This is a genomic window from Gottfriedia sp. ABJ_BB2_2 (genome assembly GCF_055484705.1).
Genome location: NZ_JBVFKR010000001.1, coordinates 807,400 through 986,681 on the forward strand (window position 1 = coordinate 807,400; position 179,282 = coordinate 986,681).

At 33.7% G+C, this 179,282-nt stretch carries 180 protein-coding genes, 1 pseudogene, 1 riboswitch and 1 other annotated feature (1 of these 183 running past the window's edge); of the genes and pseudogenes, 14 read left to right on the plus strand and 167 right to left on the minus strand.

Features of this window, described 5'->3' with window-relative positions:
- From tsf to ACX6U0_RS04415, 68 genes are all read right to left on the minus strand, one after another.
- Positions 1 to 68, minus strand: partial view of a translation elongation factor Ts gene (gene tsf, locus ACX6U0_RS04080; protein ID WP_464958714.1) — the start only. It extends 817 nt beyond the left edge of the window; 68 of the gene's 885 nt are visible here — the first part of the coding sequence; it begins with the start codon at positions 66 to 68; its stop codon lies off the left edge, out of view.
- 123 nt (positions 69 to 191) lie between these two features.
- Positions 192 to 890, minus strand: a complete 699-nt coding sequence (gene rpsB, locus ACX6U0_RS04085) for a 30S ribosomal protein S2 (protein ID WP_056470859.1) — start codon at positions 888 to 890, stop codon at positions 192 to 194.
- A gap of 158 nt (positions 891 to 1,048) precedes the next feature.
- The gene (locus ACX6U0_RS04090; RefSeq protein ID WP_464958715.1) at positions 1,049 to 1,633 is read right to left on the minus strand and encodes a hypothetical protein; all 585 of its coding nucleotides are present in this window, start codon (positions 1,631 to 1,633) and stop codon (positions 1,049 to 1,051) included.
- Positions 1,634 to 1,959: 326 nt separating this feature from the next.
- On the minus strand, positions 1,960 to 2,727 hold the full coding sequence (locus ACX6U0_RS04095; protein ID WP_464958716.1) for a FliA/WhiG family RNA polymerase sigma factor: 768 nt from the start codon (positions 2,725 to 2,727) through the stop codon (positions 1,960 to 1,962).
- Positions 2,728 to 2,749: 22 nt separating this feature from the next.
- Complete coding sequence (locus tag ACX6U0_RS04100; RefSeq protein WP_464958717.1) at positions 2,750 to 3,247, minus strand: chemotaxis protein CheD; 498 nt, start codon at positions 3,245 to 3,247, stop codon at positions 2,750 to 2,752.
- Complete coding sequence (locus tag ACX6U0_RS04105; RefSeq protein WP_464958718.1) at positions 3,240 to 3,881, minus strand: chemotaxis protein CheC; 642 nt, start codon at positions 3,879 to 3,881, stop codon at positions 3,240 to 3,242. The genes ACX6U0_RS04100 and ACX6U0_RS04105 overlap by 8 nt, the downstream gene beginning before the upstream one ends.
- Positions 3,881 to 4,345: a chemotaxis protein CheW gene (locus ACX6U0_RS04110; protein WP_464958719.1), complete on the minus strand. Its 465-nt coding sequence runs from the start codon at positions 4,343 to 4,345 to the stop codon at positions 3,881 to 3,883. Before ACX6U0_RS04110 ends, ACX6U0_RS04105 begins: the two co-directional genes overlap by 1 nt.
- Before the next feature lie 18 nt (positions 4,346 to 4,363).
- On the minus strand, positions 4,364 to 6,382 hold the full coding sequence (locus tag ACX6U0_RS04115; RefSeq protein ID WP_464958720.1) for a chemotaxis protein CheW: 2,019 nt from the start codon (positions 6,380 to 6,382) through the stop codon (positions 4,364 to 4,366).
- A 15-nt stretch (positions 6,383 to 6,397) separates the two neighbouring features.
- A complete protein-coding gene (locus ACX6U0_RS04120) occupies positions 6,398 to 7,528 on the minus strand; it encodes a protein-glutamate methylesterase/protein-glutamine glutaminase (protein WP_464958721.1) in 1,131 nt (376 codons plus the stop codon).
- A gap of 8 nt (positions 7,529 to 7,536) precedes the next feature.
- Entirely contained in the window at positions 7,537 to 8,391 is an 855-nt protein-coding gene (locus tag ACX6U0_RS04125; RefSeq protein WP_464958722.1) for a MinD/ParA family protein, read from the minus strand.
- Positions 8,388 to 9,569 (minus strand): flagellar biosynthesis protein FlhF, encoded by a 1,182-nt coding sequence (gene flhF, locus ACX6U0_RS04130; protein ID WP_464958723.1) that lies wholly within the window; start codon positions 9,567 to 9,569, stop codon positions 8,388 to 8,390. Before flhF ends, ACX6U0_RS04125 begins: the two co-directional genes overlap by 4 nt.
- The gene (gene flhA / locus ACX6U0_RS04135; RefSeq protein ID WP_464958724.1) at positions 9,566 to 11,602 is read right to left on the minus strand and encodes a flagellar biosynthesis protein FlhA; all 2,037 of its coding nucleotides are present in this window, start codon (positions 11,600 to 11,602) and stop codon (positions 9,566 to 9,568) included. The genes flhF and flhA overlap by 4 nt, the downstream gene beginning before the upstream one ends.
- Before the next feature lie 12 nt (positions 11,603 to 11,614).
- Positions 11,615 to 12,697: a flagellar biosynthesis protein FlhB gene (gene flhB, locus ACX6U0_RS04140; protein WP_464958725.1), complete on the minus strand. Its 1,083-nt coding sequence runs from the start codon at positions 12,695 to 12,697 to the stop codon at positions 11,615 to 11,617.
- Between the two features lies 1 nt (position 12,698).
- The gene (gene fliR / locus ACX6U0_RS04145; RefSeq protein WP_464958726.1) at positions 12,699 to 13,475 is read right to left on the minus strand and encodes a flagellar biosynthetic protein FliR; all 777 of its coding nucleotides are present in this window, start codon (positions 13,473 to 13,475) and stop codon (positions 12,699 to 12,701) included.
- A gap of 5 nt (positions 13,476 to 13,480) precedes the next feature.
- A complete protein-coding gene (gene fliQ / locus ACX6U0_RS04150) occupies positions 13,481 to 13,750 on the minus strand; it encodes a flagellar biosynthesis protein FliQ (RefSeq protein ID WP_087998531.1) in 270 nt (89 codons plus the stop codon).
- Between the two features lie 15 nt (positions 13,751 to 13,765).
- Positions 13,766 to 14,431, minus strand: a complete 666-nt coding sequence (fliP, locus tag ACX6U0_RS04155) for a flagellar type III secretion system pore protein FliP (protein WP_464958727.1) — start codon at positions 14,429 to 14,431, stop codon at positions 13,766 to 13,768.
- The gene (locus ACX6U0_RS04160) at positions 14,424 to 15,089 is read right to left on the minus strand and encodes a flagellar biosynthetic protein FliO (RefSeq protein ID WP_464958728.1); all 666 of its coding nucleotides are present in this window, start codon (positions 15,087 to 15,089) and stop codon (positions 14,424 to 14,426) included. The genes fliP and ACX6U0_RS04160 overlap by 8 nt, the downstream gene beginning before the upstream one ends.
- Before the next feature lie 40 nt (positions 15,090 to 15,129).
- Entirely contained in the window at positions 15,130 to 15,492 is a 363-nt protein-coding gene (locus ACX6U0_RS04165; RefSeq protein ID WP_087998534.1) for a response regulator, read from the minus strand.
- 27 nt (positions 15,493 to 15,519) lie between these two features.
- Positions 15,520 to 16,749 (minus strand): flagellar motor switch phosphatase FliY, encoded by a 1,230-nt coding sequence (gene fliY / locus ACX6U0_RS04170; protein WP_464958729.1) that lies wholly within the window; start codon positions 16,747 to 16,749, stop codon positions 15,520 to 15,522.
- Positions 16,739 to 17,734 carry a flagellar motor switch protein FliM gene (gene fliM / locus ACX6U0_RS04175; RefSeq protein ID WP_464958730.1) on the minus strand — a complete coding sequence of 332 codons (996 nt, stop codon included), beginning with the start codon at positions 17,732 to 17,734 and terminating at the stop codon, positions 16,739 to 16,741. Before fliM ends, fliY begins: the two co-directional genes overlap by 11 nt.
- 31 nt (positions 17,735 to 17,765) lie before the next feature.
- On the minus strand, positions 17,766 to 18,194 hold the full coding sequence (fliL, locus tag ACX6U0_RS04180; RefSeq protein ID WP_464958731.1) for a flagellar basal body-associated protein FliL: 429 nt from the start codon (positions 18,192 to 18,194) through the stop codon (positions 17,766 to 17,768).
- Positions 18,195 to 18,198: 4 nt separating this feature from the next.
- Positions 18,199 to 18,408 (minus strand): flagellar FlbD family protein, encoded by a 210-nt coding sequence (locus ACX6U0_RS04185; RefSeq protein ID WP_464958732.1) that lies wholly within the window; start codon positions 18,406 to 18,408, stop codon positions 18,199 to 18,201.
- Between the two features lie 45 nt (positions 18,409 to 18,453).
- Complete coding sequence (locus tag ACX6U0_RS04190; RefSeq protein WP_464958733.1) at positions 18,454 to 19,713, minus strand: flagellar hook protein FlgE; 1,260 nt, start codon at positions 19,711 to 19,713, stop codon at positions 18,454 to 18,456.
- 48 nt (positions 19,714 to 19,761) lie between these two features.
- Positions 19,762 to 20,226 (minus strand): flagellar hook assembly protein FlgD, encoded by a 465-nt coding sequence (gene flgD / locus ACX6U0_RS04195; RefSeq protein ID WP_464958734.1) that lies wholly within the window; start codon positions 20,224 to 20,226, stop codon positions 19,762 to 19,764.
- Positions 20,227 to 20,229: 3 nt separating this feature from the next.
- Positions 20,230 to 21,546 carry a flagellar hook-length control protein FliK gene (locus ACX6U0_RS04200; protein WP_464958735.1) on the minus strand — a complete coding sequence of 439 codons (1,317 nt, stop codon included), beginning with the start codon at positions 21,544 to 21,546 and terminating at the stop codon, positions 20,230 to 20,232.
- 30 nt (positions 21,547 to 21,576) lie between these two features.
- Complete coding sequence (locus tag ACX6U0_RS04205; protein WP_464958736.1) at positions 21,577 to 22,185, minus strand: MotE family protein; 609 nt, start codon at positions 22,183 to 22,185, stop codon at positions 21,577 to 21,579.
- A 9-nt stretch (positions 22,186 to 22,194) separates the two neighbouring features.
- Positions 22,195 to 22,638, minus strand: a complete 444-nt coding sequence (gene fliJ / locus ACX6U0_RS04210; RefSeq protein ID WP_464958737.1) for a flagellar export protein FliJ — start codon at positions 22,636 to 22,638, stop codon at positions 22,195 to 22,197.
- Positions 22,638 to 23,957, minus strand: a complete 1,320-nt coding sequence (gene fliI, locus ACX6U0_RS04215; protein ID WP_464958738.1) for a flagellar protein export ATPase FliI — start codon at positions 23,955 to 23,957, stop codon at positions 22,638 to 22,640. Before fliI ends, fliJ begins: the two co-directional genes overlap by 1 nt.
- Positions 23,944 to 24,723 (minus strand): flagellar assembly protein FliH, encoded by a 780-nt coding sequence (gene fliH, locus ACX6U0_RS04220; RefSeq protein WP_464958739.1) that lies wholly within the window; start codon positions 24,721 to 24,723, stop codon positions 23,944 to 23,946. Before fliH ends, fliI begins: the two co-directional genes overlap by 14 nt.
- Positions 24,716 to 25,735: a flagellar motor switch protein FliG gene (gene fliG, locus ACX6U0_RS04225; RefSeq protein WP_464958740.1), complete on the minus strand. Its 1,020-nt coding sequence runs from the start codon at positions 25,733 to 25,735 to the stop codon at positions 24,716 to 24,718. The genes fliH and fliG overlap by 8 nt, the downstream gene beginning before the upstream one ends.
- A 10-nt stretch (positions 25,736 to 25,745) precedes the next feature.
- Entirely contained in the window at positions 25,746 to 27,338 is a 1,593-nt protein-coding gene (fliF, locus tag ACX6U0_RS04230) for a flagellar basal-body MS-ring/collar protein FliF (protein WP_464958741.1), read from the minus strand.
- A 78-nt stretch (positions 27,339 to 27,416) separates the two neighbouring features.
- Entirely contained in the window at positions 27,417 to 27,719 is a 303-nt protein-coding gene (gene fliE / locus ACX6U0_RS04235) for a flagellar hook-basal body complex protein FliE (protein ID WP_464958742.1), read from the minus strand.
- A gap of 15 nt (positions 27,720 to 27,734) precedes the next feature.
- Entirely contained in the window at positions 27,735 to 28,193 is a 459-nt protein-coding gene (flgC, locus tag ACX6U0_RS04240; RefSeq protein WP_464958743.1) for a flagellar basal body rod protein FlgC, read from the minus strand.
- A 3-nt stretch (positions 28,194 to 28,196) separates the two neighbouring features.
- Positions 28,197 to 28,592: a flagellar basal body rod protein FlgB gene (gene flgB, locus ACX6U0_RS04245; protein WP_464958744.1), complete on the minus strand. Its 396-nt coding sequence runs from the start codon at positions 28,590 to 28,592 to the stop codon at positions 28,197 to 28,199.
- Positions 28,593 to 29,064: 472 nt separating this feature from the next.
- Complete coding sequence (codY, locus tag ACX6U0_RS04250) at positions 29,065 to 29,844, minus strand: GTP-sensing pleiotropic transcriptional regulator CodY (RefSeq protein WP_464958745.1); 780 nt, start codon at positions 29,842 to 29,844, stop codon at positions 29,065 to 29,067.
- Positions 29,845 to 29,878: 34 nt separating this feature from the next.
- Complete coding sequence (hslU, locus tag ACX6U0_RS04255; protein WP_464958746.1) at positions 29,879 to 31,273, minus strand: ATP-dependent protease ATPase subunit HslU; 1,395 nt, start codon at positions 31,271 to 31,273, stop codon at positions 29,879 to 29,881.
- An 11-nt stretch (positions 31,274 to 31,284) separates the two neighbouring features.
- Complete coding sequence (gene hslV, locus ACX6U0_RS04260) at positions 31,285 to 31,830, minus strand: ATP-dependent protease subunit HslV (RefSeq protein ID WP_464958747.1); 546 nt, start codon at positions 31,828 to 31,830, stop codon at positions 31,285 to 31,287.
- A gap of 44 nt (positions 31,831 to 31,874) precedes the next feature.
- Positions 31,875 to 32,774 carry a tyrosine recombinase XerC gene (gene xerC / locus ACX6U0_RS04265; protein WP_464958748.1) on the minus strand — a complete coding sequence of 300 codons (900 nt, stop codon included), beginning with the start codon at positions 32,772 to 32,774 and terminating at the stop codon, positions 31,875 to 31,877.
- Positions 32,775 to 32,838: 64 nt separating this feature from the next.
- Complete coding sequence (gene trmFO, locus ACX6U0_RS04270) at positions 32,839 to 34,140, minus strand: FADH(2)-oxidizing methylenetetrahydrofolate--tRNA-(uracil(54)-C(5))-methyltransferase TrmFO (RefSeq protein WP_464958749.1); 1,302 nt, start codon at positions 34,138 to 34,140, stop codon at positions 32,839 to 32,841.
- 112 nt (positions 34,141 to 34,252) lie between these two features.
- Entirely contained in the window at positions 34,253 to 36,328 is a 2,076-nt protein-coding gene (topA, locus tag ACX6U0_RS04275) for a type I DNA topoisomerase (RefSeq protein WP_464958750.1), read from the minus strand.
- A gap of 240 nt (positions 36,329 to 36,568) precedes the next feature.
- Entirely contained in the window at positions 36,569 to 37,453 is an 885-nt protein-coding gene (gene dprA, locus ACX6U0_RS04280; RefSeq protein ID WP_464958751.1) for a DNA-processing protein DprA, read from the minus strand.
- A gap of 59 nt (positions 37,454 to 37,512) precedes the next feature.
- Positions 37,513 to 38,427 carry a succinate--CoA ligase subunit alpha gene (gene sucD / locus ACX6U0_RS04285; protein WP_192601414.1) on the minus strand — a complete coding sequence of 305 codons (915 nt, stop codon included), beginning with the start codon at positions 38,425 to 38,427 and terminating at the stop codon, positions 37,513 to 37,515.
- 28 nt (positions 38,428 to 38,455) lie between these two features.
- Positions 38,456 to 39,616, minus strand: coding sequence for an ADP-forming succinate--CoA ligase subunit beta (gene sucC / locus ACX6U0_RS04290; RefSeq protein WP_087998558.1), 1,161 nt, complete (start codon positions 39,614 to 39,616; stop codon positions 38,456 to 38,458).
- Positions 39,617 to 39,977: 361 nt separating this feature from the next.
- Positions 39,978 to 40,259, minus strand: coding sequence for an EscU/YscU/HrcU family type III secretion system export apparatus switch protein (locus ACX6U0_RS04295; RefSeq protein ID WP_464958752.1), 282 nt, complete (start codon positions 40,257 to 40,259; stop codon positions 39,978 to 39,980).
- Positions 40,256 to 42,148, minus strand: a complete 1,893-nt coding sequence (locus ACX6U0_RS04300) for a hypothetical protein (RefSeq protein ID WP_464958753.1) — start codon at positions 42,146 to 42,148, stop codon at positions 40,256 to 40,258. Before ACX6U0_RS04300 ends, ACX6U0_RS04295 begins: the two co-directional genes overlap by 4 nt.
- Before the next feature lie 14 nt (positions 42,149 to 42,162).
- Positions 42,163 to 42,924, minus strand: coding sequence for a ribonuclease HII (locus ACX6U0_RS04305; RefSeq protein WP_464958754.1), 762 nt, complete (start codon positions 42,922 to 42,924; stop codon positions 42,163 to 42,165).
- Positions 42,925 to 42,995: 71 nt separating this feature from the next.
- Entirely contained in the window at positions 42,996 to 43,895 is a 900-nt protein-coding gene (ylqF, locus tag ACX6U0_RS04310; protein WP_464958755.1) for a ribosome biogenesis GTPase YlqF, read from the minus strand.
- Positions 43,896 to 43,944: 49 nt separating this feature from the next.
- Entirely contained in the window at positions 43,945 to 44,505 is a 561-nt protein-coding gene (lepB, locus tag ACX6U0_RS04315) for a signal peptidase I (protein WP_087998563.1), read from the minus strand.
- A gap of 148 nt (positions 44,506 to 44,653) precedes the next feature.
- A complete protein-coding gene (gene rplS / locus ACX6U0_RS04320; RefSeq protein ID WP_087998564.1) occupies positions 44,654 to 44,998 on the minus strand; it encodes a 50S ribosomal protein L19 in 345 nt (114 codons plus the stop codon).
- Between the two features lie 128 nt (positions 44,999 to 45,126).
- Positions 45,127 to 45,873 carry a tRNA (guanosine(37)-N1)-methyltransferase TrmD gene (gene trmD / locus ACX6U0_RS04325; protein WP_464958877.1) on the minus strand — a complete coding sequence of 249 codons (747 nt, stop codon included), beginning with the start codon at positions 45,871 to 45,873 and terminating at the stop codon, positions 45,127 to 45,129.
- The gene (rimM, locus tag ACX6U0_RS04330; RefSeq protein ID WP_464958756.1) at positions 45,873 to 46,385 is read right to left on the minus strand and encodes a ribosome maturation factor RimM; all 513 of its coding nucleotides are present in this window, start codon (positions 46,383 to 46,385) and stop codon (positions 45,873 to 45,875) included. The genes trmD and rimM overlap by 1 nt, the downstream gene beginning before the upstream one ends.
- 118 nt (positions 46,386 to 46,503) lie before the next feature.
- The gene (locus tag ACX6U0_RS04335) at positions 46,504 to 46,731 is read right to left on the minus strand and encodes a KH domain-containing protein (protein ID WP_087998621.1); all 228 of its coding nucleotides are present in this window, start codon (positions 46,729 to 46,731) and stop codon (positions 46,504 to 46,506) included.
- Between the two features lie 13 nt (positions 46,732 to 46,744).
- The gene (gene rpsP / locus ACX6U0_RS04340) at positions 46,745 to 47,017 is read right to left on the minus strand and encodes a 30S ribosomal protein S16 (protein ID WP_025569022.1); all 273 of its coding nucleotides are present in this window, start codon (positions 47,015 to 47,017) and stop codon (positions 46,745 to 46,747) included.
- Between the two features lie 137 nt (positions 47,018 to 47,154).
- Positions 47,155 to 48,498: a signal recognition particle protein gene (gene ffh, locus ACX6U0_RS04345; protein WP_464958757.1), complete on the minus strand. Its 1,344-nt coding sequence runs from the start codon at positions 48,496 to 48,498 to the stop codon at positions 47,155 to 47,157.
- Positions 48,499 to 48,511: 13 nt separating this feature from the next.
- Positions 48,512 to 48,844, minus strand: coding sequence for a putative DNA-binding protein (locus ACX6U0_RS04350; RefSeq protein ID WP_464958878.1), 333 nt, complete (start codon positions 48,842 to 48,844; stop codon positions 48,512 to 48,514).
- Between the two features lie 181 nt (positions 48,845 to 49,025).
- Positions 49,026 to 50,018: a signal recognition particle-docking protein FtsY gene (gene ftsY / locus ACX6U0_RS04355; RefSeq protein ID WP_464958758.1), complete on the minus strand. Its 993-nt coding sequence runs from the start codon at positions 50,016 to 50,018 to the stop codon at positions 49,026 to 49,028.
- 17 nt (positions 50,019 to 50,035) lie between these two features.
- Positions 50,036 to 53,605 (minus strand): chromosome segregation protein SMC, encoded by a 3,570-nt coding sequence (gene smc, locus ACX6U0_RS04360; RefSeq protein ID WP_464958879.1) that lies wholly within the window; start codon positions 53,603 to 53,605, stop codon positions 50,036 to 50,038.
- Positions 53,606 to 53,724: 119 nt separating this feature from the next.
- Entirely contained in the window at positions 53,725 to 54,465 is a 741-nt protein-coding gene (gene rnc, locus ACX6U0_RS04365; RefSeq protein ID WP_464958759.1) for a ribonuclease III, read from the minus strand.
- A 94-nt stretch (positions 54,466 to 54,559) separates the two neighbouring features.
- Entirely contained in the window at positions 54,560 to 54,793 is a 234-nt protein-coding gene (gene acpP, locus ACX6U0_RS04370; RefSeq protein ID WP_087998569.1) for an acyl carrier protein, read from the minus strand.
- Between the two features lie 67 nt (positions 54,794 to 54,860).
- The gene (gene fabG / locus ACX6U0_RS04375) at positions 54,861 to 55,604 is read right to left on the minus strand and encodes a 3-oxoacyl-[acyl-carrier-protein] reductase (RefSeq protein ID WP_087998570.1); all 744 of its coding nucleotides are present in this window, start codon (positions 55,602 to 55,604) and stop codon (positions 54,861 to 54,863) included.
- On the minus strand, positions 55,598 to 56,548 hold the full coding sequence (gene fabD, locus ACX6U0_RS04380) for an ACP S-malonyltransferase (protein ID WP_464958760.1): 951 nt from the start codon (positions 56,546 to 56,548) through the stop codon (positions 55,598 to 55,600). Before fabD ends, fabG begins: the two co-directional genes overlap by 7 nt.
- 13 nt (positions 56,549 to 56,561) lie before the next feature.
- Positions 56,562 to 57,560 carry a phosphate acyltransferase PlsX gene (gene plsX / locus ACX6U0_RS04385; RefSeq protein WP_464958761.1) on the minus strand — a complete coding sequence of 333 codons (999 nt, stop codon included), beginning with the start codon at positions 57,558 to 57,560 and terminating at the stop codon, positions 56,562 to 56,564.
- Between the two features lie 14 nt (positions 57,561 to 57,574).
- Complete coding sequence (gene fapR, locus ACX6U0_RS04390; RefSeq protein ID WP_464958762.1) at positions 57,575 to 58,141, minus strand: transcription factor FapR; 567 nt, start codon at positions 58,139 to 58,141, stop codon at positions 57,575 to 57,577.
- A gap of 102 nt (positions 58,142 to 58,243) precedes the next feature.
- Positions 58,244 to 60,292, minus strand: coding sequence for an ATP-dependent DNA helicase RecG (gene recG, locus ACX6U0_RS04395; RefSeq protein WP_464958763.1), 2,049 nt, complete (start codon positions 60,290 to 60,292; stop codon positions 58,244 to 58,246).
- Entirely contained in the window at positions 60,292 to 61,173 is an 882-nt protein-coding gene (sdaAA, locus tag ACX6U0_RS04400) for an L-serine ammonia-lyase, iron-sulfur-dependent, subunit alpha (protein ID WP_464958764.1), read from the minus strand. Before sdaAA ends, recG begins: the two co-directional genes overlap by 1 nt.
- Positions 61,174 to 61,191: 18 nt before the next feature.
- A complete protein-coding gene (gene sdaAB / locus ACX6U0_RS04405) occupies positions 61,192 to 61,857 on the minus strand; it encodes an L-serine ammonia-lyase, iron-sulfur-dependent subunit beta (protein WP_464958765.1) in 666 nt (221 codons plus the stop codon).
- Positions 61,858 to 62,199: 342 nt separating this feature from the next.
- Complete coding sequence (locus ACX6U0_RS04410) at positions 62,200 to 63,891, minus strand: DAK2 domain-containing protein (RefSeq protein ID WP_464958766.1); 1,692 nt, start codon at positions 63,889 to 63,891, stop codon at positions 62,200 to 62,202.
- Positions 63,892 to 63,913: 22 nt separating this feature from the next.
- Positions 63,914 to 64,276, minus strand: coding sequence for an Asp23/Gls24 family envelope stress response protein (locus tag ACX6U0_RS04415; RefSeq protein WP_107900319.1), 363 nt, complete (start codon positions 64,274 to 64,276; stop codon positions 63,914 to 63,916).
- Between the two features lie 349 nt (positions 64,277 to 64,625).
- On the opposite strand from ACX6U0_RS04415, the gene rpmB reads away from it, so the two are divergent.
- Positions 64,626 to 64,814: a 50S ribosomal protein L28 gene (gene rpmB, locus ACX6U0_RS04420; RefSeq protein ID WP_025568947.1), complete on the plus strand. Its 189-nt coding sequence runs from the start codon at positions 64,626 to 64,628 to the stop codon at positions 64,812 to 64,814.
- Positions 64,815 to 65,020: 206 nt separating this feature from the next.
- Here the strand turns inward: rpmB and spoVM are convergent, their stop codons facing one another.
- From spoVM to ACX6U0_RS04500, 16 genes are all read right to left on the minus strand, one after another.
- Positions 65,021 to 65,104 (minus strand): stage V sporulation protein SpoVM, encoded by an 84-nt coding sequence (gene spoVM, locus ACX6U0_RS04425; RefSeq protein WP_088000358.1) that lies wholly within the window; start codon positions 65,102 to 65,104, stop codon positions 65,021 to 65,023.
- Between the two features lie 96 nt (positions 65,105 to 65,200).
- Complete coding sequence (locus ACX6U0_RS04430) at positions 65,201 to 65,842, minus strand: thiamine diphosphokinase (protein ID WP_464958767.1); 642 nt, start codon at positions 65,840 to 65,842, stop codon at positions 65,201 to 65,203.
- A 44-nt stretch (positions 65,843 to 65,886) separates the two neighbouring features.
- Positions 65,887 to 66,531, minus strand: a complete 645-nt coding sequence (gene rpe, locus ACX6U0_RS04435; RefSeq protein ID WP_464958768.1) for a ribulose-phosphate 3-epimerase — start codon at positions 66,529 to 66,531, stop codon at positions 65,887 to 65,889.
- Between the two features lie 2 nt (positions 66,532 to 66,533).
- Positions 66,534 to 67,415, minus strand: coding sequence for a ribosome small subunit-dependent GTPase A (rsgA, locus tag ACX6U0_RS04440; RefSeq protein ID WP_464958769.1), 882 nt, complete (start codon positions 67,413 to 67,415; stop codon positions 66,534 to 66,536).
- A gap of 20 nt (positions 67,416 to 67,435) precedes the next feature.
- Positions 67,436 to 69,412 (minus strand): Stk1 family PASTA domain-containing Ser/Thr kinase, encoded by a 1,977-nt coding sequence (pknB, locus tag ACX6U0_RS04445; RefSeq protein WP_464958880.1) that lies wholly within the window; start codon positions 69,410 to 69,412, stop codon positions 67,436 to 67,438.
- 8 nt (positions 69,413 to 69,420) lie between these two features.
- Positions 69,421 to 70,173 (minus strand): Stp1/IreP family PP2C-type Ser/Thr phosphatase, encoded by a 753-nt coding sequence (locus ACX6U0_RS04450; protein WP_464958770.1) that lies wholly within the window; start codon positions 70,171 to 70,173, stop codon positions 69,421 to 69,423.
- 4 nt (positions 70,174 to 70,177) lie between these two features.
- Positions 70,178 to 71,269 carry a dual-specificity RNA methyltransferase RlmN gene (gene rlmN, locus ACX6U0_RS04455; protein WP_464958771.1) on the minus strand — a complete coding sequence of 364 codons (1,092 nt, stop codon included), beginning with the start codon at positions 71,267 to 71,269 and terminating at the stop codon, positions 70,178 to 70,180.
- A 2-nt stretch (positions 71,270 to 71,271) separates the two neighbouring features.
- On the minus strand, positions 71,272 to 72,618 hold the full coding sequence (gene rsmB / locus ACX6U0_RS04460; protein WP_464958772.1) for a 16S rRNA (cytosine(967)-C(5))-methyltransferase RsmB: 1,347 nt from the start codon (positions 72,616 to 72,618) through the stop codon (positions 71,272 to 71,274).
- Position 72,619: 1 nt separating this feature from the next.
- Positions 72,620 to 73,564 carry a methionyl-tRNA formyltransferase gene (fmt, locus tag ACX6U0_RS04465; protein ID WP_464958773.1) on the minus strand — a complete coding sequence of 315 codons (945 nt, stop codon included), beginning with the start codon at positions 73,562 to 73,564 and terminating at the stop codon, positions 72,620 to 72,622.
- Between the two features lie 10 nt (positions 73,565 to 73,574).
- On the minus strand, positions 73,575 to 74,048 hold the full coding sequence (gene def / locus ACX6U0_RS04470; protein ID WP_464958774.1) for a peptide deformylase: 474 nt from the start codon (positions 74,046 to 74,048) through the stop codon (positions 73,575 to 73,577).
- A gap of 376 nt (positions 74,049 to 74,424) precedes the next feature.
- A complete protein-coding gene (gene priA, locus ACX6U0_RS04475; protein WP_464958775.1) occupies positions 74,425 to 76,824 on the minus strand; it encodes a primosomal protein N' in 2,400 nt (799 codons plus the stop codon).
- A complete protein-coding gene (gene coaBC, locus ACX6U0_RS04480; protein WP_464958776.1) occupies positions 76,821 to 78,026 on the minus strand; it encodes a bifunctional phosphopantothenoylcysteine decarboxylase/phosphopantothenate--cysteine ligase CoaBC in 1,206 nt (401 codons plus the stop codon). Before coaBC ends, priA begins: the two co-directional genes overlap by 4 nt.
- A 252-nt stretch (positions 78,027 to 78,278) precedes the next feature.
- Positions 78,279 to 78,491: a DNA-directed RNA polymerase subunit omega gene (rpoZ, locus tag ACX6U0_RS04485; protein ID WP_088000338.1), complete on the minus strand. Its 213-nt coding sequence runs from the start codon at positions 78,489 to 78,491 to the stop codon at positions 78,279 to 78,281.
- Between the two features lie 3 nt (positions 78,492 to 78,494).
- A complete protein-coding gene (gene gmk, locus ACX6U0_RS04490) occupies positions 78,495 to 79,112 on the minus strand; it encodes a guanylate kinase (RefSeq protein ID WP_464958777.1) in 618 nt (205 codons plus the stop codon).
- A gap of 155 nt (positions 79,113 to 79,267) precedes the next feature.
- Positions 79,268 to 80,128, minus strand: a complete 861-nt coding sequence (locus ACX6U0_RS04495; RefSeq protein ID WP_464958778.1) for a YicC/YloC family endoribonuclease — start codon at positions 80,126 to 80,128, stop codon at positions 79,268 to 79,270.
- A gap of 148 nt (positions 80,129 to 80,276) precedes the next feature.
- On the minus strand, positions 80,277 to 82,949 hold the full coding sequence (locus ACX6U0_RS04500) for a cation-translocating P-type ATPase (protein ID WP_464958779.1): 2,673 nt from the start codon (positions 82,947 to 82,949) through the stop codon (positions 80,277 to 80,279).
- A gap of 253 nt (positions 82,950 to 83,202) precedes the next feature.
- Between ACX6U0_RS04500 and ACX6U0_RS04505 the strand changes: the two genes are divergently transcribed.
- A complete protein-coding gene (locus ACX6U0_RS04505; RefSeq protein WP_464958780.1) occupies positions 83,203 to 84,903 on the plus strand; it encodes an Rqc2 family fibronectin-binding protein in 1,701 nt (566 codons plus the stop codon).
- 514 nt (positions 84,904 to 85,417) lie between these two features.
- On the opposite strand, the gene ACX6U0_RS04510 is transcribed toward ACX6U0_RS04505, so the two are convergent.
- Positions 85,418 to 85,612 carry a hypothetical protein gene (locus ACX6U0_RS04510; RefSeq protein WP_464958781.1) on the minus strand — a complete coding sequence of 65 codons (195 nt, stop codon included), beginning with the start codon at positions 85,610 to 85,612 and terminating at the stop codon, positions 85,418 to 85,420.
- Positions 85,613 to 85,860: 248 nt separating this feature from the next.
- Positions 85,861 to 85,961: riboswitch (purine riboswitch) on the plus strand.
- A gap of 189 nt (positions 85,962 to 86,150) precedes the next feature.
- On the opposite strand from ACX6U0_RS04510, the gene ACX6U0_RS04515 reads away from it, so the two are divergent.
- Positions 86,151 to 87,344 carry a nucleoside transporter C-terminal domain-containing protein gene (locus ACX6U0_RS04515; RefSeq protein WP_464958881.1) on the plus strand — a complete coding sequence of 398 codons (1,194 nt, stop codon included), beginning with the start codon at positions 86,151 to 86,153 and terminating at the stop codon, positions 87,342 to 87,344.
- 112 nt (positions 87,345 to 87,456) lie between these two features.
- On the opposite strand, the gene murI is transcribed toward ACX6U0_RS04515, so the two are convergent.
- Complete coding sequence (gene murI, locus ACX6U0_RS04520) at positions 87,457 to 88,230, minus strand: glutamate racemase (RefSeq protein WP_464958782.1); 774 nt, start codon at positions 88,228 to 88,230, stop codon at positions 87,457 to 87,459.
- Between the two features lie 594 nt (positions 88,231 to 88,824).
- Here murI and ACX6U0_RS04525 point away from each other — a divergent pair.
- Positions 88,825 to 89,445 carry an NUDIX hydrolase gene (locus tag ACX6U0_RS04525; protein WP_464958783.1) on the plus strand — a complete coding sequence of 207 codons (621 nt, stop codon included), beginning with the start codon at positions 88,825 to 88,827 and terminating at the stop codon, positions 89,443 to 89,445.
- Positions 89,446 to 89,505: 60 nt separating this feature from the next.
- On the opposite strand, the gene ACX6U0_RS04530 is transcribed toward ACX6U0_RS04525, so the two are convergent.
- The 50 genes from ACX6U0_RS04530 to ACX6U0_RS04775 form a co-directional block, all read right to left on the minus strand.
- Entirely contained in the window at positions 89,506 to 90,012 is a 507-nt protein-coding gene (locus ACX6U0_RS04530; RefSeq protein WP_464958784.1) for a hypothetical protein, read from the minus strand.
- A gap of 25 nt (positions 90,013 to 90,037) precedes the next feature.
- Entirely contained in the window at positions 90,038 to 90,253 is a 216-nt protein-coding gene (locus ACX6U0_RS04535) for a DUF5316 family protein (protein WP_464958785.1), read from the minus strand.
- Positions 90,254 to 90,504: 251 nt separating this feature from the next.
- A complete protein-coding gene (locus ACX6U0_RS04540; protein WP_464958786.1) occupies positions 90,505 to 91,059 on the minus strand; it encodes a DUF4240 domain-containing protein in 555 nt (184 codons plus the stop codon).
- Positions 91,060 to 91,220: 161 nt separating this feature from the next.
- A complete protein-coding gene (locus tag ACX6U0_RS04545) occupies positions 91,221 to 91,658 on the minus strand; it encodes a GNAT family N-acetyltransferase (RefSeq protein ID WP_464958787.1) in 438 nt (145 codons plus the stop codon).
- A gap of 30 nt (positions 91,659 to 91,688) precedes the next feature.
- Entirely contained in the window at positions 91,689 to 93,461 is a 1,773-nt protein-coding gene (locus ACX6U0_RS04550; protein ID WP_464958788.1) for an ABC transporter ATP-binding protein, read from the minus strand.
- On the minus strand, positions 93,458 to 95,197 hold the full coding sequence (locus tag ACX6U0_RS04555; protein WP_464958789.1) for an ABC transporter ATP-binding protein: 1,740 nt from the start codon (positions 95,195 to 95,197) through the stop codon (positions 93,458 to 93,460). Before ACX6U0_RS04555 ends, ACX6U0_RS04550 begins: the two co-directional genes overlap by 4 nt.
- Before the next feature lie 309 nt (positions 95,198 to 95,506).
- The gene (locus ACX6U0_RS04560) at positions 95,507 to 96,046 is read right to left on the minus strand and encodes a DUF1572 family protein (protein WP_464958790.1); all 540 of its coding nucleotides are present in this window, start codon (positions 96,044 to 96,046) and stop codon (positions 95,507 to 95,509) included.
- Between the two features lie 458 nt (positions 96,047 to 96,504).
- Complete coding sequence (pyrE, locus tag ACX6U0_RS04565) at positions 96,505 to 97,143, minus strand: orotate phosphoribosyltransferase (RefSeq protein WP_464958791.1); 639 nt, start codon at positions 97,141 to 97,143, stop codon at positions 96,505 to 96,507.
- The gene (gene pyrF / locus ACX6U0_RS04570; protein ID WP_464958792.1) at positions 97,140 to 97,853 is read right to left on the minus strand and encodes an orotidine-5'-phosphate decarboxylase; all 714 of its coding nucleotides are present in this window, start codon (positions 97,851 to 97,853) and stop codon (positions 97,140 to 97,142) included. Before pyrF ends, pyrE begins: the two co-directional genes overlap by 4 nt.
- Positions 97,825 to 98,766: a dihydroorotate dehydrogenase gene (locus ACX6U0_RS04575; RefSeq protein WP_464958793.1), complete on the minus strand. Its 942-nt coding sequence runs from the start codon at positions 98,764 to 98,766 to the stop codon at positions 97,825 to 97,827. Before ACX6U0_RS04575 ends, pyrF begins: the two co-directional genes overlap by 29 nt.
- Positions 98,763 to 99,533, minus strand: a complete 771-nt coding sequence (locus ACX6U0_RS04580) for a dihydroorotate dehydrogenase electron transfer subunit (RefSeq protein WP_464958794.1) — start codon at positions 99,531 to 99,533, stop codon at positions 98,763 to 98,765. The genes ACX6U0_RS04575 and ACX6U0_RS04580 overlap by 4 nt, the downstream gene beginning before the upstream one ends.
- Positions 99,530 to 102,742: a carbamoyl-phosphate synthase large subunit gene (gene carB, locus ACX6U0_RS04585; protein WP_464958795.1), complete on the minus strand. Its 3,213-nt coding sequence runs from the start codon at positions 102,740 to 102,742 to the stop codon at positions 99,530 to 99,532. The genes ACX6U0_RS04580 and carB overlap by 4 nt, the downstream gene beginning before the upstream one ends.
- Positions 102,727 to 103,827, minus strand: a complete 1,101-nt coding sequence (locus tag ACX6U0_RS04590; RefSeq protein WP_464958796.1) for a carbamoyl phosphate synthase small subunit — start codon at positions 103,825 to 103,827, stop codon at positions 102,727 to 102,729. The genes carB and ACX6U0_RS04590 overlap by 16 nt, the downstream gene beginning before the upstream one ends.
- Positions 103,824 to 105,110, minus strand: a complete 1,287-nt coding sequence (locus ACX6U0_RS04595; RefSeq protein ID WP_464958797.1) for a dihydroorotase — start codon at positions 105,108 to 105,110, stop codon at positions 103,824 to 103,826. Before ACX6U0_RS04595 ends, ACX6U0_RS04590 begins: the two co-directional genes overlap by 4 nt.
- Positions 105,094 to 106,005 (minus strand): aspartate carbamoyltransferase catalytic subunit, encoded by a 912-nt coding sequence (locus ACX6U0_RS04600; protein ID WP_464958798.1) that lies wholly within the window; start codon positions 106,003 to 106,005, stop codon positions 105,094 to 105,096. Before ACX6U0_RS04600 ends, ACX6U0_RS04595 begins: the two co-directional genes overlap by 17 nt.
- Before the next feature lie 75 nt (positions 106,006 to 106,080).
- Positions 106,081 to 107,376 (minus strand): uracil permease, encoded by a 1,296-nt coding sequence (gene uraA / locus ACX6U0_RS04605; protein ID WP_464958882.1) that lies wholly within the window; start codon positions 107,374 to 107,376, stop codon positions 106,081 to 106,083.
- A gap of 131 nt (positions 107,377 to 107,507) precedes the next feature.
- Positions 107,508 to 108,050 carry a bifunctional pyr operon transcriptional regulator/uracil phosphoribosyltransferase PyrR gene (pyrR, locus tag ACX6U0_RS04610; RefSeq protein WP_464958799.1) on the minus strand — a complete coding sequence of 181 codons (543 nt, stop codon included), beginning with the start codon at positions 108,048 to 108,050 and terminating at the stop codon, positions 107,508 to 107,510.
- Positions 108,051 to 108,234: 184 nt separating this feature from the next.
- Complete coding sequence (locus ACX6U0_RS04615) at positions 108,235 to 109,143, minus strand: RluA family pseudouridine synthase (RefSeq protein ID WP_464958800.1); 909 nt, start codon at positions 109,141 to 109,143, stop codon at positions 108,235 to 108,237.
- A complete protein-coding gene (lspA, locus tag ACX6U0_RS04620; RefSeq protein WP_464958801.1) occupies positions 109,140 to 109,598 on the minus strand; it encodes a signal peptidase II in 459 nt (152 codons plus the stop codon). The genes ACX6U0_RS04615 and lspA overlap by 4 nt, the downstream gene beginning before the upstream one ends.
- Before the next feature lie 73 nt (positions 109,599 to 109,671).
- Complete coding sequence (locus ACX6U0_RS04625; RefSeq protein ID WP_464958802.1) at positions 109,672 to 109,992, minus strand: TraR/DksA family transcriptional regulator; 321 nt, start codon at positions 109,990 to 109,992, stop codon at positions 109,672 to 109,674.
- 319 nt (positions 109,993 to 110,311) lie between these two features.
- Entirely contained in the window at positions 110,312 to 110,950 is a 639-nt protein-coding gene (locus tag ACX6U0_RS04630) for a CAP domain-containing protein (RefSeq protein ID WP_464958803.1), read from the minus strand.
- 103 nt (positions 110,951 to 111,053) lie between these two features.
- Complete coding sequence (locus ACX6U0_RS04635; protein WP_464958804.1) at positions 111,054 to 111,422, minus strand: hypothetical protein; 369 nt, start codon at positions 111,420 to 111,422, stop codon at positions 111,054 to 111,056.
- Positions 111,423 to 111,685: 263 nt separating this feature from the next.
- Positions 111,686 to 114,442: an isoleucine--tRNA ligase gene (gene ileS, locus ACX6U0_RS04640; protein ID WP_464958805.1), complete on the minus strand. Its 2,757-nt coding sequence runs from the start codon at positions 114,440 to 114,442 to the stop codon at positions 111,686 to 111,688.
- A gap of 227 nt (positions 114,443 to 114,669) precedes the next feature.
- Positions 114,670 to 114,892 (minus strand) — a binding site (T-box leader).
- 56 nt (positions 114,893 to 114,948) lie between these two features.
- Complete coding sequence (locus ACX6U0_RS04645; RefSeq protein WP_088000280.1) at positions 114,949 to 115,434, minus strand: DivIVA domain-containing protein; 486 nt, start codon at positions 115,432 to 115,434, stop codon at positions 114,949 to 114,951.
- Between the two features lie 84 nt (positions 115,435 to 115,518).
- Complete coding sequence (locus ACX6U0_RS04650; protein ID WP_464958806.1) at positions 115,519 to 116,292, minus strand: YlmH family RNA-binding protein; 774 nt, start codon at positions 116,290 to 116,292, stop codon at positions 115,519 to 115,521.
- A 64-nt stretch (positions 116,293 to 116,356) separates the two neighbouring features.
- A complete protein-coding gene (locus ACX6U0_RS04655; RefSeq protein WP_464958807.1) occupies positions 116,357 to 116,617 on the minus strand; it encodes a YggT family protein in 261 nt (86 codons plus the stop codon).
- A 4-nt stretch (positions 116,618 to 116,621) separates the two neighbouring features.
- Complete coding sequence (locus ACX6U0_RS04660; protein WP_464958808.1) at positions 116,622 to 117,077, minus strand: cell division protein SepF; 456 nt, start codon at positions 117,075 to 117,077, stop codon at positions 116,622 to 116,624.
- A gap of 6 nt (positions 117,078 to 117,083) precedes the next feature.
- Positions 117,084 to 117,758, minus strand: coding sequence for a YggS family pyridoxal phosphate-dependent enzyme (locus tag ACX6U0_RS04665; protein ID WP_464958809.1), 675 nt, complete (start codon positions 117,756 to 117,758; stop codon positions 117,084 to 117,086).
- A gap of 4 nt (positions 117,759 to 117,762) precedes the next feature.
- Positions 117,763 to 118,587 (minus strand): peptidoglycan editing factor PgeF, encoded by an 825-nt coding sequence (gene pgeF / locus ACX6U0_RS04670; RefSeq protein WP_464958810.1) that lies wholly within the window; start codon positions 118,585 to 118,587, stop codon positions 117,763 to 117,765.
- Between the two features lie 122 nt (positions 118,588 to 118,709).
- Positions 118,710 to 118,991, minus strand: a complete 282-nt coding sequence (locus ACX6U0_RS04675; RefSeq protein WP_464958811.1) for a YlmC/YmxH family sporulation protein — start codon at positions 118,989 to 118,991, stop codon at positions 118,710 to 118,712.
- A gap of 529 nt (positions 118,992 to 119,520) precedes the next feature.
- Positions 119,521 to 120,300 (minus strand): RNA polymerase sporulation sigma factor SigG, encoded by a 780-nt coding sequence (gene sigG / locus ACX6U0_RS04680; protein ID WP_056471070.1) that lies wholly within the window; start codon positions 120,298 to 120,300, stop codon positions 119,521 to 119,523.
- Positions 120,301 to 120,461: 161 nt separating this feature from the next.
- Positions 120,462 to 121,181, minus strand: coding sequence for an RNA polymerase sporulation sigma factor SigE (sigE, locus tag ACX6U0_RS04685; protein ID WP_192601359.1), 720 nt, complete (start codon positions 121,179 to 121,181; stop codon positions 120,462 to 120,464).
- 10 nt (positions 121,182 to 121,191) lie between these two features.
- Positions 121,192 to 122,097 (minus strand): sigma-E processing peptidase SpoIIGA, encoded by a 906-nt coding sequence (gene spoIIGA / locus ACX6U0_RS04690; RefSeq protein WP_464958883.1) that lies wholly within the window; start codon positions 122,095 to 122,097, stop codon positions 121,192 to 121,194.
- A gap of 592 nt (positions 122,098 to 122,689) precedes the next feature.
- Positions 122,690 to 123,832, minus strand: coding sequence for a cell division protein FtsZ (ftsZ, locus tag ACX6U0_RS04695; RefSeq protein ID WP_464958812.1), 1,143 nt, complete (start codon positions 123,830 to 123,832; stop codon positions 122,690 to 122,692).
- Between the two features lie 36 nt (positions 123,833 to 123,868).
- Positions 123,869 to 125,149, minus strand: a complete 1,281-nt coding sequence (ftsA, locus tag ACX6U0_RS04700) for a cell division protein FtsA (RefSeq protein ID WP_464958813.1) — start codon at positions 125,147 to 125,149, stop codon at positions 123,869 to 123,871.
- A gap of 226 nt (positions 125,150 to 125,375) precedes the next feature.
- Positions 125,376 to 126,143 carry a cell division protein FtsQ/DivIB gene (locus ACX6U0_RS04705; RefSeq protein ID WP_464958814.1) on the minus strand — a complete coding sequence of 256 codons (768 nt, stop codon included), beginning with the start codon at positions 126,141 to 126,143 and terminating at the stop codon, positions 125,376 to 125,378.
- A 163-nt stretch (positions 126,144 to 126,306) separates the two neighbouring features.
- Positions 126,307 to 127,215, minus strand: coding sequence for a UDP-N-acetylmuramate dehydrogenase (murB, locus tag ACX6U0_RS04710; protein ID WP_464958815.1), 909 nt, complete (start codon positions 127,213 to 127,215; stop codon positions 126,307 to 126,309).
- A gap of 77 nt (positions 127,216 to 127,292) precedes the next feature.
- Positions 127,293 to 128,384, minus strand: coding sequence for an undecaprenyldiphospho-muramoylpentapeptide beta-N-acetylglucosaminyltransferase (gene murG, locus ACX6U0_RS04715; protein WP_464958816.1), 1,092 nt, complete (start codon positions 128,382 to 128,384; stop codon positions 127,293 to 127,295).
- Positions 128,385 to 128,590: 206 nt separating this feature from the next.
- On the minus strand, positions 128,591 to 129,664 hold the full coding sequence (spoVE, locus tag ACX6U0_RS04720; protein ID WP_464958884.1) for a stage V sporulation protein E: 1,074 nt from the start codon (positions 129,662 to 129,664) through the stop codon (positions 128,591 to 128,593).
- A gap of 61 nt (positions 129,665 to 129,725) precedes the next feature.
- Positions 129,726 to 131,078 (minus strand): UDP-N-acetylmuramoyl-L-alanine--D-glutamate ligase, encoded by a 1,353-nt coding sequence (murD, locus tag ACX6U0_RS04725; protein WP_464958817.1) that lies wholly within the window; start codon positions 131,076 to 131,078, stop codon positions 129,726 to 129,728.
- Positions 131,079 to 132,053, minus strand: coding sequence for a phospho-N-acetylmuramoyl-pentapeptide-transferase (gene mraY, locus ACX6U0_RS04730; RefSeq protein WP_464958818.1), 975 nt, complete (start codon positions 132,051 to 132,053; stop codon positions 131,079 to 131,081).
- 108 nt (positions 132,054 to 132,161) lie between these two features.
- Complete coding sequence (locus ACX6U0_RS04735; RefSeq protein ID WP_464958819.1) at positions 132,162 to 133,628, minus strand: UDP-N-acetylmuramoyl-L-alanyl-D-glutamate--2,6-diaminopimelate ligase; 1,467 nt, start codon at positions 133,626 to 133,628, stop codon at positions 132,162 to 132,164.
- Positions 133,629 to 133,653: 25 nt separating this feature from the next.
- Positions 133,654 to 135,600 carry a stage V sporulation protein D gene (locus tag ACX6U0_RS04740; RefSeq protein ID WP_464958820.1) on the minus strand — a complete coding sequence of 649 codons (1,947 nt, stop codon included), beginning with the start codon at positions 135,598 to 135,600 and terminating at the stop codon, positions 133,654 to 133,656.
- A gap of 114 nt (positions 135,601 to 135,714) precedes the next feature.
- Positions 135,715 to 137,907 (minus strand): penicillin-binding protein, encoded by a 2,193-nt coding sequence (locus ACX6U0_RS04745; protein ID WP_464958821.1) that lies wholly within the window; start codon positions 137,905 to 137,907, stop codon positions 135,715 to 135,717.
- A gap of 11 nt (positions 137,908 to 137,918) precedes the next feature.
- Entirely contained in the window at positions 137,919 to 138,290 is a 372-nt protein-coding gene (gene ftsL / locus ACX6U0_RS04750) for a cell division protein FtsL (protein WP_464958822.1), read from the minus strand.
- A 12-nt stretch (positions 138,291 to 138,302) separates the two neighbouring features.
- The gene (rsmH, locus tag ACX6U0_RS04755) at positions 138,303 to 139,235 is read right to left on the minus strand and encodes a 16S rRNA (cytosine(1402)-N(4))-methyltransferase RsmH (protein WP_464958823.1); all 933 of its coding nucleotides are present in this window, start codon (positions 139,233 to 139,235) and stop codon (positions 138,303 to 138,305) included.
- A 94-nt stretch (positions 139,236 to 139,329) separates the two neighbouring features.
- The gene (gene mraZ, locus ACX6U0_RS04760; RefSeq protein ID WP_088000238.1) at positions 139,330 to 139,761 is read right to left on the minus strand and encodes a division/cell wall cluster transcriptional repressor MraZ; all 432 of its coding nucleotides are present in this window, start codon (positions 139,759 to 139,761) and stop codon (positions 139,330 to 139,332) included.
- Positions 139,762 to 139,886: 125 nt separating this feature from the next.
- Positions 139,887 to 141,515, minus strand: coding sequence for a bacillithiol biosynthesis cysteine-adding enzyme BshC (gene bshC, locus ACX6U0_RS04765; protein ID WP_464958824.1), 1,629 nt, complete (start codon positions 141,513 to 141,515; stop codon positions 139,887 to 139,889).
- Between the two features lie 26 nt (positions 141,516 to 141,541).
- Entirely contained in the window at positions 141,542 to 141,934 is a 393-nt protein-coding gene (locus ACX6U0_RS04770) for a DUF3397 family protein (protein ID WP_464958825.1), read from the minus strand.
- Between the two features lie 6 nt (positions 141,935 to 141,940).
- Positions 141,941 to 142,828 (minus strand): 2-dehydropantoate 2-reductase, encoded by an 888-nt coding sequence (locus tag ACX6U0_RS04775; protein WP_464958826.1) that lies wholly within the window; start codon positions 142,826 to 142,828, stop codon positions 141,941 to 141,943.
- Positions 142,829 to 142,983: 155 nt separating this feature from the next.
- Here ACX6U0_RS04775 and ACX6U0_RS04780 point away from each other — a divergent pair, with 155 nt between their 5' ends.
- Positions 142,984 to 143,391, plus strand: a complete 408-nt coding sequence (locus ACX6U0_RS04780) for a GNAT family N-acetyltransferase (RefSeq protein WP_464958827.1) — start codon at positions 142,984 to 142,986, stop codon at positions 143,389 to 143,391.
- Positions 143,392 to 143,815: 424 nt separating this feature from the next.
- Here the strand turns inward: ACX6U0_RS04780 and ACX6U0_RS04785 are convergent.
- The 4 genes and pseudogenes from ACX6U0_RS04785 to ACX6U0_RS04800 form a co-directional block, all read right to left on the minus strand.
- Positions 143,816 to 144,029: pseudogene (locus ACX6U0_RS04785) on the minus strand (RsfA family transcriptional regulator); the annotation flags it as partial.
- 78 nt (positions 144,030 to 144,107) lie between these two features.
- The gene (locus ACX6U0_RS04790; RefSeq protein ID WP_464958828.1) at positions 144,108 to 144,875 is read right to left on the minus strand and encodes an enoyl-CoA hydratase/isomerase family protein; all 768 of its coding nucleotides are present in this window, start codon (positions 144,873 to 144,875) and stop codon (positions 144,108 to 144,110) included.
- 215 nt (positions 144,876 to 145,090) lie between these two features.
- The gene (gene rpmF, locus ACX6U0_RS04795; protein WP_025672195.1) at positions 145,091 to 145,264 is read right to left on the minus strand and encodes a 50S ribosomal protein L32; all 174 of its coding nucleotides are present in this window, start codon (positions 145,262 to 145,264) and stop codon (positions 145,091 to 145,093) included.
- Positions 145,265 to 145,319: 55 nt separating this feature from the next.
- A complete protein-coding gene (locus ACX6U0_RS04800; RefSeq protein ID WP_088000224.1) occupies positions 145,320 to 145,835 on the minus strand; it encodes a YceD family protein in 516 nt (171 codons plus the stop codon).
- Between the two features lie 480 nt (positions 145,836 to 146,315).
- Between ACX6U0_RS04800 and ACX6U0_RS04805 the strand changes: the two genes are divergently transcribed.
- Entirely contained in the window at positions 146,316 to 147,551 is a 1,236-nt protein-coding gene (locus ACX6U0_RS04805) for a nucleotidyltransferase (protein WP_464958829.1), read from the plus strand.
- 83 nt (positions 147,552 to 147,634) lie between these two features.
- Here ACX6U0_RS04805 and ACX6U0_RS04810 read toward each other — a convergent pair whose 3' ends face one another.
- Both ACX6U0_RS04810 and ACX6U0_RS04815 read right to left on the minus strand, forming a co-directional pair.
- Positions 147,635 to 148,660, minus strand: a complete 1,026-nt coding sequence (locus ACX6U0_RS04810) for a SepM family pheromone-processing serine protease (protein ID WP_464958830.1) — start codon at positions 148,658 to 148,660, stop codon at positions 147,635 to 147,637.
- A complete protein-coding gene (locus tag ACX6U0_RS04815) occupies positions 148,635 to 149,441 on the minus strand; it encodes a patatin-like phospholipase family protein (RefSeq protein ID WP_464958831.1) in 807 nt (268 codons plus the stop codon). Before ACX6U0_RS04815 ends, ACX6U0_RS04810 begins: the two co-directional genes overlap by 26 nt.
- A 176-nt stretch (positions 149,442 to 149,617) precedes the next feature.
- Between ACX6U0_RS04815 and ylbJ the strand changes: the two genes are divergently transcribed.
- On the plus strand, positions 149,618 to 150,847 hold the full coding sequence (gene ylbJ / locus ACX6U0_RS04820) for a sporulation integral membrane protein YlbJ (RefSeq protein ID WP_464958832.1): 1,230 nt from the start codon (positions 149,618 to 149,620) through the stop codon (positions 150,845 to 150,847).
- On the opposite strand, the gene coaD is transcribed toward ylbJ, so the two are convergent.
- On the minus strand, positions 150,848 to 151,339 hold the full coding sequence (coaD, locus tag ACX6U0_RS04825; RefSeq protein ID WP_464958833.1) for a pantetheine-phosphate adenylyltransferase: 492 nt from the start codon (positions 151,337 to 151,339) through the stop codon (positions 150,848 to 150,850).
- An 11-nt stretch (positions 151,340 to 151,350) separates the two neighbouring features.
- A complete protein-coding gene (gene rsmD, locus ACX6U0_RS04830; RefSeq protein ID WP_464958834.1) occupies positions 151,351 to 151,914 on the minus strand; it encodes a 16S rRNA (guanine(966)-N(2))-methyltransferase RsmD in 564 nt (187 codons plus the stop codon).
- A 341-nt stretch (positions 151,915 to 152,255) separates the two neighbouring features.
- Between rsmD and ACX6U0_RS04835 the strand changes: the two genes are divergently transcribed.
- Positions 152,256 to 152,645 (plus strand): DUF7147 family protein, encoded by a 390-nt coding sequence (locus tag ACX6U0_RS04835; protein WP_464958835.1) that lies wholly within the window; start codon positions 152,256 to 152,258, stop codon positions 152,643 to 152,645.
- An 84-nt stretch (positions 152,646 to 152,729) separates the two neighbouring features.
- Here the strand turns inward: ACX6U0_RS04835 and ACX6U0_RS04840 are convergent, their stop codons facing one another.
- From ACX6U0_RS04840 to ACX6U0_RS04865, 6 genes are all read right to left on the minus strand, one after another.
- Positions 152,730 to 153,008, minus strand: coding sequence for a YlbG family protein (locus ACX6U0_RS04840; protein ID WP_088000211.1), 279 nt, complete (start codon positions 153,006 to 153,008; stop codon positions 152,730 to 152,732).
- 878 nt (positions 153,009 to 153,886) lie between these two features.
- Positions 153,887 to 154,342, minus strand: coding sequence for a YlbF/YmcA family competence regulator (locus ACX6U0_RS04845; RefSeq protein ID WP_464958836.1), 456 nt, complete (start codon positions 154,340 to 154,342; stop codon positions 153,887 to 153,889).
- A 60-nt stretch (positions 154,343 to 154,402) separates the two neighbouring features.
- Positions 154,403 to 154,975, minus strand: a complete 573-nt coding sequence (locus ACX6U0_RS04850; protein WP_464958837.1) for a histidine phosphatase family protein — start codon at positions 154,973 to 154,975, stop codon at positions 154,403 to 154,405.
- A 64-nt stretch (positions 154,976 to 155,039) separates the two neighbouring features.
- Positions 155,040 to 155,330: a YlbE-like family protein gene (locus ACX6U0_RS04855; RefSeq protein WP_464958838.1), complete on the minus strand. Its 291-nt coding sequence runs from the start codon at positions 155,328 to 155,330 to the stop codon at positions 155,040 to 155,042.
- Between the two features lie 10 nt (positions 155,331 to 155,340).
- Entirely contained in the window at positions 155,341 to 155,751 is a 411-nt protein-coding gene (gene ylbD, locus ACX6U0_RS04860) for a spore coat protein YlbD (protein WP_464958839.1), read from the minus strand.
- A 115-nt stretch (positions 155,752 to 155,866) separates the two neighbouring features.
- On the minus strand, positions 155,867 to 156,913 hold the full coding sequence (locus ACX6U0_RS04865) for a CAP domain-containing protein (RefSeq protein ID WP_464958840.1): 1,047 nt from the start codon (positions 156,911 to 156,913) through the stop codon (positions 155,867 to 155,869).
- 176 nt (positions 156,914 to 157,089) lie between these two features.
- On the opposite strand from ACX6U0_RS04865, the gene ACX6U0_RS04870 reads away from it, so the two are divergent.
- Positions 157,090 to 157,461 (plus strand): YugN family protein, encoded by a 372-nt coding sequence (locus tag ACX6U0_RS04870; protein ID WP_088000204.1) that lies wholly within the window; start codon positions 157,090 to 157,092, stop codon positions 157,459 to 157,461.
- 68 nt (positions 157,462 to 157,529) lie between these two features.
- Here the strand turns inward: ACX6U0_RS04870 and ACX6U0_RS04875 are convergent, their stop codons facing one another.
- The 7 genes from ACX6U0_RS04875 to cyoE all read right to left on the minus strand — a co-directional run bounded on the left by ACX6U0_RS04875 (position 157,530) and on the right by cyoE (position 164,082).
- Positions 157,530 to 157,991, minus strand: coding sequence for a DUF420 domain-containing protein (locus tag ACX6U0_RS04875; protein ID WP_464958841.1), 462 nt, complete (start codon positions 157,989 to 157,991; stop codon positions 157,530 to 157,532).
- An 11-nt stretch (positions 157,992 to 158,002) separates the two neighbouring features.
- Entirely contained in the window at positions 158,003 to 158,902 is a 900-nt protein-coding gene (gene ctaG / locus ACX6U0_RS04880; protein ID WP_464958842.1) for a cytochrome c oxidase assembly factor CtaG, read from the minus strand.
- A gap of 303 nt (positions 158,903 to 159,205) precedes the next feature.
- A complete protein-coding gene (ctaF, locus tag ACX6U0_RS04885; protein WP_464958843.1) occupies positions 159,206 to 159,547 on the minus strand; it encodes a cytochrome c oxidase subunit IVB in 342 nt (113 codons plus the stop codon).
- A gap of 3 nt (positions 159,548 to 159,550) precedes the next feature.
- The gene (gene ctaE / locus ACX6U0_RS04890; RefSeq protein WP_464958844.1) at positions 159,551 to 160,174 is read right to left on the minus strand and encodes a cytochrome c oxidase subunit III; all 624 of its coding nucleotides are present in this window, start codon (positions 160,172 to 160,174) and stop codon (positions 159,551 to 159,553) included.
- Positions 160,174 to 162,030, minus strand: a complete 1,857-nt coding sequence (ctaD, locus tag ACX6U0_RS04895) for a cytochrome c oxidase subunit I (RefSeq protein ID WP_430509407.1) — start codon at positions 162,028 to 162,030, stop codon at positions 160,174 to 160,176. The genes ctaE and ctaD overlap by 1 nt, the downstream gene beginning before the upstream one ends.
- 31 nt (positions 162,031 to 162,061) lie before the next feature.
- Positions 162,062 to 163,105, minus strand: coding sequence for a cytochrome c oxidase subunit II (gene coxB, locus ACX6U0_RS04900; RefSeq protein ID WP_464958845.1), 1,044 nt, complete (start codon positions 163,103 to 163,105; stop codon positions 162,062 to 162,064).
- Positions 163,106 to 163,200: 95 nt separating this feature from the next.
- The gene (gene cyoE / locus ACX6U0_RS04905; RefSeq protein WP_464958885.1) at positions 163,201 to 164,082 is read right to left on the minus strand and encodes a heme o synthase; all 882 of its coding nucleotides are present in this window, start codon (positions 164,080 to 164,082) and stop codon (positions 163,201 to 163,203) included.
- A 439-nt stretch (positions 164,083 to 164,521) separates the two neighbouring features.
- Here cyoE and ACX6U0_RS04910 point away from each other — a divergent pair, with 439 nt between their 5' ends.
- On the plus strand, positions 164,522 to 165,457 hold the full coding sequence (locus ACX6U0_RS04910; protein WP_464958846.1) for a COX15/CtaA family protein: 936 nt from the start codon (positions 164,522 to 164,524) through the stop codon (positions 165,455 to 165,457).
- A gap of 44 nt (positions 165,458 to 165,501) precedes the next feature.
- Here ACX6U0_RS04910 and pyc read toward each other — a convergent pair whose 3' ends face one another.
- From pyc to ACX6U0_RS04925, 3 genes are all read right to left on the minus strand, one after another.
- The gene (gene pyc, locus ACX6U0_RS04915; protein WP_464958847.1) at positions 165,502 to 168,951 is read right to left on the minus strand and encodes a pyruvate carboxylase; all 3,450 of its coding nucleotides are present in this window, start codon (positions 168,949 to 168,951) and stop codon (positions 165,502 to 165,504) included.
- 75 nt (positions 168,952 to 169,026) lie between these two features.
- The gene (locus tag ACX6U0_RS04920) at positions 169,027 to 170,169 is read right to left on the minus strand and encodes an FtsW/RodA/SpoVE family cell cycle protein (protein ID WP_464958848.1); all 1,143 of its coding nucleotides are present in this window, start codon (positions 170,167 to 170,169) and stop codon (positions 169,027 to 169,029) included.
- A 172-nt stretch (positions 170,170 to 170,341) separates the two neighbouring features.
- Entirely contained in the window at positions 170,342 to 170,632 is a 291-nt protein-coding gene (locus tag ACX6U0_RS04925) for an Fpa/YlaN family protein (protein WP_088000194.1), read from the minus strand.
- Positions 170,633 to 170,971: 339 nt separating this feature from the next.
- Here ACX6U0_RS04925 and ACX6U0_RS04930 point away from each other — a divergent pair, with 339 nt between their 5' ends.
- Positions 170,972 to 171,460, plus strand: coding sequence for a peptidyl-prolyl cis-trans isomerase (locus ACX6U0_RS04930; RefSeq protein WP_464958849.1), 489 nt, complete (start codon positions 170,972 to 170,974; stop codon positions 171,458 to 171,460).
- Between the two features lie 74 nt (positions 171,461 to 171,534).
- On the opposite strand, the gene ACX6U0_RS04935 is transcribed toward ACX6U0_RS04930, so the two are convergent.
- On the minus strand, positions 171,535 to 172,863 hold the full coding sequence (locus ACX6U0_RS04935; RefSeq protein WP_464958850.1) for a PhoH family protein: 1,329 nt from the start codon (positions 172,861 to 172,863) through the stop codon (positions 171,535 to 171,537).
- 156 nt (positions 172,864 to 173,019) lie between these two features.
- A complete protein-coding gene (locus ACX6U0_RS04940) occupies positions 173,020 to 173,481 on the minus strand; it encodes a PNPOx family protein (protein WP_464958851.1) in 462 nt (153 codons plus the stop codon).
- A gap of 154 nt (positions 173,482 to 173,635) precedes the next feature.
- On the opposite strand from ACX6U0_RS04940, the gene ACX6U0_RS04945 reads away from it, so the two are divergent.
- Positions 173,636 to 173,836, plus strand: a complete 201-nt coding sequence (locus ACX6U0_RS04945) for a YlaI family protein (RefSeq protein ID WP_088000190.1) — start codon at positions 173,636 to 173,638, stop codon at positions 173,834 to 173,836.
- Positions 173,837 to 173,944: 108 nt separating this feature from the next.
- Here ACX6U0_RS04945 and ACX6U0_RS04950 read toward each other — a convergent pair whose 3' ends face one another.
- The 3 genes from ACX6U0_RS04950 to typA all read right to left on the minus strand — a co-directional run bounded on the left by ACX6U0_RS04950 (position 173,945) and on the right by typA (position 176,502).
- Positions 173,945 to 174,217 (minus strand): hypothetical protein, encoded by a 273-nt coding sequence (locus ACX6U0_RS04950; protein ID WP_464958852.1) that lies wholly within the window; start codon positions 174,215 to 174,217, stop codon positions 173,945 to 173,947.
- A 31-nt stretch (positions 174,218 to 174,248) separates the two neighbouring features.
- Complete coding sequence (locus tag ACX6U0_RS04955) at positions 174,249 to 174,572, minus strand: YlaH-like family protein (RefSeq protein ID WP_377896760.1); 324 nt, start codon at positions 174,570 to 174,572, stop codon at positions 174,249 to 174,251.
- Positions 174,573 to 174,660: 88 nt separating this feature from the next.
- Positions 174,661 to 176,502 carry a translational GTPase TypA gene (typA, locus tag ACX6U0_RS04960; protein WP_464958886.1) on the minus strand — a complete coding sequence of 614 codons (1,842 nt, stop codon included), beginning with the start codon at positions 176,500 to 176,502 and terminating at the stop codon, positions 174,661 to 174,663.
- Between the two features lie 198 nt (positions 176,503 to 176,700).
- On the opposite strand from typA, the gene ACX6U0_RS04965 reads away from it, so the two are divergent.
- Positions 176,701 to 176,886 carry a DUF5325 family protein gene (locus ACX6U0_RS04965; RefSeq protein WP_088000188.1) on the plus strand — a complete coding sequence of 62 codons (186 nt, stop codon included), beginning with the start codon at positions 176,701 to 176,703 and terminating at the stop codon, positions 176,884 to 176,886.
- On the opposite strand, the gene ACX6U0_RS04970 is transcribed toward ACX6U0_RS04965, so the two are convergent.
- Both ACX6U0_RS04970 and ACX6U0_RS04975 read right to left on the minus strand, forming a co-directional pair.
- Positions 176,883 to 177,704, minus strand: a complete 822-nt coding sequence (locus tag ACX6U0_RS04970; protein WP_464958853.1) for an inositol monophosphatase family protein — start codon at positions 177,702 to 177,704, stop codon at positions 176,883 to 176,885. The two genes, ACX6U0_RS04965 and ACX6U0_RS04970, sit on opposite strands and share 4 nt — an antisense overlap.
- Positions 177,705 to 177,912: 208 nt before the next feature.
- Positions 177,913 to 178,101: a hypothetical protein gene (locus ACX6U0_RS04975; protein WP_088000186.1), complete on the minus strand. Its 189-nt coding sequence runs from the start codon at positions 178,099 to 178,101 to the stop codon at positions 177,913 to 177,915.
- Between the two features lie 198 nt (positions 178,102 to 178,299).
- On the opposite strand from ACX6U0_RS04975, the gene ACX6U0_RS04980 reads away from it, so the two are divergent.
- Positions 178,300 to 178,929 (plus strand): YktB family protein, encoded by a 630-nt coding sequence (locus tag ACX6U0_RS04980; protein ID WP_464958854.1) that lies wholly within the window; start codon positions 178,300 to 178,302, stop codon positions 178,927 to 178,929.
- The last annotated feature ends 353 nt before the right edge of the window (positions 178,930 to 179,282 follow it).

Consider the following 179,282-nt stretch of genomic DNA (forward strand, 5'->3'; position numbering starts at 1 on the left):
TTACAATCCATCATACCAGCGCCAGTTTTTTCACGTAATTCTTTTACCATTTGTGCAGTGATTGCCATATTATTCATCTCCTATATGTAAGTTTATTTTATTCAATAGATTTAAAAGGTAAACATTCTTTTAGAATTAAACCTTAAAAAAAGGTGATAAAAGGCTAAACCCTCTTATCACCTTTAACTTCATTAAGCAGTTGTTTCTTCGCCTTGTTTCGCTTCAAGAATCGCATCTGCCATTTTTGATGTAAGAAGTTTTACAGCTCTAATAGCATCGTCGTTTGCTGGGATAACGTGATCGATTTCATCTGGATCACAGTTAGTATCAACAATACCGATGATTGGAATGTTTAACTTACGTGCTTCAGCAACTGCGATACGCTCTTTACGAGGATCAACAACGAATAATGCATCTGGAAGTTGCTTCATGTCTTTGATTCCGCCTAAGAACTTTTCAAGACGTTCTAATTCTTTTTTAAGTTGGATAACTTCTTTTTTAGGTAATACTTCGAAAGTACCATCTTCTTGCATTCTTTCGATATCTTTTAAACGTTTAACACGTTTTTGGATTGTTTGGAAGTTTGTTAAAGTTCCACCTAACCAACGTTGGTTGATGAAGTACATTCCAGAACGGATTGCCTCATCTTTAATAGCTTCTTGAGCTTGTTTTTTTGTACCTACGAAAAGGATGTTTCCGCCTTCAGCAGCGATCCCTTTCATTACGTTGTAACATTCTTCAACCTTTTTAACTGTTTTTTGTAGGTCGATGATGTAGATACCGTTACGCTCTGTGAAGATGTAACGTTTCATTTTTGGGTTCCAACGGCGTGTTTGGTGACCGAAGTGAACACCAGCTTCTAATAATTGTTTCATAGAAATTACTGACATGTTTTTTCCTCCTAATGGTTCTTTTTCCTCCGCTCACGTCATCTTCTCCTATCACTCCCATACTGGGTAGCACCAATAAGAAAATCGGCAAGCGTGTGTAATAACACCATGGACTACTATAGCATAGCCAGATATTTTTATCAAGTAAATTAGAAAAATTATTGTCGAAGTTTCAACATTAAATCTATTTCCGTTTTACCTTTATCTAGCTTTTTCGCAATTTCATTAGTTGTTAGTCCATCATTTCTCATAGAAATGATTTCATCCAATAGGCTGTTTGAAGCCTTTTCTGGTGTTGGTTTTTCAGTAGAGTTAATGCTTTCCTCTACTGTTTTATCACGATTTTGTTCTAGATCTGAAATATTGTTTTGTTCACTCTCATTTAATAGTAGATCTTTATAATCTATTTCTGTTTGCTTTTCTATAAAATCAAATCTCTTAACTAGATTTGATTTTGCAGGAACGATTGTTTCATTTCTAGTAACAGATTCATTTCTAGCAATTGTTGGAGCTTTTTCGACCTGCTTATTATTATTGGAATTATTGCTTAATTTATTCAAGAAATGTTCATTTTCCTCTTTCCATTCTTCAATAAATGAATAGAGTACATCTTCTGTTTCTTGTTTAATATGAAATAAAGATGTTTCAATTTCTTTGTATTTGGATAGTTGCATTGTTAAATAAACATTCCAGACACATAATAGTAAAAATAATATAAAACAAAAGATAATTAGTACAGTCAATCAATTCACTTCCCAGGATGTTAAATTAAAGCTCATTTTATCATAATTGTTTCTTTTAGAATTAAAAGACAGAAGTTGATTACAACTGAAGGTGGCGAGTCCCCTGCACATTATGCAAAAAGGCTAATGTCGCCCGCTCGCCAATCACGGTAGCATAGCTAAAACCACGACGTCCTGTCGTAATGCAGGCATGATCCACACCCTGTGGACCAAAGTCTTAGCTCGCTCTACTAATAAGTGAGCATCCTAGAGTTGTAATCAACTAACCCATTTTTCCATATAAACAATGGTATGAAAATAGCCTAAATAAAAGATAAATGCTTGAACTAGTTTTTACTTAAAAAATCTCTAAGTTTAAAAATTGCTTTTGCATGTATTTGTGAAACTCTAGATGTAGACAATTTTAACACCGTTCCGATTTCAGTAAATGTTAATTCATCATGATAAAATAAACTGATCACTAATTGTTCTTTTTCATTTAATTCAGTAACAATCGTAGCTGCCAGCTGTTTAATTTGCTCAGCTTTTAATAATTCTTCTTCCGGATTTAAGGTACCATTATCTCTTAATGTTTGGATGAAATTAACTTGTCCATCTCCATCATCTTTAATCTGCTCATCAACAGATAACATATTCGAGAAAAACACATCGTTAACAACATTTACAACTTCATTTGAAGAGTACCCAGTATATTCTGCAATTTCTTCAGGCGTTGCTTTACGCTGAAGTGATTGCTCTAATGTTTCAATTGCAACATCGATTTTCTTTGCTTTATCTCTAGTAGTACGAGGTAACCAATCTTCTTTTCGAAGACCATCCATAATATTACCTCTTATTCTGATAGAAGCATATGTTTCAAACTTTAAATCCCTATTAGGGTCAAATTTTTCTAAAGCGTCATATAATCCCATCATTGCAAAGCTTCGTAAGTCATCTCTATTGACATTCGAAGGCAACCCTTGAGATATTCTATTTACTTGAAAATGAACTAATGGCATATAGATCCGAATTAGAGCATCACCAGCATGAATATCGCGATCTTCTATCCACTTTTTCCAATAACTATGTGAATCATTTTTCAGGATTTGCGACACAGTCTTTCACCTCAGCTACTTACTAAATTATGATAACACCTTGATTTACAATTCTTATGTTCAATAGTGAGTTTTCTGGTGAAAATTCAATCGTTCGGCCTTTATTGCCTCCTACATCTGAACCCAGCACTCGAATTTGAAGTTTTTCTAATTGTTGTAATACTGCTTCTACGTTTCTGGGACCTATCCTCATCATTTCATTGGATGAACTGAATTGAAACATTTGTGATCCACCAGCTAATTTAGCTTTTAAATTAGCTCTTCTACCACCATTAAAAACAACGTGATCTACCAATTCTTTGATAGCCGTATCTGCAAATTTGGCCTTATTTAGTTGACCTTCCTTTGCAAGGCTTGAATCCGGTAGCATAACATGCACCATGCCACCAATTTGTCTTTCTTCATCATAAATGACTACGCCTACACACGAACCTAACCCAGATGTTCTAATCACTTGAGCTCCCTTTATAACACCCATTTCTGCAATACCAATTTTAGTAATTTGAACAAGATTACTCATTGGAACCTATACCTAGTGAATTGAAAATAATTTCAAAACTATCAGGATCAGGAAGTAAAAAGAAATGTCCATTTAATTCCTTATTTTCCTTATCTTCATCAGCAAAGAAAATTGTATCAATGACGATTGCTTCGTCACTAACCTGTCCAATTTCAATTAAACCGTATGAAATAATTGCTCCAAACATGTCGATTGCAAGTGCTGGTACTGTAGGATAAATATTTAATCTTGTAAAATCTGAAAAGGATGATAAATATGAACCTATTAATATATTTCCAACCTCTTGTAATACTGATGCTGCTATTGGATTTTGTTCAAGATCTTCTATTTGAAATTCAGGGTCGTGCGTTAATTGTTTAATGATATTTGAAGCTTGTTCTAGGCTCGTTACAAAATACATACTTCCAGGTGCATCACCTTCAATACGGAAGTAAACAGAAGCAACAACATTTTCAGCTCCACCAACAAGCTCCATCATATCGTTAAACGGCATAATCTTTACATTTGGTACACTCATATCAATCTTTGTATTTAATAAATTTGACAAAGCAGTAGCAGCATGCCCTGCTCCGATATTTCCTATTTCTTTTAAAATGTCTAGCTGCAGAGATTTAATTTGTTCTTGAAAGGACATTATTTGACCTCAACAGCGTTCATATCTGCATCTTCGTTTATATTTAAAACATTTTCTAAATCTAAAATGATAAGAAGTCTTTTGTCTAACTTTGCAATTCCTTCTATATAATCATGCTCTTTCTCACCAACCACTTCAGGTGCACTTTCGACACAATCACTTGGAATATCAATTACATCATTAGCAGAATCTACGATAAATCCAACTTCCTTATCTTCAAACGTTACGATAATGATTCTTGTACGTTCATTATATTCTTTTTCATCTAAATTAAATCGAAGACGTAAATCAATAATCGGTGTAACTACTCCGCGTAAGTTAATAACACCTTTTACAAATTCATTCACTTTTGGAACACGTGTGATGAATTGAATTTTTTCAATCGATTTTACATTTTTAACCGGAATACCGTATTCCTCATTATTTAAATCAAACACAATTACTTTTTCTACTTGAGACATCATACGTTTATCTCCTAACAGTTATTTAATTAATGCATTACAATCTAAAATTAATGCTACTTGTCCGTCACCTAATATAGTTGCTCCCGAAATAGCGAAAACATTTGTTAAATAATTTCCTAAAGATTTTAGAACAATTTCTTGTTGACCAATAAATGAATCAACTACTAATCCAGCAAGTTTGTCACCTTTTCTAACAATGACAACTGAAATTCCATCTGTGTTATTTTCTGATTCAATTGGTACATTAAATAAATCATTTAAATACAACAGTGGTACGACTTTCCCACGGAAATCGATTACTTTTTGATTGTGTGCACTCATGATATCTGTCTTTTTAATAAACGCCGTTTCAATGATTGAAGATAATGGGATTGCGTACTTCTCTTTTTGTAGTTCAACTAACATAACTGAAATAATTGAAAGTGTTAATGGTAATTGAACTGAGAAAGTTGTGCCATGTCCTAAAGTAGAATCAACTGATACTGTTCCGCCTAATGATTCGATTTTACTTTTTACTACATCTAATCCTACTCCACGACCAGAAATATCAGATAATACTTCAGCAGTTGAGAAACCAGATGCAAAGATTAATTCGTAAACTTGTTTGTCAGTTAAAGTAGAAGCTTGTTGTTCAGTAACAACTTTATTTTTAATTGCCTTCTCTAGTACTTTGTCGCGGCTTATTCCTGCTCCATCTTCTTTAACTTCGATAAATACATGATTTCCACTATGGAAAGCCTTAAGTTCAACAGTCCCTGTTTCAGGTTTACCTTTTGAAACACGAACCTCTGGTTTTTCAATTCCATGATCAAGTGCATTTCTAATTAAATGTACTAATGGATCCCCAATTTCATCAATTACCGTACGATCAAGTTCAGTTTCAGCACCGATAATGTTTAAATCGATTTTCTTATTTAAATCTTTTGATAATTGTCTAACCATTCGGGGGAATCGGTTAAATACTGTATCAATTGGTACCATTCGCATATTTAAGATAATGCTCTGTAAGTCACTAGAAACACGTGTCATTCTTTCTACTGTTTCTTGTAGCTCACCGTGGCTTAAATCTCTAGAAATTTGCTCGAGTCTCCCACGGTCGATAACTAGTTCTTCAAATAAATTCATTAAGATATCTAAGCGTTCAATATTTACACGAATCGTTTTACTATTACTTTGAGCTGTTGCTTTATTTTTTTGCTCAGCTTCAGGAGCAACTGTTACAGCAACTTCTTTTTCAGCTGAAGCAATTTCTTTCATAACTTCTTTTTGTTCATTTTCTTGTTTTATACGGCTTAGATCAAAGCTAGTAATCTCAACATTATGAATCTCAGAAATTTTCATTATTACATTTTTTACTTCTGATTTATCGATTTTTGTAATAAATGTAACATAAAAAACGGCATCAAACTGCTCAGTTTCTAATTTATCAACTGAGGGATTACTTTTTAGAATTTCACCGTTCTGTTCTAATGATTCGAAAACCATAAATGATCGAGCTGCTTTTAAAATACATGAAGCTGTTAATTCTACTTTAATTTCAAATACGTTAAATCCTTGATCCACTGATTGTTCTATAACTGTATAGTCATATTCATCATATTGAAGAGTCAATTGATCAGTTTCATTTTTTTCTTCAGTTTTATCTTCTATAAATTCTGTGCCTTTTTCGATCGCTGCTAACTTCTGCACGACTTCTTTTACATCTCTTTTTCCGTCTCCACCTGTACTAATCGATTCAACCATTGCTTCTAAATCATCAATTGATTGAAATACCACATCTAGTATGGATGAACTAACAGAGATTTTATTATTTCGAATGGCGTCTAGAACATTTTCCATTTGATGTGTCAAACTAGCTAAATCTTCATATCCCATTGTTGCGGACATACCCTTTAAAGTATGAGCACTTCTAAAAATTTCATTTACGATTGTTAAATTAGTTGGCTCTTTTTCAAGTTCTAACAAATTCTCATTAATATTTTGTAAATGTTCTCTGCTTTCATCTATAAATAAATCTAAATATTGATTCAGTTCCATAGTCTTACTCCCTTATTATTTGGAATGTTTAATTATGGTGTCAGCTACTAGTTGAATAGGTACTACTTCATCTACTACATTTAATAAAACTGCTGCTTTTGGCATTCCAAAAACAACTGATGTTTCCTCTGATTCCGCGATTGTTGCGCCTTTACATTGTTGTTTAATTAACTTCATACCTTTAGCACCATCTGCACCCATACCTGTTAAGATTGCTGAAGTAATTTCATAGTTTAGTAAACTACTAATTGATTCAAACAAAACGTCTACTGATGGACGATGACCATTTTTAGGTGGTTCTTCAGATAGTTCTATCAATAATTCATTATTTTTTTGAATCACTTTCATGTGAAATCCACCAGGGGCAATGTAAGCTGTACTATTTGCTACTTTTTCACCATTTTCAGCTTCTTTAACATGAATTGCTGAGAGCTTGTCTAATCGAACTGCCAAGGAATTTGTAAAACCCGCTGGCATATGCTGAACGATAAATATCGGTGGTTGAAATCCTAAAGGTATCTTTGTTAAAACCTCCTGAAGGGCTCTTGGTCCCCCTGTTGATGTACCAATACAGACAATTCTATTACTGAGCTTGGTATTCACATTTGCAGTTGTTGGTTTGACAATTTGTACCTTATTTTCAATTTTGACTGGTATTTTGTGTTCTTCAACTGCAACTGGAACTTTACTAATTTTACGAATAGGTAGTTTTGGTGATTGTTTTGGGAGCTGTAATTTTTTTAAGTTTACAGTTACAGCCATTTTCACCTTTTTAATAATTTGTTCCGATACCGTTTCTATATCTAGTGAAATGGCTCCTGATGGCTTTGGAACAAAGTCAACAGCCCCGTTATCTAAAGCGATAAATGAACTTGTTGCACCTTCTTGCGTTAAGCTTGATAACATAATGACTGGTACAGGACATTCCTTCATGATGACTTTTAATGCATCCAAGCCATTCATGACAGGCATCTCAATATCAAGTGTTACGACATCAGGCTTTAATCGAATTACTTTTTCGATTGCTTCTTTTCCAGTTTTTGCTGTACCAATTACATGAATGCCTTCATCCGATGATAATATATTTCCAATCATCTTCCTCATGAAAGCCGAATCATCGACGACAAGAACATTAATTTTCTTCAATTAAACCACTACCTTTTTAAAAATAGAGATTTCATACGATGTATAAAGGAATGTGAAGTTGGTTCATTAAAATCCTCGTTTACGTATTTTTTACTAATATTTTCTATATTTTTTGATGGCTGACTAGATGGTGTATGTAAAATAAATGGTTTTTGTGAAATAACCGCTTTTCTTACACTTGGATCATCATAAATCATCCCTAATAGATTTACTTCAACATTCATAAAATGTTTGATTGCATGAACTAATCTAAAATGAACAGATTCTCCTTCTTTATGAGAATTTATTCTATTAATCACAATGGATAATTTAGCTCGTACTTGATTTAGTACAAGGTGTTTAATCATTGCATACGCATCAGTGATCGCAGTTGGTTCAGGAGTCGTTATGACAATGATCTCATGCATTGCAGAGAGTAATTTTATCGTTTGTTCGCTAACTCCTGCTCCCATATCAAAAATAATATAATCAAACTCTTCCATGGCATTTTCTAACTCATTAAATAAATGTGAAAGTTTACTTTCACTTAATGAAAAAATGTTTGATAAACCCGAGCCTCCGGGTATATATTTCAACCCATTTGGCCCTATATTCATAATATCACGAATCGTCAAATTTTTATTAAAAATGTCAATAATTGATAAATTAGTCACGGTTCCTAATAGGACATCAATATTACCCATACCTACATCAAAATCCAGTAATAGTACTTTTTTATTTTTTTGACATAAAGCAATCGCAAAATTTAAGCTAAAATTTGATTTTCCAACGCCGCCTTTTCCACTAACAACACCAATTACTTTACTTTTTGGCTGATTTGCAAATTGTAATTTTTCCCTCAAATTTGTCGCTTGGTCACTCATAGCTGAACTTCCTTTGCTAGGATTGAATAAATTTTATTAGGGCTTCCTTCCATGATATCGTCTGGAACATTCTGACCATTTGTTAAGTAGGCAACCCCAACTTGTTTTTCGACCATAAAGTTTAACATCGAACCGTATGATTCAGTTTCGTCAACTTTAGAAAAAATCACTTTATTTATAGGAATTGAATGGAATTGTTCATAAATCTTTTTCATATCTTTGTACTTTGATGTTAAAGCAAGTACAAGGTACGTTTCCAATTCATTAAAATCGATAATTTTCTTCAATTCAGTGACGTATTTCTCATCTCGGAAATTCCTGCCGGATGTATCGATTAATACTAGATCATAACCTTCAAATTTTTCTTTTGCATTCTTAAAATCTTCTAAGTTATAACAAACTTCAATTGGGACTCCAAGAATTGTTGCGTATGTTTTTAATTGATCAATAGCAGCAATTCTATAAGTGTCAGTTGTAATAAAAGCAACTTTTTTTCGGTATTTTAATACTGCTTCAGCTGCTATTTTAGCAAGTGTCGTTGTTTTACCAACACCAGTAGGTCCTACTACATTCACATATCTAATGTCATCATGTTTATGGCCAAAATCTAAATCCTTCATTTTCGTCATGATTGATGACTTTAACCATTCATTTATTTGCTCTTTTGTAACTTGATTCGATAAAAGTGCCATTCTAGGCTTGATTTCCAAAATTATTTCTTCAGTCAGCTCTTCTAGAATGTCTTGTTCTATTAATTTGGTTTTTAATTCCTCTACCAATGGGTGAAGGGATTCTTCCCCCGATTGTTCATTACTCATTTTTGTAATCATCGACTTCAATTGCTTCATTTCTTTCAGAAGATTGTCATGCTCTAACTCTTCTTTTGGTTGTTCTCTTTTTTGAATAACGATTTCTTCTTTAATTAATGGAACTAATTCATCAATTTGACTTTGAAAGGTAGCTGTTTTCGGTTGTTCTTTTTGAGTTATCGTTTTTGGAGCTGATTGATTTTGATCTAAAGCAGCTATTAACTCAATTTTCTTTTTTGCAAAGAAACCAAAAACTCCACCTTCTTGAATGACTCTTGAATTTAGAATGACAGCATCATTTCCTAGTTCTTCCGTTACCTTTTTCATTGCTTCAGCCATAGTGGGTGCAATAATTTTTTTTACTCTCATCCTACTCTCACAACTCCTACGCTTTGAACTTCAAGATCTGCATCCAATTCATTATATGAAAGGACTGGAAGTGTCGGCATATATCTTTCCACCAACTGTTTTACATACATTCTTATTGCAGGAGAACATAATAAAATTGGTTGTTGCTGTGCAATTGACATCTCTTCAACTTCTTTATTTACGGCTTTGATAAACTCACCTGAAGTATCTGGATCAATTGATAAATATGAGCCATGCTCTGATTGAGTGATAGAATCGGCAATAATTTTTTCAACCTTACCTGATAAAGTAATGACTTTTAATGATTCATTAGATTGACTGAATTGACTTGTAATTTGTCTTGCAAGTGCTTGTCTTACATACTCAGTTAACACTTCAGGATCAGTCGTGTATCTTCCATAGTCAGCTAAAGCTTCAAAAATAACTGGTAGATTTCTAATTGAAACTTTTTCTTTTAAAAGTTTGCCTAATACTTTTTGAATATCACCGATTGATAGTGGATTTGGAGTTACCTCATCTACTAAGATTGAATAGTTTTCTTTTAAATGATCAATTAAATTCTTCGTTTCTTGTCTACCTAGTAATTCATGCGCATAACTCTTAATAATTTCTGTAATATGAGTAGATACAACAGAAGGAGGATCTACAACGGTATAATTGAACATTTCCGCTCTTTCTCTCATTTCTTCAGAAATCCATTTTGCTGGTAAACCAAATGAAGGTTCAAATGTATCTATACCTACAATTGATGGTTCGTCATATCCAGGATTTAATGCTAGAAAATGATCTAGTAATAACTCACCATGTGCAACTTCATTCCCTTTTATTTTTAAGACGTATTCATTTGGTTGAAGTTGAATATTATCTCTAATTCTAACAACTGGTATGACTAATCCTAGTTCGATAGCCAATTGCCTTCTTATCATGACAATTCGATCTAAAAGGTCTCCACCTTGATTCGTATCAGCCAATGGAATTAATCCATAACCAAATTCAAACTCAATTGGATCAACCTGTAATAATTTAACAACACTTTCAGGAGCTTTTAGATCATTTGTGACTACTTCTTCTTGTTGTTCCTCTATAATGGTTTCATCGATAGCAGGCTTTCTAGATAGTTGAAAAGCACCAAACGCTAATAATGCTCCAATTGGAAGTGTTACGATATCATTTAATGGCGTTACTAAACCTAATAACGTAATAGATCCAGCTGAAATATATAATAAAGTGGGATACGCTAATAATTGACTTGTAAGGTCAGTAGATAAATTGTCTTCAGACCCAGATCTCGTAACCATAATACCTGTTGCAGTTGAAATTAGTAGTGCAGGAATCTGACTTACGATTCCATCACCAACTGTTAATGTCGTGAATTGTTTCGCTGATTCTGCGAAGCTTAAATCTAATTGAACAACACCAATGATCATACCAACCGCAATATTAATGATAACAATGATAATGGTCGCAATCGCATCACCTTTTACGAATTTACTTGCTCCATCCATCGCACCATAAAAATCTGCTTCTCTTGATACTTTTGTTCTTCTTTCTCTTGCTTGTGCTTCAGTAATCATACCTGCATTTAAATCAGCATCAATACTCATCTGTTTACCAGGCATCGCATCAAGTGTAAATCTTGCTGCTACTTCAGATACACGTTCAGAACCCTTTGTAATAACGATAAATTGAATAATTATTAAGATTAAGAACACTACGAAACCAACAATTGCATTTCCGCTTGTAACGAAATTCCCGAATGTTTCTACAACATTACCACCATGTCCAGTAGTCAGGATTGCCCTTGTTGTTGATACATTCAAACCTATTCTAAACAAAGTTAAAATTAATAACAGTGATGGAAACACAGAAAATTCAAGTGATTCTTTTACATTCATTGAAAGTAATAAAACAACAAGTGCTATTGACATATTTAGCATGATTAGCAAACTAATTAACCATGTTGGTAAAGGAATAACTAGCATGACAACGATAAATATTACACTGATTAGCACTGTTAAGTTCTTTGCTGACATTAGTTTCTCCCCTTAAATCTTTCTTTTCAACTTATAAACATATGCCAAAATCTCGGCAACTGCTTTAAAAAACTCTTCTGGCACTTCATCCCCAATGTCCGCTTGTGCATATAGCGCTCTAGCAAGGGGACGATTTTCAATCGTTACAATATCATGTGCTTTTGCGATTTCTCTTATTTTTAATGCTAGGAAATCCACTCCTTTTGCAACGACAAATGGAGCATCTCTTTTTTCCTCATCATATTTAAGAGCAACTGCATAATGAGTAGGGTTTGTAATGATTACATCAGCATTTGGAATTTCCTGCATCATTCGACGCATGGCAATTTCCCTTTGCTTTTGTTTAATTTTTGATTTAATTAGTGGATCCCCTTCGGATTTTTTATACTCATCCTTAATATCTTGCTTTGACATTCTAATATTTTTTTCAAAATCAAAGCGTTGATAAAACAAGTCTAGCATTGCTACTAAAAATAAAGAGCCAGATGCGTATAAACCACTTTTTACAACTAAATTATAAATTGTTTCTGCGACTTCCCTAATACCGATAAAGGGTAAATTTAATATTTCCTGTTTACTTTGCCAAATAATGTAAAAGGTAGCTGCACCAACAATTGAAATTTTTAATAATGACTTTACTAATTCAACGATTGCTCTTAATGAATATATTTTTTTAAATCCTTGTATAGGATTCAAGCGATCAAACTTTACAGCAATTGACTCAGTCGAAAATATAAAACCAACTTGCGATATATTAGCTACGATCGCAGCAATAAAAGCAACTCCTAAAAAAGGACCAATTAAAATTAAAATTTGAATGTAAATTTTAGATAGCACTGAACTAGCATTTTGATTAGAAATATCTTTTAATAAATTATGTTCCAGATAGTCCTTCATCACATGCTCAAATTGGTCAAAAAGAAACTGTCGACCAAATAGTAAAAAGAGAAACATGGAAAGTAAAATCACAGCTGTATTAATCTCTACGCTTTTAGCTACCTGCCCTTTTTTCTTCGTTTCTTCCCTCTTTTTGGGGGTTGCTTTCTCAGTTTTTTCCCCAGAAAAAAGTTGTAAATTAAGTTTAATTTGTGCCATTTTAAATTCCTCCAATTAACTGGATGAGGGAATTTGTTGATTGTACAACTAATTCAAATAAATGCTGAACTAATACCATCATTGTTGGTAAACCGATGATTAACAAAATAAATGCAATGATTACTTTTAATGGTAAGCCAACAACAAAAATATTCAGTTGAGGAACAATTCTCGTTAAAATACCTAATGCAATATCTACTAAAAATAATGATGCAACAATTGGTAGCGCCATTTGAAATGCGATAATAAACATTGAGATAAAGATTTTTACAACTTCAAGCATAAATTCCTCATGACCAATGGGTAATCCTGTCGAATTTACAGGAATTATTTTAAAGCTATTTATGATCCCTTGTAGTAAAAGATGGTGTGCGTTAACCGATAATAAAAATAAGATCGTAATTGCATTTAAAAATTGACCTGTAATTGGATTTTGCATACCAGTTTGTGGATCAAATACACTAGCCATTGAAAATCCGACTTGAAAATCGATTAATCCTCCAGCAATTTGAATCGCTGACATCACAATAAATGCAATTAATCCAAGTGCTAAACCAACAACTGCTTCTTTCATTAGTAGTAATAGATAATTATCAACATTTAGTAACGGTTGTTGATCGACAAGAAAAAATGCAATATAGCTTGTAAAGAAGGAAAATCCTACTTTATGAATTGTCGGTATTGATCTGTTCGAAAAAATCGGAACTGTGACAAAAAAACTAGACATTCTTACGAAAATTAATAGAAATGCAGGTATGCTTTGATATAAAGTATCCATTTTTATTAACCTACGAAATTATTCAAATTACTAAAAATTTGAAATGTAAACTCTACTAATTTAGTTAACATCCAAGGTCCAAAGAAAATGAGTGCAACTAATATAGCAACTATTTTTGGAATAAATGCTAATGTTTGCTCTTGAATTTGGGTTGTTGCTTGAAAAATACTGACAATCAAACCTATTACTAAAGCAATGATAAGTAATGGACCACTCACAATAAATAATGTATAGATTGCCTTTTGAGCTATTGTTATAACGAATTCTTGACTCATTTTTTTAGTTCACCTCTAGAAGCTTTCGAGCAGTGATTTAACAATTAAATACCATCCATCTACCATAATAAATAATAATATTTTGAAAGGTAGTGAGATCATAATAGGTGGTAACATCATCATCCCCATTGACATTAATACACTCGCTACAACCATATCTATCACTAAAAAAGGTATAAATATCATAAAACCCATTTGAAAAGCAGATTTTAATTCACTAATTGCATATGCTGGTACTAATGTAGTTAATGGAATGTCTTTAATACTTTTAGGCTTTTCCATACCTGTATAACCCATAAATAACTCTAGGTCCTTTTGTCTCGTATGTTTACTCATGTATTCTTTAACCGGAATAGAAGCACGATCATATGCTTGTTCTAACGTTATTTTATTATCAAATAAAGGTGTTAAGGCTTGTTTATTTACTTCTTGAAATGTTGGAGCCATAATAAAAAATGTTAAGAACATTGCTAATCCTAGTAATACTTGATTTGGTGGTAGACCTTGAGTCCCAATTGATGTTCTAACAAAAGATAGAACAATGATTATCCTTGTAAAACATGTAGTAAGAATAATTATTCCCGGTGCAATAGATAATACCGTTAATAATAATAATAGTTTTACAGATGTTGTAACCGTTTCTGGATTACTAGAATTAAAGTATTGAACTACATCATTCATTCTTGTCGATCCCTTTCTCATCAATTCTAGTAAGGATTGAATTTTTCTTACCTTTTAAAGACTGCATTTGTTGATTAAACAGATTTTTAAATGATTCTTTTGTAGAATTTATTTTTGCTGAATCTACTTTTCGATAATCTTGTTTAATTACGTTTTCAAACCATTTCGTAACCTTTACTTCAGCTTGCGTTTTTTGCTCTCTTAATTCTTCAATCGATTGTATTTCGTCTTGATCACTAATCTCTTTTAGTAAAGTAATATCCTCGCCCACACCAACTACATATAATGAGTTTCCAATTTTTAAAATTTGAACAGATTTATTAGATCCAACTGATGTGCCACCAAGTGAATGAATTACATTATTTTTTGAGAAAGAATTTCCATTTCTTTTAATCCAGAAAAGTACTAAATATAGTAGTCCAATGACAATTCCAAAAGAAATGATCATTTTCACATAGTCAAAAAATGTTAGTTTGGTTGACTTTACTTCTGAGATGTCTTGACTAGTCTTCTTTTTTGTATTGTCATCACATAACTTTGGGTTATCTATACAATCTTGTATAGATGGATTAGATTGCGCCGCTAAACCAACTGTGGGTTTAAACGGCGCAACGATCACCATCAATGACAACAACGTTAAAAAAAGTAGCTTCTTCATTCGTTGTCACCTTCTTTTCAAATTCAATGCTAGATTGATATTAAGCTAATGTTTTAGAAATAGCTTCAATTACACGGTCAGCTTGGAAAGGCTTAACAATAAAGTCTCTAGCTCCAGCTTGAATTGCGTCAATTACCATTGCTTGTTGTCCCATTGCTGAACACATAATTACTTTTGCATTAGGATTAATTTTCTTAATTTCTTTTAATGCTGCAATTCCATCCATTTCTGGCATTGTAATATCCATTGTTACAAGGTCTGGTTGATGCTCTTTATATTTTTCAACGGCTTGAGCACCGTCAGCAGCTTCTGCTACTACGTTAAAACCATTTTTTACTAAGATGTCTTTAATCATCATTCGCATAAATGCTGCGTCATCAACTATAAGAATATTATTTGCCATTACAAATTCCTCCAAAATATATTTAAATTATTTTAAATTATTTAAACGATCGCTTTTACTTACGATATCAGTAACACGAACTCCAAAATTCTCATCAATTACAACTACTTCACCTTTTGCAATTAACTTACTATTAATTAGAATTTCAACAGGTTCCCCTGCAAGCTTGTCTAACTCTAAGATTGAGCCAGTCGTTAATTCTAGAATTTCTTTAACAGAGCGCTTTGTTCTACCTAATTCAACTGTTACATTCAAAGGAATATCGAATAACATATTTAAATTTCTAGCTTCATTTTCAGTAATTGACACTGGTTGTAATTGTGAAAAAGCAGCTGGTTGAACAGATTGGTTACTAATAGGGTGTGATGTTCCAATCATTTGATTTCCAAGAGAATTTGAACTTGCTGGTGCAATATACGTCTCTTGCTGTTGTACCATTCTTTCGTTGTGTACAGGCTCTTGATAGTGTTGAGCTGCTTGCTGTACTTGTGGTTGAACTTGTTGTTGTGGTGCTTTTTGTTGCGTTACCCCTTCTGAAGGAGTTTTCGCTGGTTGATTCAGTGCAAACAATTCATCAACTAACTCCTTACCAAAGTCATAGGGTAAAAGCTGCATAATAGATGAATCTATTAATTCCCCTACTTTTAATCTAAATGAAACTTTAATGAGATACTCATCTTGAGGAACTTTATTTGTTCCTTCACCTACTTTGAAGTCAATTAACCCAATTGTCGGTGGTGAGATATCTACCTTTTTCTTAAAGATTGTACTCATTGAAGTTGCAGCTGAACCCATCATTTGATTCATTGCTTCTTGGACCGCACTTAAATGAATTTCATCTAATTCAGTATCTTCCACATTCGTACCATCTCCGCCAAGCATTAAGTTAGCGATGATTGCAGCATCTCTTGTGTCAATAACAAATAGATTAGCGCCAACAAATCCTATTGTGTAACCTACTTGTACTGCGACGTATGGAGATTGAAACTCTTTTTCTAAATGTTGTCGATGTAAAACAGATAAACTAGGAGTCGTAATTTCTACTTTTTGATTTAATAATGTTGATAGTGCTGTAGCAGAACTACCAAAAGATATATTACCTATTTCCCCTAAAGTATCCATTTCAATTGAAGACAATAAATCCTCCAAAGGGGGTACTTCTTCTTGATTATTTGCTTCAATCGGTTCTTCGCCTAAAGATCCACCATTTAATAGTAGTTCGATTTCTTCTTGAGATAGGATTTTGTCACTCATCACTTCCTCCCCCTTTCAACTCATCTAATATTTGAACTGCAACTTTTTTACCTACGACACCAGGTTGAGCAGTAAATTTATAGTTATTACCAATTTTAATATCTAAGGCTTCTTTCGTATTTTTATCTAACACGATTACATCACCAATATCCAAATTCAATAAGTCATTGATAGAAATTGTTGTTTGGCCTAGTTCTGCCGTAATTTCTAAATTTGTCAAATTGATTCGTTTGTTAATAAACTCTGTTTCCTCTTGATTTTTAGGCTTTGTATTTGGTTGCATCCAATATCTTACGGATAACTTTGGAATCATTGGTTCAAGCACTACATGAGGAATACAAATATTAATCATCCCGGTCGTATCACCAATTACAGTATTAAATGAGATTACAACAACCGTTTCATTTGGTGAAACAGTTTGTAAAAACTGAGGATTTACTTCAAAATCTGTTAATACTGTGTCAATATCTGCAATCGTACTCCAAGCATCACGCAGATTTTCAACAGCTCTTTCAAATAATTGAGTCATGATTTTTGTTTCGATTTCAGTTAAGTTCTCAACTTTATTAATACTATTTCCCTGACCACCTAGTACTCGGTCAAGCATTGCATACGCAATATGAGGATTGATTTCAAAAATAATTCTTCCATCTAAAGGAGGTACTTCAAATACATTTAATATCGTCATTTTAGGAATAGAGCGAATAAATTCCTCGTATGGAATTTGATCAGTTGATGCAACACTTATTTGTACATAAGTCCTTAATTGGGCTGAAAAATAAGTGGTTAACAATCTGGCAAAATTTTCGTGAATTCTTGTTAAACTACGGATATGATCTTTCGAAAATCTAAGTGCACGTTTAAAGTCATACACTTTTACTTTTCGTTCACTTTCTTCCTTTTTAAGTTCTTCGGCATCCATTTCACCTGTTGAAATAGCTGAAAGAAGCGCATCTATTTCATTTTGTGATAAAACTTCTCCTGACAAGCAATTCACCTCCTCTTACATGTAAGATCGACTATTGTAGGATGAATGAGGTGGTGTATACTTTTTCTACTTTTCCATCCTGCATTATACCGTTTAATTTTTCTTTTAACGTATTTTCTAACTTTGAAATACTATCTTTTTCCTTCAATTGGTCACTTTGCATCTGTGCCAATTGTTGAATGATTAAGTTTTTCACTTGAAAATCTCTTTTTTCTAGTTCAGCTTTCGCATCTTCACTTGAAGTTTGAATCTTATATGAGATTTTAATATAATCGCCATTTTTTAAATTCGTTGTGATTTCTGGAACATCAACTGACGATTCGATAATTTCATCAATTGATGGCTCTCCATTAGCGGGTTTTACGTTTACTTTATTAATAATAATGACAGTAACTGTTCCAATAAGCGTAATCGCTAACAGAAGCACGATCATAATATTTACTAACTTATTTTTAAACAATGGACTACGCCTCCATTTTTTTATCAGTTCCTAATAAATTAATTGATTGATAAAATGCAGTTACTAATTTTACTACTTCAATTTCTGGTTCTTTTACAAAGAATTTATGACCATTCGTTAAAGTAATTGTCGTATCAGGAAATGATTGAATTTCCTCGATATAAATTGCATTTAATGTAAATTTATTTCCGTTTAATTTTGTTAAGCTAATCATTTATAGTAGAGGATCAGGCTAAAGCTTAATCCTCTTTCACCTACCTTAACGTTTTAAGTTTACTAGCTCTTCTAAGATTTGATCAGAAGTTGTAATAATTCGAGAATTAGCCTGGAATCCACGTTGTGCAACAATCATATCAGTGAATTCTTCAGATAAATCAACATTTGACATTTCTAATGTACCAGCTTGTACTACACCACGAGAATTACCCGGAGTTGAAACATTTGGTATACCTGAGTTATTACTTTCTTGGAACGTATTACCGCCTGTTTTTAGAAGACCACCTGGATTAGAGAATGTTGCTAAAGCAATTTGTCCAAGAGTTTTTACTTGTCCATTTGAGAAAACACCTGTAATTTCACCTGATTGACCAAATGTGAAACTTGTTAGTGAACCACCTGCTGAACCATCTTTTTCCTTAACAGAAGTACTAGATGCCTCGGCAGTTTGTGATAATTTTTCGAAATTTAATTTATCTGGAGTTAATACGATTGCCGCTGCACCTACAGATGACGGAATAGTCACATTTGCTCCAAATGGATACGTTATTGGAGGTGTTGTATCTACGATTAATGATCCATCAGCATTAAAGTTTAAAGTTCCAGTACCGTAAGTTGTTGGTACTGCTGGTGGTGTTACTACATTTTGAACAGCAACACTCCAAGAGTTAGAAGCAGTTTTTGTATAAACTACATTTAGCGGCACTTCATTTCCTAAAGAGTCTCTAACTGCAAGATCCATTGATACTTTATCGCCAACTGCTGCATTACTTGATAAATTCCCATCAAATTTTATTGTAGTTGTAGGTGATGGAGCTACTGTTGCATTTTTATCAATTGTTAAATTAATTAACTTACTAGTATTAGGTTTGCCAGTTGTAGGGTCCATTGCATAGCCTTGAACTTTCAATCCATCAGAATTCACTAGATTTCCAACACTATCAATATCGAAGTTACCAGCACGTGAATAGTATTGTTGGTTCCCATTCTTAACAACAAAGAATCCGTCTCCGTCTATACCTAAATCTAGTAATCTACCAGTTGTTTGAAGACTTGAATTTGTCATAATCGTATCAATAGTTGCTACAGCAGAACCTAAACCTATTTGCTTAGCATTCGTTCCGCCACGATTATTTTGTGCGCTACTAGCACCTGACATTGTTTGACTCGCAATATCTTTAAATGTTACTCGTCCTTTTTTAAATCCATACGTATTAACGTTTGCGATGTTATTACCAATAACGTCTAATTTTGTTTGGAAATTTCTCATTCCACCAATTCCTGAATACATCGAACGAAGCATTAACTTTTCCTCCTTAAATAAGTAAATTGCTAGTTATAAATAGTTCATTTATTTCGTAGGTTGACTTTCACTATCAGTATTTTCACTTATTTTTGAAATATATTCTGTATATGTTGTTTTTCCATTAGTTAAATTGACTAAGTATCCATCTTTCGTTCTTTCTACAGATTTAACGATACCTTCTTCCATTTTTGTTGAATTTCCATCCTCAGAAACGACTATATAAGAAACTTTTTTTCCTATTAATTCACTGAACTGAAGTAAGTTAGTTGACATACTAGTTAAAAAGTTGTTTAAAGAAGTATTCATATTTGTCATTTGTTCAAGTGAAGAAAATGTTGCAAGTTGCGCAATATAGTCTTTATCTTGCATAGGATTTAATGGATCCTGGTTTTTCATCTGCGCCATTAGTAGCTTAAGAAAATCATCTTTTCCTAGCTCACTACCAGATTTTTTGCTTGTTTTCGAATTCGATGAATTAATTGCATTTAACGCATCTAAAATTGTACTCATGGGCTACAGGCTCACTTTCAAGAACTCATCTAAAAATGAAGAACTACCTTCTTCTTCTTTCTCAGATTGGTTTGATTGTTTTTGTTGTTGATTTTGTTGTTGCTTTTGATCACGCTCACGATTCAAGTATGATGAATTATCAGCTTGCAATGATTGATATAAATCAATCTTTTCTACTTGCAAATTGTTCATTTGAAGTGCTTGCTTTAAACCATCCATATTTGATTGTAGTAATTCTTTCGCTTTTCCTGAAGAAGCAATAATCGTTGCAGTCATTCCATGCTCATTTTTAACGAGTTCAATAGAAATCCTGCCGAGATGTTCTGGGAACAGCTTTATAAATATTTTTTGTTGACCCATTTCATTCGTAAAACTACTTTTTTGAATGATATTCTGGAAGTCTCTTACAAATTGATTGGCCTCAGCTTTATTTGTTGATTTTCCGATGAATAATGCAAACTGTTTAATATTTTCCCCAGAAAATGATTGATTTGAAGATGAGAAATTTTGATTTTCAGTTTCGGAAGTATTTATTTTTGTCATTGAGACAGGCTCTATTTCAGCTTCTTCAATAGTAGCCAATCCTTGATTTTCAGTATTAATTTTTGAATCAGTTAATTGTGAATTCGATATCATTTTTACGATACTATCAGAAACCATCTTAATTTGATCAATACCCAAACCATTATTTTCTAAAAATTGTCCTAACATCGGAATCAATTTATTTAATTCATTTTGAGAAATTACAATGGTTGAATTTTGAAGATCATCGCTTAGTTTAGCTCCAGAATTAATCGTTTCCATTAACTTTGAAAGAATATTAGATAAAATAGTAGAAATACCTTTCAAATCATCTAATTGGTTTACTACTGTTGAGTTATTAATGTCTGTTGAATTTAAAATGGCATTCATGAAACCTTTTGAGTCCGTTAATGAAATCCCATCTGATAAATTAAATGGAGTCTCGCTTGAATCATCACTTTTTGATTGATCTTGTATAGAGATTTCAAGTTGTTTTTGAATCAATGACTGTAATAGTGATAATATATCAACCATACTATTCAAGTTTTCTTTATCAGCTTTACTATCTTCTATTTTTCCAAGTGTATCTTCAATTAGCTTTTCTAGTTTTTTAATATTAGAATTTTCTTCATTATTTTTCACTAGTTTACGACCATTTTCATTCGGTTGAACCGTTTGAAGAGATTGTGAATCCTTCATAACTTTATCAAAAGATTTATTATTCTTCTGAATATATGAAGATTTTGATTTCAATGGTTGCACCATATTGAATAATTGATACTTTTCAATCCCTTTCATACTGTTCACCTCCCTCCACTTTACTGTCTTTTATCTTGAATTAGCTGTCATCATGGAAGTAAACTTCGCAGCTTTTTTAACATCCATGTTTGCTAAAATTTCTGTTACAGCTTCGTTTTTAAGGTTCGAAAGAATATAAAATGCCTCGTCTTCAGATACCGTTGATAATATTTGTGCTGCTTGCTTTTCAGACATTTGCTCATAACTAGTAAATAACTTTTTTGATAATGCTTTCTTCTCTTCTTCTGAATCAATTGTTGCTGTATTTCTTTCTTCTAAATCCTTGATTTGTTGTCTTAACTTTTCAGCTTCAATGCGTAAACTGTTAATATGTTGATCTTTTTCTTTTGTTTGACTTTTCAATTTATTTAATTCTTCTTCAACTTTTTTATTCGTTTCTGTAAGCTTTGTAAGATTATTTTTCAATTGCTCTTGTTCTGATAAAGGAGACTCACTTTTTACGTATGATTCAATAATAGGAATATGTGAAGCAATCTTTCTTGCCTCTTTCGAAACATTTACGCCAGCAACATTCAAGATAATCACAGCAATTGTTACTGTAAAAAGTATTGGAATCAAAAAGACAAAAATAAAATATTGAAAAGCGCTGTATTCTTTTTCGTTCGTCTCAATTTGCATTTTTATCACCTATAAGTTTCGATTTACAAATTGTTGAAGAGATAGGTCATCCATGAGTTTAGACTCTAAATTAAGTAAATTTGCATATTGAAGTTTAAAAGCTTTTTCCTTCATCTTTTCAAATTTCTTCACTTCTACATTTTGATCGAGTAATTCTTCTTGCTTCGTTATCATGACATTTCTAGTTCGCATTACATCAATTTGAGCTTTAGAAATGTCTCTTTCTAATGCGTCTCTAAAAAGTTGTTGTTGTTTAATACCGATGATTGAAAGACCAGTGTTTAATTCTTGTTCTGTATGTTCATCAAGCATTTCTTTTTTCCTTAGAAGCTCAAATAATTTCGTCGCTTCTTTTTCAAAGGATTTAACAGCAACTTCATAGCTTATTTGAACTTGTTCTTTTTCTTTTTGTTTAATTGTTAATATTTTTTCAAATCTAAATGGTATTGCCATTATTGATCACCCTTACTAACAATTGAATTTAACATTTGTATTGTTTCTTCTGCTGAATAATTTTCATGAACCGATTGTTTAAAAAATTCAACAATTTTTGGATAATAAAATATAGCTTCATCGATTTCTACGCTTGTTCCTCGCTTATAGGCACCAATGTTAATTAAATCCTCCGAGTTTAAATAAGTTGCTAATAACGTTCGAACTCTATCAGCTAGCTCTATATTTTCTCTCGGAACGACTGCTGGCATTACCCTACTTACACTTTTCAGAACATTAATTGCCGGAAATTGACCTTTATTTGCTAATTCACGATCTAATACAATATGACCGTCTAATATACCACGGACTGTATCTGATATCGGTTCATTTAAATCATCACCATCAACTAGAACAGTGTAAAATGCACTGATTGTGCCATGTTCACTTGTACCTGTTCTTTCAAGTAATTTAGGCAAAATCGCAAATACTGAAGGTGTATATCCTTTTGTTGTTGGTGGTTCTCCAGTTGCTAAACCGATTTCTCGTTGAGCCATAGCTACTCGTGTAACGCTATCCATCATGAACATGACATTTAAACCACGATCTCGAAAATATTCAGCGATTGCAGTTGCCGTAAAAGCTCCTTTTAGCCTCATTAACGCTGGTTGATCAGAAGTAGCTACTACTACGATTGATTTAGCCAAGCCTTCAGGGCCCAAATCTCTTTCAATAAATTCTCGAACCTCTCTACCACGTTCTCCAATTAATGCGATGACGTTTAGATCTGCAGTTGCGTTTCTAGCAATCATCCCCATTAATGTACTTTTACCAACACCACTACCTGCGAAAATACCGATTCTTTGACCATTTCCAACACTTAGCATACTATCGATTACTTTTACCCCAACTTCAACTTGTTCCGAAATTGGTGGTCTCTTCATCGGGTTTGGAGGATCGTTTTCAGTTGGTACTGGCCTTAAGCCTTTTGGTAAGCTTGAACCATCTAGTGGTTCTCCCAATGCATTAACAACTTGTCCAATTAACGAATTACCAACTTTTACTTGTAGTGACTTTCCTGTAGTTTCAACGATACAACCTGGTGAAATATCATGTACATTTGTATACGGCATCAGCAAGACGTTTTCATCATTAAATCCTACAACTTCTGCAAATACTTTCTTCTTTTGATTTTTATCAAGAAAGATGTAACATAAATCGCCTATTGAAGCTTTCGGTCCTTTTGACTCAATCATCAACCCTATTACTCTAAGTACCTTACCAAACCTTCTATATGAGTCAATTGAAGGAAGTTGTTGAATTACTCTAGTTAGTTGCATCTACTTCCTCCTGACTTAATTCTAAAAGCTTCCTAGAAATTTCACTTAATTGAACATCTACACTCGCATCAATTCTTCCAAACGAAGAATCAATTACACAGCTACCCATTGATAATGTTTCATCAGGATAAATAAATAACTTTGATTCATTTAATAATATTTTTTCTAATTCAACGCGTTGAGCAACTAATAAATCATATTGAGAAGGATGAATAGTTAATCGTATATCTTTCTCTTCTCTGATTTCATGTAAAACTTTCTTAACAATTGGTAATAGATGTTCCTGATTTTGGTTAATCTCATGTAATAAGATATGTTCTGAAACTGCTAATCCAAGTTTTAAAATCGCATCTTCGCTTTCTTCGATTCTGTTTATATAATCTACTTTTGAAGCTTCAACTACTTCTTTGGCCTCATTCAATAAACTTTCATATTCAAAAAAAGCAATTTGTCGGCCTTCCTCTTTACCTAGTGCAATACCTTCATCTTTTGCTAATTGAATTAAGTCGATTTTTTCTTCAAACCAAAGCTGCTTCATTTGATCAATTTCTAATTGAGCTTCTCTTTTTTGCATCTCAATTTCTTGTTTCACTTGTTCCAATTTATTTTGATATGTTTCTAGCTCTTCTCTAACATTTAGAAGCTGCTCGTTATTATTATCGTTTACTAACAAATCCTCAGTTTGCTGAAATACTCGTTGGATTCCGATTGTTTTTGCAGGAGTCGATTCATTTTGCAATTGCTGTCTTTTTATTAAATTAGACAATAATATCCTCTCCTCCGCCTCTAGCAACTACGATAATGCCTGATTCTTCTAATCGACGAATTGTTGATACGATACGAGTCTGAGCTTCCTCAACATCACGTAAACGAACCGGTCCAAGATACTCCATTTCTTCCATGAAGGTTTCTGCCATACGATTTGACATATTTTTAAAGATAACGTTCTTAACTTCTTCACTTGCGACTTTAAGTGCAAGCATAAGGTCTTCATTCTCAACATCTCGAATAACACGTTGGATTGAACGATTATCAAGTGTAACAATATCTTCAAATACAAACATTCTCTTTTTAATTTCTTCTGCCAGTTCAGGATCCTGTATTTCAAGTGCTTCAAGAATCGTTCTTTCTGTACTACGGTCTACACCGTTTAATACATCAACAACAGTCTCTATACCACCTGTTTGTGTATAATCCTGTGTCACACTTGTTGATAGCTTTCTTTCTAAAAGCTGCTCTACTTCATTGATGATCTCTGGTGATGTACTATCCATTAATGCAATCCTCTTCGCGATATCAGCCTGCATATCTTGAGGCAACTCAGAAAGGATTTGACCTGCCTGAATGGAATCAAGATAAGATAAGATTAATGCGATTGTTTGAGGATGCTCGTTTTGAATAAAGTTTAATATTTGTGATGGATCTGCTTTTCTAGCAAAATCAAATGGCTTAACATGTAATGAAGATGTCAATCTATTAATGATTGTTTGAGCTTGATCTCCACCCAATGCTTTTTCCAAAATTGTTTTTGCGTAGCCGATTCCACCTTGCGTAATATATTCTTGCGCTAATGCAATTTGGTGAAATTCTTCTATTATACCTTCTTTATCTTTCGCTTCTACCTTTCGGACACCAGAAATTTCAAGTGTTAACCTTTCAATTTCTTCCTCAGATAAATGCTTGTAAACTTGTGCAGATACATCTGGACCAAGAGAAATAAGAAGAATAGCAGCCTTTTGTTTTCCAGTTAACTCAGTTGATTTATCCTTTTTTGCCATTGTTCTCCTCCTAGTCCTCTGAAATCCAGCTTCTTAATAATTTCGCAAATTCTTCTGGCTTTTCTTTCGCCATTTTTTCTAGTTGCTTTCTTCTTACTGTTCCATCTGTTTCAGTTTCATCATTTATGTCTGGAACATCAATAATAGGTGCGGCTAAATCTTCTACTGTAATCTCTTCTTGACGTCGTTTACGTAGTAATAAGAATACTAGAATGATAATAATCAATAATAAAGCGCCACCAGCGATATACATCCATAATGGAATTGTTGTTTTCGTTGAAGTTAATGCAGCATTATTTCCTTTAAATTGAGATACTGAAACTGCAACCTTTTCTGCTACTTGATCTTGAGTTAACTCAACTCCATCTTTGTTATACCCTTTATCGATTGATGTTTTTACAATTGTTCCTAGCATTTGTTTGATTTCATCAATTGTTTGCTGTGGTAATGAGTTCACATCTTTTGGATTAGGTGGTTCAACAGCTAGCTGAATACTCAAGTCTCTAATTCGATATGGTGCATCAACGATTTCATTTTTAATTCGATTTACATCATAGTTAATTCTTTCTTCTTCTTTTGTATAATCACCATTACTTGAACTATCTGAACCTTGATAGCTTGCAATATCTTCATCACCTGTACCAGCTACTCCACCATCGGTCGGCTTCGAACCAGCATAAGCTTCTTTTATTTTTTCTGAGCTAACGGCAATACCCTGGATATTTTCTTTATCCACAGGTTCTACTAACTCCTGATTACTTTTCTTTTGACTAAAATCGATATCAGCAGTTACTCCGACAGCAACTTTATCAGGTCCCATCATTTTACCAAGCAATTGTTGAACTTGAAGTTGAATATCTTTTTCGACATTATTTTTAATCATTTCTTGAGAAGCAATGTCTGTACCAATTTCCGTATCATCATCTTCAGTTTTTATGTCAAAACTATCAAAAAATTGATTCGTTATGACGATATTAGAAATAGGTAAGTTCGGAACACTTTTTGATACTAAATGATAAAGTGCAGTTTTCTGTTCTTGATTAAACTTATATCCTGGTTCCGTTTCTAATACGATTGACGCGGACGCCTCTCCAGCCTCATCTGTGACCCACACACTCTTTTCTGGAAGATTAATCATTACTTTCGCATTATTAATCCCATCTATTTCTTTCATTAAATTAGCAAGTTCATTTTGCATAGCTTCTAGCTTCACAACATTAAACTCATTATCAGTCATACTAAAATTGCTATTACTACCAAAAAACTCATAATCGATCGTTCCTGAATCCGGAATTCCTTTTGATGCAAGGTCTACCTTTAACTCATCTACTACAGTATCTGGTACAAAAATTGTTTGTCCATTATCCTTAATTTCAGAAGTGATACCTTTTGAATCTAGCGTCTCTTTTATTTGCCCTGTTTCAGAAGGGGAAAGATTACTATATAAAGGAACTAAATTTTCTTTTGTAAAAAAATAAGTACTTGCTGCTAATATAACTACTAATAGGACTGGGAGCCCAATTAAGAATGATTTTTGTTTTAACGTTCGATTCGTCCAAAAATTCCTTATTCGAGCGATCCATCCTTTCACCTTTTCGTTCATTACAATCCCCCAGATGTTATTCAAAATATGAAAAACATTATATATATATTTTTTACTTTGCTTAAATTGATTTTCTCATTACATTTGCATTCTCATCATTTCTTGATATGCATCAATAACTTTATTTCGAATCTCCATCGTAGTTTGTAACATAATACTTGATTTTTCAGATGCGATCATGACATTATGTAAATCAACATTTTCGCCTCTTACTAATTTATTTGTTAAATCACTTGAAGCAAGGCCTGCTTGGTTAACTTCATTAATAGAATCTTTTAAAAAACCTGCAAATTTAGATTGTATTTCACCTGATGTACTAACAGCATTTGTTGGTTTTAGAGGCTGTATATTAAACGATTGAATTTGATTGATTTGTGTCATCTAATGTCCCTACCTTTATTTTCCAATTTCTAAAGCTTTTGTTAAAAGTCCTTTAGATGCATTTAAAACCGTTACATTTGCTTCATATGATCTTGTTGCACTCATTAAATCTACCATTTCCTTTAACGGATCTACGTTTGGCATTTGTACATATCCATTCTCATCTGCATCCGGGTGTTCAGGATTATAAACTAATTTAAAAGGGGACTGATCCTCTGATATTTTAGTTACTTTAACACCGCTCCCAGCACTTGTATTTGATTGTACTGTGTCGTTAAAAATACTTGCAAAGCTACCATTACCATTACTAGAAGAGATTTCAACCATTTTTCTTCTGTATGGTTGCCACACTCCATCTACCATTTTTGATCTGGTAGTTTCTGAATTTGCCATATTGGAGGATACTACATCCATTCGTAATCTTTGCATCGTAAGAGCTGAAGCAGAAATATTAATACTATTAAAAATACTCAAAACCTATTTCCCTCCTCTAATGACACTTTTCAATGAATTGAACTGACCGTTAATTCTATCAACTAAAGCTTGGTTATAAATCTGATTTTCTGCTAACTGCGCCATTTCAGTATCTAAATCAACGTTGTTTCCATTATGTGAATAAGAAGTATCACTTTTTTCAACAATTGAATTAGACGAGGCTTGTCCATATTTAAAATCAAAGTGTTTACTATTCGTTTTATTTGCTTTAAAGTTTTCATTCATTTCATTTTCAAGAACTGACTTAAAAGTTACATCTTTTGCTTTGTAATTTGGCGTATCAGCATTTGCTATATTTTGAGAAATCGCCTTTTGCTTTTGTACTGAATAATCAAGTCCTCTTTCTAATGCAGTGATTGTACTAGAAAATAATTTCATATGTCCTCCTCTGTCTATCAAAAACGTCCTATTCTTACAAAAATCAACATTTTATATCTAATATATTAATATTTCGACAATATGTTCCAATCTACTACGTAATAAATTATAACTATGTAAGACTTGCATTGAAACTGTATATTTTCACATATTACAAATAGGTATATTGGACTAAAATATTAAGCGAATTGAAGTCATATTGTTAATTCGTATGAAATATTTTCTATAAAATATGACAAATTATTTCATATTTGAAACATTACTTTAATAATCCTACTATATATTACCAAGAAACGACCGAATTTGGTATACGTTTCGCAATAATTTAAATATTTTGTCTAAAAATTTTACTGGAAATTTTTCAATTTTATACAATTTTATGGATAAATTAAACAAAACTTTATAAAATTGTCAAAAAGTTTACATAAAAAAACCTTATCCCATTGGATAAGGTTTTCTTTTATATCATTTATTAGTTTGATTTTAATTTTTCTAACTCTACTAAGAATTTATCATTAAGTACTTTAATATAAGTACCTTTCATACCAAGTGAACGTGATTCAATAACACCAGCACTCTCTAATTTACGTAAAGCATTTACGATTACTGATCTAGTAATACCAACACGGTCTGCAATTTTACTTGCTACTAATAGACCTTCATAACCGTTTAACTCTTCGAAAATATGTTCAATTGCTTCTAATTCACTGTATGAAAGTGAAGAAATTGCCATTTGAACTACAGCTTTACTTCTAGCTTCTTCTTCGATTTCTTCAGCTTTTTCACGAAGAATCTCCATACCAACTACTGTTGCACCATATTCTGCTAGAATTAAATCATCATTTTCAAATTCATGGTTAATACGTGCAAGTACTAGAGTACCTAAACGCTCACCACCACCGATAATAGGAACGATTGTTGTTAATCCGCCAGCAAATAATTCTTTATTTTCAACTGGGAATGCAGTGTATTCACTTTCAATATCAAGATTCGAAGATGTTTCATTAATATTAAAAAGACTTTGAGTATATTCTTCTGGGAATTGACGATCGCTAAACATTTTTTGCATACGTTCATTTTCAATCTTTTGGTGTAGTCCGTACCCTAATAATTTCCCTTTACGGCTTAATACAAACACATTTGATTCAATTACTTCTTCTAAAGTATCAGCCATTTCTTTAAAGTTAACTGGCTTACCTGCTGATTGTTGTAATAACTTATTGATTTTTCTTGTTTTGTCTAATAATTGCATCTTTCTAAATGCCTCCTATTTAATTGTACGTTTCCTATAAGATAAATTGACTTATATCTTTATCTTTTGCTATATTTGCGAGTTTTTCATTTACGTATTGCGGAGTAATAAGAATAGTACCCATTTGAATTTCTGACGCTTCAAATGACAAGTCTTCAAGAAGCTTTTCCATTATTGTATGAAGTCTTCTTGCGCCTATATTATCAGTCGATTGATTTACTTCAAACGCTATTTCTGCGATTCTACGTATAGCATCGTCAGAAAATTCGATTTGTATACCTTCTGTAGACAATAAAGCTTTATATTGTTTAATAATTGAAAAATCAGGCTCAACCAATATCCGTACAAAGTCTTCAACTGATAGTTTTCCAAGTTCTACACGAATTGGAAATCGTCCTTGTAATTCTGGTATTAGATCTGAAGGTTTTGAAATATGGAAAGCACCAGCTGCTATAAACAAGATATGATCCGTTTTGACTGGACCATATTTTGTAACGACAGTGCTACCTTCTACAATCGGTAAAATGTCTCTTTGAACGCCTTCTCTTGATACATCTTGCGTACTACTATTTTGTTTACTAGCAATCTTATCAATTTCATCTATAAAAATAATACCTAATTGCTCCGCTTTAAAAATCGCTTCTTGAGTAACTTCATCCATATCTATTAATTTCTGTGCTTCCTCATTCGTAAGAATCTTACGTGCCTCTTTTACAGGAAGCTTTCTTTTATTCGTTTTCTTTGGAAACAAACTACCAAGTGACTCTTGAAAGTTCATTCCCATTTGTTCCATTCCGGTTCCTTGCATAAAATCTAACATTGGTGCTTGTTGTTGTTCTACTTCAATGGATACAAGCTCATCTTCTAGTTTTCCAGATAATAGTTGAAATTCTATATTTCTTCTCTTTGATGTTATTTCTGTATCATTCTCATCTTGCTCTGAATTTGAGTTTTGCGAATCCTGATTAAAAAGCATCTCAAGTGGATTTTTAAATGATGATTGTTTCTTTATACTTGGGACAAGAATTTTAACTAACCTTTGATTTGCGTTTTTTTCAGCTTGTTCTTTCACCTTATTCATACGATCTTCTTTTACAATACGAATGGCAGTTTGGACTAAATCACGAACCATTGACTCGACATCTCTTCCAACATAACCAACTTCTGTAAACTTCGTCGCTTCTACTTTAATGAAAGGCGCTCCAACAAGTTTTGCCATTCTTCTAGCAATTTCTGTTTTACCTACCCCTGTTGGTCCAATCATTAAAATGTTTTTTGGTGAAATTTCTTCACGGAAAGAATCTTCTAGTAGACTTCTACGATAACGATTTCTGAGTGCAATTGCTACTGCCTTTTTCGCTTGATGTTGGCCAACAATGTATTGATCAAGTTTTTCAACAATTTGACGCGGCGTGAAAGAAGTACTCATTACACACTCTCCTATTCTAATTCTTCTAAAATTATATTTCCGTTTGTATAAACACAAATATCACTAGCAGTTTTTAAGCTTGCATAAGCTATTTGTTTAGCTGTAAGATTATCTCCGGCGTTTTCTTTTAATGCTCTACCAGCAGCTAATGCATAATTGCCACCAGAGCCAATCGCAAGAATACCATCATCAGGCTCAATTACTTCTCCAGTTCCTGAAATTAATAATAATGAGTTTTGGTCCATTACGATCAGCAATGCTTCAAGTTTATGTAGTACTCGATCTGTTCGCCATTTTTTAGCTAGTTCAACAGCTGCTCGTTGAATATTTCCATTATATTCGACGAGCTTACCTTCAAATAACTCAAAAAGTGTAAATGCATCAGCAACAGAGCCTGCAAATCCAGCAAGAACCTTTCCATTAAAAAGCTTCCTAACTTTCCTAGCAGTGTGCTTCATTACGACTGCATTTCCAAACGTAACTTGACCGTCACCTGCCATAGCACTCTTACCATTGTGTTGTATCGCGAATATTGTTGTAGCGTGAAAATTGGACATTTGAATCCTCCTTAGAAATACCGATTTCTAAAATTGAGCAAGTATTAAGCTCTAGGATGATGTAGATTGTATACTTTTTGTAATCTTTCCTTCGTTACATGTGTGTAGATTTGTGTAGAGGATAAATTCTCATGTCCTAACAGTTCTTGAACACTACGAATATCAGCTCCACTATCTAACATATGTGTCGCAAAAGTATGTCTTAACATATGTGGGTGAATCTTGTTTGTTAACGAAGTTTCTTTGATCATCTTCTCTAGAATTACTCTTACCCCTCTTGGTGTAAGATTTTTTCCACGATGATTCAAAAAAAGATCATCATTATTTTGCTGATTAGCTACTATCAGTTTATTTCTGCCATCATCTATATATGTATGAAGAGCTTTTTCTGCAAAACTACCAAATGGAACATATCGTTGCTTATTTCCTTTTCCTGTAACTAAAATTGTCCCAATATGAAAATCTATGTCTCTTAATTTCAAACTACAGCATTCGCTTACTCGGATTCCAGTTGCATAAAGCAATTCTAATAGAGCTTGATTTCGTTGACCAAGCTCATGTTCTAGATTGCTAATCGTAAATAGTTTTTCAAGTTCTTCTTTATATAAAAATCTAGGGATCATAGTTTCTTTTTTAGGAAGCGATGCTAAAATAAATGGGTTTTCTTTCGCTTCGTTTTCACGCATTAGAAAACGATAGAAACTTCTTAAACAAGAAATATGCTTAGAAACTGTACGTCTTGATAACTGTTTATCATGTAAGGTCGTTAAATAAAGACGAACATCAAAATATGTAACTGAAGAAAATGAAGAAATGGATTGTTGCTCCATAAAAACTAGAAATTGTTCAATTATTTTTTGATAACTATTTAATGTGTATTGTGAAGAGTTTTTCTCTAATTGTAAATACTGAATGAATAATTGACACAATATTTTAATATTCAAGGTAATTTCTCCTCACAAGCCACTACATACTAACATAGATAGTAGCTATTTGCAATTTATTTTCTCAACATTCTACAAAATTCATAATTGATTCTAATGCTCTATTTGCATATGCTTCATATCGTTCTTGTTTTCTCTTAATTTTTTCTTCAAGTCTTGGGAAAAGTCCGAAATTAGCGTTCATAGGTTGGAAATGTTTTGCGCTTGTTGTCGTAATATAGTTTGCCATACTTCCAATAGCAGTTTCCGCTGGGAATTGTACTAATTCCTTACCTAAAACTAACCTAGCAGCATTTATACCTGCTACTAAGCCTGACGCTGCAGACTCAACATATCCTTCAACCCCAGTCATTTGGCCAGCAAAGAATAAATCGTTTCTTCCCTTAAATCGATAAGTAGCCTCTAATAGCTTTGGAGAATTGATAAATGTATTACGGTGCATTACGCCGTAACGTACGATTTCTGCATTTTCAAGTCCAGGGATCAATTGAATGACTTCTTTTTGTGGTCCCCATTTTAAATGTGTTTGAAAACCTACTATATTATATAAAGTACCTGCACTGTCGTCTTGACGTAATTGAACAACTGCATAAGGGATTTTACCTGTCTTTGGATCTTCTAATCCCACTGGCTTCATTGGACCAAATAATAATGTCTGTTTCCCTCTATTTGCCATAACTTCTACTGGCATACATCCTTCAAAGAAAATCTCTTTTTCAAATTCTTTTAATGGCACTGTTTCTGCAGTCGTTAACGCTTCGTAAAAACGATCAAATTCTTCTTCTGTCATTGGACAATTTAAATAAGCAGCTTCACCTTTATCATATCTTGATTTTAAATAAACCTTATTTAAATCTATCGTTTCTTTTTCAATAATAGGTGCTGCAGCATCATAAAAGTAAAAATAATCTTCGCCAGTTAAATCTTTAAGCTTTTGTGAAAGTTCAGGTGAAGTTAATGGTCCTGTCGCAATGATTGTTGGTCCTTCTGGAATTTCTGTCATCTCTTCATTATGCACAATAACATTTGGATGATTTTTCACGTATTCAGTTACTTTACTTGCAAATTCATGACGATCTACGGCAAGTGCTCCTCCAGCAGGTACAGCACACTCATCAGCAGAACGGATAATCACTGAATCTAGTCTTCTCATTTCTTCTTTTAAGACACCTACAGCATTCGTTAATGTATTTGCTCTAAGTGAGTTACTACAAACTAACTCAGCAAACTTATCAGTATGATGCGCAGGTGTTTGTCGTACCGGTCTCATTTCATAAAGATGAACTTTAATACCTCTTTTTGCAATTTGATAGGCAGCTTCACTTCCTGCTAATCCTGCACCTATTACGTTAATAAATTGTTCCATTGATAACTCCTTCTACGTTGTATCCTATATACGTATATATTTTATTGTTTGTTTCTTAATAGAGCTTACTTTAAAAAGTGAAATGAAAAGGAAAAGTGAGCAAAAAAATTGCTCACACTTGTTGGTCCTCTTTGTAGTCGCATGATACACATTGAACTTGTATACCTTTTTTCATTTTCTTTTCTACTAATAAGTTTTCACATTTTGGACAAGGTCTTGCAATCGGTTTATCCCATGATAAGAACTCACATTCTGGATAATTATTACATCCATAGAAAATACGGTTTTTCTTTGATTTACGTTCAATGATTCTACCATCTTTACAATTAGGACAGTTTACATCTATTTCCTTCACTATTGCTTTTGTGTTTCTACAGTCTGGGAAGTTTGAACATGCCATGAATTTTCCATATCGTCCCATTTTAAATACCATTGGGCTTCCACACAATTCACAATCTTCTCCGGCCGGCTCATCTTTAATTTCGACCTTTTGCATTTCTTTTTCAGCGATCACTAAATGCTTTTCGAAGCCTTTATAAAAATTATCGATAATTTGAATCCAGTTTATATTACCGTCTTCAATTTTATCTAGGTCACCTTCCATTTGTACAGTGAACTCGATATTGATAACTTCCGGGAAGAATTCTAATACAAGATCAAAAACTATTTGCCCAAGCTCTGTTGGTACAAATCGTTTATTGTCTAATGAAACATAACCACGCTTCTGAATTGTTTCTAGCGTAGGTACATATGTTGATGGTCTTCCAATACCCAATTCTTCTAAAGTTTTAACTAATCTAGCCTCAGTGTATCTTGGTGGTGGCTGTGTAAAATGCTGCTCAGGTATAATCTCTTCAAGTTGAACAGTCTCACCTTCTTTTAAAGGAGGTAAAATTCGATCCTTCTCTTCTGTACCGTCATCATTACTTTCAATATACACCTTCATAAATCCTGGAAACTTAACGACAGAACCATTTGCTCTAAATTGAACCTCATTATTTAATAAGTCTACTTTAACAGTGTCTAATATAGCAGATGCCATTTGACTTGCAATGAATCGTTCCCAAATTAATTTATAAAGTCGATATTGATCACGGCTAACATGTGCTTTAATCGTATCTGGTGTACGTAAAGTTGAAGTTGGTCGAATTGCTTCGTGCGCATCTTGTACTTTATCAGATTTTTTTTCACTTTTTTTATTCGTCGCAATGTAGTCTGCACCATATGTATCTTTAATATAAGACTTTGCTTCTTCAGCAGCTACATCTGAGATTCTAGTAGAATCTGTTCTCATATATGTAATTAAACCGACTTGACCGCCACTACCTAATGAAATACCTTCATATAACTGTTGGGCAATCATCATTGTCTTTTTTGCTCTCATATTTAATTTTCGAGCAGCCTCTTGTTGAAGTAATGATGTCGTAAAAGCAGTTGCTGGGTTTCTTTTACGTTCTTTTTTTGTCACACTTTGAACTGTAAAATCATTTCCATCTATTTGTGATAATACGTTATTTACATCATTTTCAGAGTTTAACTCAAGCTTCTTTCCGTTAATCCCATAGAAAAATGTATCAAATGTATTTTTCTTTGAAATTGCTTTACTTTTAATTGACCAATATTCTTCTGGTTGGAAAACAGTGATTTCTTTTTCACGCTCTATGATTAGTCTTAAAGCAACTGATTGAACGCGACCAGCACTTAATCCTTTTTTTACTTTTTTCCATAGTAATGGACTAATATTGTAGCCTACTAAGCGATCAAGAACGCGTCTTGCTTGTTGAGCATCTACTAAATTCATATTGATAGGTCTAGGTTTTTTGAAAGATTCTTTAATAGCTTCTTTTGTAATCTCATTAAAAACAACTCTACAGTCTGAAGCTATATCGATATTTAATGTATTCGCAATATGCCAAGCAATTGCTTCTCCTTCGCGGTCTGGATCGGCTGCAAGATAGATTTTTTTCGCTTTTTTCGCCGCTGATCTTAAATCCTTTAAAACAGGACCTTTACCACGTATTGTAATATACTTTGGGTTGTAATCGTTTTCTATTTCAATCCCCATTTGACTTTTTGGTAAGTCTCTTACATGTCCCATTGATGCGATTACTTTAAATTTCTTACCTAAATATTTTTCAATGGTTTTAGCCTTTGAAGGGGACTCCACTATAACTAAGTTTTCTGCCATTTTTTAAGCCTCCTGAGAGTTATGGTATTCAAAACTCTCTGTATTCCTGTTTCTATCTTTTATCTTTAATATGTATTTAAAGACTTTCATTATAAGAAGAGTTCAATTTGTTTTTTGATTTTCCTTCATACAATTTCAAATTGTATAGTTTTATCTATACATTAGTCAAATTAATTTTAGTTATAAAATAACATAAGTCGCAATAGTATTGTCAATTTTTTATAATCTAAACTTATTATTTTATTTTTTTGTAAATTCTATAAATTCTTCTAATATATCTTTTGATGAAGTAATTAACTTCGCACCTTCCTGTATTAATCGATGGTTACCTTTATATTCTTCCATTATAATCGGACCTGGTACTGCGAATACCTCTCTACCATAATCTAATGCAAAATTTGCTGTAATCATTGTTCCACTTCTTTCATTTGCTTCTAATATGATTAATCCTTTTGATAATCCTGCTATGATTCTATTTCTCCTTGGGAAATATCGTTTTTCGGGTTTTATATAATTAGGATATTCGCTAATCACTAAATGATTTTCTGCAATTTCTTGATATAAAGTCAGATTTTCCTTTGGATACGTAAAATCTAACCCACTTCCGATTACGGCAATAGTCTTTCCTTGATGAAGAATTGTAGAACGATGGGCAATTGCATCACAACCAAGTGCCAAACCACTTACAATAACCCATCGATCACCAATCAGCTCATTTATCATTGAATCGCAATTGATTTTTGCTAAACTGGAAGGTTTTCTTGAGCCAATCATACTAATCAGTTTTTTTGTTTTTAATAGATTATGATTCCCCATACAATATAGAACAAATGGAGGATCATGTATTTCCCTTAAATAGATAGGATATAAATCACTATAAATTGTAATCATTTTAATATTTTTTTTAGAATTTTTTTCAAGAATGTCATAAATTGAAGTTGAATGAAGTTGTTGATATAGATTTTCGGATGTTCTTTTTGACATCCGAAATGTAGAACTTAAATATGAAGGGGAATATTGATAGAGGTTTTTTAATTGTGGATCAAATTGAAGGATTCTTTGCATTGCATGGTAGTCTTCAAATAAAAAAGTATGTAAGTGAATTAATCTATTTTCTTTACTCATTACTTCTCCTTTCATGATATGAAAGTAGCCCCCATATGGAGGCTACTTCATGTTATATCTTATACTAAAGCTTCGTGTGTCTTACATTGTTCATATAAGCCACGCTCTTTTAATACACCGATTAACGTTTCACCCATTACAGCTGGTGTGACTGCTACTTTAATGCCACAGCTTTCCATTGTAGCCATTTTTTCTTTCGCAGTACCTTTACCACCTGCAATGATAGCGCCAGCATGTCCCATACGCTTTCCTTCTGGTGCAGTTTGACCACCGATGAATCCAACTACTGGTTTTGTCATATTAGCTTGAACCCACTCAGCAGCCTCTTCTTCAGCCGTTCCACCGATTTCACCAATCATAATAACAGCGTATGTTTCTGGATCTTCATTAAATGCTTTTAAAACATCGATGAAGTTTGTACCATTTACAGGGTCTCCACCAATACCTACAGCTGTTGATTGACCAATACCAGCTTGAGTTAATTGATGAACCGCTTCATAAGTTAACGTACCAGAACGTGATACGATTCCAACGTGACCTTTTTTATGAATATATCCTGGCATGATACCAATTTTACACTCATCAGGCGTAATAACACCTGGGCAGTTAGGTCCAACTAATCTAGTCTTTTTGCCTTCCATGTACTTTTTAACATTTACCATATCAAGTACTGGAATACCTTCAGTAATACAAATAGCGATATCTAATTCTGCATCTACAGCTTCCATGATTGCATCTGCTGCGAATGCTGGTGGTACGTAGATTACTGATGCAGTCGCACCAGTTGCATCTACTGCATCTTTAACTGTATTAAATACAGGTACGCCTGCGATATCAGTTCCACCTTTACCAGGAGTTACACCGCCAACAATTTTAGTACCATACTCTAACATTTGAGTTGTATGGAATAAGCCTTGTGAACCAGTAATACCTTGTACAATGACTTTAGTATCTTTATTAATAAATACGCTCATTTTTATCCTCCCTTTCTTACCCTTTAGCTTAACCTACAAGTGCAACGATTTTTTCAGCGCCGTCAGCCATTGAATCAGCTGCAACAATGTTTAAGCCAGACTCATTAAGAATCTTCTTACCTAATTCAACATTTGTTCCTTCTAAACGAACAACTAATGGTAAGTGAAGGCCAACTTGTTTAGTAGCTTCTACAACACCTTCTGCAATAACGTCACACTTCATGATGCCACCGAAAATGTTAACGAAAATACCCTTAACATTTTGATCAGAAAGGATGATTTTAAATGCTTCAGTTACTTTCTCAGCAGTTGCACCGCCCCCCACATCAAGGAAGTTAGCCGGATCTCCACCGTAATGTTTAATGATATCCATCGTTGCCATAGCAAGTCCAGCACCATTTACCATACATCCGATATTTCCATATAAAGAAATATAGTTTAAATCGAATTTAGAAGCTTCGATCTCTTTTGGATCTTCTTCTTCAAGGTCGCGATAAGCTAAGATATCTGCATGACGATATAAAGCATTTGAATCAAAGTTTAACTTTGCATCTAATGCCATTACTTCTCCATCACCTGTAACGACTAATGGATTAATTTCAGCGATTGAGCAATCTTTTTCAACAAACGCTTTATATAAGCCCATCATGAACTTAACAGCTTTGTTTACAAGATTACTTGGGATATTGATATTGAACGCAATACGACGAGCTTGGAAGCCTTGTAGACCTACTGCTGGATCAATATACTCTTTAAAGATTTTTTCAGGTGTTTTTTCAGCTACTTCTTCAATTTCAGTTCCACCTTCTTCAGAAGCCATTAATACAACTTGTGAAGTAGCGCGGTCTAAAACTAAACCTACATAATATTCTTTTTTAATATCGCAGCCTTCTTCAATAAGTAAGCGCTTTACTTCCTTACCTTCTGGTCCTGTTTGATGAGTAACTAATACTTTGCCTAGAATTTCACTAGCATATGTATTTACTTCATCTAAATTTTTTGCTACTTTTACGCCACCCGCTTTACCGCGGCCACCAGCGTGAATTTGAGCTTTAACAACACATACAGCTGTACCTAATTCTTTTGCTGCTTCTACTGCTTCTTCAACTGTGAAAGCAACTTTACCATTTGGTACTTTTACGCCATAGCTTCGTAGGATTTCTTTCCCTTGATACTCATGGATATTCATGATCCATCCTCCCCTTTTAGAACAAGACAAATTAAAACACATTCCTATTGTATCTCTTACAGAATATACTGTAAATACTTTAGTAGAAAACAAAATAATATTATGCATTTTTATAAAGAAAACCCTTTCATCTAGATTTCATGAAAGAGTTTTATCATATTACAATATTATTATATGTTCTTTTTTAAAAGCTAGTTGTTTTTGAAAACGATAAAGTTGATTCAAATAGAAATTGCATGACTCTGTTTGACATTGGTTGAGATTAGACAAAAAGGGACAATTTCCACCTGATTCATCTCGAAGCGCCTTCTCTACTTTAATAAGCCAACAATATTGAACATTTCTTTCAAGTCAAAAATTCCTATTTATTTTTTAATTGCTGATCTGCTCGATAGATAAAAGCAAATAGTTCTGCTACAACACTATATAAATCTTCTGGAATTGTTTGATTGATTTCTAATTGGCTTAGTACCTCAACTAATGAGGGATCTTCTTGGATCGGAACACCAAACTCTTTTGCTTTTGAGAGTATTTCGTCTGCAATTACTCCTTTGCCTTTAGCAACTACTTTAGGTGCAGAATCAAGTTCTGTATTGTATTTTAAGGCAATTGCTTCTTTTCTCTTTTCATGATTATTTTTCATATTCGTAAATCGACCCCTGTATACTCACGACTTGAAAGTAAACTATTATTAAATTTTAATTCTTTCATTTTTTGTTCGCGTTCATCATTAAAAGGAATACATTTGATCATCGATAATTGGAAATCATGCTTAGCTAAGCTCTCTTTTATCAATTGTTGTGTAGATGAGATTAAGGCATTTAATGATGGGTTATTATTAAAAATCGTGACATTTACGACTCGATTTTGAATTGATACATCTACCATCGTTTCTTTTAGTGTTTCAAGTTCCAAGAAAAATAAAATGTGACAATGATTTGATTGAATCTCCTTAGAATGTGAAGAGCTTTCTTTTCCAGTCCATTGAATTGATAAGTCGGTTGACCAATTATTTAAAAAGATTGGTATAACAGTTGAATAGTTATACTCTGGTCCATTTTGATGAACCATTGTTAACTGACCAGCTGTAATTTTCGTAATCAATTGTTCTATTGGATGCTTTATTCCTTCTGGTAAATTACTGTTTAAAGCTTTTAAAGCAATTTCTTTTAGCGTAGGAAATTGTTCATTCATCAGTGCTTTATTTAATAAAGACAAATCACGTATTTTACTTTCAGTATTCAGTCCAACTAAATCTTGGTGATGTCTAATTTGCTTTGTAATTTGATCTGCATTTACATCGCTATTTTGTGTTTGATGATTACTTAACAGTTGAAAAAGTTCATTTATAGGGTCAGATGAAAGTGAATTCACTCCGTTTAATAATTGGTTTTGCAAAAATAACTTTGTTATTTGATTAGATTTACCATCTTCATTGATGATAGATAACACTTGTGTTAAAAATGCTATTTTTTCTTCTGTATGAATTGGGTCATTTGAAAGATGATTCGTCATAAAAGTCTCAATTTTATTCTTTATATTATTAATTTCTGTTTTACCAAGTGGCAATAATGAGTTTGATGATTGTTGCTGATCATCTATTAAACTAGTTTCTTCTACCGTAAACAGTTGATTTGCTAGATTTAATGGCACCCTTGTCATTTCAGTTTTTACTGAACTAAACTCTGGTAAATCACTTAATATATTCAAAATTGCCTTACTAACAGATGGTGAATGTTCTGCAAGCTTGAATATATTTTGAAACACTTCTTGTCCGAATATCTTTGATTGACTTATTTCCTTTGAAGAATATTGTTTATTCCATGTATTAACTAAGTTTGCCTCATCATTTGTATCCGTTATTAATTGCATAGCTAGTTGGAATTGTTCCCGTTGAAAGTCAGTTATGATACTATTATTTTTCATTAAACCAATCATAGATTGTAACTGTTTACCTACATTCATTGTGGTTAGTTCTTTTGGCAAACTATCTATTGTCGAAAAGATCTTGGCTAAATCTGTTTCTGAGCTATTTATCAAGCTTTGTAATAATGCTCCATTAATCGGGTAATTCTTCTTCATTAAAAAAGAAAGAGCATCTAATACTAGCTGCTTATTAGGTGATTTTAACAATTGATTCATTGCTTCAAGCACTTCACCCTTTGTAATCGGACGTTCACTTTGTAAAAATAATTTAATAACTGCTTCTGATTCTTTCGTAATCGGAATGTCTAATTCTTTTAAAATTTGAGCAGAATTTTTTTGATCATTTTGTTTCATTTCACTAACTATTTTTAATTCGACTATGCCATCTTTAAAGTCTTTTACCTCAAAATAAAACTTACCTTTTGATAATGCTTCTTCTACAACTGTTGCTGTAATAATTTTCCCATTAATAATAATTCTTGCTGTACCATCATCTTCTAGCTCATTTACTTTCCCGACAACAATTTGTCCTACTTTTAATTCAGTATTAGGTATAAAATATTTTGCATTTGTCGCCAGTACGGTTGAAATACCTGCATTTTGCATAATTTATCAATCCTTTACCTTCCCTTAATAGGTGCAAATGATTTTCGATGCTCATGAATAATCCCAAATTGTTCAATCGCTTCAAGATGTTCTTTCGTTCCATACCCCATATGCTTTTCAAATCCATAATGAGGATGCTCTTTTCCAAGCTCGACCATCAATGAATCTCTAGTTTCTTTCGCTAAAACAGACGCTGCTGCGATACTAATACTTGTTGCATCACCTTTTATAATTGATGTTTGAGTGATTTCCATTGGTAATTTCATCGCATCAATTAATAAATGCTCTGGAATTTTGTGTAATTGTTCAATTGCGCGTTTCATTGCAAGTTTAGTCGCTTCATATATGTTTAGCTCATCAATTTCAACAGAGCTCGCCATACCGATTCCATATGAAATGGCTTCGCTTTTAATCCTCACAACGAAATATTGTCTTTTTTCCTTTGACAATTTTTTTGAATCATCTAATCCAATCAGCTCATTTTCTCTATCTAAAATTACTGCTGCTGCAACAACAGGACCAGCTAATGGACCTCTTCCAACTTCGTCGACTCCAGCAACCAATGTGATGTTTTGTCCATAAAGATTTTTTTCATATTCCATCATTTTATGAAACTTTGCACGTGCCATTTCAATTTTTTCTTGATCACGATACCATTTAGCTATTAACTTTTGAACACCAATACGTTGATCGTTTTTTAACTCAATAAAAACATCACTTTTTTCATCAGTTAAGTCACTTAATAAATTTTTTATTTGCTCGATTGTCTGTGCCATCCCCTGTTACTCCTTTTTAACTATATCGGTTAAATACTCATCAAATTTCATTAAAAAAGAAGAAAGTACGCTTATTCTTGCGCACTTTCTTCTAATATTTTGTCATCTTCGCGATGCATTGCTGGATGTTCAAACGAAAGTCTACCTAATTTCCCCGCTCTTAACTCTCGTAAAAATAAATCTGATGTCTTATCATAATCTATAAACCCACCAGACATTAGTAATCCACGTTTTCTTCCAATATGATCAAAAATCGGAACGACATCTTCTGAAAATAATATGTCATCAGTCATCTCAAATCGTTCTTTTAATACATTCGGATAATACTCTCTCAAATACTTAATTGCATATACCATTACTTCTTGTAAATTGATGATACTGTCTTTAATCGCACCTGTTGTAGCTAATCGTAGTCCAACTAATGGATCTTCGAATTTTGGCCAAAGAATTCCTGGTGTATCCAATAATTCAATTTCCTTACCTACTTTAATCCATTGTTGAGCTTGAGTAACACCTGGACGATCACCTGTTTTTGCGATATTTTTTCGAGCTAACTTATTTATTAAGGTTGATTTCCCTACATTTGGTATTCCAACAATTAAAGCTCGAATTGCTCTAGGCTTTATACCCTTTGCACGCATTTTATCGAATTTTTCTTTTGTTAGTAATTGACACGATGTAATAATTGCTTTTAGTCCTTGTCCAGATTGTGCATCAATCGCGATTGCCATGACACCTTGCTTTTGATAATGTGCTAACCAAGCCTGAGTTGTTCTTGGATCAGCTAAATCAGCTTTATTTAGCAAGAGTAATCTAGGTTTATTTGAAATAATTTCATCAATCATAGGATTTCTTGAAGCCGCTGGTACCCTAGCATCTGCTAATTCTATTACTACGTCGATTACTGATAATTTTTCAGTAACCTGTCTTCTAGCTTTTGCCATATGGCCCGGAAACCATTGAATTGTCATGTTGCCACCTTCTTATACATTAAATAATTACGAACAAGTTTAGATCAAATTATTTTGCCATTTTAATTTCAGAAAACGGCCAAAATACAAAACTAGCACGACCTAGTATTTCATCTTGATCAACTGTTCCGATAATACGACTATCTTTACTTAATCTTCTATTATCACCTAATACAAACACTTCACCTTTTGGTACCGTCTTTTTACCAGTGATTTCTTCTAATTTGAAGTTTTCAGTTAGCGGACCATCTGTTGTTTCCTTTTTGTATTCATTTAAATACGCCTCTTTATATGCTTTACCATTTACATATAAAACATCATTTTTATATTCAACTGTATCACCCGGTAAGCCAATCACACGTTTAATATAATCTTTTTCTTTCGTTGCATGAAATACAACAATATCAAATCTTTCAGGTTCATGTAATTTATAAACGATTTTATTCACAATCATTCTACTTTGATCTTGCAGAGTTGGCATCATTGAAATACCGTCTACAAGAACTGGAGTAAATAGGAATGTTCGAATACCAATTGCAAGTATAAGTGCAATAAAGATTGTTTTGATTAATTCCCAAATTCCGCCACCGTTGTTTTCCTTCAAACTAATCCCTCCAATTATAACAATACCAATTTCTTGATATAAATATTCAATTCATTACTCACTATTATGTATGTACTAATTTACGTTTTATTATATCATATCTACATTAATTAGAAAAAAAGGAGCTTGTTTAATACAAGCTCCTTTCAAAAGACTATCGAAGTTCTTTAATTCTTGCTTTTTTACCAGTAAGTGCACGTAGGTAGTAAAGTTTAGCACGACGTACTTTACCGCGACGAACAACGTCTAATTTAGCAATTTTTGGAGTGTGTAATGGGAACGCACGTTCAACACCAACACCGTAAGAAATTTTACGAACTGTGAAAGTTTCGCTAATTCCGCCACCACGACGTTTAATAACTACACCTTCGAATAATTGGATACGCTCACGAGTACCCTCAACAACTTTAACGTGAACTCGTACAGTATCACCAGGACGGAATGCTGGTAAGTCAGTTCTAAGTTGTTCTTTTGTAATTTCGTTAATTAAATTTTGCATAATTTATGCTCCCCTTTTCAACCGATGCTCTTACAAGATTTATTCACTCACAGCGGAACACCGAGAATAAGGCTTAAGTATTTACTCAAGCCACAAGTTATATTAACATATTACGAGATTGTATGCAACTAATTTTCAGGATTCATTTCGTCTTTAATTTGCTGCATCCATTTCTCTTCTTTTTTGTTTAATGTATAGTCTTCTAACAAATCTGGTCTTCGTTCAAGCGTACGTTTAAATGATTGCTTCGTACGCCATTCCTCAATATGAGCGTGATTTCCAGATAATAACACATCAGGTACCTTTAACCCTCTAAAATCAGCAGGTCTAGTATAATGTGGATGCTCTAATAATCCTGTACTAAATGAATCTTCAATTTTTGATGTTGTATTGCCAAGCACCCCTGGAATTAATCGAACAACACTATCAGCTATGACCATCGCTCCAAGTTCCCCACCAGTTAATACATAATCTCCAATTGAAATCTCATCTGTAACAATATGTTCACGAATTCGTTCATCGTAGCCTTCATAATGACCGCAAATAAAAATTAAATGCTCCTCATTTGCAAGCTCTTCAGCCTTACGTTGAGTGAACCTCTCTCCCTGAGGGCATAGAAGGATCACTCTAGGCTTATTTTCACTTTTTGAGACTAAGTCTTCAACAGCATCAAATATCGGCTGTGGCGCGAGTACCATACCTGCACCACCACCGTATGGGTAATCATCTACATTAGAATGCTTATTCGTTGAATACTCTCTAAAATTAACACAACGAAACTCAACAGCTTCTTTTTCTTGAGCTTTTTTCAAAATGGAAGAATGTAGAACACCTTCAAACATTTCTGGGAATAACGTTAAAAAGTCAAGCTTCATCATAGAAGACCTTCCATTAATTCAATTTTAACCAACTTATTTTCTATATCAACATCTTTTACAATTTGCTCAATATAAGGAATTAAAGCGTCCTTTTGTCCTTTACGTTGAATTACCCACACATCATTCGCTCCTGGTGATAAAATCTCTTTTATTTTACCAATTTCCTCACCATCAACTGTTTCTACCATACAACCAATAATTTCGTGGTAGTAATACTCATTTTTTTCTAAGCTATGTAATTGATCTTCCGTAATTTTTAAAATACCATTTTTAAAAGGTTCTACTTCATTTAAAGAATCGAATCCTTCAAATGTTAATAAATCAAAGTTTTTGTGCACCCTGTGGTTTGTTATTTTTAATGTAATAGGTGACTCTTCATTTTGTTTAAATAAAAATAATGTATTGCCTTTTTTATATCTTTTCTCTGGAAAATCTGTTCTTGAAATAACACGTACTTCTCCACGAACACCATGAGTATTAACAATTTTACCGACATTTAAATATTTCATCTTTATACCTCTATAAATATTATTTACAAGCCTCACACCTTATTGTAGCCATTCGATAAATAGATATGTCTTGTTAATGTTGAAAACGGTCCTTAGCAATAGCCAAGGACCGTCAATATTACTGAATATCTAAGTGAATACGTTTAGCATGTTCATTACTTGCTGCATACACAACAGTACGAATTGCTTTAGCAATTTTACCATGTTTGCCAATCACTCTACCTGCATCTTCAGGGTTTACCTGCAAATGAAAGTATAGATTGTTTTCATCTTCTTTTACTTGAAGTGAAATATCCTCTGGATGATCTACAAGACTTGAAACAATTGCGTTAATGAGTGTATTCATCTTTTTTTCCATATTACTTGCCGTTGCGAGCGTTATGGAATTTCTCTAAGATACCAGCTTTAGAGAATAAGTTACGAACTGTATCAGATGGTTTAGCACCTGTTCCTAACCATTTTAATGCTGCTTCTTCGTTAATTTTGATTTCAGCTGGTTGAGCTACTGGATTGTAAGTTCCAATCTCTTCAATGAAACGTCCGTCACGAGGAGAACGAGCATCTGCTACTACTACACGATAAAAAGGAGATTTTTTAGCTCCCATACGTTTTAAACGAATTTTAACTGCCATTTTTAAAGCACCTCCGAAAATATTTACAACGATTAGTATATTATCAAAAACTCATACTGTTTGTAAAGTAAAATTTCTTAACAGTATTAATTTTTTATGAAACAATGTTAAATGTTGGAATTTCATGCAAAATTTCGTTAGAATAAGCCCGGAAATTTAAAGCCTTTTTTCTTCCCTTTTTGCGCGCCACCCATCATTTTCATCATTTTTTTCATTTCTTCAAACTGTTTTAACAAACGGTTTATTTCTTGTACAGGACGACCAGAACCCTTTGCGATACGTTTTCTACGACTAGAATTAATGATATCAGGTTGAATCTTTTCCTGTTTTGTCATAGATTGGATAATTGCCTCTACATGAGCGATTTGTTTATCGTCAATTTGCAGATCATTCAATCCTTTAATTTTGTTTGCACCTGGCATCATTTTTAGAATGTCTCCAAGTGGTCCCATTTTTTTAACTTGAGAAAGTTGGTCTAAGAAGTCATCTAATGTAAACGATGCATTTCTTAGTTTTTGTTCTAATTCTTTTGCTTTTTCTTGGTCAACGTTTTCTTGCGCTTTCTCGATAAGAGTTAACACATCGCCCATTCCTAGAATACGTGAAGCCATTCGTTCAGGGTGGAAAGGTTCAAATGCATCCAGTTTCTCTCCTAAACCAACGAACTTAATCGGGGTATTCGTCACAGCACGAATCGATAAAGCAGCACCACCACGAGTGTCACCATCAAGCTTCGTAAGAACTGCACCAGTTAATCCAAGTTGGTCATTAAAGCTTTGTGCCACATTGACAGCATCTTGTCCAGTCATTGCATCAACAACTAGGAAGATTTCATCCGGCTTTGAAAGTTCTTTGATTTGTTCAAGCTCTTCCATTAAGCCTTCGTCAATATGTAAACGACCTGCAGTATCAATTAGGACATAATCAAGATGTTCATCTTTCGCATGTTGAATCGCTTGTTTAGCAATCTCAACAGGGCTTACTTGATCTCCTAAAGAGAAGACTGGCATATCTAATTGTTTCCCTAACGTTTGTAGCTGTTTAATTGCCGCAGGGCGGTAAATATCAGCTGCAACTAGTAGTGGCTTACGATTATACTTTTTTCGAAGTAAATTAGCTAACTTACCTGTAGTAGTAGTTTTACCAGCACCTTGTAAACCAACCATCATAATGACAGTAGGAGGACGATTAGAAACAGCAATTTTGCTTTGTTCTCCACCCATTAATGCTGTTAGTTCTTCTTGAACTACTTTTACTACATGTTGACCAGGTGTTAAGCTTTGTAAAACCTCTTGACCCACTGCACGTTCAGAAACACGTTTCACAAAATCTTTTACAACTTTAAAGTTAACGTCAGCTTCTAATAAAGCTAGGCGTACTTCTCTCATCATTTCCTTGACATCAGCTTCTGTTACTTTACCTTTGCCTCGAACTCTTTGTAATGTCTTTTGAAGTCGGTCGGCTAATCCTTCAAATGCCATAAAACCGTCCTCCTTATTCTAATTTCTCTAACGCTTCGATTATTCGAAGAAACTCGTCATCTACAACTTTACCCTTTTCAGAGAAAGTTTTCAATTGATTTAAGAGTTCAGTACGTTGTTGAAACTTTTTTAGAAGTAATAATTTCTCTTCATATTCCTCCAGCATTGCTTCAGTTCGCTTTATGTTATCATAAACCGCTTGTCTACTAATGCTGAATTCTTCTGCAATCTCACCTAATGAATAGTCATCTAAATAATATAGTGACATATAATTTTGTTGTTTTGGAGTTAACAGAGATTGATAAAAATCATAAAGATAATTGATTCTCATCGTCTTATCTAACATTGTATGATCTGCCAAAACTATCACTCCCTTGTTAAGTGAATTGCCTTTACATTTGTAGTTTACCTAATACCATTGCTCCTGTCAAGCATTTTTACTTTATGGTATTAAGAGTTAGTAGAAAAAAGGGATGAGATGTGGACTAAAAAATTAGAAACACAACTCATACCCTTTAACATTTCTCTTAATTCTGTTCTTTGATTAAATCTCCAAATAATCCATAAACAAATTGCTCAGCTTGGAATGGTTGCAAATCGTCCATTTGTTCTCCTAGACCGACAAATTTAACTGGAACTTTCAATTCATTACGAATAGCTAATACAATTCCACCTTTAGCTGTTCCATCTAGTTTTGTTAAAACAATCCCTGAAACATTTGTTGCGTCTCTAAATGTCTTCGCTTGGACAAGACCATTCTGACCTGTAGTAGCGTCAATTACTAAAAGAACCTCGTGTGGTGCACCTGGAACTTCTCTAGAAATGACATTTTTAACTTTTTCTAGCTCTTTCATTAAATTAACTTTATTTTGCAATCTTCCTGCAGTATCACAAAGTAACACATCAACCTTACGAGCCTTTGCAGCTTGAACAGCATCGTACATTACAGCCGCTGGATCAGAACCTGCTGCTTGTTTGATTGTTTCAACACCAACTCGATCTCCCCACACTTCAAGCTGTTCAATCGCACCTGCTCTAAAAGTATCTCCAGCAGCAAGTAATACTTTCTTGCCTTCTTGCTTTAGTTTGTGTGCTATTTTCCCAATCGATGTTGTTTTACCAACTCCGTTAACACCAACAAATAGTACAACTGTTAAACCATCAGGATTTATCTTTAATTCAAATGACTCATCATCTAAGTCATTTCCTTTGTATAATTCAACTAATTTTTCAGAAATAACCTCTTGAACCTCTTTTGGATCTTGAATATTTTTACGTTTGACCTCAAATTTAAGTTCTTCAACTAATTCCATCACAGTGTTTACGCCAACATCTGCCATGATTAGAATTTCCTCTAGCTCTTCAAAGAAATCCTCATCCACTTTTCTATATCTAGCAAATAAATCATTTAAACCTTCTGTTAAATTATTTCTCGACTTTTCTAAACCACTTTTAAATTTTTGGGTTACAGTCTCAGTTTGCTTTGAAATCGTTTCTTTTAATTTTTTAAAAAAGCTCATAGCTTCCTACCTTTCTACTAACCATTTGATAATAGCTCTTCACCTTCATCTAATCGAACGGAGACTAATGTAGATACGCCATATTCCTGCATAGTTACTCCATATAATACGTCGCACTCCTCCATCGTACCTTTTCGATGGGTAATTACGATAAATTGTGTCTGCTCACTAAAGTATTTTAAGAATTTAGCAAATCGAGCGACATTGGCTTCATCTAAAGCTGCCTCTACTTCATCTAACACACAGAATGGTACAGGACGAACTTGTAAAATTGCAAATAATAGTGCGATTGCCGTTAAGGCCCTCTCCCCACCTGATAACAGACCTAGGTTTTGAAGTTTTTTCCCAGGTGGCTGCGCTACGATATCGACACCCGTTAATAATAAATTATCTACGTCAGTCAGAACTAAATCTGCTCTACCACCGCCGAATAATTGAGTAAATACAACTTGAAACTTCTCTCGAATTGCACTAAAGCTCGTTTCAAATCGTTTTGTCATTTCTTCATCCATTTCACTAATAACGTTATGAAGTGTGATTTTTGCTTCATTTAAGTCTGTACGTTGTTCTTGAAGAAAATCATGGCGTTCCGATACACGATCATATTCCTCAATCGCCCCAATATTAACCGTACCAAGATCGTCAATAGATCGTTTTAATAGTTTTACACGTTTTCTTGCATCCTCTACAGGTAATTCTAATGTATATTTCATTTTTGCCGCTTCATATGTTGTCATATACGTTATATTTAACTGCTCTAGACGATTTTCTAGTTCAACATCTAAACGATTACTATTTACTTCTTGTTGTTTTAACAAATCTGCTAATGACTTATATTGACGTTGTTTTTCACGTAAAGATCCAGCATAATCTTCTATCTCTGTTTGATATGCCAAACGCTGCTGGCGACGCTTTGATATGATCTCATTCGTTTTAGCAAATTCATTACGCGTATCTGAAATCATTTTCTCAAGTTCTTCTTTTCCATTTTCATTTGTCATTAATTCACTTGATAAGAAAATAATTTTTTCTTTTGTGTCTTCTAAAAGCTGTTTTTGTTTTTTCGCATTTTCCTCGAATTGACGAATACGCTCGATACTATAATTTAATGTTTGTTCTTCCCCAGCTAACGAAATTTTCACATTTGTTAGTTTAGATTGAAGTTCATCCTTGATTGCTTTTTGATTTTGTTTTCGGTCTGTTAATTCATTAATACTTTGCTCTTTTGAAGAAATATCTTGTTTAATACTGCCAGTTAACGTAATCAATTCATCAAGACGAGTTTTCGCTCTCATTTGATCACTAGCAGAACTTCCCATTTCTAGGTCATAAATCGCAAGTGCATCATTAATATTTTTTTCTTCAAATTCAATGCTTTTTAGTTGCTCCATCGTATGAGAAAGCGCTTGTTTCTCTTGTAAAACTGCAGCATTCATTTTATCTAACTCAACAGTTTTTGTTTGCTTTAGTGCTTTTAACGATTGAACTTCGCGTTCTACTACAAGTGTTTTTTCCTGCATCTCGATTAACTTAGCAGTAATCTCTTCTAATTCGCGCTGCCTACCTAATAAAGAATTATTAGAAGCACGTACAGCCCCACCAGTCATCGCACCACCAGGATTCACGACATCACCTTCTAGCGTGACAAATCGATAACGATGTCCAACATGTTTTGCTAGTTCATTAGCACTTTTCAGATCCTGTGCTATTAAAACCGTACCTAAAAGATTTTGAATGACCTGTTCATATTCATTCGAATAGTTAACAAGGGATGATGCAACTCCAACAAATGATGGATGATTCTTTAATCCATCTATGACGCCAGCTGGAATTGTACGCGCTTTAACAATATTCATTGGTAAAAACGTTGCACGGCCAAGACGTTGTTGTTTTAAAAATTGGATTGCTCTTCTTGCATGCTCATCATTTTGAACGACGATTTGTTGTGTAGCTGCCCCAAGCGCGATTTCAATTGCAATTTCATATTGCTTGTTCGTTGATATGATTTCTGCAATCGCACCTTTTATCCCTTCAAGCTTTGTACCTCGAGCTTTTAATATTTCTTTTACCCCTTGGTTAAAACCTGCAAAGTCTTCTTGTAATTCTTCAAGCGTTTCTTTGCGGGATTTAGTTTGTTGGATGAATTGATATGCTTTATACAATAATTCTTCTTTTTCTTTCAGATCTTTTGAAACTTTTTCAAATTCTCTTGAATTAGATTCCAATTGCTGAGTTATCTCTTGTAAATTTGTTTCAAACAGAGTCTTCTCTTCTAAAAGCCCACTTTTCTTTCGATTCAGGTGTTCTCTTTGTAAAATGTATTTTTCATTTTCAACATCTAATCGACTAGATTTAACTGAATACTGCTCTAGTTGCTTCTCTAACATAGTTCTCTCATTATTAATCGAAGCTTGTTTATTTAAGAGTTCAATATAATCAGATTTAATCATCTCGATTTGTTCTTCAATATCACCTTCGTATGAAGTGATTTCGGACTCTACTTGTTGTATTTCATTTCTATATTTTTTCACATTTTGATGAGAACTTGTTTTCCTTGCTTGTTCTACTTCAATTAATTCCTGAAGCTCATTTAAGCCAGCAGTTATCTCATCAATTTGGTTTCTTAATTGTTCAGACTGAGTTGACGTATTTTTTTTACGTTCCTTCATTAATTCTTTTTGACCTTCAAACTTTTCTAAGTTTTTTGTAACGGTCAAAAGAACCTGTTGTAGCTGATCAATTGATTCATCTAATGAGTTTAACTTCTCTTGTAATTCATGTTGCTTCGATTCTTCTTTTGAAATCTCAGTTGATAATGCTATTTCTAAATCTTGATTATGAGAAATTTCTTTTTTCAATTCTTCCCACTTTTGATGTAATGATTCAATCTCAAAAACTAATAAAGCAGCTTCAACCTTTTCTAACTCTTCTTTATGACCTATGTATTCTTTGGCAATAGAAGCTTGAATTTTTAAAGGCTCTATCTGAGAACTTAATTCGAATAATATATCATCAACACGGTTTAAATTTTCTTGTGTCTCATTTAATTTTGCTTCTGCTTTTTTCTTGCGATTTTTATATTTTAATACACCAGCAGCTTCTTCAAATATTCCTCTTCTTTCTTCCGGCTTACTACTTAATATTTCTTCAACTTTACCTTGAGAAATAATAGAAAAAGCTTCTCTACCTAAACCAGAATCCATGAATAAATCAACAATGTCTTTTAAGCGACATGATTGTTTATTGATATAAAAATCACTATCACCAGAACGATACACACGACGAGTTACACTTACTTCATTGTACTCTAGTGGTAACTGCTGGTCCTCATTATCTAAAGTTAATGTAACCTCTGCGTAATTTAATGGCTTTCGACCATCACTACCTGCAAAAATGATATCCTCCATTTTTGCGCCACGTAATGATTTAACAGATTGTTCTCCAAGAACCCAACGGATTGCATCTGTAATATTACTTTTACCGCTTCCGTTTGGTCCAACTACTGCAGTAACACCTTTAACAAAATCTATATTAACTCGCTGAGCGAACGACTTAAATCCTAATATATCTAATCGTTTGAGGAACAACTCAATTCCTCCTTTTTTTGATTTAATTATATACACAAAAACTCCCCCTTAAAAGGGGGAATTCGTCATTTTCTAAGTAATTTTGACAAGATTCTACTTGTTTTTTTACTTATCATCTACTATTTAGACTCTTTTAGCTTCAATAATGCTTCTTTAGCAGCATGTTGTTCGGCTTCTTTTTTCGATCGTCCACTTCCGATACCTAATGTTTCACCGTTTAAAAGCACTTTTGATACGAACTCACGATTATGCGCAGGACCTTTTTCTTGTAAAATTTTATATTCAATTGAACCTGTGGAGTCTCTTTGCACAAACTCTTGTAATTGACTTTTAAAATCCATCACATGCGAAAAAGCACCATCATTGATTTTAGGAAATACATGAAGAGATAAGAAGTTTGTTACGACTTGTAATCCTTGATCTAAATACAAAGCACCAATAAATGCCTCAAATACATCAGCAAGTAAAGCCGGTCTTGTTCGACCACCCGTCATTTCTTCTCCACGTCCTAGTAAGATATAACGTCCAAAATCTAATTCATTTGCAAACTTAACTAGTGATGGCTCACAGACAATTGCTGCTCGTAATTTCGTTAACTCGCCTTCACTCATCGTCGTATACTTTTGAAATAAATATTGTGAAACCGTTAATTCTAGTACTGCGTCACCTAAATATTCCAATCTCTCATTATCTTCATATGGTTTTTTTCGATGCTCATTCACATAGGATGAATGTGTAAATGCCTGTATTAGCAAACTTTCATTATTAAACGTAATTTGAATTTGCTTCTGAAACCTAATAAAATTTTCTTTTTCAACATCAGATAATTTATATTCTCTAACTTTTCTTGAATGCGGCATATTTACCTCCACCTAAACCAATCGGATATGCTGCTTTGACTACTTACTCGAGAAAATGATGAGAAGTCCCGTACAAAATACGGGACTTTTCTCATTACATGTTGCTCTCTATGTAGTTCACAACATCACCAACTGTGACGATTTTTTCAGCATCTTCATCTGAAATTTCTAATTCAAACTCATCTTCTAATTGCATTACTAATTCAACAACGTCTAATGAGTCTGCATCTAAATCTTCTTTGAAACGACTTGTGATTGCGATCTCAGATTCTTCTACACCTAAACGGTCAACAATAATCTTTGATACACGTTCTAATACGTCTTGCATTATTATTCACCTCCCCCCAATGATTGTCTACTTATGAATTATACATAAAAATGTTGAAAACGCCAAACTAATTCATTACAAGTCCGCCATCAACATTAATTGTTTGGCCTGTAATGTATCTACTAGCATCTGTTGCTAAAAAGACAACAGCATTCGCAATATCTTCTGGTTGGCCAAAAGATTGTAATGGAATGTTTGTTAACATGCTATTTCTGATTTGTTCATTCAGTTCATTTGTCATGTCAGTTTCAATAAATCCTGGTGCAATTGCATTTACTGTAATGTTTCTAGAAGCTAATTCTTTAGCAGCTGTTTTTGTTAAGCCTAAAACGCCTGCTTTAGCAGCAACGTAATTCATTTGTCCAGGATTACCGATTTGACCAACTACTGAACTAATATTAATAATACGTCCATTACGTTGACGCGTCATAAATTTAGCCGCAGCTTTGATGCAATTAAATACACCTTTTAAGTTCGTATCGATAACAGCATCCCAATCTGCATCTTTCATACGTAATAATAATCCATCACGTGTGATCCCTGCATTGTTAACTAAAATATCAATACTTCCAAATTCATCTACTGTATTTTTAACTAAAGCAGCAACTTCATCACTGCTAGAAACATTTGCTTTATATGCGATCGCCTTTACACCAAGAGCAGTAATTTCTTCTACTACTTTTTGTGCAGCTTCTTCATTACCTGAATAGTTTACAACTACGTTTGCACCGTTTTTTGCTAATGATAAAGCAATTGCTTTACCGATTCCTCTAGAACCACCTGTAACTAGTGCTACTTTGCCTTTTAACATGTTTTCATTTCCTCCCATTCTAGTAGAAATTGCTTTAATGTTTCAACATCGTACACATTTACTAGTTTTGCTGAAGGAGAAATTGCTTTCACAAGACCTGTTAATACTTTACCTGGTCCTATTTCAACAAACGTGTCAACGCCAAGTTCCACTAATTCTTGAATTGATTGATTCCATTTTACCGGTGAAAATAATTGTTGTACTAATAATTCTTTAATTTCAGTTGCCTCTGTAATTTGCTTTGCAGTTACATTCGAAATTAATGGGTAAGTACATGATTCAACATTTATTTTTCCAAGCTCATTTTGGAATTCTTCACTAGCAGGCTTCATTAATGATGAATGAAACGGTCCACTTACTTTAAGCGGTAATACACGCTTTGCTCCAGCTTCTTTCAATAATCCAGAAGCAATTTGAACACCTTCTGCATCACCAGTAATAACAACCTGAGTAGGTGAATTATAGTTTGCCACGCCAACGGAATGACCTTTTTTATTGACTTCAGTAAGAACTTCTTCAATTTTATCAGGAGCTAAAAATAAGACAGCCGCCATTGCACCTTGTCCAACTGGCACCGCTTGATCCATTAGCTTACCACGTTTATGAACTAGTTTAACACCATCTTCAAATGAGATTGCTTCTGCTGCTACAAGCGCAGAAAACTCACCTAAACTGTGTCCAGCAACGTAATCTGGTTTAATCCCTGCTTCTTTTATTTTCTCTAAAAGGGCAATTGAAGTCGTTAATATCGCAGGTTGTGCATGATATGTAACAGTTAAATCTTCATCATTACCATTAAAAATAAGGTCAGATAGATTAAAACCAACTTGATTATTTGCAGTTTCATAAATCGCATTACATTCTTGATATGCTTCAACTAAATCCTTACCCATTCCAACTTTTTGTGATCCTTGACCAGGAAAAATAAATGCCACTTTACCCAATGGAGTGACCCCCTTATGCGTTTAATTCGTTATTATTTTCCATGTGATCACTTACTAGCTTTACAACATTATGGTCAACCATCGTTTTCGATTGTTTAATCGCACTATAAATCCCTAATGAATCAGAGCTCCCATGAGCTTTAATTACAGGTGCTTTTAGTCCGAATAGTGCAGCACCACCATATTCAGCATAATCCATTTTCTTTTTAATACCCTTTAAATTAGGCTTTAATACAGCTGCTGCTAGCTTCGTTGTAAAACTTGTAAGCATCGCATCTTTAATTAATGAAAACATTGCAAGCGCAGTTCCTTCAATTGCTTTTAAGGCTACATTACCAGTATAACCATCTGTAACAACAACATCTGCAACAGAATTCATTAAATCTCTTGCTTCAACATTTCCAATAAAATTCAAGTTACTTTCTTTCAGTAATTGGAATGTTTGTTTCGCAAGCTCATTTCCTTTTTTATCTTCAGTCCCAACATTTAACAAGCCAACTGTTGGATTGTTTATACCTCTTACTTTTTCAGCGTAAACAGAGGCCATTACAGCATATTGTAATAAATGTGTTGGTTTTGCATCAACGTTAGCACCAACATCAAGAAATACAAAACCTTTTCCATCTAGAGTAGGCATTGTTGGTGATAATGCAGGTCGTTCGACACCTTCCATACGACCTACAACAAGTAAACCTGCTGTCATTAATGCTCCTGTGTTACCAGCTGAAATACAAGCATCCGCTCTACCTTCTTTGACTTCATTTGCCATAAGTACCATAGAAGCGTTTTTCTTTCTACGGACAGCTCTAACAGGCTCTTCTGTCCCTTCAATCACTTCATCTGTATGAATAATGGTGATGTTCTTACCATTTGTTAAAAATGGTTTAATTTTCGACTCATCACCGATTAAAGTAATATGTAAATCCTCTAATTTTTCAATAGCTAACATTGCACCTTCAACTATCGCTTTTGGTGCATGATCTCCACCCATTGCATCGATTGCTAATTTCATCAATTGTCACTTCCCTATTCTTCAATACTTCGATGGTACATTTCAAATAAGCCATGAAAAACCTGCTCATTTTCAACAAAGCCATTGATTTCAACTAATCTTCGCTTCGGATCTTCAGTTTGCGGTAACACTTTTGCTTTTGCAATGACACGTTCATTTGTTCTTACAGGTTTAATAAAAACAAAATTTGATTTAGCTGTCAAAGCTAAATCATCGTGAATGACTGCTACTGCTAAAGAGTTAGCTTGCGCAAATAAATGATGTCCACGGGCAATGCCATTACGACTGAAAGTATGTTCTTCTCTCACATCAAAAATTGAAATGGCACTTTCATTAAAATGAATATCAATCACTTCACCTATAATTTCATCGACAGGTAATGATTTTACATCTTGTAATTGCTGAGTGGCAACATTTTTGATACGTTCTCTCAACTCAGGAATTGATAATTCAAGACGATCAAGACGAATAGTTTGTATACTAACAGACAATTGAATCGCTAAATCTTCATCTGTAATAAATGGATTTTCTTCTATTATTTTTCTTAACAATTCATGACGATCTTTTTTGTTTCTTCTCATTTTACATACCTCTACACATTATTTATGACCAGGTATTAAATACAGTGTATATTATATACCCACGTATTTCAATAGTTTTTTACAAACTTTTAATACCTAGTACTAATCTAATTTTTCTGAATCAAATATTCCCGTTCGTTCTAAGTACTCTCTTAAGCCCTTATATTCGTTAGCTTTCCAAAAATCATTAGAATTAACTAGCATTGTTGCATCATTTCGAGCAACCTCTAGCGCTCTGTAATCATGAACCATATCTGCCATTTTGAATTCTGGTACTCCGCTTTGCTGTTTCCCGAAAAAGTCACCAGGTCCTCTTAATTCTAAGTCCTTTTCAGATAACTCAAATCCATCATTCGTTTCCGTCATGATTGTTAGTCTTTCTTTACCAACTTCACTTTTAGGGTTGCCAACTAAAATACAATACGATTGTTCTGAACCTCGACCAACTCGTCCGCGTAATTGGTGTAACTGAGATAAACCAAAACGGTCTGCATCGTAAATGACCATAACAGTTGCGTTTGGTACATTCACCCCTACTTCAACTACAGTTGTTGACACTAAAATTTGTACATCATTTGCAGCAAAGGCCTTCATTACTTCATCTTTTTCTGAAGATGATAACTTACCGTGCATTAACCCGACTTTTGCCAAACTTTTATAATGAAATGAAAGTACACTATGTAAATCTAATGCATTTTGAAGATCTAATTTTTCAGATTCCTCAATGAGCGGACAAATCACATAGGCTTGTCTACCCTTTTTAATTTCATTTTCAATAAAACCTAACACACGATCGAACATTTCTTGTTTAACCCAATACGTTTCAATTTTTTTACGGCCAGCAGGGTACTCATCAATAATAGAGACATCCATTTCCCCAAACGCTGTAATAGCGAGTGTTCTAGGAATTGGTGTTGCAGTCATAAATAAAACATCTGGAAAGTATCCTTTTTCTCTTAAGATTCTTCGCTGCCCAACACCGAAACGATGTTGTTCATCCGTAATCACAATTCCCAATTTGTTAAATTGAACCTCATCTTGAATCAAAGCGTGAGTTCCTACTAATATATGTACTTCACCTAATTTTAACCTCTCAAGTATTTCACGTCGCTTTTTACCTTTAACCGAACTTGTTAAAAGTGCTACGTTAATATTTGTTTCCTGCAATAAATTCGATAATGACTCGAAATGCTGCTCAGCTAAAATTTCTGTTGGAACCATTAATGCTCCTTGATAGCCATCTAGAGCACATGCATATAGTGCAATTGTAGCAACTACTGTTTTCCCCGACCCTACGTCACCTTGTAACAATCGGTTCATTCTTGATGGACTTACTAAATCATTGAATATTTCTTGCACAACTCGGTTTTGGGCTGATGTTAGAGGGAATGGTAATGATTGAATTAATGCTTGGATTTTGTCATGGTGTAAAACCTTCGGAATTCCTTTTGATTGATTACGTTGAATTTTTCGAAGAGCTTGCATTTTTAATTGAAATAGAAAAAATTCCTCATAAACAAAGCTTCTTCTCGCTTGTTTTAAACTATTTGCATCAACAGGATGATGTAGTAAACTCATTGTTTCTTTTCGATTCATAAGCTTATATTTACTCATTAGATCATTCGGAACCAAATCATCTATATATTGGCCGAATTTTTTAAACGCTTGTTCAACGAACTTGCGCATCGTTTTTACAGACATTTTCCCTTTGATTGAATAGACTGGTTCTATTTCATTTGCATTTGTTCTTGACCCAAATACAAGATCTGTTAAAGTAATTGTTTGTCTATGTTGATCCCATTTGCCAGAAACGGTTACTTGTTCGTTTAAGTTTAGTTTTGTTTTATAATATGGACGATTAAAACAAATAACTGTAACTAAATAACGATCAACTAATACACGAAAAGTTAATCGAGATTTATTTTTCCCAAAATACTGAAGAAGAGGAGCGCTATGCACAACACCCTCTACTGTCACGCGCTCATCATGCTTCACTTCAGATAAATCCTTATTGCGGTAATCTTCATATCGATATGGTAAATATTCAATTAAATCATTGACTGTAAATATACCCATTTCGTTTAAAAGTGCCGCGGTTTCTTCACCCACACCACTTAGCACTGAGATATTTTGTTCTAGTTCGTAGCTCACTATTTTTTTAGCGATACACCAAATATTTTTGCTTCTAATTCTCGGCCAGTTGGTGTTGCCGCTAATCCTCCTTCAGCTGTTTCTCTAAGTGCAGATGGCATTGTTTGTCCGATTCTGTACATCGCATCAATTACTTCATCACAAGGAATACGACTTGTAATACCAGCTAATGCCATATCTGCTGCCACCATCGCATTTGCTGCTCCCATCGCATTTCTCTTCACGCAAGGAACCTCAACTAAACCAGCAACTGGGTCACATACTAAACCAAGCATATTTTTTAACGTAATAGCAAATGCTTCCGCACTTTGGCTTGGTGTCCCACCAGCAATTTCAACGATTGCTGCAGCAGCCATACCGCTCGCAGAACCAACCTCAGCTTGGCAACCACCAGCAGCACCTGAAATAGATGCGTTATTTGCAACAACAAATCCAAATGCGCCTGAAGTAAGTAGGAACTCAATCATTTGCATACGAGTTGGATTTAATTTCTCCTTAACAGCAAATAATGTACCTGGTACAACCCCAGCAGATCCCGCAGTAGGTGTTGCACAAATTGTTCCCATTGCAGCATTTACTTCATTTGTTGCAACCGCTTTACTCACTGCATCTAAAAGAAAATGACCAGAAAGCATATTCCCCTTTTCAATATATCTTTGAAGAAGTACTGCGTCCCCACCAGTTAAACCAGTTGGTGAATGGACACCTGCTAATCCTCTTTCAACCGCTTTTTCCATTACAACAAGATTTTGTTCCATTTTTGCTAGAATGTCTTCTCGACTTCTACCTGTAAATAACATTTCTTGTTGAATCATGATTTCCGAAATTTTAACATTTTTTGATTCAGCCAGTTCAACTAACTCTGCCACATTTTTAAACATAATGACGCTCCCCCTCTCTTAGTCCACCATTTTTGTTACACGTATAATATGTGGTAAAGATTCTATCTCTTTTAATATTTTCTCATCTAAATCTTGATCCACTTCAATTGCCATTAAAGCGATTTGACCTACTTCTTTTCTAGACACTTCCATATGCCCGATATTGACTGCATATTTCATTAGCACATTTGTAACACCAGCAATAGAACCATATCGGTCATTATGAACAACTAGGATAGCTGGATAATTACCAGAAAGCTTAAGTTCAAAACCATTTAATTCAATAATTTCAATTTTACCGCCGCCAATAGAAATTCCTACAAGCTCAAAAGGCTGATTCTCGTCATCTTGAATTGAAATTTTAACCGTATTTGGATGTTCAGTAATTGCATCTTCTTCTATAAACTCAACACTCATCCCTTTATCTTTAGAAATATTTAATGATTCTGGAATTCGCTCATCAAATGTATCAAAATCAAGTAATCCACCAACAAGCGCAACATCAGTTCCATGTCCGCGATATGTTTTAGCAAAAGAACCATACAAAGAAATAACGACTTTTTGAGGCTCTTTACCATATAAGTTTCTAGCGACACGACCAATTTTCGCAGCCCCTGCAGTGTGTGAACTTGATGGTCCAATCATAATCGGTCCAATAATATCAAAAACACTTTTATACTTCATTACTTTTCCCCCATTACCTTATTGTAAAAAAGCGTGTTTACATTTAGTTTCTCTATAGTAAAAACAAATAGTCTCATCAAAATATGACAGTAAAGACAATAAGTTGTCCAACTTATAGTGTAATACGAAATAATAAAGAGTTCTATGCTATTTTACATTACTCTTTAAATTATTTACACAAAAATGAAGTAGGATTGCCCCAGATGGATGACAAAAGCTCGCTTTCTGCACTTGTTTCTACTGCTTTTCTTGCTCAATACCTGAGTCAATGACGATCCTCTTCTGACTTTAAGAGCACATTGTTTTCAAATAAAAAAAGAAGGGTTGCCCCTTCTTAATCGATTATTCTATCGAGAAAATGTATGAGTATAATGGTTGATTTCCATTATGGACTTCTACTTCAACATGATCAAAATTTTCTTCTGCATATTTTACTAATTCTGATAACTCTTCATCAGTAACATCTTGACCTTGTAAAATCGTTAAAATTTCTGAATCTTCGTCTATCATTATTGTTAATAATTTTTTTGCAGCTTCTAATTGAACTGCATCTGTCGTAATAATTTTGCTTTCAAGAATACCCATGAAATGATCTTTTGTGATTTCAACGCCATCAATTTCAGTATCTCTAACTGCAAACGTTATTTGACCTGTTTTAACTGTAGATAATGCCTCTTTCATACCCTCACCGTTTTCTTCTAATGAAGCCGTTGGGTTAAATGATAATAAAGCAGTCATTCCTTGTGGAACTGTTTTTGACGGTACAACAGTTACTTGGCAATCTGCAACAGAAGCAGCTTGTTGGGCAGCCATCACAATGTTTCCATTATTAGGAAGTACGATTACTTTCTCAGCATGACATTGCTCAATTGCTTTTACAATATCTTCTGTACTTGGATTCATTGTTTGTCCGCCTTCAATAACAACGGTTGCACCGATGCTTTCAAACAATGTTTTAATTCCTGAACCCATTGCTACAGTTACAATACCGTACTCCTGTTTTTGCTCACTCTTTACTTTCTCTTTTGTAGAGTGAGAAACGTTTGCAGCATTGTCATCATGAAGTAAATTTGTATGTTGTTCACGCATGTTTTCTGCTTTCAGTTTTAAGAAGCTACCAAAACGTTGTCCTAAGTTAAAAACTTCACCAGGATACTCTGCATGAATATGAACTTTTACAATCTCATCATCAGCAACAACTAATAATGAGTCACCCCATGCACTTAACTCTTCACGGAATTGATCTATATTAAACGGATGCTTTTGTAATTTTTCTTTTTCGAATTTAACCATAAATTCTGTACAATATCCAAATACAATATCTTCTGTATTTAACATACTTTGAACATTACGGTGTTCAGCTTCAACTAATTCTTCAAGTGAAAGTGCCGCTTCAGCACCCTCTAATGAAATTTCTTCACCTTTTAAAGACGCTAAGAAACCTTCGTAAACAAGAACTAAACCTTGACCACCACTATCTACTACACCTACTTGCTTTAAAACAGGTAATAAATCTGGCGTACGATTTAAGGACGCTTTTGCTTCTACGATTGTTTCCTCAAGGAAAGGAATAAATTCTTCGTGATTATTTGCAATTGTTACCGATTTTTTAGCCGTTTCTCTGGCAACAGTCAGAATCGTCCCTTCAATTGGTTTCATAACAGCTTTATATGCTGTTTCTACACCAGCTTCGAGAGCAGCTGCAAAATCAACTGTTGAAATTGTTTCTTTTGCTTCAATTGATTTAGAAAACCCTCTGAATAATTGAGATAGGATAACACCTGAATTCCCACGAGCACCCATCAGTAAGCCTTTCGCAAAGCTTTGACCTACTTTACCGACATGGCTATTCGGTTTTTCCTTTACTTCTTTAGAGCCAGAAGTAATTGAAAGATTCATATTTGTTCCAGTATCTCCATCTGGTACAGGAAATACGTTTAATGAATCTACAAATTTTACATTCTTCGTTAAATTATTTGCACCTTGAATCACCATATCTGCAAATAATTTTCCGTCAATACGTTTAATGGACACAAATTCTCCTCCTTAATGCGTCTTACAGGTTTGTTACTTTAACACCTTGAACAAAAATGTTTACAGAATCCACTGATAACCCTAATGTTTGATCTAGTGTATATTTCACTTTATTTTGTACGTTATTTGCAACTTCAGAAATTTTTGTACCGTAGCTTACAATTATGTACATATCAATATTTACGTCTTCACCGACTTGGCGCACAATAACACCTTTAGTAAAGTTTTCTTTTTTAAGGATTTCAGTCAGACCATCCTTAATTTGTTTTTTAGAAGCCATACCTACAATACCATAACAATCAATCGCAGCCCCACCTGCAATTGTAGCAATTACATCAGTACCAATTTCGATTGTTCCATATTGAGTTTTCATTTCTAAAGACATTTATAGGTCCCCCTTCTTGGCCACTCCAAGTATAGTTAGTTATACTACTTACTTATTATTGTATACCTTTTTCCAAAATAATTCTATTGACTCATTTCTATTATGGACAATTTTAAAAATATTCATGGATTAAAATGAAATTACAATTATATAAGATTTTTTTAATAAATAAGTCATAGGTCCCTCTATAATATTTAGTATAACATAACATTCTATGTCAAGGTTTTTTTCTTGAACAACTTACCAATAATTGTTGCAATAAGTAAATCGGTATGATAAATTATAGTAGTGTTTCTTAATGAAAATAATCATTGAAATGTTATTCCGTTTTTTGTAAGGAGGGAAATAGATGGCTCGTGTTTGTGTAATTACAGGTAGAAAATCACGTTCTGGTAACAGTCGCTCTCACGCTATGAATGCTTCAAAACGTACTTGGGGTGCTAACCTTCAAAAAGTTCGTATTTTAGTAAACGGTAAACCAAAGCGTGTTTACGTATCAGCGAGAGCATTAAAATCAGGTAAAATTGAGCGCGTTTAATTTATTAACGTACTTAAAAGCATAGCTAACTAGCTATGCTTTTTTACTTTGTCTTCAACGTTGTACTTCATTTATTTTTGTTCTAACTAGTTATATGCGTTTGTTCCTCGAGGTAAGAAACCAACCTTTTTTACTAGTCTTACGCTTGTCGGAGCTGACCAGTCGCCTCCACTTTTCTAAATAAAAAACACCCTTAAAGGGTGCTCTTACACATCTTTTTTAAATGTACTTAGCATGGCACGAACGAGTCCGCCAAGAAATTTTGGTAGTTTAATCGTATAAAATCTCATGCTTTCCCTCCTACAAGCTTTCTAACAGATCTTAAGGAAAAGATTAATCCTATTACATTGTACTTGTGATGAGTGAAAACTATGACATGAAATTGTTTAATCTTTGCTCCTTATTACTAATGCTATGCCACTGCTAAAAGAAATAGACCCAACGGTATCATCTAGTTCGTTGCTCACACATAATGATGAGCCTAATTCCAGGTGATGATTGGTTAGTGGATACTTAAACCCTTCTAACGTTAGATTTTCAATATCAGTCCCTAACGAGAAAAATGAGATGTATTTAAACTGTGTTTGTTGCTTAATTTGATGTGTACCTTCACCAATTACATAAATTTCGTTATGTTCATCAATAATGTGAATTGGAATCGAATGTTTTTTATATTTTACTAATAATGAAATACTACCGTACTCATGATCTAATCTTTTGCCTGTAACACAATGTATGTAAATTTTTTCTGGTTGCTTTGAAATAGCCCATTCTAGTGCTAATTCTAGGTCTGTATAATCTTTTTCAGGTGGAAAAATAAATACATTCGGTACTTTTCTTTTTAATTCTGCTAAATCAGCTTTACTCAAGGAATCAAAGTCCCCAAAAACTGCATCTGGATGAATATCTTCCTCCATTAAATATGCTGCCCCATTATCTACACCTATAATTGTTGTTTCTGAACCACTTTGGCGGATCATTTGGAGCGTGTTTGATTTAGGACCCGCTCCAATTAAATGAATGATCAAATGATTTCACCTCTAAAAAAGAAAATGCAATCAAAATGATTGCATTAACCTCTAATTTTCGCTATCGCTTCTTTACGATTTTCTTTATTATATACAGCTGAACCTGCCACTAAAACTGTAGCTCCTGCTTCTTTACAAAGAATGGCGGTATGTTCATCAACTCCACCATCAATTTCAATTTCAACTGATAAATTTCGTTCTTTAATCATATTTGCTACTTGTTTAATTTTTGGAACGACTGAGTGGATAAACTTTTGACCACCAAAACCTGGATTAACAGTCATTAGAAGAACCATATCAATTTCATCAATGATATGTTCAATTGTTGAAACCGGAGTTGCAGGATTTAATACGACTCCTGCTTTAATTCCATGAGATTTGATATTTTGAATTGTTCGATGTAAATGCACACATGCCTCTACATGAACTGTAATAATATCAGCACCGGCCTTTACAAATTGCTCGATATATTGATCTGGTTTTTCAATCATTAAATGCACATCTAATGGAAGTTTTGTGATTGGTCTAATTGCTTCCACAATTAAAGGGCCAATCGTAATATTCGGAACAAAATGACCATCCATTACATCAACGTGAATATAATCTGCACCTCCACGTTCTACATCTAAAATCTCTTCTCCAAGCTTAGCGAAATTTGCTGAAAGGATTGATGGTGCGATTTTTACCATGATTAATACCTCGGCTTTCTGTCTCTTATTTCTTCTATGAACGAAACATAGTGATTGTAACGTTCTGTTATTATTTCGCCATTTTCAACCGCTTCTTTTACTGCACATTTCGGTTCCTTCAGATGTGTACATCCTCTGAATTTACATTCCTGGCTTTTTTCTCTCATTTCTATAAAACAATAAGACAAGTCTTCTGCCTCAATATCAATAAATTCAAGAGAACTAAATCCTGGGGTATCAGCAACAAGACCTTTGCCAATTTTAATTAATTCTACATGTCGTGTCGTATGTTTTCCACGTCCTAAATGCGTTGAAATAATTCCAGTTTTTAAATCAAGCTCTGGGTTAATCGCATTCAATAATGTCGATTTTCCAACCCCAGATTGACCAGCAAATACAGAAATCTTGTCTGCAAGGTGAGGAAGTACTTTTTCCAAACCTTCTTCAGTTTTTGAAGAAGTTAAACATACTTCGTAACCAATTTGGCGATAATAATCTACATATTCCAAAACAGATTGTAATTGAGATTCATTACATAAATCTATTTTAGTAATTACAATTAGTGGTTTAATTTCATTAAATTCGATCAGAACTAGAAATCGATCCAATAAATTCGGTGAAAAATTTGGCTCTACAGCTGAAAAAACTAGAATCGCTTGATCAACGTTGGCAATTGGAGGTCTAACAAGCTCATTTTTTCTATCTTTTATTTCAAGTAGATATCCTTCTCCACTTTTTTCAATAGAGTAAACGACTTCGTCTCCAACTAAAGGTGTAATTTTCTTATTACGAAAATTCCCTCTACCTCGACACTCAACAATGGTATCGTCAGTTTCTACATAGTAGAATCCACTTAACGCTTTAATGATTTTGCCCTCTGGCATATACTCACTCCTACAGTTCTTTAATTCGATGGATAGGGTACGTTTCTATCTGCAATAACTTGACCATCTTTAACAATTTTATAGGAAGCAGTCTGTCCAGGATCAATTGTCACTACTACAGGTATTGTAGTTGTTTCTGTGATCGTTTTTGAAATTGCAGGCTTTACACCGTTATTATTTTTATCCTTTATAAATACCTCTACTACTTGAGGTGTATTTGGAATTGATGGAGTGTACGGAACTTGTACACTAATTGTTACTTTTTTCGTTTTTTCTTTTGGTTTTCCTGAAGAAATAACAACATTTATTGTTTCGCCTTCTTTTACCTCAGCTGATTGAGAAGGTGATTGAGAAATTACTTGTCCTTTTTCAACAGTTTCAGACTCTTCTTCTTTAAAGTTGAGTTTTAAGCCGTTTTCTTTAGCGTAATTTTCAACATCCTTTTTCGTTAAACCTGTCAGATCTCGCAGAATGACGGTAGATGTTCCTTTACTGATCCAAACATCTAAATCCGTTTCATCTTGGATAATGTCTGCTCCCTCGTTTGGTGACTGGTCGACAATCTCTCCTTCAGTAGCTTCACTCTCGATATAATGTGTTCTGACAGATTTATATTCTTCATCTAATCTTTGTTTTAGTGAATTATATTGAAAACCTTTCAGATTTTCCATTTCACCACTTTTTTTACCTTTAGATTTATAAATCGTAATAGAAGAGTTTTCTTTCACTGTCTCACCAATATTAGGTGAAGTTTTTACAACTTTTCCCTCATCAATTTCATCATCATATAACTCTTTTGGATCATTGATCTTCAATCCCTTTGAAGCTAACAATGTGACAGCACTTTCGTATGTCATATTTTTAACGTCTGGTATTTCAACGTCTTCTGGAAGGAATAACGCAGGAATTAAAGTAATTGCTAATAAGCCACCTATTAAAAGTGCGATAAATGTCCCAATAATAAACTTCGCAAAAGAATTTTTCTTTTTTCGCTTATTTTTTTGATCCGCCGCTTTTTTCGAAGCTGGATCAACCTTTTGTTTTGTTGGTTTACTAATTGGGATTACAACAGTATCAGCTTCTGACTCTGATGAATCAGGTATATCTTTTATGATTGGTAATACCTTTGTTTCATCTTCGTTTACTGGTATGACAAATGGCTTTTCATTTAATCGATCAGAATCTAATGCTGTTTGAAGATCTAACTTCATTTCATCAGCTGTATCATATCGATAAAAAATATCTTTCGCTGTTGCTTTTAATACAATATTTTCAACACTTTGTGGTATTTCTGGGTTAATGGTTGTTGGAGGCGGTACTTCACTTTGCAAATGCTTTAATGCAATTGATACGGCACTCTCTCCCGAAAATGGTAATTCGCCTGTTAATAGCTCAAACATTACGATACCTAATGAATAAATATCAGACTTCTTATTCGCAACTCCACCTCTTGCTTGTTCAGGTGATAGATAGTGAACAGATCCAAGTACAGAATTCGTTTGAGTAATTGTAGCTGCAGTTGATGCAGTTGCTATACCAAAATCAGTTACTTTAACATTGCCATCTTCATTAATTAGTATGTTTTGTGGCTTTATATCTCTATGTACGATTTGAAAATGATGTGCATGTGCGATTGCAGCAGTTAACTGCTCCATAATCCTTAAAACTTTTTTAGGTTTTATCGGTGTATGGCGTTGGATATATTCCTTAAGCGTTTCACCTTCTACATACTCCATTACAATATATTGCAAACCTTCTTCTTCCCCAACATCGTAAGAACTCACAATATTTGGATGTGAAAGTGATGTAACTGAATATGCTTCTCTTTGGAAGCGTCTTACAAAGTCTGGATCATTAGAAAAATCCATCCGTAACATCTTTACTGCAACATCTCGATCCAAAATCATATCATGGGCTAAATAAACGTTTGCCATCCCGCCACTACCAATTAATTTTAAAATCTTATATCGGTCATTCAGGCGTCTTCCGATCATCACGTTCACATTCACCCCTTCTCATTATGTCTTGGCTCATGTTTTATAATGGCAATTGTGATGTTATCTTCTCCCCCAAGATCGTTCGCAAGTGAAATTAATTCATTCCCGATATTTTCGATAGGATAGTCATCTGAAAATTTTTCATTTAGCTGTTGGTATGAAACCTTATCTGATAAACCGTCTGAACATAAAACGATTAAATCGTCTTCTTCCCATGTTAACGTTTTAACATCAACAGTAGCTGTTTCTTCAGTCCCAAGCGCTCGTGTTATGACATTTTTACGAGGATGAATCACAGCATCCTCCTGTGAAATTTGTCCAGATTTAACTAGTTCAGCCACCAATGTATGATCGTCTGTAATCTGTTTAAATCCTTCACTATTTTTTAAATAGCCTCTAGAGTCACCTATATGTGCAATAGTAAAATACAAAGGAGTACAAATAACCGCTTCAAGCGTTGTACCCATTCCTTTGCATTCTTCATTTTGTTCTGCGTGAATAAATAAGTTAATATTTAATTGAGTTACGATGTTGCGTAGCCAAGCTTCAGCTTCTTTTGGTGTCTCAAAATTACTTGTATTTTTCCATTCTGCTTCGAAGAAATTAACCGCCATTTTACTTGCAACTTCACCAGCTAAATGACCACCAATTCCATCAGCAACTACCGCTAATACGATATCCGAATCATTACGAAATAAACCTACGCTATCTTCATTATGTTGGCGAACTTTCCCCGTATCAGTTTGAAAAAAAGTCTGCATTTCTTCACCTCGTCTCCTCTTTACGCTCCTTTGCACGCAACTGTCCACAAGCGGCATCTATATCATGGCCTTGTTCACGACGAATTGTAACATTAATTCCGTTTTGCTTTAATACTTTTTCAAACGCAAAAATTTGTTCCTTTGGTGTTCTAACGTAATTTCGTTCTGGAACGTAGTTTACCGGAATTAAATTGACATGACATTTTACTCCCTTTAACAGCTTAGAAAGCTCTTCAGCATGCTCAACCTGATCGTTTTCACCACCGAATAAACCATATTCAAACGTAACTCGTCTACCTGTTTTTTCGACATAGTAACGAACAGCATCCATTAAATCTGGTAATTTATACGCACGATTAATTGGCATTAATTTTGAACGCAGCTCACTATTAGGAGCATGTAGCGAGATCGCAAAATTAATTTGTAGCCCTTCATCTGCAAAGTTATAGATTTTAGGAATAATACCACTCGTTGATACAGTAATATGACGAGCACCGATATTTAAACCTTTATCACTATTAACGATTCTTAGGAAATCCATCAAACCATTATAGTTATCAAATGGTTCACCTATACCCATAACTACAATTGAACTAACTCGCTCTTCCACTTCATCAATTGCGCGTTGTACACAAAGTACTTGTGCTACAATTTCACCAGCCTCAAGATTTCTCTTTAGACCGCCAAGAGTTGATGCACAGAATGTACAACCTATTCGACAACCTACTTGAGTCGTTACACATACAGAATTGCCATAATTGTGTCTCATTAAAACAGTTTCTATAGAATATCCGTCATGTAACTCAAATAAAAATTTCATAGTACCATCTGAAGAAGTTTGTTTAACTAAAGTTTTAAGTGTTGTAATTGTAAAATTCTCTTCTAATAGTTGTCTTAATTCTTTCGGAACATTTTGCATTTCTTCAAAACTTTCAACTCGTCTAACATATAACCAGTTATAAATCTGTTTCGCACGGAATGCCTGTTGCTTTTGCTCTGTTAACCATGCCTCTAAATCACTCAATTTTAGTGAGTAAATTGAAGGCTTTTGTGTTTTTTCTATTTTGACTGAATTTGTAGTATTTTCTAACTTCAACGTTACACCTTCTTTCTTAATCTTGCAATAAAAAATCCATCCGTTCCAAAATAATGTGGTAGCAATTGAATATATCCATTTTGAACCGTTTTATCTTCTTTCAATTCATTAGGAACATGGTCGATTAATGAACGATCTAATTCAAAATCTTGATGCTCTTCAAGGAAAGAATTCACAACATCTATATTCTCTTCATGGCCAACTGTACATGTACTATATATAAGTGTACCATCTGGTTTTACTAACTTAGATGCCTCGTGTAAGATAGATTTTTGTACTTTTTGTAAATTTGATACATCTGTCGCATTTTTCTTTAATAAAATATCAGGTTTTCGACGAATAACGCCTAGTCCAGAACAAGGAGCATCTACTAACACACGATCGAACAATTTTCCTTCAAATTCTTCTGGTGCTTTTCTAGCATCTAATGCTTTTGTTTCTATATTTTCAAGCCCTAAGCGAGTTGCTTGTTCCTTAATTAGTTTTACTTTGTGCTTGTGTAAATCTAATGAAGTAACAGATCCAGTTCCTTTTAACAGCTCAGCTATATGTGTAGATTTACCACCTGGTGCTGCACATGTATCTAAGACTTGATCTCCTTCTTTAACACCTAGCGCTTGCGCTACTAGCATAGAGCTTTCATCTTGTATCGATAAATACCCTTCTTTAAAAGCTTTTGAATGAGCAACATTACCTTTTTGAATTTCTATCGCAAATGGAGATAAATTTCCTACTTCAACCTTTATACCTTCATCTTCTAGCATTCGAATGACTTCTTCTCTCGTTGCTTTCATGCTATTAACTCTAGCAGTTTGAAATGGCGGTAGGATATTTTCTTCACACATTTTCCTTGTTTCTTCTTCACCAAATTCACTTACCCATTGCTCAATTAACCAATTTGGATGATTCGTTTCAATCGAAAGCTTCTCGATTGGATCCTTTATTTCATTAATCGATCGTACACCATTACGTTGAATATTTCTTAAGACACCATTTACTAGAGAAGCGATTCCTTTGTGTCCTCGTTTTTTCGCGATCTCAACTGCTTCGTTTAAAACAGCATGGGCAGGTACGCGATCTAAGAAATGGAATTGATAAAGTGATAATTTAATTAATATATAAACCCATTCTTCCAACTTCTTCTGGTTTTTGATATAAGGTTCCAAATAAAAATCTAATAATTGATCCCTTTGTATCGTTCCGTAAATAATTTCTGTCAATAACCCTGAGTCAGCAGATGATAAGTCATTCTTTTGAATATAGTTATTAACTAACAAATTACTATACGATTGATTTTTATAAACAGAAAGAAGGGCCTCTAAGGCAATCTCTCGTACATTTTTACTCATTTTACTCTCCTAACTTCATTCCGCGTTCAATAAACGAACCAGCGCCATTAATATATTGCTTAGCTTCCATTCGTTTTTTCCCTGATGGCTGTAAGTCTGTTATTTTAATAGCAGTTTGATTACCTGTTGCAACGACAATTCCGTCGTTTTGTACTTCAATAATCTCACCTGGGATTAAGTTTTGTTGGCTTGTAACTTTTTCACTCCACCAAACTTTTAAAACTTCTCCGTTTAATGTAGTATAAGCTACTGGCCATGGGTGTAAACCTCTTACGTGATTATAAATCTCTTCACCAGATTTTGACCAATCAATTCGCTCTTCTTCTCTTTTAATATTCCAAGCAAAGGTTACTTTACTTTCATCTTGCTTTTCAGGTGTGATGTCACCCTTAAGTAAAGATGGAATTGTTTCTGACAGTAAATTCGCTCCAGCAATACTTAATTTATCATGTAAAGAACCAACATGATCTGTTTCTTCTATTGGCACAATGACTCTTGCTAGCATATCACCTGCATCTAACTTTTCAACCATATACATGATTGTCACACCTGTTTCACTTTTTCCTTCAATGATAGAATAGTGAATGGGTGCTCCACCTCTTAATTCAGGAAGAAGTGATGCATGGACATTAATACAGCCATATTTTGGAGATTCAAGTATTTCTTTTGGAAGAATTTGTCCAAATGCTGCTGTAACAATCAAATCAGGATTTAACGCAAGTACCTTATCCGTTTCTTCCTTTAAACGAATTTTTTCAGGTTGTAAAACCGGAATGTTATGTTTTAGTGCCTCTACTTTAACTGGTGGTGGAGTTAAAACTCTCTTTCGCCCCACAGGACGATCAGGTTGGGTTACCACACCAACAACTTCATATCCATCTTCAATGATTCTTCTTAAAACAGGTACTGAAAAATCTGGTGTACCCATAAAAACTATTTTTGTCATATTTTATAGCCTACCCTTCTAATTCACTCTCTTCATAGTACTTAGATACTTTCGAAGTGAATAAAACTCCATTTAGATGGTCGATTTCATGCAAAATTGCTCGAGCTAAAAATCCTCTAGCCTCTATAATAAAGTACTTTCCACGTTTATTTTGAGCTTTTACTTTTGCATAATTAGGTCTTGTTACATCACCATATAAATTAGGAAAACTCAAACATCCTTCGATATCTGTTTGTTCTCCCTTCGTTTCCATAACAATTGGATTGATCAAATCAATTCTTCCATTTTCATCCTCAACATCAACAACTGCAACTTGCTGTAAAATGCCAACCTGAGGTGCTGCTAACCCTACACCATCAGCAGCTATCATTGTTTCATACATATTGTTTAATAATTTCACTAAATTTTTATCAAATGTTGTCACTTTTGCACAAGGCGTTTCAAGTACTTCATTTGGATGTTCTAAAATTTTTAAAATGGCCAAAATCACAACTCCTTAATTTAATGACGATTTCTAGTCGAAATACTGATTTACGATTTATTCTTAGTGTAAAATTTAATCTATTTATGACTGTTTTTGCTTGTCGGGCTGAACTGTCGCCTCCGCTTTTCTTGTTGTCTAGCTCCGGCTCCTAGCTCCTCGAGGTCATAAGCCAAAACCCATTAAAGGTAAAAAGCACCTTTATTGGGTTTCGTCTTATGCTTGTCGGAGCTGAACAGTCGCCTCTGCTTTTCTTTCTGTCTAGTTCCGGCAAATTGCCCCTCGAGTCATAAGTCAATGCCTAGTTAAGGTTAAAAGGCAACCTTATCTAGTCCTTGTCTTATGCTTGTGGGGCAGAGCTATTTGCCTCCACTTTTCGTTACATAAACATAGTCGGTTGAAAGTCTATTGTTATTTGTAGTTTTCCTTTATCTGTTTCTTCTTGGTAGAATTGTTGGATTCGGTTTAGTACGTCGTATAGTGCTGGTTCTGATTTGTATTTTATGACACATTGATATCTGAATTGATCTTTTATTTTAGCGATTGGAGATGCAACAGGTCCTAGGACGATTGAACGATTTGATAGGTTTTCTCTTAAGTAGCCTGTAATTTGTTCGCTTACTTTTACTACTTTAATTAAGTCGGTATGTGATATCGAGATTAATACTAAGTAATAGAAAGGTGGGTAGTGGAACGATCTCCTAATTTTCATTTCTTCGTCATAAAATGCAATGAAATCCTGCGTTTTTGCTAATTCAATACTATAATGCTCTGGAGAATATGTTTGTATAACAACTTCACCAGGTTTTTCATGACGTCCAGCTCGTCCACTGACTTGCGTTAGTAGACTAAACGTTCGTTCACTTGCTCTGAAATCTGGTAAATGTAATGAACTATCAGCAGCAAGTACACCTACTAGCGTTACATTTGGAAAATCTAAACCCTTTGCGATCATTTGTGTTCCGAGTAAAATATCGGCCTCACCATTTCCAAATTGTTTTAGCATTTTTTCATGTGCACCTTTACGACTAGTAGTATCATTATCCATACGAATGACTCTTGCTTCAGGAAAGCTTTGTGTGATTGCTTCTTCAACTTTTTGTGTACCTGTTCCAAAAAATCGAATATGTTCACTTTGGCAAGAAGGACATTGTTTTGGCATATATGTTTCATAACCACAATAATGGCATTTTAATGAATGGTTATGTTTGTGATATGTTAGTGACACTTCACAATGTGGACACTGAATCGTATAGCCACAATCTCTACACATTACAAATGAAGAGTATCCTCTTCGATTTAAGAATAGAATGATTTGTTCTTTTTTCTCTAAACGATCAATGATTTTTTCATGGAGCAAAGTTGAAAACATTGTGCGATTTCCATTTCGTAATTGTTCTCTCATATCTACTACTTCGACTTCCGGTAATGGCCCTTGGTTTACCCTCATTGACATCGTTTCAAGTTCATAAACACCCTTTTGTGCACGAGCATACGTTTCAAGTGTAGGTGTAGCACTACCTAAAACAACTGGACATTTGTGATATACCCCTCGCCAAACTGCTATATCTCTTGCATGGTATCTAGGATGTTCGTCTTGTTTATATGTTGTTTCATGTTCTTCATCTATTATAATAATGCCTAAATTTTCAAATGGAGCAAAAATTGCAGATCGTGCACCAACAACTACCTTTACTTCTTTTCGCTGGATTTTTCTCCACTCATCATACTTCTCGCCAATTGATAGTCCACTATGCAAAACAGCAACATCATTTCCGAATCTACTCTTAAATCGACCTACTATTTGTGGGGTAAGTGAAATTTCTGGCACTAATACAATTGCTTCCATTCCTTTTAAAAGAACTTCTTGTATTGTTTGCAAGTAAACTTCCGTTTTACCACTACCAGTAACACCATGTAGTAAGTGGATTTTATGTTCCCTTTCCTTAAAGGAAGAAACAATATGTTCATAAGCTACTTTTTGTTCGTCTACTAAAGGCAGCGGCTTCGATTTTTCAATGTCTCTTCCGACATAAGGATCACGGTAAACTTCAATTGTTTCAATCGAGATGATTTCATTCTTTTGTAAAGTCTTGATTGGCGAATCTGTAATTTGGAGAAATTCCTTTAATTCTTTAACACTTGTTTGACCATTCATTCTTAAGTATTCAATAATGTCTTTTTGCTGTGGAGAAGTAATATTTTTCAATTCTTCGTCTAATACTTTTAAAAGTGAAGCAACACGTTCAGTTTTTTTATTTGCTTTGTTTTTTACTTCATATTCTATTTCAAGTAGACCTTCTTTTATTGCACGTTGCACAATAGATATTTTACTAACAAGAGACTCTACCTCTGTCCATTCTCTTCTTTTAACAACTGAAAATAATGCTGCTAATTCTGTTGGTAGGGATTCATAAGCTTCGTCTGAAGTAATTTGAACATGCTTTTTATAAACCGCCTTAATCGCAGTAGGAAGCATAGCTTGGTATGCTGAAATTAAAAAACACAGTGTTTTTTGCGCAATATGGGAACCTAGTAATAAAAGTTCTTCAGTTAAGACAGGCATTACATCTAATACCTCTTCAATTTCCTTCACCTTATCCAAGGTTGTTGTATCTTTTATTGCAAGAACAAAACCTTGTACTTTTCTAGGACCAAACGGTACGATTACTCTCATTCCAGGTTGTATTGCATCTTGCCATCTATTAGGAATTAGATAATCAAAAGGACGATCAGTTTGCCTTACTGAAACATCAACTAAAACTGATGCATATGTCATCTTTCTTCCTCATTTAATAAGCGATATACTTCAAGCAGAATTTCTTTCGCTACTTCTTTTTTTGTCATGAATGGTAATGGCTTTTCTTCACCATTTCGGTTGTAAATCGTGACTATATTCGTATCCGTACCAAAACCTGCCCCAGCTTTTGTAACATCATTTGCAACGATCATATCTGCATTTTTCTTTAATAGTTTTCCTTTTGCATAATCTTCAACTTGTTCAGTTTCAGCTGCAAACCCAACTAAAATTTGATGTGTTTTTTGTTGGCCTAGTGAAAGTAAAATATCCTTTGTTCGTTTTAGCGGAATAGAAAGATCTCCCTCACTTTTTTTCATTTTTTGCTCAAATGTAACAGCAGGTGTGTAATCTGCAACCGCTGCTGTTTTTATCACAACATCCGCATTTTCATATTCTGAAAATATTGCATCATACATTTGTGCAGCTGATTCTGTCTTAATGATCTTACAACCTTCTGGTGGAGTTAGATTTGTCGGACCTGATACTAAAACAACTTCAGCACCTAAAGAAACTGCTACCTCGGCAATACTATAACCCATTTTCCCAGTAGAACGGTTCGATAAGTAACGGACTGGATCAATTGTTTCAACAGTAGGACCAGCAGAAATAACGATTTTTTTTCCTTTCAGCATGCCAATTTCGTTTTGAAAATAATCATTTACAGCTTGTGTAATGTCTTCAGGTTCTGCTAATCTACCTTTCCCAACATATCCACATGCTAAATACCCTTCATTTGGTTCAATCAATTTATATCCTATTTCTTTTAAAGTGCTCATGTTTTTTTGAACAATTGGATGATGATACATATTTACATTCATAGCTGGAGCAATCCAAATCGGTTTTGTTGCAGCGAGACATGTTGCTTGGATCATTTCATCTCCTAAGCCATTTGCAAGCTTTCCAATTGTGTTCGCCGTCGCTGGCGCAACTATGATTAAATCTGGCCAATCTCCTAAATCTATATGGGCAATTTTTGAACTATCTTTTTCATCAAATGTATCAGTATATACATCGTTTCTTGACAATGCTTGAAACGTTAATGGTGTCACAAATTTTGTAGCAGAAGGACTCATCATCACTTTTACGTTATATCCTGCTTGTACGAGTTTACTTGTAAGAGCTGCAGCCTTAAATACTGCAATTCCTCCAGTAACACAAAGGAGTATATTTTTTTGTTCCAATTCACCTTCACCCTTTCAAATCTTAATCTATCTATCATATTTGTCAAAAAATAGGTCTTTTTGATTGTTTATTTCTAAGATACCACAAATGTGTTTGAATTAAATTGAATAAGGCTCACAAAAAATAAGACTGTCCCGATACCACTACTACATCACTATGAATGAAGGAAATAGTGTCTAACACCATGTTGTCCTTTCAGTCATATAGAGATAATAGCAATGTTTGGGACAGCCTCGTCACACGTGTAAGTTTTAGTCTTCTTTTATTTCTTCAAGTTTTCTGTAAGATAAAAGTCCAGCATTGATTTCTTCTAGCGCTTTACCTACGAATTTATCAGATACAGGCTTTTCAACTCGTGCATCTTTGTTCACTTGCATTTCACGAGCACGTTTTGATGCTACTGTTACAAGTGTGTATTTTGAATCTAATTTAGTTAATAAACGGTCAATCGAAGGATATAACATAGTTTATTCTGCCTCCATCATTCTTTTATAATAATTTGCAACTCGTTCACGTTTTAAATGTTCACTAATCATGATTGCTTTAATTCGCTCACAAGCTAATTCAACTTGGTCATTTTCTACTACATAATCATAAGCATCCATCATTTCAATTTCTTCTTTAGCTGCATTCATACGATTTAGGATGATGTCTTCAGTTTCTGTACCCCTTGTTACGATACGATTTTGGAGCTCGCTCATACTTGGCGGTGCTAAAAAGATAAAGATCCCTTCTGGGAATGCTTTCTTTACTTGAAGTGCTCCTTGAACTTCAATTTCCAGGAAAATGTCTTTTCCTTCAGTTAAAGTTTTTTCAACGTATTCAATCGGCGTTCCGTAGAAATTACCTACAAATTCTGCCCATTCAAGAAATTTATTTTCTGAAATACGTTGTTGGAAATCTTCTTTCGTTGTAAAGAAATAATCTACACCATGTACTTCCCCTTCACGAGGTTGTCTTGTTGTCATTGAAATACTATATTGTAAGTCTAAATCTTTGTTTTCAAATATAGCTTTTCGTACCGTACCTTTACCTACACCCGATGGACCTGATAGTACGATTAATAAGCCTCTTTCATGTCTCATTACATGACCCTACCCTTCTAATCTATAAACAGTAAATTATTAAAGGTCAATCCATTATATCATCCCAGAGCTTGAGTCAATTCATCCAATTAACTATTCTTCTAATTCCCATTGTTACCGGACATTAGCCTCTATAAACAAATCTTTTACTTCATTTATTCGATATTTTGGACTTGTTCTCTAATTTTTTCAAGATTATTTTTAATTTCAACAACCTGTTTTGATATTTCTAATGAATTTGCTTTAGAACCAATTGTATTGACTTCTCGATTCATTTCTTGAACGACGAAATCCAATTTTCTTCCAATTGATTCCTTCAGTTCTAATGTCTCGCTAAAAAGTTCTAAATGACTTGCTAATCGAACTAACTCTTCAGAAATATCACAACGATCAGCAAATATCATAACCTCTGTTAATAATCTTTGCTCATCTACGTTTGCTAATTCAACATCTGCTAATTTTGCAAGCAATTTTTCACGATGAGATTTAATAACAAGTGGCGCTTGATCTGTAATCTGTTTTTTACATTCCTCAATGGCAGATAGTCTTTCAAGTAAGTCTTTCTTTAATTGACTACCTTCTTTACATTTAGCTTCAAAAAATTGCTCGCAAGCATTTTTTGTCGTCGTTAATAATAATTCTTCGAAATTATCATTTATCTGTTCGACTTCACTTACAGTCGTAACTTCTGGAAGCTTTAATAAATCAATTGGATTATAAATTGACTCTCCAACTGCTAAATTTTCTATCGCTTCCTTATATTGTTTAATTAAGCCTTCATCTATTTGTAATGTACGTTGTAACAAACCTTCAATTGTAACAAAAACTTCAACTCGACCTCGACTAGTATATTCAGAAACGATTTTTTTAATTGAATCTTCATAAGCTAATAATTGTCTTGGCATTCGTACGATCGACTCTAAGTATCGATGATTTACTGCTTTCATTTCAATATGTATTTTGTACTGTTCATTTGACAAAATGGCTTTTCCATACCCTGTCATACTTATAACCATTGTTCCACTTCCAATACAGAAATTTTCTCTTATATTTTAGTATGTATTAACTTTCAAATATGTAAAAGAGAAAAGGTAATAGAGCATACCTCTACTACCTTAAGAGATTATAACATATTTTAAATTTGTAATCCATTTTGTTCATAAATTATTTTTTCTTTTTAAATAATGCCCCTGCTAGCATAAATGTTGGAAGTGCCGAAAGTCCACCGATTAAGATCCAATCCCTTAATTGAATTGGTAAAGTTTTAAAAATCGGTTGAAGAGGCGGATAGTAAATGACAACAAGCATCAATAATACTGAAACAATGACAGCACCAATTAAATACATATTTCCAAATATGTTACGATGGAAAATCGAACGTTCACTTCGGCAATCAAACACATGGATTAACTGTGCTAATACTAAAGTTGCAAAGGCAACAGTTTGAGCGTACGCCAATTGTTCAGGATGTTGATTATATGAAATGATAAACGCGATTAATGTTACAAATCCAATTAAGAATCCTCTAGAAATAATTTTCCAACCTAAACCTCTTGCAAAAATACCTTCAGATAAAGATCTCGGACTCCTTTTCATAACATCATCTTCAGCTGAATCTACTCCAAGTGCCATTGCTGGTAATCCATCTGTTACTAAGTTTACCCATAAGATTTGAACTGGAACTAATGGTAGTGGAAGAGCTAATAGCATTGCAAACAACATAACTAATATTTCTCCGACATTCGAAGCAAGTAAATATCGAATAAACTTACGAATATTACTATAGATATTACGTCCTTCCTTGATTGCTGACTTGATTGTTGCAAAATTATCATCAAGTAAAATTAAAGCCGAAGCCTCTTTCGCTACATCTGTACCTGTAATCCCCATTGAGATACCAATATCTGCAGCTTTTATTGCAGGTGCATCATTTACACCATCGCCCGTCATGGCTACTACATGACCATTTGCTTGAAGCGCCTTAACAATTTTCAATTTATGTTCTGGCGTCACTCGAGCAAAAACGGCAGTATCTTCTACAAATTCTTGAATTTGTTCAACTGATAGCGAATCTAATTCTTTGCCTTCTACTACTTTTCCTGATTCTCTCAAAATTCCTAACTTTCTTGCTATACTAGCTGCAGTCAATTTATGATCCCCAGTAATCATAATCGTTCGGATACCAGCTTCCTTACACTCTTGAACAGCTTGTGCAACTTCCGCTCGTGGCGGATCAATCATACCTTGTAAACCAATGAAAGTTAAATCACTTTCAAGATCTCTATCATTTAATACTGAATTTGATTGAATTGGTTTAAATGCAATCGCAATTGTTCGTAGAGCATTATTAGCATATGAAGCGATTGTATCTTCAACAGCGTTTTGTCTAAATGTATTTAATTGCTCTTCACGTTCATGCCATAAAATAGAGTTACACTTAGAAAGTAAAACATCTGGTGCACCTTTTGTTATGACAAAATGGTCACCTTCACGATTTTTAACAACTACAGTCATCATTTTACGAGTACTATCAAATGGGATTTCATGAATTCTAGTAAAATGACTATTAACATATTCACGGTCTATTCCTGCTTTATATCCAGCTACAACAATGGCACCTTCTGTAGGATCACCATCTAAAACAATTTCTTTTTTCTTTTGAATTAGTTGAGCATCGCTACAAATTGATCCAAAAACTAGGGTTTGAAATAATTGTTTATTTAAAGTTGGATTAACTGTTCGATCTTTATTAGTAAATTTTCCATCAATGACATAACCATTTCCCGAAACTTCGAAGCCAGTTCCTCCAGACCAAATATTTGTGACAGTCATTTTGTTTTCAGTCATCGTCCCTGTTTTATCAGAACAAATGACAGAAGCACATCCTAATGTTTCAACTGCTTGAAGTTTTCTTACAATGGCTTTCTTTTTAATCATTCTCTGCACACCTAGTGACAGAGCTACAGTTACAATTGCAGGAAGTCCTTCAGGTATCGCTGCTACAGCTAAAGACACACCCGCTAAAAACATATGATATAATTCGTTTCCTTGATAAACACCAATAAATACAACTAATGCAGTTAAAAATAATGCAACAACAATTAAAATTTTCCCAAGCTGCTCTAATCTTCTTTGCAATGGTGTTACTGCTGCATCCGTATTTTGCAGCAAATCGGCAATTTGACCCATAGCTGTTTTCATACCTGTTGATACAACGACACCTTTACCATTTCCGCGAGTTACGAGTGTCCCCATAAAGCCCATGTTATCTTGATCACCAATTCCAATTCCTTCAGTTTGAATTGATTCAAACCGTTTTTGGACAGGCAATGATTCTCCTGTTAGTGCTGATTCCTCTATGTATAAACTTGATGCCTCGATAATACGAATATCTGCACCGATTCGATCACCACTAGAAAATTTGATAATATCTCCGACAACTAAATCTTTTGAAGGTAACTTTTTATATTGGCCGTTTCTTAATACTTGAACTTGAGGCGCTGCTAATTCTTTTAAAGCTTCTAATGATTTTTCAGCTTTTGCTTCTTGAAAATAACCTAAGACCCCGTTAATCAACACGATTGCCATAATAGCAACAGCATCGACTACTTCATTTAGAAAGATTGAGATAATTGTTGCACCTAATAATACGTACACCATAAAATCATTGAACTGATTTAAAAATAAAACGAGTTTTGAAGTTTTCTCCGATTCTCTTAGTTCATTTGCTCCAAAAGTTTCTCGTCTTTTTCTTGCCTCCTCATCAGTTAAACCAGAGGAAACGTTCGTATTTGTTACGTTTAGAACTTCTTCCGCTCTCATCCGATAAAAATTCATGTATTGTCACCCCTAATTTTTCCATTAGGTAAGTTGTCCCCCTTACCTCTCATAAAAGCATATTCAGACTCGTCCAAATAAATGATATAATGATGAAAAATAAATCTAGCTCGTACGAATGGAATGAAGTGACAATCGTAGGGTAAATCATGTAAAATTGACTCCTTAAGAAATTTGCTCGGAAATACCTTTTATATAATTGAGAAAAATAACATGAATTTTAGTAGTGTTTGATAGATTAGGAAGTGATGTTATGTCTTTTGATGGACTTTTTACGGGGGCTATGACAAGTGAGGTAGCCACAAAATTAACAACAGGAAGAATTTCAAAAATCGTACAACCAAGTATGTATGAAGTTCTACTAACCATTCGTGCAAATGGTGCAAACTATAAACTTTTATTAAGTGCACATCCAAGTTATGCACGATTCCATATTACAGATCAAAACTATGATACACCTTCAGAACCGCCAATGTTTACGATGGTATTAAGAAAACATTTAAACGGTGGAATCATCGAAAGTATTTCACAAAATGATCGTGAACGAATTGTGAGGATTAAGGTTAGAAGCAGAAATGAAATTGGGGACGAGCAATTTCGTACACTCATTATCGAATTAATGGGAAGACATAGTAATATTATTTTGCTTGATGATGAAAGACAGATTATTTTAGACAGTATTAAACATGTACCGATGGCCGTTAACAGACATCGAATCATTCAACCTGGCTCTAGTTATATTTTACCACCTAAACAAGAAAAACAAGATCCATTTGCTCAAATGACTGAGGCAGATTTCAATCATATCATATCAACTGAGGACCAACCGACTGCTCAAGTACTTGTACAACAGTTTGCTGGTATATCTCCATTATTTGCTAATGAGGTCGTTTATCGAAATAAAGATAACGTATTTGAATCATTCGTTTCTTTAATAGATGAAATACAGGAACAGAAGTATACTCCTTCTTTATACCGTTTCCAGTCAAAAGAGCAATTTTATTTTATTGAAATGAAACATTTGAATGGAGAAAAGACATCCTTCTCTAGCTTAAGTGAATTATTAGATGTCTTTTACTTTGGAAAAGCAGAACGGGACAGAGTAAAGCAGCAAAGTGGAGATTTAGAAAAACTATTACAAAATGAACTATCCAAAAACAAGAAAAAATTAAAGAAGCTTGAAAGAAGTTTACTAGATACTGAAAAAGCAGATGCAATTCAATTACAAGGTGAATTAATTACAGCTAATATGTTTGCCCTAAAAAAAGGAATGACAGAAGTAGAAGTCGTGAATTATTATGATGAAAACGGTGGAACGATTATGATTCCATTATCTCCATTAAAAACGCCTTCTGAAAATGCGCAATCTTATTTTACAAAATACACGAAATTAAAAAATTCAGTCGCTCATATACATGAGCAAATAAAGCTTACTGTTGAGGAAAATGATTATTTAGAAACAGTCCTACAGCAAATCGAATCCGCTTCACCACGTGATTTAGAAGAAATTCGAGAAGAATTAGCTGAAACAGGTTATGTTAGAAAGAAAAAATCAAAAAAACCCCAAAAGAATAACAAACAAAAAGTAACACTTGATGAATATGTATCAACTACCGGTGAGCTACTATTAGTCGGTAAAAACAATAAACAAAATGATTACTTAACGAATAAGCTTGCTAGTAGAGACGAACTTTGGTTCCACACAAAGGATATTCCGGGTTCTCACGTAGTGATTCGTGCAAAAGAACCTAGTGAAACTGCAATCAAAGAAGCAGCGATTATAGCGGCATACTTTAGTAAAGCTCGCCAATCCAGTTCAGTTCCAGTCGACTACACAGAAATTCGCCATGTAAAGAAACCAAATGGCTCAAAACCAGGATTCGTTATTTACGAACAAAACAACACCTTATATGTTACACCTGATGAAGAGCTAGTATTAAAATTACGTAAATAAGAATAATACCCAATCTTTTGTAACATACAAAAGCAACTACTTTTCAATTAGAGTAGTTGCTATTTTTTTTGATCCACCAATTTTTTTGTATTGCCAAGGAAACATTGTTCTAAAAAAAAGTGTATCTTTGATTTCCGCTTCAGGATGCTCGCTTTCCGTGGGGCGTGCGCTGAGCCTCCTCGTCGCATTCGCGCTTGTGGGGTCTCACCTATCCCGCTACTCCCACAGGAGTCGAGCACCTTTCACTTCAATCATTTTCCACAATTAACCAAGTTTTCCGTAAACGAATTTTTCCACGTTTGCGTATCATTCGTCATCCTTTATCCGTAAATATTACTAAAGAAAGTAAAGTTGAGAATTTCTAAATCATAAATATTCAATTTTTAATAATTTTCGTTAATTCTTATCTCGTGGAAAGTATAAATCTCTTAGTGTACTTTAATGCATAGATAATTTGGGTTACCATTTATCCTATTCTTCCTATGGTCACCTATATTTTGAGGTGGCTTTTCTATTACAATGATTTCTCTTTATTTTCATCTTCCTCTTTTACTAGTAATGAAGCAATGAACAGAATAACACCTAATGCAAAACCGATGAATAAATTCATAAAGAATTCATCTTCTTTAACATATTTTATTAACGAAATTGCCCCAAATAAAAACATAACACTAACCCCAAAGTATCTTAATACGTCTTTAACTTTCATGATTTAACTCAACTCCTTGATCCTTTACTTAATGACAGTCAATCCTTCGTAATAACTCTATTTCATTTTATGATGACCAGTTAAATATAAACTCTGTTAATGTATGAACACTTTAATCAAACCGTTTTTAAATCATTTTGTTAAATGTTAATATTCATATTATTTATACAAATATAATAATTGGAACTTTAATAAATATGTTGTTTCCTTGTAATTATTACTATAGAATGATGTTTATTCTAAATATAAATCTCTTTATTTATTATCCTTGTATAATATCAGTTAAGAAGGTCTGATCGTTTCTACCTGGCAGCCAAAATGCCCGACTACAAGGAAGTATGACTAGAATTGAGCAAAAATAGAAATAATGCTAATATAAGAATCCTTGCTTTTCATTTTTTTAGTTAAGGATTCAATTATATTGTATGTTTAAACTAACTAAGCTCTTATTTTTCGTACTTTCTGTCTTGGGGCTGAAGGTGTGAAAAATAAGAGCTTTTTATTTTGGAAATCATATAAATCATCAGGAGTTGGTGTCGTGTTCTTTTTATTAAATTTACTAGGAGTATTAGTTGTAATCGGTCTTATTTTCTTATGTTCTCCTAATAAGAGAAATGTGAAATGGAAGTCCATCTTCATTTTACTAATTGTAGAATTCCTTATTACTTGGTTCATGTTAGAAACAAAAATCGGAACATGGACAATTAATAAAATTGCATCCTTTTTCACTTGGTTAATTGCATGTGCAAATGATGGAATTTCGTTCGCATTCCCGTCTGTTATGGCTAATGAACATGTCGACTTTTTCTTTAGTGCATTACTGCCAATTATTTTCATTATTACCTTCTTTGACATTTTATCATATTTCGGTATTTTAACCTGGATTATTGATAAAGTTGGCTGGGTTATTTCAAAAATATCTGGATTACCGAAGTTAGAGAGTTTCTTTTCAATTCAAATGATGTTTCTTGGAAATACCGAGGCTTTAGCTGTTATCCGTCAACAATTAATCGTTTTAAAAGAAAATCGTTTATTGACATTTGGCATTATGAGTATGAGTAGTATTAGTGGTTCAATTATCGGTGCCTATTTAACGATGGTACCTGCTACTTATGTATTTGCTGCAATACCTTTAAATTGTTTAAATGCGCTATTAATAGCAAGTATGTTAAATCCAGTTGAAGTTAGTAAAGAAGAGGATGTAGTGTACGTCCCTACGAAAGAAGAGAAAAAAGATTTCTTCTCAACGATCTCAAATAGTATGATAGTTGGAATGAATATGGTCATCGTTATATTAGCGATGGTAATTGGATATGTAGCCCTAACTACACTTCTGAATGGCTTCTTAGGTTTCTTTGTATCTGGATTAACGATACAAAAAATCTTCTCATATATATTTAGTCCTTTCGCATTCTTATTAGGACTAACTGGACAAGACGCTATGTATGTTGCACAATTAATGGGAATCAAGCTTGCCACAAATGAATTTGTCGCAATGATGGATTTAAAAGAAAATATAAATGGACTAGCTCCACATACTGTAGCAGTTGCTACAACTTTCTTAACATCATTTGCTAATTTTAGTACTGTCGGAATGATTTATGGCACATTTAATTCAATATTAGGTGAAGATAAATCATCGAGTATTGGTAAGAATGTTTGGAAGCTACTAGTAAGTGGTATTGGAGTTTCGATGCTTAGTGCCATGATTGTAGGTTTATTTGTTTGGTAATATAAATAAAATAGAAAAAGAAGTAGTGATTATCACTACTTCTTTTTTTATTCTTTCATCACAGAATATATATCAAAAACAGTAAACAACAAAAAAGATAAGCTTAAAAAGCTTATCCTTTAGTTTGAAGAATGTTCAATGCATACTTCATCTTTTCGATATAATCTTGATTATCGTCTGAGCACATGAACTTAATCGTTGATTCACCAGAATCATTTAATTGATTTGAAGGACTTAATAATTGAATTAGTCTTTTAACTGTACCCGCACTTCCATCAACTATATGCACATCTTCCGGTAGAATTTTCTTTAATATCTCTTTATAAAATGGATAATGTGTACATCCAAGTACAACAGTTCCATATAAATTAATATCAAATGATGCAAACTTACTCTTAAAATAGTCAATCATTGGAGCATCTTCAAAATTTAATTCTTCACAATAACGAACTAATTCTGGTAATGGTAATGAGTCGACAATACTTTGATCATCAATTCTTGAAACTAACTCATGATACTTTGTTTGCTTTAAAGTAAGTGGTGTTGCAAGAACTAACACTCTTTTACCTGTTGAACGATTCATCTCAATAGCTGGTTTTACAGCCGGTTCCATGCCGATAATTGGAAAGTCATAGTTTGATCTTAAATCCGAAACTGCAATACTAGTAGCTGTATTACATGCTATTACAAGTGCTTTTACATCTTCTTTTACAATTCTTTCTACTGATTGTTTTACAAATGAACTAACTTCTTCCTTTGATTTCGTACCATAAGGAACATGAAGAGTATCTGCAAAATATAAAAATTCTTCATTTGGTAACTGATTAATGGCTTCGTTTAATACAGTTAACCCACCCATTCCCGAGTCAAAAAATGCAATTTTCATTTTGTTCACCTAATAATTTTTATTTAATGTAGTCATTATCAAGCAGTCTAACATACCATTAAGATTTAGTTTAGACATACTCATTTAAACTATCTAATAATAAATTAACCTAATTAAGCATGAAAGTAAATTTTTCAGAAAAATATTACATTCAATTTAACAGTTGGACATAGGCTTTTTAATACTGCATGTTCTATTTTGAATGGCTGTTCTCGTATACATTGCTGCTATTTAAGATACCGTTAGTTGATTTCACCCCAGGTTGCTCCCTTTCCGTGGGGCGTGAGCTGAGCCTCCTCGGTGCCTTCCGGGGTCTCACCTATCCCGCATCTCCCATAGGAGTCTCACACCTTCCATTATAATCAACGTTTTTCTTTGTCATTTTAAATCCAAAAAGCAACAATCATTTAGAAAACATCCTTTTGAAAAAACATATTTTTCTTTATCTACTTATTTATTCCATCCTATCCGCTGATGGTACTTTCTGAAATAAAATAACATGAATAGACCTAATATCATATTACAATCATTATGAAATATTTATATAATAATAGATATAGTTAACTAATATAAAAAGTTAAGGTGGTAAGTACATTGCAAGTAGAGTCTCTTAAAATTTTTGATGAATTGGGAAACCATATTGGTGAAGCAACACGAGACGAAGTACATAAAAATGGATATTGGCATGAAACATTTCATTGTTGGTTAATGAGTATTGAAAACGACATTCCAATGATCTATTTTCAAAAAAGAAGTCAAACAAAAAAAGATTTTCCAAATTTACTAGACATCACTGCCGCTGGCCATCTATTAGCACACGAGACAGTTTCTGATGGAATTAGAGAAGTTCATGAAGAACTAGGCATTGTAGTCAATATAGAAGAAGTCATACCGCTTGGTATTATAAAGAATTCTATTGAATTGAAAAACTTCCATGATTATGAACTAAGTCATGTTTTTTTACTAAAAAGGAATGAACCGTTTACAAAATTTAATCTACAAAAAGAAGAAGTTTCTGGTATTGTGAAAGCAAATTTTAATGAATATTATGATTTTGCATATGGACTAAGTCAATCCATAGAAGTTGAAGGCTTCGAAGTGAATGAGCTAGATGAAAAAATTACAGTACGCAAAACAGTCAATAAAGAGCACTTTGTCATCCATGAAAACAATTACCTATTTAATGTGCTTGAACTGTTGAAACAGCATGTGTAGCAAGTATCAATAAAAAAGGGGAACTTCAACTGATGAAGTCCCCTTTTTACTTTTGCTTTTTTAGGAATTAAATTGAATGGTGATTAAACTCATCAACAACAAAATTACTGGTGTTACAATTAGTAATTTTCTTAAAATTAAAGGCTTTACATAGTCGCCAAGTAAGAATGACCAACTACTTAATAAAAGCATAAAAAAAGTAGAATTTAATATTACATGACCATAAAATATACTCGTCAACACAAATGCAAAAAGAAGTGAAAAAAGTATTACATGGATTTTATAGCTCCAATTTGTAAAAGTAATGGAAAAAATATAATAAATTAAGTAAGATATGAGCGAAAAAATATAAATGAAAGGGATACTGAATATGATGACAAATAATAAACTATAAACAATACTGTCTATTCCAACTAAATTGCCAATTCCAATTAAACTACGTGATGTAGGATTATCAAGAACATAATAATCAAATACAAATAATAAAATATTAATTCCTAAAAATATAATACTTGAAATGGATGAACTAATTAAGAATTGATAAACTTTTAACTTATTTTGAGCCATCCCATTTATCCCTTCTCTTATTTATCTACTGTATATAATAAATAACCCCTGCGATTAAAAATGAAATAATTCCTATCAATCCTGTCCATAATGAAAATTTTAAATTTGAGCTCCGATCGTCTTTTGTTTGTGTATAAAAGTTAGCTCGTTGTTGTTCGCCACTAGTAAAAACACCTAATGTTATTCCTGATAATAGAAATCCAATGATCCCTATCATAATAAATAGATTCAGTATTTCCATTCTAACCCTCACCCTTTTGGTAAAATTTCCCATATAAATATAATATTCTTCATTGTTTTTATTAGTCCTTTAAAATTAGTGGTAAACTAATCATGACTTATCACTTACTTCTAGTAGAACACTATAGATGGACTAAGAGGTTTATATTCATACTTTCTTTTAGAGATAAAAAAACAGCTCAAATTACGAATTTGAACTGTTTTTACAATTTACTATTAAATTGGCATTTGTTCTTTGATTACCCTTTACTATTAACCTAATGGATTTTCTCCAAATCTTGCCCATAATTTCGGAAACATATTTTCTAAATCATCTGTATCTTCTTCCCAATCAAATTCAAAGTCGACAGCGGGCTTTAGACCTTTTTTGTCGAGTTTTTCTAACATTTCATCGTGAATGTCATCATCCCATTCTGTATCACCAGTCTTTTTGAATGTATAAGCATCTAAGCCGACTGACAGTAACTCTTCATTTTGTGGATAACCCTCTTCATCTAGATTTTCCTCACGTATGTATGTTGCAAGATACTCGTGATTTTCTACAACCTTTAGATATATTTCCTCACCTTGACCAATTAACCAGCCCCTGAAATAATCAAATGCATCATCAGAGCATCCACCCATTAGAATATAAGCTGCACCCCATAAGTGAGATTGGTAACTTTCATTCATGAAACTTTCAAAATAGAATTCAAACTCTAATATTTCATTTGATTCTTTATGAGATAATACCTCTGTTAACCATTCTGCTTGATTCTCGAATTTCTTTGATTCTTCTATTAAACGCCAAAATTCTTTTTTGTCCAAGGTATTCCCTCCAATATAAATTACATAAAAAAATTCACTACTAATATTTTAGCATAAATAAATGTCTTCTTTTCATTATTACAAAACCACAATCATAACAATCTTTTAGAACAAGCCTATTAAAAAAGTAAACCCCAATCATCCGACTAGGGTTTACTTTTTTACTTTATATCTTTACTAAAAGCATATGATAATTTACGAAACTCCATTTTCTCTTCATAAAAACGATGGGCATCAATTCTTTGTAAGCCTGACTGAAGTGATACAAGTTCGCAGCCGTTTTCCTTCCCGAATTCATGTATATAATCTAGTAGCTGTTTGCCGTATCCATTTGAACGACGATTCTGATCTGACACTAAATCATAGACAAAAACATGCTTCCCATTGTAGAAATTCGTCACAATAATGATTCCTGCTACTGCTACAGTTTGACCATGATCTTCTAATCCAATTAGCTTGTAGCCTTCCTTTTCCATTTCCTCATAAAGCCCCAAGAATGATTCTTCGTTCAAATGTGTACGAAGCTGTTTTAAAACTTGAAAACCTTTCAGTAATTCTTCCTTTGATTCATAGTGATGAATAGAAATCTTAGCATTCATCCAAGTACCCCTTTCACATTTACATGATTTTTAAAAACTCATTACATTTTCACCTGTTTCAGCCTCACGTTTAAATAACCTAGAATATACTCCATCTATTTCCAATAACGTATGATGCGTACCCTCTTCAACAACGATACCGTTTTCTAAAACGACAATACGATCCGCTGTTAAAACAGTTGATAGGCGGTGGGAAATAACAATTACCGATTGTTTTGATTTTCTTTTTTGAATTGCTTCGTTTATTTGTAATTCTGTAATAGGGTCTAGAGCTGAGCTTGCTTCATCTAAAATCAAGATTGGTGAATTTTTGACGAGTGCTCTAGCTAAAGATAAACGTTGCTTTTGACCACCCGAAAGTAGTGCTCCTCTTTCTCCGATTGAAGACTGTAAACCATCTGGTAGTGAATCATAATAATCAGATAAGCCACTATCTCTTAAAGCTTGGATTAGCTCTACATCAGTCGCCTTTTCATTTCCAATTTTTATATTGTCTGCTAGGCTACCATTTCTTAACTGTACATCCTGTGAGACATAGGAAATTGAGTCTCTGACCCATTTGGCATTTGATTGTTCGATTGATAATCCATCTATGTCGATCGTACCACTATTTAATGGATATAAACCAAGTAATAAATCTACAATTGTTGACTTACCTGCACCACTAGGTCCTACAATCGCAACTGCCTCTCCAGGCTTTACTTTAAATGTTAAACCATTTAGTACAAGGTCTTCTTTATTTGGATAGCCGAATTTTACATCTTTAAATTCGATTAAACCATTCACAACATCCAGCTTTTTTCCCACTTGAACTTCAAAAGCAGACGTTGGCTCAGCTAATAATTTTTCGGAACGATCAAGTGCTGGACCAGTTCGTCTAACAGATAACCAGTTTCGTAACATTCTTTGAATTTCATTCGCAGCAATGGTAACTAACCCGCCTGCTGTTAGCATTTGTCCACTTGTTATTTGTTCATTTGATATTAATAAAACACTTATGAAATAAACAGAAGCTAAAGCGAAGCCATTGTAGCTTCCGATGACAACAATTGATTGCATTCTTGCTTTTAACTCAATGATTGATTCTTTGACAAATGATTTTCGAATAGCTGCTACACTTTGAATCTCATAATCTGTTGCACCTAGAATTCTAGAAAGCTGGATCCCTGTTACAGACTCACGAAGTCTTTCTAAATAACGTGACGCTTCTTCTCTGGCTCTTGCAGATGCATTCCTTGTTCTAGCCCCTACTTTATTTGATGTCCAGTAAAACAATACTCCTAAAACAACACTTGTTACCATTAAGTATGGGTGAATCCATAATAATACAACACTATAAATGACAACCCCTTGAACGGATGCCATAAAAGTAGAACCTTCCCATGCTAAGAAATTATGAAGTGTATCTGGATCATCTGATACCCTAGCTAATAATTCTCCAGATTTCGATTGATGAAAATAAGAATACGGTAAAATTTGCAAATGCTTAAATAAGCGTAATTTTTGCCAGTTTGTAACTGACTTTGCTACATGGTGGCAAAAATACTCGTCGATTACCATTAAAATTAAATCAAGTATTGCTGCAAAAACAAGTAACCACATTAATCCCCAAAGTAATGCATTTTCATGATTTGGAATGATATGATCTACTAACCATCCCATACCTAAAGTCGGGATTAAAGCTGCACAAATTTGACTTAAAGCAATGACGAATGAATCCGCAAATACCCATTTTTTATGAGGTATTAGAAAGTTAATAACTCTTTTTCCATCACCTATTTTTTTTGTTTTATTTTGGTTCATACAGCACTCTCCTTATCTAGCTCACTGTATTGTGCCATATATAGTTGATAATATTGTCCTTTTAATGAAAGTAATTCTTCATGAGTTCCTTGTTCAGCAATTAAGCCCTTGTCTAATAACAAGATACAATCTGCATCCTTTACTGTAACGAGTCTATGAGCAATCGTAATTGTCGTTCTTCCTGGTATTAACTTCTCAAGGGAATATTGTACCTTCTCTTCTGTTTCTCCATCTAAAGATGATGTTGCTTCATCAAATATCAAAACAGGTGGATGTCTTAAAATTGCTCGTGCTAATGCTACACGTTGTCTTTGACCTCCTGAAAGCTTTAAACCTCGTTCTCCAACAATTGTCTCAAATCCTTCTGGCAATGAATCTATTAAATCATTTAAATCAGCAGCTTCTACTGCTAGTCGTAATTCTCCATCAGTAGCATCTGGTTTGGCATATAATAAATTTTGTTTCAGTGTACTATTCAATAAGAATGTTTCCTGAGAAACAACTCCTACATTTTGGCGTAATGTTTGAAAATCATGTTTTGATAAATCTTTTTGATCAACAAATATTGATCCCGATGTTGGCTCGTATAATCCTAATAATAATTGGATTAATGTACTTTTCCCCCCACCACTTGATCCAACTATTCCAATATGCTGCCCTGACTTTATTGAAAAAGATACACCTTTCAACACTTCTTCAGTGGCATTTGGATATGTAAAACGGATATTATTAACATCGATATCACCTTTTACGTTTTCGAAAATAGGGTATGAGTCAGATTGCTCTGATGGTAAATCAAAATACTCATAAATACGCTCAAGGGCCGGAATTGCTTGTTGAATTGTTAATGCATTTTCAGCTAGAGAACGAACCGGCATAAACATTGTCGGAATAAACGCTAATACTGCTATTAATGTCCCTATCGAAATTTCATCTTGCCAAACTGAATATCCTCCAACCAACATGATGACTCCGGGTGCACCATTATTAAAAACATTACCTAATCGCCAATTAAATTTACCAAAAAGCGCCAATCGGATTGCAAAGCTCTTCCATATTGAAAGCTTTTCCTCTAAGCGTTTATTTTCTTGTTCCTGTGTTTGAAATGTACGCACAAGTCTAACTGATTCAATACTTTCTTGTGTATGATTATATAAATCAGCACTCATATCTCGTGAAATGGCACCCATTTTCCGTACTTTTGTCCCAATCATAAATGAAGGTACTAAATAAATTGCAAAAACAATCAGCATGATCACAGCAGCTGGCCAATATAAAGGAAATACTGCAACAAATGCTGCAATCGCTGCGATCACTTGTTGTATAAATCGCGGAACAACAGTATTATTCAGATTTTGAACAGATTCTACATCATGTGTTAATCGAAATAGCATATCTCCACGAGGTGATGTTGAAAAAAATGACATTGGTGCTTTTTGAAGCTTTTTAAAAGCACGTAATTGCATATCACTAATGACATCGAGACCAATCTTCACTTGAATAAATTCCTGTAGAGATTCAAATATAACCTTACATAAAAATGCCAACATGATTCCAAATATTAAATAGAAAAGAACTTGTGAATTAGCATTTCCTAATAATTCATCCACGACTTTTCCAGTTAAAATTGGTGGAATAACTGCAAAAGCTCCGGCAATTAAAGAACTACCAAAAGCAAGGAGTAAAATTTTCCAATAAGGTTTAAAGTGATTAAGTGTTTCAATTAAAATCTTCATATATTCCCCCCTAACTTGTAACATTTTACATTATTTTCTAATTATTTTCATTATTAAAAAAGAATTGAATTGACTAATAACTGAAAATATAGGTAAATCTTTAATTATTCATTTCTACAATTTCTAATGTTGCTACCGATATCCTTGCCTCTCCTCTTTCTTACTTTACTCCCCACCGATTTTTTTTTCTTCATCAAAAAGATAGAAATTTACTACTCGTTTAGTCGTAATATACATAAAAAAATCTACAACTTTTGTCGTAGATTTGTTAAGAATGTTTATGTTGTTTATAAGGAGTTATAACAGTCATTATGTTTGTTTTACGTTTTTAAGCATCTCGTTTAAAAATTGTTCCGATTGACCTTTAGGAATACTTAAACTCTCAAACTGTTCATTTTTAACTTGTTTTCCAACATAAACAATTTGACCAATATGATAACCATAATGACTGATTTGTCTATGTATTGCTTGAAGTACAAAATGAGCTTCTCCTCTTATTGTGATTGTTTTTAGAATGTCCTCCTCTTTTAAAATTTTTATGGTCGAGAGTACTACATTCCATCCTTTTTCCCAAGCTGCTAGTAATTCTTCTTTTGAAGAATAAGTTCCTTCAAATTCCTCATCTCGATTACGCCAAGTTTTTTCTCCATCTGAAGTCAAGAAATCTGTCCATCTTGAAATCATATTTCCACTTAGATGTTTAACGATAACAGCAATACTATTCGATTCACTAGAGGGCTTCCAAACTAGTTCTTCATATGACAATTGCTTCATCGCAAGATCACCTAGTTTTTTAATGCCCTGAAATTCTTTTAAACTATTTTGTAAGAACAGCTCTTCTACTGACAATCAAATCCCCCCTGAAATAGATATATTAACAATTATATGAATAACAAAAAAATTATATTTTAGCACTGTTCAGACATTCCAAAGTAATTAATTTACAAAAAGCACGCATGTTTTTATTTTATCGAATAGCTCTGTTAATTTTAATTGTTGATTTTAGCAAATGCCTATAGCGTATGAAAAGAGAAACGTAAGTTAGAGATTGATTGGAATGGAAGGTACGAAGACTCCTATGGGAGATGCGGGAAGCTTGAGACCCCGCAGGAGGCCCACAGGATGTGGGTCATGCATGCGTTACGACAGGAGTCGTGGTTTTAGCATGCCTACCTTTCGGAGGAGACTCAAGTCACGCCCCATGGAAAGCGAAGTACCTGGAATGAAAATCAACAGTCTTCTTTAACAGAGCCTATTGAATAAAAAAACACAGCCCATTAAGGCTGTATTTTTAAGTCTACATTATTTTATACGCCAACAGTCATCCAGCTAGCGTCTTGTGGATTTTTTCTCCATGCTGTTAGTTTTGCTACATGGTCTGCTTCAATTGAACCTTGTTCTTTTGCTACTTCTACTAGTGTGTCATAGTCAGTTAGAGAGTAGTATGTTACTTCATTTGCATTGAATTTTTCAACTGCTGCTGGAAGATTATATGTGAAGATAGAAACGACTCCTAGTACTTCGCAGCCTGCTTCACGTAAAGCATCAACGCATGTAATGACGCTACCGCCAGTTGAGATTAAATCTTCAACTACGACTACTTTTTGTCCAGCTTTAATTGGTCCTTCGATTTGGTTTCCTTTTCCGTGACCTTTTGCAGAGCTACGTACATATACCATTGGTAGTTCCATTAAATCACTTGTCCATGCAGCATGTGGAATGCCAGCAGTTGCAGTTCCTGCGATTACATCTACATGCTCGAATTTAGTGTTAATTAATTCAACTAAACCTTTAGCAATGTTTTTACGAATTTCTGGATAGCCAAGCGTTAAGCGATTATCACAATAGATAGGAGATTTGATACCTGATGCCCAAGTAAATGGAGTTTCTGGTTGAAGGCTTACTGCCCCAATGCTTAATAAGTTTGCTGCGATGTTCTTTTTCATACTATTACGCCCTCCCATTGTGCAATTATTTCTTTATATGCTTCTACTGGATTTTCACTTTTTGTAATACTGCGTCCCACTACAATATAGCTACTCCCTAATTGCCTAGCTTTCGCTGGAGTTGTTACACGTACTTGATCATCTACACTATTATCTGCTAAGCGTATGCCTGGTGTTACTGTTATAAAGTTCTCACCTTTAACAGCTGCTTGAACTAATTCTACATCTAGTGGAGAGCAAACTACGCCATCAAGTCCACTTTCTTCTGTTATTGCAGCATATAGTTTAACTGAATCTTTTAAAGATGTAAGTCCTTGTTCTTTGATTACTTGTTCCTCTGAAGTGCTTGTAAGTTGAGTTACAGCTATTAGTAAAGGTCTTTTTTTACCAGCCGGCGTACCTTCTTCTAGCCCTTCTAATGCTGACTTCATCATTTTTGTTCCACCAGCTGCATGCACATTTACCATGTCTACTTCTAAAGATGCGATATTTTTCATAGCATGTTTTACTGTATTTGGAATATCATGAAGCTTCAAATCTAGGAAGATTTGATGTCCTAATTTTTTTAGTTCCTTTATGATTGCTGGACCCTCTTTGTAAAATAATTCCATCCCTACCTTTACATATAGAGATTGTTCAAATTTTTTTACAAAATTCATTACTTCTTCTTTTGAAGAAAAATCAAGCGCGATGACCACTTGTGATGACATGTTGTTTCCAGCTCCTTCCAATACATTCTTCGATCGACTGATATCCATATTTGTTTAATACTTCTGGTAGCTCATCAATGATTGTTGGACAAACAAATGGATCTACAAAGTTTGCCGTTCCTACACCGATTGCACTTGCACCTGCTAGGAAAAACTCTAGCGCATCTTCTGCGTTCATTACGCCACCCATTCCGATGATTGGGATGTTTACTACTTGACTTACATCATGGATCATTCGAATCGCGACTGGTTTAATTGCAGGACCTGATAGTCCACCAGTTTTATTTGCAAGAATCGGTTTTCCCGTTCTTAAATCTAGTCTCATCCCTAGTAATGTATTGATCATTGTTAAACCGTCTGCTCCAGCATTTTCAATTGCTTTTGCGATTTCAACAATGTTTGTTACATTCGGTGATAACTTTACGTAAAGCGGTACTTCACTTACTTCTTTCACTTTTTTTGTTACTTCAGCCGCTGTTGCAGCATCAGTTCCAAATGCAATCCCACCACATTTTACGTTTGGACAAGAAATGTTTAATTCTAATGCTTTTACATTACTTACTTTAGAAATTTCCTTTGCGACCGTTACATAGTCTTCAATCGTTGATCCAGCTATATTTGCAATAATTGGTACATCATAGCTCGATAACCATTTTAATTCTTCGTTTATTACTTTTTCTAAGCCAGGATTTTGAAGTCCAATCGCGTTTAACATCCCTGCTTGCGTTTCCGCTACACGAGGAGTTTCATTTCCGTATCTTGTTTCAACTGTTGTTGCTTTGATCATAATAGCTCCAAGTATACTTAAATCGTAAAGATTGGCAAATTCTCTACCAAATCCGAAGCATCCGGAAGCTGGCATAATAGGATTTTTTAAATCTAAGCCAGGAAGTTTAGTTTGTAATGAAATCATAGTACTACCTCCTCAGCCTGAAATACTGGTCCATCGCTACAAATTTTACGATATGACCCATCTTCTGTATGGCATACACACGCGAAACAAGCACCGATTCCACAGCCCATTCGTTCTTCAAGTGATATATAGCCTTCCTTCATACCTTTATATTGCTGTTGTAAAGCTTTTAACATTACAGTAGGACCACATGCAAAATATTGATCAAATTGTAGCTCTTTTTCACGAATAACATCAGTTACAAATCCTTTCGTACCAAGAGTTCCATCTACTGTTGCCATATATGTTGGTCCTAATTCTGAAAATTCTTCTTCATAAAAAGCTACATCGCCTGAGGCAAAGCCCAGTACATGAACGACATTTACACCACGTGCTTTAAATTGCTTCGAAAGTTCATACATTGGAGGAACACCAATTCCACCACCTACAAGTAGTGCTGTATCCCCTTCTGAAAGCGTTTCAATATCATAACCTTGACCTAGGGGACCTAATACATCAACCTGTTGTCCAACGCTTGCTTCTTTTAAAAGTTTCGTACCTTCACCTTCTGCGCGGAATATCATTGTGAACTCACTTTTCTCTTTGTCGACCGAACATATACTGATTGGTCTTCTTAATAATGGTGTTAGTCCACCAGTCACTTTTATATGGACAAACTGTCCAGGAGAGTGCATCTCCTGAACAAGTTCACCTTTTAATGTCATTTCGACAATTTGATGGGCAATTTCTCTGTTTGAGACAATTGTCATGAGTTCTTTTTTTATCATACTAATACGCCAGCCTTCATTTCTTTGTTTGGTAGTGCAGAAGTTGAGAATGTTAAGCTTTCAATTACTGATAGTATTGCAGTTGCAGTATCTAGTGAAGTTAAGCAAACTACTCCGTTTTCAACTGATTCACGACGAATTCTGAATCCATCACGTGCTGGTTTTTTACCTTTTGTTAGTGTATTGATAACAAACTGCGCATCTCCACGCTTGATCATGTCTAGCATATTGTCCTCATGCTCGTTAATTTTGTTTACTGCTTTTACTGGTACACCGTGGTTTTCTAAATGATTTTTAGTTCCTTCAGTACCGAATACTGTAAATCCAATTTCATGGAAGCGTTTTGCGATATCGACTACCTCTTCTTTATCTTTATCAGCTACTGTAATGATGACTGAACCGTGAGTTGGGATATGCATCCCAGCAGCGATTAGTGCTTTATATAATGCTTTTTGTAGACTTACATCTTTCCCCATTACTTCCCCAGTTGATTTCATTTCAGGGCCTAATGTTATATCTACTGAGCGTAGTTTAGCGAATGAGAACACTGGTGCTTTTACATATACTTCATTACCTTCTGGATGGTAGCCTGTAGCATATCCGAATGAAGCTAGTGTTTGACCTAGTATCACTTTTGTTGCGATATTCGCCATTGGTACATTTGTAATTTTACTTAAGAATGGTACTGTACGACTAGATCTTGGATTAACCTCTAGTACGAATACTTCATCTTTATCTGTTACTACAAACTGGATGTTAAGTAATCCTTTGATATTTAAGCCTTTTGCTAGTTTGATTGTATATTCGATTAATTTTTGCTTCGCAGCGTCTGATACATTTTGTGTAGGGTAAACTGCGATTGAATCTCCTGAGTGAACTCCAGCTCGTTCGATATGCTCCATAATACCTGGGATATATACATCGATTCCGTCAGAGATTGCATCTACTTCAATTTCTTTACCAGTTAAGTAGCGGTCTACTAGTACTGGATGTTCTGGATTAATTTTTACTGCATTTTGCATGTAATGAAGAATTTCTTCACGGTGATATACAATCTCCATAGCGCGTCCACCTAGTACGTATGATGGTCTTACTAGAACTGGATAACCAATTTCATCAGCGATTGCTGCTGCTTCCTCTGCTGTCATTGCTGTTTTACCAAGAGGTTGTGGTACACCTAATTGTTGAAGTGCTTCTTCAAACTTGTCTCTGTCTTCAGCACGATCTAAATCTTCCAGTGAAGTTCCAAGAATTTTCACACCACGCTCTACTAATCTACCTGCTAAGTTAATTGCTGTTTGACCACCAAATTGAACGACAACACCCATCGGTTTTTCTAAATCGATAATGTGCATTACATCTTCTATTGTTAATGGCTCGAAATAAAGTTTGTCTGAGATACTGAAGTCAGTCGAAACTGTTTCTGGATTGTTGTTTATAATGATTGCTTCGTATCCAGCTTCTTTAATTGCTCTTACACAATGTACTGTTGCATAGTCAAACTCAATCCCTTGTCCGATACGTATTGGACCAGAACCAAGTACTACTACACTCTTCTTATCCGTTACAATTGATTCATTTTCGATCTCATATGTTCCGTAGAAATAAGGAGTTGTAGATTCAAACTCAGCTGAACATGTATCAACCATTTTATAGACTGGAATGATTTGATTTTGTTTTCTGAAATCGTATATTTCTTTATTTGTTGCGTTCCAGTGTAATGCAAGGTAATCATCACTGAAGCCCATTTTCTTAGCTTTTAAAAGTACATCAAGTTCAAAATGGTTTTCTTTAATTTGTATTTCCATTTTTATGATGTTTTCGATTTTGTGTAGGAAGAAAAAGTCAATTTTTGTAATATCGTGTATTTCTTCTAACGTCATACCCGTTCTCATTGCTTCAGCAACAATGTATAGTCTTTCATCGTCAGCTTTTGCCATGCGAGTTATCATTTCTTCTTTAGTCAGTTCCTTTACTGCGTTAAGTTCGATATGATTTACGCCTAATTCTAGAGAGCGCACTGCTTTTAATAATGACTCTTCAAGTGTTCTACCGATTGCCATTACTTCTCCCGTTGCTTTCATTTGAGTTCCTAACTGACGGTTTGCTGTTTCAAACTTATCAAATGGCCAGCGTGGAATTTTTGATACGATATAGTCTAATGCTGGCTCGAAGCAAGCATAAGTTTTCTTTGTAACCGGGTTAATCATTTCATCTAGTGTTAAACCTACTGCGATTTTCGCTGCCAATTTAGCAATCGGATAACCTGTAGCTTTCGATGCTAACGCACTTGAACGTGATACACGTGGATTTACTTCAATTACATAGTATTGGAAGCTATCTGGATCTAGTGCAAGTTGTACGTTACATCCACCTTCGATTCCTAATGCACGAATGATTTTTAGTGATACATTTCGTAGCATTTGATATTCACGGTCACTTAATGTTTGAGAAGGAGCTACTACGATTGAATCTCCAGTATGAACTCCAACAGGATCGATGTTTTCCATGTTACATACTACGATCGCATGGTCATTTGCATCACGCATTACTTCATACTCTATTTCTTTAAAACCAGCTATACTTTTCTCTAACAAACATTGTGTTACTGGGCTATTCTTTAATCCACTTGCTACGATTTCTTTTAATTCTTCTTCATCGTGACAAATTCCTCCACCAGTTCCTCCTAGCGTAAAGGCAGGTCTTACGATAACCGGGTAACCAATTTCTTCAACGAAGTCATAAGCTTCTTCTAAATTATGAATGATCGCACTTTCTGGTACTGGCTCGCTTAAGTCATTCATTAATGTTCTGAATAAGTCGCGGTCTTCAGCACGGTTAATCGCTTCTAGCGTCGTTCCTAAGATTTTCACACCACATTCTTTTAACACCCCAGAATTATCTAATGCTACTGCTAGGTTAAGTCCTGTTTGACCTCCTAGTGTCGGTAAAAGTGCATCTGGGCGTTCTTTACGAATGATTCGGCTTACGAAATCTACTGTAAGTGGCTCGATATATACTTTATCTGCTGTTTGTACATCAGTCATAATTGTTGCAGGGTTTGAGTTTACAAGAATTACTTTGTATCCTTCTTCTTTCAATGCCTGACAAGCCTGTGTTCCAGCATAGTCAAATTCTGCTGCTTGACCGATTACGATAGGTCCTGATCCGATTACTAAGATTGTTTTTATGTCTACGCGTTTTGGCATTGTAAGTTCCCCTCTCTCTTCTGTGCTTCCATCATGCTCATAAATTCATCGAATAAATAATTTGCATCTTCTGGTCCAGGTGATGCTTCTGGGTGATATTGTACCGTGAATGCTGGATATTTCTTATGTTTTAGTCCTTCTACTGTTCCATCATTTAGTGCAACATGTGTTACGACTAAATCAGTTCCATCAATTGAATCCATTTCTACTGCATAACCGTGGTTTTGTGAAGTGATTGCTACTTTTCCTGTTTCTAAATGTTTAACTGGATGATTCGCACCACGATGTCCGAATTTAAGTTTTGAAGTATCTCCTCCATTTGCTAGTGCAAATAATTGGTGCCCTAAGCAAATTCCGAATAATGGTACTTTGCCAACTACTTCTTTAATCATTTCGATTGCTACTTGAACATCTTTTGGATCTCCAGGTCCGTTACTTAACATAATTCCGTCTGGAGCAAGTAAGAAAATTTCTTTTGCTGAGATATTGTAAGGCACGACTGTAACGTCACATTTACGATTTGTTAATTCTCTTAAAATGCCATGCTTCATACCAAAGTCTACTAATACTACTCGGTGTCCTCTGCCTGGACTTCTATAAGGCTTTTGAGTTGAAACTCGTTCCACGTGGTTAGTGAATAATGGTGTATTTGTTAATTCTGCAACAACTTCATCAACATTCGCTTCCATACTGCAGAATTTCCCTTTCATCGTTCCAACCTCTCGTAACTTTTTCGTTAACATTCGTGTATCGATACCTGCTAAACCTGGGATTCCTTTGTCTTTACAATATTGATCTAAGCTCATTTTATTTCGGAAATTTGAAGGATGCTCAGCATATTCTTTAACAATTAATCCATGTACTGCTGGAACAATGCTTTCAAAATCCTCTAAGTTAATTCCGTAATTACCTACTAAAGGGTAAGTAAATGTTACGATTTGTCCACAGTAAGATGGGTCAGTTAATACTTCTTGATATCCTGTCATACCTGTTGTAAATACGATTTCTCCTGTTGTTTCAACTTCGCTACCAAATCCTTCTCCTACAAAAACTGTTCCGTCTTCTAATATTAATTGACGCATCATACTGTTACTTCCCCACTTTCATATACTAATTTGCCATTTACCATTGTCATTACTGGCCAACCTTTACATTTCCAGCCATCGAATGGTGTATTTTTACCTTTTGAAAGGAATGTTGCTGAATCAATTTCTTCTTGAAGTTCTAGATCGATTACTGTTAAATCTGCAACTGCTCCAACTTCTATTTTTCCTCTTTTGATGTTAAATACTTCTGCTGGTTTTACTGTCATAAAATCTATTAGCTGTTTTAGTGACATTTTTCCAGTTTGTACAAAGTGTGTGTTTAATAGTGGGAATGCTGTTTCTAAGCCTACAATCCCAAAAGGAGCTAGCTGCATTCCTTGCGCTTTTTCTTCTGCTGTATGAGGTGCATGATCAGTTGCAATCATATCGATTGTTCCATCAAGTAAACCTTCTATTAATGATTCTCTATCTAATGATCCTCTTAATGGAGGATTCATTTTAAAGTTTGTATCAAGACCAGGAATGTCATCTTCACATAAAATTAAGTGATGTGGTGACACTTCCGCTGTTACATTTATGCCAGCTTTTTTAGCATCTCTTACGACTCTTACTGATTCTTTTGTACTGATATGGCAAACGTGATAGTGACATCCAGCTGCTTCTGCTAAAAGAACATCTCGTGCAATTTGTACACTCTCACAAATTGATGGGATTCCATTTAATCCATTTTCTTTTGAGAATTTCCCTTCATGTACACAGCCTTTTTGGATTAATGTATTCTCTTCGCAGTGAGCTACGATTGAAACATTCATTTCAGCAGCTTTTTGCATTGCTTTATACATCATCTCGGCTGATTGAACGCCTACTCCATCATCGGTGAATGCAAATGCACCATTATTTTTTAATGCTTCAAAATCCGTTTGCTCTTCTCCAGCTTGACGAATTGTGATTGAAGCATAAGGAAGTACATTAACTAACGCAGTATCCTCAATTTTTTTATTTAATGATTGTAAGTGTTCGATTGTATCTGGTACTGGTCGAGTATTTGGCATTGCCGCAATCGTCGTAAAACCGCCTCTTGCTGCTGCTTTTGTACCTGTTTCGATTGTCTCCTTATGTTCTCCGCCCGGCTCTCTCAAGTGTACATGAACGTCGATAAAACCTGGTGAAAGTAATTTCCCCTCAAGCTCAATGATTGTTGCTTCTTGATCGATGATTGTTTCAGCAATGACTGAAATTTTCCCATTCACTACTAATACATCACGTTTTAGAAATTCACCGTTTTCTTGTAAGATGACACCGTTTTTAAACAAGTACTTCATTTTTCATCTCTCCCCATACATTTGGTAAGGCTCTTTTTAATACTGCCATTCGTACGTAAACGCCATTTTCCATTTGCTTAAAGATTCTTGAACGCTCGCATTCAACTACTTCACTAGCAATTTCTACATCTCTATTAAATGGAGCCGGATGCATGATAATGCTAGTTGGTTTCATTTTGGCTTCGCGCTCAACCGTTAGACCATGCTTTTGTAAATAATTTTCCATGATATGGTTTGTTTCTGAGTCATGACGTTCATGTTGAACTCTTAACAGCATCATGACATCAACCTCTTCAACTAATTCGTCTAAGTTTCTGTAAGTTCCATACTGATTTTTTTCATCTTTCCATTCATCTGGGCTTGAGAAATATACTTCCGCACCTAATCTTGTTAGAGCTTCTGCATTTGAACGGGCAACTCTTGAATGTCTTAGATCACCTACAATCGCTACTTTTAATCCTTCAAAATGTCCAAATTCTTGTTTAATCGTTAAAAGATCTAGTAGACATTGTGTCGGGTGATTTCCACATCCGTCACCTGCATTTAGGATTGGCATTCCAGCATCTTCAATTTCTTGAAAGTACTCATCTTCTGTATGACGGATCACAACCGCTTCTACACCAATTGCTTTAAGGGTTTTAACTGTGTCATATAAAGTTTCACCTTTTTGAATACTTGAACTTTCAACAGCTAGGTTGATGACTTCAAGTCCTAGTTTCTTTTGGGCAACTTCAAAGCTAAAACGAGTTCTCGTACTATTCTCAAAAAATAAATTTGCAACAAATGTCTGACGCTTTAGACTAGTTTTTTCTCCATTTGCAAACATTAGAGCTTCCATTAGCAAATTTTGAATTTCTTCGATTGTTAAATCAGATATGGTTAATAAATGATTCATTCGTCATCCCCCTAAATGAATTTCATCTTTTTTCAGCAGAGCACCCCATTCAGAGTGCTCTAAACTATTCATGCTTTATGAAGCTTTTTCATTGTTCATTTCCATATTGCGATCTCCACCAATTTTTTCTGGTAGGACCAGATTTAGTAGAACACCGATTAGTGCTGCTAATGCCATTCCTTCAAGAGTGAAGACATTTCCTACATGTATTGTTGCTCCGCCAATTCCTAGAACTAGGATAACCGAAGCGATGACTAAGTTACGTTGTTTACTAAAGTCGATTTTATTTTCAACTAGCACTCTTAACCCGCTTGAAGCGATGATTCCAAATAGTAGAATTGAGATTCCGCCCATTACTGGTGTTGGGATTGAACTAATGATTGCTGAAATCTTTCCTACGAATCCGAATATCATGGCGAAGATTGCAGCACCTACGAACAGATAAACACTGTAAGCTCTTGTTATGGCTAATACACCAATGTTTTCACCATAAGTTGTCGTTGTTGGACCACCGATTAGACCTGCAATCATTGTTGAAACGGCGTCTCCGAAAAGTGAACGGTCTAAGCCAGGATCCTTAATTAAATCTTTATCTACTACATTTCCAAGCACTACTTGATGTCCAATATGTTCAGAAATTGTTACGATTGCGACTGGTACAAAGATTAAAAGTAACTGTAATGTGATTTCTGGTGTGTAGTCTACAAATGGTACTGAGAAATCCGGTACTTCGATCCATTTTGCTTCTGCGACTTTCGTGAAGTCTACGATTCCAAAGAAGATTGAAGTAATGTAACCACCGATTATTCCTACTAAGATTGGTATGACTGATAAAAACCCTCTTGTGAATAATGCTGTTACGATTGTGATTGCTAAAGTGATTAATGCGATTGTGATTGATGTTGAGCTATACTTACCATCTGCTCCGTTCATTGCCATACCTACCGCTACAGATGATAAGCCTAATCCGATTACGATAATGACTGGTCCAACTACGATTGGCGGTAATATTTTGAATAACCATTTTACGCCGACTTTGTTAATGATTAGTGCAATCACCGCATATACAACACCAGTGATAAACACCCCTACAAACGCTGCTCCGGTCCCAAGATTCTTTATAGCAAAGCTCATCGGAGCAATGAATGCGAATGATGATCCTAAGTAAGAAGGGACTCTACCTCTTGTAATGAGTACAAAAACGATTGTTCCAATCCCACTAGATATTAATGCGATTGCTGGAGAAATTCCGATTAAAATTGGTGCTAATACTGTTGCTCCGAACATTGCGAATAAATGCTGTATACTTAGGAAAAACCATTGACTTAAACTTGGTTTTTCATTTATTTCTAATACTGGTTTCTGTTTTATCATTTAGATTCCCCCATTTTTTTATAAAAAAAACTCTTTGTGATTTACACAAAGAGTCCAATACGTTGCTATAAAGGCAGCAACTAACTAGACCCTTTGGCGGCCTCTCTGGACCACATTAAAAGGGACTTTTAATTTTCAAATATACTTACTTTATCATGTTCATCTGTTTCCTTAAGCGCTACGACTACTTTTTCATCACTTGATGTTGGAATATTTTTACCAACATAGTCTGCGCGAATTGGAAGCTCACGATGTCCACGGTCGATTAATACTGCTAATTGAATTTGTGATGGTCTACCAAGGTCCATTACAGCGTCCATTGCGGCACGAACTGTTCTACCAGTGTAAAGCACATCATCAACTAAGATTACTTTTTTGTTTGTTAGATCTACTGGAACATTTGAACCTTTTACTAATGGTTCATTGTTTTCAGTCTTAGTTGTTAAGTCATCGCGATATAGCGTAATATCTAGGTCACCCATAATGACTTCTTTACCTTCGATTTGCTTAATTCTTTCAGCAATTCGTTGAGCTAGGAAAACACCTCTTGTTTTAATCCCAACTAATACGACATCTTGAATGCCTTTATTATTTTCAAGCATTTCATGAGCAATTCTAGTTAACCCTCTTCTAATTGCAAGTTCGTCTAAGATGATTGCCTTTTCGTTCATTCTCCCTTACCTCCTACTTTTAGTTTGTAGAAGCAAAAACCCTCTTGCCCGATGGACAAGAGGGTAGCACAAAAGGATACAGTTATCCCTTTTATATTCCGCTTCCTTCTCAACCTCACGGGGTTGTGTTAAAGGTTCATTCAACTGTCCTCATTATGCCTCACTAGGCAAGAGTTGTCAACAGTTATCTTCTTAAATGTTCGATAACATCTTCCATTACTTTTGGAATAGGAGATGAAAACTCCATATATTCACCTGTTCTTGGATGCTTAAATCCTAATACTGCAGCATGAAGTGCTTGTCCATCAATATCAATTGTTTTCCTTGGTCCATATTTTGGATCTCCAGCTAATGGGAACCCGATATATTTCATATGAACACGAATTTGATGTGTACGACCTGTTTCAAGCTGACATTCAACTAATGTAAACTCTTCAAAACGTTCAAGTACTTTAAAATGCGTCACTGCTTCTTTTGCATTTTCTTCTGTAACCGTCATACTTTGGCGATCAGATTTATCTCTTCCGATTGGGGCATCAATCGTACCCTCTTCATGTTCAATTACACCATGAACAATCGCAATATATTTACGAACTGTTGTTTTTTCACGTAATTGTTTTGCAAGTTTTTCATGCGCTACATCATTTTTGGCAACCATTAGAAGGCCAGATGTATCCTTATCAATTCGATGAACAATTCCTGGTCTTAACACGCCATTAATTCCAGATAAATCTTTACAATGATACATTAATGCATTCACTAAAGTACCAGTTTCATGACCTAATGCAGGGTGAACAACCATCCCACGAGGTTTATTTACTACGATAACATCACTGTCTTCGTAATAAATTTCCAGCGGAATATTCTCTGCAATAACTTCTAAAGGCTTTGGATCAGGTACTGAAACTGATATTTCATCGCCTTGCTTTACTTTGTAATTTCGCTTTACTTTTTCACCATTTACTAATACCAAATCTTCTTTTAACCAGATTTGTACTTGTGAACGAGACCACTCATCATTTTGAGCCGTAATAAAAGTATCGATTCTTTCTAAATGTTGCTCTTCTTCAACTGCAAATGTAAAAACTGTCATTCTTTAACTCCTCTTTTTTCTTCCAATAAAGTAATAATAAATAATAAAACGACTCCAATACAAAGTGCAGAATCGGCAATGTTAAACACAGGAAAATCATATCCAAAAATATAAACATGTATAAAATCAACTACTTCTTTACGGAAGAAACGATCGATAAAGTTTCCAATCGCGCCACCTAATACAAGACCTAAAGAAATAGATAAAAGACGATCATTTTTCGCATGCTTTTGAATAAAGTAAACGACTGCTACAACAAATACAAGTGTAATAATGTAGAAAAATCCCATTTTACCTTGTAGCATGCCCCAAGCCGCTCCTCTGTTACGATGAGATGTTATGTAAAAAATATTTTTAATGATTTCAATACTTTCACCTAAATACATCTTCTTTAATACTGCAAGCTTTGTTAATTGGTCAATTAAAATGACAATTAGTGCAATAATATATGCCATATTTATCCCCTACCTTATTAGATATCTCATAAAAGTTTAGCATAGGGGAGACGTTTATACAATGAAATACAAATCAGTAGTATGTTCTGACATAACTAAAGTCATCAATTGTCCTACCTGTAGGAAGAACTTTTAATTTCTCAATGGGAATTTGTTGTCCAGTTATTTCACAATATCCGTATAATCCATTATCAATTTTTTGTATTGCAAGCTCAATATCATACAAATCATTCTTCATATCATCAACAAGAATTTGATGTTTCGTTGTTTCCTCATATAAAGAAAGATGAGGTTCAACGCCAATTGAATGAATTGGTTCAGAAAATAAACGATGTAGCAATTCATTTTTTATCATTTCGAGTTCTTGTCTTATATGGTAAATTTCATTGCTCATCTTGTTCACTCCCTTTTTGGATTGTAAATATAATTTTCCCAGAACTGACATTCATAATAGGTGAAAGTTTTTCCTTTAAAGGAAACTCATAAAGATATTCCCATTAATAAATCTGTTAGTTTTAGATGCATATCTATTAAATGGCCGCTGTAAACTTTTACATTGTTGCTATAAGAATGCGTTAGTTGATTATTGCTTTACATTCTCAAAGCAACAAACCTTTTAGAAAAAGCTTATTTAATAAATTCAATTGTGGAAATAAAAAAAAGACTGTCTATATAGACAGTCTAAAAATATGAATAATTTAACTACAAAAAGATCAGTCAGTAAATTGCTGAGTCCAATATGTTCCTACTTTACCTACACCTAAATGTTGAAAGTTTTTGCTCATAATGTTTGCTCTATGACCTTCAGAATGCATCCAATCATACATTACTTGTGATGGAGTTGTTTGACCATGAGCAATATTTTCACCTTTATACCCACCGTTGAATGATAAAGTTGAATGATACATACTGTTTGCATTACTCATTGTTTGTGACCATTGTTGAGCTGTTCCATTTAAATAGCTAGTTAATGTTAATGGCTTTAACCCACCTTTACCACGTTCAGTATTTACTAAGTCTAAAATTTGCTGTTGAGTAGAGCTAGAACTTGCTATCTTTGCAGTTTTTGGCGCTATATATTTCACGTATTTTTTTAGAATATATCTTGTTTTACCTTTGTTACTAATTTTCACAAAAGTACGATTGTAACCTGTGTAAGTAATTTTTTGATTTTTAGTCAGGTAACCAACAGTCTTAGAACTAATATAAGGCTTTTCCTTTATTGCTAATTTATTTGCAATTACTGCTCCAGATGTTGCTCCAACACTTGTCGTTTCAATTCCTAAAATCATTGTGATAGCTACTACAATCCCTAAAACTGATTGAGTAACTTTTTTGAAAGTATTATTCATGGTGTACTCCTCAATAGTTGAATTTTTGTAATTGTTTACAAATTAATCATACACCAATACATACACACATACAACAATACATACAATAAGGAAAAAATTACTATTACCGATGTTTCTCTTCTTCTAATTCTCTTTTAAATTCTTCTTTTAGAATTTCTCTTACATCATCTCTCTTTAAGATCTCTTTGAAAAATTCTCTAATACCTCGTTTATGAAATTCAGTAAGCATCTCATCTCTTACTCGTTCAACTTCAACAACCTGATCAATCTCGTTTGGTAGTACCTCTTTCACATTTGGTTCATTTCTTCCTAACAGGAAATATGAACGTTTAATACTTTGTTGTATACTTGAACGACTTTTCATCTCCAAGTCTGCAATTTCTTGGTAGCTATATCCTTTTTCTCTTAGTTCCACTCTCTTTTTCATTAAATCCGTCAACTTATTCCAATTCGGATTTTTTTCGTAATTCATCTTATCAAACCTTTTCACTTTAATAATTTCATACTAATTAAACATAACATACACCAACACAACCATATTTACAATGTTTGAAAAATATGAAATTTTTAATGATTAACAACTTAATTAAGAATTCAATGGTTTAACGTTTTTAATAGTTAGGTTTTTTTCTCTAGGATTAAAATAGTCCTTTATTTCATTCTTTTTTAAATTGAAAAAAAAAGCCGAAAGTTTAACTTTCGACTTTGTCTTCAAATGCTTCAAGCACTTTTACATTACATTTCTTTTACAACACTTGCACAACGTAAGCATAGTGTTGAATGCTCTTCATCTTTTCCTACTTCTTCTGTTACAACCCAACAACGTTCACATGTTTCACCAGTGGCAGGAGTAACTTCAATACTTAATGAATCAAATTTCTGAGCTGTTTGTGGCACTTTTGCATCACGATCAGCTACTTCAACATGAGATACGATTAATAATTGTTTTAAGTCTTCATTAATTGATTGTAATAAATCAGATACTTCTGCGTTAGGATAAATTTTAACTGCAGCAGTTAAAGATTTACCGATTACTTTTTCATTACGAGCAACTTCTAATGCTTTTAATACATCATCACGTAAGTCCATGAATTTTTCCCATTTCGCTACTAACTCAGTAGTGTCACCAAAGTTATTTACCTCAGGCATTTCAGTTAAGAAAATGCTATCAACTGATGTTCCTGCCATATGCGTCCAAACTTCTTCAGCTGTATGAGGTAAAATTGGAGCAACTAAACGTGTAAGAGCTTGTAATGATTCATGTAATACAGTTTGAATTGCTAAACGATCTTTATTTGATTTTGGCTCGATATACAATACATCTTTTGATAAATCAAAATAGAATGAACTTAATTCAGTTGTACAGAAATTTTGAATTGTATGATATACAGTGGCAAATTCATATTTTTCATATGATTCACGTACTGTTTTTACAACATCATTTAATTTAACAAGCATGTATTGATCTAATTCACGAAGTTCATCAAATTTTAATGCATCTGTTTCTGCATTAAATCCATCTAAGTTTCCTAATAAGAAACGGAAAGTGTTTCGGATTTTACGATAAACTTCAGCTACTTGTTTCATTAATGCATCTGAAATACGTACATCAGATTGATAATCAACAGAAGCTACCCATAAACGTAAAATATCTGAACCATATTGATTCATGATTTTTGAAGGAAGAACGATATTACCAATAGACTTACTCATTTTACGTCCTTCACCATCTAATACGAAACCATGACTCACTACTGATTTATATGGCGCTTGACCAGTAACAGCAACACTTGTGCTTAATGATGAGTTGAACCAACCACGGTACTGATCTGAACCTTCTAAATACACATCAGCTGGGAATGATAATTCTTCACGAGTTGTTAACACAGCTTGATGTGAAGATCCGCTATCAAACCATACATCCATTATATCTTTTTCTTTAGTGAATTTACCATTTGGTGAACCAGGATGAGTAAATCCTTCAGGTAATAATTCTTTTGCTTCTTTTTCAAACCAGATGTTAGAACCATTTTCTTTAAATAAATTAGAAACATGTTCAATTGTTTCTTCTGTAATGATTGCTTCTCCATCTTCAGCATAAAATACTGGGATTGGTACACCCCAAACACGTTGACGAGAAATACACCAGTCTCCACGGTCACGTACCATGTTGAATAGTCTTGTTTCACCCCAAGCAGGGAACCAGTTTGTATCTTGTACAGCTTGCATTAATTGATCACGAATTGCTTCAATTGAAGCAAACCATTGAGCTGTAGCACGGAAGATAATTGGTTTTTTTGTTCTCCAGTCATGTGGATATGAATGCGTGATAAATTGTAGTTTAAGTAAAGCACCTTTTTCTTCTAATGCTTTTGTAATTTCTTTATTTGCTTCATCATAGAATAACCCTTCGAAACCAGGTGCTTCTTTTGTTAATACACCTTTTTCATCAACTGGACAAAGTACGTCTAAGCCGTACTGTTGACCTACTCGGAAGTCGTCTTCACCATGACCTGGAGCTGTATGAACACAACCTGTTCCAGCATCAGTTGTTACATGATCACCAAGAATAACAACAGATTGACGATCGTATAATGGATGTTTACAAACGATTCCTTCAAGCTGGCTACCGTTAAATGTATTTTCAACAACAGCATCTTCCCAACCTAATTCAGTTGATACTGACTCTCTTAATTCACTTGCAACTACAAATTTGTCACCATTTACTGCTACAACATCATAGTTAAGTTCTGGATGTAAACAAACTGCTAAGTTAGCTGGAATTGTCCATGGAGTCGTCGTCCAAATGATGAATTTCTCTCCACCATTTAATACATTTTTTCCATTTTCAACTGAGAATGCAACATAGATTGATGCAGATCGTTTATCTTGATATTCAATTTCTGCTTCAGCTAATGCAGATTCACTTGATGGAGACCAATAAACTGGTTTAAGACCTTTATAGATTAAGCCTTTTGTCGCCATTTTACCGAAAACTTTAATTTGTTCTGCTTCATATTCTTTTTCAAGCGTAATGTATGGACGATCCCAATCACCTAAAATTCCTAAACGCTTAAATTGTTCTTTTTGACGTTCAACTTGCTCGTAAGCATACTCTTCACAAAGTTTACGAAATTCGGCTACTGACATTTCTTTACGATTGACTTTTTTGTTCGCTAACGCTTGTTCAATTGGTAAACCATGTGTATCCCATCCTGGAACGTAAGGGGAACGATAGCCATTCATATTGTAAAAACGAACGATAAAATCTTTTAAGACTTTATTTAGTGCATGCCCCATATGTAGGTCACCATTCGCATATGGAGGGCCATCATGTAAGATAAATGATGGTTTTCCTGCATTGTGTTTCATTACAGTTGTATAGATATCTTTCGCATTCCAGTCCTCTTGAATTTGAGGTTCACGCTGCGGTAAATTCCCTCTCATTGGAAATTCTGTTTTTGGCATCAATAACGTATCTTTATATTCCATTTGATACTCCTCCTGTTTATGGTTTTAATCCTTTTTTAAATAGTCGAGTTCCACATTAACGCATTCTATCCATCTTCTAAATCTTTTATTAGTTAGGTTTTTTGTTCGTACAAATTAGTACAGACAACTAAAACCTCGATTCACCAGAATAAATGAATAGAATTGAATCGTTTAAAACAATCCCAATCGGTTATAAATAGAGCACAAAAAAACCTTTCTCATCCCAATAAAGGGACGAGAAAGGTTTTCCCGTGGTACCACCCTAATTGACTATAAATTAACTTTATAATCCACTTAGCATTCGTAACGTGAACGAAACGGCTGTTCTTACTAACGTTCAGAAAAGCTCTCAAGGGTGATTTTCGTTCTATTTTTCTACATCAAGCTTTCACTATCCTTGACTCGCTAACTAGATTTTATAGAAGTACTCTTCCCTATCACCGATTAACTATTAATATTTAATAAATTATATGTAAAACTTTACAAATCGTCAAGGCTTCTTAAAATTAGTTTGCTATTTCTTCTGTTTCTTTATCTAAAATATGATCCCAATCTTCATGACTTAACATCTCTAATTGAGTCTCAATTGCCATACGAAGTCTTGTACGGAAAACTTTTGATTGTTTTTTAAGCTCTTCAAATTCCATTGTTACTTTTCGAGATTTGATTAAAGCTTCGTTGATAATACGATCTGCATTTTTTTCTGCTTCTTTTATAATTAATTTTGCTTCTTTTTGAGCATTTCCTTTTACATCTTCTGCAGCTTCTTGAGCAATTAAAATTGACTTATTTAAAGTTTCTTCAATAGTAGAAAAATGTTTTAATCTTTCTTTCATATCTAACATTTGTTCTTCTAATTGTTTCTTTTCACGAATAACTAGTTCATAGTCCTTGATCACTTGGTCAAGAAATTCGTTCACTTCGTCTTCGTCATATCCTCGAAAACTTTTACCAAATTCTTTATTATGAATATCAAGTGGTGTTAAAGGCAATTAAGCCACCTCCATGTAAGTTCTTAAATATAGGTTATTATTACTTTTCGACAGTTTCTACGAATATCCTTCTACATTTTCTGACTATTTTTTGACACCGTATTGAATCCGCCATTTTTCTTTTTTAGACATTCCATCTATCGAAAGAAGCATTCCTCTTCCAAATCCTTTTACGGATAGTAAGTCTCCTTCTCCACAAATAAATGAAGTTGAATCAATGATTTTTTGATTTACTTTGACATGTTCAGCTTTTATTAATGCCTGTGCTTTCTGGCGTGATATATGATAAAACTCACTAATTAATACATCTAGACGAAGAGATGAAATTGTACCATGTCTAGATTGCCAGTCGTCTTCAATTTCAACTAGTTCATTAAATGGAATTCTCTCTAGTTTAATCGGCGATTTACCGATAGAATTCAAGTTATTCTCAACAAAAACTGCTATTTCCTCGGCAACAATTATTTGTATAACATCATCTTTTAATAAAATATCACCAAATTTTGCTCTTGTCATACCTAATGACATAAGCGTCCCAAGTACTTGTCTATGTGATAAAGAATGAAATTTCACAGCATAGCTTAAATTAAATGCGGTTAGAGAAAAATCATCATCCATTGGTGAATAGTAATTTGGAAAAATGAGTGCACGTTTGCGCTCACTATTTTCCTGACCGCCAAAAAAAGAAACAATATATTCTGATTGATTCCCGATAATTGTACTCATAATCTTTTGTTCTCTTATATCAAGGAAATCAGTTAACTTTGGCGAGTATCGTTCAATTACTTGCTCTTTCCAATTTATCACTTGATCAACAAATACATGCTCTTCTTTTCGATAATGATCGTATATACTCATTGAAGCATTCCTCTGTTTCTACACAAAATAAATAGTAAAAAAGAGAACCGTTTCGATTCTCTTTTTAGAAGTAAGTACTAAGCGCATATATACCTCTCATTGCAAATTGTAACGTAATTAAAGCTACAATTGGCGAGAAATCAAACATTCCGATTGACGGTATAATACGACGGAACGGCTCTAAGTATGGTTCTGCTATTCTTCCGATAAATCGACCGAAAGATGATTGTTGTACTTGTGGAAACCAGGACATAATGATGTGAATCACTAATATCGTTTGATATACTTGTACCGCATGATACAAGATTGATAAAATAAAGTCCATCTATTTACCACCTTTTAATGGATTGTTCTTCCTCAAATAACATATCTGTAATTGTTCCAGAAATATCTACATTATCTGGAGTACAAATGAATGTATTTGTTCCGATTTTTTTTATATCTCCACTAATTGCATAAACAGTACCACTTAGAAAATCAACGAAGCGTTTTGCTTGATCAATTTGCATTTGTTGAAGATTGATCACAACAGCTTTTTTAGATTTCAAGTGATCTGCAACATCTTGTGCTTCTGCATATTCACGTGGCTGTGCCAATACAACTTTTGACGTCAAGGATGCTCCTCCTGGTATACTTACTAATTTTTGCTTTGAATTACTACGTTCTTGATGTACTTCTTCATTAACATGCTTAGAAACAGGTTGTTGTTCCTCATACTCATATTCATCGTCTTCGTACTCATCATCCATTGCAAAAAAGTTTCTTACTTTTCCGATAAAACTCATAGCTATTTACCTTCCCTTTCCAACTAAATCTGTCCCAACGCGAATGAAGGTTGCTCCTTCTTCTATCGCAATTTCAAAATCGTTTGACATCCCCATCGATAATTCATTACATGGAACATTTGCTATTTCTAATTCTTTAATTTTCAACTGTAAATCCTTTAATCCTTTAAAACTATTTCTTATGATTTGCTGATCTTCAGTATACGGTGCCATCGTCATTAATCCAACAACAAGTACCTTATCTAGTTCAGCTAATTCACGAGCAAAATTAAGCACTTCTTCAGGCGATAAACCATGTTTTGATTCCTCACCAGAGACATTTACTTGTATAAAACACTTTAATGGTTCATTCGCTCTTTTTTGGATTTCCTGTGCCAGTGACATTCTATCTAAAGAATGAAGGTAATCTATGCGATGGATTATATCTTTTACTTTTCTTGTTTGTAATGAACCAATAAAATGCCAAACAACGTCAGTATCAATTTGATTTTGCTTATCTTCTAAACCTTCAAATCGATTTTCCCCTAATTGGTTGATCCCAAGCTCCAATACCTCTTTAGCTACATTTGCTGATACTTCTTTTGTAACAGCTATTAACGTAACTTGATCTTCACGATTTGACCTGTTTTTTGCAGAACGTATTTGCTCGCTAATTCTTTCATAGTTTTGTTTGATCGTCATGCTGCTATATCCTCCAACCAATAAAGCTCATCATTCTACCTGTTTTCCCTTCATCTCTTCGATGAGAAAAAAATGTATTCGGGTTACAGCTTGTACAATAAGTTGTAACGTAAATATTTTCTTTTGGGACTCCAGCTTCAATGAGCAATTGTTTGTTTGCTTCTTTTAAATCCAAAGAGTATTTACCATTTGGCATATTTGTCAAAACAGATGGCGGTATATTGTTCGAAAATGCATCATTTACCTTGTTCTTCACAAAATCATCTACCTCATAACAACAATTGCCAATTGATGGACCAATGACTACTTGAATATTTTTTACATTAATAGCTTCTTCCGTTAACCACTTTTGGATTAAATTCCCGCCTATATTTGAAACGGTACCTTTCCATCCAGCATGCGCTAATCCAATGTATTTTTTTGTAGGTTCAAGAAAATATAATGGTACGCAGTCCGCATAACAAGAAGTAAGTAAAACATTTTCTTCATTCGTATAAAAGCCATCTGTGCCTGGGATGCCACTACTATAATCAGTAACACCTTTTCCACATTCGTCCTTTGTAACCTTCACTACATTATTGCCATGTATTTGTTCAGAGCAAACCCATTTCGTAATTGGATAGTTGATTTCTTTAGCAAGTAATTCTCTATTCTCAACTACGTGGTCTTCTGAATCATTTACATGTAAACCTACATTAAAAGAAGAGAAACAACCTTGACTAACTCCACCATTTTTTGTTGTAAAACCTGCAACTAAATGTTTGTATGAGTCTTCCCAAGGTTGTATCTTAAAAGTACTTTCAGTCGATTGAATGAAACAGTCTTTCATATCTAAAGAACCTCACAAAACGTATTTAGTAAATATTACTATCTAAACCACTATTAGGGTTTCCTATATTTTACCATAGATTTCATATTTTTGATTATTTTTGACAAAACACTCTATATTTTTTAAGGTAAATTTACAGGTTTTACTGCATTTCCGTCTAAATCTACTGTCGAACGATATTTTACAAGGATGACATCCTCACCAATTTTCACTATATCGCTCCAATAAATCGTCATTTCTTCTTCCTTACTAAAAAAATTCAGTCCTTTTCCAGGCTTTGTTAAAATAATTGATGTAATTTTCCCGCTTAATTGATCAATATCTAAATCAACAATATTACCTAACTTTTTACCATCAGCAACATTCACTACATCTTTCACTTGAAAGTCAGAAATTCTTGCCACTATCTCTTCACCTTCCTTTTTAACAAATATATGAAGACAATGAGACGAATATTGATTTTATTTAAAATAAAAATGTGTTAAACAATGAATTGTTCCTTACCTCATTGTCTAACACAATTATTATCGGAAATACTACGACTAATTACAGTTTAATGACTATATAATCTAGATTTGGAAGAATTTAGAAGTACCAATGTTTAATTCGTGCTGCTTTATTAGATGAGTAGTCGCCTTCTTTTTTCTTGGTGTCCAGCTTCGGCTCCTAGCTCCTCGAGGTCATAAGTCAAGCCCAGTTAAAGGTTAAAGAGCAACCTTTATCAGTGCTCGCCTTATGCTTGTCGGAGCTGAACAGTCGCCTCCGCTTTTCTTGGTGTCTAGCTCCGGCTCCTAGCCCCTCAAGGTCATAAGTCAAGCCCAGTTAAAGGTTAAAGAGCAACCTTTATCTGGGCTCGCCTTATGCTTGTCGGGGCTAAACAGTCGCCTCCGCTTTTTTTGTGTCTAGTTCCACAAGCTAGCTCCACATTTCGTTTCAACCTTGAATATTCTTGTTCATTTGTTTGATTGCTGATTTTTCTAGTCTTGAAACTTGTGCTTGTGAAATTCCGATTTCTTCAGCAACTTCCATTTGTGTTTTTCCTTGGAAAAATCTTTTGCTTATGATCATTTTTTCTCTATCGTTTAGTCTTTTCATTCCTTCGCGTAGTGCAAGTTCTTCTACCCATTGCTCGTCCTTATTTTTATCATCACTTAGCTGATCCATCACGAAAATTGGATCGCCTCCGTCATTATATATAGGTTCAAATAACGAAACTGGATCTTGAATTGCATCTAATGCGAAGACAATTTCTTCATGTGTAACACCTAATACTTCTGCAATTTGAACTGGTGTTGGCTCTTTCGAATTCTCAGCCAATAGACGCTCTCTTACTTGAAGAGCCTTGTATGCAATGTCTCTTAGTGATCTTGATACTCTGATTGGATTATTATCGCGTAAGTATCTTCTTATTTCTCCTATGATCATCGGTACTGCATACGTTGAAAATTTTACATTTTGACTTAAATCGAAATTATCAATCGATTTCATTAGCCCAATACAACCCACTTGAAATAAGTCATCCACAAATTCTCCACGATTATTAAAACGTTGTATAACACTCAGAACAAGACGTAAATTTCCGTTTACGATTGTTTCTCTTGCACTACGGTCACCGCTTTGCATCGCATGAAATAACTTTCGCATCTCATCATTTTTTAAAACTGGAAGTTTCGAAGTATCTACACCACATATTTCTACTTTGTTTCGTGTCATGATGTTCCCTCCTACTTTGGAGTTGCTGTACTATAGGTAAGTATCTCCTTCGGTGGAAAATTTATGCACGAAAACATATTTACAAAATATTTAACATTTTACATTCAAATAAAAAAAAAGAATAGAAAATGAGTACACTCATCTTCTATTCTTTTTGTCTATTACACCATTTTATTAAACTCTTTACGAAGCCTTTTTATGATTCTTTTTTCTAAGCGAGAGATGTATGATTGGGAAATTCCAAGCATATCTGCAACATCTTTTTGTGTTTTTTCTTCTGTTCCATCAAGACCAAATCTAAGTTCCATAATTTGTTTTTCACGATCATTTAATTGATCTAATGCTTTTGTTAATAAAGATTTATCTACATTTGCTTCTAAATCCTTCGTAATAATATCATCCTCAGTCCCTAGGACATCAGACAGTAATAATTCATTTCCATCCCAATCAATATTAAGTGGTTCATCAAATGACACTTCAGAACGATTTTTATTATTTCTTCGTAAATGCATTAAGATTTCATTTTCAATACATCTAGAAGCATAAGTTGCTAGTTTAATTTTCTTTTCAGGATTGAAGGTATTAACCGCTTTAATGAGACCAATTGTACCAATACTGATTAAATCCTCAATATTAATACCCGTATTTTCAAATTTTCTTGCTATATAGACGACGAGTCGTAAATTTCGTTCAATTAATAAAGAGCGTGCACCAAGATCACCATTTGGCAGCTTCTGTAATAGCTTTTCTTCTTCTTCTCTTGTTAAAGGTGGCGGAAGTGCTTCACTACCTCCTATGTAAAAAACTTCATCGGCTTTCAAGCCAAGTTTCACTAAGAGCTTATAAAATCCTAATTTTAATTTTAAGAAAAAACGATACATTTTCTACCTCCTATGCGATTTCGTTAATCGTTCCCTGCATCATTTTTGGATGAAGGATACATTCATATAAGTTGTCAGAAGACAAAGTGACATGACTTAATCCTAATAAGACAGATTTCGTAGAGTACCATTTTCCATTAATTTTTAAGCGAACGACTGTTGGTTTAATAGCAACTAGTAATTGATTACTTTGACCAATGCTTTTATAAGGTACGAACGATGCTTGGAAAAAACTTAAGACATCTAATGACTCTTTGCCTTGTAATGTACTTTCTGAATCACGTACTAACTTAACTAATTCTCCAGGAAGTCCAAAATCTTTTGTAGAACAATCTAAAATGATAACTGGCTTTCTTGAAAGTGGCTCATGAAGTGAATTTCCACTGTCCATTAATCCTTTTGTATGGATGGTAGTATTTCTCCATACGATTTCCATTTCATACATTTCGTTTAATTTCCATTTTGTAAAGGCAATCTGGTTGATAGACTTCCTTGCAAATAAAATGACGATTGGTATCATCCCTAATACAAAATACCAACTTAATGGATCCCCATAAAACGAAGACTTTGATAAATTATTAGAATCTGATTGAAATAAATAATGTAGTCCTAATAGTGCTCCACCTAGTAAAAAAGTAGAAAAATAGAAAATACTGATACATTGTAAAAATGTAATCATACGTTGTTTTCCAAATGAAAAAAATACAATGAAAAATGATAATAATATTTTCATAAAGGGTGAACTAACAACATATGCATATGGAGTAAACGTTAATAAAACAACGATAGAACCTATAAATGCGCCTAAAAACGAACGAAAAATAGATACATTTCTCTTTAGGATCAAACCTGTCAGTTGGATAATCAAAAAATCCATTAACAAGTTTAATAACCAAACAAGATCACCATATATCACCAATATTGTCGCCATCCTCTGAAATATAGTTCATTTATTTGTAAGTATAGGATGAGCACCGTAAGAAGTCTGTCAAAAAAAGGGTTTCTTAAGTAAGAGTTTTTCGACAAGTTTATATGTGAAAATGACCGATAAGCTCGGACAAGCACTAGCGTTATAATATTTTAAATATGCTATTTCTGAAAGATTATGACTAGTAAATATAGCAGTTGATTTAAAACGGAAGGTACGAGACTCCTTTAGGAATCTGGGAAGATGAGGGATCCTAAATCAATTGAGGTAGGTATGCTAATACCACGACGTACTGTCATAACGTAAAGATTAGCAAATTTATGAAGTCAAAAAAATTGTAGAATTTGGAACATATATGGGGTCTTCTTTTTTAGTTACTGCCCAGCAATTAAAGATAAAAATAAAACAAAATGGTTTGTTGTTGATTCATGGCAAGGAGATTAGTGTGGTGGGTTTGATAGAAATTCTATTTAACAAACTGTATCTAGCAGAGAATTACGAAGCTTAATTAAATAAATGTTTAAAATAAAAAACCAAGAAAAGAGGTATCTCACTTCTTTTCTTGGTTTTGCTTAATTGATTAACGTTTTTTACGATTGCGTAAGAAAGCCGGAATATCTAAATCATCTAGACTTGTAATATTCTTTGTCGTTTCAACAACAGGAGCCTCTTCACGAACAATTTCACGTTTTACAGTCGTTTGAGTAGACTGGCTTGGCGTAGAAATTGATGGTCTTTGCATTTGCTTTTGAGCTGGCGTAGGAGCAACTACACCTTCAAAACCTGTAGCAATAACTGTAACGATGATTTCGTCTTTTAAGTTCTCATTGATAACAGAACCGAAAATCATATTTACTTCAGCATCACATGCAGTTGAAACGATATCTGCAGCTTCTTGTACTTCATATAAGCTTAAGTTAGTTCCACCAGTGATATTCATTAACACACCTTGAGCACCATTAATTGACGTTTCAAGTAATGGACTTGAGATAGCCTTTTTAGCTGCTTCAGCTGCACGGTTTTCTCCACCAGCAACACCGATTCCCATTAATGCAGAACCTTTGTTTGACATAATTGTCTTTACGTCAGCAAAGTCAAGGTTGATTAAACCTGGTACAGCGATCAAATCAGAAATACCTTGAACACCTTGTCGTAATACATTATCAGCTTCACGGAAAGCCTCTAACATTGGTGTGTTACGATCAACTATTTCTAATAAACGATCATTTGGAATAACAATTAGTGTATCAACACTTTCTTTCATTGCAGCAATACCAGTTGCTGCTTGTGTTGAACGTTTTCTACCTTCAAATGTAAATGGACGAGTTACAACCCCAACAGTTAATGCGCCAAGTTCTTTAGCAACTTGAGCAATCACCGGTGCAGCTCCTGTTCCAGTACCGCCACCCATTCCAGCAGTTACGAATACCATGTCAGCTCCTTTAAGAGCTTCTTGTAATTGTTCTCTGCTTTCTTCAGCAGCCTTTTTACCAACCTCTGGATTTGCACCTGCACCTAAACCACGAGTTAATTTACCACCGATTTGCATTCTAACATCTGCTTTAGAAAGATTAAGCGCTTGTGCATCTGTATTCACAGCGATAAAGTCTACACCTTGTACGCCATGTTCTATCATACGGTTTACGGCATTATTTCCACCGCCACCTACACCAATTACTTTTATTTTCGCTAACGCATCTAAGTTTGTATCAAAATCTAACATGACTAATCCCCCTACTATTTCAAATTCATCACAAAATTAATCCCATAAATACTTAAAAATGCTTTTAACTTTACTCATGACACGTTCTTCATCCTGCTGTTTTGGTTTTGTATTTGAATTTGTAACAGCTACAGGTTTTCGTTCATTCGATTCGAAAGCGATATTAGAGCTAAGTTTTTTACCACGCATTTTTGATTTATAAAAAGCATATCTTATTAGTCCTACACCAGTAATGTATTGAGGTTCGCGAACACCAATATAATCAGGCGTTGCAATCCTTACATTATTTTTAAATACTCGTTGAGCTAAATCAATAACACCAGTCATTGATACAGTACCACCAGTTAAAACAAATCCACCAGGTAGATTACTTCCTCTCATTCTTGTTAGTTCATTTTGAACCATTAAGAAGATTTCTTCTAACCTTGCTTCAATTACATCTGATATTTCTTGTTGACTATATTGGTGATGCTGTTCGCTACCCATAATTGGAACACTTAATACTTCTTCAGTTAAAGCTGTATCATAAAATGCATGTCCAAATTTCACTTTTATTTTTTCAGCATCATCAGTTGATGTCTTTAATCCAATCGATAAATCCTTCGTAATGTGTTCGCCACCTACTGGCAATACAGAAGTTGCAACTAACACACCTTCTCTGAATACAGAGATTGTCGTAGACCCGCCTCCAATATCAACTAAAGCGACACCTAAGTTTTTCTCGTCTTGTTTTAAAGCGATTGTACTTGCAGCCATTGGTTGTAAGCAAATATCAGTAACCTCTAAGCCTGCTCTTTCAACGCAACGTAAAATATTATGTACAAGTGTTCTAGAACCAGTGATTAATGTACCTTCCATTTCAAGTCTAACCCCAATCATACCTCTAGGGTCTTTTACTTCTGAAAGGCCATCTACAATGTATTCATGAGGAACGACATCAATAATTTCCCTTTCAGGTGGAATTGAAATAACCTGTGCCTGATCCATTACTCTTAGAACATCTTCATTATCAATTTCCTTATTTTCTTTTGAAACTGCCACTACTCCATTAGTGTTAATTAATTGAACTTGGTTTGCACTAACCCCTACTATTACTTTGTCAATGTGAATGCCAACCATTCTTTCTGCTTGATCAATAGCTTTTTTGATGGAAGTAACTGTTTCATCTATATCAACTATTGAACCACGTTTTAAGCCAGAAGATTTTACATTACCTACGCCGATAATGTTTAGTGTGTCGTTAACTAATTCACCAATTATAACTTTAATCGTCGAAGTTCCAACGTCAAGACTCACATAGATCTCATTGCTGTTCATGATGGCACCTCCTTTTTCTCTCTATCTATTATAATCGAACATCAATTCATTCTTAAATAACATATATGAAAACTAATTCAACATTCACAAGGGATTTCCCTCTTTTTTATTTAGATTTTTCACAATCTTTTTAATTTTTTTCAATAATATCTATTTATCTATTAGTCTACACTAACATAAACAGATAAAAAAGGCTTAAAAGTACTGTTTTCTAATGTTATTACCGTTATTTTATAACATTTGTAACATTGGTTTCATATGGCGCGAAATAAGCACCAACTTCTAAATGAATAACCCCTTTTTTATTTTTAGGAATTGACTTTAAAATGATTGGGTAATTTGACATTTTGTTTGAAAATTTTCTAATTGTCGTCTTCACTTCATAACCCTCATTCATAAAAACAGTGACAAGTAAAGGATCATCTTTACTTGGGGTATATTCTATTTCAGAAATTGAATGAAAAATACTTTTTGGTAATTTTGAAAGTTCAACCGCTAATTCTTGTAGTTCATCACCTTGACTCCATCCATTTAGTTCAGGAATAGTTGTATTTTCTAATGAATTATTATCCTTTAGTAACATACCACTTTCAAGAAGTAAATGTTTTTTCCCATCAAACATTGCTTGTCCGATTGGCTGATATTCTTTTATGACGATTTCTACTTTATTCGGAAATTTTTTATGTACTACTGCTGATTGAATTGTATTTCTACTTTCAAGCTTTTGTATCACCTTTTTTGAATAAATTGTCAAAAAGCTATCGTCTTGGTTTAAATCGGCTAATTTTTGAATTTCTTTATCTGTATAAAGGTTATTTCCTTTAATTTCTAAATTTATTTCTGAACCAATGGATGTTTGGAAATATAATACACATAAAAGCAAAGAAAAAAACAATAAAATTGTCATTAGTAAACGTATATTTGCTTTTTTACGTTTTTTATTACGCAAGATCGGAACACGGTCTTCTAAACTAATTATCTTATTTTCTTGCATGTTTATGCCTCCATTATCAAAGTCCACTAAAGTATTCTTAATTTTATATCGGATGTAATTTAAGAATAATAAAAAATAGAATAGCATATAAAATGCCATTCTATCTTGGTCACCATATGCTACCTTAAATTATAGCATATAATTTCAATTGTTTTTAAGAAACTTACATTTTTTTACCAACTATTTCAACTTCAGTTTCAAGTTCCACATTAAATTTTTCTAATATAGTTTTCTTGATAAAAGCAATTAAATCTAGAACATCCTTTGATGTTGCATTTCCTGCATTAACAATAAAGTTGCCGTGCATTTCAGAAATCTTCGCACCACCAATTTGGTATCCTTTTAAGTTTGCAAGTTCAATTAGATTCCCTGCATATTGTGGGAGAGGGTTACGGAAAATACTTCCAGCACAAGGATAATTCCAAGGCTGCGTTTCTCTTCGATAATCCTTATTTTTCTGCATTAAAGCAGAAGATACTTCTTTTGAACCTTCTTGTAATTGTAATTCAGCTTCTAAAACAAATCCTTGACGCTTTTTTTGTAGTACAGACGTACGATATGAAAATTCTAGTTCTTCATTCGAAAGCCATTCTATTGATCCATCTTGGAAAATAATATGGGCTTTAGACGTAATATTTGAGAAGTCAGATTGGTGTGCACCTGCGTTCATATAAACAGCTCCACCAACACTTCCTGGAATGCCACTAGCAAACTCTAATCCTGACAGTCCTTTTCTACTTAACTGGGTAGCAAGTCGAATGACAGAGTAACCTGCACCAACTAAAACTTTTGTCCCATCAATTTCTATATGATCTAAACAATCACTAATTTTAATGACAATACCTTCAATTCCCTTATCAGACACAAGTAAATTAGAACCTCTTCCAATAACGGTAACATTGATATTATGTTCTTTTGCAAGTTGAATGATATCTTTTATTTCATTAACATTTTTAGGTATGACTAAATAATCAGCTGGTCCACCAATTTTCATTGTAGTATGATTTGCTAAAGGCTCATTCATTAGAAGACTCGAGTCCTTGACGATTTCCTTTAATCTAGTTTCAAACATTCTAAGCTTTTCCCCCTTTAGCTTGTAGCATCCTATGATACATATTTATAGATTTTCTAACTTGTTCGTGCATGGTTCTACTTTCTTATTTCTTCTAAAACTTTTACTAGTTTGTCTGCGGCATCTGGAACACCTATTTCTAAAGCAGCACGTTTCATTTCTTCAAGTTTGATAGGATTTAATAATACTTTTTCAATTTCATTTACGAAATATTCATTATGAAAATCTTTTTCTAAAATGACGATTGCTGCGCCATTTTTTTCAAGAGATCGAGCATTCACTTCTTGGTGATTATTTGTCACATACGGGCTAGGAATCAATATACTTGGCTTACCTAATGCTGTCAATTCAGCAAGAGTTGTTGCCCCCGCTCTTGATACGACTAAATCAACCTCTCTTAATACTTCAGGCATATTGTGTAAAAATGGTTTGATCACAACATTTGATGGGCTTCCAACTTTATTGATTTCTTGAATAACAGCATCATAATGAGCGTCACCAGTTACATAGATCATTTGATAATTCTTTTCTGCAAGTTCACTAACACTTTTTAAAAACGCTTGGTGAATTGGTCTAGCACCTCTTGAACCACCAACAATTAAAACAGTTCTTTTGCCTTTTTCCAAACCTAATTGTTGTAAAACTGTTGGATTGTGTTCACCAACTACTTCAGATGCTCGTGGATTACCAGTAAAAACTACTTTTTCTTTCGTAAAATGATTTGCAACTTCATCAAAACAGATTGCAACTTTTGTAACATAGCGATTTAAAAATTTATTAGTTAAACCTGGCACACTATTTTGTTCGTGAATAACTGTTGGAATACCTAATTTTGCTGCCGCATATACGACAGGACCACATACATATCCTCCAGTGCCAACAACTACGTCAGGATTAAATTCACGAATAATTTTTTTACTATCAGAAACACCTTTTAAGAAACGATAAATTGTTTTAAAATTTTCAAGTGATAGACTTCTTTTAAATCCAGATATGACGATTGATTTAAATGGTATGTTTTGCTTTGTTACAATACCTTTTTCAAGTCCATTTTCAGTACCAACATATAAACATTCTACATTGGAATCTTGTTTTTTCAACTCTTTAATTAGCGCAAGTGCTGGATAAATATGTCCACCAGTACCCCCACCACTAACTAAAATTTTCATAAAGATCCTCCTAAATATCAATACAATATGTAAATTGATAAGTTGTTAAGTAGCTATTATACCACTTTACGTAATTCTTTCTAATTCTTTTTTATAGAAAAATAAAATTGACCGACTCAATTAGAAATTCTAAGTACATTTTTAATTTATGTCCATTCATTTGACATAAATTAAAACTACGTACTTGTTCCATCGAGTCGGCCCTTTTACGAACGTGCGTGTCTACTAATATTTAATAAAACACCTACAGCTAAGAGCATCAATGTTAATGATGAACCGCCATAGCTTAAAAACGGTAATGTTATTCCAGTAACAGGCATTAACCCTATAACAACACCAATATTAATCATTACTTGAATTGCAATCATTGAAACGATACCTACGGCAAGGAATGTCCCAAATAGGTCAGGCGCACTTAATGCAATTCGAATTCCACGCCATAATAAGAACGAAAATAATAAAATGACAAATGAACCTCCGATAAATCCTAACTCCTCGGATAAAATTGCAAAAATAAAATCTGTTTGAGGTTCAGGTAAATACATAAACTTTTGTCTGCTTTGACCTAAACCTAGACCAAACAATCCACCTGGACCAATTGCATATAGTGATTGAATAATTTGAAAACCTGTTCCTAATGGGTCAGACCACGGATCTAAAAAAGAAGTAATCCTTTTTATTCGGTATGGTGCTGAAGCAATTAAAGCTACAAAGCCTGCAATACCAACTAAACCTAATCCCATAAAATGAGATATTTTGGCACCTGCTACAAAAATGATAATAACACAAGTACCAACCATTACCGTTCCAGTTCCTAAATCTGGTTGCAGCATAATTAAACCAAATGCTAAGAATACAAGACCTAATGTTGGCATTAAACCCTTTTTAAATGATGTAATATTTTTTTGATTTTCAGCTAAATATTTTGATAGAAATACCATCATTCCGAGTTTCATAAATTCTGATGGTTGAATTGAGAATGCTCCGATACCAATCCAGCTTCTCGCTCCACCACGAACTAAACCAACCCCCGGAATTAGAACGAGTACCAACATGATAAAACAAACAATTAGAATTTTTTTTGCGTGGGTCCGAAATAACCAATAATCGATGTTAGAAACAATAAACATTCCAATTACTCCAACACCAGCAAATAACAATTGCCGCTTTGCAAAAAAGAACGAATCATGAAACTTATAAGATGCCCATATTGCACTAGCACTATAAACCATAATCATACCGACTGTTAATAATGATAACGTAACGAGAACTAGAATCATGTCAGGACTATTTTTCTTTGTTGGCACTTCTATACACCTCAACTTTTGAATTAAACAAGCCTTACTTTAACTTATGCACTGCTTGTATAAATTTATTACCTCGTTCTTCAAAAGTCTTAAATTGGTCCCAGCTAGCACATGCAGGTGACAATAAAATGATATCTCCAACTTCTGAATGAGCGAATGCCTCATTAACAGCATCCTCAACATTATCAACCGATTTTACTGCTTTCATTCCTGCTTTTTTTGCTGAGTCAATTAATTTATCTCTCGTTTGACCATAAGTAAACATGTTTTTAACATTATTGAAATAAGGAATTAGATCATCAAAATCATTCCCGCGATCTAATCCACCTGCAATTAAGATTACTGGTTTTTGGAAAGATGAAATGGCTTTTTGAGTCGCCAAAATATTTGTTGCTTTCGAATCATTATAAAATTTACGTTGATCGATTTCCGTTATATATTGAAGTCTGTGTTCTACCCCTGTGAATGTTGTTAGAACTTGTTCAATTGCTGCATGATCAACATCTAACAGTTTCGCTATTGCCACTGCAGCAAGAATGTTTTCTAAATTATGTTTTCCTGGTAAAACAATCTTCTCAGTTTCAATGACTTTTTGTTGTTTAAAATAAATCGAGCCTTCTTTAATATAAGCTCCTTCTTCTACGATCTTAGTTGAAGAAAATGGAATGATTGTTGCATTAGTATTTTTCACCATAGCCATTACATTTTCATCATCAAAATTAACAATTGCAAAATCATCTTCGGTTTGATTTTTGAATATGTTCGCCTTGGCTTTAATATACTCATCTTTCGTACCATGATAATCTAAATGCGCTTCAAAGATATTTGTCACCAGTGAAATTTTAGGTTTAAACTCTTCAATACCCATTAATTGAAATGACGATAACTCTGTTACAATGATATTTTCACTAGTCGCTTTTTCAGCTACTTCACATGCAACTGTACCAATATTCCCAGCAACCAATGGTTTTTTATTGCCTTGCTCCAATATATTTAATGCTAATGTAGTCGTCGTTGTTTTCCCATTTGAACCCGTGATGCCAATAAACGGAGCTTCGCTTATTAAATAGGCAAGTTCAATTTCTGTATAGATTGGAATATTTCTATTCTCAGCTTCTATTAATAAAGGGTTTGAATATGGGATTCCAGGATTCTTCACAATACAGTAAAGATCATTTTCTAACAGAGATAATGGATGCTCTCCACATACAACGTTAAAACCTTCATTTTTAAGTTTTTGGGCAATCTCATTTTGTTCAAATGGCGTACGATCATTAACAGTAACAATTGCGCCTAATTTTTTTAAAAGTTGACTTGCAGCATAGCCGCTTTTTGCCATACCTAAAACCAATACATTCTTTTGATGGAAAATCCCCACATTTTTCAATTACATCCACACCTCTATATAGATTCCTAATAAAGCAAAAAGTAACCCTACAAACCAAAATGTAACGACAACTCTCCATTCTGACCATCCAGATAATTCATAGTGGTGATGTAGTGGGCTCATTTTGAATACTCTTTTACCAGTCGCTTTAAACGACGCTACCTGAATCATGACAGAAAGTGTTTCAATAACGAATACTCCACCAATGATGACAAGTAAAATTTCTAAATTCGTAACGATTGCAATTGCTGCTAAAGCTCCACCTAACGCCAGTGAGCCTGTATCTCCCATAAATACCTTTGCAGGATGTGCGTTAAATACTAAAAACCCTAAAACTGCACCGACTACAGCAATTGAAAAAATAGCAACATCAAGTTGTTGTTGATTATACGCAAGTACTGCATATGCACCGAATGCAATTGCAGCAGTACCAGAAACCAATCCATCTAAACCATCAGTTAAGTTAACAGCATTAGAAGTACCAACTAACATGAAGATTATTAGTAATGCATAAATAAAGCCTAAATCAATTTCATATCCAGTACCTGGAATTTCTACTGATGTAGACACGCCAGTAGATTTAATCGCAAAAAATACAATAATAGATACGATTACCTGACAGATAAATTTTTGTTTCGAAGTTAATCCAAGATTTCTTTTCTTCACTACTTTTATGTAATCATCTAAAAATCCAATAATTCCGAAACATACTGTTACAAAAAGTAAAATAAATGTTCGTGTCGATAATACATCGAAGTACATTGAAATAAAAATTGCAGATAAACTTAATGCAATTAATATAATTAGTCCACCCATTGTTGGGGTTCCTGATTTCTTTTTATGAGATTTTGGACCTTCATCACGAATACTCTGTCCAAATTTAAGTTTTCTTAAGTACGGTATAAAAATAGGCGATAAAATGACTGCAATGATAAATGCTGTAATCATAGCAACTAAAATTGACGGTTCAAGCATTATACGCCCTCCTTTCCAAATCACTTTCTTAGTTATCTAATAGTTTAATTCTTTTAAATAGAATTATTTATTAATAAAATATTTTTTGGCAGTACAAAAAAGAGGAGATTATCCTCTTCTTTGCAAAATAGCCTCTTTAGCTTCTTCAACATCATCAAAATGAGTTACATTCGTTCCAACAATTTGATATGTTTCATGACCTTTACCAGCAATAACGATAATATCATGTTTTTTAGCATGCTCAATCGCAAAAGTAATTGCTTTTTTACGATCTTCTATTACCGTTATATTATTATGCTCCAAACCGAGTTTCATGTCTTCTAAAATTAAAATTGGGTCCTCTGTTCTAGGATTATCTGATGTAAAAATAGCTTGGGTAGATAGGTCCGCTGCAATTTTCCCCATTAATGGACGTTTTGTACGATCTCGATCGCCACCACAACCAACAACAGTATACACATCATTTTTTGCAAATTGCTTAACAGTTTTTAATACGTTTTCTAAACTGTCTGGCGTATGTGCGTAATCTACAATAACAGTAAAATCTTGTCCTGCATTTACAGCTTGAAAACGACCAGGAACACCTTCAAGTGTTGCGATTGCTTCCAGAATTGTCTCAACCTTAATATCTAAAGCAATTCCTGCTCCAATAGCTGCCAACACATTATATACATTAAATGTACCAATTAATTTCATTTCGACATTATATTGTTCATTTAAGAAATGTAATACGAATCTAGTTCCTGAATTTGTTAATTCTATTTCATCTGCGAATAAATCATAATCCTTCTTCAAGCCATATGTTAAAATATTCGCTTGTGTATTCGTCATATATTCCTTAGAAGCTTCATCATCACCGTTTAATATAGCGAACTTTCCTTTTTCAGAAGAGAAGCTATTTCCCAATTGTGAAAATAAAAGCCCTTTAGCTTTTTTATATTCTTCCATCGATCCATGGTAATCTAAATGATCTTGAGAAAGATTCGTAAATACTGCAATATCATATTCACAGCCATGAACTCGACCTAAATGTAATGCGTGAGATGATACTTCCATAACTGCTGTATCTACGTTTGCATCAACCATTTTTGCAAACATCGATTGTAGCGTTAAACTATCTGGTGTCGTATTTTTTGTTTCAAATACTTCATCGCCAATTTTCATTCCAATTGTACCAATAACACCAGTTTTTTGTTTATTGTGTTTAACAATCTCTTCAATAATGTAAGATGTTGTTGTTTTTCCATTTGTACCTGTAATACCAACTAAATTTAATTTTTGAGTTGGGTTTTGATAAAACATATTTCCAACAACAGCCATAGAGCGAAGTGTATCTTTCACATATGCAACAGGTACATTCGTCTCAACTGGTTTTTGTGCCAAAATAGCTACAGCACCATTTTCTACTGCCTGTTTCACATATTGATGTCCATCTACTGTATAACCATCAATACAAATAAATAAGTATCCTGGTTTTACATTTCGGGAATCCATTTCAACCCCAGTGATATCTGGATTTTCAGTCGGTATTTTCACTAAAGGTTGCAATCTTGATAGTAAAGTATGAAGTTTCATAGCAAGTCCTTTCATTTGAACTAAATCAATTTTTCTTCTTTGATTTAGTTTCTTCTTTCGTTCCTAAATAAATTCTGATTTTAGAGCCTTCTTTTAGCTTAACACCAGCTTTAGGTGCTTGGTCAATGACAACATTGCCACTACCACTATATTCAATAGTAAAAGTATCTAGCAATTGTTGCAAATCTTTTTTCTCTAAACCAATTAAATTTGGTAATTTATATGTCGGAATATCCCCATAAACAAATTCTCTCTCAATTTGATTTTTTCTTGGAGGAACTCCTAAAACCTGCATACTATCACGAATAATATTCCCTACGATTGGTGCAGCTACTACACCACCGAATTGAACAGTTCCCTTCGGATTATCAACGGCTATATAAACGACGATTTGTGGATCATCTGCTGGAGCAAACCCAATAAATGAAACAATGAAACTATTATCATCATATCGGCCATCTTTTACTTTTTGTGCCGTTCCTGTTTTTCCACCTACACGATACCCTTCAACAAAAGCTCCTTTACCCGTACCTTGAGCTACTACACTTTCAAGGGCAAGTCTTACTTTTTTGGAGGTCTCTGGTGTAATCACTCTTTTTTTGGCGATTGGTGTTTTCCGACTAACAACTTCATTCGTAACAGGATCTACAAACTCTTTTGCAATATACGGTTGATATAATATACCACCGTTAATTGCTGCAGAAACAGCAGCAACTTGCTGAATCGGTGTTACAGATACACCTTGACCAAAAGCAGTTGTTGCAGCTTCTACTGGTCCTACACGATCCATACTAAATAAAATCCCAGTACCTTCTCCTTGTAAATCAATACCAGTTTTTTGGCCAAAACCAAAATTACGAATATATTGGAAAAGTCTATCTTCACCTAAACGATTACCTAATTCAACAAAGCCTGGGTTACATGAATTTTGAACTACTTCTAAAAAAGATTGTGAACCATGTCCGCCTCTTTTCCAGCAACGTAACCTAGCGCCTGCAACCTCTGCAGCTCCGTCGTCATAAAAGTGATCTTTATTTAAATCAACTAATCCTTCATTTAGCGCAGCAGCAAGTGTAATAATCTTAAAAGTAGAACCGGGTTCATAATTTGACCATACCGGTAAATTTCGATTATATATTTCTGGCGATACATTTTTAAAGTTTGATGGATTAAAACCAGGTCTACTACTCATTCCAAGTATTTCGCCAGTTTTTGGATTCATCGCAATCCCAATCATCGCATCAGGATTATATTGAGCTGTTGCATTGTTCATTTCTCTCTCTAAAATTGTTTGAATACGAGAGTCTATTGTTAGCTTTAAATTAAGCCCATTAACAGGAGGAATATAATCATCTGCAATATTAGGCATTCTATGGCCTTTTGCATCTGAATAAAACTGTACACTACCTTTTTCACCACTTAATTGCTTATCATAATATAGCTCTAATCCGTTTAATCCTTGATTATCAATTCCCGCAAAACCAAGTACATGAGAAAGATAGTTCCCAAATGGGTAATATCGTTTTGAATCCTCAGCTATGTAAACACCTTCTAAGTTTAAATCTCTAATTTCTTTTGCTTTTGCATTTGTAATCTTGATACCTTCTGTACGAATATGTTCCATGCTGGATCTTTTTGTTAAAATTTTATACAGCTTTACCTCGGAGATTTTTAGGATAGGGGCAAGTTTTTTTGTCGCGATTTCTGGATCTTTAATTTGTCTAGGTACGACTAATACGGAAGGAGCACTTTTATTTGTTGCAAGTGCAACACCATTACGGTCTAAGATTTCTCCACGTTTTGGTTCAAATGGAATATCACGACTCCATGAGTTTTTTGCACGTTCTGATAAAACATCACCTAACACAAATTGTACATAACCTAATCTTGTCGCAATAATAGAAAATATTAATAAACCACCAATAAAAACAAAAAATAAACGTTTACGTACGGTTACACTTGATACTCGCATTTAAACGAACACTCCTCTACTACAATATGTTCGTTTCAATATATGCTTGTACCAAATACAATAGACCTTGAACTAATTCTAGAATACTAGAATTAGTCCAAGCTCATAAAAAGTCTACTCTTGTATCTCTACTTTAACTTGTTTATCTTTCTCAACCTTTTCCTGAGGTTTATTCAAATCTACACTTAAAAAGTCACGATCTCTTAATTCTGCATTTTTCTTTATACTTTGACCTGTGACATAACCAGATCCTTTTATTGTAAGCTTTAAATTAAATAAATCACTCAATCGATTCACATCAACTTTGGACCATCCAATAACCGAAGGCATCTTATTTTTGCCGTTCGTTTTTAAATAAATTTTTGTTCCTCTTACAACTTGGGTTTTTGAAGTAATTGACTGTCCCTTTACTTCATCACCACTTCCAAGAGAAATCGGTTTTAAACCCAATGACGTTGCTAAAGATTTTGCTTCATTTATCGAAAGTCCTTCTAAATCAGGAATTTCAATGCTATCTTTATCAACTAATACATCAATATCCGCATTTTCTGCAGGTTCTACTTTCATATACTCTAGTGCACCTTTTGTAACACTTCTAAAGATTTCTGATACAGGGTCAGATCCTAATTCGGTTTCTTTTAATTTAGGACGAAGAACTGCAACATAGACAACAAGCTCTGGATCGTTTGCAGGAGCCATACCGATGAAAGAAAATAGATTTTCACCATGTCCCTTAATATATTTACCATGTTCATCAACAACCTGCGCAGTACCAGTTTTACCTGCTACAGTATAACCCTTGATTGCATAATTATGTCCAGTTCCATTAGGTGCCGTTACAACAGTTTCTAATAGTTTTCGTTCATTTTTCGCTGTTTCAACCGTTATCGGATTCCCAGCAACCTCTGAGTCATAATCTTTTACAATTTCATTCGTATCATGATCAACTATTTTATCGATAATATAAGGTTTCATCATTCTTCCATTGTTAGCAATAGCACTTGCAGCCTGTATGATTTGAATGGCAGTTACTGTTGAACCTTGTCCGAAAGCAGTTGTCGTTTTTTCAAGTGGATATTTGTATACTAAACGACCACTCGATTCACCAGGTAGATTAATCCCTGTTTTTTGGGTAAACCCATAATTTTTATAATATTGTAAGAAACGTTCAGGACCTAACTTTTCGTTTAATAGAATTGATATTCCAACGTTTGAAGAACGTTGAATCCCTTCATCAAATGTAATTGATCCCCAACCGTTTCTATTTACATCGTGTACAGTACCTCCACCAGGTACTTTATATCTTCCGGATTGAAAATACTCATTCCCATTGTATACCCCTTCATTCATTGAGGCCCCAAGAGTAAATATTTTCATTGTTGAACCAGCTTCAAAAGCATAAGAAACTGGGTCATTTGTATAATTTGTAATATCATTAATATTTGGGTTAAAGCTCGGACGGTTGCCCATCGCCACAATTTTACCCGTTTTTGGATCAGACACGATCGCCATGATTTTCTCAGGTTCATACTCTTTATCTACTCTAGTCATAGCATCTTCTAGTAAACTCTGAATCTTTGTATCAATCGTTAAATAAATGTCATTACCGTTATGTGGGGGATCCACTTTTTCATTTTCGTAAGGTAAAATATTTCCTTTGCGATCACGTAAAAAGCTTTTTTTACCATCCTTCTCGTTCAATTCATCATTTAATGATTTTTCAAGACCCATTTCACCAACTAAATCACCATTATCATTTGTCGTCGTATAACCAAGTGTATGAGATGCGAACACTCCATTAGGATAATAACGTTTTTGTGAGGGAGTAAAAACAATACCAGGTAGCTGTAATTTCTCAATTTTTTCTTTCTTACTTTGAGAAATATTTCTTCCACCTGGTCCAAGTTCAACTTGATATTTTGGTTTCCCTAACATTGATAATAGTTCCGACTCATCCACATCTAAAATAACTGACAGTTGTTTTGCTGTTTTTTCCTTATCAACGACATGTCTTTTAATTTTAGAATTTTTAGAAGCACTCGGATCTAGTACAGCAGACACAGTATAAGAAGTTACTTCTTCAGCCAGAGGAACACCTTTTGCATCATAAATGGTGCCTCTTTTTGCAGGAATCTTTTGTGATGTATTATAATTTTCATCTGCAAATGCTTTTAGATTTCTTCCTTCTACTGTGTCTGCTAATTGTAAATAACTAATTCTTGCTATGAGTGAGATAAAAAATGCTAAAGTTACAAGAAAAAACCATCGAATTCCTAAATTCGTATACTTATTCTTTTTCTTACTCATAATATGATCTCCTAGTTGCTAGAATCTGTGAACTTCACATTATTACTATCGATCTTTAATCCCAATTCTTTAGCTTTTTGCCAAATTCGGTCATAAGTACTTAGTTCGTCTATTTTCATCTTCAATTCAGAATTATGTTGTTTTTCTTTTGCAACTTCATTTTTCACTTGTTGGATTTTAATATTTGTATCAAAAATTGCCGCTTGTGTTTTTACGATTTTCGTTCCAATAAAGAAGCATGCAAAAATAAATAAAACATAAAGGAACTTTTCAATCGGTGTGACTTTAGATAATTTTTTCGATTTTACTTTTTTCTTGATAGAAGGTCTAAGTTGCGAATCAGTAACTTGTTTTTGTTGTAACTTTCTTGCCAAATTACTCATTGATTTCCCTCCTTATAATTTTTCAGCTACTCTTAACTTTGCAGATCTTGCTCTTTTATTTGCTTCTAATTCTTCATCAGTTGGTAATAGTGGTTTACGAGTAATAAGCTTTAATTTCGGCTTAAATTCATCTGGAATTATCGGTAATCCAGGTGGTAATGGTGGAAGAGAGCTTGCCTCTTTGAATATCGTTTTACAAATTCGATCCTCTAAAGAATGGAATGTTATAACACTTATTCTTCCAGTTGGCTTAATCAGTGTGATTGCATCCTTTAGTGCTTCTTCAAATACACCTAGTTCGTCATTTACAGCAATTCTGATTGCTTGGAAAATTCGTTTTGCTGGATGACCGCCCGTTCTTCTAGCAGGAGCAGGGATTGCATCCTTGATGATTTCGACTAATTCAAACGTTGTTTCGATAGGTTTTTTTGTGCGTAATTCTTCAATTTTTCTAGCAACCTGTTTAGAGAATTTTTCTTCCCCATATCGGAAGAATATTTTTACAAGCTGTTCATATGTCCATTCATTGACAACCTCGTAAGCTGATAATGATTGTTCTTGATTCATTCTCATATCTAGTGGTGCATCCTGATGAAAACTAAAACCGCGTTCTGCAACATCTAACTGTGGTGATGATACACCTAAATCAAATAAAATCCCATCAACTTCATAGATCCCTAAATGGTGAAGTTCTTCTTTTATATGTTTAAAATTACTTTTTACAATTGTTAATTGTTTTTCATACTCTTTTAAACGTTCTTTTGCATGTTTAATTGCAGTCTCATCTTGATCAAATGCAATTAACCTTCCATTAGAAGATAACTGTGACAATAAATATTCACTATGACCGCCACCACCAAGTGTACAGTCTACATAAATACCATCTTTTTTTATATCTAAAGAATCAACAGTTTCTTTTAATAAAACCGTAATATGCTCAAACATGTTGCTCACCTCAATCTTAAATGTAAACGCGCCAAACTTTAATACCCTATAGTGGGGAAGACACTAAAAGAACTAGAACTTTCGATTTTTGGTTTTATAGGTCAAATCCAATTAAATTTTCAGCTAGTTCTCCAAATGATTCCTCAGACTCATTCATATATGTATTCCAAGTTGTTTGATCCCAAATCTCTATTCGATTTGTTACGCCAACTACTACGCATTCTTTTTCTAATTTTGCATATCCACGCAATGTAGGTGCTATATTAATTCTCCCCATCTTATCCATCTCACATTCCATAGCTCCAGAGAAGAAAAAGCGAGTAAATGCCCTTGCGTCTTTTTTTGTTAGTGGTAGTGTACGCAGTTTATCTTCAATTACACTCCATTCAGCCATTGAATAGCCAAATAAGCATTGATCCAACCCTCTTGTTACAATGAAGGTTTCACCAAGCTTGTCTCGAAATTTGGAAGGAATAATAAGACGTCCTTTTACATCGATATTATGTTGATATTCACCGATAAACATCCTTCCCCCCCACTTTCTAACACAAACTTACCACATTCCCCCACTTCTTACCACCTTTTCTATGAAATTCTTTAAAAAAACGAAAAATCCTGCTATATACATAGCAGGATCAAATTATTTTCTAATTAAAGTTCGACGACTTGATGAGCATAATCCCAAGATAACGATAACTCACAAAGCTGATGAACAAAGTCTGGACCATATTTATTTATATAGTAATAAATATTAAGTACTCGTTCTTGTGGTTTACCATTTGGCGAAACGGCATGAATAATTCTATTCCATTTTGCAATTTGTTCATCATGACGTTTAAGGATTGACTCTTCAATTTTTCTTTCTAAAAGTAATATTTGTTCTTCTATTTTCAAATAATTCTTTTTAGAAAAGTCGTTTAAATTAGGCGCTATTTCACTTGTTACTTCTTGAAGAGGTTCATGTAATTGCAATAAAGCTTTTTTACTTTGAAGGAAGACATCTTTATAGTCAACATTAATCTGTGCTTTTACCCACTCGTTTTTCTTCTCCTCAAGCGAACTTTGAAGTGCTCCATCTATCTCTAGAGAAAAATCATTCATTGCAGATACAATATTTCGTTCAAAGATTGTAAACATATGCCTTAAAAATACAGGAGGCATCTCTAAATCAAACACTTCAAAAATATCTTTTAACTCTGCCCAGTATGCTACTTCACCAGGTCCACCGACGAACGCAAGTGTAGGAAATAAATATTCTTGCATAACTGGTCGGGTTACAACATTATTGCTGAGTAATCTAGGTTGTTCACTTGCTATACGAAGGAGTTCATCTTTTGTAAACTGATAGCTTTTGTTCTTTGTTTGAAGTATACCTTCACTTTCCCCCACTTCCAACAGCTGTCTACCTTCATTACTATGGTAAAAAAGATGAATACTCTGTTCAGAAATTTGAAGAGTTTCTTGATATCCTGATTTAACCAATTTACTTTTCGTATCTTTCAGTACACTTCTAACAATATCTTGTTTTGAAACCATTTCTTCGAACATGGATCCTTCTAACTCTCTTATGTTCGGATCATCTGCATCAATCAAAACTAACCCTTCTTTTGCAAACAATTTGAATAATAGTTTTGCAAAGAAATCAACAAATGTAACTGACTCCTCTAGCGTTTTATTCAGTTCAAGTAGAAGGTCTTTCGTATAATTTGTTTCTTCAAATGTCTTGACGATTTTCTGAATCCAATTCTTCATTTCCTTCTGATCGAGCTCGGTTTTTGTAGCTGAGAAAGCATGAGTGTTTTTATGATAGTAGGTTTGTTTTTTAACTTCATTTTCATTTATGGTATGAATATGATTAATCTCATCAATATCGTGATCTTCTCCAGCTATCCAAAAAACTGGCACAACCGAAATGTTAAAATCATTTTCATACTTTTTCGCTAAATGAATGATTGAAATAATTTTATGTATCGTGTATAACGGTCCAGTTAATAATCCAGCCTGTTGACCACCAATTACAACAAATGTATCTTCGTTTCGTAATTTTCTCATGTTTTCTTGAGACGCTATACTCGCATGATGTTTCTGATGGAAAAGTTCTAACGCTTCCACTAAACCTTGACGATTATATGATCGGTTCATTACATTTTTTATTCTGAATTCCATTTCCTCTTTTTTTAAAGGATTTGCACCAAAGAAAGAAGAAATCGACTCTTTTCCATTTAAAAAATCATTCAACAATTTATTTTGACCCGCTAAATGGACTTTACTAATTTGCATTAAGAACTTCCTCTCTCGTTCTCCAATTAAGCTATATATTCAGATATGCTCACAGTTAATCCTGTTAACAAGGTGATACAATGAAGGATAAAAAACAATATAAAAGAAATCCTCCAGAAACCTTTAATAAGCTTAAAAAATCGAATATCTCTTTTTGCTTTCCATTGAAGAATAATACTAATAAATAAAATAACTAATAATAGATTAATTAAAATCCAACCTGTCGCAGTCGGAAAAAACATGTTTAACATAAAATAAAAGGAACTAATATATAGAATTGTAGTGAAATCTAAAGTAAAAAGCAAAAGTTTACGCTTATTATGCTTAAAAAAAAGTTTTAGAAACATATATATAAAGATTGTTGAAACTATTGGAAATTCAATTAAAAATGAAATGAAGAAAATGAAAATTTTTTCCAATAAGAATTACCCCTTTTTCTTCTCAAGTCCTTTTATTACATTGTACACAAGTTCGATCGTTGGCACATTTATTTTTTTTTGAATTGCAAGATTGTTTACATATCCAAGCATGCTATCAATCTCAGTCTCTCTTCCATAGTAAAGGTCTCGATTCATTGATGAGTAGTTCAATGATGTTTTTTCACAGATTTCGTTTACTTTTTGCCATTCAACTTCTACATTTAATTGTAATACTCCGGCAACTTCATTAAATAATAACTTACTAATATGTTTAAAATAATCATTGGACATTAACTCACCATTTCTTATGTTCAAAATAGCAGTTAAGGGATTTATCGTACAATTTATCAGACATTTCTGATGTAATATGTATGACCAATTATTCTCAAATTGTAGAGGAAACCCTTTCGTATGTAATGTTAATATTTTTTCTTGCGCTTCTAGGTTACCTTTTACCTGGCCAATTTTAATTGTACCTAAACCGGTATGCTTAATCTCATTCATAGAATTTTTTAATGCACCGTGTTCAACAATTCCAATAAAACAATTATTAATTGATAACTCTTTTACATATTCAATATGCGACATGCCATTTTGCAAGAATAAGATTGTATCACCTTTAAAATTGTTTATAACTGGCTTTATGTTTTCTAAATGATATTGCTTCACACAAATGATTAAAATGTCGCAAGGATCAATATGTAAAGATAATTTTTTGGCGTTTATACACATTTGAGAAATATTTTCATTTAATGAAAGTAAGATACCTGATTCATTAATACTTGCTGCTTGTTCTTCTGTTCTTGTATATAACATAATTTGATGTTCTTGCTGATGGAAATACGAAGCTACAAGTAGTCCAATCGCACCGCCACCTATAATTCCAATTTTCATTTTTGTCTCCATTCAATCTAAGTATTCTAATGGTATTCATTTTAACCAAAATAAATTTCCAAGTAATCTATCTTTTTTTAAAATGTATAGTACGATATAATATAATTATATTTCAAATATTAAAAATTTACATTCAATTTAAGGGGGAGCAACATTTGAGCATCAAGATTGAACGCTTACAAATAAATTTTAAAACACTTGAACAATTTCAGCAATTTTCTGGTTATGGATTACAAGAACTTTCTATGTTAGAAGATCTTGAATCAAATCTAATCGATAATGAGTTCCAATCACCATTTTATGGGATTTATTTAGGCAAAGCTCTTATTGCTCGTATGAGCTTGTATACGCATAAAAGTGAAAATGAAGAAGTAATTGAAATTAACAAAATGGAAGTACTTCCTTATTATCAAAAAAATGGATACGGAAAAGAATTAGTTGCATTTGCTAAATCATTTAACAAACCAATCAAAACGATTCCAAGAGCAAATTCTAATGAATTTTGGAAAAAGCAAGGATTCACTGAAACAGATTCAGAGTTTGTTATTTGGGAACCGAAATAATCATAAAAAAACTCAACACCTCAATAAAGAGATGTTGAGTTTTTTTATTCCTTTTTAGATTTCACTTTTTTATCAGATGTTCCACTTGAAACATTTACAAATTTTCGTTTTTGGTCAATAAATTCAAATAAATTTTCATACTCACTTTCAAGCTCTTTTACTTTTTCAAGCAATTGTTGTTTTTCAAGTTTTAATTGATCATTTTCTTGCTTCGAAATTAATAATTTCTTTTCGAGGGATTGAATTTCTTTAACTGGAAATGACTCTACTTTTTGCTTTACATTTTCTAAAAAATGAAACACAGTATCAAAAGATACTTCGTGTTCGCTTTGTGCATTTAAAACTACTTCTGTAGACTCTATTTCAGTTTGCGGTTCAGGTACTACATCATTTAATTCACTTTTATTAGTAGCTTGTTTTTTACTATTTACTTTCGCATTTTCAATCTCTTCCTTATAAAACTTTCGGACGAAAGAATTCCAACGATAGCCACATGCAGCTGCTGTTCTCGATAAATTTCCAGCTACAATTTTAAAAGCAGTTAATTGAGTTGACCCTTCATTTATCGATTTTAAAACTACTTCAGCTAAGTAGTTATCCTCCTCTTTTGTCCATGCATCCTGGCGATTTGCAACCATTTGCAATCCCCTCCAATTTCTTATGCAATAAGCAGATTTTACTATAATTCATATGCAAAAAAATAGTAAGGTAGAAGATTACTTTTCCAATTTTTTTGTAAATTGTTCAATATTTTTTATATGTTCATCTGAAAACCATAATGGAAGAGCAGAAATAACTTCTTCTTCCATACGGGTTTTCAATCTTTCTTGAACCCATTTTCGAGTAACTATTTTTTTATTTTGATGGTGAATATGCGTTGGAATACTTCTAGCTAAGCTGATAAAACTTTCATTATGTAACGATATAAAATCCTTACATAACTCATGTATAAACCCGAGTTTTTTCGCTTGATATGCAGTATATATATTTGAGGAAGATAAAAGAGTGATCCATTCTTGATGATTCATTTTCTCTCGCAGAATTGTGCCACCACCCCACGAAGTAGGGATACCCATCTGACCTTGAATAAAGCCTATTTTTGCATTATGGTTTGCAAAGCGAAAATCGAATGCACTTGCCAATTCACACCCGCCACCTAATGCAAAACCATTAATATAACAGATCGTAATCTGAGGTAGCATTGCAATTTGATAGATCACTTCACACATTTTTAAACAATATGCTTCTAACCCTTTACGATCATCTTTAAATGTAAGAATTGTTTTTAAGTCGCCACCAGTACAAAAATACTTTAATCCTTCACCGGTTAATATGACTAACTTACTCTCGGATTTATAATGAATGTCGTATATGATTTCTAATAGTTTATCGACCATTATTTCATCAATGCAATTCCCATTGTTTGGTCTATTCAAAAAGATATAATCTATTTTATCCCGTTGATATGTAATAACTTCAGACAATTACATCCCTCTCTCTATTTACCGATTATTCTCTCTAGTACAATATACGTTTTACATACGGTAAGTAGTATAAAAAGATGAAGGCATGAATTGAATCATTGGATGGAAACAACAAAGTTACAACAGCATAGTAGTAGATGTAATATATGTGGATTTTGAAGTTTATGGAGAAAAGGAAAAAGCACATAGTTTCCTATGTGCTTTAAATGACTAGCTTATTTGCTAAGTACTTGTTTTCCTTTGTAGTGTCCGCATGATTTACATACGCGGTGTGCTAATGTTAATTCACTACAGTTTGGGCATTCAACCATTCCAGGTACCGCTAATTTAAAATGCGTACGACGCTTTCTTTTTACAGTTTTGGACGTTCTTCTTGCAGGTACTGCCATTGATCCCACCTCCTTAAAGTGAGTTTTAGTTATGAAGCCGGTAATCCGGTACTTCTCAATTATCTTTTTTGTCAAAAAATTTTGCTAATCCAGCAAGTCGAGGGTCAATTTTTTGCTCTTTTTCAACGTGTTCCCTAACTTCCCAGTCTGTACCAGATGTTGGAGCTGTCTCTTTGCCTTCAGTATCCTCAGCAAAAACTTGCAAAGGTATTTCAGCTAAGATAATTTCCTCAATCACAGGAGTTAAGTCTAACACATCACCCTCTAGGATGTGAAAATTCTCATCTTCACTTTTCCATTCAGATGTTGTAAAAAACGTTTCTGTTGTGGTAATCGACAAAGGATATTTTACATCAACTAATGTTCTTACACAAGGTAAAATTAAATATCCAGTTATTGTTAAATGAAACGTATATCGGTTCGTTCCAAAATCAACTCGTCCAGTCACTTTAATTGGTGAAACCTCACGAATCTCCTTATTACGTTCCTTCAATTGACTTACATCAATTGTCTCATCTAAATTTAAACCTTTATGTCTTAATTTTTGTAATTGGTGCACTGACCATTTCATAAATAACCACCTCAAGGCAACAATGAAAATTATATATTCCTTATAATCATTTGTCAATATTTTTTCTTTACAGTACGAAATGTGTAGGCGACTGGTCAGTTCCGACAAGCATAAGACGATTTTCAGTGAAGGTTGCTTTTTAACCTTTGCTGTAAATTGGCTTATGACCTCGAGGAGCTAGGAGCCGGAACTAGACACTACGAAAAGCGGAACAAGTTCGTTCAGCTCTGAAGGGAAAATCTCCATTAAATTGAAGAAGTGGCGACTTTTCCACTTGTAGCTAGACACTTCGAAATGCAAAACAATAAGCTTAGCTTCCCCTATATATCATTCTTGACATAGGAAAATATGTAACTTATCTAATATATTATTTTCAACAAGAAATTACAATACAATTCACCTTAAGTTGCGAATTATTTCTTAATCCTGTTATTCTATATGTATAATTTCTCATATTTTGTAAATATTGGAGGTGTTTTCATGAAATCGGTTGGTGTTGTCGTCGAATATAATCCTCTTCATAATGGGCATGTCTACCATTTATCTCAGTCAAAACAGTCTACAAATGCGGATGTAGTTATCGCGGTAATGAGTGGTCAATTTTTACAAAGAGGCGAACCGGCTGTTGTACCAAAGCACATTAGAGCAAAACTTGCTTTACAAGCTGGAGCAGATCTAGTTATTGAGCTCCCTTATAGTTACTCTACTCAGCATGCAACTCTTTTTGCAAAAGGTGCTATTTCAATTTTAGATTCCTTGAATTGTGATACTGTTTGTTTTGGTAGTGAAGAAGGTAAAATTGAATCATTTTATGAATTGATTAATCAAAAGAAACAGCTTACTAGTTCAATCAATACAAGTATCCGCTCGTTACTTGATAAAGGAATGAGTTATCCGTCAGCGTATAGTACTGCATTACAAACAAATTTGGAAACCTCAAAACTAGATGTCTCCCTACCAAACAATATATTAGGCATCCATTATTTGGAATCAATCGAACACTTTTCAAGTAAGATGCAGGGCACAACGATTAAACGGATTGCTGCAAATTATCACGATGAAGAAGCCAGCCACCAAAGTATTGCAAGTGCAACTGCGATTCGTAAAATATTGAAACAAGAGGATGATTCAATTTCAAACTTTGTTCCAAACTATACAAAAACCGCGATTGAATCTTACATAAAAGAGAATGAAATCTTGCATTCTTGGAATGAATATCTTCCGTATTTAAAATATCGATTAATGACAACGAAGCTTGAAGACTTATCTCTGATTTATGAAGCAGTTGAGGGATTAGAAAGAAGAGTAATCGATGCGATACTAAAATGTTCAAGCTTTGAAGATTTGATGACAAGGATCAAAACAAAAAGATATACATGGACTCGTATCCAAAGATTATTAACTCATTTGTTAACAAATACCTCAAAAGAAGAAATGAAATCAATATTGGAAATTGATCGAGTTCCGTATATACGCTTATTAGGAATGTCGCAAAAAGGTAAATCCTATTTAAATATAAATAAAAAACAAATTGAACTACCTATTTACACAACCATAAATCAAGAGAACCAAGTTGCTTTGAATACTGACTTAAGGGCAACACATGCGTATGGTTCAATTCTTTCAATTAAAAATCAACAGAAACTGATTCGCACCGAATACGCACTTTACCCATTTATTTATGATGAACATTCAGGCCAATTTATTAGGGAATAAATCTTAATGATCTAATTTAAAAAACTGTTTATGAATTCAAACCAAATAACGCTTGGTTGATGAATTCAAAAACAGTTTTTTTATTACGTACTAGACTTTAAATTTTTTAAGTATTTTATTGCATCCGCATAAGTGTTCACTGGAACAATTTTCATTTTTACTTTATGCTCTTTGGCTGTTTTTATCGCTTCTTTATAATTTGAATTACTTTTACCGTTTTCATTTGGTGCAAAAAAGATTTCTGCCCCAGCTTTTGAAGCAGCAATAATTTTCTGTGATATACCTCCAATAGGTCCAACTACCCCTTTAGTATCAAGCGTACCGGTACCAGCAATTTCATGTCCTTTTGCTAAGTTCTCTTCACTTAACTGATCATATATTTCTAAAGCAAACATAAGCCCCGCTGAAGGTCCACCGATTTCCTCGGAATCTATTTCAACTTTTGGGCTAGTACTTAGTTTTATATCCTCAACAATTGAGACGCCAATGCCAGATCGATTTGGTTCATCCTTAAAGCGTTTAGAAGTAATGCTTACATTTTTAATTTTTCCATTTCGAGTAATAGTAAGTGGAAAGTTCGTCCCAGGAGCCGATGATGAGATCGTTTTCGTAAAATCATCAACTGAATGGACTTCCTTTTCGCCCACTTTTGTAATGATATCACCTAACTTCAAAACTTTAGAAGCTGGCATATCTTTTAGTACTGAAATAATAACTACTCCAGTTTTATTAATTTGATAATGTTTGCCCGCTTCTTTATAAGCATTTACAATCGCTGCTTGTTTTGACTCTTCCATATATCGTAATTGACGAAATTGATAATCATCATTACTTTCACCTTCACTTAAAATCTCACTTTCTTTGTATAGATGATGAACAGAATTTGTATACGTTCCGATGTAAGAATAAATATTTGCCTTACTCATCGAGACAGTCGTTAACATAAAATCTCCGTCATCTTTTTTTGCCCCTTCAACATTTACATATGGGCCTAATGGTTCCGCTAAACCAGGTTTGGTCACATAATATGGTAGTGGGATAAAAATTAATAGTATCATGACAATTCCTAGTACTAATATAACATTAAGTAATTTGATCCTTTTCTCCACTATTTTTCTCCTTCCACTGTTCGATCTGATGAATGATTTCTGGTATCATTTTTTCTGTTTCTTCTTCTCCGGTTTGTATTATATTTTCTAAGTCAGTAAAATTCCTTGAATTAAAATGATCTAGATTTGGTCGAATCATAACATTTGAAACTGTTTCTCTATTTCTAACAAGTTCATGCTGCATAATTTCAATACTTTGCATAATGACATCATAAATTGTTGATACTTCACCACTTACTTTTATAGGAGATACATCAACACCGATAATAAAATCCGCTCCCATATCTTTTACTACTGATACAGGGATCCGATCAATCACACCGCCATCAACTAACAGTCTTCCGTTCCATGGTTCAGGTACAAATATACCTGGAATAGAAATACTACCTCTTACTGCAGTAGCAATATCTCCTTCTCTAAAGATAATTTTTTCTCCAGTTAACAAGTCAGTTGCGATGACTGCGATGGGTAAATCTAAATCTTCAATGTTCCTACCGTATGATAATGCTCTGATAAGTTCTTTTGCACGATTCCCGGAAATTAATCCCATTTTAGGTACAACATAATCAATATAGTACTTTGATTTAAACACTTTCGCAATTTTATAGAGTCGTTCTATGTTAGAACCTGCTCCATATAAAACTGCTACAAGTGCACCCATGCTACTTCCGGCTATATAATCTATGGGAATATTATGCTTTTTTAACACGGATATTACACCGATATGTGCAAAACCTCTTGCACCACCTGACCCAAGCGCTAAACCAATTTTCGGATTCAATTTATTCCCCTCCATATAAACTAAATTGGTCTAAAATCGAGTTCATTTAACGTATATTGAATAGTACAAGTTTTCTTTTCGATCCATATATTAATAACATATTTTCTATTCATTCAATTTACGACAATATAAGATGAATCAAATTTTTGTTCCAATCCTTTGTTGGAGGTTTATTTGTGAAAAAAAATTATTTTATTACTCTGCTTATATTTATAACGCTTGTCACGCTAACCGCAACCATTATTCTTTATCCTGATGTTGCATTTAAAGGGTCTACTCGAGGTTTAGAAATGTGGTGGGGAATTGTCTTTCCTTCTTTACTACCTTTTTTTATTTTAAGTGAGCTATTAATCTGTTTTGGGATCGTACAATTTATTGGCGTATTTTTAGAACCTGTCATGCGGCCGTTATTTAGAGTTCCGGGAGTTGGAGCTTTTGTCTGGGCGATGGGAATGGCTTCTGGATTTCCATCCGGAGCAAAGTTATCAGCTAAATTATACAAAGATGGAGAGTTAACAAAAATAGAAGCTGAAAGGCTCAATTCATTTACGAACTCTTCTAATCCATTATTTATTTTCGTCGCTATATCAGTTGGATTTTTTCATAATGTAAACATCGGAATTGTTTTGGCAGCTAGTCATTACATATCAAACGCTCTTGTTGGCCTTCTGATGAGGTTTTATGGCAAAAACCAACCCAACTACTCTAGAAGAGAAAGAACCCCTTCAAATCGAATTAAATACGCTTTTACAGTGCTACATGAAAAAAGACTGAAAGAAAAAAGACCAATTGGTAAGATTTTAGGAGATGCGATTGCTTCTTCCATACAAACTTTACTCATGATTGGAGGATTTATTATCGTATTTTCCGTTTTAAACATGTTATTAATTGAAATTGGTTTCATTAAGCAAATCGGAAAAATCATTTCATTCTTCCTTTCAAAGTCAACGATTCATCAAGACTTATCATCACCTTTTGTTTCTGGATTATTTGAAATTACATTAGGTTCAAAATTGGTAAGTGAGGTATCGAATAGTACATTATTACAACAAGTTGCTTTAACAAGCTTTATATTAGGTTTTGGCGGTTTTTCGATTCAAGCACAAGTTGCTAGTATTATTTCGGAAGTGAAAATGAGTATGAAGCCATATTTAATTGGTCGTTTATTACAATCTATTTTAGCACCTATACTTGCTGTACTACTTTGGAAACCACTTTACGTTGATCGCTTAGCAAGCTGGTCAAACCAAAATACAATCACTGTCATTAATAATTTTACTGAACAACATTTTCATTTAGATTCAATTTTTGTGATTGGTCCAATCATAACCTTGTCCGCTCTATACATTTACGTGCTTATCATCATCTATCGAATATATATACAAAAAAAGAAACCTCAGTTTTAATTAAACTTGAGGTTTCTTAAATTTATTTTCTAATGCTATATTGACACACTCAGGAACTAAATCCTTTACATTCCCACCATATTTAGCAACTTCTTTTACAATTGAAGAACTTAAGAAAGAATATTGATTGTTCGTCATGACAAAGAATGTATCAATTTCATCTACTAATTTTTTATTCATAGCGGTAATCTGCATTTCATATTCAAAATCTGAAACTGCTCGTAGTCCTCTTAAAATTGCTGAAGCATTAATGGATTTTGCGTAATCCATTAATAACCCACTAAATGAATCTACTGATACATTTTCGATGGATTGAGTTGCTTCAGAAATTAATGTTGTTCGTTCTTCTAATGTGAATAATGAGTTTTTTGCTGAATTATTTAACACGACAACAATTACTTCATCAAACACCCTAGCCCCACGTTTAATAATATCAAGATGTCCTAATGTAATTGGATCAAAGCTACCAGGACACACTGCAATACGTTTCATGTTGTACCCCCTTAAATTTCTCCCTTATTTTTATGATACACAGATACACCACAAATTCCATATTTTTCTGCTTTTGTTCTGACAAAATGACCGATATTTTCCGGTAATTCTACATCAGTTGCATGTTCAACTAGAATTGTACCATCATTTGATAATAATTCTTTCTCGTCAAATGTTTCGATTAATGAAACGATTTGCTGCTTTTTATAAGGGGGATCTAATATGATTAATTCAAATTGTATTTCTCTTTTGATGATTGCTTTGACTGCTCGCTCTGCATCATTTCGATAAACCTCTGCTGAATCCAAAAGTTTACATGTTTCTAAATTCTCTTTAATCGTCTTTATTGCTTTCATTTCGCGATCTACGATAATCGCTTTGTCCATTCCTCTACTTAAAGCCTCTATTGATAGCCCACCGCTACCTCCAAATAAATCAAGAACAGTACCACCCTCAAAATAAGGGCCAATTATATTAAACATCGCTTCTTTTACTTTATCAGTTGTTGGACGTGTACTTGTACCTGGAACAGCCTTTAAACTTAAACCTTTACATTTCCCTGAAACTACTCTCATTATTTACACCTACTATATTTATCAATTCTCAAAATATCCTAACATAAATTTCTACAAACCAAAACAATTCTTTCCATATTCTTCTTCTAATGTATAAAATCATTCTCTTTGGTTATAACTATTTTTAACAACATCTCAGTTGATGTTGTTGCCAACCGCGGAGAAGACTTACGTTTCCCCATAAGTTCTTCCTCCGGTTTCTCCTCTCCCTTTGCCTTCTTTTAAGTGATTACACTTTAATAAGAGGGGCCCTGCGAATGCGGGGTTTTTTTTTATGCCTGATTCCTGTAAAATAAGTGATGCATATCCAATGTAATACAGATATTTAAGGGGGATTTATCATGATCCAACGCATGATTGAAATAGGAGAAGGTTACTCCGATTTATATGAATTATTTGAAATAGCGAAATCTCAAAAAGAAAGAGTAAAATTTTTACTTAAGTTAACATCTGATAAAGATCAACAGAAATGCTGTACGTTCGCTGTTATTTTAAGCCCTACTACTATTGGAGAATTTCAACCAATATATTATTGCAGAGAAGGCATTACACTAAAAGAACAATCAGTTACGAAAAGAGAAGAACTATTTGAAGAACTAGCAGTTACATTAAATAAAGAAATTATTACATTACATATTAGACATTCAAGTTCCTTCCATGCAATAGAATTATATCAACAATATTTAATTGGCATTTTAAGACTTAATCATTTTATTCCACCTATGAAGTAATATAATTCAAATTCATTAAAAAACGATTGAACGGTGTTTAATTTAGAAGTAACTTCCTAAATTAAGTTGACCATTCAATCGTTTTTAATCTACTTGATAATCATATTCCTTTTCTTTCGCATGATCTGGCTTCGCATTTTCATACTCTGTTTTAATAAAAGGTTTATATGATAATTCGATTCTTTTTACAAAATGAAATTTCTTCAATCTCTCTATTGTTCGTTCAATATCATCCATATTGCAGTATAAGACAACATATTTCAAACGCTTAGAAACAAAGTGAATATTTCCAAATTTACGTAACATTTTTGCTTGCTTTAATGACTGTAAATAAATGATAATACCTTGTCTTTGCACAAACATATAACTTTCTCCTTTAAAAAATCCGTTAGAAATAGAATATCATATCCCAATTTTCTTTTGCAATGAAACTTTCATAATTCATTCCTATGAAAGGGTTGAAAAATAATGTTAGATGATATATGGGATCAATTTCTTTTATGTATTTCTTCAAATGACGAAGTGAGGGTAGTTTCAAATAAACTGATTTGCGGTGTAAGCTTTTTATATATTCAACCACTTAATCCCCAAAAAAGCGATGCATTTCTTAAAAACATTGTCCTAACATGCTCAAAACAGTATACATCACAATTCAAGTTAATTTATCGAATTGAGTTTGTCCGAGTTGAACAGAATATCTTTGTCTTTAGACATCGTTTTTACGTTCCTAATCAAAAAATGTTTTGTTGTGGAAATGAATGTATAAACTGTACCAGATTCCGAAAATAATTGATAGCGGATGTTTACGAATACTTTTTTACTATTAGGCTCTGTTAAAGAAGACTGTTGATTTCCATTCCAGGTACTTCGCTTTCCATGGGGCGTGACTTGAGCCTCCTCGGCAAGCCTGCGGGGTCTCAAGTTTCCCGCATCTCCCATAGGAGTCTTCGTACCTTCCATTCCAATCACTCTCTAACTTACGTTTCTCTTTTCATACTCTAAAAGCATTAGCTAAAATCAACAATTAATATTAACAGAGCTTACTATTAAAGAATGCGTTAGTTAACTCCAAGATACTCCATTACCGTGAAGTGAAGCTCAAGCCTCTTTTGTCCGTATGATGGATGATAATGCGCTACAACTGTACGTCGTTTATATAACCTACCTTACTTGTCCTACTGTGAGCCTTAATAAAAAAAGAAGACTCACTATTCATTAATGAGTCATTCTTACATAGTATATTACTTTGTTTTACATCCGCATTTACCGCCTGTACCGCATCCACCGGTGCTACAGCCTCCACCAGTATTCACAAAGTATGGATTACCAGCTGGTACTTTTACTGATGGTGAAACTGATTGAGCAATTAAGAAGCTTGTCTCATCTAACAGCAACTGAATCGCATCTTCCGCTTTTTTAAAAGCAGCAATTGTTTCATTCAATTGAAGTTCTCTTTTGATTTCACTCATATTTTTACGAATTTCTTTATAATCAGGATGGTACTTTCCGAATCGTTGAACATCCTCATATAAGTCTTTCGTCTTTGTAAAGCGTTGGATGATGTCTTGCGCGGTTTTGTCACTATTTAAGGCTATATATGAAGCTCTATACTGATCTGCAACATCAGATTGTACGATCATAGAAGCAATTTCTTCTGATACTGTCATAAGTTGCAAGGTTTCAATTGTTGCGTACATTTCCTTACACCTCCAAGTATAAACTATACCATAATTAATTCGGAAAATAAAAGTAGATGCTTAGCTATTTATATGATCGGATACATTAAATGCATTAATCTTCCAGTTACCATCTTTATATTCAATATAATTGGCACATGCATTTTTTAAAACAGTTTGAAATGGAACTTTAATAGGATCAATTGCATGTAAAATTGCTTTAATTGTATGTGAATGAGCAACGATCACAATTCTTTTACCTTTATGAATTTCAGCAATATCTTGGAGTGCATGAAATGCTCTTTGGATTAAAAGCTCATTTGTCTCCATTCCAACTACATTGTCATTATATATATGGTCATGAAATTCAGATACAGGTCTTCCGCTAGCCTCTCCAAATTCTCTTTCAACAAATCGATCATCTTCCATTATTTGATCTATACTTGTAAACTCAGCAATGGCCATTGCTGTTTCTTTTGCCCTAGATAATGGACTCGTTATAATTGCATCCCATTTTTCTCCACTTAGAAAACGTGCGCTATCATATGCTTGTTTTTTTCCCGTTTCATTTAAGGGAATATCTTCTCTTCCTTGGATGATATGATTGAGATTCCAATCAGTTTGTCCATGTCTTACTAAACAAATTTCTGTCATAACTTTTGCTCCTTTCGAAACTTGTATTCCTTATTGTAGCAAAAAGCTATGACAGTTTAAAATATTAATCATTTTCATTTTCAGTCGTATCAGCAGAATCAGTTGTACTAATTTGATCTTGCTGTTCCTTTAATACTTGAAACATATCAATCATAAAAGATGCCATTTGAACTTGATTTTGCAATTTATCTACACGCTGAGGAATCGTTTTTCCAAAAAACTCTAAAGAGGCAAGTCTAAAGTCTTCAGTTAATTCAGGATTACGTGAAAGTTTTCTATACCATTTTGGTTGTTGCCTAATAAATTTAATATACTCTTCATCACTCTGTAGAAAATCTAATACATCTTTTCTCATTTCATCCTCCTTAATCCTGTCTGAAGTTAAACGGTTGTGACGTTTTCTTTTCTTCACGCTGACTAGACGATGCAGGAGACTTAAATTGAGAAATTAATTGCTGAATATTATTTAAAGTTGAATTTACATTTGATAAATGATCTTGAATTGAATCTGGATCTAAATTCTTAACAAAGGACATCACTTTCCCTACATATCCTTCTCCGGATTGCTCTTTCTTTGAATCTTTTTTTGATGTTGCTTTACCACTATCTGATCTATAAGCATCCCATTCATCACTATCTTCACCATATAAATACCAGTCTTCAAAAAATTGTTGCCACGTCTTCTTTCCTTTTTTGACTTCATCTCTTAGCTTAGGATGCTCTTTGACAAATTGCCTGAATTGTTCGATAGATGGACGGTTTTGACTATTTCTCACACATCTCACTCCAATTTAAAGCATTTATTACAAAATTATGTATGAAGAATAATTTCGTGCTTGTATGGAAATAAAAAAACCAAGCACATAACGAAACGTTACCGCTTGATTTTGATTATTTAATGAAATTTTGAGTGTAATATTTTTTAAATGCTCCAACTCCAAGTGTGGTGTAATCTTTCTTATACATATTCACACGGTGACCTTTAGAGTTAATCCAACCATAAACAGAAGCAATTCCATCAACATAATTTGCAGAAATATTTTCACCAGCTAATCGATAAGGAACATCAGCATCATTTAATCGATCAGCTAAGCTACCGTACAATGATGAATGATGATCAAAATATTTGTTCTCAACCATATCTTTACTATGACCTAATGCTACTTTTGAAGCTTCATCATTCCATTTTAATGTTGATAAATTCATTCTTTTACGGTATACATTTGTCAGATTAAAAATTTGTTTTTCTTCTTCTCGATCTACTATTGCTTGTTTCGCTTCATTTAAAGGATTTGGACTAATTAATTTACCACTATAGACTAATTCGTATGGTCTTTGCTTTATGAGCGTTTCAGGAGAAAGGAATCTAACACCTAATAAACTTCCAGTAAATCGGTCAAAATAAAGTTGAGCATAACTATCATTCACTGCAACAAGTGGTCGTTCATGTAAATCCGTTGTTGATAATTTAAATGTATATTCATTATTTAGTAATGAGAAAGACAACTTCTCATGTAAATTCACATGATCAATAGATTCTTCATAATGACTACCTATTGAAAAAGGAGATACATCTATTTTATTTCCAGCAGCATAAACTGTCACTACCGTACCATTAAAAACACCAAATTGTATGTAATTTGTTGGATCTTTATCGTAAATGAGCCAATCATAATCATATTGAGAAGGAACCTTTCGCGTTGGCTTACCATAAACTTTCATCACTTCTTGTTCATTTTTACCGATATATTCTATGACTGAAAAGCTAGCTGCACTTTTCGTATCTGTGTGTTCAGTCAAAGGTACTTGAACTTCATCGACTCTTTGAAATTGATTCACGTTCGTTATATTTATAAACCAATCTTTAATAAGTGGACTGAATATAAATACGGTTACGAAACTTATTGTAAAAAAGAAAAGTTTTAAAAGCTTTTCCAATTTTTATCTTCCCTTCTCGGTAGTAATCTAATTTATATATATACATTGTAGCCAAATTATTCAAAAAAATATATAAATTAGTTAAAATACATTTATCAGCTTTTCATTGCTAATTATTGTCATTGATAATATTATATTAGTAGGGATTTTTTCTAAGTAATTTAGGGGGTAATAACATGAAATTTGAAAATACAAATTTAGAAAATCATGTAGTGAATGTAAAATTATTAAATGAAATCATGGAAGAATTAGGTTTTGTCCTTGCAGGTCAATGGGATTACGAACGTGTAACTTACGATTATAAATTTGAACTTCGCAATGAAATTTACTATCTACGTGTACAAGGTTATTCTGTTGAAGGTCACGTTGAATCTAGCAAAGGTAAAATTCAATTACTAACTCCATTATTAGGTAAGTATTACTACCCACATGGTGTAGAGTATGGTGAAGGTGAAAACTTCCCTCAAGCAGTATTAGATAAGAGTGCAGATTTACTGAAAAAAGCAGAAGAGCAAATCGCACTTGTTAGTAAGTTCATTATTCTATAATTATTAAAAAGAGTGAGTAATAGAAGTACAACTTCTATTACTCACTCTTTTATTTTAACTTTTTTAAATTAGAATCCTAAAACCGCTTTAATCACCGAAGTTGTTTCTCCACCTTCATACAATACATAAAGTAGGAAATAAACAAACACACCTGTAATAGCAGTAAAGAACCAAATAATACTAGTAATTGGGCCAATTTTCTTATGTAACTTTAATTTATTTTTAAATCCAGAAATTAAAGATACAAGTCCAAATACTCCACCTGTAGTGGCTAAGAATATATGGAAGAATAAAAAGATATGATAATACAATTTTAAGTGCTCTGGTCCACCAAAGTTTGTGTTTCCAATAAAGATTGTTCTAGAAGCATATACGATAAAAAATGATAAAGCGAATACTCCAGCAAAGAACATTACTTTTTTATGTGCTTCTACATTTCTTTTAGCTATTAGTACCCAGCCAATTGCAACTAAAATTGCACTAATGACAATAAAGCTTGTACTAATTGTTGGTAAAATTGGTAAATTCAAAATTTCCACCCCTACGATTTTTTAAGCAATAATGGATTACTACTGATTGGATCAATTTTATTTCCATTTTGTTCTCTTTTAGCCCATTTAAAGAAGTTATAACCAATAACCCATCCATATACTATTTCCTGGACAATTTTCATAACTACACCGCCAACTTGTTGATCTTCTCGAGCAGTCATGAAGTTCAATACTTCTGGTCCAGAAATATTTAATGATTTTAATATATCAGGTGATACACATAATTCCATAGCCTTACTCCACAATACTGGATCATTGTAAGTAGCATAGAATGGATGACCTGAAAAAATGATTAACGCACAAGCAGGTGTTAATAAAATACCATTTGCGAACATATAACCAATTTTTTGAATATCAGATAAAGTTTGTCTTTCCGCTAAATTATTCATAACTGGGAACCACATGAAAATAGCCATAAAGAATAATACATTCGTAAATAAAAAGTGATAAACATTATCCGTCTTTACGAAATCAAATATTAATGGGTAATGATAAAGTGAAAAAACACCATTAAAAATAATTAATGCGATCAATGGCTTTGTAAAAAAAGTAAAAAAGCCATTTACAAATTTAGGTTTTAATATTTTATTCCATAACCAATTAGGAATACCGATAATCAAAAATATTGGAGCAACTAAGTACAATAAGCCCATTTCTGTCATATGTGCACTAAAGATAATATGACCAATTAAATCAATTGGACTACCTTGAGCGATATAAATAATTGCAATACTAAGTATAAAATAGACTTTTTGTTTTGTTTCCGTTACATTTTGTTTTGATTGATATTTATGAATCAAATAAAAATATCCAGCAATTACCAATAGTAAAAATACGAATAAGTAAGGACTCCAAAGAGCTTTGAATCCGAACATACTTAAATTAATCATCGATGCACACCCTTTATCTCTTGAATTCACTCTTTCTGATCACTACTACTTACATTAATATAATGATGTCGAAAAAGAAAGCATCTTAGTAGTAATTAGATTTTATAATAGAAAAATACACAATTCAAACTATTATACTACTAAATTATATACCACTATGAACAATTTGTTCAAATTTAAGTATGACAGAATTATGTCTAAATATAATTATTATTAGTAAGATCACTTGAAAGCATTCAACTCATAAGCGACACTATTTTGACATAGAAAAAGGAAGTGAATAGTATTCACTTCCTCTTTTCATTACAGCCAGATTAAAGTTAAGAATGTTAAAAGTGTAATGATCGCAACAGTCAATCCAGAATATAAGAAGAATGACGTTGTGCTATGTCCTCTATTCTTCATGTGCATGAAGTAATAAAGTTGGAAAACTAACTGAACTACAGCTAATAACAAGATAAACGGTACTGTGAAATATGCATCCATATGTTCACGGTAAATAACTGCCGCAAATGAAGCTAGTGTTAAAACGATCATGAATAAGAACGAGATAACTTGTTGCTTCATTTCTTCTGCATGTTTACGTCTGTGGTACTTTAATTCAACTTGATTGTGACCTTGATGAGAGTTTGTATTTGTACCCATTCCTTATCCCACCATTCCCATTAAGTATACTACTGTAAAGATGAAAATCCATACAACGTCGATAAAGTGCCAGTATAGACTTGCTACGTAGAACTTAGGCGCATTGTATAAATTTAAACCTCTTCCAGCGTTTCTTAACATTAGTGTACCGATCCAAAGTAACCCAACAAATACGTGAGCACCATGCGTTCCAACTAATGTATAGAATGCAGAACCAAATGCACTACTTTGCATTGTAAACTCATATTCGTGCATATAGTGTCTAAACTCGTAAATTTCTAATAATAAGAAACCTAAACCTAATAAAAGTGTAATTCCTAACCATAGCATCATTTTCTTATGTTCGAAATTTTTCATATGATACATAGCATATACACTTGTTAGTGATGATGTTAAAAGTAACATTGTAGCAATGAACACTAATGTAGGTTCAAACATTTCACTTGCACTTGCTCCACCAGCAGTAGAGTTTCTTAACGCTAAAAACGTACCGAATAATGAAGCGAATAGTACTGTCTCTCCACCTAGAAATAGCCAAAATGCTAAGAACTTATTTTTACCTTCTTCTGTTGCTTTTTCAGGGTTATGCGGGAACGTTTCAGCAGTAAATTTTTGATTCATTTCCATTATGCTTTAACCCCCTCGTCCGCTAAATCTTCTTTATGAATATGATAACCATGATCATCAATCCATGAACGTAAGAACATACATCCGAACGTAATCACTAAGCCAAGGATTAAAACACCTACTGCTGTATGATTTTTTAAACCATCATTATATAATGCCCCAAATGAAGCAATAAATAATCCTAGTGACATAACGAATGGAAGAATAGATGAATTTGGCATATGAATGTCACCTAGTGGTTCAGCAGGTGTCATTTTACCGTTACCGTCCATTTTTTCTACCCATAAAGCATCTAATCCACGAACGTATGGAATTTGAGCAAAGTTATATTCAGGAGCTGGAGAAGAAATTGCCCACTCAAGTGTACGACCTACACCCCAAGCATCGCCTTCTGCTTTTTCTCCTTTAACAGCTGTGTAAATTACATTGATTAATAACACGATTGTTGCAACACCCATGAAGGCTGCACCAACTGAACTGATTAAGTTTCCTGTTTCTAAACCTTGTCCTGGTAAATATGTAAAGTAACGACGAGGCATACCCATTAATCCTAAGAAATGCTGGATAAAGAATGTTAAATGGAAACCAATAAAGAATAAAATGAAAGTTAGAATTCCTAATTTTTCATTTAAGATTTTACCAAACATTTTTGGCCACCAGTAATGTGCACCAGCGAATAAACCGAATACTACCCCACCTACGATTACGTAATGGAAGTGAGCTACTACGAAATAACTATCATGGAACTGATAGTCAGCAGGAGCTGCAGCATTCATAATACCAGTTACTCCACCTAAAACGAATGAAGGAATAAAAGCAACTGACCAAAGCATTGCTGTTGTGAAACGTACTTGACCGCCCCAAATTGTTAATAACCAGTTAAAGATCTTAACACCAGTTGGAACAGCGATTGCCATTGTTGCTACTGCGAAGATCGCATTTGCAACTGCACCAAGTCCATCAGTGAACATATGGTGAGCCCATACCATGAAACCTAAGAAACCGATTAATACTGTTGCGAATACCATTGAAGAATATCCGAATAAGCGTTTCTTAGAGAATGCTGGAATGATATCTGAGAAGATACCAAAGGCCGGTAAAACAAGAATATATACTTCCGGATGTCCGAAGATCCAGAATAAATGTTCAAAGATCATTGAGTTACCACCTAATGAAGCGTCAAAGAACGCTGTACCAAATAGGCGATCGAACATTAATAATGCTAAACCAATTGTTAATGCTGGGAAAGCGAATAAAATTAATGCTGATGTTACAAATACTGTCCAAGTAAATAGTGGCATACGCATATAAGTCATACCAGGAGCTCGCATGTTTATAATTGTTGCTAAGAAGTTAATACCCCCAGCTAATGTACCAATACCTGAAACCTGTAGACCTAGTAAATAGAAGTCTACACCATGAGATTTACTAGCTAAAGCTAATGTTGCGTATGAAGTCCAACCTGCATCAGGCGCTCCACCTAAAAACCAACTTAAGTTTAAGAAAATTCCACCGAAGAAGAATAACCAAAAACCTAAAGCATTTAAGAACGGGAATGCTACGTCACGTGCACCAATTTGTAAAGGCACGATCGCGTTAAAGAATGCAAATATTAACGGCATTGCCGCTAAGAAAATCATTGTTGTACCATGCATTGTTAATACTTGGTTATATGCATCACCTACTAAAAAGGTGTTGTCAGGAATTGCTAATTGTAATCGAATAAATAACGCTTCCATTCCACCAACTAAGAAGAATAGACCACCTGCTATTAAATACAGGATCGCAATTTTCTTATGGTCGACTGTCGTTAAATAGTCCCATATAAGTGGTTTCTTATGCCCTACAGAACTCACAGTATTACCCCCTTTGCTTCATATCCATCCATTATTTTGCAATTTTTAAGCTTAGTAAGTAAGCAGATAAAGCATCAATCTCTTCATCAGATAAGTCACCATATTTACCTGTCATTAGGTTACCTGGCTTCATTGATTCAGGATCTTTTAACCATGCTTTTAAGTTTTTTTCGTTGTTATCTTTAATACCAGCAACCATTTCACGGTCACCGAAATTAGCTAAGTTTGGTGCAAGACGTGCAGCTGGTGGTCTTGTGTCATTTGCATCAGCAGCATGACAACCGATACAGCTTTGTTGGAAGATTTTTTCTCCCTCGCTAGCATCTGCAGTTACAGCTTGACCTTTTTGATCTTTCATCGAAACTAACCATTGATCATACTCTTCTTGACTAACAGCTTTTACTTTAAATTGCATTAAAGAATGTGAAGGACCACAAAATTCTGCACAAAAACCATTATATGTACCTTCTTTATCTGCTGATAACCACATTCTGTTTGTGCCTTCAACGTTTGTATCAATTTTACCTGCTAATGATGGTACCCAGAATGAGTGTTTAATATCTTCACCTTTTAAGTTTAAGATTACTTTTTTACCAACTGGGATAATCATGTCCTGAGACGTGACAATTTTTGATTTTGGATACTCAAATTCCCACCAGAAAAGATGAGCGTTTACATTGACAACAATTGCATCTTTCTTTTTCTCATCTTTTGCGATTTGCTTTTCATCAGAAAGCTTAAAAGTTTGTGATACAGTTGGAACTGCTAAAATGATAAGTAAGATAACAGGAATAATAGTCCAAAGAAGCTCTAAAGTATGACTACCTTCAACTTGTTTTGGAATAACATCTTTTTCTCCTTTACGATGACGGAACTTAACGACAACATAAAGGAAAAGTACTGTTACAACAGCAACAACAAATACCATAATAATAGTACTTAGCTTCATAAGCTCGTACTGCATTTCTGCTACTTCACCTTGAGGTATCAATGTAGATTGATTTGGATTACCAACACATCCACTCAATATCACTGCTATCAAGGAAATTAGCGAGACTAATCGCCAATGTTTCATAAGTATACTTCCCCCTCTTTCAATTTAAAGTGTTTCATTCTTATTTGAAAATAAGATTAAACAAACGATAAAATTTTCCCCCGTAATACCCCTAACTAAAACGAAATTGTAAACACAATCATTGACATGAATAGAAGTGTTAAATAATTTATCGAGTAAATAAACATTAGTTTTGAGAACTTTTGATCGTTCTTTTGTTTATAACAATAAATTCCTAATACTATCCATCCTATATTCAATATTGTTGCAAAAATAATAAATGGTAAACCTAGATCTTGCATGTAAAATGGCAGAGGTAATAAACAAAGTACCCAGATCATCACTTGACGTTTCGTCATTTCAAATCCGTACACCACTGGTAACATAGGGATACCTGCTCTTTTGTATTCTTCAGAGCGACGCATTGCTAATGCTAAAAAATGTGGTGGTTGCCAAATAAACATGATTAAAAACAGCATCCAAGCAATAAAATGCAAATCTGCATCAATCGCTGCCCATCCAATTAATGGGGGTGCTGCACCAGATATACTACCTACTACTGTGTTTAACGTGTAATTACGTTTCGTCCAAAGAGTGTATAGTACGATATATGTAAATGCACCAATAAATGCATATACAACAGCCATTAAAGTAGTAAAAGCCATAAAAGTAAAACCAACGATTAGTAACATAATTCCAATTGAAATTGTAACACTTGGTTTGATATTCCCTGTTACAGTTGGCCTATTTTTGGTTCTTTCCATGTATGGATCAATATCTCGATCAATATAGTTATTGATTACACAAGAACCTGCAATGATTAACGATGAACCTATAATTGTTAAAATTGCTTTTGGTAAAGTATCTAATATATCTAATCCATTTAATTGGATAGCTAACCAAATTCCTGTAAACGTTGTCAGTATATTAGAATTCACGATCCCTATTTTCATTAAAGAAAGTAAATCTTTCTTTAGTGAAGAAGAAGGATGATCCATTTCCCTATCATTAGAAACATTATTTGCTAATTGTTCCAAGTCAATCCTCCTCTTTTCAACAAAACTTCATATTTCATTAAGCGAATATAATTTTGTTTAATTATAATTAAATTTTAACCTATTTCTATTAAACTAAATCAAATGAAATATTTGTGATAAATATATGAACAAATTGTGTACGTTTCAAAAAAATTTTAACGTAAACAGTCTAGCTTTTCAATACTAAATACTATTTAATTATAAAATTAATTATTTCTATATTTTAAAATTGAATACATCCTATGTGTAGAAAAAACAAATATTATGTCTAAAATGAAAGGTTATCTTTGAATTTTATGTCGTAATCTTATATGATATAGAAGTATTATTAGCAGAATAATTTTTTTAATAGATAAATTTTAACAATTATTATTATTTTATAAAAGTGGGTGTATATACTTTGCTACGTGTTTTAAAAGGGGTTTCATTATTGACCTCATTCGTACTTCTTATTGTTTTACTGGGTGGGGCACTCGTAACAAAGACAAATTCTGGACTTGGATGCGGAAAATCTTGGCCATTATGTAAAGGTCAAATCATTCCTGATAATTTAACAATTGAAACAGTAATTGAATTATCACATAGAGCAGCATCTGGTCTTGCAGGAATGTCAGTATTATTATTAGCGGTGCTTGCTTGGATTATTATTCCACATAAAAGAGAAACGAAATTTTTAGCAATCATCTCATGTGTTTTTTTAGTTGCACAAGCATTAATTGGAGCTGCAGCAGTTGTTTGGGGACAAGTTCCTGCAGTTAAAGCAATTCATTTTGGAATCTCATTAATCTGTTTCGCTGCTGTTGTTATGTTAACATTACTAATTTTTGAACGTGATAGAAATTATCAAAAAGATACGTTTTTTGTTGGAAAAACAATGAAAATTCATACGTACGGACTATGGATTTACTCATATTTAGTCGTTTATACAGGTGCACTTGTAAGGCATGAGAATGCAAGTTTGGTTTGTCCAAGCTGGCCAATGTGTAGTAAAGCCAATAACGGATTCCCTACTCAATTTCATGAATGGGTACAGATGGGTCATCGCATAGCGGCATTCATTTTATTCCTTTGGGTCATCATCGCCTTTATTCATGCTTATAAAAACTATCGAAAAGAACGTGGAATATATGTAGGATGGCTCGTATCAGCAATTATTGTTACTTTACAAGTTATTTGTGGCGCATTCATCATTTTAACAAACTTAAACATTTATGTCGCGTTAACACATGCCATTTTAATTTCTTGCTTATTTGCGATTTTGAGCTTCCAATGTCTACTAAGTGCTAGAAGTAAAAAATCAAATTCCCAATTACAACAAAATAAAGTGATTTCATAAAAAAAGGTATTTCCTCAGCTAAACACTGAAGAAATACCTTTTTATTATTTTTGTCCTAATTCAATTAATAAGTCTCCTGTTGAAATACTCTCACCAGATGTAATAAATAAATCTCTTACTACTCCAGTAAATGGAGATTGTACAGTTGTTTCCATCTTCATTGCCTCAGTAATCGCTAATGTTTGTCCTTTTTCAACAACATCACCTTTTTTAACTAAAACATTTAATACTGTTCCTGGCATTGTCGCATTAATATGGTTTGGATTGCTAGAATCGCCTTTTCTTTTTTGAACAACGGTTGACTTAATAGAATAATCTTTCACCACTATTTCACGTGGCTGACCATTTAATTCAAAATAGATCACTCTTGTTGCATCAGGTTGTGCTTGTCCAATCGATACTAATTTCACAATCAATGTTTTTCCACGTTCAATATCAACTTTAATTTCTTCATCTAATTTCATTCCATAGAAGAATGAAGGTGTATCTAACACTGAAAGGTCACCATAACTATCAAAATTGTTTTGATAATCCATAAATACTTTCGGATATAAGCAATAAGATAAAATATCAAAATTGGTAACTTGTCGTTTTAATGTACGGTATAAATATTCTTCCACATCTTTAAAATCGATCGGTTTTAACGTCTCGCCAGCTCTTTCTGTCAAAGGCTGTTTCCCTTTTAAGATGACACGCTGTAGGCTCTTAGGGAACCCTCCATGTGGCTGACCTAACTGTCCTTCAAAGAATTCTACTACTGAATCTGGGAAATCAATTCCGTCACCTTTTTCATAGATATCATCTTCAACAAGATTATTTTGTACCATAAATAATGCCATATCACCTACTACTTTAGATGAAGGTGTTACTTTCACAACATCACCAAATAGTTGGTTTACACGACCATACATATCTTTTACGGCTTCAAAACGATCCCCTAACCCTACTGCTTTTGCTTGTTGTTTTAAATTAGAGTATTGTCCACCTGGCATTTCATGCTGGTACACCTCTGTGTGCGGTGACACCATTCCGCTTTCAAAACTACTATAATATTTACGTACGCCTTCCCAATACGTAGATAATTGTTCTAATCCATTAATATTTAAATTAGTTTCAAAGTCTGAACCTTGAAGTGCATAATATAAACTGTTTACACTTGGTTGTGATGTTAAGCCTGACATACTACCAATTGCAACATCGACTACATCAATACCAGCCTCTATTGCTTTTACATATGTGTATAAACCATTTCCACTCGTATCGTGAGTATGAAGATGGATTGGTAAGTCTACCGTCGCCTTCAGCTCGCTAATTAACGCATAAGCCGCTTGTGGCTTTAAGAGACCTGCCATATCCTTAATCGCTAATATATGCGCACCTGCTGATTCTAAATCCTTAGCAAGCTCTTTGTAATAAGCTAAGTTATATTTCGTTCTAGATGGATCTAAAATATCACCTGTGTAACAAATAGAAGCTTCTGCTAATTTGCCATTATCGCGAACAGCATCAATAGCAACCTCCATACCCTTTATCCAGTTTAAGCTATCGAAAATACGGAACACATCAATTCCTGCTTGTGCTGATGCTTCAATAAACTTTTTCACTAAATTGTCAGGATAATTTTTATAACCAACAGCATTTGAGCCACGTAATAACATTTGGAATAAGATATTTGGTACTTGCTGTCTTAAAGTTAATAATCTTTCCCATGGGTCTTCATTTAAGAATCGGTATGCTACATCAAACGTTGCGCCTCCCCACATTTCCATTGAGAAAAGATTCGGTAACAATTTTGATGTTTGCTCTGCCACAGCTTGTAGGTCTTTCGAACGGATTCTAGTTGCCAAAAGTGATTGATGTGCATCTCTAAAAGTTGTATCAGTAAACAAAACATTTGGCTGATTTTTTAACCACTTTGAAAATTCATCTGGACCAAGTTCATCTAATAATTGCTTTGTCCCTTTATCTGCAATCTGGATATCACTTACATTTGGAATAATGACATCTTCAAATGCTGGTTTTTCTGAAGACGAAATACCTGGGAACCCATTTACAGTTACATTTCCAATATAATTCAATAATTTTGTCCCACGGTCTCTTCGTTTTGCAAATACGAATAATTCAGGTGATGAGTCAACAAATGACGTATTATATTCACCAGATAAGAAATCATTGTGTTGCATAACATTTTCTAAAAATGGAATATTTGTCTTAATTCCACGAATACGGAACTCTTTCAAGTTTCTATTTAATTTTGCTACAGCACCTTCAAATGTCAGTGCATGAGTCGTAACTTTAACCAATAACGAATCATAGTAAGGTGTAATAACAGCTCCTTGGAAGCTATTCCCCGTATCTAAACGTACACCAAAACCACCACCAGAACGGTAAGCCATGATTTTTCCAGTGTCTGGCATAAAATTATTTAATGGATCTTCTGTTGTTACACGCGCTTGAATTGCAAAACCAATTCTAGGAATATCATTTTGTAATGGAATTCCTACTTTTTCATTATGTAAACTATTACCTTGTGCAATTAGAATTTGAGTTTGTACAATATCGATTCCTGTGATCATCTCAGTGATCGTATGCTCAACTTGAACACGTGGATTTACTTCTATAAAATAAAAATCATTTCCAGAAACTAAAAATTCAACTGTCCCTGCATTAACATACTCAACATCTTTCATTAATTGAACTGCCGCTTCACAAATACGCTGTCTTAATTCTTCAGTGATTGATGTACACGGAGCAACTTCAACTAATTTTTGATGTCTACGTTGAATTGAGCAGTCTCTTTCATACAAATGAATGATATTACCTTGGTGGTCACCTAAAATCTGAACTTCGATATGTTTAGGATTTTCAATATATTTTTCTACGTAAACCTCATCATTACCGAATGCAGCTTTTGCTTCTGATTTTGCTCGATCAAAAGCTTCTTTTAAACCAGAGCTATTACGGACAATTCGCATACCTCTTCCACCGCCGCCAAGAGCAGCTTTAATAATGATTGGGAATCCATAAGTTTCTCCAAATTCTACAACATCCTGAAGCGTTTCAACTGGACCATTACTTCCTGGTATAATTGGAAGCTTAGCTTTTAACGCTTCATGCTTTGCTTTAATTTTGTCTCCAAAAATATCTAAGTGTTTTGAATGAGGACCAATGAAAATAATGCCCTCTTCTTCACATCTTTGAGCAAATTTAATGTTTTCAGATAAGAAACCATACCCAGGGTGGACAGCATCTACATTATTTTTCTTTGCAATTTCAATAATCCCTTCAATATCAAGGTAAGCATCAATTGGTTTTTTACCTTTTCCAACGATATATGCTTCATCCGCTTTATAACGGTGATATGACCCTTCATCTTCCTTTGAATAAATACCTACGGTGCGAATACCTAACTCAGTACATGCTCGAAATACACGAATAGCGATTTCGCCACGGTTAGCAACTAAAACTTTTTTAATTTGTTTCGTATAAGTCATAATAATGCCTCCTGTATTCATGAAAGATAAATGATTAAAAATGAAATGTAATCTATGATTGCATTAAGAAACAGATTATAACGTTTCTTTATTCATTTTATTGCGAATGGAAATATTCATTAACATACCTACCATTGATAACATCACCATCATTGACGTACCGCCATAACTTACAAATGGTAAAGGTACACCTGTCAATGGGATTAGCGATGTAACACCACCGATATTTACAAATGTTTGAATAGCAATCAATGCACAAATTCCTGTTGCCAATAATGAATCAAATGAATCATTTGATTGATGTGCAATTAGTAAACCACGCCAAACAATTAAAAATATACAAATGATGACAATGATAACGCCAATCAAACCTGTTTCTTCTCCAATTATGGCTAATATAAAGTCAGTATGTGGTTCTGGTAAGTAACCTAACTTTTGAATACTTTTACCTAATCCCACTCCAGTAAAACCGCCATTGGCAAAAGCAATTAACGAATTGACTATTTGAAAACCAATATCTTGTGCATAATCAAATGGATTTCGAAATGCTAGAAATCGATTAACTTGTACATCTGTTAGTCCAACACCAAAACTTACACAAAAACTTACTAAAGGATATAAAACGATAATTCCTGCAGTAAACAAAAGAATTAGTCTTTTTACAATAAACCCACTACAAAATGAAACAACAGCACAAGTTGCAATAATTAAAATGGCCGTACCTGTATCTGGTTGCATACGTAATAAAATGACGTATAACATAATGATTAACCAAGGAGCAAATAACATCTTCCAATTCCTTGTAATCCCTTTTTGTCTTTTTGAGTACCAACCCGCTAGTAAAATGATCGAACTCAATTTTATTAATTCAGCAGGTTGTATCCCAAACACCCAACTTTTGGCATTATTAACCACTTGTCCAAACGCTAATACAGCTATTAATAACCCTAAACTAATTAGTAGATTTAATAATAAAATAATTCTTTTTTTAAAGATTGTTGAGGGTATTAACGTTAATAAAACAAAAGCACCCATACCAACTTCAAATGCAAGCAGCTGTTTACGAAAAAAATGATCACTTGCCCAATTTTCACTTTGATAGCGAATGGTTGGTAATGCCGAGCTAGCACTATATACCATAATTAATCCAAATAAACATAAAATTAGTAATGGAACAATAATCATATAGTCCATATTTTTTAAATATTTTTTTAACATTGCTAATCATCCCTGCTTCAATTCTTTATACATTATGTATTCAACTATTTTGGGAAATTCCCTTTATAAATATCAATATTGTAACATAGATTCATAGATTAATTCCTTATGCAATTAAAATAAAACAAAAAAGCTCAAACAAAGTATTGTTTGAGCTTTTGGATCATACTAACTATTTATTTTTTTGATTAGTAAAAGCATCATGCAAAGCAGATAATTGACGTTCTAGTTCTGATAGAAGCTCTTTACCTTGCTCAACTTCAATTAATCCAAGTCGAGATGCAAAATCGATTTCTCTCGATAAACCGAACATTTGAGTATCTAAAACCTCTTCATATAGAGGGCATTGTGGCATTGTTAAATGATCAAGTTGTACATTTATAAGTTTTAAAATTTTTTCAGCATCTTTTTTTAATAATTCGAATGCTTTATCTTTGTAATCCGTTACAGCATCAGACCTCAATTTTCTCCCTCCGCTTCCGTACAAGCTATACTTCTTAATATTATAGTTCTTTTAAAGAAAAATCAACTTAAAAACGTCATTATTATAATATGTAAAATGCATTCAAGTTCATGTTGACTATTATTTACAAAAATCACTTCAATTTAATTGTATTAAAGTATTTCCTATTATGAAACATTTTAACTATTATAAAATGTAAGTTCTATTCATTATACTCTATAATTCAATTTTTCATATCAATATTTTTAAGGTAAACAGTTTTCTATATCAATACATTGCTTTACTCTTAGAATTAGTCGTAAACTATATATATAATTTAAACTCCGGGGGAGACAACAAATGAGTGATGTATTTTTAATTACTGGTGAGGTCGAGCACCCACTAACAATTGATCCAAGTGTATGGATCTTTGATGAAAGAAAAATTGAACTTGAGCTTATTTTTAAAGGGAACATTGAAACGGAAAACGCTATTGAAAAATACACGAAGAGTGTTTCAAAACATTGGGATCGAGAAATTATTGAAGGAGCAAAAGTAGATACTAGTATCCCATTTGCTCAAACAAAGAAAGAATGGCTTGAAAAAACGTATGTTATGCCATTTTCATATTTTATCGATAATAGTAAACCCAAATCTCGAGAACAGAACGTTACGATTCAGACAGAAAAATCAACGATTACATTACCGTTTGAAACTGTTTACGAATCATATTTAGCATTTTCTAACAACGGAAAAAGAATTATTGAAGAAGGTCCAGTTCATTTATATTTTAAAGATGGTTCAAATAAAGATACACCGATTACATCAATACAAAAAATAATTTTCTAACAAAAACATCCTACGAATTTGTAGGATGTTTTTTACAATGACTAATTTGAAAGATTTACTGCACCATTACTTATTTACAATAAATCTGCTGCTAATTGAGCAATCGATGATCTCTCTCCTTTAACGAGCTTCACGTGACCACTTATTTTCTGATCTTTAAATTTTTCAACAACATAAGTCAAACCATTGTTATATTCATCTAAATACGGGTGATCAATTTGTTCTGGATCTCCCATTAAGACAATTTTACTCTTATCCCCTACTCGAGTTAATATCGTTTTTACCTCGTGTCTAGTTAAATTTTGGGCCTCATCAATAATGATAAATTGCTCTGGAATACTTCTACCCCTTATATAAGTTAGTGCCTCTACCTCAATAGAACCCATACCAGCTAATATTGCATCAAGTTCCCCAGGTTTTTTCGTATTAAACAAGTATTCAAGATTATCATAAATTGGTTGCATCCAAGGTCTTAGCTTTTCATCCTTCTCACCAGGTAAATAACCTAAGTCCTTCCCGACAGGAACAATTGGTCTTGCAACTAATAATTTTTTATAGTTTTGTAAATCTTCTGTTTGCATAAGACCCGCTGCTAAAGCTAATAAAGTTTTGCCAGTCCCTGCTTTCCCAATTAATGTTACAAGTGGAATATCATCTCGTAACAGTAGTTCTAACGCCATTGATTGTTGTGCGTTCCTTGGACGAATGCCCCAAATATGATCATTAGAAAAAACGAATTTTTTAATTTTTGTACCTGATTGGTCTACAATACCAAGCGCTGAGCTTGAACCTCCTAAAGCATCTTTCAAAACAACAAATTGATTTGGATAAAAAGGATGGTTCGCAACGTCAGATACTGGTAATTCAGTTTTTTCATAAAACTTATTTAGTAGCTCCGTATTTATGTAGTACTCTAGATAGCCAGTATATATATGGTCAACCTCTACCACTCGATCACTTAAGTAATCTTCCGCCAATAAGTTTAATGCATCAGCTTTGACACGCACCAAAGTGTCTTTACTAACTAATATAACTGTTTTGCCATCAACTTTTGCTTCTTCTTCGAGAGATAAATTCTTCGCGACTGCTAAAATTCGATTATCATTTGTTTTTTCAACAAATATTTCTTGTAACTGCTGAAACGAACGATGATTTAGTTCAATTCTAAACGTACCACCATTTTCAAGAGGAATACTTTCATGTAATTTCCCTAGTTCTCGAAAGCTATCGATTAATTTGGAAACATACCTAGCATTGCGACCTACTTCATCCATATATCTCTTCTTTGAATCTACCTCTTCTAATACAACAGCAGGTACAACTACATCATTGTCATCAAATGAAAAGATTGCTAGTGGATCTTGCAATAGTACATTGGTGTCGAGAACGTATATTTTACTCAATCCTTAACCTCCTGACTCAAATAACACAGAATAAAATATTTGAATTAAATTCTAAGTGCAAGTTTTAAAAACAGTTAGGTTACTAGTGAAGTATGGACGAACCGTTTATATATTATATGAATTTCTCTCTACTTTAGAATACGTTTTATCATGCCATCAAACTTCAAGCGTTCTTAAGCCATTTAAAACAGCATCATCTAATTTCTTTGCAGCTCTTTCATCATACGTTTTTGCATATTGTGGTTCTGTAATAATTTTCGAACCATAAAATAAAATATTTTTCACTTCATTAATTTTGACTTCAATACATGCTAATTTCAACGGAATAGTAGGCATTTGCTTTGTTAACACTTTTGCATCACCTAAAATGTTATAGACGGTTTCATTCGAAAATAAGCTAAATGAAACAGTTCTATTTGCCTCAACATTTGAAACAACTAATGAACGTTGATCGATCGCAAATCGAATTGTTTTCTCATCTAAAGCAATAAACCATGAAATTGCATTCATAACAGGAATGCTTTTCTCACTACTAATTGTACTTAATAAGACAATTTTTTCTTTATTACAGTCTTCAAGTAAAACTGGTGACAATTCTTTTTCGATACTGTTTGCCATCACTGTTTCATCTCCTTCAAATAAAGAGTATACTAAGATAATTCAAAGTTTATATAAAAACTTCCTGCTTATTAATTTGATTTATAAAAATATATTCTAAAACCTGTTATAATTATGTTAACTTAAGTTACAGATATAAGGAGAGAAACTTTACATGAGAGTTAAATGTATGATCTGTGATAAATCAGAATCAATTAGTGATGAATCACCAATCGCTAAAAAACTACGCAATCGACCAATCCATACATACACTTGTTCTGAATGCTATGACAGGATTACGATAAAAACAGAGCAAAGAATTGCTACTGGAAAATTCCGTTTTCAAAAACCAATAAAAGATAATGACGAATGGTAATAACAAACGCAAAATAAAAAAGCCTAGAATTCTTTCTAGGCTTTTGGTATTTACAGTGATCGCTAGGAACTGCAACAAGAAAAAATGAGTTTCCAAAGAGCAGTAGTATTAATATTTTTCAGGATTCACTTTTACTTGATCTAAAAAACAATCGATCATTTCAATTGGAAAACGAGTCGTTCGATCCTTTTCACCTTGAGTGAATGAGATTAAGTAGAAATCCTCCATTACTTCAATTTTAATATTGGAAACTTTATGATCCTCTTTTAAAATTGTATCAAACATTTCATACGTCTCTTTTGCTGCTTCATCAGATGGTCTTCCATCATATATCACTTTTATTGTTAACCAGTTATATAAAGCATCCTGAACAGAATTCATCCTAAAATCCCACTTTCTATTAACAAATTAACTATGTAGTTGCATTATTTTTTTTAGATTGATGTAATCGTATTTTATAAATCCCTAAAACAAATACACTTGCAAGCAATGCCTCTACAATTGGAATTCGAAGTGCTAAAAATGTTAAGAATGTACAACCTACACATAGTAATACATAAGTGATTAACATTTTTATGATACTAAGTTTTTTCGCAAAACCTAAGTGATAGACCGCTATACTTAATACAATAATTAATCCATATAAAATCCACATCGACAATTGAAAATCTTCATTCGTTATCTTTATTATATTTCTAATAACAAACTCTAACTTGTCTAATTCATTTGGAGCCAATTTCGTTATCCCCCTAAACGTTAATAAAAAACCGACTAATATGTTAGTCGGTTTTTATTATATCATAATTATTTTAAATAATTTATTCTTACTCTGCGAATTTTTTCTTTTTCGCTACACGCTCACGCTCATTCTTATCAAGAATCTTTTTACGTAAACGAATTGATGTAGGTGTTACTTCACAGTACTCATCATCATTTAAGTATTCTAATGATTCTTCCAGCGTCATGATACGTGGTTTTTTCATTGTAGTTGTTTGATCTTTATTTGCTGAACGAATGTTTGTTGCTTGCTTAACCTTAACAACGTTTACTGATAAGTCATTTTCACGGTTGTGTTCACCAACAATCATTCCATCATATACTTCTGTACCAACTTCAAGGAAGATTACACCACGGTCTTCTAAGCCCATGATACCATAAGTTGAAGCTTTACCAGTTTCCATAGAAACTAATACACCTTGACGACGTCCACCAACTTGACCTTGGATTGCAGGTTGATAACTATCAAATGTATGGTTAATAATACCATAGCCACGAGTTAATGTTAAAAACTCTGTTGTATAACCAATTAAGCCACGAGCTGGTACCATAAATGTTAAACGAACTTGACCGCTACCATTATTAACCATGTCGCGCATTTCACCTTTACGAGCACCCATTGATTCCATAATTGAACCAGTGTACTCCTCAGGAACATCAATTTGAACATGCTCAACAGGCTCACATTTTACGCCATCAATATCACGAATGATAACTTCTGGTTTAGAAACCTGTAACTCATAACCTTCACGACGCATGTTTTCAATTAAGATTGATAAGTGAAGCTCTCCACGTCCACTAACAATCCAAACATCAGGTGAATCAGTGTTTTCAACACGTAAACTTACGTCTGTTTGAAGTTCTTGTAATAATCTTTCTTCAATTTTACGAGAAGTTACAAACTTACCTTCGCGACCAGCAAATGGTGAGTTATTTACTAAGAACGTCATTTGAAGAGTTGGCTCGTCAATACGTAAGATTGGAAGTGCATCTTGGTATTCTGCAGGACAAACTGTTTCACCAACGTTGATATCTTCCATACCAGAAACTGCTACTAAATCTCCAGCTTGAGCTTCTTCAATTTCAATACGTTTTAATCCGATAAATCCAAACATTTTTGTAATACGGAATTGTTTTACTGATCCATCAAGTTTCATTAAGGCAACTGATTGACCAACTTTCATTGTTCCACGGAAAATACGACCAATACCAATACGACCAACATAATCATTATAATCTAATAATGTAACTTGGAATTGTAATGGCTCTTCACTATTATCAATTGGAGCTGGAATGTGCTCAATAATTGTATCAAATAATGCATTCATGTTTCCTTCTTGTTTCGCTGGATCTGAATCTAAGCTTGAAGTACCGTTGATCGCTGAAGCGAATACAACTGGGAATTCTAATTGATCTTCATCAGCACCTAATTCAATAAATAGATCGATAACTTCATCTACTACTTCATTTGGGCGAGCAAAGTCACGGTCAATTTTATTTACAACAACGATTGGTGTTAAATGCTGTTCTAATGCTTTTTTCAGTACGAAACGTGTTTGAGGCATACATCCTTCATATGCATCAACTACTAATAGTACACCATCAACCATTTTCATGATACGTTCTACTTCTCCACCAAAGTCAGCGTGACCTGGAGTATCCATGATGTTGATACGTTTACCTTCATATTGAATTGCAGTGTTTTTCGCTAAAATCGTAATACCACGTTCACGCTCTATATCGTTAGAGTCCATTGCACGTTCGTTAACATTTTCGTTAGAACGGAATGTACCAGATTGTTTTAATAGTTCATCAACTAAAGTTGTTTTACCATGGTCAACGTGCGCAATAATAGCAATATTGCGTAAATCTTCTCTTTTTTTCAAAATATATTCACTCCTAAAATGTTTCCACATCTATTTTCATTATTAACTAAAACATTATAGCACATGCATGACATAATTTTTCAACTAAATGTTTTTAATCCTATATAAAATTAATATAAAAATTTCGTAAATATTGTTTTTTTCAAATTTACATACATATATACTTTAAGTAAAATAAGAATAGGAACAGGAGGTTTCATCATGTCGAGCATTAAATATCGTCTATTATTTGTAGCACTATTATCTGTCATTTTCTTAATTCTTGTTGGTATTTTATTAGCAGAAAAAAGCGTTATTGGAGCTATTATCGCACTTATTGCTTCGATTTTTTCAGTAGGATATGGATTTATTTTACGCGCTAAATTAAAAAGAGAAGGTAAGCTTTAAAACTTACCTTCCTTTTTTTCAGGAAGAAATTCTATATAATTGGTCAACAACTCATTTTGTATCGACGGGTTACTGACTAAAACTGAACTATTTTTTAAAATCGAAAGTTCTTCATTCGTAAGAGTCGTACAAATACCGCCGAGCTCTTCTACAATTATTTTCCCTGCCGCAAAATCCCATGGCGATAATCTAGGGGTAATATATGCATCTATCCTACCTGTTGCTACATAAACCATCTCAAGTGCTGCTGAACCATAAGAACGACTACCCCTTATTTTTTTTACTAATAATCCTAGTTTTTCATGATTTAAATATCGATTTTTTGTCAACCAAATCGCATTGACTGCTACAATCGCCTCTTCTATGACGATATTTTTTAATGGGCTTATTTTTTGATCATTTAGATAAGCACCTTCACCGTTTTTTGCAAAATATAATTCGTTATGTATTACATCAAATATAAAGCCCATTTTCCCAATTCCATTCTCATAAATCCCTAATGAAATTGCAAAGTTCCGTTTTTGATGAACAAAGTTCATCGTCCCATCAATTGGATCTAATATCCAGACGATACCGTTTACATTTTTTAGATCTTCACCTTTTCCTTCTTCACCGAGAAGGGAATGATGAGGAAATTCTTTTTTTATGTTCTCGAAGAAATATTTTTGAATTTCTTCATCTTTATTTGTTACTAAGTCATTTTCATTTGATTTTGTATTAATAGTAATGGAGTCATATAAGGAACTTTTAATATCTTTCGTGGCATTAATCAGAAGGTTTCTTGCAAATTGCTCTATTTTTGTCCAATCTTCTTTCATTTTAAACACTCCAATGTCTACATCTAAACTGATAAAATATCTTCTGTTTATCAGTTTACCAATAATATCCTAAAAAAACCTAATGAAATGATTTTATTATAAAAATGAGGAACTTTTTTGGAGGGTGGGCATACGATACATCGTTGGGCTAATGAAATGTGTGCACAGAAAAACGAACCTATTTAAAGGTTCGGTAATTTAATACTCGCTAAGCTTCTAAACGAATTAATTCTAATCTTAGTACTTCTAATTTTTTCTTAGATTCAATCATAGCTTCATTGTCGTTAATAGTCATTGCATCGAATAATGTTGCTAATTCATAATCTAATTCTAATCTAAGTACAGGAATTCTTTTCTCAGCATCAGTTCTTTTTAACGCATTAATCACTTGTCTCATTATTATCCCTCCATAGAATATAAGTTGGCAAAACAAAATGTGTTCAGTTTAATTAACAAAATTTTCTGATTTTTATTTTGCTACTAATATATGTTATTTGAGCTTATAATGTAACTATTTTATAGTGAAACATTCTACCCATTTGTTTGTGGACAATCATGGTATACTATTTAAAGACTATATACTAGGGGGTCCAAAATGAATCAACCATTTTTTACAGAAAGCGATTTTAACATCTTCACAACTGACTCATCCTTAGAAACTAGAATGGATGCTATTAAAAGTGAAATTCAACCAAAATTCAAGGAAATTGAACAAGAAATCCTTCCTTTTTTAAACAACTCAACTGATGAAGAATTCTTCAGTCATATTGCCAAACACGCACGTCGTACAGTTAATGCTCCAAAAGACACTTGGATCGCATTTGCAACGAATAAACGAGGATATAAAATGCTACCTCATTTTCAGTTTGGGCTTTGGGGCACGCATCTTTTTGTTCTTTTTGGCGTTATTTACGAAAGTCCAAATAAACAAAAGATTGCAACAAATTTTGATAAAAATAAAAACAAACTATTTAAGCTAATACCTAAAAACTTTGTTATTTCCTATGACCACATGAAGCCTGATGTTCATCAAAGAAGTAAAATGAAAAAAGATGACTTCCAACAAGGAATTCAAAGATTCCATGATGTAAAAAAAGCTGAGTACCTTTGTGGCATTACAATTCCAAAAGATGAAGCCATTACGATTTCAAAAGAAAATCTCATTCAAACAATTAAAGATACTTATAACACTTTACTTCCTTTATACGAAATCAGTATAAAATGAATAAATTTTTATAAGTGTTGTTTAATTATACATATGTCAAAAACAAAAGTCTATGCCCAATCTATTCACATTTTTCGACAGACCGAAAAGTGGAGGCGACTGCTCTGCTCCGACATGCATAAGACAAGGACTATAAAAGTTGCATTTTAACTTTAATAGGCATTGGCTTATGACTCGAGGGGCAAGGAGCCGAAACTAGACATCCCAAATGTGGAGGCGACTGTTCAGCTCCGACAAGCATAAGACAAAAACCAATAAAGGTGCTTTTTACCTTTAATGGGGTTTGGCTTATGACTCGAGGAGCTAGGAGCCGGAACTAGACATCACGAAATGTGGAGGCGACTGTTTAGCTC

What these genes read in the sequence shown, in the direction of transcription:
- ACX6U0_RS04190 (WP_464958733.1), bottom strand. Translation starts at nt 19,713, where the DNA reads ATGCTTCGTTCGATGTATTCAGGAATTGGTGGAATGAGAAATTTCCAA.
- pyrR (WP_464958799.1), bottom strand. Translation starts at nt 108,050, where the DNA reads ATGAACGAAAAGGCAATCATCTTAGACGAACTTGCAATTAGAAGAGGG.
- coxB (WP_464958845.1), bottom strand. Translation starts at nt 163,105, where the DNA reads ATGAAACATTGGCGATTAGTCTCGCTAATTTCCTTGATAGCAGTGATA.
- sdaAA (WP_464958764.1), bottom strand. Translation starts at nt 61,173, where the DNA reads ATGTTTAAAAATGTGGCAGAGTTAGTTGAACTGGCTGAATCAAAAAAT.
- ACX6U0_RS04545 (WP_464958787.1), bottom strand. Translation starts at nt 91,658, where the DNA reads ATGAATGCTAAGATTTCTATTCATCACTATGAATCAAAGGAAGAATTA.
- ACX6U0_RS04105 (WP_464958718.1), bottom strand. Translation starts at nt 3,881, where the DNA reads ATGTCCTTTCAAGAACAAATTAAATCTCTGCAGCTAGACATTTTAAAA.
- ACX6U0_RS04200 (WP_464958735.1), bottom strand. Translation starts at nt 21,546, where the DNA reads ATGAAAGGGATTGAAAAGTATCAATTATTCAATATGGTGCAACCATTG.
- ACX6U0_RS04835 (WP_464958835.1), top strand. Translation starts at nt 152,256, where the DNA reads ATGATCCAACGCATGATTGAAATAGGAGAAGGTTACTCCGATTTATAT.
- fliQ (WP_087998531.1), bottom strand. Translation starts at nt 13,750, where the DNA reads ATGAGTCAAGAATTCGTTATAACAATAGCTCAAAAGGCAATCTATACA.
- acpP (WP_087998569.1), bottom strand. Translation starts at nt 54,793, where the DNA reads ATGCAAGACGTATTAGAACGTGTATCAAAGATTATTGTTGACCGTTTA.
- spoVM (WP_088000358.1), bottom strand. Translation starts at nt 65,104, where the DNA reads ATGAGATTTTATACGATTAAACTACCAAAATTTCTTGGCGGACTCGTT.
- ACX6U0_RS04590 (WP_464958796.1), bottom strand. Translation starts at nt 103,827, where the DNA reads ATGATGCGTCAATTAATATTAGAAGACGGAACAGTTTTTGTAGGAGAA.
- lspA (WP_464958801.1), bottom strand. Translation starts at nt 109,598, where the DNA reads ATGGCATATATTATTGCACTAATTGTCATTTTAATTGACCAATTAACA.
- sigE (WP_192601359.1), bottom strand. Translation starts at nt 121,181, where the DNA reads ATGTATCGTTTTTTCTTAAAATTAAAATTAGGATTTTATAAGCTCTTA.
- ACX6U0_RS04850 (WP_464958837.1), bottom strand. Translation starts at nt 154,975, where the DNA reads ATGACAGAAATTTGTTTAGTAAGACATGGACAAACTGATTGGAATCTC.
- rsgA (WP_464958769.1), bottom strand. Translation starts at nt 67,415, where the DNA reads ATGCCAGAGGGCAAAATCATTAAAGCGTTAAGTGGATTCTACTATGTA.
- rsmD (WP_464958834.1), bottom strand. Translation starts at nt 151,914, where the DNA reads ATGAGAGTAGTTTCAGGGAAATGTAAAGGTTTAAGTTTAAAGGCTGTT.
- ACX6U0_RS04705 (WP_464958814.1), bottom strand. Translation starts at nt 126,143, where the DNA reads ATGCAAGAAAATAAGATAATTAGTTTAGAAGACCGTGTTCCGATCTTG.
- ACX6U0_RS04185 (WP_464958732.1), bottom strand. Translation starts at nt 18,408, where the DNA reads ATGATTAGCTTAACAAAATTAAACGGAAATAAATTTACATTAAATGCA.
- ACX6U0_RS04745 (WP_464958821.1), bottom strand. Translation starts at nt 137,907, where the DNA reads ATGAGTAAGAAAAAGAATAAGTATACGAATTTAGGAATTCGATGGTTT.
- dprA (WP_464958751.1), bottom strand. Translation starts at nt 37,453, where the DNA reads ATGAGTAAAGAAAATAGATTAATTCACTTACATACTTTTTTATTTGAA.
- ACX6U0_RS04845 (WP_464958836.1), bottom strand. Translation starts at nt 154,342, where the DNA reads ATGTACGCAACAATTGAAACCTTGCAACTTATGACAGTATCAGAAGAA.
- fmt (WP_464958773.1), bottom strand. Translation starts at nt 73,564, where the DNA reads ATGACAAAAATAGTTTTTATGGGTACACCAGATTTTTCAGTACCTGTT.
- ACX6U0_RS04110 (WP_464958719.1), bottom strand. Translation starts at nt 4,345, where the DNA reads ATGATGTCTCAAGTAGAAAAAGTAATTGTGTTTGATTTAAATAATGAG.
- ACX6U0_RS04920 (WP_464958848.1), bottom strand. Translation starts at nt 170,169, where the DNA reads ATGTTAAAAAAATATTTAAAAAATATGGACTATATGATTATTGTTCCA.
- ACX6U0_RS04740 (WP_464958820.1), bottom strand. Translation starts at nt 135,600, where the DNA reads ATGCGAGTATCAAGTGTAACCGTACGTAAACGTTTATTTTTTGTTTTT.
- ACX6U0_RS04165 (WP_087998534.1), bottom strand. Translation starts at nt 15,492, where the DNA reads ATGGCAAATAATATTCTTATAGTTGATGACGCAGCATTTATGCGAATG.
- ACX6U0_RS04535 (WP_464958785.1), bottom strand. Translation starts at nt 90,253, where the DNA reads ATGGAAATACTGAATCTATTTATTATGATAGGGATCATTGGATTTCTA.
- flgB (WP_464958744.1), bottom strand. Translation starts at nt 28,592, where the DNA reads ATGAAATTATTTTCTAGTACAATCACTGCATTAGAAAGAGGACTTGAT.
- ACX6U0_RS04870 (WP_088000204.1), top strand. Translation starts at nt 157,090, where the DNA reads ATGAAATTTGAAAATACAAATTTAGAAAATCATGTAGTGAATGTAAAA.
- ACX6U0_RS04980 (WP_464958854.1), top strand. Translation starts at nt 178,300, where the DNA reads ATGAATCAACCATTTTTTACAGAAAGCGATTTTAACATCTTCACAACT.
- spoVE (WP_464958884.1), bottom strand. Translation starts at nt 129,664, where the DNA reads ATGATTCTAGTTCTCGTTACGTTATCATTATTAACAGTCGGTATGATT.
- pyrE (WP_464958791.1), bottom strand. Translation starts at nt 97,143, where the DNA reads ATGAAAAAGAACATCGCAGCAAACTTATTAAGCATTGGGGCAGTAAGC.
- cyoE (WP_464958885.1), bottom strand. Translation starts at nt 164,082, where the DNA reads ATGGATCATCCTTCTTCTTCACTAAAGAAAGATTTACTTTCTTTAATG.
- fapR (WP_464958762.1), bottom strand. Translation starts at nt 58,141, where the DNA reads ATGAGAAGAAACAAAAAAGATCGTCATGAATTGTTAAGAAAAATAATA.
- plsX (WP_464958761.1), bottom strand. Translation starts at nt 57,560, where the DNA reads ATGAAATTAGCAATCGATGCAATGGGTGGAGATCATGCACCAAAAGCG.
- ACX6U0_RS04295 (WP_464958752.1), bottom strand. Translation starts at nt 40,259, where the DNA reads ATGAAAAATAATCATGAAAAGAGAAAAGAAGCAATTGCCTTAAAATAC.
- sucD (WP_192601414.1), bottom strand. Translation starts at nt 38,427, where the DNA reads ATGAGCGTATTTATTAATAAAGATACTAAAGTCATTGTACAAGGTATT.
- fliR (WP_464958726.1), bottom strand. Translation starts at nt 13,475, where the DNA reads ATGGATACTTTATATCAAAGCATACCTGCATTTCTATTAATTTTCGTA.
- fliI (WP_464958738.1), bottom strand. Translation starts at nt 23,957, where the DNA reads ATGCAACTAACTAGAGTAATTCAACAACTTCCTTCAATTGACTCATAT.
- ACX6U0_RS04300 (WP_464958753.1), bottom strand. Translation starts at nt 42,148, where the DNA reads ATGCAAAATGCAGGTATTTCAACCGTACTGGCGACAAATGCAAAATAT.
- pyc (WP_464958847.1), bottom strand. Translation starts at nt 168,951, where the DNA reads ATGACTTATACGAAACAAATTAAAAAAGTTTTAGTTGCTAACCGTGGC.
- ACX6U0_RS04580 (WP_464958794.1), bottom strand. Translation starts at nt 99,533, where the DNA reads ATGATAAAAAAAGAACTCATGACAATTGTCTCAAACAGAGAAATTGCC.
- ACX6U0_RS04100 (WP_464958717.1), bottom strand. Translation starts at nt 3,247, where the DNA reads ATGAGTAATCTTGTTCAAATTACTAAAATTGGTATTGCAGAAATGGGT.
- ileS (WP_464958805.1), bottom strand. Translation starts at nt 114,442, where the DNA reads ATGGAATATAAAGATACGTTATTGATGCCAAAAACAGAATTTCCAATG.
- sucC (WP_087998558.1), bottom strand. Translation starts at nt 39,616, where the DNA reads ATGAATATCCATGAGTATCAAGGGAAAGAAATCCTACGAAGCTATGGC.
- hslV (WP_464958747.1), bottom strand. Translation starts at nt 31,830, where the DNA reads ATGTCCAATTTTCACGCTACAACAATATTCGCGATACAACACAATGGT.
- ACX6U0_RS04775 (WP_464958826.1), bottom strand. Translation starts at nt 142,828, where the DNA reads ATGAAAATTGGAATTATAGGTGGCGGTGCGATTGGACTACTTGTAGCT.
- ACX6U0_RS04950 (WP_464958852.1), bottom strand. Translation starts at nt 174,217, where the DNA reads ATGAATTCTGTTCAGGATGCTTTATATAACTGGTTAACAATAAAAGTG.
- pyrF (WP_464958792.1), bottom strand. Translation starts at nt 97,853, where the DNA reads ATGTCATCACAAGTGGTCATCGCGCTTGATTTTTCTTCAAAAGAAGAA.
- ACX6U0_RS04575 (WP_464958793.1), bottom strand. Translation starts at nt 98,766, where the DNA reads ATGATTTCATTACAAACTAAACTTCCTGGCTTAGATTTAAAAAATCCT.
- ACX6U0_RS04970 (WP_464958853.1), bottom strand. Translation starts at nt 177,704, where the DNA reads ATGAAAGAAGATTGGACAAAAATAGAGCAATTTGCAAGAAACCTTCTG.
- ftsY (WP_464958758.1), bottom strand. Translation starts at nt 50,018, where the DNA reads ATGAGCTTTTTTAAAAAATTAAAAGAAACGATTTCAAAGCAAACTGAG.
- ACX6U0_RS04600 (WP_464958798.1), bottom strand. Translation starts at nt 106,005, where the DNA reads ATGAATCATTTATTAACCATATCTGATTTAACAATCGAAGAAATTCAA.
- ylqF (WP_464958755.1), bottom strand. Translation starts at nt 43,895, where the DNA reads ATGACAATTCAATGGTTTCCGGGCCATATGGCAAAAGCTAGAAGACAG.
- rpmB (WP_025568947.1), top strand. Translation starts at nt 64,626, where the DNA reads ATGGCTCGTGTTTGTGTAATTACAGGTAGAAAATCACGTTCTGGTAAC.
- rpe (WP_464958768.1), bottom strand. Translation starts at nt 66,531, where the DNA reads ATGGTAAAAATCGCACCATCAATCCTTTCAGCAAATTTCGCTAAGCTT.
- ACX6U0_RS04350 (WP_464958878.1), bottom strand. Translation starts at nt 48,844, where the DNA reads ATGTTAGATAAGACGATGAGAATCAATTATCTTTATGATTTTTATCAA.
- ACX6U0_RS04650 (WP_464958806.1), bottom strand. Translation starts at nt 116,292, where the DNA reads ATGAGTATATACGATCATTATCGAAAAGAAGAGCATGTATTTGTTGAT.
- ACX6U0_RS04840 (WP_088000211.1), bottom strand. Translation starts at nt 153,008, where the DNA reads ATGTTTGTGCAAAGACAAGGTATTATCATTTATTTACAGTCATTAAAG.
- ACX6U0_RS04630 (WP_464958803.1), bottom strand. Translation starts at nt 110,950, where the DNA reads ATGAATAATACTTTCAAAAAAGTTACTCAATCAGTTTTAGGGATTGTA.
- ACX6U0_RS04655 (WP_464958807.1), bottom strand. Translation starts at nt 116,617, where the DNA reads ATGGACTTTATTTTATCAATCTTGTATCATGCGGTACAAGTATATCAA.
- ACX6U0_RS04550 (WP_464958788.1), bottom strand. Translation starts at nt 93,461, where the DNA reads ATGAACCAAAATAAAACAAAAAAAATAGGTGATGGAAAAAGAGTTATT.
- ctaE (WP_464958844.1), bottom strand. Translation starts at nt 160,174, where the DNA reads ATGGAAATGAATCAAAAATTTACTGCTGAAACGTTCCCGCATAACCCT.
- ACX6U0_RS04665 (WP_464958809.1), bottom strand. Translation starts at nt 117,758, where the DNA reads ATGACGATCAAACAAAACTATGAAAGAATTAGCGAGCAAATACGTTCT.
- fliE (WP_464958742.1), bottom strand. Translation starts at nt 27,719, where the DNA reads ATGACACAAATCAATCAAATTCAATCGTTTAATATACAGCCTCTAAAA.
- hslU (WP_464958746.1), bottom strand. Translation starts at nt 31,273, where the DNA reads ATGAGTACTTCTTTCACGCCGCGTCAAATTGTTGAAAAACTTGATCAA.
- rpmF (WP_025672195.1), bottom strand. Translation starts at nt 145,264, where the DNA reads ATGGCAGTACCTGCAAGAAGAACGTCCAAAACTGTAAAAAGAAAGCGT.
- flhF (WP_464958723.1), bottom strand. Translation starts at nt 9,569, where the DNA reads ATGAGAGTAAAAAAAATTATTGCACCCACTATGGCTGAAGCAATGAAA.
- ACX6U0_RS04805 (WP_464958829.1), top strand. Translation starts at nt 146,316, where the DNA reads ATGAAATCGGTTGGTGTTGTCGTCGAATATAATCCTCTTCATAATGGG.
- ACX6U0_RS04555 (WP_464958789.1), bottom strand. Translation starts at nt 95,197, where the DNA reads ATGAAGATTTTAATTGAAACACTTAATCACTTTAAACCTTATTGGAAA.
- ACX6U0_RS04495 (WP_464958778.1), bottom strand. Translation starts at nt 80,128, where the DNA reads ATGGTTATAAGTATGACAGGGTATGGAAAAGCCATTTTGTCAAATGAA.
- mraY (WP_464958818.1), bottom strand. Translation starts at nt 132,053, where the DNA reads ATGCTTGAACCGTCAATTTTAGTTGCTATGATTACAGCATTTATCATT.
- priA (WP_464958775.1), bottom strand. Translation starts at nt 76,824, where the DNA reads ATGACATATGCATCAGTTTTAGTTGATGTTTCAGTAAGGCAAACTGAT.
- ctaF (WP_464958843.1), bottom strand. Translation starts at nt 159,547, where the DNA reads ATGGGTACAAATACAAACTCTCATCAAGGTCACAATCAAGTTGAATTA.
- trmFO (WP_464958749.1), bottom strand. Translation starts at nt 34,140, where the DNA reads ATGGAACAATTTATTAACGTAATAGGTGCAGGATTAGCAGGAAGTGAA.
- murI (WP_464958782.1), bottom strand. Translation starts at nt 88,230, where the DNA reads ATGAAAATTGCATTTTTTGACTCGGGAATGGGTGGGTTAACTGTATTA.
- ftsZ (WP_464958812.1), bottom strand. Translation starts at nt 123,832, where the DNA reads ATGTTAGATTTTGATACAAACTTAGATGCGTTAGCGAAAATAAAAGTA.
- ftsA (WP_464958813.1), bottom strand. Translation starts at nt 125,149, where the DNA reads ATGAACAGCAATGAGATCTATGTGAGTCTTGACGTTGGAACTTCGACG.
- fliG (WP_464958740.1), bottom strand. Translation starts at nt 25,735, where the DNA reads ATGGCAAAAAAGGATAAATCAACTGAGTTAACTGGAAAACAAAAGGCT.
- ffh (WP_464958757.1), bottom strand. Translation starts at nt 48,498, where the DNA reads ATGGCATTTGAAGGATTAGCCGACCGACTTCAAAAGACATTACAAAGA.
- ACX6U0_RS04625 (WP_464958802.1), bottom strand. Translation starts at nt 109,992, where the DNA reads ATGAGCAATGAAATTTACCATATAAGACAAGAACTCGAAATGATAAAA.
- murB (WP_464958815.1), bottom strand. Translation starts at nt 127,215, where the DNA reads ATGTTTGAAACTAGATTAAAGGAAATCGTCAAGGACTCGAGTCTTCTA.
- ACX6U0_RS04940 (WP_464958851.1), bottom strand. Translation starts at nt 173,481, where the DNA reads ATGGCAAACAGTATCGAAAAAGAATTGTCACCAGTTTTACTTGAAGAC.
- flhB (WP_464958725.1), bottom strand. Translation starts at nt 12,697, where the DNA reads ATGGCACAAATTAAACTTAATTTACAACTTTTTTCTGGGGAAAAAACT.
- coaD (WP_464958833.1), bottom strand. Translation starts at nt 151,339, where the DNA reads ATGAAACGTATTGCAGTGTGTCCTGGTAGCTTTGATCCAATTACATTA.
- rpoZ (WP_088000338.1), bottom strand. Translation starts at nt 78,491, where the DNA reads ATGTTATATCCTTCGATTGACCGTTTATTAACTAAATTAGATTCAAAA.
- codY (WP_464958745.1), bottom strand. Translation starts at nt 29,844, where the DNA reads ATGCAATTATTAGACAAAACAAGAAAAATCAATAAGTTATTACAACAA.
- ACX6U0_RS04115 (WP_464958720.1), bottom strand. Translation starts at nt 6,382, where the DNA reads ATGGAACTGAATCAATATTTAGATTTATTTATAGATGAAAGCAGAGAA.
- sigG (WP_056471070.1), bottom strand. Translation starts at nt 120,300, where the DNA reads ATGACACGAAACAAAGTAGAAATATGTGGTGTAGATACTTCGAAACTT.
- flhA (WP_464958724.1), bottom strand. Translation starts at nt 11,602, where the DNA reads ATGTCAGCAAAGAACTTAACAGTGCTAATCAGTGTAATATTTATCGTT.
- ctaG (WP_464958842.1), bottom strand. Translation starts at nt 158,902, where the DNA reads ATGATTAATTTAAGTATGTTCGGATTCAAAGCTCTTTGGAGTCCTTAC.
- rpsP (WP_025569022.1), bottom strand. Translation starts at nt 47,017, where the DNA reads ATGGCAGTTAAAATTCGTTTAAAACGTATGGGAGCTAAAAAATCTCCT.
- bshC (WP_464958824.1), bottom strand. Translation starts at nt 141,515, where the DNA reads ATGCAAATTAGTAAAGTCCATTTAGCGGGTCAAAATAAATTGTTGAAT.
- ACX6U0_RS04735 (WP_464958819.1), bottom strand. Translation starts at nt 133,628, where the DNA reads ATGAAACTTCATACTTTACTATCAAGATTGCAACCTTTAGTGAAAATA.
- ACX6U0_RS04635 (WP_464958804.1), bottom strand. Translation starts at nt 111,422, where the DNA reads ATGAATTACGAAAAAAATCCGAATTGGAATAAGTTGACGGATTTAATG.
- ACX6U0_RS04530 (WP_464958784.1), bottom strand. Translation starts at nt 90,012, where the DNA reads ATGGCTCAAAATAAGTTAAAAGTTTATCAATTCTTAATTAGTTCATCC.
- ACX6U0_RS04205 (WP_464958736.1), bottom strand. Translation starts at nt 22,185, where the DNA reads ATGCAAATTGAGACGAACGAAAAAGAATACAGCGCTTTTCAATATTTT.
- murG (WP_464958816.1), bottom strand. Translation starts at nt 128,384, where the DNA reads ATGAAAATTTTAGTTAGTGGTGGGGGTACTGGTGGACATATTTATCCA.
- ACX6U0_RS04615 (WP_464958800.1), bottom strand. Translation starts at nt 109,143, where the DNA reads ATGACAGTTTTTACATTTGCAGTTGAAGAAGAGCAACATTTAGAAAGA.
- carB (WP_464958795.1), bottom strand. Translation starts at nt 102,742, where the DNA reads ATGCCAAAACGCGTAGACATAAAAACAATCTTAGTAATCGGATCAGGA.
- trmD (WP_464958877.1), bottom strand. Translation starts at nt 45,873, where the DNA reads ATGAAGCTTGACTTTTTAACGTTATTCCCAGAAATGTTTGAAGGTGTT.
- rnc (WP_464958759.1), bottom strand. Translation starts at nt 54,465, where the DNA reads ATGCCGCATTCAAGAAAAGTTAGAGAATATAAATTATCTGATGTTGAA.
- fliJ (WP_464958737.1), bottom strand. Translation starts at nt 22,638, where the DNA reads ATGGCAATACCATTTAGATTTGAAAAAATATTAACAATTAAACAAAAA.
- ACX6U0_RS04305 (WP_464958754.1), bottom strand. Translation starts at nt 42,924, where the DNA reads ATGGCACAGACAATCGAGCAAATAAAAAATTTATTAAGTGACTTAACT.
- ACX6U0_RS04855 (WP_464958838.1), bottom strand. Translation starts at nt 155,330, where the DNA reads ATGAGAAAAGATGTATTAGATTTTCTACAGAGTGATGAAGAGTATATT.
- pgeF (WP_464958810.1), bottom strand. Translation starts at nt 118,587, where the DNA reads ATGAAAGACTGTTTCATTCAATCGACTGAAAGTACTTTTAAGATACAA.
- ftsL (WP_464958822.1), bottom strand. Translation starts at nt 138,290, where the DNA reads ATGAGTAATTTGGCAAGAAAGTTACAACAAAAACAAGTTACTGATTCG.
- ACX6U0_RS04125 (WP_464958722.1), bottom strand. Translation starts at nt 8,391, where the DNA reads ATGAGTGACCAAGCGACAAATTTGAGGGAAAAATTACAATTTGCAAAT.
- gmk (WP_464958777.1), bottom strand. Translation starts at nt 79,112, where the DNA reads ATGAGACATGAAAGAGGCTTATTAATCGTACTATCAGGTCCATCGGGT.
- ACX6U0_RS04505 (WP_464958780.1), top strand. Translation starts at nt 83,203, where the DNA reads ATGTCTTTTGATGGACTTTTTACGGGGGCTATGACAAGTGAGGTAGCC.
- rsmH (WP_464958823.1), bottom strand. Translation starts at nt 139,235, where the DNA reads ATGTTTGAGCATATTACGGTTTTATTAAAAGAAACTGTTGATTCTTTA.
- sdaAB (WP_464958765.1), bottom strand. Translation starts at nt 61,857, where the DNA reads ATGAAGTATAAAAGTGTTTTTGATATTATTGGACCGATTATGATTGGA.
- ACX6U0_RS04500 (WP_464958779.1), bottom strand. Translation starts at nt 82,949, where the DNA reads ATGAATTTTTATCGGATGAGAGCGGAAGAAGTTCTAAACGTAACAAAT.
- ACX6U0_RS04945 (WP_088000190.1), top strand. Translation starts at nt 173,636, where the DNA reads ATGAGAGTTAAATGTATGATCTGTGATAAATCAGAATCAATTAGTGAT.
- rimM (WP_464958756.1), bottom strand. Translation starts at nt 46,385, where the DNA reads ATGAAATATTTAAATGTCGGTAAAATTGTTAATACTCATGGTGTTCGT.
- ACX6U0_RS04930 (WP_464958849.1), top strand. Translation starts at nt 170,972, where the DNA reads ATGAGTGATGTATTTTTAATTACTGGTGAGGTCGAGCACCCACTAACA.
- rpsB (WP_056470859.1), bottom strand. Translation starts at nt 890, where the DNA reads ATGTCAGTAATTTCTATGAAACAATTATTAGAAGCTGGTGTTCACTTC.
- rplS (WP_087998564.1), bottom strand. Translation starts at nt 44,998, where the DNA reads ATGCAAAATTTAATTAACGAAATTACAAAAGAACAACTTAGAACTGAC.
- mraZ (WP_088000238.1), bottom strand. Translation starts at nt 139,761, where the DNA reads ATGTTTATCGGTGAATATCAACATAATATCGATGTAAAAGGACGTCTT.
- ACX6U0_RS04660 (WP_464958808.1), bottom strand. Translation starts at nt 117,077, where the DNA reads ATGAGTTTTATCGGAAAAGTAAGAAACTTTTTTGCAATGGATGATGAG.
- fliF (WP_464958741.1), bottom strand. Translation starts at nt 27,338, where the DNA reads ATGAACGAAAAGGTGAAAGGATGGATCGCTCGAATAAGGAATTTTTGG.
- fabG (WP_087998570.1), bottom strand. Translation starts at nt 55,604, where the DNA reads ATGTTAAAAGGCAAAGTAGCACTAGTTACAGGTGGTTCTAGAGGAATC.
- topA (WP_464958750.1), bottom strand. Translation starts at nt 36,328, where the DNA reads ATGGCAGAAAACTTAGTTATAGTGGAGTCCCCTTCAAAGGCTAAAACC.
- ACX6U0_RS04335 (WP_087998621.1), bottom strand. Translation starts at nt 46,731, where the DNA reads ATGAATACACTCATTAACGCAATTGTTTCAAGTCTTGTAGATCATCCA.
- ACX6U0_RS04975 (WP_088000186.1), bottom strand. Translation starts at nt 178,101, where the DNA reads ATGAGACAAGTGATTAATGCGTTAAAAAGAACTGATGCTGAGAAAAGA.
- fliP (WP_464958727.1), bottom strand. Translation starts at nt 14,431, where the DNA reads ATGAATGATGTAGTTCAATACTTTAATTCTAGTAATCCAGAAACGGTT.
- ACX6U0_RS04800 (WP_088000224.1), bottom strand. Translation starts at nt 145,835, where the DNA reads ATGAAATGGTCAGTGCACCAATTACAAAAATTAAGACATAAAGGTTTA.
- ACX6U0_RS04510 (WP_464958781.1), bottom strand. Translation starts at nt 85,612, where the DNA reads ATGAAAGTTAAAGACGTATTAAGATACTTTGGGGTTAGTGTTATGTTT.
- flgD (WP_464958734.1), bottom strand. Translation starts at nt 20,226, where the DNA reads ATGAGTACAATTTTAGATGCGTTAAATGCAATTAATTCATCGAATTCG.
- ACX6U0_RS04965 (WP_088000188.1), top strand. Translation starts at nt 176,701, where the DNA reads ATGTCGAGCATTAAATATCGTCTATTATTTGTAGCACTATTATCTGTC.
- ACX6U0_RS04160 (WP_464958728.1), bottom strand. Translation starts at nt 15,089, where the DNA reads ATGAAGAAGCTACTTTTTTTAACGTTGTTGTCATTGATGGTGATCGTT.
- ACX6U0_RS04450 (WP_464958770.1), bottom strand. Translation starts at nt 70,173, where the DNA reads ATGCAGACTTTTTTTCAAACTGATACGGGGAAAGTTCGCCAACATAAT.
- ACX6U0_RS04415 (WP_107900319.1), bottom strand. Translation starts at nt 64,276, where the DNA reads ATGTCTTTAGAAATGAAAACTCAATATGGAACAATCGAAATTGGTACT.
- ACX6U0_RS04595 (WP_464958797.1), bottom strand. Translation starts at nt 105,110, where the DNA reads ATGAAGTACTTGTTTAAAAACGGTGTCATCTTACAAGAAAACGGTGAA.
- rsmB (WP_464958772.1), bottom strand. Translation starts at nt 72,618, where the DNA reads ATGAGTAAAAATGTACGAGAGATTGCCTTAGAGGCCCTTCTTTCTGTT.